At 62.3% G+C, this 217032-nt stretch carries 162 protein-coding genes and 8 pseudogenes; 101 read left to right on the top strand and 69 right to left on the bottom strand.

Annotation, left to right across the window (positions count from 1 at the left end; genetic code table 11):
- Nucleotides 1-116: 116 nt before the first annotated feature.
- The 4 genes from AC3WP7_RS21285 to xylA all read right to left on the bottom strand — a co-directional run bounded on the left by AC3WP7_RS21285 (nt 117) and on the right by xylA (nt 5379).
- On the bottom strand, nt 117-1253 hold the full coding sequence (locus AC3WP7_RS21285; RefSeq protein WP_102592663.1) for a sugar ABC transporter permease: 1137 nt from the start codon (nt 1251-1253) through the stop codon (nt 117-119).
- Nucleotides 1254-2801, bottom strand: coding sequence for a D-xylose ABC transporter ATP-binding protein (xylG, locus tag AC3WP7_RS21280; protein WP_092246072.1), 1548 nt, complete (start codon nt 2799-2801; stop codon nt 1254-1256).
- 5 nt (nt 2802-2806) lie between these two features.
- On the bottom strand, nt 2807-3799 hold the full coding sequence (xylF, locus tag AC3WP7_RS21275; RefSeq protein ID WP_102592662.1) for a D-xylose ABC transporter substrate-binding protein: 993 nt from the start codon (nt 3797-3799) through the stop codon (nt 2807-2809).
- 263 nt (nt 3800-4062) lie between these two features.
- Entirely contained in the window at nt 4063-5379 is a 1317-nt protein-coding gene (gene xylA / locus AC3WP7_RS21270; protein WP_071491485.1) for a xylose isomerase, read from the bottom strand.
- 139 nt (nt 5380-5518) lie between these two features.
- Between xylA and AC3WP7_RS21265 the strand changes: the two genes are divergently transcribed.
- Together AC3WP7_RS21265 and AC3WP7_RS21260 are read left to right on the top strand one after the other, a co-directional pair.
- Nucleotides 5519-6691, top strand: a complete 1173-nt coding sequence (locus tag AC3WP7_RS21265; protein ID WP_093127973.1) for a XylR family transcriptional regulator — start codon at nt 5519-5521, stop codon at nt 6689-6691.
- An 88-nt stretch (nt 6692-6779) separates the two neighbouring features.
- Nucleotides 6780-7757: a sugar-binding transcriptional regulator gene (locus AC3WP7_RS21260; RefSeq protein ID WP_093513751.1), complete on the top strand. Its 978-nt coding sequence runs from the start codon at nt 6780-6782 to the stop codon at nt 7755-7757.
- Between the two features lie 121 nt (nt 7758-7878).
- Here AC3WP7_RS21260 and dhaL read toward each other — a convergent pair whose 3' ends face one another.
- From dhaL to AC3WP7_RS21235, 5 genes are read right to left on the bottom strand one after another with little or no spacing between them, the layout of a single operon-like run.
- Nucleotides 7879-8526, bottom strand: coding sequence for a dihydroxyacetone kinase subunit DhaL (dhaL, locus tag AC3WP7_RS21255; protein WP_071491482.1), 648 nt, complete (start codon nt 8524-8526; stop codon nt 7879-7881).
- Nucleotides 8527-8529: 3 nt separating this feature from the next.
- On the bottom strand, nt 8530-9531 hold the full coding sequence (locus AC3WP7_RS21250) for a dihydroxyacetone kinase subunit DhaK (RefSeq protein ID WP_102592661.1): 1002 nt from the start codon (nt 9529-9531) through the stop codon (nt 8530-8532).
- 36 nt (nt 9532-9567) lie between these two features.
- Nucleotides 9568-10326, bottom strand: a complete 759-nt coding sequence (locus AC3WP7_RS21245; RefSeq protein WP_071494914.1) for an SDR family oxidoreductase — start codon at nt 10324-10326, stop codon at nt 9568-9570.
- A 14-nt stretch (nt 10327-10340) separates the two neighbouring features.
- Complete coding sequence (locus tag AC3WP7_RS21240) at nt 10341-11318, bottom strand: ABC transporter permease (RefSeq protein WP_076954377.1); 978 nt, start codon at nt 11316-11318, stop codon at nt 10341-10343.
- Entirely contained in the window at nt 11315-12802 is a 1488-nt protein-coding gene (locus AC3WP7_RS21235; protein WP_102592660.1) for a sugar ABC transporter ATP-binding protein, read from the bottom strand. Before AC3WP7_RS21235 ends, AC3WP7_RS21240 begins: the two co-directional genes overlap by 4 nt.
- Nucleotides 12803-13058: 256 nt before the next feature.
- Between AC3WP7_RS21235 and rpiB the strand changes: the two genes are divergently transcribed.
- Nucleotides 13059-13541, top strand: coding sequence for a ribose 5-phosphate isomerase B (rpiB, locus tag AC3WP7_RS21230; protein ID WP_172963367.1), 483 nt, complete (start codon nt 13059-13061; stop codon nt 13539-13541).
- Nucleotides 13542-13547: 6 nt separating this feature from the next.
- Here the strand turns inward: rpiB and AC3WP7_RS21225 are convergent, their stop codons facing one another.
- The 5 genes from AC3WP7_RS21225 to AC3WP7_RS21205 all read right to left on the bottom strand — a co-directional run bounded on the left by AC3WP7_RS21225 (nt 13548) and on the right by AC3WP7_RS21205 (nt 20665).
- Nucleotides 13548-14813, bottom strand: coding sequence for a carbohydrate porin (locus AC3WP7_RS21225; protein ID WP_092246063.1), 1266 nt, complete (start codon nt 14811-14813; stop codon nt 13548-13550).
- 57 nt (nt 14814-14870) lie between these two features.
- Complete coding sequence (locus AC3WP7_RS21220; RefSeq protein ID WP_093513749.1) at nt 14871-17279, bottom strand: glucose/quinate/shikimate family membrane-bound PQQ-dependent dehydrogenase; 2409 nt, start codon at nt 17277-17279, stop codon at nt 14871-14873.
- A gap of 166 nt (nt 17280-17445) precedes the next feature.
- Nucleotides 17446-18186 carry an IclR family transcriptional regulator gene (locus AC3WP7_RS21215; RefSeq protein ID WP_071491474.1) on the bottom strand — a complete coding sequence of 247 codons (741 nt, stop codon included), beginning with the start codon at nt 18184-18186 and terminating at the stop codon, nt 17446-17448.
- A 116-nt stretch (nt 18187-18302) separates the two neighbouring features.
- Complete coding sequence (locus tag AC3WP7_RS21210; protein ID WP_093513748.1) at nt 18303-19631, bottom strand: MFS transporter; 1329 nt, start codon at nt 19629-19631, stop codon at nt 18303-18305.
- A 65-nt stretch (nt 19632-19696) separates the two neighbouring features.
- Nucleotides 19697-20665 carry a hydroxyacid dehydrogenase gene (locus tag AC3WP7_RS21205; RefSeq protein ID WP_071491472.1) on the bottom strand — a complete coding sequence of 323 codons (969 nt, stop codon included), beginning with the start codon at nt 20663-20665 and terminating at the stop codon, nt 19697-19699.
- A gap of 275 nt (nt 20666-20940) precedes the next feature.
- On the opposite strand from AC3WP7_RS21205, the gene AC3WP7_RS21200 reads away from it, so the two are divergent.
- A complete protein-coding gene (locus tag AC3WP7_RS21200; RefSeq protein ID WP_071491471.1) occupies nt 20941-21615 on the top strand; it encodes an RraA family protein in 675 nt (224 codons plus the stop codon).
- Nucleotides 21612-22832, top strand: a complete 1221-nt coding sequence (locus tag AC3WP7_RS21195) for an MFS transporter (protein WP_083351571.1) — start codon at nt 21612-21614, stop codon at nt 22830-22832. Before AC3WP7_RS21200 ends, AC3WP7_RS21195 begins: the two co-directional genes overlap by 4 nt.
- Nucleotides 22833-22869: 37 nt before the next feature.
- On the opposite strand, the gene AC3WP7_RS21190 is transcribed toward AC3WP7_RS21195, so the two are convergent.
- Together AC3WP7_RS21190 and AC3WP7_RS21185 are read right to left on the bottom strand one after the other, a co-directional pair.
- Complete coding sequence (locus AC3WP7_RS21190; RefSeq protein WP_102592659.1) at nt 22870-23760, bottom strand: proline iminopeptidase-family hydrolase; 891 nt, start codon at nt 23758-23760, stop codon at nt 22870-22872.
- Nucleotides 23761-23840: 80 nt separating this feature from the next.
- The gene (locus tag AC3WP7_RS21185; protein WP_071491469.1) at nt 23841-24599 is read right to left on the bottom strand and encodes a helix-turn-helix transcriptional regulator; all 759 of its coding nucleotides are present in this window, start codon (nt 24597-24599) and stop codon (nt 23841-23843) included.
- 139 nt (nt 24600-24738) lie between these two features.
- On the opposite strand from AC3WP7_RS21185, the gene AC3WP7_RS21180 reads away from it, so the two are divergent.
- A complete protein-coding gene (locus tag AC3WP7_RS21180; RefSeq protein WP_071491468.1) occupies nt 24739-26109 on the top strand; it encodes an APC family permease in 1371 nt (456 codons plus the stop codon).
- 43 nt (nt 26110-26152) lie between these two features.
- Here AC3WP7_RS21180 and AC3WP7_RS21175 read toward each other — a convergent pair.
- The 3 genes and pseudogenes from AC3WP7_RS21175 to AC3WP7_RS21165 form a co-directional block, all read right to left on the bottom strand.
- A pseudogene (locus tag AC3WP7_RS21175) lies at nt 26153-26695 on the bottom strand (methyl-accepting chemotaxis protein); the annotation flags it as partial.
- Nucleotides 26696-27016: 321 nt separating this feature from the next.
- Nucleotides 27017-28096: pseudogene (locus tag AC3WP7_RS21170) on the bottom strand (HAMP domain-containing protein); the annotation flags it as partial.
- Between the two features lie 143 nt (nt 28097-28239).
- Nucleotides 28240-29130 (bottom strand): bestrophin family protein, encoded by an 891-nt coding sequence (locus AC3WP7_RS21165; protein ID WP_092246044.1) that lies wholly within the window; start codon nt 29128-29130, stop codon nt 28240-28242.
- Between the two features lie 447 nt (nt 29131-29577).
- Between AC3WP7_RS21165 and AC3WP7_RS21160 the strand changes: the two genes are divergently transcribed.
- Nucleotides 29578-30441: a hypothetical protein gene (locus AC3WP7_RS21160; protein WP_102592658.1), complete on the top strand. Its 864-nt coding sequence runs from the start codon at nt 29578-29580 to the stop codon at nt 30439-30441.
- Nucleotides 30442-30467: 26 nt separating this feature from the next.
- Entirely contained in the window at nt 30468-31493 is a 1026-nt protein-coding gene (locus AC3WP7_RS21155; RefSeq protein WP_102592657.1) for a GGDEF domain-containing protein, read from the top strand.
- 16 nt (nt 31494-31509) lie between these two features.
- On the opposite strand, the gene AC3WP7_RS21150 is transcribed toward AC3WP7_RS21155, so the two are convergent.
- Nucleotides 31510-31809 carry an ArsR/SmtB family transcription factor gene (locus tag AC3WP7_RS21150; RefSeq protein ID WP_170856087.1) on the bottom strand — a complete coding sequence of 100 codons (300 nt, stop codon included), beginning with the start codon at nt 31807-31809 and terminating at the stop codon, nt 31510-31512.
- 92 nt (nt 31810-31901) lie between these two features.
- On the opposite strand from AC3WP7_RS21150, the gene AC3WP7_RS21145 reads away from it, so the two are divergent.
- Nucleotides 31902-32993 carry an NADH:flavin oxidoreductase/NADH oxidase gene (locus AC3WP7_RS21145; protein ID WP_102592656.1) on the top strand — a complete coding sequence of 364 codons (1092 nt, stop codon included), beginning with the start codon at nt 31902-31904 and terminating at the stop codon, nt 32991-32993.
- A 191-nt stretch (nt 32994-33184) separates the two neighbouring features.
- Nucleotides 33185-35311, top strand: a complete 2127-nt coding sequence (locus tag AC3WP7_RS21140) for a TonB-dependent siderophore receptor (protein WP_102592655.1) — start codon at nt 33185-33187, stop codon at nt 35309-35311.
- A 70-nt stretch (nt 35312-35381) separates the two neighbouring features.
- On the opposite strand, the gene AC3WP7_RS21135 is transcribed toward AC3WP7_RS21140, so the two are convergent.
- Together AC3WP7_RS21135 and AC3WP7_RS21130 are read right to left on the bottom strand one after the other, a co-directional pair.
- Complete coding sequence (locus AC3WP7_RS21135; RefSeq protein ID WP_093513742.1) at nt 35382-36104, bottom strand: FadR/GntR family transcriptional regulator; 723 nt, start codon at nt 36102-36104, stop codon at nt 35382-35384.
- Nucleotides 36105-36152: 48 nt separating this feature from the next.
- Nucleotides 36153-37889: an IlvD/Edd family dehydratase gene (locus AC3WP7_RS21130; protein ID WP_093128018.1), complete on the bottom strand. Its 1737-nt coding sequence runs from the start codon at nt 37887-37889 to the stop codon at nt 36153-36155.
- A 193-nt stretch (nt 37890-38082) separates the two neighbouring features.
- On the opposite strand from AC3WP7_RS21130, the gene AC3WP7_RS21125 reads away from it, so the two are divergent.
- Genes AC3WP7_RS21125 through araH form a run of 7 tightly spaced genes read left to right on the top strand, consistent with a single transcriptional unit; the run spans nt 38083 to nt 46417 of the window.
- The gene (locus tag AC3WP7_RS21125) at nt 38083-39405 is read left to right on the top strand and encodes an MFS transporter (RefSeq protein WP_071491459.1); all 1323 of its coding nucleotides are present in this window, start codon (nt 38083-38085) and stop codon (nt 39403-39405) included.
- A 15-nt stretch (nt 39406-39420) separates the two neighbouring features.
- Complete coding sequence (gene araD1 / locus AC3WP7_RS21120; RefSeq protein WP_093528879.1) at nt 39421-40410, top strand: AraD1 family protein; 990 nt, start codon at nt 39421-39423, stop codon at nt 40408-40410.
- Nucleotides 40411-40421: 11 nt separating this feature from the next.
- Nucleotides 40422-42002 carry an aldehyde dehydrogenase (NADP(+)) gene (locus tag AC3WP7_RS21115; RefSeq protein ID WP_102592654.1) on the top strand — a complete coding sequence of 527 codons (1581 nt, stop codon included), beginning with the start codon at nt 40422-40424 and terminating at the stop codon, nt 42000-42002.
- A gap of 33 nt (nt 42003-42035) precedes the next feature.
- Nucleotides 42036-42899, top strand: coding sequence for an SMP-30/gluconolactonase/LRE family protein (locus AC3WP7_RS21110; protein ID WP_102592653.1), 864 nt, complete (start codon nt 42036-42038; stop codon nt 42897-42899).
- A 36-nt stretch (nt 42900-42935) separates the two neighbouring features.
- The gene (locus AC3WP7_RS21105; protein WP_092246016.1) at nt 42936-43940 is read left to right on the top strand and encodes a substrate-binding domain-containing protein; all 1005 of its coding nucleotides are present in this window, start codon (nt 42936-42938) and stop codon (nt 43938-43940) included.
- Nucleotides 43937-45439 carry an L-arabinose ABC transporter ATP-binding protein AraG gene (gene araG, locus AC3WP7_RS21100; RefSeq protein ID WP_102592652.1) on the top strand — a complete coding sequence of 501 codons (1503 nt, stop codon included), beginning with the start codon at nt 43937-43939 and terminating at the stop codon, nt 45437-45439. The genes AC3WP7_RS21105 and araG overlap by 4 nt, the downstream gene beginning before the upstream one ends.
- 9 nt (nt 45440-45448) lie before the next feature.
- On the top strand, nt 45449-46417 hold the full coding sequence (araH, locus tag AC3WP7_RS21095) for an L-arabinose ABC transporter permease AraH (protein ID WP_102592651.1): 969 nt from the start codon (nt 45449-45451) through the stop codon (nt 46415-46417).
- 116 nt (nt 46418-46533) lie between these two features.
- Here araH and AC3WP7_RS21090 read toward each other — a convergent pair whose 3' ends face one another.
- Nucleotides 46534-47682, bottom strand: coding sequence for an aldose epimerase family protein (locus AC3WP7_RS21090; protein ID WP_102592650.1), 1149 nt, complete (start codon nt 47680-47682; stop codon nt 46534-46536).
- Nucleotides 47683-47818: 136 nt separating this feature from the next.
- On the opposite strand from AC3WP7_RS21090, the gene AC3WP7_RS21085 reads away from it, so the two are divergent.
- The 5 genes from AC3WP7_RS21085 (at nt 47819) to AC3WP7_RS21065 (ending at nt 52549) form a co-directional block, all read left to right on the top strand.
- Entirely contained in the window at nt 47819-48586 is a 768-nt protein-coding gene (locus AC3WP7_RS21085) for an SDR family NAD(P)-dependent oxidoreductase (protein WP_093513735.1), read from the top strand.
- A gap of 263 nt (nt 48587-48849) precedes the next feature.
- A complete protein-coding gene (locus AC3WP7_RS21080) occupies nt 48850-49809 on the top strand; it encodes a cysteine synthase family protein (RefSeq protein WP_092246001.1) in 960 nt (319 codons plus the stop codon).
- Complete coding sequence (locus AC3WP7_RS21075) at nt 49796-50359, top strand: type I phosphoribosyltransferase (protein ID WP_170856086.1); 564 nt, start codon at nt 49796-49798, stop codon at nt 50357-50359. Before AC3WP7_RS21080 ends, AC3WP7_RS21075 begins: the two co-directional genes overlap by 14 nt.
- Nucleotides 50360-50393: 34 nt before the next feature.
- Complete coding sequence (locus AC3WP7_RS21070) at nt 50394-51305, top strand: EamA family transporter (protein ID WP_092245998.1); 912 nt, start codon at nt 50394-50396, stop codon at nt 51303-51305.
- Nucleotides 51302-52549 carry an ATP-grasp domain-containing protein gene (locus AC3WP7_RS21065; RefSeq protein ID WP_092245995.1) on the top strand — a complete coding sequence of 416 codons (1248 nt, stop codon included), beginning with the start codon at nt 51302-51304 and terminating at the stop codon, nt 52547-52549. The genes AC3WP7_RS21070 and AC3WP7_RS21065 overlap by 4 nt, the downstream gene beginning before the upstream one ends.
- A gap of 182 nt (nt 52550-52731) precedes the next feature.
- Here the strand turns inward: AC3WP7_RS21065 and AC3WP7_RS21060 are convergent, their stop codons facing one another.
- Together AC3WP7_RS21060 and AC3WP7_RS21055 are read right to left on the bottom strand one after the other, a co-directional pair.
- Entirely contained in the window at nt 52732-53328 is a 597-nt protein-coding gene (locus AC3WP7_RS21060; RefSeq protein WP_092245992.1) for a glutathione S-transferase family protein, read from the bottom strand.
- 102 nt (nt 53329-53430) lie between these two features.
- Nucleotides 53431-54429 carry an AraC family transcriptional regulator gene (locus AC3WP7_RS21055; RefSeq protein ID WP_093128072.1) on the bottom strand — a complete coding sequence of 333 codons (999 nt, stop codon included), beginning with the start codon at nt 54427-54429 and terminating at the stop codon, nt 53431-53433.
- 64 nt (nt 54430-54493) lie between these two features.
- Here AC3WP7_RS21055 and AC3WP7_RS21050 point away from each other — a divergent pair, with 64 nt between their 5' ends.
- Both AC3WP7_RS21050 and yghU read left to right on the top strand, forming a co-directional pair.
- Nucleotides 54494-55717 carry an MFS transporter gene (locus tag AC3WP7_RS21050; protein ID WP_093128030.1) on the top strand — a complete coding sequence of 408 codons (1224 nt, stop codon included), beginning with the start codon at nt 54494-54496 and terminating at the stop codon, nt 55715-55717.
- A gap of 102 nt (nt 55718-55819) precedes the next feature.
- The gene (gene yghU / locus AC3WP7_RS21045) at nt 55820-56653 is read left to right on the top strand and encodes a glutathione-dependent disulfide-bond oxidoreductase (RefSeq protein ID WP_092245986.1); all 834 of its coding nucleotides are present in this window, start codon (nt 55820-55822) and stop codon (nt 56651-56653) included.
- Nucleotides 56654-56705: 52 nt separating this feature from the next.
- Here yghU and AC3WP7_RS21040 read toward each other — a convergent pair whose 3' ends face one another.
- The 3 genes from AC3WP7_RS21040 to AC3WP7_RS21030 are packed head-to-tail and all read right to left on the bottom strand — an operon-like array spanning nt 56706 to nt 59432.
- On the bottom strand, nt 56706-57632 hold the full coding sequence (locus tag AC3WP7_RS21040; RefSeq protein ID WP_092245983.1) for a sugar ABC transporter substrate-binding protein: 927 nt from the start codon (nt 57630-57632) through the stop codon (nt 56706-56708).
- 19 nt (nt 57633-57651) lie between these two features.
- On the bottom strand, nt 57652-58431 hold the full coding sequence (locus tag AC3WP7_RS21035; protein ID WP_093128033.1) for a TIM barrel protein: 780 nt from the start codon (nt 58429-58431) through the stop codon (nt 57652-57654).
- Nucleotides 58428-59432: a Gfo/Idh/MocA family oxidoreductase gene (locus AC3WP7_RS21030; RefSeq protein WP_071489129.1), complete on the bottom strand. Its 1005-nt coding sequence runs from the start codon at nt 59430-59432 to the stop codon at nt 58428-58430. The genes AC3WP7_RS21035 and AC3WP7_RS21030 overlap by 4 nt, the downstream gene beginning before the upstream one ends.
- Before the next feature lie 185 nt (nt 59433-59617).
- On the opposite strand from AC3WP7_RS21030, the gene AC3WP7_RS21025 reads away from it, so the two are divergent.
- Nucleotides 59618-61579, top strand: coding sequence for a sigma-54 interaction domain-containing protein (locus AC3WP7_RS21025; protein ID WP_093128036.1), 1962 nt, complete (start codon nt 59618-59620; stop codon nt 61577-61579).
- 3 nt (nt 61580-61582) lie between these two features.
- Here AC3WP7_RS21025 and rtcR read toward each other — a convergent pair whose 3' ends face one another.
- On the bottom strand, nt 61583-63163 hold the full coding sequence (gene rtcR, locus AC3WP7_RS21020) for an RNA repair transcriptional activator RtcR (RefSeq protein WP_102592649.1): 1581 nt from the start codon (nt 63161-63163) through the stop codon (nt 61583-61585).
- Nucleotides 63164-63377: 214 nt separating this feature from the next.
- On the opposite strand from rtcR, the gene AC3WP7_RS21015 reads away from it, so the two are divergent.
- The 3 genes from AC3WP7_RS21015 to rtcA are packed head-to-tail and all read left to right on the top strand — an operon-like array spanning nt 63378 to nt 66440.
- The gene (locus tag AC3WP7_RS21015; protein ID WP_093528846.1) at nt 63378-64604 is read left to right on the top strand and encodes an RtcB family protein; all 1227 of its coding nucleotides are present in this window, start codon (nt 63378-63380) and stop codon (nt 64602-64604) included.
- A 13-nt stretch (nt 64605-64617) separates the two neighbouring features.
- A complete protein-coding gene (locus AC3WP7_RS21010) occupies nt 64618-65406 on the top strand; it encodes a nucleotidyltransferase domain-containing protein (protein ID WP_093128042.1) in 789 nt (262 codons plus the stop codon).
- 8 nt (nt 65407-65414) lie between these two features.
- A complete protein-coding gene (rtcA, locus tag AC3WP7_RS21005; RefSeq protein WP_093128045.1) occupies nt 65415-66440 on the top strand; it encodes an RNA 3'-terminal phosphate cyclase in 1026 nt (341 codons plus the stop codon).
- On the opposite strand, the gene AC3WP7_RS21000 is transcribed toward rtcA, so the two are convergent.
- The gene (locus tag AC3WP7_RS21000) at nt 66437-67480 is read right to left on the bottom strand and encodes a LacI family DNA-binding transcriptional regulator (RefSeq protein ID WP_102592648.1); all 1044 of its coding nucleotides are present in this window, start codon (nt 67478-67480) and stop codon (nt 66437-66439) included. The genes rtcA and AC3WP7_RS21000 overlap by 4 nt on opposite strands.
- 162 nt (nt 67481-67642) lie before the next feature.
- Between AC3WP7_RS21000 and AC3WP7_RS20995 the strand changes: the two genes are divergently transcribed.
- The 5 genes from AC3WP7_RS20995 to AC3WP7_RS20975 are packed head-to-tail and all read left to right on the top strand — an operon-like array spanning nt 67643 to nt 72124.
- The gene (locus tag AC3WP7_RS20995; protein WP_092245966.1) at nt 67643-68737 is read left to right on the top strand and encodes a fatty acid desaturase family protein; all 1095 of its coding nucleotides are present in this window, start codon (nt 67643-67645) and stop codon (nt 68735-68737) included.
- A 31-nt stretch (nt 68738-68768) separates the two neighbouring features.
- The gene (locus AC3WP7_RS20990; RefSeq protein WP_058426960.1) at nt 68769-69089 is read left to right on the top strand and encodes a MocE family 2Fe-2S type ferredoxin; all 321 of its coding nucleotides are present in this window, start codon (nt 68769-68771) and stop codon (nt 69087-69089) included.
- Between the two features lie 2 nt (nt 69090-69091).
- Entirely contained in the window at nt 69092-70291 is a 1200-nt protein-coding gene (locus tag AC3WP7_RS20985; protein ID WP_102592647.1) for an NAD(P)/FAD-dependent oxidoreductase, read from the top strand.
- A gap of 1 nt (nt 70292) precedes the next feature.
- Complete coding sequence (locus tag AC3WP7_RS20980; protein ID WP_071489134.1) at nt 70293-71111, top strand: sugar phosphate isomerase/epimerase family protein; 819 nt, start codon at nt 70293-70295, stop codon at nt 71109-71111.
- A gap of 50 nt (nt 71112-71161) precedes the next feature.
- Nucleotides 71162-72124: a Dyp-type peroxidase gene (locus AC3WP7_RS20975; protein WP_092245961.1), complete on the top strand. Its 963-nt coding sequence runs from the start codon at nt 71162-71164 to the stop codon at nt 72122-72124.
- Between the two features lie 77 nt (nt 72125-72201).
- Here the strand turns inward: AC3WP7_RS20975 and AC3WP7_RS20970 are convergent, their stop codons facing one another.
- Nucleotides 72202-73074 (bottom strand): undecaprenyl-diphosphate phosphatase, encoded by an 873-nt coding sequence (locus AC3WP7_RS20970; RefSeq protein WP_092245958.1) that lies wholly within the window; start codon nt 73072-73074, stop codon nt 72202-72204.
- 168 nt (nt 73075-73242) lie between these two features.
- Between AC3WP7_RS20970 and AC3WP7_RS20965 the strand changes: the two genes are divergently transcribed.
- The gene (locus tag AC3WP7_RS20965; protein ID WP_092246184.1) at nt 73243-73749 is read left to right on the top strand and encodes a GNAT family N-acetyltransferase; all 507 of its coding nucleotides are present in this window, start codon (nt 73243-73245) and stop codon (nt 73747-73749) included.
- Here AC3WP7_RS20965 and AC3WP7_RS20960 read toward each other — a convergent pair.
- Nucleotides 73727-74671 carry a GlxA family transcriptional regulator gene (locus tag AC3WP7_RS20960; RefSeq protein WP_092245955.1) on the bottom strand — a complete coding sequence of 315 codons (945 nt, stop codon included), beginning with the start codon at nt 74669-74671 and terminating at the stop codon, nt 73727-73729. The genes AC3WP7_RS20965 and AC3WP7_RS20960 overlap by 23 nt on opposite strands.
- A gap of 159 nt (nt 74672-74830) precedes the next feature.
- Between AC3WP7_RS20960 and AC3WP7_RS20955 the strand changes: the two genes are divergently transcribed.
- Both AC3WP7_RS20955 and AC3WP7_RS20950 read left to right on the top strand, forming a co-directional pair.
- The gene (locus tag AC3WP7_RS20955; RefSeq protein ID WP_092245952.1) at nt 74831-75508 is read left to right on the top strand and encodes a type 1 glutamine amidotransferase domain-containing protein; all 678 of its coding nucleotides are present in this window, start codon (nt 74831-74833) and stop codon (nt 75506-75508) included.
- Nucleotides 75509-75586: 78 nt separating this feature from the next.
- Nucleotides 75587-76705 carry an alkene reductase gene (locus AC3WP7_RS20950; protein WP_092245948.1) on the top strand — a complete coding sequence of 373 codons (1119 nt, stop codon included), beginning with the start codon at nt 75587-75589 and terminating at the stop codon, nt 76703-76705.
- On the opposite strand, the gene AC3WP7_RS20945 is transcribed toward AC3WP7_RS20950, so the two are convergent.
- Both AC3WP7_RS20945 and AC3WP7_RS20940 read right to left on the bottom strand, forming a co-directional pair.
- On the bottom strand, nt 76706-77692 hold the full coding sequence (locus tag AC3WP7_RS20945; RefSeq protein ID WP_092245945.1) for an NAD(P)H-quinone oxidoreductase: 987 nt from the start codon (nt 77690-77692) through the stop codon (nt 76706-76708).
- Nucleotides 77689-78921, bottom strand: a complete 1233-nt coding sequence (locus AC3WP7_RS20940) for a YbfB/YjiJ family MFS transporter (RefSeq protein WP_092245942.1) — start codon at nt 78919-78921, stop codon at nt 77689-77691. Before AC3WP7_RS20940 ends, AC3WP7_RS20945 begins: the two co-directional genes overlap by 4 nt.
- Before the next feature lie 112 nt (nt 78922-79033).
- Between AC3WP7_RS20940 and AC3WP7_RS20935 the strand changes: the two genes are divergently transcribed.
- Together AC3WP7_RS20935 and AC3WP7_RS20930 are read left to right on the top strand one after the other, a co-directional pair.
- Nucleotides 79034-79909 carry a LysR family transcriptional regulator gene (locus tag AC3WP7_RS20935; protein ID WP_071488262.1) on the top strand — a complete coding sequence of 292 codons (876 nt, stop codon included), beginning with the start codon at nt 79034-79036 and terminating at the stop codon, nt 79907-79909.
- 77 nt (nt 79910-79986) lie between these two features.
- Entirely contained in the window at nt 79987-80373 is a 387-nt protein-coding gene (locus tag AC3WP7_RS20930) for a DoxX family protein (protein WP_071488263.1), read from the top strand.
- 55 nt (nt 80374-80428) lie between these two features.
- On the opposite strand, the gene AC3WP7_RS20925 is transcribed toward AC3WP7_RS20930, so the two are convergent.
- The 3 genes from AC3WP7_RS20925 to AC3WP7_RS20915 form a co-directional block, all read right to left on the bottom strand.
- The gene (locus AC3WP7_RS20925; protein ID WP_092245939.1) at nt 80429-81247 is read right to left on the bottom strand and encodes an alpha/beta fold hydrolase; all 819 of its coding nucleotides are present in this window, start codon (nt 81245-81247) and stop codon (nt 80429-80431) included.
- Nucleotides 81248-81336: 89 nt separating this feature from the next.
- Nucleotides 81337-82728, bottom strand: coding sequence for an alginate export family protein (locus tag AC3WP7_RS20920; protein WP_093528831.1), 1392 nt, complete (start codon nt 82726-82728; stop codon nt 81337-81339).
- Entirely contained in the window at nt 82725-83621 is an 897-nt protein-coding gene (locus AC3WP7_RS20915; protein ID WP_092245935.1) for a VOC family protein, read from the bottom strand. The genes AC3WP7_RS20920 and AC3WP7_RS20915 overlap by 4 nt, the downstream gene beginning before the upstream one ends.
- Nucleotides 83622-83728: 107 nt before the next feature.
- Between AC3WP7_RS20915 and AC3WP7_RS20910 the strand changes: the two are divergent.
- Nucleotides 83729-83917: pseudogene (locus AC3WP7_RS20910) on the top strand (NAD(P)-dependent alcohol dehydrogenase); the annotation flags it as partial.
- A 141-nt stretch (nt 83918-84058) separates the two neighbouring features.
- Here the strand turns inward: AC3WP7_RS20910 and AC3WP7_RS20905 are convergent.
- A pseudogene (locus AC3WP7_RS20905) lies at nt 84059-84163 on the bottom strand (hypothetical protein); the annotation flags it as partial.
- 239 nt (nt 84164-84402) lie between these two features.
- Nucleotides 84403-84714, bottom strand: coding sequence for a hypothetical protein (locus tag AC3WP7_RS20900; RefSeq protein WP_093528828.1), 312 nt, complete (start codon nt 84712-84714; stop codon nt 84403-84405).
- A 201-nt stretch (nt 84715-84915) separates the two neighbouring features.
- On the opposite strand from AC3WP7_RS20900, the gene AC3WP7_RS20895 reads away from it, so the two are divergent.
- From AC3WP7_RS20895 to AC3WP7_RS20825, 15 genes and pseudogenes are all read left to right on the top strand, one after another.
- The gene (locus tag AC3WP7_RS20895) at nt 84916-85575 is read left to right on the top strand and encodes a TonB family protein (protein ID WP_172963355.1); all 660 of its coding nucleotides are present in this window, start codon (nt 84916-84918) and stop codon (nt 85573-85575) included.
- Entirely contained in the window at nt 85572-86117 is a 546-nt protein-coding gene (locus AC3WP7_RS20890; RefSeq protein WP_016980117.1) for an RNA polymerase sigma factor, read from the top strand. The genes AC3WP7_RS20895 and AC3WP7_RS20890 overlap by 4 nt, the downstream gene beginning before the upstream one ends.
- A 37-nt stretch (nt 86118-86154) precedes the next feature.
- Complete coding sequence (locus AC3WP7_RS20885; protein ID WP_092245926.1) at nt 86155-87081, top strand: FecR family protein; 927 nt, start codon at nt 86155-86157, stop codon at nt 87079-87081.
- Nucleotides 87082-87505: 424 nt separating this feature from the next.
- Nucleotides 87506-89200 (top strand): ShlB/FhaC/HecB family hemolysin secretion/activation protein, encoded by a 1695-nt coding sequence (locus AC3WP7_RS20880; protein ID WP_102592646.1) that lies wholly within the window; start codon nt 87506-87508, stop codon nt 89198-89200.
- Nucleotides 89201-89222: 22 nt separating this feature from the next.
- A complete protein-coding gene (locus tag AC3WP7_RS20875) occupies nt 89223-95225 on the top strand; it encodes a two-partner secretion domain-containing protein (protein ID WP_492599330.1) in 6003 nt (2000 codons plus the stop codon).
- Nucleotides 95225-95719 carry a hypothetical protein gene (locus tag AC3WP7_RS20870; protein WP_256575416.1) on the top strand — a complete coding sequence of 165 codons (495 nt, stop codon included), beginning with the start codon at nt 95225-95227 and terminating at the stop codon, nt 95717-95719. Before AC3WP7_RS20875 ends, AC3WP7_RS20870 begins: the two co-directional genes overlap by 1 nt.
- Before the next feature lie 178 nt (nt 95720-95897).
- Nucleotides 95898-96128: a DUF8617 domain-containing protein gene (locus AC3WP7_RS20865; protein WP_146012727.1), complete on the top strand. Its 231-nt coding sequence runs from the start codon at nt 95898-95900 to the stop codon at nt 96126-96128.
- Nucleotides 96129-96350: 222 nt separating this feature from the next.
- Nucleotides 96351-97481: pseudogene (locus AC3WP7_RS20860) on the top strand (DUF637 domain-containing protein); the annotation flags it as partial.
- A 93-nt stretch (nt 97482-97574) separates the two neighbouring features.
- Nucleotides 97575-98318 (top strand): hypothetical protein, encoded by a 744-nt coding sequence (locus AC3WP7_RS20855; RefSeq protein WP_256579984.1) that lies wholly within the window; start codon nt 97575-97577, stop codon nt 98316-98318.
- Nucleotides 98319-98480: 162 nt separating this feature from the next.
- Nucleotides 98481-98786 carry a MafI2 family immunity protein gene (locus AC3WP7_RS20850; RefSeq protein WP_102592644.1) on the top strand — a complete coding sequence of 102 codons (306 nt, stop codon included), beginning with the start codon at nt 98481-98483 and terminating at the stop codon, nt 98784-98786.
- 1166 nt (nt 98787-99952) lie between these two features.
- On the top strand, nt 99953-100465 hold the full coding sequence (locus AC3WP7_RS20845; protein ID WP_102592641.1) for a hypothetical protein: 513 nt from the start codon (nt 99953-99955) through the stop codon (nt 100463-100465).
- A gap of 1012 nt (nt 100466-101477) precedes the next feature.
- Nucleotides 101478-101786 (top strand): immunity protein CdiI family protein, encoded by a 309-nt coding sequence (locus tag AC3WP7_RS20840; protein WP_172963354.1) that lies wholly within the window; start codon nt 101478-101480, stop codon nt 101784-101786.
- Between the two features lie 14 nt (nt 101787-101800).
- Nucleotides 101801-101980 (top strand): annotated as a pseudogene (locus tag AC3WP7_RS20835) (transposase domain-containing protein); the annotation flags it as partial.
- 25 nt (nt 101981-102005) lie between these two features.
- Nucleotides 102006-102464, top strand: coding sequence for a GNAT family N-acetyltransferase (locus tag AC3WP7_RS20830; protein ID WP_102592639.1), 459 nt, complete (start codon nt 102006-102008; stop codon nt 102462-102464).
- A 343-nt stretch (nt 102465-102807) separates the two neighbouring features.
- Complete coding sequence (locus AC3WP7_RS20825) at nt 102808-103041, top strand: hypothetical protein (protein ID WP_146015506.1); 234 nt, start codon at nt 102808-102810, stop codon at nt 103039-103041.
- Nucleotides 103042-103091: 50 nt separating this feature from the next.
- Here the strand turns inward: AC3WP7_RS20825 and AC3WP7_RS20820 are convergent, their stop codons facing one another.
- Both AC3WP7_RS20820 and gspH read right to left on the bottom strand, forming a co-directional pair.
- Nucleotides 103092-103688 (bottom strand): type II secretion system protein GspJ, encoded by a 597-nt coding sequence (locus tag AC3WP7_RS20820; RefSeq protein ID WP_093528807.1) that lies wholly within the window; start codon nt 103686-103688, stop codon nt 103092-103094.
- Nucleotides 103685-104137 (bottom strand): type II secretion system minor pseudopilin GspH, encoded by a 453-nt coding sequence (gene gspH / locus AC3WP7_RS20815; protein ID WP_093528804.1) that lies wholly within the window; start codon nt 104135-104137, stop codon nt 103685-103687. The genes AC3WP7_RS20820 and gspH overlap by 4 nt, the downstream gene beginning before the upstream one ends.
- A gap of 93 nt (nt 104138-104230) precedes the next feature.
- On the opposite strand from gspH, the gene AC3WP7_RS20810 reads away from it, so the two are divergent.
- Nucleotides 104231-104662: a type II secretion system protein N gene (locus tag AC3WP7_RS20810; protein WP_102592852.1), complete on the top strand. Its 432-nt coding sequence runs from the start codon at nt 104231-104233 to the stop codon at nt 104660-104662.
- Here the strand turns inward: AC3WP7_RS20810 and gspI are convergent.
- Nucleotides 104649-105014, bottom strand: a complete 366-nt coding sequence (gene gspI / locus AC3WP7_RS20805) for a type II secretion system minor pseudopilin GspI (protein ID WP_093126606.1) — start codon at nt 105012-105014, stop codon at nt 104649-104651. The two genes, AC3WP7_RS20810 and gspI, sit on opposite strands and share 14 nt — an antisense overlap.
- A 148-nt stretch (nt 105015-105162) precedes the next feature.
- Here gspI and gspG point away from each other — a divergent pair, with 148 nt between their 5' ends.
- From gspG to AC3WP7_RS20760, 9 genes are all read left to right on the top strand, one after another.
- Entirely contained in the window at nt 105163-105612 is a 450-nt protein-coding gene (gene gspG, locus AC3WP7_RS20800) for a type II secretion system major pseudopilin GspG (protein ID WP_093126609.1), read from the top strand.
- 8 nt (nt 105613-105620) lie between these two features.
- Nucleotides 105621-106490, top strand: a complete 870-nt coding sequence (gene gspK, locus AC3WP7_RS20795) for a type II secretion system minor pseudopilin GspK (protein WP_156682185.1) — start codon at nt 105621-105623, stop codon at nt 106488-106490.
- Nucleotides 106487-107545 (top strand): type II secretion system protein GspL, encoded by a 1059-nt coding sequence (gene gspL / locus AC3WP7_RS20790; RefSeq protein ID WP_102592850.1) that lies wholly within the window; start codon nt 106487-106489, stop codon nt 107543-107545. The genes gspK and gspL overlap by 4 nt, the downstream gene beginning before the upstream one ends.
- Entirely contained in the window at nt 107538-108050 is a 513-nt protein-coding gene (locus AC3WP7_RS20785; protein WP_102592849.1) for a type II secretion system protein M, read from the top strand. Before gspL ends, AC3WP7_RS20785 begins: the two co-directional genes overlap by 8 nt.
- The gene (gene gspD / locus AC3WP7_RS20780) at nt 108047-110317 is read left to right on the top strand and encodes a type II secretion system secretin GspD (RefSeq protein ID WP_093513703.1); all 2271 of its coding nucleotides are present in this window, start codon (nt 108047-108049) and stop codon (nt 110315-110317) included. The genes AC3WP7_RS20785 and gspD overlap by 4 nt, the downstream gene beginning before the upstream one ends.
- 817 nt (nt 110318-111134) lie before the next feature.
- On the top strand, nt 111135-112553 hold the full coding sequence (gene gspE, locus AC3WP7_RS20775; RefSeq protein WP_102592848.1) for a type II secretion system ATPase GspE: 1419 nt from the start codon (nt 111135-111137) through the stop codon (nt 112551-112553).
- A complete protein-coding gene (gspF, locus tag AC3WP7_RS20770) occupies nt 112553-113764 on the top strand; it encodes a type II secretion system inner membrane protein GspF (protein WP_058427213.1) in 1212 nt (403 codons plus the stop codon). Before gspE ends, gspF begins: the two co-directional genes overlap by 1 nt.
- A 324-nt stretch (nt 113765-114088) precedes the next feature.
- The gene (locus tag AC3WP7_RS20765; RefSeq protein ID WP_102592847.1) at nt 114089-115276 is read left to right on the top strand and encodes a substrate-binding domain-containing protein; all 1188 of its coding nucleotides are present in this window, start codon (nt 114089-114091) and stop codon (nt 115274-115276) included.
- A gap of 205 nt (nt 115277-115481) precedes the next feature.
- Entirely contained in the window at nt 115482-127724 is a 12243-nt protein-coding gene (locus tag AC3WP7_RS20760; protein WP_102592846.1) for a filamentous hemagglutinin family protein, read from the top strand.
- Nucleotides 127725-127791: 67 nt separating this feature from the next.
- On the opposite strand, the gene AC3WP7_RS20755 is transcribed toward AC3WP7_RS20760, so the two are convergent.
- From AC3WP7_RS20755 to AC3WP7_RS20745, 3 genes are all read right to left on the bottom strand, one after another.
- Nucleotides 127792-129381, bottom strand: coding sequence for a hypothetical protein (locus AC3WP7_RS20755; RefSeq protein ID WP_092245879.1), 1590 nt, complete (start codon nt 129379-129381; stop codon nt 127792-127794).
- Between the two features lie 67 nt (nt 129382-129448).
- The gene (locus AC3WP7_RS20750; protein ID WP_092245876.1) at nt 129449-131182 is read right to left on the bottom strand and encodes a DUF8225 domain-containing protein; all 1734 of its coding nucleotides are present in this window, start codon (nt 131180-131182) and stop codon (nt 129449-129451) included.
- Entirely contained in the window at nt 131179-132966 is a 1788-nt protein-coding gene (locus tag AC3WP7_RS20745; RefSeq protein ID WP_102592845.1) for a tyrosinase family protein, read from the bottom strand. The genes AC3WP7_RS20750 and AC3WP7_RS20745 overlap by 4 nt, the downstream gene beginning before the upstream one ends.
- Nucleotides 132967-133125: 159 nt before the next feature.
- Between AC3WP7_RS20745 and AC3WP7_RS20740 the strand changes: the two genes are divergently transcribed.
- Nucleotides 133126-133602 carry an Lrp/AsnC family transcriptional regulator gene (locus AC3WP7_RS20740; RefSeq protein ID WP_071491274.1) on the top strand — a complete coding sequence of 159 codons (477 nt, stop codon included), beginning with the start codon at nt 133126-133128 and terminating at the stop codon, nt 133600-133602.
- A gap of 336 nt (nt 133603-133938) precedes the next feature.
- Here the strand turns inward: AC3WP7_RS20740 and AC3WP7_RS20735 are convergent, their stop codons facing one another.
- Nucleotides 133939-134139, bottom strand: coding sequence for a hypothetical protein (locus AC3WP7_RS20735; RefSeq protein WP_146013534.1), 201 nt, complete (start codon nt 134137-134139; stop codon nt 133939-133941).
- Nucleotides 134140-134236: 97 nt separating this feature from the next.
- Between AC3WP7_RS20735 and AC3WP7_RS20730 the strand changes: the two genes are divergently transcribed.
- The 13 genes from AC3WP7_RS20730 to AC3WP7_RS20670 all read left to right on the top strand — a co-directional run bounded on the left by AC3WP7_RS20730 (nt 134237) and on the right by AC3WP7_RS20670 (nt 146667).
- The gene (locus tag AC3WP7_RS20730; protein WP_071495338.1) at nt 134237-134830 is read left to right on the top strand and encodes a transposase; all 594 of its coding nucleotides are present in this window, start codon (nt 134237-134239) and stop codon (nt 134828-134830) included.
- A 59-nt stretch (nt 134831-134889) separates the two neighbouring features.
- Complete coding sequence (locus AC3WP7_RS20725) at nt 134890-136473, top strand: ShlB/FhaC/HecB family hemolysin secretion/activation protein (RefSeq protein ID WP_102592844.1); 1584 nt, start codon at nt 134890-134892, stop codon at nt 136471-136473.
- A gap of 24 nt (nt 136474-136497) precedes the next feature.
- Nucleotides 136498-138297 carry a DUF2341 domain-containing protein gene (locus tag AC3WP7_RS20720; protein ID WP_092245864.1) on the top strand — a complete coding sequence of 600 codons (1800 nt, stop codon included), beginning with the start codon at nt 136498-136500 and terminating at the stop codon, nt 138295-138297.
- Nucleotides 138298-138308: 11 nt separating this feature from the next.
- Entirely contained in the window at nt 138309-138734 is a 426-nt protein-coding gene (locus AC3WP7_RS20715; protein ID WP_010564254.1) for an ExbD/TolR family protein, read from the top strand.
- Between the two features lie 3 nt (nt 138735-138737).
- The gene (locus AC3WP7_RS20710; RefSeq protein WP_093513696.1) at nt 138738-139442 is read left to right on the top strand and encodes an energy transducer TonB family protein; all 705 of its coding nucleotides are present in this window, start codon (nt 138738-138740) and stop codon (nt 139440-139442) included.
- A 43-nt stretch (nt 139443-139485) separates the two neighbouring features.
- On the top strand, nt 139486-141186 hold the full coding sequence (locus AC3WP7_RS20705; protein ID WP_092245859.1) for a putative porin: 1701 nt from the start codon (nt 139486-139488) through the stop codon (nt 141184-141186).
- Nucleotides 141187-141204: 18 nt separating this feature from the next.
- Entirely contained in the window at nt 141205-141831 is a 627-nt protein-coding gene (locus AC3WP7_RS20700) for a DNA repair protein (protein WP_102592843.1), read from the top strand.
- A 20-nt stretch (nt 141832-141851) separates the two neighbouring features.
- The gene (locus AC3WP7_RS20695) at nt 141852-142304 is read left to right on the top strand and encodes a YbjN domain-containing protein (protein ID WP_170856083.1); all 453 of its coding nucleotides are present in this window, start codon (nt 141852-141854) and stop codon (nt 142302-142304) included.
- The gene (locus tag AC3WP7_RS20690; RefSeq protein WP_102592842.1) at nt 142301-143242 is read left to right on the top strand and encodes a peptidylprolyl isomerase; all 942 of its coding nucleotides are present in this window, start codon (nt 142301-142303) and stop codon (nt 143240-143242) included. Before AC3WP7_RS20695 ends, AC3WP7_RS20690 begins: the two co-directional genes overlap by 4 nt.
- 51 nt (nt 143243-143293) lie before the next feature.
- Complete coding sequence (locus AC3WP7_RS20685) at nt 143294-144271, top strand: LysR family transcriptional regulator (protein WP_102592841.1); 978 nt, start codon at nt 143294-143296, stop codon at nt 144269-144271.
- A gap of 309 nt (nt 144272-144580) precedes the next feature.
- Complete coding sequence (locus AC3WP7_RS20680; RefSeq protein WP_102592840.1) at nt 144581-145135, top strand: histidine phosphatase family protein; 555 nt, start codon at nt 144581-144583, stop codon at nt 145133-145135.
- A 45-nt stretch (nt 145136-145180) separates the two neighbouring features.
- A complete protein-coding gene (cobF, locus tag AC3WP7_RS20675; RefSeq protein WP_092245844.1) occupies nt 145181-145936 on the top strand; it encodes a precorrin-6A synthase (deacetylating) in 756 nt (251 codons plus the stop codon).
- 11 nt (nt 145937-145947) lie between these two features.
- Complete coding sequence (locus AC3WP7_RS20670; protein ID WP_092245842.1) at nt 145948-146667, top strand: alpha/beta hydrolase; 720 nt, start codon at nt 145948-145950, stop codon at nt 146665-146667.
- 69 nt (nt 146668-146736) lie between these two features.
- On the opposite strand, the gene AC3WP7_RS20665 is transcribed toward AC3WP7_RS20670, so the two are convergent.
- Together AC3WP7_RS20665 and AC3WP7_RS20660 are read right to left on the bottom strand one after the other, a co-directional pair.
- A complete protein-coding gene (locus tag AC3WP7_RS20665; protein WP_093513690.1) occupies nt 146737-147291 on the bottom strand; it encodes a DcrB/PsbP domain-containing protein in 555 nt (184 codons plus the stop codon).
- 73 nt (nt 147292-147364) lie between these two features.
- Nucleotides 147365-149173 carry a monovalent cation:proton antiporter-2 (CPA2) family protein gene (locus AC3WP7_RS20660; protein ID WP_071491240.1) on the bottom strand — a complete coding sequence of 603 codons (1809 nt, stop codon included), beginning with the start codon at nt 149171-149173 and terminating at the stop codon, nt 147365-147367.
- Between the two features lie 117 nt (nt 149174-149290).
- Here AC3WP7_RS20660 and AC3WP7_RS20655 point away from each other — a divergent pair.
- From AC3WP7_RS20655 to AC3WP7_RS20645, 3 genes and pseudogenes are all read left to right on the top strand, one after another.
- Nucleotides 149291-149489: pseudogene (locus AC3WP7_RS20655) on the top strand (type II toxin-antitoxin system RelE/ParE family toxin); the annotation flags it as partial.
- Nucleotides 149490-149633: 144 nt separating this feature from the next.
- Nucleotides 149634-151187: a DUF726 domain-containing protein gene (locus tag AC3WP7_RS20650; RefSeq protein WP_093126682.1), complete on the top strand. Its 1554-nt coding sequence runs from the start codon at nt 149634-149636 to the stop codon at nt 151185-151187.
- A gap of 41 nt (nt 151188-151228) precedes the next feature.
- The gene (locus AC3WP7_RS20645; RefSeq protein WP_092245833.1) at nt 151229-152551 is read left to right on the top strand and encodes an Nramp family divalent metal transporter; all 1323 of its coding nucleotides are present in this window, start codon (nt 151229-151231) and stop codon (nt 152549-152551) included.
- Nucleotides 152552-152574: 23 nt separating this feature from the next.
- Here AC3WP7_RS20645 and AC3WP7_RS20640 read toward each other — a convergent pair whose 3' ends face one another.
- The 3 genes from AC3WP7_RS20640 to AC3WP7_RS20630 all read right to left on the bottom strand — a co-directional run bounded on the left by AC3WP7_RS20640 (nt 152575) and on the right by AC3WP7_RS20630 (nt 154384).
- A complete protein-coding gene (locus AC3WP7_RS20640; protein WP_092245829.1) occupies nt 152575-152952 on the bottom strand; it encodes a type II toxin-antitoxin system VapC family toxin in 378 nt (125 codons plus the stop codon).
- Nucleotides 152949-153308 (bottom strand): type II toxin-antitoxin system Phd/YefM family antitoxin, encoded by a 360-nt coding sequence (locus AC3WP7_RS20635; protein ID WP_256575413.1) that lies wholly within the window; start codon nt 153306-153308, stop codon nt 152949-152951. Before AC3WP7_RS20635 ends, AC3WP7_RS20640 begins: the two co-directional genes overlap by 4 nt.
- Nucleotides 153309-153451: 143 nt before the next feature.
- A complete protein-coding gene (locus AC3WP7_RS20630) occupies nt 153452-154384 on the bottom strand; it encodes a LysR family transcriptional regulator (protein WP_092246176.1) in 933 nt (310 codons plus the stop codon).
- 116 nt (nt 154385-154500) lie between these two features.
- Here AC3WP7_RS20630 and AC3WP7_RS20625 point away from each other — a divergent pair, with 116 nt between their 5' ends.
- From AC3WP7_RS20625 to AC3WP7_RS20600, 6 genes and pseudogenes are all read left to right on the top strand, one after another.
- Nucleotides 154501-154989 (top strand): DMT family transporter, encoded by a 489-nt coding sequence (locus AC3WP7_RS20625; protein ID WP_102592839.1) that lies wholly within the window; start codon nt 154501-154503, stop codon nt 154987-154989.
- 4 nt (nt 154990-154993) lie between these two features.
- The gene (locus tag AC3WP7_RS20620; protein ID WP_092245820.1) at nt 154994-155446 is read left to right on the top strand and encodes a DMT family transporter; all 453 of its coding nucleotides are present in this window, start codon (nt 154994-154996) and stop codon (nt 155444-155446) included.
- 89 nt (nt 155447-155535) lie between these two features.
- Nucleotides 155536-155706 carry a metallothionein gene (locus AC3WP7_RS20615; protein ID WP_081049255.1) on the top strand — a complete coding sequence of 57 codons (171 nt, stop codon included), beginning with the start codon at nt 155536-155538 and terminating at the stop codon, nt 155704-155706.
- Nucleotides 155707-155826: 120 nt separating this feature from the next.
- A pseudogene (locus tag AC3WP7_RS20610) lies at nt 155827-156611 on the top strand (AraC family transcriptional regulator).
- Nucleotides 156612-156679: 68 nt separating this feature from the next.
- Complete coding sequence (locus tag AC3WP7_RS20605; protein WP_076955279.1) at nt 156680-156853, top strand: DUF1427 family protein; 174 nt, start codon at nt 156680-156682, stop codon at nt 156851-156853.
- Nucleotides 156854-156883: 30 nt separating this feature from the next.
- Nucleotides 156884-157843 (top strand): quinone oxidoreductase family protein, encoded by a 960-nt coding sequence (locus tag AC3WP7_RS20600; RefSeq protein WP_093513686.1) that lies wholly within the window; start codon nt 156884-156886, stop codon nt 157841-157843.
- A gap of 9 nt (nt 157844-157852) precedes the next feature.
- Here the strand turns inward: AC3WP7_RS20600 and AC3WP7_RS20595 are convergent, their stop codons facing one another.
- From AC3WP7_RS20595 to AC3WP7_RS20585, 3 genes are all read right to left on the bottom strand, one after another.
- Nucleotides 157853-158881 (bottom strand): purine-nucleoside phosphorylase, encoded by a 1029-nt coding sequence (locus tag AC3WP7_RS20595; RefSeq protein WP_102592837.1) that lies wholly within the window; start codon nt 158879-158881, stop codon nt 157853-157855.
- 14 nt (nt 158882-158895) lie between these two features.
- Nucleotides 158896-159843 (bottom strand): nucleoside-specific channel-forming protein Tsx, encoded by a 948-nt coding sequence (locus AC3WP7_RS20590; protein ID WP_071491250.1) that lies wholly within the window; start codon nt 159841-159843, stop codon nt 158896-158898.
- 172 nt (nt 159844-160015) lie between these two features.
- The gene (locus AC3WP7_RS20585; RefSeq protein WP_093126713.1) at nt 160016-160936 is read right to left on the bottom strand and encodes an AraC family transcriptional regulator; all 921 of its coding nucleotides are present in this window, start codon (nt 160934-160936) and stop codon (nt 160016-160018) included.
- Between the two features lie 262 nt (nt 160937-161198).
- Here AC3WP7_RS20585 and AC3WP7_RS20580 point away from each other — a divergent pair, with 262 nt between their 5' ends.
- The gene (locus AC3WP7_RS20580) at nt 161199-162458 is read left to right on the top strand and encodes an ABC transporter substrate-binding protein (RefSeq protein ID WP_371914390.1); all 1260 of its coding nucleotides are present in this window, start codon (nt 161199-161201) and stop codon (nt 162456-162458) included.
- A gap of 19 nt (nt 162459-162477) precedes the next feature.
- Nucleotides 162478-163251, top strand: a complete 774-nt coding sequence (locus tag AC3WP7_RS20575; RefSeq protein WP_092245798.1) for an L-iditol 2-dehydrogenase — start codon at nt 162478-162480, stop codon at nt 163249-163251.
- A 63-nt stretch (nt 163252-163314) separates the two neighbouring features.
- Here the strand turns inward: AC3WP7_RS20575 and AC3WP7_RS20570 are convergent, their stop codons facing one another.
- Nucleotides 163315-164007 carry an NUDIX hydrolase gene (locus AC3WP7_RS20570; RefSeq protein ID WP_102592836.1) on the bottom strand — a complete coding sequence of 231 codons (693 nt, stop codon included), beginning with the start codon at nt 164005-164007 and terminating at the stop codon, nt 163315-163317.
- 146 nt (nt 164008-164153) lie between these two features.
- Here AC3WP7_RS20570 and AC3WP7_RS20565 point away from each other — a divergent pair, with 146 nt between their 5' ends.
- Genes AC3WP7_RS20565 through nadE form a run of 3 tightly spaced genes read left to right on the top strand, consistent with a single transcriptional unit; the run spans nt 164154 to nt 166841 of the window.
- The gene (locus AC3WP7_RS20565; protein ID WP_071491255.1) at nt 164154-164801 is read left to right on the top strand and encodes a nicotinamidase; all 648 of its coding nucleotides are present in this window, start codon (nt 164154-164156) and stop codon (nt 164799-164801) included.
- An 11-nt stretch (nt 164802-164812) separates the two neighbouring features.
- Nucleotides 164813-166030 carry a nicotinate phosphoribosyltransferase gene (gene pncB / locus AC3WP7_RS20560; RefSeq protein WP_071491256.1) on the top strand — a complete coding sequence of 406 codons (1218 nt, stop codon included), beginning with the start codon at nt 164813-164815 and terminating at the stop codon, nt 166028-166030.
- A gap of 1 nt (nt 166031) precedes the next feature.
- Nucleotides 166032-166841, top strand: coding sequence for an NAD(+) synthase (gene nadE / locus AC3WP7_RS20555; protein ID WP_102592835.1), 810 nt, complete (start codon nt 166032-166034; stop codon nt 166839-166841).
- Here the strand turns inward: nadE and AC3WP7_RS20550 are convergent, their stop codons facing one another.
- Genes AC3WP7_RS20550 through AC3WP7_RS20520 form a run of 7 tightly spaced genes read right to left on the bottom strand, consistent with a single transcriptional unit; the run spans nt 166842 to nt 173281 of the window.
- On the bottom strand, nt 166842-167873 hold the full coding sequence (locus AC3WP7_RS20550) for an ABC transporter substrate-binding protein (RefSeq protein ID WP_093513679.1): 1032 nt from the start codon (nt 167871-167873) through the stop codon (nt 166842-166844).
- Between the two features lie 14 nt (nt 167874-167887).
- Nucleotides 167888-168985, bottom strand: a complete 1098-nt coding sequence (locus AC3WP7_RS20545; RefSeq protein WP_093528735.1) for an NAD(P)/FAD-dependent oxidoreductase — start codon at nt 168983-168985, stop codon at nt 167888-167890.
- Nucleotides 168982-170325 carry an FAD/NAD(P)-dependent oxidoreductase gene (locus tag AC3WP7_RS20540; protein ID WP_102592834.1) on the bottom strand — a complete coding sequence of 448 codons (1344 nt, stop codon included), beginning with the start codon at nt 170323-170325 and terminating at the stop codon, nt 168982-168984. Before AC3WP7_RS20540 ends, AC3WP7_RS20545 begins: the two co-directional genes overlap by 4 nt.
- Complete coding sequence (locus AC3WP7_RS20535) at nt 170322-170612, bottom strand: (2Fe-2S)-binding protein (protein ID WP_093126731.1); 291 nt, start codon at nt 170610-170612, stop codon at nt 170322-170324. The genes AC3WP7_RS20540 and AC3WP7_RS20535 overlap by 4 nt, the downstream gene beginning before the upstream one ends.
- Nucleotides 170612-171406: an ABC transporter permease gene (locus AC3WP7_RS20530; RefSeq protein ID WP_102592833.1), complete on the bottom strand. Its 795-nt coding sequence runs from the start codon at nt 171404-171406 to the stop codon at nt 170612-170614. Before AC3WP7_RS20530 ends, AC3WP7_RS20535 begins: the two co-directional genes overlap by 1 nt.
- Nucleotides 171407-171410: 4 nt before the next feature.
- Entirely contained in the window at nt 171411-172256 is an 846-nt protein-coding gene (locus tag AC3WP7_RS20525) for an ABC transporter permease (protein WP_093126735.1), read from the bottom strand.
- Entirely contained in the window at nt 172253-173281 is a 1029-nt protein-coding gene (locus tag AC3WP7_RS20520; protein ID WP_092245766.1) for an ABC transporter ATP-binding protein, read from the bottom strand. Before AC3WP7_RS20520 ends, AC3WP7_RS20525 begins: the two co-directional genes overlap by 4 nt.
- Nucleotides 173282-173523: 242 nt before the next feature.
- Here AC3WP7_RS20520 and AC3WP7_RS20515 point away from each other — a divergent pair, with 242 nt between their 5' ends.
- The 5 genes from AC3WP7_RS20515 to AC3WP7_RS20495 all read left to right on the top strand — a co-directional run bounded on the left by AC3WP7_RS20515 (nt 173524) and on the right by AC3WP7_RS20495 (nt 179301).
- Nucleotides 173524-174354 (top strand): IclR family transcriptional regulator, encoded by an 831-nt coding sequence (locus AC3WP7_RS20515; protein ID WP_092245763.1) that lies wholly within the window; start codon nt 173524-173526, stop codon nt 174352-174354.
- 492 nt (nt 174355-174846) lie between these two features.
- Entirely contained in the window at nt 174847-175776 is a 930-nt protein-coding gene (locus AC3WP7_RS20510) for a hypothetical protein (protein ID WP_156682183.1), read from the top strand.
- 358 nt (nt 175777-176134) lie between these two features.
- Complete coding sequence (locus AC3WP7_RS20505; RefSeq protein ID WP_092245751.1) at nt 176135-176707, top strand: DUF2239 family protein; 573 nt, start codon at nt 176135-176137, stop codon at nt 176705-176707.
- A 25-nt stretch (nt 176708-176732) separates the two neighbouring features.
- Entirely contained in the window at nt 176733-178088 is a 1356-nt protein-coding gene (locus tag AC3WP7_RS20500; protein WP_092245748.1) for an MATE family efflux transporter, read from the top strand.
- A 40-nt stretch (nt 178089-178128) separates the two neighbouring features.
- Nucleotides 178129-179301 carry an MFS transporter gene (locus AC3WP7_RS20495; protein ID WP_102650452.1) on the top strand — a complete coding sequence of 391 codons (1173 nt, stop codon included), beginning with the start codon at nt 178129-178131 and terminating at the stop codon, nt 179299-179301.
- On the opposite strand, the gene AC3WP7_RS20490 is transcribed toward AC3WP7_RS20495, so the two are convergent.
- Together AC3WP7_RS20490 and AC3WP7_RS20485 are read right to left on the bottom strand one after the other, a co-directional pair.
- Complete coding sequence (locus tag AC3WP7_RS20490) at nt 179302-179667, bottom strand: type II toxin-antitoxin system HicB family antitoxin (RefSeq protein WP_092245743.1); 366 nt, start codon at nt 179665-179667, stop codon at nt 179302-179304.
- Nucleotides 179664-179915 carry a type II toxin-antitoxin system HicA family toxin gene (locus tag AC3WP7_RS20485; RefSeq protein ID WP_102593098.1) on the bottom strand — a complete coding sequence of 84 codons (252 nt, stop codon included), beginning with the start codon at nt 179913-179915 and terminating at the stop codon, nt 179664-179666. The genes AC3WP7_RS20490 and AC3WP7_RS20485 overlap by 4 nt, the downstream gene beginning before the upstream one ends.
- Nucleotides 179916-180124: 209 nt before the next feature.
- Here AC3WP7_RS20485 and AC3WP7_RS20480 point away from each other — a divergent pair, with 209 nt between their 5' ends.
- Nucleotides 180125-194161 carry a non-ribosomal peptide synthase/polyketide synthase gene (locus tag AC3WP7_RS20480; RefSeq protein WP_102593099.1) on the top strand — a complete coding sequence of 4679 codons (14037 nt, stop codon included), beginning with the start codon at nt 180125-180127 and terminating at the stop codon, nt 194159-194161.
- A gap of 3 nt (nt 194162-194164) precedes the next feature.
- Entirely contained in the window at nt 194165-206014 is an 11850-nt protein-coding gene (locus AC3WP7_RS20475) for a non-ribosomal peptide synthetase (protein WP_102593100.1), read from the top strand.
- 158 nt (nt 206015-206172) lie between these two features.
- On the opposite strand, the gene AC3WP7_RS20470 is transcribed toward AC3WP7_RS20475, so the two are convergent.
- The gene (locus AC3WP7_RS20470; protein ID WP_092245735.1) at nt 206173-208608 is read right to left on the bottom strand and encodes a TonB-dependent siderophore receptor; all 2436 of its coding nucleotides are present in this window, start codon (nt 208606-208608) and stop codon (nt 206173-206175) included.
- Between the two features lie 110 nt (nt 208609-208718).
- Nucleotides 208719-210371: a cyclic peptide export ABC transporter gene (locus tag AC3WP7_RS20465; protein ID WP_102593101.1), complete on the bottom strand. Its 1653-nt coding sequence runs from the start codon at nt 210369-210371 to the stop codon at nt 208719-208721.
- Nucleotides 210372-210573: 202 nt separating this feature from the next.
- Here AC3WP7_RS20465 and AC3WP7_RS20460 point away from each other — a divergent pair, with 202 nt between their 5' ends.
- Entirely contained in the window at nt 210574-211404 is an 831-nt protein-coding gene (locus AC3WP7_RS20460; protein ID WP_058427531.1) for a formyl transferase, read from the top strand.
- A 107-nt stretch (nt 211405-211511) separates the two neighbouring features.
- Here the strand turns inward: AC3WP7_RS20460 and pvdO are convergent, their stop codons facing one another.
- The 3 genes from pvdO to pvdM are packed head-to-tail and all read right to left on the bottom strand — an operon-like array spanning nt 211512 to nt 215046.
- Entirely contained in the window at nt 211512-212372 is an 861-nt protein-coding gene (gene pvdO / locus AC3WP7_RS20455; protein ID WP_102593102.1) for a dihydropyoverdine dehydrogenase, read from the bottom strand.
- Nucleotides 212373-212406: 34 nt separating this feature from the next.
- Nucleotides 212407-213678 (bottom strand): pyoverdine-tailoring periplasmic protein PvdN, encoded by a 1272-nt coding sequence (pvdN, locus tag AC3WP7_RS20450; RefSeq protein WP_102593103.1) that lies wholly within the window; start codon nt 213676-213678, stop codon nt 212407-212409.
- An 18-nt stretch (nt 213679-213696) separates the two neighbouring features.
- Nucleotides 213697-215046, bottom strand: a complete 1350-nt coding sequence (gene pvdM, locus AC3WP7_RS20445; protein WP_071495277.1) for a pyoverdine-tailoring dipeptidase-like protein PvdM — start codon at nt 215044-215046, stop codon at nt 213697-213699.
- A 142-nt stretch (nt 215047-215188) separates the two neighbouring features.
- Here pvdM and pvdP point away from each other — a divergent pair, with 142 nt between their 5' ends.
- Nucleotides 215189-216808 carry a pyoverdine maturation tyrosinase PvdP gene (gene pvdP, locus AC3WP7_RS20440; RefSeq protein WP_093126791.1) on the top strand — a complete coding sequence of 540 codons (1620 nt, stop codon included), beginning with the start codon at nt 215189-215191 and terminating at the stop codon, nt 216806-216808.
- Nucleotides 216809-217032 lie beyond the last annotated feature (224 nt).

Here is a 217032-nt window from a genome sequence, read left to right as displayed (position 1 = left end):
GGCCAACCTGGTGAGAATTAGGGCCTGCCTGACGGCAGGCCGTTACCGGCCCGCACACAAAAAATCTGACAGTCCCCCATCGGGGGCGAGCCACCTCCCACATTAATCTTGCGTTCCTAGCGCCGACCTGTGCGGGTACTCACATCCACCCAAACCGCCAGCACCAGAATGCTGCCCTTCACGATCATCTGCCAGTAACTGTCCACATCCAGCATCGACATGCCGTTATCCAGGCTGGTAATCACCAACGCCCCGAGCAACGCGCCATACACCGTGCCCGAGCCGCCGCGCATCGATGTGCCGCCGATAAAACACGCGGCTATGGCATCCAGCTCACCCATGTTACCCGCCGACGGCGAGCCGGCAGCCAGGCGAGCGGTGTTGACCAATCCGGCGAGCGCGCACATCACGCCCATGATGCCGAAGATCCACAGTTTCACTGCCTGCACGTTGATGCCCGACAGGCGCGTGGCTTCCATATTGCTGCCCACCGCATACACCCGGCGGCCGAACACGGTCTGGCTGGTGACGTAGCTGAATACACCGAGCAGTACCAGCAACAGCAGCACCGGCACGGGGATGCCGTCGTAGCTGTTGAGGGTGGTGACGAACCCGGCCAGCACCGCGCCGATCACCACCACGCGCAGCACATCACGCACCAATGAATGCGCAGCCAGGCCATGCAGTGCGCGGTTGCGCCGTTGTTTCCAGGTGAGGAACAGGGTCAGGGCAAACAGTAAGACACCGAGGCCGATCCCGACCGAATGGGGCAAATACCCTTGGCCCACATACACCAAGGAAGGCGACACCGGCGCAATGGTGGTACCGCCCGTGATCCCCAGGAGAATCCCGCGAAACGCCAACATTCCCCCCAGGCCAACGATAAACGACGGGATACGCAGGTAGGCGGTCATGTAGCCGTTGGCCAACCCGATCATCAAGCCGCACAGGGCAACCAGGCTCAGGTTCGCCAACAGCGGCACGTGATACACCACGTCCAGGATCGCCGCCAACCCGCCGAGCAAGCCGAGCAACGAGCCCACCGACAAATCGATCTCGCCGCTGATGATCACCAGCACCATACCGCACGCCAGGATCCCGGTGATCGACATCTGCCGCAGCAGGTTGGACAGGTTGCGCGGTGTAAGGAAGCCCCCATCGGTCTGCCAACTGAAAAACAGCCAGATCACCGCCACGGCGATCACCAGGGCAAGCATTTTGTAGCGGGTAAACAGCTGTTTGAGCTGATTCATCTACGCGGTCTTCCGATCATTATTATTGTGTTGGCTGAGCGCCGCGGCGAGCACCTGTTCCTGGGTGAGCCCGTCATTGATGAAGTCGCCGCGCAACTGGCCGTCGCCGATCACCAGCACGCGGTTGGATACGCCGAGCACTTCGGCCAGCTCCGAGGAAACCATGATGATCGACACTCCCTCGGCCGCCAGCGCGCCCATCAATTTGTAGATCTCATACTTGGCGCCCACGTCCACCCCGCGTGTGGGCTCATCGAGGATCAGCACGCGAGGCCTGGCCATCAGCATTTTCGCCAGCACGGCCTTTTGCTGGTTGCCACCGGACAGGCTGGTGATCGGCAGGAACGGGCTGGCGGTCTTGAGGTGCAGGCGTGCAATCTGCTGGTCGATGCTGCCCAGTTCGGCTTCGGCGTCGATGCGCGTCAGGTGCGCGTAGGTGTCGAGTACCGCCAGGGTGATGTTCTGGCCCACGCCGAAGTCGGGAATGATGCCCTGGCGCTTGCGGTCCTCGGGCACCATGCACAGCCCGGCGCGGATCGATTTGAGCGGGGTGCGCGTGTCGATCACCTGGCCGTCCAGCCACACCTCGGCACTGTAGCGACCGGGGTAGGCGCCGAACAGTGCCGACACCAGCTCTGTGCGCCCGGCACCGACCAGCCCGGCAATGCCGAGGATTTCCCCGCGCTTGAGCACAAAGGACACATCGTCCACGCGCTTGCGCCTGGGGTTGTCGACGTCATGGCAGGTGACGTTGCGTGCCTCGAAAATCACCTCGCCCACCGCATGGGGTGCGGTGGGGTAGAGGTTGCTCATCTCGCGGCCGACCATCTGGGTGATGATTTGTGCGATGTCCATGTCGGCCATGGCGGTGGTCGCGATGTGCTTGCCGTCGCGGATCACCGCAACGGTGTCGCACACCGCCGCCACTTCATCGAGCTTGTGGGAGATGTACACGCAGGCCACGCCCTTGGCCTTGAGGCCGCGGATGATGTCCAGCAGCACCTCGATTTCCGAGCGGGTCAGGGCCGAGGAGGGCTCGTCGAGAATCAGCAGCCGCGCCTGTTTGTTCAGGGCCTTGGCGATTTCCACCAGTTGCTGGTGGCCGCCGCCGTACTGCGACACCGGCAGCGCCACGTTCATGTCCGGCACCTTGAGCTCGCGCATCAAGGCTTCGGCGCGGTGGAACATCGCCGGGTAGTTCATCCGCCCGCCCGGCAGGGTCAGTTCATGACCCATGAAGATGTTTTCGGCCACCGACAGGTCGGGCACCAGGGTCAGTTCCTGGTGGATGATCACGATACCGGCCGCTTCGGTTTCGCTGATCGACTGGGCCTTGAGCGGCTGCCCGTCCCAGAGAATTTCGCCGTCCCAGGTGCCGTGGGGATACACCGCCGACAGCACCTTCATCAAGGTGGATTTACCGGCACCGTTCTCGCCGCACAGGCCGACGCATTCTCCCGGCCGCACCTTGATATCTATGCCGTTCAGCGCGTTGACCCCGCCAAAGCGTTTGACGATGCCGTTCATTTGCAGCAGGTAGTCGGCCATGGCGCTTACTGCCCGGCCATCTGCTCTTTGGTGTAGAACCCGTCTTTCTCCAGCAGGTCGATGTTCGCCTTGGTCAGCGGGGTCGGGGTGAGCAGGATGGTGTCGACCTTTTTGCTGCCGTTGTCGTACTGCGAGCTGTAGGTGGGTTGCTCATTGCGCGCCAGTTGCACCGAGAGTTTGGCGGCTTCGCTGGCGATCAGCCTGAGCGGCTTGTACACGGTCATGGTCTGGGTGCCGTCGATCACGCGCTTGACCGCCGCCAGGTCGGCATCCTGGCCGGAGATCGGCACCTTGCCTGCCAGTTTCTGCGCGGCCAGGGCCTGGATCGCACCGCCGGCGGTGGCGTCGTTGGAGGCGACGATGGCGTCGATCTTGTTGTTGTTCCGGGTCAGGGCGTTTTCGACAATACTCAGGGCTTCGGTGGGGTTCCATTCCTTGACCCACTGCTGGCCGACCACCTTGATATCGCCCTTGTCGATGGCCGGTTGCAGCACTTTCATCTGGCCTTCGCGCAGCACCTTGGCGTTGTTGTCGGTGGGCGCGCCGCCGAGCAGGAAGTAGTTGCCCTTGGGCGCCGCTTGCAGCACGCCGCTGGCCTGCATTTCGCCGACCTTTTCGTTATCGAAGGAGATGTAGGCGTCGATGTCCGCATTCAGGATCAGGCGGTCATAGGACACCACCTTGATCCCGGCTTTCTTGGCTTCGGCGACGGCGTTGGTGAGCACGGTGGCGTTGAACGGTACGATGACGATCACATCGACGCCGCGGGAAATCAGGTTTTCGATCTGGGAGATCTGTTTTTGCTCGTTGGCATCGGCGGATTGCACGAAGACTTTGGCGTCGAGTTTCTCTGCGGCGGCGACGAAGTAGTCGCGGTCGCGGGACCAGCGTTCCAGGCGCAAGTCATCGATGGAGAAGCCGATCTTCGGGTGGGCCGAGTCGGCCAGCACCGGCAGGGCGAACAGGGCAAGGGCAGTGGCGATGAGGGTGCGTTTCATGGTTATGCGTCCTTTTATTGTTGTTGGAAAGACTCTAGGCAAACACCGTACTTGTGGCGATGAAGCGTGTTGTGGCAAGTGAGCTGTTGTGGCGAGCGGGCTTGCCCCGCGTTGGGGCGCAAAGCGGCCCCTTTCCTGGCGACATGTTTTCACCTGGCATACCGAGGCGCCTGGTTCTGGGGCTGCTTCGCAGCCCAACGCGGGGCAAGCCCGCTCGCCACAACAAGCCCGCTCGCCACAAGAAAAGCCCGCATGTCACACAGTCAGCGGTAGATAAAGCGATTCACAATACCTTCCAGCATCTCTTGCCGACCACTCACCGCCTGCGGGTTCAGCTCATGGGCAAAGGCATGCTCGGCCAGGGATTCCAGGCTGAATTCCCCCGCCAGCACCGCCTGGCCCAGCGGCTGCTGCCAGCCGGCGTAACGCTGGTCCTTGAACTGCTGCAACCGGTCGTTCTCGACCATGGCCGCCGCCCGCTCCAGCGCCAGCGCCAACACATCCATGGCCGCCACGTGCCCGTGGAACAGGTCCACCTCATCGAGGCTCTGGCGGCGTACCTTGGAATCGAAATTGTAGCCGCCATTCTTGAAACCCCCGGCCTTGAGGATTTCATAAGTGGCCAGGGTCATTTCCTCGACGCTGTTGGGGAACTGGTCGGTGTCCCAGCCGTTCTGCGGGTCGCCACGGTTGGCGTCGATGCTGCCGAAAATCCCGAGGGACACGGCGGTTGCGATCTCATGATGAAAGCTGTGCCCGGCCAGGGTCGCGTGGTTGGCCTCAATGTTGACCTTGATCTCATGCTCCAGGCCGAACTCATGCAGGAAGCCGAACACCGTGGCGCTGTCGTAATCGTATTGGTGCTTGGTCGGCTCCTGGGGCTTGGGCTCGATCAGCAGGTCGCCCTTGAAGCCGATCTTGTGCTTGTGCTCTACCACCATGCGCATAAAGCGTCCGAGCTGTTCGCGTTCGCGCTTGAGGTCGGTGTTGAGCAGGGTTTCATAGCCTTCACGGCCGCCCCACAGTACATAGTTGGCGCCTTTGAGCCGCAGCGTCGCGTTCATCGCGCTGAACACCTGGGCGGCGGCGTAGGCAAACACCTCCGGGTCTGGGTTGCTCGCGGCGCCGGCGGCAAAGCGTGGGTTGCTGAAGCAGTTGGCGGTGCCCCACAGCAGTTTGATGCCGGTCTGTTCCTGATGGCGTTCCAGGTGGTCGACCATCTGCGCAAAGTGATTGCGGTATTCCTTGAGCGAGCTGCCTTCGGGGGCGACGTCCGTGTCGTGAAAGCTGTAGTAGTCGATGCCCAGCTTGGTGAAAAACTCGAAGGCCGCATCGGCCTTGCCGATGGCCAGATCCATCGGCTCACCACTGCGTTGCCATGGCCGTTTGAAGGTGCCCACGCCAAACATATCCGCCCCTGGCCAGACGAAGGTGTGCCAATAACAGGCGGCCATGCGCAGGTGTTCGCGCATGGGTTTGCCGAGGATGATTTTATTGGCGTCGTAATGGCGAAAGGCGAGGGCAGAGTCGCTGCTGGGGCCTTCGAAGCGAACCTTCTCGACACCGGGGAAGTACGGCATGGCGTTTTCCTTATTGTTCTTGGCGGTGCCCCGATACTAGCAACGGCCAATGGGCTGCCGATTATGAAAATCACCAAGGGAGGGTGCGATTTTGAGTGGCAGGGTCTAGGCTGTTGCGACCGGCCCCAGGACAACAACAATGAAAACCCTACCGCCCGTGCACCGCATCGCCTTGCTGTTCAACGGCAGCAAAATCTACGACCGTGGCATCATCGCCGGCATCGGCAATTACCTGAGCAGTACCCGCGCGTCCTGGGACTTGTTCCTTGAAGAGGACTTCCTGTGCCGCCTCAAAGGCATTGAGCGCTGGCAGGGCGACGGCATCATCGCCGACTTCGACGACCCGCTGATCGGCGAGGCGCTGGCCGGCAGCAAGGTGCCGGTGGTGGCAGTGGGCGGTTCTTATGAGGATGTGCGCGCCTACCCCAAGGGCATTCCCTATGTGGCCACCGATAATGCGGCCTTGATGAAGCTGGCCTATGAACATTTGATCGAGGCCGGTGTGACGCGGTTCGCCTGTTTCAGCCTGCCCGAAGCCCAGGCCAATCGCTGGGCCCAGGAGCGCGAAAAGGCCTTCAAGCGCTTGCTGCAACGCGATGGCTTGCCAGTGCAGATCTATCGCGGCCTGGGCACCAGTGCGCCGCTGTGGGACAGCGCGGTGGAGCAGCAGATCGCCTGGCTGCAAAGCCTGCCCAAGCCCATCGGGATCATTGCGGTCACCGACGCCCGCGCCCGGCAACTGCTGCAAGCCTGTCTCACCGCCGGCATCGCGGTGCCGGAAGAGGTGGCGCTGATCGGTATCGACAACGACCCACTGACCCGCACCCTCACGCGCGTGCCGTTGAGTTCGGTGATCCAGGGCACCGAAACCATGGGCCGCACCGCCGCCGCGCTGTTGCACCAGATGCTGCATGGCAAGCCTTGCACCGGCACGCAGGTGCTGGTGCCGCCGGATGCGATCAACGTGCAGGCGTCGAGCCTGCACCAACCCTTGGGCAACCCCTATGTGATGCAGGCGTTGCTGTTTATCCGCCAATACGCCTGCCAGGGCATCAAGACGGCGCAGGTGGCGGCCTATGTCGGCGTGTCGCGTTCATCGCTGGAGTCGCACTTTCGCAAGGCGCGCGGGTGCAGCGTGCACGACGAGATCCTGCGCTTCAAACTCGCCAGCGCCGCCAAGGGCTTGCAGGGCAACCACCTGGCGATTGCCGACATCGCCCAGCAGTGCGGCTTCAAGTCGGCGCAGTACCTGCACACCGTGTTCCGCCGCGAGTTCGGCTGCACGCCACGGGAATACCAGCACAGCCATTAGAAACTTTGCAGGCATCGCCCATTCGCCGCTGGACTTGCACCGTACAGACTAGGGAGAATGGTTTTTTGTGGCGTAAATGGAAGCTCCCATGACCGACAGTGCCCAGCGTGCCGCCAGCGACATCGACCTGATGACCGAAGTGGCCATGCTTTATTACCTCGACAACATCACCCAGGAAGCCATTGCCAAGCGCTTCGACCTGTCGCGGGTCAAGGTCAGCCGCTTGCTCAAGCGCGCCCGTGATGAAGGGGTGGTGGAGGTGCGGGTGTTGCAGCATCCGGCCCTGAACACGGAGTTGGAGCAGGCGCTGGTCGAGCGTTTCCAGTTGGACCGCGCCTTGATCGCGGTCGACCACGGCGACCCCGACACCCAGCGCTCGGCCGTGGCCAGCCTGGTGGCCAACTACCTGAACAAGACCCTCAGCGACGGCATGATCGTCGCCGTCGGCATGGGCCGCAACGTGGGCGCCGTGGCCGAGAACGTGTTCCTGCCGGTGACGCGCAACTGCACCTTCGTTTGCGCCATCGGCGGCTCGCTCAAGGCCGGCGAATACATGAACCCCGACCATATCTGCCGGCGCCTGGCCCTGCGTTTCGGCGCCGAGAGCGAAACCCTGTACGCCCCGGCCCTGGTGGCCAACCCGGAACTGCGCAGCGTGCTGATCAACAACGACACCGTGCGCTCCACCCTCGACCGTGCGCGCCGCGCCGATATCGCTTTGATCGGCATCGGCGACATGAGCGAGAACAGCAACATGGTGCGCATGGGCTGGTTCTCGCCCCAGGAAATCGCCCAGGCCCGGGTGTCCGGTACGGTCGGTGACATGATGGGCTACGACTTCATCGACATCCACGGCCAGCCGGCGGTCAACGCCATGCAGGGCCGGGTGATCGGCCTGACGGTACAGGAGTTGGTGCGCATTCCCGACGTGGTAGCGATTGCCAGCGAAAACACCAAGGCGGCGGCCACCCTCGGTGCGTTGCGCTCCGGGGTGATCAACACCCTGGCGACGACCGTCTCGAATGCCTACACGATCCTTGCCCTGGATGATGCAACGCGCCGCTAGGTGACATCTTGTATGTGGTGAGCCCGCTTGTTGTGGTGAGCGGGCTTGTTGTGGCAAGCCCGCTCGCCACAGAAAGCCCCGTCCACCAAAGAGGCTGTGTAGGGCAAACCCGCTCCCACACCTAGGCCACCAACCGCGCCTCAACCGATTCGGCAAGGTTGGTCAGGATCAGGCAGCACGACACTGCGCCCGCATCCAGTACTCCCAGGGAGCGCTCCCCCAGGCGGCTGGCACGGCCGATCTTGGCCACCAGGTCGCGGGTGGAATCACGGCCCTGGGACGCGGCGCTTTTCATCCGGTGCAACGCTTCGCGGAACGTCGCGCCGCTGGCCTGGGCCTGTTCGAACGCCTCGACCGCTGGAATCAACGTATCCATCAGGCACTTGTCACCCACGCCGGCGTCGCTGATGTCTTGCAGTGAGGTCAGGCCGCCACGCAGCAGCCTGGCGAAGGTCGCCCCATCGATGCTATCGCGGCCGCGCACTTCGTCGGCCATGCCGATAAACAGGCTGCCATACAGCGGGCCCATGGAGCCGCCGATGCCTTCCATCAACGCCAGGGTCAGTTCGTCCAGCGCCTCGGCCAGGGACAGTTCGCGGCCCTCCAGGGTCTTGCCGCAGCGCGAGAATCCCTTGGCCATGTTGATGCCGTGGTCGCCGTCGCCGATGGCGCCGTCCACTTCACTGAGGTATTCGCGGTTGGCGACGATGATCGACACCAGGTTGGTGACGATGGCGCTGCCGGTGTTGCTCGGGAAATGTTCGCTCATGCTTCACTCCGACTGGGTCATGCCGATGGAGCGGCAAGGTTGGTCGATCAAACGGCTCAGCTCGGCGTCGAGGCCAAGCAGGGTCAGGGTCACGCCCATCATTTCCAGGGACGTGAAGTAGTTGCCCACGTAACAGCGGTGTATGCGCAGGCCCTTGGCGCGCAGTTGGCGCTCGACCTCGGCGTAGAAAATATACAGCTCCATCACCGGCGTGGCGCCCAGGCCCGAGACCAGCACCACCACGCTCTGGTCCTGGGTGAAGTCGCGGTCGGCCAGGATCGGCGCAAGCATGCGCTCGGCCATGGCGGCGGCGGACTCCACCGGCACCACTTCGATACCGGGTTCGCCATGGTGGCCGATGCCCAGTTCCATCAGACCGTCAGCAATCTGGAAGTTGGGTTTGCCTACCGCCGGAATGGTGCAGGGCGTGAGCCCCACGCCGATGGAGCGGCAATGGTCCACGGCCTTCTGCGCCACGCGGATCACGCCGTCAAGGTCGTAGCCCTGGGCGGCGGCGGCACCGCCGATCTTCCACATGAAGATCTCGCCGGCCACGCCACGCCGCTTGGCGATTTCGGCGGGCGGGGCGGAGGCCACGTCGTCGTTGGCCACCACGGTGCGGATGTCCATGGCTTTGCTGGCGGCCGTTTTCATCGCCAGCTTCACGTTCATGTTGTCGCCGGCATAGTTGCCATACAGGCACGCCACGCCTGCGCCCTGGTCGGCGGCACGGAACGCGTCGAAGAAGCTCTTGGCGGTGGGTGAAGAGAAAATCTCGCCCACCGCCACCGCATCCACCAGCCCCGGGCCGACATAGCCTAGAAACGCCGGCTCGTGCCCCGAACCGCCGCCGGTGACAATACCGACCTGGCCGGCCGGTGAGGACGTGCGTTTGCGGATGACCCGTGGGTTGCTCTCGTACTGCACCAGTTCCGGGTGCGCCAGGAGGATGCCCGCGAGCATGTCCTCGACCACCAGGTCCGCATCATTGATGACTCGATTCATTGGGTGTTTCCTTGTTCTTATTCGTCTGGAATCGGCTTACTGAATGCTGTAGCCGCCGTCGATCACTACGTTTTCCCCGGTGATCATCCTGGCCGCGTCGCTGACGAGGTAGAGCACCAGGCCGGCGATCTCTTCCGGCTGGGCGAAGCGCCCCACCGGAATCTGCAATTTGGCCCGTTCGCCCAGTTCGCCCGCCCAGGCTTTCTTGCCCAGGGCGGTCTCGACGATGGTCGGTGACACGGCGTTGACGTTGATGCCGTGGGGCGCCCATTCCATGGCCAGCACCTTGGTCATGCCGACCACGGCGGCCTTGCTCGCGCAGTAGGCCACATGACGGTCCAGGCCGATGACGGCGGCCTGGGAGGCAAGGTTGACGATACGCCCGCCGCCTTGTTCGATCATGTAGCGGGCACAGGCCTGCGCCACGAAGAAGCTGGCCTTGAGGTTGATGTCCAGGGTGGTGTCCCAGGCGTTTTCATCCACGTCCAGGGCCTTGTCGAGCAGCGCGACCCCCGCGCTGTTGACCAGGTAATCGATGCGCCCGAGCCCGGCAGCGGCCTGGTCGACGACGGCCTGCAGCGAATCGAGCTGGCGCAGGTCAGCCACCAGCCCCACATGACCCGCGCCGAGGCTGGCAGCCACTTCGACCACCGCCGGGTCACGGTCCAGCAACGCCACCCGGGCGCCGCGCTCCACCAGCAACTGGGCACAGGCCAGGCCGATACCGGCGGCGCCCCCGGTGATCACGGCGCAACGGCCGGTGAGGTCGAACGCCTGGTTCCAGAAATTGGACATTGCACACACTCCACTTAGCGTTTTTTCTTGCGCCAGACATCAATCAACACCGCAAGCACGATGATCAATCCCTTGGCCACTTGTTGGTAATACGACGACACCCCGAGCAGGTTCAAACCGTTGTTGATCACACCGATCAGCAGTGCGCCAAACAACGTGCCGACAATGCTGCCGGTGCCACCCGACAGGCTGGTGCCGCCGATCACCACCGCCGCAATCGCATCCAGCTCATAAGATACGCCCGCCTGGGGCAGGGCCGAGGTGGTGCGCGCCGCCAGCACCACACCGGCCAACCCCGCCAGCAGGCCGGAAATCACATACACCGAGAACGTGACCTTGCGCACGCCGATGCCGGAGGTGCGCGCGCTTTTTTCGTTGCCGCCCACGGCGTACACGTAGCGCCCGTAGGTGGTGTAGCGCAGCACCATCCAGAAGATCAGCGCGACCACCGCAAAGATAATGATCGGCACGCCAATGGGGCCCAGCTTGCCGATGCCCATGGCGAGGAAGCTGTCCGGCAGGTCGGTGACCGGGCTGCCGTCGTTGAGAATAAAGGTCATGCCCCGCGCCACGCTGAGCATGCCGAGGGTGGCGACAAAGGGTGGGATGCTCAGGTTGGCTACCATGAAACCGTTGACCACGCCGAGCATGGCCCCGGCAAACATCCCCGCACTCACCGCCGCCAACAGGCCATAACCCTGGGTGGCGACCAGCGCGCTGCACAAGCCGGCGAAGGCCAGGATCGAGCCCACCGACAGGTCGATGCCCTTGGTGAGGATCACGTAGGTCATGCCCACGGCCAGGATGCCGTTAATGGAGGTCTGGCGCAGGATGTCCATCCAGTTGCGCCAGGTCATGAAGTATTCGCTGGAAAACGCCATCACCAGGCACAGCAGGATAAACACCAGCGGCAGGCCGAAGCGGTCGAGGGACAAGCGCAGGCGGTTGCGCGGCGCGGCAGTGACGGGTGCGGCGAGGACTTTACTGTTCATGAGGCAAGACTCAACAAGGCTTCCTGGGAAAGGGCGGTGTCGCTGCTGACGGTCACCAGGCGGCCGCCCTTGAACACCGCGATGCGGTCACTCAGGTGCAGCAGTTCCGGCGCCTCGGACGAGACCACGATGGCAGCACCGCCGGCGCGCACGAATTCGTCGAGCAGGTGATAGATCTCCTGCTTGGCGCCTTCGTCGATGCCGCGCGTGGGTTCGTCGCACAGCAGGCAGATCGGCTGGGTCGACAGGCATTTGGCGAGCACCACTTTCTGCTGGTTGCCGCCGCTCATGGACTCCACCGGCAGGTCCAGGGACGAGATCTTGATCTGCAGGCGCTTGACCATGCTCTGCGCCAGGGCCTGTTCCTTGCGCGCATTGATCACCGACCAGTTCGACAATTGCTTGTAGGCCGACAGCGCGATGTTGGCGAGGATGCTGGCGCTGAGCACCAGGCCACTGTCCTTGCGGTCTTCGGTGACCAGGGACATGCCGGCGCGGATGGTCGCCGCCGGGGTGCCGGTGGGCAGGGGCTGGCCTTGCAGGGTGGCGCTGCCGGCGTCCGGCAGGGTCAGGCCATACAGGCAGTTGAGGAATTCGCTGCGGCCCGAACCCATCAGCCCATAGATGCCGAGGATTTCGCCCTGGCGCAGTTGCAGGCTGATGTCCTGGAACTCGCCGTCGCGGCTCAGGCCATTGACATCCAGGCACGTGGCGGCGGCGCATTCGCGGCCGACTTTATGGTCGATGCGCTGCAACTCCTGGCCGACGATGCCGCGCACCAGGTGGGCGCGGTCGATATCGACCATGCGCCCGCTTTCCACAAAGGCGCCGTCGCGGAAGATGCTGTAGTCATCGGCAATCTGCGCCAGTTCACTCAGGCGGTGCGACACATAGATGATCCCGGCGCCACGGGCGGTCAGGCGGCGGATCGCCTTGAACAGGGTTTGCGCTTCGTGTTCGCCGATGGCCGAGGTGGGTTCGTCCATGATCATCACCTGGCAGTCATGGCTGAACGCCTTGGCGATCTCCACTAGTTGGATCTGCGCCACGCTCAGGCGATGCATGGGGCTGGTGGCGTCCACGTCGAACTCCAGGCTTTGCAGCAGTTCGCGAGTGCGTCGGTTCAGTTCCTTGCTGTCGACGATACAGCCGGCGCGGCGTGGCTCGCGGCCCAGCCAGATATTTTCGGCGACGGTCATGTAGGGGATGGGTTCCAGCTCCTGGGTGATCATCGCCACCCCGGCGGCGAGGGCTGCGCTGGGGCGGTCGAACTGCACCGGCTGGCCGTTGAGCAGGATGCTGCCGGCGTCACGCTGGGTGATGCCCATCAAGATGCTGAGGAAGGTGGATTTGCCGGCGCCATTGCCGCCGCACAGTGCGTGCACGCTGCCGGCCCGCAGGGAGAGGCGCCCGTCGCGCAGGGCAGGGACCCCGGCGTAGGCCTTGGAAACTTGTTCAGCGTGGAGCAGTAATGGCGGGGCCATCGGTGTGTCCTCTTGCTGATTTTCTTATTAGGTAGGCTTAGCCAACAGCCTGATCATATGATCGGATAGTGATCATATGTTTAAACTGCTCGGGCCGGCTTTGTCAATGGTTTGGCACAGTGTTCGCCCGTGCTTTTATCGTTTTAGTGGGCTGTCGCCTTGAAATAAGCCTTGACAGCGGTGGGCTGATCGTCCGCTAATGATTGTGCATAATTTCAGTGAGTGATCATTTGATCGGTCTGATGGAGAAACAGTAATGGGTGCACAAACGATGTTTTCGGTGGCCATCGGATGCGACGAGGCAGGCTTTGAGCTCAAGGAAATGCTCAAGCGCTTTATCGAAAGCCTGGGGTATGGGGTCGAGGACTTTGGCTGCCATTCGTCCAGCCCAGTGCTGTACCCGGACATCGCAGCAGCCGTAGCCACGGCGGTGGGCGCGGGTGAGCAGCGCCTGGGTGTGTTGATCTGCGGCACCGGCATCGGCATGGCGATTTCCGCCAACAAGATCAAGGGTGTGCGGGCCGCCCAGGCCCACGATACCTATTCGGCCGAGCGCGCACGCAAGAGCAACGATGCGCAGATCCTGTCCATCGGTGCGCGGGTGATCGGGCCCGAGCTGGCCAAGAGCATCGTCAAAGTGTTCCTGGAATCGGAGTTCGAAGCGGAGCGCTCCGGGAGGAAAGTCGAGCGCATCACTGCACTCGAACGGGCGAACAGGGCGTTGCCATCAGACGACTGAGTCGCTTCAGAACACCGCCTTGACCTGCAGGCCCAGCACCAGGGCGTTGTCGATGTTGTCACCGGAAAACGCACCCGGCTCGATGATGTATTGCACATCCGGGCGCAGGGTCAGCCAGGGGGTGGCCTGGTAGCCGTAGCTGAGTTCGATCAGTTGTTCGGCATTGTTCAGGTCGGGATAGTCGGTCCCGGCCTTGAAGGCGGCCAGTTCCTGTACCTCGCGACTGCGCGGGTTCGGCACGGCGCGACCATAACCCAGGGCCAGGGTGTCACGCGGCCGGCCTTCGAACGGCTTATACAGCACCACGCCTGCGCCGTACCACTTGCTGAACGGCGAGGCCGCTTCGCTGGCGGCGGAATACTGGCCGAAGGCGTGCAGCACACGGCCGGCGGATGAGTCCGAGGCCCACACTGCCTGGTCGATCAGCAGGTAGTGACCACCGCGGCCGCTGACCTTCCTGGTGCTGCCGATGCGTTTCACGTCGGAGCTGTCGTAGTAATAGCCCAGCTTGTATTCACCCGGCAGGCTGCCGGCGTGTTTGTAGATCAATTCGATGGGCACTACGGTGCCAGTGGTGTGCTTGGGGTCCAGGCGCCAGGCGCGGCTGGAGTTGCCGTTGCTTTGCGGGTCGACGTTGAAGGCGGCAACGCGCAATTGCCAGGCCGGCGAGAAGTCATATTTCACCCGCGCACCCAGGCGTGCATTCGGGTAGTTGGTCCAGCCGCTGCCGCCGGACATGTTCAGCGGGTGCCCGCAGAACCCGGCGTTCATGAAGTTGCACAAGATCCCGCTGTCGAGGCCGCCGAGGTCATTGCCCATGGCCATGTAGCCGAGCTTGACGTTCAGCGCCGGGGTGAACAGCGTGCGTTCGTAGCTCAACTCGGTGAGGCGGGTGTAGAGACCGCCGTAGTTTTCCTGGATCGGCAGGCGGTTGCCCACGAGGTCCTCGGACGCACTGTTGCCGCGCCGGTCATTGATCGTGAGCTGGATGCGGTCGCCATTGTTCAAGCCGTAGAGCTTGCCCAGGTCGAACTGCACGCCGAGCTTTAGGTTCTGCGAGTAGCGCGCCGAGCGGTGCTGGCCGCCGTGGGCGTTGTAGGCGGTCTCGCCGCTGTAGTCGCCGGTGAAGCGGATGCCCTGTGCGTCGAGTTCACGGCGCAGGCCGCCCCAGTCGCCGGTCAGGGTGGTGTCATCGGCTTGTACGGGCAGGGCGGCACCCAGGGCGAGGCCCAGCAACAGGCGCCCAAGGGCAATATGAGAAGTGGGGGTCATGCGGGTTTTTCCAGGTACAAGGCGCGGCGCCGGGGAGGCGCCGCGCGAACAGGGGGGTTAAGGCAGGGCGTAGGCGATCACGTAGTCGCCACGGTCAGTGGACTGGCGTGCGCCACCGGCGGTGATGACGATGTACTGCTTGCCGGTTTTCGGCGATACGTAGGTCATCGGGCCGCCCTGGCTGCCGACGGGCAGGCGGGCCTTCCAGATTTCCTCGCCATTGCCGCTGTTGAAGGCGCGCAGGTAGAAGTCCTGGGTGCCGGCGATAAAGATCAGGCCGCCCTGGGTCGACAGGGTGCCGCCGAGGGTCGGCAGGCCGATCTTGATCGGCAGGTGCATGCGGATGCCCAGGGGGCCGGTGTCCTCGACGGTGCCGACCGGTACTTGCCAGGCGACTTTCTGGGTCTTCATGTCGATCGCAGTCAGGGTGCCGAACGGCGGCGCCTGGCACGGAATACCGGCCACCGACAGGAAGCGGTTTTTGTTCACCGCATACGGCGTGCCCTTGAGTGGCACGGCGCCCATGCCGGTATTCAGCGCTTCGCCACCCGACGCGGCCTGGGCCTTGTTCTGCGACGGTATCATCTGGATCCACAGGCCCAGGCGCATGTCGTTGACGAAGATAAAACCGTGCACCGGGTCGGTGGAAATGCTGCCCCAGTTCATGCCACCCAGCGAGCCCGGGAAACTCAGGGATTTATCGGTGCCCGGCGCGGTGTACAGGCCGTCGTAGCGCATGCCCTTGAAGTCGATGCGGCACAGCAACTGGTCAAACGGCGTGGCGCCCCACATGTCCGATTCGGTCAGGGTCTGCGCGCCGATCTGTGGCATGCCGACCGATTTTGGCTGGGTGGGCGAGTAGGGCTCGTCAGGGATGTTGGCGGCCTTGACCGGCACTTCCTTCACCTCGGTCAGCGGCTTGCCGGTGGCACGGTCGAGCACGTAGATCTGCCCGGCCTTGGTGCCGATCACCACTGCAGGCACAGCCTTGTCGCTGCCCGGCGGGGTGAAGTCGATCAGGCTCGGCTGCATCGGCAGGTCGAAGTCCCACAGGTCATTGTGGACGGTCTGGTACACCCATTTTTCCGTGCCGGTGGAGGCGTCCAGTGCCAGTACCGACGCGCCGTATTTGTGGTTGAGCTGGGTGCGCTCGACACCGTAGATGTCGGTGGACGAGCTGCCCATCGGCAAGAACACGGTGTTCATCAGCGGGTCATAGGACATTGGCGCCCAGCTGTTCGGCGTGCTGCGCACGTAGGTGCTACCGTCGGCCGGGGCTTTTTTGTCTTCCGGGTTGCCCGGGTCGAACGCCCAGCGCATCTGGCCGGTGATTACGTCGAAGCCACGGATCACGCCGCCGGGCATGTCGGTCTGCACGTTGTCGGCCACGCGGCCGCCGACCACCACGGTGGTGCCGGCGATCAGCGGTGCCGAGGACAGTTGGTAGTAGCTGTCCGGCACGTTGCCCAGGCCGGCTTTCAAATCCACCTGGCCGTGGGTGCCGAAGTCTTCGCAGAACTGGCCGGTGTCGGCGTCCACGGCGATCAGGCGTGCATCGATGGTGTTGGTCAGCAAGCGGCGCTGGCACTGCGCACCGGCGGGCACGCTGGCGGCGATGATCGGTGAGCTGTTCGGTTGGGTAGGCTGTGCAATCGGCGCAGTGGCGTCGAAGTAGGCCATGCCACGGCAACGCTGCCACACCGCCGATTTGGCGTTGATCTCGTTCTTCCACAGCTCTTTGCCGGTGTCGGCGTCGAGGGCGATCAGGTTGTTGTGCGGCGTGCAGATGAACACTTTGTTGCCGATCTGCAGCGGGGTGAGCTGGTCTTCGGCACCGTTGCCGTCGCTGAGGGCGACGTCACCGGTGTGGTAGGTCCAGGCCACTTTGAGCTTATTGATATTGTCGCGATTGATTTGGTCCAGCGCGGCGAAGCGGCTGCCGCCTTCGGTGTTGCCGTAGTGCGCCCAGTCTTTCTGTGCGTCGGCCGCGGCCACCGGCGTGATGCCTGGGCCAGTGCCGGTGGGTGCCACGCTCGGGTGGGCGACAAACATGTTGCCCGCCGCCACGGCCACGGCCACCGCCAATACCGCCGCCACGCCATAGGCGCCACGTGCAGGCCGGTTGACCAGCAGCGGGTACAGCAGCGCTACCACCAGGCCGATCACCGTAAACATGAACAGGCGGGAGAACAGCGGCCAGAACACCAGCCCCACATCCGCCACCGCCCAGAGAGCCGTGCCGACCAGGAAGGCCGCGAACAGCCACGCGCCCGCCGGCTTGCGTCGGGCAATCAGCAAGCCGGAAACGGCCATGGCCGCACCGCCGATCAAGAAGTACCAGGAGCCTCCCAGGCTCACCAGTTTGCCGCCGCCAATGGCCAGCGCGAGGCCGAGCAGGGCGATGATCACGCCCAGGCCCAGCAGTAGGATTCTAGAGACGCCAGTGGCGCGCGATGCTCGTTTCATGTCGATAGGACTCGAATGTGAGAGGGCAAAGACGCGATTTTAGCAAGATAAGTAACTGGTTAGTACATTGGAGTCCTGCAATAGACTATTACAGGTGCTGCGATGATGGCATGTGGTCGAATGTCGCTCGAGGTGCGATGCGTCTCGCACCTGGCAGGCCGGCGTTTTAGTCGGATTTCTTGCCGCGCAGCTTTTTTTGCGGGGCCTCGGTGCTGGCAAGTGCGTCGCCGCCCAGGCTGCGGGTCAGTTCGACGGCGGCTTGCTGGAACAAAGGGTGCAGCGTCTGCGCCTGTTCGGCGGTCAGGCGGCTGGCGGGGCCGGACAGTACCAGTGCGCCGATCAGGTTTTCCCCTGGACCGAAGATGGGCAGGGCCATGGACGAGGCATGGGGGTCGGTGGCGCCATGGGAGAAAATCGGTTTGATCATTTTCGCGGCCAGCGCATAGGGTGTGCGCAACGCCTCGGCTCCGGCGGCGCCGTCCATGGGGCGAGTGTCCCCGGGTTGCAGGTGCAGGCGCAGATGGTGAGGGGAGTTCACGCGGTACAGGCACATCCGATAAGCGCCGTGGCGTACGTAGAAGGAAGCGGTTTCGCCGGTTTCCTGAGTCAGGCGGTGCAGCAGCGGAGTGATGTGGCGTTCAAGATCGAGGCCGTCCTGATACACCGTGTTCAAGCGCATGATTTCGGTGGCCAGCTGATAGCGACCATCGGCCAGGCGGGTGATCAGGCCGTGATTCTCAAGCGAAACCATCAAACGCATGATGGTGCTTTTGATCAGTCCGGTGCGTGCGGCGAGTTCGGCCAGTTCCAGGGCGGTATCCCCCATGCGGAAGGCAGTCAGCACGGTGAGCACCCGATCAGCCGAGGCCACCCCGGTGACTGCGGGGCGTGGGCGGGTTTTTACCATGGGTTGCTCCTTGTGAGGGGGTGGGCGGGTAGGCTGCAAAATACTGCCATTGGTCGGCGCGGTCAAAGCGGTGGGGAGAAGGGCAGTCGAATCATCGTGCTGCCCCTCCCGCTTTTTCAGGTCGCGCTGGCAGGTTTGTTGAGTTGCGCCGTTTCGCTCATCTGCTTGCGCCCCATCAACAAGACCATGATCGCACCAGCGGCACACAGCGCCGCCAGCGGCAGCAATGCAAGGGCGTAGCTGCCTGTGGCGTGATGAATGGTTCCATACACGTTGACCATGATGCCGCCGCCTATCAGGTTGGCCATCGCGCCTACGGCGGCCAGGCCAGCGGCTGCGGTGGAGGATGAAAGCCAGGTCGAGACCAGCGCCCAGAACGGTCCTTTCATGGAGTACGCACCGATCAGCACCATTGACAACATGAACACCGTGGCGACCAGCGAAGAGGTCACCAGCGCCAGCAGCAACCCGCCGGTGATCAGTAGCAGGGTGAGTGCGGTATGCCAGCGGCGTTCACCGGTCTTGTCGGAGCTGCGGCCCCACACAATCATCAGGATGGACGCGAGCCCGTAGGGGATGGCGTTGACCATGCCGATTTCCAGGTTGTCCAGGCCAAATGTCTTGAGCAGTTGCGGCGCCCATACACTCATTGTGCTGCCGGCCGCAGATGCGCCGGAGTAGATCAGTGCCAGCACCCAGATGTGCTTGTGGCGCAGCAGTTTCCACAGGGAGATATGCCCGATGGCGGTCTTGCGATTGCGCTCTTCGTCGAGGCGGCCAGTGAGCCAGTGGCGCTGCTCGTGGTTCAGCCATTTGGCTTGTTCCGGGCGATCAGTCAGCACGAACAGGCAGGCGATGCCCAGCAGTACAGCGGGAATGCCTTCGATGATGAACAGCCAGTGCCAGCCACGCATGCCGAACCAGCCGTCCAGGCTCAACAACAAGCCGGACAGTGGTGAGCCGATGAAGTTGGCGCCGGGAATCGCCACCATGAAAATCGCGACCATGCGCCCACGGTATGCCGCTGGCAGCCAGTAAGTGAGGTACAGCAGCACGCCCGGGAAGAATCCTGCCTCGGCCGCGCCCAGCAGGAAGCGCATCACATACAGCGAGTTGGCGCCGGTGACAAACGCTGTGCCGGCGGAAATCAGGCCCCAGGTAATCATGATCCGCGCAATCCACACCCGTGCGCCGAAGCGCTGCAAGGCCAGGTTGCTCGGCACTTCCACCAGGAAGTACGAGACAAAGAACAGGCTGCTGGCAAAGCCGAAGATCGCCGGGGTCAGCCCCAGGTCCTGGTTCATTTGCAGCGAGGCCATGCCGATGTTGCCGCGGTCGATGATCGCCAGCAGGTAGCAAAGGATCAGGAACGGCAGCAGTCGCCACGCCACCTTGCGCATGGTTGAGCGCTCGATGGCGCTGATGTCGGTAGAACTGATAGGCATGACTCTCTCCCGTATTGTTTTTTTTGGAGATGCGTGATGAGCCCGCATGTAACCGGCGGGAGATGTCAGTGTGCGTAGAGGTGGCGGTTGACCACAGCACGCGGCGGCGGCGCGATGCCGTCCCAGAAATCGATGATTTGTTGCAGGGCCAGCAGGCCCACTCGGTCCCGTGCTTCGGCGGTATTGGCCCCCACATGCGGTGTGGCTACCAGGGTAGGCAGGCCCCATAGCGCCGAATCGGCGGGAGGGGGTTCGGGGTTGAACGTGTCGAGTCCGGCGCCGGCAATCTGCCCGGTGCTCAGGGCGTGGACCAAGGCTTCGGTGTCGATCAGTTCACCGCGCGCCGTATTGATCAGGAGGCTGCCGGGGCGCATGCGCTTGAACTGCGCCGCGCCAAACAGGTTGCGGTTATGTTCGGTCAGTGGGCAATGCAGGCTGATGATATCGCAGCTTGTCAGCAGGTCATCAATGTCGTCGACGCGCTCCACATTCGGCAGTTCCGGCAAGTACGGGTCGAACACCTTGATGGTCATGCGCAGCGGCGCCACCAGTTCCATCAGGATTCGTCCGATGCTTCCCAGGCCCACCAAGCCCAGGGTCTTGCCGGACAGCTCGATGCCCACTGAAGTGGCTTTGTCCCAATGCCCGTCACGCATCCGTGCGTCGAGCAGGGCGGTCTGGCGCGCCACGCTGAACATCAATGCCAAGGCGTGTTCGGCCACCGATTGCGCGTTGGCGCCCAGGGCGATAGTCACCGGGATCTGGCGTTCGGCGGCGGCGGCGATGTCGATGCTGTCGTAGCCGACGCCGTGCTTGGCGATGATCTTCAGTGCGGCCGATGCGTTGATCATCTCCCGGGTCAGTTGGCCCTGGCGCACGATGATTGCGTCCGGTTGTTCGCGGGCAATGATCGCGATGAGTTCATCGGCCGGTGCGTAGGGGGTGGTAGGGATGACGCGCACGCCGTGGGAGGCGGCGTGGGTCATGGCGTCGGCGGTCAATTCCGGGCCGGTCAGCAGGAGGGTTCGGGTCATTTCTGTGCACCTTGGTGTTTTTGTCGGTGTGCGGTAGTGACTGGAAATTATCATAATGAAACGGCGTTGCAATAAATAATTTTTTTATCGTCGCTTCAAAATCGGCCAAATACAGTACCCAACCTTGCCATGTAGGGTTTTCTGCTGGTTTTTCAGGAGTGGTACCGCTGGTCATTTGATGCCTGGGTTGGGCTTGAGTCTTGTTGATTTGAATTTGTGGTGTTAATTTCGAAATGGCGTTTCAAAACAAACAAAAATCATCAGAGGAATACCCCATGTCCATCGGATTCAGAGTGCTCAAGCAGCAACGCAAGGTCGCCGTTGAGTGGGTCGAGCGTTACCGGAGCGTGCCTGTCGCCAATATCAGCGACTCCATGCACCGCCTTACCGCCGGCGGCGCAAGCCTGCAACCGATGCATCGCACGGGCGTATTGGTCGGGCCGGCGCTCACCGTAAAGGCGCGGCCGGGGGATAACCTGATGCTGCATCACGCGCTGGACATCGCTGAGCCCGGCGACGTGATCGTGGTGGATGCCGGCGGTGACCTGAGCAACGCGCTGATTGGCGAGATGATGGTGGCTTATGCGATCAAGAAAGGTGTGGCGGGTATTGTGATCAACGGCGCGATTCGCGACGCAGCCAGCATCGGCACCGGGGATTTCCCGGTGTTCGCCGCCGGTATCACCCATCGCGGCCCTTACAAGGACGGACCTGGCGAGGTGAATGTGCCGATTGCCCTGGCCGGTATGGTGATCGAACCGGGCGATCTGGTGATCGGTGATGAAGATGGATTGCTCTGCGTGCCGTTCGAGCAGGTCGGTGAGGTGTATGATCGCGCCAGTGCCAAACATGCCGCCGAACAGAAGCAGTTGGAACAGATTGCACTGGGCGAAAACGACCGCTCCTGGGTCCTTGAATCCCTGAAACAAAAGGGCTGTGAGTTTATTTGAATCCTGCGTCTACCTCCCGATGGCCCACGCCCATCCGCGCGCTGCGCCATCGCAATTTCCAGATCTACTTTGTCGGTCAGGGTCTCTCGACCCTGGGCAAGTGGGTGCAACAGGTCGCGCTGTCATGGCTGGCCTACCACCTGACGGGCTCGGCCGTACTGCTGGGGGCCATTGCGTTTTTGACGCTGTTGCCGCAGCTGTTGGTCGGGCCGCTGGCGGGCGCCTGGTCCGACCGCCACGACAAGCGTCGCCTGTTGATGGCGGTGCAGGCCGCCCTGGCCCTGCAATCGCTGGCCCTGGCCGTGCTGACCTGGCAGCAGTGGATGGGCCGTGAAGTGATCATTGCCATGGCGCTTCTGCTGGGTTTGCTCAACGCCCTGGAAACGCCTCTGCGCCAGGCCTTGATCGCCAGCTTCGTCGATGACCCCAACGACCTGCCCAATGCCCTCGTGCTCAATGCAATGCTGATCAACGCCGCGCGCTTTATCGGCCCACCGCTGGCCGGTTTGCTGATCAACTGGAGCGGTGAGGCCGGTTGCTTCCTTCTCACCGCTATCGCCTTCGGTATGTTGCTGATCGGGCTGGGCAAGGTGCAGAGTCGTGCGCCCGTGCGGGCAAAGGGGTCGACCGGGGAGATTTTCCGCGAAGGCCTGCGCTACCTGTGGGGCACACTGTCCATTCGGCGCTTGCTGATCAGTGTGGTGATGGTGAATCTGCTCGCCTCCTGCTACACGGTGCTGCTGCCGATTCTGGCCAAGCACACGTTCAGCGGCGACGCGCAGACCCTGGGCTGGCTATGGGGCGCTGCGGGCGCGGGGGCTTTTGTGGCCACGATCTTTCTCGCTTTCGCTGGCAGCACCTCACGATTGGGCCGCATCATCGCCATGGGCGCGGTGGTCTGTGCGGTTTCGTTATGCGCGGTGGCGGCCGACCCACCGCTGTGGCTCACGCTGGTTGCGCTGGCTGGGTTGGGCTTTGGCATCACGGCGAGCAATGTCAGCAGCAACATGACTCTACAAAGCGCCGCGCCCGAAGCGTTGCGGGGCAGGGTGATCGCGTTCTATATCGCCATGCGCTTCGGCTTTGAAGCCATCGGCGGGTTACTTGCAGGCTTGTTGGCGGCGGCGCTGAGTGTGCAATGGACACTGCTGCTGGCGGGCGGTTTACTGGGGCTTTATCAGTTGGCGAGTTGGCGGATCAGCCGCGCGCGCGGGTGAGAACACCCCCGCACGGCCCACGGCTTGACCCGGCATGCTAGCTCGGTTGCTGTTCCAGAAATGCCGCCACACAGGCCATGCACGCTTCTCGTTCTTCCACGTGGGGCATATGACTGGACGCCTCGAATATCTGCCACTGCACGTTGGCGATTCCGTCGGCGAATGGCTGCACCGTTGCGGGGGTGGCTTCATCGTAGCGACCGGAAATCAACAGCGTCGGCACCTGGATGCGAGGCAAGCGATCAATGATCGTCCAATCGCGCATGCTGCCGATCACGTGGAATTCGGTGGGGCCGTTCATGGCGTGGTAGACCGTGGGGTCCGCATCGATGGCAGCGAAGGTGCGCGCCACTTCGGCGGGCATCGGCTGGATGCGGCATACATGGCGCGCATAGAACACGTCCGATGCTGCGCGGTACTCGGCGCTGGAGGTGGTGCCTGCTGCTTCGTGGCGTTGCAGCGTCGCCTGCACATCCGCAGGGAGTGCCTGGCGTAGCTCATTCGCGGCCTCGGACCACAGCGCCATGGACGCCGGTGAGTTGGCGATGATCAGTGCCTTGAGGCCGATCGGCTGGCGTACCGCATGCTCGGCCCCCAGAATGCCGCCCCAGGATTGGCCGAGCAGCGCGTAATCACGGATACCCAGATGAGCGATCAGGTTGTTCAGTTCGGCGAGAAACAGGTCCACCACCCAGTATTCGCGGGGCGCATCCGGCAGATGGGTCGAGCGGCCATTGCCGATCTGGTCGTAGTGCACCACCGCCCGACCGGTGGCGGCCAGGTCCTTGAAACTGTCGACGTAGTCGTGGGTGCAACCGGGGCCGCCGTGGGCAACGATCAGGGGCAGGCGCCCCGAGTCCGGATCGCCCGTGACCCGGAACCATGTCCGGTGCCCACGGAACTCGGCATAACCTTCGCGAACCTGCATGCTGTGTACCTCCTGGGGATCAATGAGGTACAGGCTAGTCAAAGCGTGCCGTCAGGGGCACTGGCAAAAGTTATAGGTTCTCAGATCTCCACCAGCCGGTAATGCAGGCCACGGACCACCGCTTCCACGCGGTTGCGCGCGCCCAGTTTGCGCGCGGCACCCACCAGGTGCAGGTTGACCGTGGCCTGGGACCGGTTGAGGGTGGCGGCAATGCCCTTGGCCGTAAGCCCCTTGGCCGAATGTTGCAGGCACTCGCGTTCGCGGCGGGTGAGGTGGATGTGGGTGCAGCAGCGTTCGGCCGGCGCCAGCAACTCGCTGGCCCTGGACTGGAAGGCATGGGCCAGTACCAGCATCTCGCCCAGGTTGTGCTGGGCTTGTCGTTCGGCGCCGTCGGGCGTGCCGTCGACAATGGCGGTCAGTGTGGCAAAGCCGCCATCGGGCAAGTGCAGCGGCACGGTCAGTCCGGTGCTCAAGCCATAGTCGCGAATATAGTGAGCCACCGGGCGATGGGCGTCGGTGAGGGCGCCGTTCCAGTGCGTGTCCGCGCTGAATGACCAGACAAATGGCGTAGTCCGGCGGGCTGCGCATTGCTGCACCGGGTCGATCTGGTAATAGCCGCGCTCACACCACAACGTGTGCATGTCGGTCGGGGCATTCAGGGTCTTGAACACCGACGGCGTGATCAGCGCCCCCTCGTGGCTCACCGGCACGGGGGCGTAATCGTAGATCAGCGTCTTGAAACCCAGTTGGTCGGTGGCGGCCTGAACCTCGGCCAGGCACGCGTCCAGCGTCGTGGTGTGGGCGAGTTGCTCGCTGAATCGCATCAGGTCGGTGTGCATGGCGCCTCCGGGCGTTGGGTTGCGCGGTTTTCCAAGCAAACAATCTGCCAAGGCCAAAACCTAGTATTTTTCAGGATACAGCTGCCGGCCTGTAACGCCCTAGAGTGAAGCTTCTGTCCAACCCTTGCGGAGCGTCATCATGATCGATCCTTCCACCCCCGGTGACAGCGCGGAGCTTGCGCGTTTCGGATATACCCAACAACTCAAGCGCCAGCTGAGCCTGGGCGACCTGCTGATCTACGGCATGGTGTTCATGGTGCCGCTGGCGCCATTCTCCATCTTTGGCGGGGTGTTCGACGCCAGCCACGGCATGGTGCCGCTGACGTACCTGATCGGCTTCGTCGCCATGCTGTTCACCGCGATCAGCTACCAGCAGATGTCCCATGCGTTTCCGGTCGCCGGTTCGGTGTATGCCTATGTGGGGCGTGGGCTGAACAGCCAGCTGGGGTTTCTTGCGGGCTGGGCGATCCTGCTCGATTACCTGCTGGTGCCGACGTTGCTGTATGTGATCGGTGCCAATGCCATGGCCAATGTGATCCCCTCGGTGCCTCAGCCATTGTGGATCGTGTTTTTCGTGGTACTGAACACTCTGGTGAACCTGCGCGGTATCCAGACCACTGCGCGCGCCAATCGCTTGTTCCTTTATGGGCAGCTGGTGGTGCTGGTGGTGTTTGTGGTGCTGGCCAGTATCGCGATCAGCAACGGCGTGAATGGTGCCAGTTGGACCCTGAAGCCACTGTACAACCCGGCTGAGTTTTCCCTGCCGCTGATCTTCAGCGCATTGTCGGTGGCGGTCCTGTCGTTCCTGGGCTTCGATGCGATCTCCACGCTGTCGGAGGAGACCCGTGGCGGTAGCCGGGCGGTGGGGCGTGCGACCTTGTGGGCACTGACCCTGGTAGCGGCATTGTTCATGGTGCAAACCTGGTTGGCCGCGCTGTTGCAGCCCAACCTGGTGCAGTACCCGGATGCCGATGCGTCGAACAACGCGTTCTACGAAATCGGCCGCCTGGTGGCAGGCCCGTGGTTGCAAGTGGTGATCGCCCTGGCCGTGGCCATCGGCGCCGCCATCGCCAATTCCTTGGTGGCCCAGGCCGCCACCTCGCGCCTGCTGTTTGCCATGGCCCGCGATCGCCAACTGCCGCAGTTTCTCAGCCAGGTGCACCCGGTCACCGGCGTGCCGCAGCGCGCCACCTTGTTGGTCGCGGGCTTGAGCCTGGTGCTGGGCTTGTTCTTCGTGGGACAGATCAATCTGCTGGCGTCGATGTGCAACTTTGGTGCGCTGAGTGCGTTCCTGCTGCTTCATGTCGCCGTGGCCTGGCACTACCGCGGCGCCGGTCGTCGGTTGGTGCATGGGCTGGTGCCATTGATCGGCTTTGTGATCATCAGCTATGTGCTGGTCAATTCTGATATCTATGCCAAGGTCGGCGGCACGTGCTGGCTTGCGCTGGGGATTGTCGTGTTGGTGTTCTTCAAGGCCACCGGGCGCTCCACGGAGCTTCAGGTGGGGTGACCGATCCTGTGGAGCCGGCAAGCCGGCCCCTGCGGAGGATGGATCAGAACTTGAAGCGTCCCACCAACCCTTTGAGCTGACCCGAAATATCCGTCAGCCGACCCGACCCGGTCTGCGCCGAATGGGCAAACCCCTCGACCAGTTGCGCATCGGCATGGATCTGCGCGATGTGCCGGTTGATCTCTTCGGCCACCTGGTGCTGTTCTTCGGCGGCGGTGGCGATCTGGGTGTTCTGGTCGCGGATCGAGTCCACCGAGCCACGGATCTTGTCGAAGCTGTCGCGGGCCTGCTGGATGCGCTCCACGCTGGTGTGGGACACCAGCAGGCTGCCTTGCATCTGCTGCGTCACTTCCTGGGTGCGACGGGCGAGGTTGCCGAGCAGGCTGTCGATCTCGCCGGTGGAGTCGGCGGTGCGACGGGCGAGGGCGCGGACTTCGTCGGCGACCACCGCAAAGCCACGGCCCTGGTCACCGGCACGGGCGGCCTCGATGGCCGCGTTGAGCGCCAGCAGGTTGGTCTGTTCGGCAATCGAGCGGATGGTGTCGAGGATGGTGTTGATGTTTTTGCTGTCCTGCTCCAACTGCTGCATGGTCTGGGTCGAGCGTTGCAGGTCTTCGCTGAGCTGAAGCACGCTGCCGGTGGCTTCGCCGATGTGCTGCTGGCCGTCGTGCACATCGCGGTAGCCTTCGTCGGCACTGGTGGCGGCGGCACTGCAGGAGCGCGCGACTTCGTTGGCGGTGGCCACCATTTCGTTGAACGCTGTGCTTACCAGTTCCACCGCTTCACGCTGGCGACCGGCGGCCTGGTTCATGTTGTGCGCGACTTCGCTGGTGTCGGCGGCGGCGGTTTGCAGGTCGGACGAGGCGTTGCCGATGCGCTGCACCAACTGGGCGATCATGCTCAGGAACTGGTTGAACCAGCCGGCCAGGCTGGCGGTTTCGTCCTTGCCTTGCACCTTGAGCTGGCGGGTCAGGTCGCCTTCACCTTCGGCGATCTCTTGCAGGCCGTCGGCCACGCCGCGAATCGGACGTACGATCACGCTGGCGAAACTGGCGCCGACAATCGCGAAGACCACGGCCAGCGCGGCGGCAATCGCCGCGATCAACCAGGTAAGGCGGGTCGCGCCGGCCATCACTTCGTCGCGCTTGATCAGGCCGATAAAGCGCCAGCCCAGGTCTTTGGAGCTGACCATGTTGGCCATGTACGCCACGCCATCAATATCGATCTGGCTCACGCCGTCGCCGCGCTTGGCCAGCTCGGCGTAGTTGGGGCCCAGATCGGCCAGGGGCTTGAAATTGTGCTTGGCGTCGCTGGGGTCGACCAGCACGTTGCCGTTGCCTTCCACCAGCATCAGGTAGCCGCTGTCGCCGAGCTTGATGTTGCGCACCAACTCGGTGAGCTGCTTGAGCGACACGTCCAGGCCGACCACGCCGAGGATCTTGCCGGCGGCGTCGGTGACGGTGTGCACGGTGCCGATCAGCGTCACGTCGTCCGGCGCCCAATAGTAGGCCCCGGTGCGCACGGTTTTACCCGGCGCGGCGATGGCGGCCTGGTACCAGGGGCGTACGCGCGGGTCATAGTTGTTCAGCTTGGTGTCGTCGGGCCAGCTGGCGTAGCCGCCGTCGGCGAGGCCCAGGGACAGGTAGGCGGTGCTCGGATGGCTCTTGGCGAACTGGTCGAAAATCTCCAGCAGCGCTGTGTTGGTGGGGGTGAGGGGGATTTGCGCGGCATCGGCGCCGGCGTAGCTCTTGAGGTCCTTGGCCGCGACAACGCGCGGGTCCTTGGCCACATACTCGACGTTCTGGCTGATGCCGTCGAAGAACTGCTTCATGCCATTGTCGATCTGGCGGATCTCGCGGCCGCTGCTGTCGAGGAAATTGGCCTGGGCCCCCTCGCGCAGATTCAGTACAACCAATACAGCGACCAAAATAACCGGGACGCACGCGATGGCGGCAAACGCCCAGGTCAGCTTTTGCTTGATATTCATGACTTCACCCGCGGGTATTTATAATTTTGGCAAGGAGAAAACAGTAGCGTCGAGCGTCGCATGTGTTGTTTTAAGGGGTGTGGCCCATGCGTACCCTCTGTATATCGACTGCGCGGGCACGCACTTGAGGGCTGAGGGAGGGTTTAACCGATGCGCTCGCCACCCAGCGCATCACGCTGCATCGACTGCAGGTTTTTTTCGATGGTTTCGCAGATGGTGTCCATCTGGATCTGGTGTTCGCTGGAGTTGAACGGGCTTTGCAGGTCGGTGCCGATGCGCTCGATGGCCAGCAGCATGAACCCCACCACCGTCGAGGCCAGCGGGGTGAACCAACCCAGGGACTCCACCAGGCCCACCGGCACGATCAGGCAGAACAGCGAGATAAACAGCCGCGGGAAGTACACGTAAGGGTAGGGCAGCGGGGTGTTGGCGATCCGCTCCATGCCGCCCTGGGCGTTGGACAGGTCCACCAGGGTCGACTCCAGCCGCGCCAGACGGATGCTGTCGAGGTGACCGACCTTGTACTCCCGGGCCAATAACGCCGCCGAGCCGGTAAGGATATCGTTGGCAAAGTTGTTGGTGGCGCCGTTGCGCGCAAACTCGTCACCAGGGATAAACGCGCGGACTTCTTCGGGGCACGGCTGGCCCTTGAGGTGCGCGGCCAGGCAATTCACATAGGCCACATGACGACGCAGCAGGGTGGCCTTGACCGGGTTCACTTCGTCGTCGGGGTCGTCCAGCAGGGTCAGCACCTGACGGGCAAAACTGCGCGAGTTGTTGACCATCGCGCCCCACAGTGTGCGGGCTTCCCACCAGCGGTTGTAGGCGCTGCTGTTACGGAAACTGATCAGCACCACCAGCGCCGAACCCAGCAGGGTCAGGGGCATCAGCGGCAGATTGATCTTGTAGGTGAGAAACAGCATGAAGTCCACGGTGACGGCGACGTCCCACAGCAGCAGCCAGAACAGCGCCCAGCCAACGTAGCCCATGGTTTTGATGATCAGGCGGTACTTTTTGAGGATGGCGGCTTTCAAACGGAGACCTCGCGGTGAGTGGCAGGCAACGGTGCCTTAGCTCGGACGCGGGTCGCGGTGAAAGGTTCGCCCCAGGGCCTGAATCGTTTAAGTAGCGCTCACCGGCTCCCGTGAGAGTCGTCGCAATTCTTCCAGTGCCGCCAGGATTCAATGGCATCGGCGAACAGGTCGATTGAACAGTTTCATCACAACGCTTGGATATATTTAAAGGCAGCGAAGCACCGCAGCTGTCATGGGCGTGTATGAGTGGGTTGTTTTAGGGACGCCAATACGTTTTGGAACAATTTTGGTAGCGATGATGTCTGTCGGGTTAATCGCGATACATTGCGCTCGAGGCAAAACGCCATCACTGGTGGTGTTTACGACGTGAGTTGTTGTGAGACCTGGTTGCAGAAGTGCTGCGCCATCGATCAGTGAATTCCAGTAGGTTGATCAGGGCTCTTTCTCATGTGCGTCAGTTCGTTGAAGTGGGCGTTGGATCATTCCGCGCGGGTGTTGGAACGTCACGGGGAATTTGAATGCAGTATTCGCGCGCACTACGCCATTCTGCTGGTTCCCTATTCAAAACGACCGTTTTTCTACAAGACAGCGCTGAAGTTCAACCGTTTGATGGTGTCCTTCACGCTGCTGAGTGAATATTTCTCCAAGCCCGCGCCGTTGTTGTCCGACGTGAAAGCGTTCTGCGTGGCTCGCGGCTTCTGTTCCAGGAACAGCCTGGAGTCGATCTTCCTGCTGTTCCGGGCACTGGGGTTCATGAAGGTCGCCGGCCACCCTGACGACAGCCGTTTCCGAGTGTTCAGCCCATCGGCGCAGGCCTGCCATGAAGTCAGGTCGATGCTCAATTCCGTGGTGCAGCCGCTGGGACCAATGTGCCCCAGTGAAGCGCAGGTCCAGCGGATGAGTGAGTTGGACGACCGAGCCTTCCTGGCACTTTATTTCAAAGGTTTTGCCACCCTTCTTTCAAATAAGCTGACCATCGATGTATTGCTGCCGGAATGTGACTGGCTGGTTAACCGCGATGCCGGACATATGCTGATGTTGGCGATTTATAACGATGCCTGTTCCTTGGACTGTCAGGGCGCAAGTTTCAGGACGTCTTCTTATCTTTCACTGGCGACGCGACTTTCAGTGTCCAAGACCCATGTGATTCGTCTGGTTCAGGAGGGTGTTGAAAAAGGTTGCTTTAAAGTGCATTCCAAGACGCAGTTGGAAGTATTGCCGCCCTTTGTAAAGTTGGTGCGCCGTTTCATGGCGTATTCATTTGCAATCACCCTGCAAAGTATCGAATTGGGCCAAGCCAGCAAAATATAGGCAACTTATGCGCAGGGAGTGTTGAGATGCCGGCTGACTTAAAGCTCAGGCCAAGGATGCAGAGGTTATTGTCGCCCGCTGTTGCCCAGGCGGAATGGATAGGCCTGATTGCCTGGTGGTGGGTGCTCTTGGTGGATCCGGTGCTGGAGTTCGGGTGGTACACCGTGCTCATTACCGTGTGTTTGACAGCGTTGTGTCGATTTCACCGGCGGTTGACCAATTTCCTGGCCTGGCGGGCGTTCGGTGTGGTCTATATGGCGGTGTTGGCCGGCGGCTTTGCGTTGGTGATGCAGACCGATCAGGCGTTGCAGGTATTTGCTCTACCGCTGGCGGTGATTCTGGTGCTGAGCAGTGCCTTGCTCTTTATCGCAGTCCAGGATTTCTTGATAGGCGCTGCATTGATCTGGTCGATGCTGTGGCCAGCTGTTCATATGTCGATCTACGTCGGGGTTGAGGTTTACCTGGTGATGTTCTGCCTGGCGTCGGTGTCGATCGGCTTTATCCTGAATTATTCCTACGTGAAGAACCTGCGCTCTGTGTTGCTGGTCGAGAGTGAGTTCCGGGAACTGGCAGAAACGGATTACTTGACCTCCATCCTGAACCGCAGGGCCTTTATCGAACGTTTCGCCAAGGTGATCGCCGAGGGGCAGTGCGGTTATTTCATGATGCTGGATATTGACAGCTTCAAGTTGAAAAACGACCAGTTTGGCCATGATGTCGGTGACAAGATTCTCTGTGCGATGGCGCACTGCCTGAAAGCCACGCCGGGCAGCGACAGCTTCGGCAGGATCGGGGGAGAGGAGTTCGGCGTGTTGCTGGTGGGGGATGACCCTGGGGCGGCCACTGATTTTGCTGCGCGGCTGCTGCAAGCGATTCGTGGCAGTGTCCCGCCGCCCCATCACTACACGTGCAGCGCGGGTATGACGCATTTCTCGGTGGGTGCCGATATGTCAGTGGTACTCAAGTGCGCCGACCGCAACCTGTATGCCGCCAAGCACAATGGCAAGGACTGTGTGTATCTGGATGGCGAGCCAGTGACCGCTTCCAGATGAAACGGACAGACGGGCCTCAGTGCTGGGCCAGAATGCTCGCGAGCAAGCCGGGGAAGCGGCTTTCCAGGTCGTCCGCGCGCAATGCATTCATGTGCGTGGTCCCCACGCTTCGGGTCTGCACCAGCCCGGCATCGCGCAACACCCGAAAGTGATGGGACATGCTCGACTTCGGTCGCCCACCGTCCAATTCGCCGCAGGTAGCCTCGGGCACGCCGGCCAGGCAGCGCACGATTTCCAGGCGCACCGGATCACTCAGGGCGTATAGCACGCGCTCAAGGGTCAGGTCTTGCAGGGGAGGGTGTTTGAAGGCTCGCATGAAACGAATCATAACAGGGGGCTATCGTTGAATACCATAGTTCGATTACCATCGAACTATCGAATCAACCACCTGCTCACTGGAGTCGCCCCATGGCCGCATTGTTCGAACCGTTCCAACTAAAAGATGTCACCCTGCGTAATCGCATCGCTATCCCGCCGATGTGCCAATACATGGCCGATGACGGCATCGTCAACGACTGGCACCTCGTGCACCTGGCCAGCATGGCCCGTGGCGGTGCTGGCCTGGTGGTGGTCGAAGCCACTGCCGTCGCGCCGGAAGGTCGGATCACCCCAGGCTGCGCGGGGCTTTGGAGTGATGCGCATGCCGAGGCGTTCGTGCCGATGGTCCAGGCGATCAAGGCCGCCGGTTCCGTGCCGGGCATCCAGATCGGCCACGCCGGCCGCAAGGCCAGCGCCAACCGCCCGTGGGAAGGGGACGACCATATCGCCGCCTCCGACGCCCGCCGTTGGGAAACCATCGCACCCTCGGCCATCGCCTTCGGTGCCAACCTGCCACAGGTGCCTCGCGCCATGACCCTGGACGACATCGCCCGGGTGCGCCAGGACTTCGTCGATGCCGCCCGCCGTGCCCGCGACGCCGGTTTTGAATGGATCGAGCTGCACTTCGCCCACGGCTACCTGGGCCAGAGCTTCTTCTCCGAGCACTCCAACCAGCGCACCGACGCCTACGGCGGCAGCTTCGACAACCGCAGTCGTTTCCTCCTGGAAACCCTGGCTGCCGTGCGCGAAGTCTGGCCGGAAAACCTGCCGCTCACCGCACGTTTCGGTGTGATCGAGTACGACGGTCGCGACGAGCAGACCCTCACCGAGTCCATCGAACTGGCCCGCCGTTTCAAGGCCGGTGGCCTGGACCTGCTGAGCGTCAGCGTCGGTTTCACCGTCCCCGACACTAACATCCCGTGGGGGCCTGCGTTCATGGGGCCGATTGCCGAGCGCGTGCGTCGCGAAGCCGGTATCCCGGTGACTTCGGCCTGGGGCTTCGGCACCCCGCAACTGGCCGAAGGCGCGTTGCAGGCCGGGCACCTGGACCTGGTGTCGGTAGGGCGTGCGCATCTGGCCGACCCGCATTGGGCGTACTTCGCGGCCAAGGAACTGGGTGTCGAGAAGTCCTCGTGGACCTTGCCAGCGCCCTACGCGCATTGGTTGGAACGTTATCGCTGAGGTCACGCGTCAACGATGAGCCACTCGATTGAGTGGCTTTTTTTTGCCTGCGTCAGCGCTGATACACAGTCGATGCGCGAAAAATAGCGAATGAGAATAGATGTCAACCGCGAATCACTTGATATACCATCCCTCGCGAATTCTTGGCAGGTCTGCCGTCCCATCTGGCTCATTCACTAGGTTCCACACCCATGCGTCGTACCCTGATTTCCCTCTGCGTGCTTCAGGCGTTTTCCTCGTTCACCTGGGCAGAGGTTGCTGCTACCGAGAAAGCCAGCCTTGAGTTGCAAGCGACCAATGTCACCGGCGAGGCGGATTACGAGACCGCCCAAGGGCCGGTGCAGGGCTACCACGCCACACGTTCAGCCAGTGCGACGCGCACCGACACCTCGATCCATGAAACCCCGCAGTCCATCAGCGTGGTGTCCAGGGCGGTGGTCGAAGACATCGGCGCCACTCGCCTGCAGGATGCGCTGGATTACGCTGGCGGTGTCGGACGCGCCAACAACTTCGGCGGGCAGGGCCTCACGACCTTCACCGTGCGCGGCTTTACCACCGGCGAGTTCTACCGCAACGGTTTCCCGATCAACCGTGGCTACCCGAACATGCCGGACGCCAACACCATCGAACGCCTGGAAGTGCTGCGCGGCCCGGCGACCATGCTCTATGGCCGTGGCGATCCCGGCGGCACCTTCAACGTGGTGACCAAGCAACCGTTGGCCGAACGCACGGTCACCCTCGGCAGCCAATTGAATGACCAGGGCATGAAGCGCGGCACCCTGGATGCCTCCGGCCCGTTGGACGAGGAGGGTCGCCTGGCCTATCGCCTGAACGTGGTGGGCGAGGGCGGCGACACCTTCCGCGACCATGTGGAGACCGAGCGCTACGGCGTCACCCCGGTGCTCACCTGGCAGGCCAGCGACGACACCAAGGTGATCTTCGAAGGCGACTTCATGCGCAACAACCACCCGCTGGATCGCGGGCTGACACGCTTTGCCACTCAGAAAGGCACGGCGTCCCGCGATACCTTCTGGGGCGACAAAGACGTCGGCAAGCTGCACAACGACAACAGCATGGCCCAGTTGCGTTTCGAGCATCTGCTCAATGACAACTGGACCCTGGGCGGTGGTTTTCAATGGCTCGATGGCACCCTGCAAGGCAACGCCATCGAAGCCAACGGTCTGGCCGCTGACGGTCGTACCCTGGGTCGCAACTTCAACTACCGCAAGCTGGAGTGGACCGACAAGGACACCCAACTCAACCTCACCGGGCATTTCTCCGCCGGCGGTTTTGACCACACCCTGCTCACCGGCGTCGAGTTCGAAGACTACGACTACAAGTCGATCATCCAGCGCTCCAGCGGCGCGGTGGGTGCCTACCCCATCGATATCTTCAACCCGGTCTACGGTCAGCCGCGTCCGGCGCTCACGCGCACGCCGACCCACGACAAGGAAAACCTCAAGACCTACGCCGCCTTCGTCCAGGACCAAGTGGCCCTGACCGAGCGCCTGAAGGTACTCGCCGGCGCGCGCTTCGAGCGCTTCGAGCACGACTACCACACCTATGTGCCAGACGGTAAAAGCTGGGAGGCCAGCGATAACGCGGTCACCCCGCGCGTAGGCGTGACCTACGACCTCACCGACACCGTCGCGGTGTACGCCGATGCCGCTCGCTCGTTCAAGCCGAATACAGGTGCCAGCCGCCAGGGGGGTGGGTTTGAGCCGGAGAAGGGCAAGTCCTACGAAATGGGCATCAAATGGGAAGCGCTGGATCGTCAACTGAGCGTCGATGCTGCGGTTTACCAGATCGAGAAGAAAAACGTGCTCACCACCGACCCCCTGGACTCGACCTTCAGTGTCGCCGCCGGCCAGGTGCGCAGCCGCGGCTTTGACCTCAACGTGGCCGGCAACCTCACCCCTGAATGGCGCGTGATCGGCGGCTACGCCTACGTCGACGCCGAAGTCACCAAAGACAACACCATCCGCGTCGGCTCACCCCTGGCCAACATCCCGCGCAACAGCTTCAGCCTGCTCAATGTCTACGAGTTCCAGGACGGCCGCCTCAAGGGGCTCGGGCTGGGCGCGGGCGCCAAATACGTCGATGAACGGGTCGGCCAGACCTCCAACACCGCCTTCTCGATGGACGCCTACACCGTGGTCGACCTGCTGGGCTACTACAAGGTCAACGACAAGGTGCGCCTGAACCTGGATGTGAAGAACCTGTTCAACCGTGATTTCGAGGAAGGCGCGTTCGGCAACTTCTACGCCTACCCAGGCGCGCCACGCACGGTGCAGGTGGGCATCGCCTACACCCTCTAATGCCTAGCACAGTTTCAATGTGGGAGAGGGCAAGCCCCCTCCCACATTTGGTTCTGTGTACCCCTTGAAGTCAGAGCGGCGTAAGCACGTTCATCACCGTATCCAACGCCACCCGCGTGTCATCCAGCTGCACCAGCGATGCATGCCGGGCGCCGAGGGCGTCGCGGTTCTGGATCGCGGTGAGGATCGCCTTGTGCCGGGGCAGGCTCAGGCCCTGGATGTCCGGGCGGCGGTTGGTGATGTTGATCGACTCGCGCAACGGCAGCGACAGCATGTTGCACATGTAGGCGAGCAGGTCGTTGCGGGTGGCATCGGCGATGGCGCGGTGGAAGTCCAGGTCGGCCTGCAGCAGTTGTTCGTGGGTCTGTGCGGTTTCCATGCCCAGGTAGGCTTTTTCGATGGTGGCAATGTCTTCGTCGGTGGCGGTGGTCGCGGCCATGGCGGCGATTTCCGGTTCGAGGATGCGCCGCACACCGGCCAGGGTGTTGAAGAACTCGCTGTGGGGCGTGGACTGCATCAACCAGGACAACACGTCCGGGTCGAGCAGGTGCCACTTCACGCGAGGCCGCACCACCGCGCCCACCCGTGGTTTGGAGTACACCAGGCCTTTGGCACTGAGCACCCGCGTGGCTTCACGCAACACCGAGCGGCTGACCTGGTACTCCTCGCAGAGCGTGGCCTCCATGGGCAGGCGTTCTTCCGGCTTGAAACGGCCGGAAACGATGTGCATGCCCAAGTCCTGAACGATCTGGGCATGCTGGCTCTTGCGCGGCTTTGGCGGCTGGTGATCCATAACGACGGGGAGGCTCTGACTTAAAGACGCGGCATCATAGCATCCCAATTAGTGGGAATGCCGTGGGACTTGCGCCCCACGGCAACCCACCAGAAAGTCAAAGTCGCAGCCCTGGTCGGCCTGCAGCACATGGTCGATGTACAGCTGGCGGTAGCCGCCGACGATGAGGTTCTGCGGAGGCGCCAAGTCTGCCATACGTGCCGCCAGCTCTGCGTCGGGGATGTCCAGGTGCAGGCGGCCGTTGGCGCAGTCCAGTTCGATCCAGTCGCCTTCCTTGACCGTGGCCAATGGTCCGCCGGCAGCGGCTTCCGGCGCCACGTGCAACACCACTGTGCCGTACGCCGTGCCGCTCATGCGTGCATCGGAGATTCGCACCATATCGGTCACGCCCTGGGCCAGCAGCTTGGCCGGCAGGCCCATGTTGCCGACCTCGGCCATGCCCGGGTAGCCCTTGGGGCCGCAGTTTTTCATGACCAGGATCGAGTTGGCGTCCACGTCCAGCTCCGGGTCATTGATGCGCGCCTTGTACATGTCGAAGTTTTCGAACACCACCGCACGGCCACGGTGCTGCATCAGTTCCGGGCTGGCGGCGGAGGGCTTGAGCACCGCGCCCAGCGGCGCCAGGTTGCCGCGCAGCACGCAGATGCCGCCGTCGGCGCGGATCGGGTTGTCGAGTGTGCGGATCACCTCGTCCTGGCCGTAGATCGGCGAGTCCTTGGTGTTTTCGCCCAGGGACTTGCCGTTGACGGTCAGTGCATTCGGGTGCGGGATCAGGTTGGCTTCACCCAGGCGGCGCAGCACGGCGGGCAGGCCGCCGGCGTAGTAGAACTCTTCCATCAGGAAGCGCCCCGAAGGTTGCAGGTCGACGATGGTCGGCATGCCACGGCCCATGCGGGTCCAGTCGTCCAGGTCGAGTTCGACGCCGATGCGCCCGGCGATGGCCTTGAGGTGGATCACCGCATTGGTCGAGCCGCCGATGGCCGCGTTCACACGGATCGCGTTTTCAAACGCCTCTTTGGTGAGGATCTTCGACAGCTTCAAGTCTTCGCGCACCATCTCCACGGCACGCATGCCCGACATATGCGCCAGCACATAACGCCGCGCATCCACCGCCGGAATCGCCGCGTTATGGGGCAGGGAAGTGCCGAGTGCCTCGGCCATGCAGGCCATGGTCGACGCGGTGCCCATGGTGTTGCAGGTGCCCGCCGAGCGCGACATGCCGCCTTCGGCTGCAAGGAAATCGTCCAGGGTAATGGTGCCGGCTTTCACTTGTTCGCTGAGCTGCCACACCACGGTGCCCGAGCCAATGTCCTGGCCTTTGTGCTTGCCGTTGAGCATCGGCCCGCCGGTGACCACGATGGCCGGCACGTCGCAACTGGCGGCGCCCATCAGCAGGGCCGGGGTGGTCTTGTCACAACCGGTGAGCAACACCACGCCGTCAATCGGGTTGCCGCGAATCGCCTCTTCCACGTCCATGCTCGCCAGGTTGCGGGTGAGCATGGCGGTGGGACGCAGGTTCGACTCGCCATTGGAGAACACCGGAAACTCCACCGGGAAGCCACCGGCCTCGATCACGCCGCGTTTGACGTGCTCGGCGATCTGGCGGAAATGCGCATTGCACGGGGTCAGCTCCGACCAGGTATTGCAGATGCCGATGATCGGCTTGCCATGGAACTGATGGTCGGCAATGCCCTGGTTCTTCATCCAGCTGCGGTACATGAAGCCGTTCTTGTCGGCGGTACCGAACCACTGGGCGGAGCGGAGGCCGGGCTTTTTATCAGGCATGATCGATTCTCTTATTGTATGACTATATGTTCTATGCGTGCTTAAACATAAGCGCAAAAACGCTGCTTTGGAAGAGTTGTTTTGTAAATAGTCCTACTATATAGTCGATCTCAACTGAGGTATGACCCTGGCGGATTTTCGCGAGAGGCGTCCCCCGAGCTTCTATAAAAACAACAATCGGAGATCGACCCCCATGAGCCAGGAACTGCGGCTTATTCGGCGCATCACGCTGAAACTGATTCCCTTCCTGATCCTGCTGTACCTGATCGCCTACGTGGACCGTTCCGCCGTGGGCTTCGCCAAGTTGCACATGGGCGCCGACGTCGGCATTGGCGATGCTGCCTATGGCCTGGGTGCGGGGTTGTTCTTCATTGGCTACTTCCTGTTCGAGATCCCCAGCAACCTGATGCTCGACCGCTTTGGCGCACGCCGTTGGTTTGCGCGGATCATGATCACCTGGGGCGCCATCACCATCGGCATGGCCTTTGTGCAGGGCCCGCACAGCTTCTATGTGATGCGCTTTCTGCTCGGCGCGGCGGAGGCGGGGTTCTTTCCCGGCGTTCTCTACTACATTACCCAGTGGTTCCCGGTGCGCCATCGCGGCAAGATCCTCGGGCTGTTCATCCTGTCGCAACCCATCGCGATGATGATCACCGGTCCGGTGTCCGGCGGTTTGCTGGGCATGGACGGCATCCTTGGCCTGCACGGCTGGCAATGGCTGTTCATCGTGATTGGCACCCCGGCGATCCTGCTGACCTGGCCGGTGCTGCGCTTCCTGCCAGATGGCCCTGAACAGGTCAGTTGGATGAGCGACGACGAAAAGGCCTGGCTCACCGGCGAACTCGCCAAAGACCTGCAAACCTACGGCCAAACCCGTCACGGCAACCCCCTGCATGCCTTGAAAGACCAACGCGTGTTGCTGCTGGCGCTGTTCTACCTGCCGGTGACCCTGAGCATCTACGGCCTGGGCCTGTGGCTGCCGACCCTGATCAAGCAGTTCGGCGGCACTGATCTGGTCACCGGCTTTATCTCTGCGGTGCCGTATCTCTTCGGCATCATCGGCCTGCTGATCATCCCGCGCAGTTCCGACCGTTTGAACGACCGCTACGGCCATCTTGCGGTGCTCTACGTGCTGGGCGCCATTGGGCTGTTCTTCAGTGCCGCGCTCAGTGTGCCGGTGCTGCAAATGGCAGCGCTGTGCCTGGCGGCATTCGCGATGTTCTCCTGCACGGCAGTGTTCTGGACCTTGCCCGGGCGCTTCTTCGCGGGCGCCAGTGCGGCGGCGGGCATTGCGTTGATCAACTCGGTGGGCAACCTCGGCGGCTATATCGGCCCGTTCGTGATCGGCGCGCTCAAGGAATACACCGGCAACCTCGCCTCAGGCCTGTACTTCTTGTCCGGGGTGATGCTGTTCGGGCTGGTCCTGACCGTTGTGGTCTACCGCCTGCTCGAGCGCAGGCACGTGCTGCCTGCCGACCAATTTGCCGCCAGTGCCCGTGGCGCCACCCGACCTTAATCCAGGAGAACAGTCATGCGTTTAGTTCAGTTCGAGTTGCGTAACGGAGACCGCCGTGTCGGCGTGGTCGACGCCACCAAGGTGCGCGAAGTACAGACAGCCCACAGCGTGCGCGAATTGGCCCTGGCTGCCATCGACGCCGGCGTAGGCCTGGCGCAACACGTGGACAGCCTGGGCCTGGGCGACAGCTATGACTACGCCGCGCTGCTGGCCGACTTGAAAATTATGCCGCCGCTGGACCACCCGGACCCGGCCCATATGCTGATCAGCGGCACCGGCCTGACTCACCTGGGCAGTGCCTCGGCGCGGGACAAGATGCACCAGGCCGGCGACGACAGCGCATTGACCGACACCATGCGCATCTTCAAATGGGGCGTGGAGGGCGGCCGTCCACCGGCTGGCCAGGCGGGTGTGCAACCCGAGTGGTTCTACAAGGGCGACGGCAGCATCGTGGTGCGCCCCGGCGCAGCCTTCCCGGTGCCACCGTTTGCCGAGGATGCCGGTGAAGAGCCGGAGATCGGCGGCCTGTATGTGATCGGCCCGGACAGCAAGCCCTATCGTGTCGGTTTTGCGGTGGGCAACGAATTCTCCGACCACATCATGGAGCGCAAGAACTACCTGTACCTGGCCCATTCCAAACTGCGCAGTTGCAGCTACGGCCCTGAGTTGCGCGTGGGCGAGTTGCCCCAGCACCTGGCGGGCACCAGCCGCATTCTGCGCAACGGCGAAGTGATCTGGCAGAACGAGTTCCTCAGCGGCGAGGCCAATATGTGCCACAGCCTGGAGAACCTCGAATACCACCACTTCAAATACCGTCAGTTCCTCAAGCCGGGCGATGTGCACATCCACTTTTTCGGCACCGCCACGCTGTCATTCGCCGACGGTATACGGACCCAGGTCGGCGATGTGTTCGAGATCAGCCAGGCCGAGTTCGGTGCGCCGCTGGTCAACCGTGTCGGCAGCAGCGCTGCGGCGTTCGAACCCGGCAATGTCATCACCCTTTAATGGAGAACCCCATGACTCAGTTTCTCGGCCACAACTACATCGGCGGCCAGCGCAGCGCCAACGGCAGCGTCACGCTGAAAAGCGTCGACGCCAGCACCGGCGAGGCCTTGCCCCAGGCCTTTTTCCAGGCCACGCCGCAGGAAGTCGACGCCGCCGCCAAGGCTGCCGCGCAGGCCTACCCTGCGTACCGCGCCTTGAGCGCATCGCGCCGTGCACAGTTCCTGGATGCAGTGGCCGATGAGCTGGACGCGTTGGGGGATGATTTTGTCGAACTGGTCTGCCGCGAAACCGCGCTGCCGGCCACACGCATCAAGGGCGAGCGCGGGCGTACCAGCGGCCAGATGCGCCTGTTCGCCACGGTGCTGCGTCGCGGTGATTTCTACGGTGCGCGCATCGACAAGGCACTGCCCGACCGCCAACCGCTGCCACGCCCGGACCTGCGTCAATACCGCATCGGCCTGGGGCCGGTCGCGGTGTTTGGCGCGAGCAACTTTCCCCTGGCGTTTTCTACGGCGGGCGGTGATACAGCGGCTGCTTTGGCGGCAGGCTGCCCAGTGGTGTTCAAGGCCCACAGCGGGCATATGGCGACCGCCGAACGCGTGGCCGATGCGATCATCCGCGCGGCCGAGGCCACCGAGATGCCGGCCGGTGTGTTCAACATGATCTTCGGCGGTGGCGTGGGTGAGGCGCTGGTCAAGCACCCGGCGATCCAGGCGGTGGGCTTTACCGGCTCGCTCAAGGGCGGGCGTGCCTTGTGCGACATGGCGGCGGCGCGCCCGCAGCCGATCCCGGTGTTTGCCGAGATGTCGAGCATCAACCCGGTGATCGTATTGCCCCAGGCCCTGACCGTGCGCGCCGACAGCGTCGCGCGTGACCTGACCGCCTCGGTGGTACAAGGCTGCGGCCAGTTCTGCACCAACCCTGGCCTGGTCATCGGTGTCGCGTCGCCTGCATTCACCGCGTTCACCCAGCAAGTCGCGCAACTGATCGGCGAGCAACCGGCCCAGACCATGCTCAACGCCGGCACCCTGGGCAGCTACGGCAAAGGCCTGGAAAAACTCCTGGCGCACCCGGGCATCCAGCATCTGGCGGGCAACCAGCAGGCCGGCAATCAGGCGCAACCACAGCTGTTCAAGGCCGATGCGAGCCTGTTGATCGACGGCGATGAAGTGCTGCAGGAAGAAGTCTTCGGCCCCACCACCGTGTTCGTCGAAGTCGCCGACCAGGCCCAACTCAACGCCGCCTTGCACGGTCTGCACGGTCAACTTACGGCGACGATCATTGGCGAGCCCGCCGACCTGCAACAGTTCGCCGAACTCACGCCGCTGCTGGAGCAGAAAGTCGGACGCATCCTGCTCAACGGCTACCCGACCGGCGTGGAAGTCTGCGATTCGATGGTGCATGGCGGGCCGTACCCGGCCACTTCGGATGCCCGTGGCACCTCGGTTGGCACCTTGGCCATCGAGCGTTTCCTGCGCCCCGTGTGCTTCCAGAATTACCCTGATAGCCTGCTGCCCGACGCGTTGAAAAACGCCAATCCGTTGCGCATCCAGCGGCTGGTGGATGGCACGCCATCTCGCGAACCGCTGTAACGCACACCTGAGAACAACAATCCAGGAGGCATCATGTCGTGTATCGCCGTTACCCCGCACCGTGCGCAATTGGGCGAGGGACCGTTCTGGGACGCGCCCACCCAGGCACTGTACTGGGTGAATATTGCCGGCAAACAGGCACTGCGCCTGATGGGCGGGCAGTTGCGGGTGTGGCAGTTGCCCGAGCATGTCTCGGCGTTCATCCCGTGTGAGGGCGGCGATGCCCTGGTGACCCTGAGCAGCGGCGTGTATCGCCTCGACCTGGCCACCGAGGCCCTGACCCTGCTGTGCGTGGCCGACCCGCAACCCGGCAACCGTGGCAATGAAGCACGCTGCGATGCCCAGGGCCGGCTGTGGCTGGGCACCATGCAGAACAATATTGGCGAGCAGGGTGAAGACCTGCCCATCACGCGACGCTCCGGCGGCCTGTTTCGTATCGATGCCGATGCGCAGGTCACACCGTTGCTCAGCGGCCTGGGCATTCCCAACACCTTGCTGTGGAGTGATGACGGTCGGCAGGTGCATTTCGGCGACAGCCTGGACGGCACGCTGTACCGCCACGCTATCCAGCCAGACGGCCAACTCGAATCCGCGCAGGCGTGGTTCGGTCCCCACGAGCGTGGCGGGCCGGACGGTTCGGCCATGGATGTGGAAGGCTACATCTGGAACGCCCGCTGGGATGGCAGTTGCCTGCTGCGCCTCACGCCCGACGGCACCGTCGACCGCATCATCGAGCTGCCCGTCAGCCGCCCCACCAGTTGCGTGTTCGGTGGCCCGAACCTCACCACCCTGTACATCACCAGCGCGGCCAGCCCGTTGGAACACCCCTTGGATGGCGCGGTATTGGCCATCGAGGTCGATGTGCCTGGAAAACCCTGTCATCGCTTTGCCGGATAAGTCCCCCTTTAAAAACAACAACAAGGAGTCACCCGTATGAATCGTCGTCGTGGTTTGCGTTCCCTGTGCTGCGCCGCTGTGGCGGTCTCTGCCATGAGCTTGAGCGGGCTGTTGCTGGCCGCTGAAGAAGTGAAGATCGGCTTCCTGGTCAAGCAGGCCGAGGAGCCGTGGTTCCAGACCGAATGGGCCTTCGCCGAGAAAGCCGGCAAGGAGCATGGCTTCACCGTGATCAAGATCGCCGTGCCCGATGGCGAGAAGACCCTGTCGGCCATCGACAGCCTGGCCGCCAACGGTGCCAAGGGCTTTGTGATCTGCCCGCCGGACGTGTCCCTCGGCCCGGCCATCGTGGCCAAGGCCAAGGCCAACGGTTTGAAAGTCATTGCCGTGGATGACCGCTTTGTCGACGCCAAGGGCAACTTCATGGAGGACGTGCCGTACCTGGGCATGGCGGCCTTTGAAGTGGGCCAGAAGCAGGGCGCCGCGATGGCGGCCGAAGCAAAAAAACGCGGCTGGGACTGGAAGGACACCTACGCGGTGATCAACACCTTCAACGAACTCGACACCGGCAAGAAACGCACCGACGGCTCGGTCAAATCCCTGGAAGAAGCCGGCATGCCCAAGGACCACATCCTGTTCACCGCCGCCAAGACTCTCGACGTACCCGGCAGCATGGACGCCACCAACTCGGCGCTGGTCAAGCTGCCCAGCGGCGCGAAAAACCTGATCATCGGCGGCATGAACGACAACACCGTGCTGGGCGGCGTACGCGCCACCGAAAGCGCCGGCTTCAAGGCCGCCAATGTGATCGGTATCGGCATCAATGGCACCGACGCCATTGGCGAACTGAAAAAGCCTGAAAGCGGCTTCTTTGGCTCCATGCTGCCCAGCCCGCATATCGAGGGCTACAACACTGCGAAGATGATGTTCGATTGGGTCACTAAAGGCACCGAGCCTGCGAAATACACGGCGATGGACGAAGTGACGCTGATCACCCGCGCCAACTTCAAGGAAGAACTGACCAAGATCGGGTTGTGGCAATGACCGCTGCGGCCCTGCGCTTTGACGGCATCGGCAAGACCTTTCCCGGGGTCAAGGCGCTGGATGGCATCAGCTTTACCGCCCACCCCGGGCAGGTGCACGCCCTGATGGGCGAGAACGGTGCGGGCAAGTCGACGCTGTTGAAGATCCTCGGCGGCGCCTACATTCCCAACAGCGGCTCGCTGCACATCGGCGCGCAGACCATGGCCTTCAAATGCGCCGCCGACAGCATTGCCAGCGGCGTGGCGGTGATCCACCAGGAACTGCATCTGGTGCCGGAAATGACGGTGGCCGAGAACCTGTTCCTCGGCCACTTGCCGTCGCGTTTCGGCGTGGTCAACCGGGGGCTCCTGCGCATGCAGGCCCTCGCGTGCCTCAAGGGGCTGGCGGATGAAATCGACCCGGCCGAGAAACTCGGGCGCTTGTCCCTTGGCCAGCGTCAACTGGTGGAAATCGCCAAGGCGCTGTCCCGTGGCGCCCATGTGATTGCCTTTGACGAACCGACCAGCAGCCTGTCGGCGCGGGAGATCGACCGCCTGATGGCGATCATCACCCGCCTGCGCGATGAGGGCAAAGTGGTGCTCTACGTGTCCCACCGCATGGAAGAAGTGTTCCGCATCTGCAACGCCGTCACGGTGTTCAAGGACGGCCGCTACGTGCGCACCTTCGAGGACATGAGCGCGCTGACCCATGACCAACTGGTGACGTGCATGGTGGGGCGCGATATCCAGGACATTTACGACTACCGCCCGCGTGAGCACGGCGAAGTCGCGCTCAAGGCCGATGGCCTGCTCGGTCCCGGCCTGCGTGAGCCGATCAGTTTCAGTGTGCGCAAGGGCGAGATCCTTGGCCTGTTCGGGCTGGTCGGGGCTGGGCGCACCGAGCTGTTCCGGCTGCTCAGCGGCCTGGAGCGCGCCAGTGCCGGCAGCCTGCATTTGTGCGGGCAGGCGCTGCAACTGCGCTCGCCCAGGGATGCCATCGCCGCCGGCGTGCTGCTGTGCCCGGAGGACCGCAAGAAGGAAGGCATCATCCCGCTGTCCAGCGTCGCCGAGAACATCAATATCAGCGCACGCGGTGCCCACTCCACGTTCGGCTGGCTGCTGCGCGAGGGCTGGGAAAAGGGCAACGCCGACCAGCAGATCCAGGCCATGAAGGTCAAGACGCCGAACGCCGCGCAGAAGATCATGTACCTGTCCGGCGGCAACCAGCAGAAGGCCATTCTCGGTCGCTGGCTGTCGATGCCGATGAAGGTGTTGCTGCTGGACGAACCGACCCGTGGCATCGATATCGGCGCCAAGGCCGAGATCTACCAGATCATCCATAACCTGGCGGCCCAGGGCATTGCGGTGATTGTGGTGTCCAGCGACCTGATGGAAGTGATGGGCATCTCCGACCGCATCCTGGTGCTGTGCGAAGGCGCGATGCGCGGCGAACAAACCCGCGAAGACGCTACCGAATCCAACCTGCTGCAATTGGCCCTGCCGCGCAGCGTGGCGAACTGAGAGACGACTATGACCACTCAACACAACGTGCTGCCCACGGCGCGCAAGGCTCTGGACCTGCGTGCACTGCTGGACAACTGGGCGATGCTGCTGGCGGCGGTGAGCATTTTCCTGCTGTGCGCCTTGCTCATCGACAACTTCCTGTCACCGCTGAACATGCGTGGCCTGGGCCTGGCGATTTCCACCGTGGGCATCGCCGCCTGCACCATGCTGTTCTGCCTGGCGTCGGGGCATTTCGATCTGTCGGTGGGCTCGGTGATCGCCTGCGCCGGGGTGGTGGCGGCGATTGTGATGCGCGACACCGACAGCGTCCTGTTGGGCATTGGCGCCGCCTTGCTGATGGGCCTGATGGTGGGGCTGATCAACGGCATCGTGATCGCCAAGCTGCGGGTCAACGCGCTGATCACTACCTTGGCGACCATGCAGATCGTGCGCGGCCTGGCGTACATCTTCGCCAACGGCAAGGCGGTGGGGGTGTCCCAGGAGCAGTTCTTCATCTTCGGCAACGGCCAGTTGCTGGGGGTGCCGGTGCCGATCCTGATCACGATCCTGTGCTTCCTGTTCTTCGGCTGGCTGCTCAACTACACCACTTACGGACGCAACACCATGGCCATCGGCGGCAACCCGGAAGCGGCGTTGCTGGCGGGCGTCAATGTGGACCGCACCAAGATCCTGATCTTTGCCGTGCACGGCCTGATCGGCGCGTTGGCCGGGGTGATCCTCGCCTCGCGCATGACCTCCGGCCAGCCGATGATCGGACAGGGCTTCGAGCTGACCGTGATCTCGGCGTGCGTGCTGGGCGGGGTGTCGCTGAGCGGCGGGGTGGGGATGATCCGTCATGTGATTGCCGGCGTGTTGATTTTGGCGATCATCGAGAATGCGATGAACCTGAAGAACATCGACACCTTCTACCAGTACGTGATCCGCGGCTCGATCCTGCTGCTGGCAGTGGTCATCGACCGCATGAAACAACGCTGATCCCAAGCCAAATGTAGTTCCAAATGTGCGAGGGGGCTTGCCCCCGATAGCGGTGTGTCAGTGTGCATCTCTGTCTTTGACACTCTGCTATCGGGGGCAAGCCCCCTCCCACAAGTTTAGTCCGCGGAGAATTTGAAGACAGTGTTCTGGGTGTAGGTCTGCCCTGGGTTCAGGCGGGTCGACGCAAACTTGGGCTGATTAGGCGCATCCGGAAAATGCTGGGTCTCCAACGTAAACCCACTCCAGTGCTGATAGGTCTTGCCAGCCTTGCCCTTCACCGACCCATCGAGGAAGTTGCTGGTATAGAACTGCACCCCAGGCTCGGTCGTAAACAGCTGCAAGCGCCGCCCGGACGCAGGATCATGCACCTCGGCCGCCACCTGCTTCACGTCACCCTGGGTATCCAATGCCCAGTTGAAGTCGAACCCACCCTGTTTCGGCTCGGCGAATTTGAGCTGCGGGTGATCGTCCTTGATGTGCTGGCCGATCGGCGTCGGCGTGAGGAAGTCCATCGGTGTGCCCTTGACCGGCGCCAGTTCGCCGGTGGGAATCAGCGTCGCATTCACCGGCGTGTAATGGCTGGCATGCAAGGTGGCGACCTGCTTGAGGATATCGCCATTGCCCGCGCCGGCCAGGTTGAAGTAGCTGTGGTTGGTGAGGTTGAGCACCGTCGGTTTGTCGGTGGTGGCGCTGTAGTCGATGTGCAGTTCGTTGTTGTCGTTGAGGCGGTAGGTGACTTCGGTCTTCAGGTTGCCGGGGAAGCCCATCTCGCCGTCCTTGGACAGGTAGGTGAGGGTCACGCCGACCGAGTCCTTGGCCTTGACCGGCGTGGCTTTCCACACCCGCTTGTCGAAGCCCTGGGCGCCGCCATGCAGCGAGTTGGGGCCGTCGTTGAGTGGCACCTGGTAGCGCTTGCCGTCGAGTTCGAAGGCGCCGCCGGCCAGGCGGTTGCCGAAACGGCCGATGGTCGCGCCGAAGAACGCCGTACCGCTCTGATAGCCTTGCACGTCGTCAAAGCCCAGCACCACGTCGTCGAGCTTGCCGTGTTTGTCCGGTACTTTCAGCGACTGCAACACGCCGCCGTAGGTGATCACCGTGGCTTGCATGCCATGGCTGTTACGCAGGATGTACTGCTCGACGGCGGTGCCGTCATTGGTTTTACCGAACGGTTTGTGTTCGCTGGTAAGGCCCGCCGCCTGGGCGCCGCCGCTGGCGACCAGCATGGACAGGGCGAGGCCCGAAAGCAGGTAACGAGGGTGCTTCATGGTCGAACTTCCTTTTGTTGTTTTGAGTGGAATAGTTCTACTAATGTGCGATATTTTGTCGATATGACAGCGAATTTATAGCCTTAAACCGCGTTTTGCAAAATAAAATAAGACTAATTAAGTGAGGCAACCTTTTATGACCACTCATCACGCCGTTTATCCCGACCTTGAAGGCAAGACTGTCCTGATCTCTGGAGGCGCCTCAGGCATTGGCGAATTCATGGTGCGCGCCTTCGCGGCCCAAGGCGCCAAGGTCGGCTTTGTCGACCGCGCGCAAAGCCAGGGCGAACGCCTGGCGGCTCTGTTGAGTTCGCGCGGGCACACCGTGGAATTCGTCAATTGCGACATCACCGACGAGATAGCCTATAAAGCCGCCATCACTCGTTTCGAACACTCGCTGGGGCCGATCACCGTGCTGGTGAACAATGCCGCTAATGACGTACGCCACAGCTTGGAAGAAGTCGATTCGGAAATGTTCGACCGGCTCATCTCCGTCAACCTCAAGCACGCCTTCTTCGCCGCCAAGGCCGTGGTGCCGATGATGAAAAACGCGGGCGGCGGGGCGATCATCAACCTCGGTTCGGTAGGCTGGATGATGGCTTCGGCCGGCTACCCGGTGTACGCCGCCAGCAAGGCCGCCGCCCACGGCATGACCCGCGCCCTGGCCCGGGAACTGGGGCCGAGCCGGATCCGCGTGAATACGCTGGTGCCGGGTTGGGTGATGACGGAAAAACAATTGGCGATGTGGGTCGACGATGCCGCCAAGGAACTGATCAGCCGCAGTCAGTGTTTGCCGGGGAGCGTTTTGCCGGAACACATCGCCAACATGGCGTTGTTTCTCGCCTCCGATGCCTCGGCGATGTGTTCGGCGCAGAACTTTATTGTGGATGGTGGTTGGGTGTAGAGAGTCACCCAACTCAAGCGCCGATGGCGGTGGCACAGGCGATAGATTCATTGCCCATACCACCGCTGTTATGACATTTTTTGCATTTTACGGTGGTTGGCATGTGTCGCCATCGCTGGTTTTTTCGAAGCGTTTTTCAAGTAATGAGGCGGGGGTATAGCGCTCTTCGAGGGCTTTAATACCTAGCCGTTCGGCTAGTTGTTTGCCATGAGAATGATCTGATAATGTCTTGAAGTGGCTATCAGGTATTGAGATTATTTTTCATGAAGCTGACTGATATTGGTAGGACACCGCTCATAGAGTTGGCAAGTCTGTCTATTAATGGCGGTAGGTGCTTTTCTAAGTGCGAGTTCTTGAACCCGTCGGGAAGCCATAAGGACAGAACATATTTAAGTATTATTAATGGGTTGGAAAAGATTGGTGCTATCCAACCCGGTATGACCCTAGTAGATAGCTCCACAGGGAATGGCGGTGCGGCACTTGCATGGATTGGACGTCTGAAGGGATACAAGATAAAAATTTTTATGCCTGAAGGCATGACGCAAGAGAGAAAAGTCCAGATACGCTCATTGGGTGCGGAGATAATCGAGACGCCTAAGGAAGGTTTCTTGTCGGGTGCGGTACTTGCAGCTAGGCGCTATCAAGCTGAACAGTTGAATGAACAGGTTTTTTTTCTTGATCAGTCCAATAACCTATTAAATAAGGCCGCTTGGGCTGACTGTGGAGAAGAAATAGTAGAAGCGTTACGTCATCAGCATGTGGTACCGGATTTTTTTGTGTGCTCAATTGGCACGGGAGGAACTTTTTCGGGTATAGCTGAGGTGTTGAAGTGTGAGTATAGAGAGATAAGGACAGTGGCGATTGAAGTCAATAAATCTGCTCCACTGTATTCAGAAAGAAATAATTTAACATTTGAGCACCGCCCTCATAATTTGATGGGGTTAGGGGGAGGGGTGCTGTCGACTAATACGGTCTCTGCGCTTGTCGACGAAGTGCGAGTGGTTGATGGCAATGAAGCATGGGTTCGAATGAAGCAGTTTATTGAACATGAAAGGGTGCCTGTCGGGCCTACGTGTGGCGCGAATTTATTAGTTTGCGAAGAGGTCGCTCTAACGCATCAGAAGAAAAATATTGTTACTGTGTTTTTTGACAGTTCTTGGAAGTATGCGAGTCGCTGGGACGGTTTTTATCCTGAGTATGGTGGGGTGGATGATGCTACTTGAACAAGTCTATAAGGATGCGAAAGTTGTTAACTCTGGGGGGGCGTACACTACGGTGAATGAGTTTACCGACCAGATTCCCGCGTTGCGCCCTGCGGTATTGGTGGAGGTGGCTCAACGAATAGTAAGGTTGATGGATCTGAATGTTTCAAAAATTGTGACTGAAGAAGATAAGGGAGCTGCGCTAGCTACCACGGTATCCTTGCTTACCGGCATTCCCATGGCTGTGGCCAGATGGTATCCCTACAGTCTTGGCACTATTAATGAACAAGTAGTTTCCATCGACTCTGAATATTTTCAAGGCGAAATGTATCTCAACGGGATTGAGGCAGGCGATCGTGTTGCAATTATTGACGATACATTGAGTACCGGGGGGGCAATTGTTGCTTTAACTGAAGCGATAAGGTCGGCGGGAGGGGAGTTGCTCGATGTGGTCTGTGCGGTTGAAAAAGTTGGAAATGGTGGTTTCGAAAAGGTTCGAAAGATGACAGGCCTTTCTGTTAAGTCCGTCTTGAAAATCAAGGTAAACGAAAGCGGAGTGAGCGTGGTTTGAATTGCTTTGCTGGCTCAACTTGACAGGTGTATCCATGGTGCGTTCTGGCGTAGTTGTAGGTTTGATTTTTTGCCTGATCAGCGCTGCGTTCGATGTGTACGTAGCATTCGTCACGCAAACGATCAATACGCTGCTTGTTGTTTTTTATTGTTTTACAACGTCTGCCATTTTTTTTGTCGTGTGTGCCCTGTTTGATAACGCTGGCTCGTTACTTTCAAAGATAAGGATGCACTGGGTAATAGTTGTTGTCGTGAATGTTTCAGTATTGCTTAATTGGGGTGGCCTGTTTTACGCCTTGAAATACCTGGAGCCTGCCGTGGTCGGAGTCGCTTCGGTCGCCTGTGGCCCGGCGCTCACGTTAGTTATCTTAATGGCCAACAAGCGTAATGCCAAAGTCGCTTTCGTAGATGCGGTGGTGTCGTGTCTGGTGCTTGTTTCCGTGGGAATCATGCTGTTTAACTCCTTCGCAGGAGACAGTGGTATAGCCACTACGACGCTGGAAGAGCGGCTGATGGGAATCGCCAGCGTGGTGGTGTGTGCACTGGGTACGGTTATGTACACGGTGTTTTCCAAGGAGCTTTACCGGCGGCAATGGTCCGTCTATGAAATTCTGGCGGTCAGGAGCGTGGTAATGGTCGGTGCATGCGTCCTTGCAATGACTGCTTTGGGGGAGAGTTTCAGGCTGAATGCCGAGTTGATTCTGCCAATGGTACTGCTGGTTGTGATAGGGCATCTGTTGCCCATCTACTTGATCCAGAAAACAATCTTCTATCTCACGCCCATCCATGTTTCTTTGGTGTTGTTGACGCTTCCGGTATTTGTCTTGTTGTTGCAGTACCTCGACGACAGAGTCGAATTCTCTATCGCGAGTGTTACTGCGGTCAGCCTCATTGTGTTTTTGCTGTTGGGAAGGGCGTTATATGCACTGCGGAGGGAAACAACATGAGCAGGGTGATTGTCGTCGATGGTTTCTCATCCGGAAAATTTATATCAAAGCGCCTTGCTGAAGCAGGGTGTGTACTGATGCATGTGGCCTCATCCAACACCTTGGACGGTTATTACTATCGAGGCTTCGATTATTCCATTTATGACAACGTCATCGTGAATACGGGGTTTGCCACCACGTTGGCGAGTGTCGAGCAGTTCAAGCCACAATTCATTATTGCCGGCGCCGAAACCGGTGTACGGCTGGCGGATGAATTGAATGAGCACCTTCAACTGCCTTATCGCAATGACATCGAGAAGAGCACCGCCCGCAGAAATAAATACGACATGATTCATCGCATTACCCAAGCGCAGCTATTGGCAGCGCAGCAGTTCACCGCGGACACGTGGGAGCGTGCTGAGACCTGGATTAATGATCATGGTCGTTTTCCCGTGGTGGTTAAACCCCTCGAAAGCGCTGGCGCTGATGGCGTATTCATTTGTGAGGACTTGCGTGCTTGTGAGGTTGCAGTCGGCAAGCTATTGGGCGCGACTAACAAATTGAGCATTCCCAATCACCAGGTGCTGATCCAGGAGTATTTGGCAGGGGTGGAATATGTGGTGAATATGGTTTCGCTCAACGGCCAGCAGCTTGTCACTGAAGTAGTTCGCTATCAGAAACAGCGCACTGAAAGCGGTGGGGTCCTCTATGACATTGATGAGTTGATTGACGCCGATTCACCGGAGTATTCGAGCTTGGTGGATTACACTCGGGAAGTGGTGCGCACGCTCGGCATCCGTAACGGCCCCAGCCACGCCGAAGTTATGTTCACTGACGATGGCCCGAAACTGGTGGAGATCGCTGCACGAACCGATGGCATTTTACGGCCCGACGTGTCTAGGCAAACGACAGGACTCGGCCAAATCGAAGCAACTGTTTTATCGATCACTGCACCTGAACTGTTTGCCCGATTAGTGGCAGCAAACACCGATTATAGGCTGATGCAACACACCTACAACGTTTGCTTGATCAACCGTGCGAAGGGACGTTTCAAACAGGGCTTTTTTCTGAGTGAATTGCTTAAGCTTGAGTCCTTCTTTGATGCGGTGTTTTACGTTGACGATGGGCACGTACTAAGTGTGACTCAGGATGTGTTCAGCCAGCCAGGCACGGTGTATCTGGTACATGCTGACCCTGAAGTGATTGCCGCCGATTACCTCAGGATCAGGGCACTTGAACTCCAGGGCGTGTATTCGATGGCATGACGATTGGACACCGGAGGCGGTTCTATTCATTCGCAATAGCGTCGCCCATTGGGAAACGCTTCGGCCTTAATCACTGACGCTACGAGATCGCGGCGTGTCAGTCTGCACACCTGTTGCTGAAACATAGTCATCGGCAGCAATTCGAATCGTCACGCCGCCCCCCCACATTAGAACTGCCTTGCCTACTCGATTGGATAACGCTTGAAAGCCGAGTGCTGTTCCAGCCGCTCGGCGTGGCGTTTGAGGTTGGGGAACGCATCGGCCTTGACCACCGACGCCACGGTGAACTGGCTGAACGACCAGGCGACTGCCGCTGTCAGGGAAGCCTGGGTCAACTCCTGACTGTCAGGCAGTTGTTTTTCCAGCAGCGAGTAGGCCGCCAGCAATTGCCCGCTGACGCGATCCAGCCAGGGCGCATGCAGCTTTTCGGCCGGGCGCAGGTTGTGTTCGTAAACGATCTGCACGCTTTTCTCGCAGGCCGCCAGGGCCAGGCCAAGGATATGCAGGTCATGGGCACGACCTGCGGGGGAGGGGGGCAGCAGCTTTTTATCGGCCGGGGCCAGGGTTTCCAGATAGTCGAGGATCAGGCTGGAATCCATCAGCACCGTGCCGTCATCCAGCACCAGGGTCGGCGCCTTGACCACCGGGTTGATCTGGGAAAACTCGGTGAACGTGCTGAACACCGACAGCGGTTCATGCACAAAATCGACGCCGTAAAGGTCCAGGGAAATGGCCACGCGGCGTACGTAGGGCGAGTCCAGCATGCCGATCAGTTTCATGAAGCCTCCGTTGCTCTCAAGGTGATGGCTCCAGAGAGTAAGGGCACAGGATCGGCATGCGCAATGACTGAATGTTGCCTGCAAAGGTCAGGCTGCGGTCATTCAGGCAGGACGCCTGATGTTCTGCCGGCTGGCCCCCGGTGGCTGGCCGGTAATGCGCTTGAATGCACGGCTGAACGCCGCCTGGGAGGTGTAGCCCAGGCGCAGCGCCACTTCTTCGATGGGTAAACGTTCCAGGGTCAGCCACTGGCTGGCCAGGCGCATGCGCAGTTCCGTCATGTAGCGCAGTGGCGGGAGACCCAGGGTTGCCTGGAAGCGCTCGGCGAATACCGAGCGGGAGGTGTGACACTGCGCGGCCAGTTCGGCCACGCTCCAATCGCGCCCGGGTTGCTGGTGCAGCACGAGCAGGGCGCCCGCCAGGCGTGGGTCGCGCAACGCTGCGACCAAACCCGACGCATTGCCGCAGGCGCATTCCACCCAACCCCGCACAATCATGGCAGCCACCACATCGGCCAGACGCGTGAGGATGCCGGGGTAGCCGACGCGAGCCGCGGCGACTTCGCGCTCCATCACCGCCAGGATCGGCATCAGGCCGGGGTAACGCTGGCCCTGGGCATCGATCAGCATCAAGGCTGGCATCAGGCTGCCGAGCCCCTGGAGACTGCCGAGTTCGAACTCCATGCAGGCGCTGAACAGCAACGTGCTCGGCGGTGAGTCCGGTGATGCGTCCACGGCGCAGACGGTCTCGCCCAGTGGTGTCGTGTCAAAGCCGCCGATGGCCTGCACCGGCCTGTCCGCACTGGACAGCAGCGCATGGGCACCGCCGTGGGAGATGAACACGGCATTGCCCGCCGACAGTTCGAACAGGCTGCCGTCATCGGTGCGCAGGGTGGCCGTTCCTGCGGCGAGGAGGTGGAAGTAGGCATGCCCCGGTCTGGCGTCAAAGCCCATGCCGAAGCTCGGTCCGGCCTGGATGCGTCGGTACTGCACGCCGCGCAGGCGCATGCCGCGCAGCAGTTCGTCGATAAGGTCGGAGGACAGGTTGAAGGGCGCCGCTGCAGCCATGTTCGGGGTTTCGGTCAAAAACTCAAGGGTTTGCATCATAGATCATCCGGGTTGGCAAACCTAGACTGGCCGTCGTGCTAATGACCGAGGATGTTGTGTGATGAATGATTGTGTAGCCCAAGCCGCTCACTCTGCCCAAGTTGAGCCCGATGCGCCCGCCTGGATGGCGGTGTTTTCCCTGGCCATGGGGGTATTCGGCTTGTTGACGGCGGAATACCTGCCGGCAAGCTTGTTGACGCCAATGGCGATGGACCTGGGAGTGTCCGAGGCGCTGGCCGGCCAAGCCGTGACGGTGACGGCAGTGGTGGCGTTGTTTGCCGGGCTGCTGGTGCCCGGCCTCACGCGTGGGATCGACCGACGCGTGGTGCTGCTGGGTTTTTCCCTGCTGATGATTGCGTCCAACCTGTTGGTGGCGTTTTCTTCCAGCCTGGCGGTGCTGCTGTTGATGCGCATCCTGCTGGGTGTTGCCCTGGGCGGCTTCTGGAGCATGGCGGCGGCGGTCGCGATGCGGCTGGTGCCGGCGGCGCTGCTGCCCCGTGCGCTGTCGATCATCTTCAGTGGCATTGCCGTGGGCACGGTGGTTGCCGTGCCGTTGGGCAGCTACCTGGGCGGCCTGTATGGCTGGCGCAGTGCATTTGTGGCGGCGGCAGCGGTCGGCGGGGTGACGCTGGCGTTCCAGCTGTTCACGTTGCCACCGTTGGCCCCCACGGGCAGCGCACGCTTGCGCACGGTACTGGATGTGCTGCTGCGTCCAGGCATCGCCATCGGCATGTTGGGCTGCGTGCTGGTGCACACCGGGCACTTTGCGCTGTTCACCTACATCCGGCCATTCCTCGAAAGCACCACGGGCGTGGGCACTGAAGGGCTGGCCTTGATGCTGCTGGGCTTCGGTGCGGCCAACTTCGTCGGCACGCTGTTGGCCGGTTGGATGCTGGTGCGTTATCCCCGCGGCACCTTGGTGCTGATGCCGGTGTTGGTGGGCGTCGCGGCGCTGGCGCTGGTGTTGCTGCCGGCCTCGCTGCCAGGCCAGGCGTTGCTGCTGGCGCTGTGGGGCATGGCGTTTGGCGGCGTGCCGGTGGCGTGGTCGAACTGGGTAGCCCGCAGCGTGCCGGATCAAGCTGAAAGTGCCGGCGGCATGGTGGTGGCGTCCGTGCAGTCGGCCATTGCGGCGGGCGCGGCCGGTGGGGGCGCGATGTTCAGTCTCAGTGGCATCAGCGGGGTGTTTCTCGGCGCCGGTGTGTTGATGCTGTTGGCCGCCTTGTTGATTGCCCTGCGGGTAACGGTGCCCGGCAATGACGCCGTGGGTGCACCGCTGCATCTTTGACGTCAGCCTGGAGATTGGCCGCATTCACGGTGTGACGAGCCATCGACCTTTGGTTTAGTCTGGAACGCTTCGTTGAACGCAAGCACATTTGGAGCAGTAAGCATGACCGATTACGTACCCCCGAAAGTGTGGACCTGGGACACCGAGAATGGCGGCACTTTCGCCAGCATCAACCGCCCTGTGGCCGGCGCGACCCATGAAAAGGAATTGCCGGTGGGCAAGCATCCACTGCAGTTGTACTCCCTGGCCACGCCCAACGGGCAGAAGGTCACGATCCTGCTGGAAGAGCTGTTGGCCCTCGGGCACAGCGGTGCGGAGTACGATGCCTGGCTGATCAAGATCGGTGACGGCGACCAGTTCGGCAGCGGCTTCGTGGGGGTGAACCCCAACTCCAAGATCCCGGCACTGCTGGACCGCAGCGGCGCCACGCCGATTCGGGTGTTCGAGTCGGGCGCGATCCTGCAATACCTGGCGGAGAAGTTCGGCGCGTTCTTGCCCACCGAACCCGCCGCCCGCGCCGAATGCCTGTCGTGGTTGTTCTGGCAGATGGGCAGCGCGCCCTACCTGGGCGGTGGTTTCGGCCACTTCTATGCGTATGCGCCGAGCAAGATGGAATATGCGATCAACCGCTTTGCCATGGAGACCAAGCGTCAGCTCGATGTGCTCGACCAGCGCCTGGCGGTGAGCGAATACATCGCGGGTGATGAGTACACCATCGCCGATATCGCCATCTGGCCCTGGTATGGCGGGTTGGTCAAAGGGCGTTTGTATGGCGCGGCGGAGTTCCTCTCGGTGCATGAGTACCAGCATGTGTTGCGCTGGGCGGACGCGATTGAAGCGCGGCCGGCGGTGCAGCGTGGGCGGCGGGTCAACCGGGTGTCCGGCGAGCCCCATGAGCAGTTGGCCGAACGCCATAGCGCTCGCGACTTGGACTAAAAATGTGGGAGGGAGCTTGCTCCCTCCCACATTTGGATCACCACACTCCAGTTTATTGGTAGCGCTGCTCGAACACCGCCACCTGCTCGGGCTTGATCAGTTCGAACGGCACCCACACCTGCGGCTCAATCGCCTCGCCCTTGATCATTCGCACAGCCGCCTGCAAGGCCTGGGTCGCCTGGGCCTTCGGGTCCTGGAACACCGACGCCGTCAGCAGGCCGCGTTTGATCGCCGCCAGCCCGTCGGGCAAGCCATCAATGCCCACAATCGCCACCTCACCCTTGGCTTTGCCCGCCTGCTGCAAGGCCATGGCCGCGCCAATCGCCATTTCATCGTTGTTGGCCACGATGGCATCGAACGGCGTGCCCGCCAGCAGCCAGTTGCTGGTCAGGTCCATGCCCTTGCTGCGTTGCCATTCAGCACTTTGCTGCTCGACCACCTTGATCCCGGGAAAGTCCTTGAGCACCTGTTTGGCGCCCTCGGTGCGGTCGTGGGTGGCGTTCTGTGCGAGGTCGCCCATGATGATCGCCACGTTGCCCTTGCCGCCGAGTTTTTCCGCCAGGTAGCGCATCTGCAACTGGCCGGCCTCGATGTCGTTGGAGGCCACGGTGACCACGCCCTTGGGCAGGGTGCGTTCGTCCGGGTGGCGGTTGACGTACACCAGCGGCGTCTTGGCGGAGACGGCGGCGCGGGTCATGTTGGCGGTGGCGGCGGTGTCCACCGGCAGCACGATCACCGCGTCGACCTTCTGGTTGAGAAAACCTTCGACCTGATTGAGCTGGCGCACCACATCGCCCTGGGCGTCTTCGAACTGGATCTGCACATCCTGCTGCTTGGCTGCCGCTTCCAGGCCGGTGCGCACGTACGTCATGAAGTTGTCGTCGACCCGGGCAATGCTCACGCCGATGCGATAAGCCGCGAAGGTCCATTGGCTGAACAGCAGCAACAAGGTGGCAGCAAACAACGAATAGCGATTCATAAGGGTGATCCTTTTATTGTTATAGGGTGAACGCCTGGCGGAAACGCTCCAGGGCCAGCTCGCTGTCGCCGCTGGCCCAGCCTTCCAGGCCGACCACCCCGCTGTAGCCTATGGCGTGCAAGGCTTTGGCAATGGCCGGGTAGTGGATTTCACCGGTGCCAGGCTCCTTGCGACCTGGTACATCGGCCACTTGGATTTCACCGATGGCGCTGCCGGCGCGCTGGATCAGTTCGATCAAATTTCCTTCGCCGATCTGCGCGTGGTACAGGTCCAGATTCATCTTCAGGTACGGGCTGCCCACGGCCTCGATCAGCGCCAGGGTATCGTCGGCGCGGGCGAATGGCGTACCGGGGTGGTCGACTTCGGTGTTGAGGTTTTCCAGCAGGAACACACGGCCGGCGTCTTCCCCCAGGCGGGCGATTTTTTCCAGGGTCTTGCAGGCGCTCAGCCACATGCGCCCGGTGGCCAGGCTCACCGGTTGAACGGGCAGGCCGCCTTCACCCAGGCCGGTGCCGTGCAGGTTGAGTCTGGGGCAATTCAGGTGTGCGGCTACCCCTAAGGATTCGCGGGCGCTGTCGAGTAACTGGCGGATGCCATCGGAGTCGGTGAGGGTGCCGCTGATGTAGCCGGTCATGGAGGTGAAATCGGCGCCGGTGGCGGCCAGGGCGGTGATGTCCTTGTCTGTCCAGTTCCAGATTTCGGCGCTGAACCCCAGTGCGTGAATGCGCTTTACACGCTCGACAAACGGCAGGTCGAGAAACACCATCTCGGCGCTGACCGCCAGCTTGAACGGGCTCATACCGCCACCGCCTTGCCGGTTTCGAACGACTCGATGCACGCACGGGCAATCGCCAGGGCCGCGCGCGCATCCTCGCCGCTGGCCATCGGCTTGGCACCGCTGCGCAGGCAGTCGACAAAGTGGTTGAGCTCGGCAATGTAGGCGTCGCGCAACAGGTCGGTGTCCAGGCGCTGGGTGTCGGCCTGGATGCCCTGGGCCAGGTAGCGCACCAGGTCGCTGTCGTTGAGACTGCCCATGCTCAGCATACCGGCGCTGCCGAACACTTCGCCGCGCACATCGTAGCCGTACACGGCCTGGAAGTTGGCTTCGGCGGTGGCGATGGCGCCGTTGTCGAAGCGGATCGCGACCACGGCGGTGTCGAGGAAGCCTTTGCTTTTGAATTGCGGAGCGATCAGTGCGTCGGCCATCACATACACCTGCTCGGCCTCGGCACCGGGGTTGAGGTAGCGCAGGGTGTCGAAGTCGTGGATCAGGGTTTCGAGGAAGATTACCCATTGCGGCGAGTTGGCCGGGTTGTTCAGCGCCGGGTCGCGGGTCAGCGAGCGCAGCAACTGCGGCGTGCCGATGCGGCCGGCGGCGACGTCGAGGTGCGCGGTGCGAAAGCTCTTGGCGAAACGCCGGTTGAAGCCCACCTGCAACGGCACCCGCGCATCGGCGGCAGCGGCGATGGCGCGGTCGGCCTCATCGAGGGTGATGGCCATGGGTTTTTCGCAGAAGATGCCCTTGCCGGCGCGGGCGGCGCTGATCACCAGCTCGGCATGGCTGCGGGCCGGGGCGGCGATGATCACGCCGTCGATAGCCGGGTCGTCGAGCAGCTGCTGAGGGTCGGTGTAGACCTTGCTCACCCCCAGTTCGGCGGCGAGGCGGGCGGCCTGGCCTGGCGTCGGGTCGGCAATCGCTGCCAGGCTGGCACCGGGGATGTGCCGTGCGGCGGTCAGGCCGTGGAAGCTGCCCATACGACCGGCACCGATCAAACCCAGGCGGATGTTTTGTGTACTCATGCAATGACCCCTTGTTGTTATTGGCCTCAGGACAGTCCTGATGGGCAAGGGGGTGGGAGCAAGGCGTGTGCCAGTTTTTAACCTATTGATTAATAAGGGTTAATTAATATCTACAAACAATAAGTGTTCATTCTGATGACATGCCTATACTGACATGTCAAAAATATGAACATGGATATCACCCAATGAGCATGGCCTTCAGTGTGCAAGACCTCGACTACCTGACGACCCTGGGGCCTGCGGCGCTGAATGACGGCCCGGTGGCCGCGCTGGAGCAGGCCTGGCGCGATTGCCTGGCCGGCCAGGTCGACCGGCCGGCGTCCGTGCGCCAAGTGATCTGGGATTCGTGGCGGCGCAGCGTCGAGGCGGGCATCGATCCAGCCGACAACGCGTACCGCTTTGTCGCAGCCGACACGCTGACCGCCACCCTGACCACCCACCGCGTGCTGATCGCCGCTGCCGCGCAAGTCATGCACGGCTTGCTGGCCTACAACCCGCGCGGCCATATCAACCTCACCGATGCCGATGGCGCCACCCTGTATTTCTGTGGCCTGGACATCACTCCGGTCGGCAGCCGCCTGCTGGAGTCGGTGCAAGGCACCAACTGCACCGGCCTGGCCCTGGCCGAAGACCGCCTGGTGTACGTGCTGGCCGAGGAAAACTTCGGCATCGGCCTGCGCCAGCGCCGCATGCACTGCGCCGCCGCGCCGATCAGGAATGCCCAGGGCCACACTGTGGCGATGCTGACCCTCACCGCCGAGCCTGGCTGGTTTCACTTCCATACCCTCGGTACGGTGCAGGCGGCCGCCGAGGCGGTGTCGCGGCAGATGGCGTTGCAGGTGTTGCTGGAGGAGCAGCAAGCGGTGCTCGAAGTCCTCAACGAAGGCCTGGTGGTACTGGACGAGCGCGGCTGCATCAAGGCGCTCAACCGTTATGCCCGGCAGTTGTTCGGCGTAGGGCTGGAGCTGATCGGGCGGCCGTTCCAGCAACTGGGCCGTAGCGAGTTGAGCGACGTCCTTGGCGAGCCCGTGCGCGACCTCGATTGCACCTTCCACTTGGCTGACCGGGGCCAACTCGCCTGCCTGGTGTCGGTGTGCCCGATGGAGCAGGGCGGGGTGATCGTGTCGCTGCGTGAAAACCGCCGCATCCGCGAAATCACCCGGCGCCTGATCGGCACCCAGGCCAGCTACACATTTGAAACCATCCAGGGCAGCTCCCGAGCCATCCAGGACGCCGTGCACCTGGGGCGTATCGCCAGTCGCAGCGACTCCACCACGCTGATCCTCGGCGAAAGTGGCACCGGCAAAGAGCTGTTCGCCCAGGCCATCCACAACGGCAGCGACCGCCACAAAGGCCCCTTCGTGGCGGTCAACTGCGGGGCGATCCCCCGTGACCTGGTGCAAAGCGAACTGTTCGGCCATGTCGAGGGCGCGTTCACCGGCGCCACCCGTGGCGGTTCGGCGGGCAAGTTCGAACTGGCGGATGGCGGCACCATCTTTCTGGATGAGATCGGCGACATGTCCTTCGATGCCCAGGTCAGCCTGTTGCGGGTGTTGCAGGAGGGTGAAATCACCCGGGTGGGCGCGAAGAACTCGCGACAAGTGGACGTGCGCATCATTGCCGCCACCCACCGCAACCTCAGCCAGGCCGTGGCGCAAGGCGCGTTTCGCGAAGACCTCTACTACCGCCTCAACGTCCTGAACCTCACCGTGCCGCCCCTGCGCATGCGCCGCGAAGACATTCCGCTGCTGGCGCGGCACTTCCTGGCCCGCTGTGCACGCTCGTTGCGCAAGTCGGTGCAGGGCTTTTCGCCGGAGGCGATGGCATTGCTGTCGGCCTATGGCTGGCCGGGCAATGTGCGGGAGTTGGAAAACAGTATTGAGCGGGCGACCAACCTGGCGATGGGCGAGCTGATTCAGCCTGCCGATCTGCCGATGGAAACCAGGCAGCACACCCCGCTGCGCGCCTATGAGCCGCAACCCGCCCAGGACCTGAGCAGCCACGAAATGCACGCCATCGTCGCCGCACTCCAGAACACCGGCGGCAACATCCGCCTGGCAGCCCGGCAACTGAACGTGTCGCGGGGCGGGCTGTACAACAAAATGAGCCGGTTCGGGCTGAGTGCCAGCGATTTTCGCCGCGGATAAGGCCTAAGGTTTCAACTGCTTCCAATCAATGGCAAAGCGCGCCAGGTACTTTCGCAGGCGGTCAGCATCATTGGGTTGCGCCTTGGCCTGGCGCGAAACCCCGAACAGTCGTCGGCCGGCGTCGGAAAGGCTGTCGGATTGCAGGCACACGTCGATCACCGCCTTGAGTTGCAGCTGGTCGAACAGGTCCAGATCAGGCGGCAGCAGTGCATGGGTTTCGGTCAGCCCCCAGGCGCAGCGCAGGCGCTGGATCTCCTCTCCGGCCAGGACTTCATCAATACGCCCGCTGTCGGCCAGGGTGGCCATGCGCGTGATGGAGGCTGATAGCTCGCGAAAATTACCTGGCCACGCCGCTTCGCTGGAGCAGGCGAACGCCAGGTAGTGGCGGCGCGCTTCCAGGTTGAAACGCACGCGGCGGCCTTGCTCGCGGGCATGGCGCTCCAGTTCGAAGTCGATATTGGGCTCGATATCTTCGCGCCTTCCCGCCAGGCCTGGCAGGTCAAAGGTCCACAGGTTGATGCGCGCATACAGGTCTTCGCGAAACAGCCCTTCAGCCACGCGCCCGCGCAGGTCGCGGTGGGTGCCGGCGATGATCAGAAAGTCGCTGGCCACCTCACGGTCGGCGCCCATGGGATAGAAGCGTTTTTCTTCGATAGCCTTGAGTAGCATCGCCTGCTCATCCAGGCCCAGCTCGCCGATTTCATCTAGGAACAACATGCCGCCGTGCGCTGCGCGCAGCAGGCCGTCGCGGGAGTTCTGCGCGCCGGTGAAGGCGCCCTTGGTATGTCCGAACAGTGCCGACATCGCGCTATCGCCGCGCAGGGTGGCGCAGTTGACTTCCACGAAGCGGCCCTGGACCTGGTGGCGGCTGCGCTTGAGTTCGTAAATACGCCGGGCGAGAAAGGATTTGCCTGCGCCAGTGGGGCCGATCAGCAGCATGGGCGCGGTGGAGCGCACGGCCACGCGCTCGATCTGTTCGATGGAAGCATTGAACGCACTGCTGCGCGTGGCGATCCCGGACTTGAGGAAGTCTAGGCCTTCCAGGCGTTGGTGGGCGAAGCGCGAGGCGATGCGGTCGTAGCGCGACAGGTCGAGATCGATCAGGGTGTGGGTACCGGTGGCGGGAGCGGTGTCGTCCCGGCGGCGACTGGGGGCTGTCTGGATCAGGCGCGCCGGCAGGTTGCGTGCCTCGGTGAGCAGGAACCAGCAAATCTGTGCCACGTGGGTACCGGTGGTGATGTGGACCAGGTAGTCCTCGTGGTCGGTGTCGAAGGTGTAGGCGGCGGTAAAATCGTGCAGCGCGCCGTAGACCTCTTCGAAATCCCAGGGGTTGTGCAGTGGCATGGGGTGCAGGCGCACCTCGGTATCCGGCGAGATCTGCTGGATGTCGGCACGTACCCGCTCGGCGAGGCTGACGTCACGGGCGTCGACATCGTGGATCAGCTCCAGGCGATCGACCTGCAAGTTTTCCTGCTGGCACAGGCTGACGCTGGGGCGCCAGTGATTCCAGCGGTTGGCGCCCTTGCCGACGCGATCCAGCTTGGATCCGATAAATCCGATGGCGACCGTGCGCTTGTGTTTCATGACTAGACCAAAAGATAAATAACGATATGGAAGGATATGAATTTGGCTGCGGAGTTGTCATCGTTTTTCAAAAGTGAAAGCTGCAGTTATTTAAATTATATATATAAAACAATTGCTTATAAATTATTTTAGAGTTGGGAAAAAACGTGGCACGCCCGCTGCAGTCCCTCAGCCAACGCCGCAGTGTCGGCCTGCACATTAAAGAATCGAGATCATGCAAGAGACCACCTACCAACTGCTGGAAGTCGCCAACGGCAAGCCGATCAAACTCTGGACCCAGGGTGTGCCTGTGGAGCCTGAAGCGCGCGCGCAACTGATGAACACCGCCCAGATGCCGTTCATTTTCAAGCACCTCGCGGTGATGCCCGATGTGCACCTGGGCAAGGGCTCGACCATCGGTAGCGTGATCCCCACCGTGGGCGCGATCATCCCGGCGGCGGTGGGCGTGGACATCGGCTGCGGCATGATCGCTGCGCGTACCACGTTGATGGCCGGCGACTTGCCCGACAACCTCCACGGCCTGCGTTGCGCCATCGAGGCCGCAGTGCCGCATGGTCGGACCCATAGCCGTAAAGGTCGCGACAAAGGTGCGTGGGAAAATGTACCGACCCAGGCCGATCAGGTGTGGTCGGCGCTGCACCCGCGCTTCAAGGCGATCACCGACAAGTACCCGCAACTGGAGCGCAGCAACAACCGCCACCACTTGGGCACCCTGGGCACCGGTAACCATTTCGTCGAGGTGTGCCTGGATGAAGCCAACCGTGTGTGGTTCATGTTGCACAGCGGCTCCCGTGGAGTGGGTAACGCCATCGGCAACTTGTTTATCCAACTGGCCCAGGCGGATATGCGTCAACACCTGGCCAACTTGCCGGACCGCGATCTGGCGTACTTCGAAGAGGGCAGCCAGCACTTCGATGACTACGTGGAAGCCGTAGGCTGGGCCCAGGATTTTGCCCGGCAGAACCGTGAGTTGATGATGCGTGCGGTGGTCCAGTCCACGCGCCAGGTGATCAGCAAACCGTTTGAAGTGGCGCTGGAGGCCGTGAACTGTCATCACAACTACGTGCAGAAAGAGCGGCACTTCGGCGAAGAAATCCTGGTCACGCGCAAAGGTGCGGTGTCGGCGAAGAAAGGTGAACTGGGGATTATCCCGGGCTCCATGGGCGCCAAAAGCTTCATTGTGCGTGGGCTGGGTAACGAAGAGTCGTTCTGCTCCTGCAGCCACGGCGCCGGGCGCACCATGAGTCGCACCAAGGCGAAGAACACCTTCACCGTGGCCGACCAGATCCGCGCCACCGCCCATGTCGAGTGCCGCAAGGATGCCGATGTGATCGACGAAATTCCGATGGCCTACAAGGACATCGACCAGGTTATGCACGCTCAGCGCGAGCTGGTGGAAGTGCTGCACACCTTGCGCCAGGTAGTGTGCGTCAAAGGCTGAGAGGGGAAGCAAGATGCAAAAGGATGAACGCCACCCATTGAGCGACGCCATGCGCGCGCGGGTGCTACAGGAGCTTGACCGCATAGAGCGCGAACGCAATGTCACGGTGTTGTATGCCTGTGAGTCCGGCAGCCGGGCCTGGGGGTTTGCGTCCACCGACAGCGACTATGACGTGCGCTTTGTCTACGTGGAAAAACCCGACTGGTTCATGCAGGTAGATGCGCCGCGCGATGTGATCGAGCGTCCGTTGGATGACGAATTGGATGTCAGTGGCTGGGAGTTGCGCAAGACCCTGGGCCTGCTGCGCAAATCCAATCCCACGTTGCTGGAATGGTTGGACTCGCCGCTGGTGTATCGCCAGCACGTCGAGGCCACACAACCGTTGCGCGCCTTGGCAGAGACGTTCTACAGCCCGTCGGCGGCGCGCAGTCATTATCTGTCAATGGCCAAGAAAAACTTCCGTGGTTACCTGCAAGGCGACACGGTGCGGTTCAAGAAGTACTTCTACGTGCTGCGGCCATTACTCGCGGTGCGTTGGATCGACCTCGGGCTGGGCCGGCCGCCGATGACGTTCGCCGATTTGTTGAGCACCGTGGATGACGCGCAACTGCTCGATGAAGTGGCAACCCTGCTGGCGTTGAAACGCAATGCCGGGGAAGCGGCCTACGGGCCTCGGCGTCCGGCGCTGCACGCGTACATACAAGCTGAATTAGAACGCAGCGTGCCTGGATTGCCACGAACTCATGCGGATTCACAACAACTGGACCAGTACCTGCGGGACACGGTCAAACGCTTTGCTTAAGGATGACGATGAAACAGGACGTGATTGAACTCGACGGCGCCATCGGCGGTGGCCAGGTACTGCGCAGTGGCCTGAGCTTGTCGATGGTGACCGGACTGACCCTGCGGATTAAAAATATTCGCGCCAAGCGCAGCCGGCCAGGGTTGATGCGTCAACACCTGACCGCTGTGCTGGCGGCGGCGCGAGTCTGTGGGGCCCAGGTACACGGTGCGCAATTGGGCTCGCAATCCCTGGTGTTCGAGCCGGGGCCGATTCAAGGCGGCGAATACCGCTTCAGCATCGGCACCGCCGGCAGTTGCACCCTGGTGTTGCAGACCCTGTTGCCGGCCTTGCTGCGCGCGCCCACGGCCAGTCGCGTGACGATCTGCGGCGGCACCCACAATCCGCTGGCGCCGCCGGTGGACTTTTTGCAGCGGGCCTGGCTTCCGCTGTTACGGCGCATGGGCGCGGTTATCGAATTGAGCTTGAACCGGTATGGGTTTGTGCCTGCCGGTGGTGGTGAGTTGGAGGCGTTTATTCAGCCGGCGCAACTGGCACCGTTGCAGTTGATGCAGCGCGGAAAACTGCTCGAAGCCCGGGCGATAACGCTTAACGCCGGGTTGCCTGCGCAGGTCAGCGAACGCGAGTTCAAGCGCGTGCGCCAGCGCTTGTCGTTCGATGACTCCCAGTTGTGCCCGATTGAGATCGACCCGGAACGAGGTCCGGGCAACATGCTGATGTTGGAGTATGTCCATGAGCACGTCACCGAAGTGTTCAGCGCTTTTGGCCAGGTCAACGTGCGCGCCGAGACGGTGGCTGACCAGGCGATCGAGCAGGTCATGGAATGGAAGGGCACCGACACGGCTGTGGGCGAACATCTGGCCGATCAATTGTTGTTGCCGATGGCATTGGCCGGCGGTGGTCGTTTCACCACACCGCATATGAGCGACCATCTGCACAGCAACATGCAGGTGATCCAACACTTCCTGCCCGTGCTGATTGAGAGTCACGTGCGGGAGGAGGGCGGTTTGATCATCCAGTGCCGTGCCCGCTAGAGGTTCTCCGACGTCACAATCTGCGGCGGTATATACACCCGCTGCCGCACCGGATCGAACCCTTCTGCAGTCTGCAACTCCACCATCAACTGCACCAACGCCGTCGCCGTCTGCCCCGGCTGCGAGTCCATCACCACATCGATCAAACCCTGGCGCAGCGCCTGGCGCGACAGCTCGGTGGACTCCTGCAGGATGCAGCACAACGCCGGCCGCCTGGGCAACTGCGCCAGGGCGCTGATGATGCCGTCGCCACCGCCACCCACCACGCATAGACCGCGCAGATCGCTGTGGCGGCTGATCAGGTCGAGGGTGGCTTCTTCGGTAATGTCGCAGTTGTCGAGGTTGATCAACGGCTCCAGCGGCTTGAGCCCCGGCGCGTGCTCGGCCAGGTAGCTGTGCAGGCCTTCGACCCGTGCCTGGTGGCCGAGGAAACGATGGCCGCCGAGCAGGATGCCCACGCTGCCTTTGCGCGCGCCGCAGGTGCGGGCGAGCAGCCAGCCCATGGTGCGGCCGACCACATGATTGTCCTGGCCTACGTAGGGTTCCTCCGCCTGTTCGTGGATATCCGAGAGCAGGGCGACCACGGGCACGCCGGCTGCGCGGATTTGCGCCAGGCAGGCGTTGATCGACGGATGGGCAAAGCTGACCACCGCCAGGCCATCGCACTGCACGGCCAACTGTTCGATCTGCGCGACGATGGCGTTGGGCGAGCGGTCCACGATGTACTCGAACTGGCACGTCAGGTTGGCGTTGGCATGCTGCTCCGCGGCGGTGCTGACGGCCTGCGCCAGGCTGGCATAGAACGCCTGGGCGGTGGCCAGCAACAGGATGCCGAAGCGATAGGTCGGCCGACGCTCGCGAATGCGCTGGCCGATCAGCCGCGCCGCAAAATACCCCACGGCTTCGGCCGCCTGGAATACCTGCTCGGCAGTCTCGGGATTGACCGGTGCCCGCGCATTCAATACGCGGTCGACCGTGGCCACACTCAGCCCGGCATGGGCGGCCACGCTGGCGATGGTTGGGCGTTTGTTGTTGTTCATGACTAGCCCCTTGTGCGTCTTGATAGAAAACTATCAAGCCCCGCTGGGCCTGGATGATAGCTTGATAGGGAATGGATTCAAGGCCTTGAGGGTGAATAACCCGTTCTCTAAGGTGGGTTTCACACAGCACCAGAAACCACCCGCTTGTGGAGAACAATAACAATGCCTGAACACACCGCTCCTATCGGCCGCCGCGACTACAGCCTAACCGGCCCCGAAGCCGCCCGCGCCGCTGAAAAAGGCCTGGTCTCGGCCAGTTGGTACCAATCGCCGATCTCGCGTAAACGCATGAAAGAACTGATGCAACGCCGTGACGGCCCGGCACTGCTCGACACCGCGATCTGGGTGATCGCACTGTTTGCCAGCGGTTTTGGCGGCTACTGGTTCTGGGGCACCTGGGCCTGCGTGCCGTTCTTCCTGGTCTATGGCGTGCTGTATGGCACTGCTTCCAACCCGCGCTGGCACGAAACCGGCCACGGCACCGCCTTCAAGACCCGCTGGATGAACGATGTGCTGTATCAGGTCGCCAGCTTCATGTGCATCTTCGAACCCCACGTGTGGCGCTGGAGCCATGCCCGGCACCATACCGACACCATCGTGGTCGGCCGTGACCCGGAGATCGTCGAACCGCGTCCGCCGAGCTTCTGGATGATGTGCCTGAGCCTGTTCAACCTGCCCCTGGCCTGGAAAACCTTCAGCGGCGTGGCGCGCCATGCCATGGGCAAGATGAGTGCCCAGGAAGCGGACTTCATCCCCGAATCCGAATGGCCCAAGGTGTTCCGTGCCGCGCGTATCTGGGTCGGCATTTATGCCGTGGTGATCGGCACCGCGTTGTACCTGCATAGCTGGTTGCCGCTGATGCTGGTGGGCCTGCCGAGTATTTATGGCGCGTGGCTCGGCTATCTGTTTGGCCTCACGCAGCATGTCGGCCTGGCCGAAGATGTACTCGACCACCGCAGCAACTGCCGCACCATTTACATGAACCGCGTGCTGCGCTTTATTTACATGGACATGAACTACCACCTCGAACACCACATGTACCCGATGGTGCCGTACCACGCCCTCGCGCAACTGCACGACGAAATCCGCAGCGACTGCCCGCCGCCGTACGCCAACCTGTTCGAGGCATTCAAGGAGATTCTGCCGACCATCTGGAAGCAGCGCAGCGATCCCACCTATTTCGTCCAGCGCCCGATTCACCCGAATACGCCTCCGGCTGCCCATGCGCCGGTGCATGCAGAAACCGCTGCCGGTTGAACCCCCCCCCCAAGAACAAGAGAAAAACGCCATGAACGATCAATGGATCGACGTCTGCGCCGTGGGCGAAATAGACGAAGAAGACGTGCTGCGCTTCGACCATGGGCCGCACACCTATGCGGTGTATCGCTCGGCCGAGAATGAATTCTTCGCCACCGCCGGGCTGTGCACCCACGAGAAAATCCACCTGGCCGATGGCCTGGTGATGGACCACGTGATCGAGTGCCCCAAGCACAATGGGCGCTTCGATTACCGCACCGGCAAGGCCCTCGGCGCGCCGGTGTGCGTCAACCTCAAGACCTACCCGGTGCGGGTCGAAGCGGGGCGGGTGTTGCTCGCTGTCACGGCCTGATCATGCACGATCCCTTGATCATCGTCGGCGCCGGTCATGCCGGCGGCCGTGCGGCGCTGACCTTGCGTGAAGAAGGCTACACCGGGCGGCTGATCCTGATTGGCGATGAGCCGCACTTGCCCTACGAGCGGCCGCCGCTGTCCAAAGGCGTGTTGCAGGGCACGGCGGACCTGGCCGGCTGCAGCCTGTGCGACAGCGCGCGACTGGCCGAGCTGGGTATCGAGCACATCGCCGCTAACCCGGTGACGCAGTTGCAGCCGCAACAGCATCGCCTGCAACTGGCCGATGGCCAATGGCTGCGGTACGCCGGCCTGCTGCTGGCCATCGGTGGGCGGGCGCGCCGGTTGCCTCAGGAGCAGGCCAACGTGCTCTACCTGCGTACCCACGATGAAGCGCTGGCCCTGCGCGATGCGCTGAAGCCCGGCACGCGGTTGGTGGTGGTCGGTGGCGGCTTTATTGGCCTGGAAGTGGCGGCCACGGCACGTGGCCTTGGCTGTGAGGTCATCCTGCTCGAAGCCGGGCCGCGATTGGCGGGCCGGGTGTTGCCGGCCGTTATCTCTGAGGCGCTGCTGGCCCTGCATCGCCAGCACGGGGTCGATGTTCGCCTGAATGTGGCCTTGGAATCGATCCACGCCGACGCCGTGCTGCTGGTGGACGGGCAACGCTTGCCCTGCGACCTGGTGGTGGTCGGCATCGGCATGCAACCCAATATCGAATTGGCCGCCGCAGCGGGGTTGGACGTGGGCCAGGGCATACGCGTGGATACGCACCTGCGTACCAGTGCGCCGGATATTTTTGCCGCCGGTGACGTGTGTGAGTTTCGCCTGGATGGCCTCTATCAGCGCCAGGAAACCTGGCGCAACGCCGAGGTCCAGGGCCGGCATGCGGCATTGAACCTGCTGGGCCGCGATGTGCCGTTCGAGGCGCTCCCCGGGTTCTGGTCCGACCAGTACGACTGGGGCTTGCAGACCGTCGGCGTGCTCACGCCCTCGACGGTCAGCCGCCCATTGCCGGGCGGCGGCATGTTGCTGTTCCATCTCGATGCCGATCACCAGTTGCAAGGCGCGTGCGGATGGGCGCCAGGCAACAGCGTGGCCAAGGACATCAAGCTCTGCGAACGCCTGATCAGCGCGCGACGCTCACTCGATCCCGCCAGCCTGGCCAACCCCGAGCTGTCCCTCAAACACCTGCTGCGAGGCTGATATGCGCCAATTCCTGGTGTTCCAATCCCTGTGGGCCATGCAGACCGAACCCGGCCCACTCGAGGCTCAACTCGAGCGCATCAAGGCCGCCGGGTTCGACGGCATTACCGATCATTACTTCAAGCCCGCCGATGTCGCCCGCCTGCACGCCGCCGCCACGGCGCAGGGCTTGCAGATCGAAGGCCAGTTGTTCCCGCAGTCGGTGGATGACCTGGCCGCCGCGCTGGAGGTGATCAGTGGCTATGGCTGCCACCACCTCACCCTGCAAGCCGACGTGCGCCCACGCACGCAAAGCGAAGCGGCGCGATTGGTCGAAGGCTGGCAGCGCTTGGCCGAACAGGTGGAGTTTCCGGTGCTGCTGGAAACCCACCGTTATCGCCTCACCAATGATCTGCTGTTCACCCTTGACCTGCTGGCACAGATGCCCGACTTGAAGCTGCTGGCCGACCTGTCCCACTACGTGGTCGGGCGCGAACTGCCGGAGCCGGGCGCCGCCGAGGACGATGCGCAGATACGCAGCATCCTGCGCCACAGCTGGGGTTTCCACGGTCGGGTAGCCAGCAGCGAGCAGGTGCAAGTCTCGTTGGCGTTTCCCCAGCACCAAGCCTGGGTCCGGCGCTTTACCGAGTGGTGGCGCTACGGGATCGAAGACTGGCTGGCGCGCCCGCAGACGCCGCAGAGCCTGTCCTTTACCTGCGAACTCGGCCCGCCGCCTTATGCGATCACCGGCGCGGACGGGTGCGAAATCAGCGATCGCTGGTCCGAAGCGCTGAAGATGCAGGCGCTGATTCGTGAGGTGTGGCGCAGTTGTCAGAAATGATCTGCTAATCTGCGCGGGTTCAATCTCGCCCTTTAGCCTGGACTTTCACCATGACCCCATCCTCCGTTCAGCCGCCCCTGGAACCCCAGTCCGTGTGCCACCCGATCACCAGCAGCGCGATTTTCATGGTCGCCACCGTCGCCCCCGGCAGCGAGGACACGGTACGCGCCTGGTGCGCCGATATCGCCGGGCTGGTGCGCTCGGTGGGCAAGCGCGTGCCGGCCGGCAACCTGACCTGCGTCTGCGGGTTTGGCTCGGACGCCTGGGACCGCCTGTTCGGCGCGCCACGCCCGGCGGCGCTGCACCCGTTCCGCGAGTTCGGCGTGGAGGGGCGCATGGCAGTGTCGACACCGGGGGATATCCTGCTGCATATCCGCGCCGAACAGATGGACCTGTGCTTCGAACTGGCCACCCATCTCATGGCGGCCCTGGGCGACAGCGTGAAGGTGGTGGATGAGGTCCAGGGTTTCCGCTATTTCGACATGCGCAGCATCATCGGCTTTGTCGACGGTACCGAGAACCCGGTAGGGCGCAAGGCCGAGGGCTTCACCATCGTCGGCGACGAAGACAGCGAATTCCGTGGCGGCAGCTACGTGCTGGTGCAGAAGTACCTGCACAACATGACGGCGTGGAATGGCTTGACGGTGGAGGCCCAGGAGAAAGTGATCGGGCGCACCAAGTTGTCGGATATCGAGTTGGACGAAGAAGCCAAGCCGAGCAACTCCCACAGCGCCTTGACCGTCATCACCGACGAGCACGGTGAAGAAGTGAAGATCCTGCGCGATAACATGCCCTTTGGCCGGCCAGGTGCCGGGGAGTTCGGCACCTACTTCATCGGCTATGCCCGCTCGCCGCAGCCCCTGGAATTGATGCTGGAAAACATGTTCGTCGGCCGTCCGGTGGGCAATTATGACCGCCTGCTGGATTTCAGCACGGCAGTCACCGGCGGCCTGTTTTTCGTGCCGTCGGCCGACCTGCTGGAAGAACTGGCCGACCGAACCGACAGTCTGTAAGGCAACACGGTACAAAGGTGGGAGAGGGCTTGCCCCCTCCCACATTGGATTAATGCTGGTTTGAGATTAATGTCAGATCAGCTCAGCCACCCAGTGCTGACCGCCACAATCAGGAACACCCCCAACAGCGCGCGGTAGATCACGAACGGCCAGGTGGAGAACCGCTCCAGGAACTTCATCAGGCCCCAGATCGCAAAGAACGCCGAGACGCTCGCCACCACCAGACCGAACAGCAGATGCGGCCAGGCATGGGCCGGCATGTCGGCGTGCAGCAACACCCACAACTCCTTCAGCCCGGCGAGGGCGATGGCCGGCAGGCCCAGCAGGAAGGAGAAGCGTGCAGCTTCCTCACGCTTGAAATTGAGAAACAACGCAGCGGTCAGCGTAGAGCCGGAGCGCGATACCCCCGGAATCAACGCGCCAATTTGCGCGATCCCGACGATCAACGCATCGCGCAGGCGCATTTCGCTCACCTCACGGGTGTGGCGTGCGCGTACTTCCGCCACAGCCAGCAGCACTGCCATCACCACGCAGGAAATACCGATCACCATCAGCCCACGCAGCGGCGAGTTGCAGGCATTCAAGGTCGACGACAACGCCAGGCCGGCAATCCCGATGGGAAGGGTCGCCAGCACAATCGCCACCGCCAACTTGAACCAACGGTCGTTGTAGTCACCCCGACGCACCGCGCCGATGCTGCCGGTGGTGACCTGGCGCACATCGCGCCAGAAGTAACTGACCACCGCTGCCAGCGCCGCCAGTTGCATGGCCGCAGAAAACGCCGAGCCGGGGTCTTGCCAGCCGAGCAGGGCGGGCACCACGCGCATGTGGGCGGTGGACGACACCGGCAGCAGTTCGGTAATGCCCTGGATCACGCCAAGGATGAAGATCTGTAGGTAATCGAGGGAGGCAAAACCCACATCCAGGCCGGCGGTACACATGTTGGTCAAAATAGGTGTCCTTGAAGAGCAGGGGCAAATTTCACGAAGTTTATTCGAAATGTTTCAAGGTTTTGGGCGAGGCAACACCTATTTGCAATCGGTTCAGCAAGTAGAAAGGTTGGCCTCTCCTCGCGTTTTGTGAACAATGGCGCCCTGCGTTTTTTCACCGAGAGCCCCATGCCCGAAGTCACCGTCGAATTGATCCAGACCGGCCCCGAAGCCGCCGAGCTGATCCGTAATCTCTACCAGTACTACGCCTATGAGTCGTCCGACTGGGAACAGGAAGATGTGGAGGCGGACGGCCGTTTCTACATCCATGACGAACACCTGGCCCGCTACTGGCAAGACCCGCAATGGAGCGCCAACCTGCTGCTGGTGGATGGCTACATTGCCGGCTTCCTGCTGATCGAAGGCAGCGAATTGCCAGGCATCGATGCCCTGGAGCTGGCCGATCTGTTCATCCTCAAGCGCTACCGCCGCAAAGGCATCGGCCGTGCCATCGCCAGCCAGGTGCTGTGCAGCGGCCAGGCCAATTGGCTGGTGCGGTTCTATGACCAGGACGAAGTGTCCCAGGCGTTCTGGCGCACGGTGCTGGATAACCTGCCGCGCCCGGTACAGACGATAGAGCTGGAGGATGACCCGCAGTTGGTCAGTTACCTGGTTACGCGGGCGGCCCTGCATTAAAGGCCTGTTGCATCACCGCCGGCGGCTGCCCGAACGCCCTCAGGAACGCCTGGCGCATGCGCTCGCGATCGCCAAAGCCGGTTTCGCGGGCCACCACCTCCACCGGGTGACGGCTGGTTTCCATCAGTGCCCGGGCGGCTTCCACGCGCAGGGCTTCGATGGCTTTGGCCGGTGTCTGCCCGGTTTCCTCACGGAACACCCGGCTGAACTGGCGCGGGCTCAGCCGGGCGACATCGGCCAAGGTCTCCACCGTGAGGTCGTGGGTCAGGTTCTCACGGGCGTAGGCCATGGCCAGTTGCACGCGGTCTGACTTGGGGTCCAGCTCCAACAGCGCCGACAGCTGCGATTGTTCACTGCCGCGACGCTGGGCAATCACCAGTTTGCGCGCAATGCGCCGGGCGAGGTCGCTGCCCAGGTCGTTCTCCACCATGGCCAATGCCAGGTCCACCCCGGCGCTCATGCCGGCACCGGTCCACACTTGGCCGTCCACCACGAACAACTTGTCTTCTTCCAGCTGGATGTGCGGGTAGCGCTTGCGAAAGGCCGGCGCGTGAATCCAGTGGGTGGTGGTGCGCTTGCCTTCCAGCAGGCCGGCTTCGGCCAGCACGAAGATGCCCATGCACAATGAGGCGACGCGCCGCGACTGGGCAGAGGCGGCCTTGACCTGTTCCAGCAGGTTGGCTTCCGGCAGGCGAAACTCCATGTAGCCGCCGACGATCAAGGTGTCATAGCCCTCGGCCCGAATGGGCGTGGTGTTCACCGAAAAGCCCTGGGATGTCATCACCGCGCCGCCGGTCTCCGAGACCAGGTGAAACGCATAGGCCGGCTCGCCGCGCAACAGGTTCGCGCACTCGAACACCGAGCCCACGCTGAGGCTCAGGCATTCGAAATTCGGGTAGACCAGCAGCGCAACGCTGTGCATCGTGTTTCTCCAGGGGGTAGGGGAGACGCGATTGTCGGTGGCTGGGCGAGAAACGGCAACTGCCGTCGAGCGATGTCCGAAAACCTTGCGGATATGACGTTGTGAGACGACGCCCGGGCTCCTAAGCTTCAACCCACAGTCATCCCGAGGCACTCGACAATGAAAGTATTGATGGTATTGACCTCTCACGATCAGTTGGGCAACACCGGCCGCAAGACCGGCTTCTGGCTCGAAGAATTTGCCGCACCTTATTACGCGTTCAAGGACGCCGGCGCCGAGGTGGTGCTGGCATCCCCGGCCGGCGGCCAGCCGCCGTTGGATCCGGTGAGCGATCAGCCGGACTTCCAGACCGAACAGACCCGCCGCTTCGCCGCCGACCCGGCCGCGCAACAGGCCCTGGCGACCACGCTGAAGCTGGATTCGGTCAACGCCGATGCCTTCGACACCGTGTTCTACCCAGGCGGCCACGGCCCGCTGTGGGACCTGGCGGAATCGCCGGTTTCCATCGCGTTGATCGAGTCCTTCGAGCGTGCCGGCAAGCCGATCGGCTTTGTCTGCCATGCACCGGGTGCCTTGCGTCATGTCAAGGCGGTCAACGGCGAGCCGTTGGTCAAGGGCCGGCGTGTCACCGGTTTCTCCAACTCGGAAGAAGCCGCCGTTGAATTGACCGATGTAGTGCCGTTCCTGGTGGAAGACGAGTTCAAGAAGCTGGGTGGCCTGTATGAGAAAGGCGCTGACTGGCAGTCCTTTGTCATTACCGATGGCTTGCTCGTCACCGGGCAAAATCCCGGCAGTTCCAGCGATGTCGCCAAGGCCCTGCTGAAACTCACCGCCTGACTCAATAAACCGCTTGATGCATTGGCGACTTGAATAAGTCGCCAATGCTTTCGCGCGCTCGTAATCTGGAAGAATGAGATGACCGTTTTAAGTACCCCGGTGAAACTGGGTCACCACACACTGAACAACCGTATTGTGCTGCCACCGTTGACGCGCCAGCGCAGCGCCCAGCCGGGCGATATCGCCACTGACTTGATGGCCGAGTATTACCGCCAGCGCGCCAGTGCCGGCTTCATGGTCAGTGAGGGCACGCAGATTGAACCGCGTGGCCAGGGTTACGCGTGGACGCCGGGCATTTATACGCCGGCGCAGATCGACGGCTGGCGCAAGGTCACCGAGGCGGTGCATGCCGAAGGCGGGGTGATCTTCGCCCAGTTGTGGCATGTCGGTCGGGTGTCCCACAGCGCGTTGCAGCCTGAGGGTGCCGCACCGGTCGCACCTTCTGCTATCCAGGCAATTCAGGCCAAGGCCTTTATCGAAACGGCGCCGGGCGAGGGGCAATTGATGCAACCGCCTGTACCGCGTGCGTTGACCACGCAGGAGGTCAAGGACCTGGTCGGGCACTACGCCCAGGCAGCGCGCAATGCACTGGATGCGGGGTTTGATGGGGTGGAAATCCATTCAGCCAATGGCTACCTGGTCAACCAGTTCATCTCGGCCCACGCCAACCAGCGTGACGACGAGTACGGTGGCTCGCTGCACAACCGCCTGCGCTTCCTGCGCGAGATCGTCGAAGCAGTGATCGCCGTGGTCGGGCCCGAGCGCCTGGGCGTGCGCTTCTCACCATTGTTCAGCGGCACCGACCAGGACCGGGTGTACATCGGCCTGGTGGAAGACGACCCGCACCACACCTACATTGAAGCGATCAAGGTATTGGAAGCGTCGGGCATCGCCTATGTGTCCATTGCCGAAGCCGACTGGGATAACGCCCCGGTATTGCCCGAATCATTTCGCCGAGCGGTACGCGACACCTTCAGCGGGCGGATCATCTATGCCGGTCGCTACACCGCTGAACGCGGTGCAGCACTGGTTGAAGCGGGGCTGGCGGATCTGATCGCATTCGGGCGGCCGTTTATCGCCAATCCGGACTTGCCGCAGCGGATTTTCAACGACTGGCCGTTGAACCCGCTGCGGGCGGAAGGGATGTATGGGGGAGGCGAAGCGGGTTATGTCGACTACCCGGTGTTCGCCGGGTAATCAAACCACCCGCAACACAATCTTGCCAATGTGATCGCCACCTTCCATCCGCGCATGCGCCTGATCGGCCTGGGTGTAATCGAACACCTGGTCGATCATCGGCAGGCAGCGCCCGGCTGCCAGCACCGGCCATACGTGCTCGCGCAGTTGGTCGGCGATGGCGGCTTTCTCGTCCTTGGTACGGGCGCGCAGCAAGGAGCCGGTGACGACGGCGCGTTTGCCGAGGATGGTCAGCAGGTCCACGTCATTGGCCTTGGCGCCGCCGAGGAAGCCCAGCATCACCAGGCGCCCGTCCATGGCCAGGGCCTTGAGGTTGTTGTTGAGGTAGGAGCCGCCCATGATGTCGAGGATCACATCGACACCTTGAGCCCCGATCACCTCGGCAAAATCCTGCTCGCGATAATTGATGGCTTCAGCGCCCAAGGCACGGATGGCCGCACATTTCTCTTCGCTGCCAGCGGTGGCGAACGCCTGGATACCGAATTCGCGGCACAGCATCAGGGCGGTGGTGCCGATCCCGCTGGTACCGCCGTGGATCAGCACGCGCTGGCCCTTGTGCGCGCCGCCGATGCCGAACAGGTTGGCCCACACGGTGAAAAAGGTTTCCGGGATGGCGGCGGCTTGAATCCACTCCATGCCTTCGGGAACCGGCAACGCCTGGCTGGCGGGCACCGTGCAGTATTGGGCGTAGCCGCCGCCATTGGTCAGGGCACAGACCCTGTCGCCAATCGCGTATTCGCTGACCCCTTCGCCCAGCGCGACCACTTCGCCGGCCACTTCCAGGCCGGGGATCGGGCTGAAGCCGGGTTTCATCGGGTACTTGCCGGCACGTTGCAAGGCGTCGGGGCGGTTGACCCCGGCGGCGTGCACGCGGATCAGGATTTCGCCGGAGGCCGGGGAGGGCACCGGTTCCTGGCGCGGCTTGAGCACCTCGGGGCCGCCGGGCGTGGTGATTTCAATCAGGGTCATGTCGGTAGGCAGGGTCATTTGGCAAATCCTGTAAGGGGGAGCGTATGGGTTGGGACCGTGTCGAGCGGTCGACGGTTCAGCACAATCATGCCCAGTTCCAGGGCCAGGGCGACCACGATGGCGCCAGCGGCAATCACGAACAACAGCGCATGCTGGCCACCGCTGCTGTTGAACAGTGCCGAGTAGGCAAACCCGGACAGTGCCTGGAAGGTAGCAAAGGAGACGGTGGCGCGGCTCCACGCTACCTGCTGCTGATGATGGTTGGGCAGCAATTCATGCACCCGCGCCAAGGCCAATGGCACGATGCCTGGCGGGAACGAACCGAGGATCACCGCCAGTACGGCAAGGGCAGTGAACGAACTGGCCAGCGGCAACAGGCCGACGGCAACCGCCTGCACCACCAGCACCACACGGATACTCAGGCGTGCACCGAGTTTATCGGCGAGGAACCCGTAGCTTACCGGCCCCACAATCGCGCCCAGGCCGTACGTCACCCAGACCATCGCGCCGATGTGCGCACCATCACCCAGGCCACGGGCCACGTAATCCACCAGGAACACCATCGCCGGCACCAGGCCTGCGGCCATGAAGGCGTACTGGGCGAACAGCAGGTACACGCCGGACGGCATCCGCGCTGAAGTGGCCATTGGTGCTGCTGCTTCATGCAGCGTAACGCCGGGCCAGGCGAACCAGCTGGCCGCCGTCAACAGCAACGCCAGCAGGCCCAGGCCCAGCCACGTCTGCTGCAAGCCCAGGCTCAACAGCGGCGGCACCAGTGTGCCGGAGCCGGCAATGCCCAGGCCGATGCCGAGGAAGATCGCGCCACTGGCCAGGCCCCGGCGTGCGGCCGGTACGTGGGGCAATACGGTCGCGGCCACCAGCACCATGATTGCGCCGCCGGCAATCCCCGAGAGCAGGCGCCAGGCGAAGAACCACACCACCGACAACGGGAAGGCACAGGCGAAGAAGGCCAGGGTCACCGCTACCATCATGATGCGCAGGGCGGTCGTATTGGAGGTGCGCTGGGCGATGGGCCGGCCGATCAGCGCACCGATCAGGTAACCCACCAGGTTGGCGGCGCCGAGGTAGACCACGTCATTGGCGGAAAACCACTGGGCCTGGATCAGGCTGGGGATCAGCGGTGTGTAGGCAAAGCGTGCCAGGCCGATACTGACCAGGCTGGCACACAGGCCGGCAAAGATCGGCAGCCAGACCGCGCTGCGGGATGGTGCGTGGGAGTCGAGCATGATGGCTGTCCTGAAGTTTTTTCTGCGGCGGTCAGCATATCGGGCTTTTTAGATGCAATAATGCAGCGAATTAGCGTCATGATGATGCATATCTGCATCAATGGGAGGCCGCATGAATTGGGACGATGCACGGGTATTCCTGGCGGTGTGCCGCGAATCCACGTTGCGCGGCGCCGCACGGGTACTGGGCGTGGACCAGGCCACCGTAGGGCGCCGCGTCAACGCCTTGGAAAAGTCCTTGAACGCAACCTTGTTCCTGCGCACCTCCGAAGGCTACGCGCTCACGGCGGTCGGCGAAGCGGCGTTGCTTTCGGTGGAGAAAATGGAGCGCTCGGCCCTCGACCTGGAGCGCCAGATCCAGGGCCTGGATGACCGCCTGACCGGCACTGTGCGGGTCAGTACCACCGACTCCCTGGCCATCGACTTCCTGATCCCGGCCATCGCCTGCCTGCACGACAAACACCCCGACGTGCGCGTGCAACTGGACGCCTCCACGCAGATCCTCAGCCTGGCCAAGCGCGAAGCCGATATCGCCGTGCGCAACCAGCGCCCGGATAACCCCGACCTGATCGCCCGGCGTATTGCGCGCTGGCCGCTGGGGTTGTTTGCGTCCCAGGGTTACCTCGAGCGTCACGGCGTACCTGAGCCGGGCAGCCTGTTCGAAGGCCATGACCTGGTGGTCTACCAACCTCACCTGCAAAGCCAGAAGGACATGACCCTGGTCTCCGAGCCCCTCGGTCGCGGGCGCATCGTTGCTGCCTTGAGTTCCAGCCTGCTGGTGCGCCGCTCCATCGCTGCCGGCATCGGCATCGGCGAAATCCCGGTGTGCACCGGTGAGCGCGACGGGCTGGTGCGCCTGTGGCCGGAGCGCACCCGACCCCTGCCATATGACGTGTGGCTGGTGACCCACGCCGATCTGCGCCACACCGCACGGGTGCGGGCGGTGATCGATGAGATCGTGGCGGCGTTTGCCGGCACCGGGGAGTGAGGTCAGCACAGGCTTGCAAGCGCGGCGGTGGCTCGGTCGACACAATCGTTGTTTGTGGCAATCAACCGAGAGCACGTATGAACGAATCGACGCGTCAGGACCTGGGACTATTGTTTCTGCGGATCAGCGGGGCGCTGTTCCTGCTGTGGGTGCATGGCTTGCCCAAGTTGCTCAACTACAGCGAGCAATTGCAACTGATCGAAGACCCGTTTCACCTGGGGGCGAACATCACGTTGTTGCTGGCGATTTTCGCTGAAGTGCTGTGCCCGCTGCTGATCATTGCCGGGGTGCTGGTGCGCCTGGCGTGCCTGCCGATCCTGGCGGTGCTGTTGATCGCTTTGTTGGTGGTGCACCCGGAGTGGACGTTGTTCGAAGGGCAGTTCGGCTGGCTGCTGTTGATCATCTTCACCACCTTGCTGATCAGCGGGCCCGGTCGCCTGGTCCTGGGCCAGCGTTTCTCCTGAGCAAAAAAAGGCCGGGCAAGCCCGGCCAAAATAAGGAGAGGGTGGTGCAGGTGTTTCAGCGTTGCAGGAACGCCAGCAGGTCTTCGTTCAACTGCTGCGCGTGGGTCACGGCGAAGCCGTGTGGCGCGTCCTTGTAGACTTTCAGTTCGGCGCCCTTGATCGAGGCGGCCGCCACTTTGCCGGTGGTTTCGAACGGTACGATCTGGTCGCCATCGCCGTGGATCACCAGGGTCGGCACGTCGATTTTGGTCATGTCCGGGCGGAAGTCGGTTTCGGAGAACGCGGTCACGCAATCCACCGTCGACTTGAGGGATGCCAGCATCGCCACCTGCAGGGTCTGGGTCAGCACGCCTTCAGAGACCTTCTGGCCCTGGTTGATGCCGAAGAACGGCGTGTTGAAGTCGCTGATAAATTGCGCACGGTCTTTCAACAGGCCGGCCTTGATGCCATCGAACACTTCAGTCGGCACGCCCTGCGGGTAGTCCGCTTTCTGGCCGAACAGTGGTGTGACCGCGCCCAGCAGTACCAGGCCGGCCACGCGTGCGCTGCCGTGGCGTGCGATGTAGCGGGCGACGTCGCCACCGCCCATGGAGAAGCCCACCAGGGTCACGTCCTTGAGGTCCAGGTGTTCGATCAACTGGGCGATATCGTCGGCGAAGGTGTTGTAGTCGTTGCCGGTCCAGGGCTGATCCGAGCGGCCGAACCCACGGCGGTCAAACGCGATGGTGCGAAAGCCGCGGCTGCTCAGGTATTCCATCTGGTATTCCCACATGTCGGCGTCCAGCGGCCAGCCGTGGCTGAACAGCACGGGTTTACCGCTGCCCCAGTCTTTGAAATAGATCTGGGTACCGTCTTTGGCGACGAATGTGCTCATGAACATCTCCTTATCGAGGGGGGATAAAACGCAGGATCACTATTGCCGTTAACCGGCTCGAGGGCTTGTACGGGTGTGCTTGCTTGGGGTTACCAGCTGAACTTGAGCTCGACCCCCAGGTAATTGCTGTCGTCACCGCCAGCATCGCGCAGGGTCTGGCCCACGTCGTAGTGCACGGCCTCGACGGCGCCGGTGAGGTTGGGGCTGAACACATAATCGGTGCGCACTTGCGCATAGGCGCCAGTCCAGCGATCGCCCTGGCCTGCGGTGCCGGCCACCGGCAGGTTGGGCTGGGTGTAGACCGCGTCGCTGGTGGTTTGGCGCCACAGCAGGCCGATGGCGGTTTGCACGCTGAGCCTGTCGATCGGCTTGACCGTGATCGACGGCTTGACGTGAATCAGGTTGCTGTAGCCGGTGTAGCCCGCCAGGGAAAAATAGTAGCCGTTGGGGAACAGCGGGTTGAAGGTGCCGACGGTGCCATCCCCGGTTTTGCGGTCGCCCGAGGCGATGTCCAGTTGCAGGCCGATGCGCGGTTTCCAGGCCAGGCTGTCGAAGGTGTAGCCGGTACGGCTGCCACCGGCCCAGGCGCGAATGTCCTTGTTGCCGACCGAGCCGCTTTGCAGCATCGCTTCGATGTCCCAGTCAAAGCCCATGGCCGCGCCGCCCAGGCGTGCGTCGAACAGGTGGCGGGTCTCGTCGCCGTCGGCGTCCAGGTAGTGGGCGCCGGTGCGCTCATACACGCCGTAGTAGGCGGACAACTCGTTCTTGCCGCCCACCAGTCGCTCCACACGCACCATGTGGAAGCGCGCATCGCTGTTGGATTTGTCGTCGAAGTGACGCCCGTCCTGATACTGCACCGGCTGGCTGGCGATCCCGATAAAACGCCAGTTGGAGGTCTCCCAGTCGGCCCACAGCGCATCGAAGGACTGCCGCACATTCGGGCCGTCCCGCGATGAGATGAAGCGTTGCAGGTCGAAGGCGAAATCCTGGCGCCCGACACGGGCCTTGAGAGTCCCACTGCTGAAGGTATTCACGTACTCGGCGAAGGCCAGGCGCAGATCGACGCGATTCTGGTCGGCGCCGCCGATCGTGGTCTTGTCGTACGCCCGCACATCTTCCAATTGGGTGAACACCCGCCAGTGCTCGTTCAGATGCAGGTCGGCGTGGACCTGGAAGCGTTGGATCAGGTAGCGATCACGCTTCACATCCCGCACGCCGAAGCCACTGGCATCGTTCATCTCGAAACGCTCGCGCAACGTCGCGCCCAGGGACAGGTAGGTGTAGGGGTTCGCGCTGGACAGCGGGATGTACTTCAAGCTGTCCAGCGGCTGCGTGCGCAGCGCCGGGTCCTGCAAAACCGACCAGTCTTCCTGCCAGCGGTTGGCCTTGATGGCCGGGCGTGTCGCTTGCTCGTCCGCGTGGACGCTGCCGACGAGCACCGGCCACAGCACGGCCAGGCCCCAGCCTGTGCGGCGCATCATTTTGCGGCGTTGAGTTGATGGATCTCCGCGACGTAGCCGCCCGGAAATTCCACCAACGCACTGCGACGGCCTCTGCTGTCGAACGCAGGCACTAACACTTTCGCGCCGGAGCCGGTGGCCTTGCCCAGGGTGGCCGTCAGGTCAGCCACTTGATACCCGGTGGTCTCGTGGCCGAACGGGTAGGGCAGTTGGCCGTTGGTGACCAGTACCGCCATGCGCCCGAATGGCGATTCGATGTCGACGCGACGGTAGTTGCCGTTGGCTTGGCCGATATCCACGCCAGGGGCATGTTTGTCATCGGCCAGGACTTTGCCGTGGGAGAAGCCGATAAACGATTTGATAAAGGTGTCGGCACGCTCGGCACTGAGGTACACGCGGTTTTCCGGCACGGTCTGGAACGCGGCGTAATCCGGGGTCTTGGTGTGCCAGTAAAGCTGCATGTTCACACCGCCCGGCCACTGCACCACCGCGTCACGCCCGATCGGGTCGGGAAAGTCGCTGACGATCACCGCCGCGCCGTTCTCCCGGGCGGCCTTGAGGGCGACGTCCATGTCCTTGACCAGGTAACCGTTGCGCTCCTGGCCGAACGGGTGCGGGATCGGCGTGGTGAAACCGAACAGCGACACTGTGCCTGCCGGGGTCTGCAGCAGTTGCGACGTGGTGCTGCTGGGCACCGGCAACACGTTCACCACCACTTGGGGCGTGCTTGTGCCGCCGAATGTGGCCAGGAAGCTCTGGGTAAAACGCTCCACATCGGCCGGTGCCACATAGACGTGGCTGGTGTCGTATTGCGGGGCCACGGCGACCGCCGGTGTAGCGGCGAAGGCGCTGTTCATCATGGCCCCGGCCAGCAAGGTGACTGCCAGCGATACCGTCCTGACTTTTCTACACATACCCACTCTCCCGCGTTTTGAGAAAGTCTCGATCTTAGGGACGGGGCCGACCGGCGGATTGTACGGACGTGCTCGGTTGAACGATTCAGCGTCCATGCTGGTCATGGTTGAACGGTGGCATCCAGCAGCCCCAGGACATGCTCGACTTCTGCGCCAGGCACGGGATTGTCTCGGACATCGAGATGATCGATATCCAGGGTATCAACGAGGCGTATGAGCGGATGCTCAAGGGCGATGTGAAGTATCGGTTCGTGATCGATATGGACAGCTTGAAAAAGGAAAGCCAAGCGGCGTGAAACGCATTCCCTGAACCGCTGTAGAACCCTTGTGGGAGGGGGCTTACACCCCGATAGCAGTCGGCCAGTCACCGCATAATTGACTGACCCGCCGTTATCGGGGCAAGCCCCCTCCCACATTATTTTGTGGTGTGCCTGGACCGAGAGGTGCTCGTACAGAATCGTCGCCCCTACCAACATCAACACCACACCACCGACCATCTGCGCACACTTGCCCACCAGATCATGTGCAGCCCCAGCCCGACCAGCAGGGTAAACGCGATCCAGTGCTCCCAGTCTCTGGCTGAAACCCTCCCGTTAAGAGCGAACACTGCAACTGTGGCGAGCGGGCTTGCCCCGCGTTGGGTTGCGAAGCGACCCTGGAAGGAGGAATGCGGTGAATCAGGCATGCTCCGGGCGCTGGTTTTGGGGCTGCTGCGCAGCCCAACGCGGGGCAAGCCCGCTCGCCACAGGGGACTTATCGCCCGTTTTGAAAGGGTTGGCCCTCAGGGCCGCTGCGGTTTCACCGACGTCCCGAAGGTATTGCCCATGCGCACGCTGGTGGCCGCCGGGGTGGATAGGCCCACCGCGTTCGGCGGGCGTTTTTCGATGGGGAGGTTCTGCGCCTCGCGGTTCTTTTTGGCCGCCTTGGTTGCGTTCGTGTGGTTGCCCATCTGCTGGCTCAGGCAGCCATAGTCGGGCGCCTTGTAGCCATCCACGCTGACTTCGGCACACGTGCCGGCAGCGTTTTCGGCATGGGCGAACAGGGGCAGGGCAGCGCACAGCAACAGGCTGGCGAGGGTCGGTAACTGCTTCATCGGGCCTCCTGGCAGGCCCGAAGGAGTGGGCCGGTAAGGCTTGGAAGTCTAGTGCAGCGGGCCTCTCATCACCGTGATGTTTTTTTTGCTATCACCGTAACATCAGGTTCATAAACTGGCCTCAGGATGACGGTTTTCTAGGGCGCGTCGGCCGTGCAGCGATGCAGAACAGGGGGTGAACAGGGAGCCTGGAGGCGCGTCATGCGCGCCCTGGTCTTGCTGTTGCTGCTGGCCGCTGGTCGCGCGGCGCAGGCAGAGTCACCGCTGCTGCCGTTGAACCTGCCGGCGCAGGACCTGGAACATGCACTGCAAGCCTACAGCCGTGCCACCGGGATGGCGGTGCTGGTGGACCGTGAGTTGACGCGCGGGCGGCGCTCCATCGCAGTGCGCGGGCGCTTCACGGCGCAAGAGGCACTGGCGATGTTGCTGACAGGGAGTGGCCTGATGGCCCGTTATGCACGCAGCGATGCGTTTACCTTGCAGACCCCGCAAGTCAGCCCGCCGCCTACTACGCGGGGTGCGGCGGAACGCAACGCTGCGCGGATCAACAACAGCTACGCGACGGCGTTGCAGCAAGCCATCGAGACCAGCCTGTGCCGCTCGCCGTTGACCCGGCCCGGCAGTTTTCGCGCGCTGGTGCAGGTGTGGGTCAACCCGGAGGGGCGGGTCGAGCACAGCCGTTTGGTGAGTTCCACCGGCGACGAACAACGCGATGAAGCACTGGTGCGCAGCCTGGCAGCGGCGCGGGTCGAACGCCCGGCGCCAAGCTCGCTGCGCCAACCGGTGACTTTACTTTTGATGCCTGACACAACAGGAACGCGCATGGAATGCACAGCCGCAAAAGGAGCCTCGGAGGGATGAAAAATACCGGGCACAGTACGATGGTCAGCCTGTTCCTGGCCTCTTACGAAGACTTCAAGGTGCGGTTGCGCAAGCGCCTGGGCTCGGAGGACCTGGCCAACGACGTGCTGCACGAGACCTACCTGCGCGTCGACCGCATGGACGTGCCGCCGAACCTGCAACAGCCCAATGCCTACCTGTACCGCATGGCCCTGAACATCGCCGCCGACCGCCGCCAGGCCGATGCGCGCCTGCTCACCGGCAGCGAGGTGGAAGAGCTGCTGCAAAGCGCCGACGAAGCCCAGGACCCGTCGCGAGTGGTGGGCGGCCAGAAAGAAATCCAATCCCTGGTCAAGGCCCTCTACGAACTGCCGGCGCGTCGGCGCAAGATCCTTATCGCCGCGCGCCTGGAAGAGGCGCCGCACCTGGAAATCTCCCAGCGTTTTGGCATTTCCACGCGCATGGTCGAAAAGGAAATCAAGGCCGCCCTGGGCCACTGTGCCAAACGCCTGGAAAGAAAAGTGATTCAGCGGTTCGGTCCCGGGGCCGGAAAACCGTCTTAGTGTCGAGTCCCTGATAAATCCGTGAGTACGTGCGCGCTTGAATATTTTTAGCCTCTCCACCGCCCGGCAGTCCGCCGCCAGCCCCCTGCACGATGAAGCCCGCGACTGGCTGCTCCTGCTGACCTCGGGCCGCGCCACCGTGGCCGATGCCAAGGCCCTCAAAGCCTGGTGCGCGCAGAGCCCGGAACACGCCCAGGCTTTCGAACAGGCCAAGGCGCTGTGGCAGCAACTGTCCCCGGCCCTTGATCAAATGTCGCAACCGCGCAGCTTTGGCCGCCGTGCCTTCCTCGGCGGGGCCATCGCCGCCTCGGCAGCCGTGGTGATGGTGCGCGTCGGTGTGCCGGGCGGCTTCGCCGGGCTCACAGCGGACTATCGCACCGAAGTCGGCGAGCAGCGCCAAGTGCTGTTGAGCCAAGGCATCAGCCTGGAACTCAACACCCAGACCCGCATCAGCCGGGTGGGCGAGGGCATCGAACTGCTCGAAGGCGAAGTCGAGGTGGTCACCCACGTTTCGCAACCGCTGCTGGTCCAGGCTGGCGAGGGCTCGGTCAGCGCGGCGCAGGCACGCTTCAATGTGCGCAATACCGACCACCGGGTATGCGTCACCTGCATCGACGGTTCACTCGCGGTGGCCATCGCCGGGCGCAGCGTGCGCCTGGACAGCGGCCGGCAACTCACCTACGGCGCGTCCGGCGTCAGCGAGGTGACAATGGTGGACACCCAGGCAGTGGTGGCCTGGCGTGAACAGGTGCTGGTGTTCAACAACGCCACGCTGGCGACGGTGGTGGACGAGATCAACCGTTATCGCCCGGGCATGCTGCTGCTGTTGAACAAGGAACTGGGCCAGCGTCGGGTTCAGGCGCGCTTCAGTTTGCAGCAGTTGGCGGGCGTGGCGTTGTTGATCCGCGATGCGTATGGGGCCAAGTGCACGGAGTTGCCGGGTGGGGTGGTGTTGTTGAGTTGAGGGGCTGCCGCTCGTCGGGTAACTCCAATTTTTACGATGTAAATGGACCGGGCCAGAACGCTAATCTACGCCTGTCGCTTTCAGGTATGCCTGTGTGCTCATGGGTTGAGCGACCGGTCTTTTTCCTCTGACAGATCTCCTTTCTTATCCTCTCTGAATTGTCTTTCTCGTTTGTAGGGGAAAGGACTTTCAGCGTAAGAAAAAACCAGGAAATGTACGTTTCAAGTCTCACTTCCTATCCGGTTTCTTCCTTCGACTGACATTGTTCGGAAGCATCTGACAGCCCTCCAACGCCTGTGTGACAGACAAGGCGACGCCCTCAGGAACGCCGAATTTTTTGTAACCTTTCCTGTTTTCCTTAAGCGTTTCAGCCTCGGCAGCATGGGTGCTCTTTCCATTTGAGTACCTGTGTGAGGGTGAAAGGATGCCGGCTGTTTTTCGACCTGCGCTGCTGGGGATAGCGCTGTTTTCAGGTCCGCTTCTTGCCGCGTCCCCCGTGTCGCCCGGCGACCGCGAATTGGCCCGTGAGCGTCAGCAGCAAGTGTTGGAAGAGCAGCGTCGTCGCCTTGAAGACCTGCAGAACCTGCCCGGCCAAATCGCTGTGCCAACGGCTCCCGCGCTGCTGGAAGACGGCCAGTGCATCACCGTCACGCGTATCAACATTGAAGGCGCGACATTGCTGCCCGAAGGCCAGCGAGAGGCGCTGCTGCAACCCTGGCAGGGGCGTTGCCTGGGGGTGCCTCAACTCAACGCCGTGCTCAAAAGCCTCACCGATCACTACCTGCATCGCGGCTACGTCACCACCCGCGCCTACCTGCCACAGCAGGACCTGAAACATGGCGAACTGAACATCATCGTGGTCGAAGGGCGCCTTGAAGGGCTCGACAGCTCATCGCTGGCCAGCCCGCTGGAGTCCGCCATGACCTTTCCCGGCACCGTAGGGGAGGTGCTCGACCTGCGCGAGCTGGAGCAGTGGGTGGATCAACTGTCGCGCTTGCCCTCGCGCCAGCCGCAGCTTGAGGTGTTGCCGGGGCAGGCAGTGGGGGGCAGCCGCGTGACGCTCAAAGGTGAGCGCCGCGAACCCTGGCGTGTCTCGGCCAACCGCAACAACCATGGCGATGCCAGCACCGGTCGCCAGCAGGCCGGTATCGGCCTGGATTGGGACAGCCCCCTGGGCCTGGCGGATCAATTGAACCTGCGGGCCAGCCGCGACACCGTCAGCGACCACTGGCGCCATTCCCACAGCCAGAACCTGTTCTACAGCCTGCCGTATGGTTGGTGGACGTTCAATGTCAGCCACAGCCAAAGCTTCTACCGCACGCGCAACGACCTTTCCGGGTTTGCCTTCGCACTGTCAGGCGAGACCTCCAGCCAGCAGTTGCGCGCCGAGCGCGTGCTGCACCGCGATAACCTGGGCAAGACGGCGTTCAGCTTTGGCCTGAGCCACCTGCGGACCCGCAATTACCTGGAAGACGCGTTGCTGCGCACCTCCAGCCATCGCATCACGGAGCGTCAACTGGGCTTCAACCATGGCCGCCGCATCGGCAACGCCTTTCTCAACCTCGATGCCGGCTGGCAACAGGGCATCGGCGCCCTGGACGCCCAGCGCGATCTCTCTACACAGCGCGGCGCGCCGACCTCGCGCTATCAGAAATACACCCTGACCCTCAGCTATTTGCAGGCCTTTCGCTGGCTGGGCCAGCACTGGAGTGTCGACAGCCTTGCCACCGGCCAACACGCCGAAGACGAACTCTATGGGCCACAACGCCTGAGCGTCGGCGGCCTCGGTGCGGTGCGCGGGTTCCAGCAACAGAACCTTTCGGGCAATAGCGGCGGCTACTGGCGCAGCCAGGTGCGCTGGCGCCAACCGGTGGCCTGGGAGGCGCTGCGCCCCTGGGTGCACGAAGTGGGCGTGGGCTTTGGCTACGACGTCGGAGTGATCCGCCGTGGCCCGCACAACCCTGACGTTGCCGGGCGCCTTACCGGCCATGCCTGGGAGCTCAGCGCACGCGGTACTCACCTTGCCGCTTCGCTGGTGCTCGCCCGCTCCCTGGAGCGCCCGGCCATCGTTGAACGTCGCGAACACCCGATCTACGCCCGAATCGACCTGTTTTTCTGAATAACAACAAGGAACCTAGCCTATGGACGTGCGCCGCCCGTTTTACCAGTGCCTGGCCCTGAGCCTCGCAGGCATCATCTTCCTCAACCCGATTGTCGCGGCCGCCGCCGAGCTGAGCGTGGACCCGGCCAGCCCCGACACCAGCCTCGGCCATGCGCCCAACGGCGTGCCGGTGGTGAATATCGCCGGGCCCAATGGCAGCGGGCTGTCCCATAACCTGTTCACCGACTACAACGTCGGCAGCAACGGGCTGATCCTCAATAACGCCACCCAGGCCACGCAAAACACCCAACTGGGCGGTGTGATCCTCGGCAACCCAGGCCTGCAAGGGCGGCCTGCCAGCGTGATCCTCAACGAAGTCACCGGTGGCAACCGCAGCCACTTGGGGGGCTACACCGAAGTGGCGGGGCATGCCGCGCGGGTGATCGTCGCCAATCCTCACGGCATCACCTGCAATGGCTGCGGGTTTATCAATACGCCGCGCGCGACGCTGACCACCGGCAAGCCCGTGATCGAAGGTGGGCGGCTGGATCACTTTCGCGTAGACGGCGGCGATATTGCGCTGGAGGGCGCCGGGCTCAATGCCCGCAATGTCAGCCAGTTCGATCTGATCACCCGCACGGCCAAGCTCAACGCGCAACTGCATGCCGACCAGCTCAACATTATCACCGGCCGTAACGATGTCAGTGCCGACACCTTGCAGGCCCGTGCCCATGCCGAAGATGGCCGGGACAAACCGCAACTGGCCATTGATGCCAGCGCCCTCGGCGGCATGTACGCCGGGACGATTCGCCTGGTGGGCACTGAGCAGGGCGTCGGCGTAAGGCTGGCGGGCGATATGGCCAGCACCGCCGGCGACATCGTGATCAACGCCAATGGCGGCTTGAGCCTGTCCCACACCACCAGCGTCGGCGCCCTCACGGCCAAGGCCGCGTCGATTGACTTGCAAGGCCCGACCTTTGCGATGGCTGATATCGACCTGCAGGCCCAGGGCGATCTGGTGGTGCGGCAGACCCTGGCCAGCGCCGGGAATGTCAGCCTCGAAGGCAGTACGGTGAGCAACCAGGGCAAGGTCGTCAGCGGCATCCTGGAAGACCGGCGTATCGCGGGCAAACAGCTGAGCATCAAGGCCCAGCGCCTGGATAACCCGGGTGAACTCAATGCCAGTGGCCACCTGGAAATCACCAGCGGCAGCCTCGATAACAGCGGCCAGATCGCCGCCGACAGCGCCAGGATCGAAGCCCGCCAGGACCTGAGAAACACTGGCCAGGTGGTCACCGCCGGCCAACTTGAAATTGCCGCCGGACAGGCCATCAACCATGCCGGGACGCTGCATGCCGAAGGCGATTTGAGCCTGGTCGCCGACAGCGTCGACAACAGCGGCAAGATCGTGGGGGCAGGCACTGCACTGAGTATTGCGGCCGGCACGTTCACCAACGCGGGCGAACTGCTCGGCGACAACTACCTGCACCTGCAGGTCGATGGCGACCTGAACAACAGCGGCCTGATCGCCGCCAAAGGCGATGCCCATATCAGCGCATCAAACCTTACCCAAGACCACGGCCAGATTCTCAGCGGCCAAGACATCCAACTGCGCGTGCGCGATGTACTGCATAACCTCGGCGTGCTCAGCGCAGCGCGGCATATGCAGATCAATGCGGCTCAACTGAATAACCCCGGCACGCTCGGCAGCCAAGGCAACCTCCTGCTCACTGCCAACGTCACCAACAGCGGCCTGCTGTTCAGCGGTGGCGACCTGCATGTGCGTGGCGAGCATTTCAGCAATCTTGAAGGTGACCTCTACAGCGTCGGTGATTTCAGTTTCGCCGGCACGCGCTTCAGCAACCTCTCCGGCAACGTGGAAACCGAAGGCACCCTGCACATCAACGCCCGCGAGTTTGAAAACGCCCGCACCCACCTTGTCCTCGAACGCGAGCTGGTCGGCGGCAGTATCCAATGGGTCTGCGGCCAGCACTGCCACGGCAACGACAGCTACAAGCGCGGCACTATCTACATCAGCGAAATCTGGCGCGAAACCGCCGCGCCCAACTCCACCAGGGCGGCGCGACTGGTGGCCGGCAAAGACCTGCGTATCGACGCGCAGACCCTGGAGAACCGCTACAGCCTGCTCGCCGCCAATGGCGACGTGCACCTTTCCGCCAACCGCCTTATCAACCAGGGCGCGGCCTCCCAGACCGGCATCTCCAGCACCATCATCGGCACCCCCGGTCGCATCGACAAAGCCCTGTGGGACCAGATGGAATTCCACGACCTGCCGGCCTTCAATAACGCACCCTTCGACCCCGTGCGTTTTGCCGAACTCAAGGCCCGCTCGACCGGAGAGGGGTTCAGCAACCCCGGCACCCTCACCACCTGGCGCGAGGATGGCCGCGAAGTCTATGCCGCCACGCTGCAAGCCGGCGGCCGCCTCAACCTGCAGGCCACCGAGTACCTGCAAAACGGCACCCTGCGGGAAAACACCCTGGCGCAACTGACCGGCGACATTGGCCACAACCCCAACGACCTCGAACTGAGCCCGGATCGCCTCAGCGATGACCTGACCCAGCCGCCGGAATTCCAACTCCCCAGCGGTAAATACGGGCTGTTTATCCCCAGCAAGAATCCGGGCAGCCCCTACCTGATTGAAACCAATCCCCTGTTCACCCACCTGGCCAACTTCCTCAGTTCCCAGTACTTGCTCGACAAGATCGGCTACAGCACCGACGTGGCCTGGCGACGCCTGGGCGACGGCTACTACGAAAGCCGCCTGATCCGTGACGCCGTGCTGGCGAAGACCGGGCAACGCTTCCTCGCCGGGCTGGAGAGCGACGAGGAACAGTTCCGCTACCTGATGGACAACGGCCTCAGCGCCCGCGACAGCCTGCAATTGAGCGTCGGCGTTGGCCTCACCGCGCAGCAGGTGGCGGCCCTGACCCACGACATCGTATGGATGGAAAAACGCCAGGTGCAGGGTGAAGACGTGCTGGTGCCGGTGCTGTACCTGGCGACGGTCGACGCCAATAACCTGCGCGGGGGCAGCCTGGTGCAAGGCCGGGACATCAACCTGGTCAGCGGTGGCGACATCGTCAATGTCGGCACCTTGAAAGCGGCACAGGAGCTGACCGCCATCGCCGACGGCCGCCTGCTCAATGGCGGTACGCTCAGCGCCGGTGAACGCATCAGCCTGCTGGCCACCGACAGTATCCGCAACGCGATGGCCGGCGAGATCCGTGGCAGCCATATCGAACTTACCAGCGTCACCGGCGACATCGTCAACGACCGCACCGCCCATGCCAAGCACCAGGGGGACGGCACCCTTGTCACCCATCTCGACCAGGCGGGCCAGATCAGCGCCGCACAGCGCCTCACGCTCAACGCCGGACGCGACATCACCAACCGAGGCGACATCAACAGCGCTGGCGATGCCAGCCTGAGCGCCGGGCGCGACATCAACCTCATCGCCGTCACCGACACCCAACAGGTACGCACCACGGAAAACGGCGGCCACCGGGTCACCCAACACAGCCGCACCGAACAGCTTGGCGCCAATCTCAACGCCGCCGGCAGCCTGAGCCTGCATGCCGGGCGCGACATCACCCTAATGGCCAGCCACGCCAACGCTGGCAAAGACCTGACCGTCGCCGCCGGTGGCAACCTTCACCTGTTGGCCGCCGCCAATGAAACCGATCACGCGGTCAACAGCAAACGCGGCGGCGCCAAGGTGCATGAGCAAAGCACCCAGGTGCGTCACGTGGGCAGCCAGCTCACCGCCGGCGGCAAACTGAACGCCAGCGCGGGGCAAGACATCGTGCTGCACGCCAGCCAGGTCAGCAGCGGCAAGGATGCGTACCTGGTGGCGGGTGGGCAGTTGCAACTGTTGAGTGCCAATGACAGCGACTACAGCCTGTATGACTACAAGAAAAAAGGCAGCTTCGGCGCCCTCAAGACCCAACGCGACGAAGTCACCGACGTGCGTGCGGTGGGCAGCCAGATCACCACAGGCGGCAACCTCGACCTGATCAGCGGCGGCGGTCAGTTGTATCAAGGGGCAAGGCTGGAAAGCGCGGCGGATATCGCCATCACCAGTGGCGGGGCGGTGACCTTCGAAGCAGTGAAAGACCTGCATCAGGAGAGCCACGAGAAGACCAACAACAACGCATTCTGGGTGGCATCCAAGGGCAAGGGCAGCACTGACGAAACGCTGCGCCAGAGCCAGTTGGTTGCCGGGGGCACCATCGCGATCCAGGCCGTCGACGGTTTGCAGATCGACATCAAGCAGGTCAATCAGCAGAGCGTCAGCCAGTCCATTGATGCGATGGTCAAGGCCGACCCGCAATTGGCTTGGCTCAAGGATGCAGAACAGCGCGGGGATGTGGACTGGCGCCAGGTCAGGGAGGTCCACGACAGCTTCAAGTACAGCCACTCCGGGCTGGGGCCGGCCTCGCAACTGATCATTGCCATCGTGATGTCGGCGGTCATCGGGCCCATGGCGACGGCCGCAGCAGGCGGCGGTGTCGGCGGCGCCATGGTCGGTGCGGTTGCGACCGGCGCCTCGACCAATGCCAGTGTCAGCGTGGTCAACAACCGGGGCAATCTCGGTGCCGTGTTCAAGGACGTGACGTCGTCCGATGCCCTGAAGGGCTACGGGGTTTCGGCGATCACTGCCGGCCTGACGGTGGGTTACTTCGACCCATGGACCGGAGCGCAGACCAATACCACCATCAGCAAAGTGGCCACCTCCGGCTCGCTGGGCACCTGGAGCGGCGTCGGCCAATTCGCGGCCAACCAGGCGCTGCAGAACGGCACCTCTGCGTTGCTGAACAAAGCCCTGGGGCAGGGCGGCAGTGTCAGTGACGCGCTGAAAAATGCCTTGTTCAACACCTTGGCGGCGGCCAGTTTCAACCTGGTAGGGGACTACACGAAAAACGTCCTGGCGGACGGCTCGTTACCCAAGGTGGCGATCCACGCCATGGTCGGTGGCTTGCTGGCCGAAGCCACCGGCGGCGACTTCAAGACCGGCGCATTGGCGGCGGCGGCAAGCGAAGCACTGGTTGGCCACCTGGATACGTTGGTCAAAGGCAACGACACCCTGCTCACCATGAGTTCGCAGATCGTCGGCGTACTGGCGGCTGCGGCACAAAGCGACACCGACGCCGCCAAGCTGGAGACCGGCAGCTGGGTGGCGAAGAACGCTACGCAATACAACTACCTGTCACACAACCAACTGGAACGGGCCGCCAAACAGATAGCCCGATGCACCGACGCCTCCTGTATCCAGGACGCCACACGCAAATTCCAGGAACTGAGCCTCCAGCAGGACATTGACGCCATCGTCAGCTGCCAGGCCGACCCCAGTTCCTGCGCGGCAAGCTCCAAAGAAGTCGCCAACACCCTGGCGGACCTGAATGCCATCCGCGACATCGCCGACTACGCCTCGCCCGATGCACGGGAGGCGGTACAGAGCCTGATCAACGGCAATTACGAATTTCAGGAAATGCTGGCGACCGCCACGACCGAGCACTCGGTGGGCGCGATGGTCGAGTCGCTCAAGTCGAAGTGGGCACTGAGCGATGCCCAGGCGCAGGACATTGCGGACAACCTGAAGATCGCGCTGGCGGTTGGGGTGGGGACTGCGGCGGGGGTGGTGGCTTATAGGCGGGCTGTGGCGGGTGGGGTAAAAGGCGCGACTAGCAACAACTCTATTCCTCGCAACGCAAATAATCTTGTCGGAGGTCCGCTTGAAAATGCTACTCAGATTAGCGGCCGCTTTAAGCTAGACGGCGGCCCCGCGAATGGAGCTTTGTATCGGGCCGATAATCAAGGAAATATTACGAGCTACGCCGTCTATGATTCAGCTGGGATGATTATTAAGCGGGTCGATGTTAGAGGTGCTGCTCATGCTAATGTATCGACACCACATGTAATAGAATATGGTAGAAATACGCTTCCGGACGGAACAGTAAGAGTTCAGTCGCCTTCTACTAAACTGGCTCCGCGGCCTACTAATTCAGATGAGATTCCATAATGAAAGTAAATACGCTTGGGCAATTTAGCGGTTTGAGTCGATACGAGCTATGGGCGTCAAGCTGGGCTGAGAGCGATAATATTGATATATTTTCTTATATGAGCGCTATTTGTAAGCCTGAAGACTGTCTGCTATTTTGCAGGCTGTTGTTTCCTGATTTTTTTATCAGCCAAGGTGCGATTTTTTTAAATGCTAAATATGATCATGAGGTTTTTTTGGTTTGGTTAAAAAAGCTTGATGGGGATATTTCTGCAGTTGAAAAAATAATGAATCATACTCACATGTACGATGTTTTTTCAGGCTGTACGGATGAAGTTGATGATGTCGTTTTTGAGCAGCTAGCTGACACTATTGCTTTTTCATGGCGGCTAGTTTTAAAGGACAAATTTCCAGGATGTAATTTTTCTGTAGAGGTTTCGAATTCAGATCAGGATTACGGGCCTACTGTTACTTTTTATCAATCTATCGGCTATGGCGAGAAAAGGGATAGGTAAACGTAGGTAAACGGGGTCAGACCCTGAGGGACTGCGAAGAAAAATACACAGACTGAGGGAGTTGTTCTAGATTTATCGAAAAGCTCCGTTACCAGAGAGCAATTAGGAGATGTACTGTGTAGAGTTAACGGTTTAGGTGCAAAAAATAATAATGATGTCGTTATTATAGGAAAATAAAATGCCCTCAGTTCTCTGCAAGTGTGGTAATAAGTTAAGTTTTGGTGGAATACCTAATTCAATTGAATGGTTGATGATTTCAGATGATGGATTTGAAAAATTCCAAGGCTCTGTTGATGCGGAGTCTATTTATCGAGAAATGAATAGTGCACTTAAGTGTTCTTGTTGTGGGCGATTATTAGTGTTTTGGAACGGCTTTGATGTTTCCCCGATTTCATATATGCCGGAATAGTCATTTATTGTAAGTTAAGTTGGTGCAAAAGTAGCGCCTGTCTGGGGTAGCGCTATATCTAAAGCTGACGGAGACTTCGGGTATCTCCCGCTTGTCCAGCAAAACTATGTTAAAGATATTAGAGGGTATTAGAGGTTATTTGCCGTGAGTAGAAAATCTAGAATTACGCCGGTATCAACGGACTATGAAACGAGCGGGTAAACGGGGTCAGACCCTGAGGGACTGAACAAAGCCCTGGGGCAGGGCGGCAGTGTCAGTGACGCGCTGAAAAATGCCTTGTTCAACACCTTGGCGGCGGCCAGTTTCAACCTGGTAGGGGACTACACGAAAAACGTCCTGGCGGACGGCTCGTTACCCAAGGTGGCGATCCACGCCATGGTCGGTGGCTTGCTGGCCGAAGCCACCGGCGGCGACTTCAAGACCGGCGCATTGGCGGCGGCGGCAAGCGAAGCACTGGTTGGCCACCTGGATACGTTGGTCAAAGGCAACGACACCCTGCTCACCATGAGTTCGCAGATCGTCGGCGTACTGGCGGCTGCGGCACAAAGCGACACCGACGCCGCCAAGCTGGAGACCGGCAGCTGGGTGGCGAAGAACGCTACGCAATACAACTACCTGTCACACAACCAACTGGAACGGGCCGCCAAACAGATAGCCCGATGCACCGACGCCTCCTGTATCCAGGACGCCACACGCAAATTCCAGGAACTGAGCCTCCAGCAGGACATTGACGCCATCGTCAGCTGCCAGGCCGACCCCAGTTCCTGCGCGGCAAGCTCCAAAGAAGTCGCCAACACCCTGGCGGACCTGAATGCCATCCGCGACATCGCCGACTACGCCTCGCCCGATGCACGGGAGGCGGTACAGAGCCTGATCAACGGCAATTACGAATTTCAGGAAATGCTGGCGACCGCCACGACCGAGCACTCGGTGGGCGCGATGGTCGAGTCGCTCAAGTCGAAGTGGGCACTGAGCGATGCCCAGGCGCAGGACATTGCGGACAACCTGAAGATCGCGCTGGCGGTTGGGGTGGGGACTGCGGCGGGGGGGCCAAAAGATCTCAAAACGAATCTTTCAGAGATTTGGACTCTTAAACCGACTCAACGAGGGGTAGACATTGAGTCATACCTTGCTAAAACTGAGTATTCACCGCAGAGCGGCTGGTATAACGTAGGAGCCGAAAGAAATGGATATTTCCCGCTTGTTGATTTTCAGAATGGTAATACGCTCGTTAGTCTGAAATCTGTAGATACGGCAGGAAGTACGTGGTTAGGCCGAATGCAAGATCATATTATCGACTTAGGAAAAAAATGGCGCGAAAGTCGATGGTGTACCAGCAAATATGGTGCTTGATCTGCGAGTTCAGCCTGGCGGTTCGGCTGCTGCTAAATCGCTTATCGAATTCGGACGTGAATATAATGTCAAAGTGGTTGTTAAAGAGTTCAAGTGAGACCTGAAAAAATGAAGCGATTTAAGTTTGTTTTTGATATCGAGTCGATCAGTGGTTTGCAGATGCTGGCCTTGGTTGAGAAGCTTCTAAATAAGTTTTCCTCCCCTACGGTGTTTTTTCTGCATGGGGTTAAGATTGATATTAAAACGCTTGAAAAGAAAATATTGAAAAAAAAATCTTGGCCGAGTGGTTTGATGTCTAGCGGGTTTGAGCTCCGATTCGGGTTGCTTCCAGCACTGGGTTATTGCTTTTTGGTACTAGAAGAATCAGAGGGGCATAGTAATACTAAGTTGAAAGAGGAAATAGGGCCTTTTCTCAGCGTTGAAGGTTTTATTCAGGCATGGGTTTCTGATGTCGAATATGATTTTTGGCAGAACGCTACAGACCCTCTAGAGTATGAATGTGTGGGGCGCCCTCTTTCAGGTCTTCCAATGAAGTCAAATGGTTTACCTCCCCCCTTGGATCAAATGGAAATTGATACCTCAGGGAATCCTGGCCGTAACGTGCCCAGGCAAGGATATATTGAAGCGATTGGAAGCACTATGTGGCTAGGAAACCTCTTCTGGGAGAGAGCTGGTGTGGATAGATTTGCCAGCATTTCGTTGTTGGAAAGCCAGGGATTTAAAGTTTATGAGTGTGGTAGGTTTTTAAAAGTTGTAACGTCTGATAAGGTTTTTTCTGATGGTTCAACCCTAGAAAAACAACGTGCTCTCAGGCGGATTTTATTTGGATTAAATTGACATTTTAGTTGGTGCTAAAGGAGTACTTGTTTAAACTAGAGAGGCAGTTCCAGGTCCAACGAAATTTATGAGTGACGCCGATCAGTTTTTTAAAAAAGGTAAACGGGGTCAGACCCTGAGGGACTCAAGTATTGTCCCTGCTAACCCTAACTGGACTCAAAAATGAATGCAGAAGTCGAATTGAAAGCTTGGAATTTCCAAGTCTTAATGCTTGTTCAAGCGATGCTGGGGGCAGTTACTCCAAACTTCAGGATGGTGGTTTTGTATTGTGAAGATGATGTTTGGGTAATAAGATTTTATCTTGAAGAAAATATAGAGGATGATATTGGTGAGGTAGAAGATATCATATGTCAATATACTGCTTACCAGGGATCGGATTTAAAATGCAGGTCGGAAATTTTTGTAGGGAACGAAGATCTACCTAGTTTGTCGGAGGCTGAGAGGGTCGTTTATCGTCGAAAAGAGTGATTTTTGACTTGGTGCAAAAGCAACAGGCCACGTTTTACCTGACGTAATTAGTCCTATTTATCGAACACAAGGTAAACGGGGTGGTAAACGGGGTCAGACCCTGAGGGACTGAACAAAGCCCTGGGGCAGGGCGGCAGTGTCAGTGACGCGGCGAAAAATGCTTTGTTCAACACCTTGGCGGCGGCCAGTTTCAACCTGGTAGGGGATTACACGAAAAACGTCCTGGCGGACGGCTCGTTACCCAAGGTGGCGATCCACGCCATAAGAGAAGGGGACAGATTTATTTGGTGCTTGCCGAGCAGCGCCAAGCCTAAATAAATTCGTTCCCTTTTTTCGGAACTCAATACATCTTGCCTGATGGTGCGCGAGTTCGGGTGATGCAGGCGGATGGTCGAAGTCCTCAGCGCGCCTCATTCGAGAACGCTAATGGTGGACCTGTTGATCCTACTACTGGAAAGCCGCCGCAGCCCCCGCAGGGTTTATCGAAGGCTGAACGGAAGCAGTGGATTAGAGAGCGTACGCATATTGAGCAGGTGGACTAAATGATGAATACACTCTTGCAAGCTGTGGCCCTTTTGTTGCCTATGAAAATTGAAAGAGTATTTTGGGATGGCGATATTTTGATGCTTTTTTCTGCGGGTTGGAGCTTTCAGACCGAGAGTGCGTGGCGTGTGTCTAAGGGGGGGAGTTGCTGTTCGCTTGTTGGGATGACGATGTCCTTGACCATGTTTCTGAGCTGTTAGGCTTATCCATTGTTGAGGTAGGTTGGCTTATCGATGCTCAGCCAATCGATCCATTTTTTAAATTATCTGACGGCCGCGTCTTGAATGCATTTTGTTCGTCATCAACTGAGCCTTGGCTTATGGAGTTCTCGGATGGGGTCGTTTATCTAGGGAATACTTAATTTTATAAAGGGTAAGCGGGGTCTGACCCTGAGGGATCCCCATTGCTCCGGATGAGCTGAAAGGCATCCTACAGAGCAGTTCTGTCGTGAAGTCTCCGGTTGTTGCGCTGCCAGATGGCCAATTCGTAAGAACGGTTGATGTGGGGCGGGTTATTGGCACCACTACATTGAAGGATGGCGGTGTTCCTACGTCTGTGATAAAGGTATTCACCGATAAGGCAGGCAATTTAATTACAACCTTCCCGGTTAAGGTAGGCAACTGATGCGTATTCTACCCATAAAGATATGGCGTGAATTCCAGTCGGTAGTGGAAACTCTGAGTGACGAAACACCTTTAAGGAAAGTTCTTGAAGTAATACTGTTTTGGATGAGAGGTAACCACAAGTATCTTTCCGGTGAGCCGTTTTCGGCCTATGGTTTTGATGGCTTTACGAAATTAGATGAGAGGGAGATTCCAGTTGAATGCTCTTCCTTTAAGGTGAGTGATTTAATTAATTTCAAGCGTGTTGTTTTGAAACTTCAGGCTAGAGATGTAGAGTCAATTGCGAGGTTTTTACGTGATACAATTGAGGAGTTGGCGACTGTCGAAGTTGATAAGCAATGCCCCAGATGTGAATCTGAGGGAATGCGCGCCTTTATAGGTAAGCATAATGGATTGTTGGCTTATCAGTGCAATGTCTGTGGGTACTCCCATTATTCAGATGGGTCTAGGGTTGAGAACGGCGGATTAGAGTTTGCGAGCGAGAAACAGTTGCGAGAGCTTGGCCTGATTTAATGGTGCAAAAGCGACAGGTGGTGCAGTAGAGCTAACGTTTGACAAGGCTACCCGGACTTGGACAACTCCAGCTGGTCTAGACTATGGACAAGGATCGGTTCAAGTAAACAGAGTTTTGCATGTTATAGAGCATGCGGAACCGAATCCAGCCAAGACAGCACATAGCGTCTTTAGTATGGACACAAAAGAGATTTTAAGCGCTGTCGATGAAGCATGGCTCAAGAAAGGTAGTCCTGTAGTAGGGGATCCGGGGGCATATGTTGTCCCGATGGGCCGAGCGATTGGTACTTCAGGAGAAATGAGTATTAAAGTTATTGTTCGGCCTGGGACCAGTCAGGTCATTACCGCCTGTCCTGTTAAATAGAGAGGTTTTATATGTTGTGTCCAAGGTGTGAGCAGGGAGATGTTATCAAGGCTAAAGTTATAGCTGGCGACACTTGCTTGTTCGTATGTCAAGAGTGCGAGGCCTCATGGTTTTTATACGAAGACATTGGGGTTAGGGCCTTTTTCGACTATGGGGCTTATATGGAGAGTGTAGGGCTGAAACCACTGTGGAGTGAGTTGGAAATTATTCCTGAGTAGGTGCAAAAACCACAGCGGGTTTTGTAGGCAAACAAGCGATACCTGGTTTTTCCAAACAATTCCCAGATCACCCAATCGGTGTTCCAACGCTAATCTCAAATACAAAATTGACCCAAGGCGCAGGAAGATATCACTATGCCGTTCTTCAGGATGGTTAGGTGGATTTTAAATGGGGTCACATTCCAGGGGTGTTTAATGCTTGTTGATCAGCGCAAAGACTAAATAAATCCGTCTCCTTTTTCATGTCGCTAGGAAGGAAAACGGGGTCAGACCCTGAGGGATCCTGAGGGATCCAGCTCGTTGGTTATCAAGGCTCTGGAGCTGGGCGCCCAATTTATGAGTTAACTGTTAATGGGCAGCCGCATCGAATTGCTGTGACTGTTGGCGACAACGGCTTTGTCGTCGGTGCAAATCCAAGGGGCAGCGTTAAATGAAAAATATAAAGTTGATGGCGGATTATCAGTGTCATCCGCTTTGGAATATGTCCCCCGATGAGTATGGGGACATAGCTCCCTGCGGGCTTCCTATTTCTGAAGAGCTTCAGCTGCGTCTATCAAAGTGGGCCGCTATATACGATGAAACCCTGAATGCTGATTACCCGCCAAACTCTGGGTTCAAGAGTGAGGAGTTAGAGCGCGAATTCAAGCGAGAAGGAGAGCGATTAGCTGAATGCTTGAGAAATGAGCTCGGTCCGGATTTTTCTATTCTCTTTAAACTTTATTTGGGGCAAAAGGTATAAGAAGGTAAAAGAGGTTGTTTGCCGGATCGCTACACAGCGGAAAGCGGGTGGCAGCGATTATGACTTTGATCCAGTCTGCGCGCATGAACGGACATGATCCGTATGCTTGCATGAAGGACGTTTTGACTCGTCTGCCCACGCAGCGGGCAGGGGACGCTACCAACCTGTTAACACATCGTTGGTCGCACGCTTAATCACAAACTACTCAAGGAGAAAGCTGTGGACTTACGGATTGAGATAAATGAGACGCCTCAAGAGGTCGATTACCAAGCGATTTTGGCGCCATTGCGCGAATACAACCAAGCACAAACGGGGCTCATTGGAACTGAAAAACTTGCGATCTTGATCAAGGATGACGCAGGGGCTACGCAAGGTGGGCTATACGCAAAAATTTCTGGGCAGTGGTTATTTGTTGAGCTGCTGGTAGTCCCTGAAGTTGCCCGCGGGCAAGGGTTGGGCGCAAAGTTGATGGACAAGGTGGAAGCGCTGGCGCGTGAGAAAGGCTGCCAAGGTATCTGGCTGGACACATTCTCTTTTCAGGCTCCGGACTTTTACCGCCGGCTCGGCTTCAGCATATTTGGAGAACTCAAAGATTACCCGGTCGCTGGATACAATCGGTTTTTTATGCAGAAAAGATTTGATCTCGACGAGCATAACGCTAGTCATACTCAGCCTTGAGGCAATGACAGCAAAAACCTAAGCAAGGTGTGTTACCCGCGATCGATCGTCGCCATTCCTTTCCAGAAAAACACGCAGGACGTGGTGCATGCCTTGACCCGCAGTACCCTGGAAGAAGCGGTGCAACGCCGATTGTTGTAATGCGCGGTCAAGTCAGTTCAACCCGAACGTCGATCAGCCGTGACCGGCGTTCAGCTTCCTATCGAGCCGTAGGAATTGCTCCCTGCAATATGTAGGTCATTTCGTTTTATGCTTTTCCAGCCCTCCCAGACACCTGCTGTTTCATGCCTGCGCTGTTTTATAGTTCACGGAGAAATCCACCACGGCAGGGAGCCGCCCCCTCATGCATACCCGGAAAAAATCCCCCCGGCGCCACACCCCACCACAACCCCCGACCCTTCATTCCGGCCAGCGCCTGCGTCTGGTGCTCAACACCTACGGCATCCCGCCCACGGCCTTTGCCGAATGGATGCACGTCAGCCCGCAGTGCCTCAACAATTGGTTTTCACGGGGGGCTGCCAGTGGATCGCGTGGAAAAGCTGGCGACAACCTTGAGCGTCAGCAAAGTGTGGCTTGAGACCGGCGAGCGCGGATGATGACAGTGGTGGGGCGGTCAAAGGGCCGCCTCTATTTCAAGGGTCCCACCACCTGCCGGTATTTTTCCACCCCCTGCGGTGTCTGCCGCACCAGGCTGATCTCCAGTCCCAACGGGTCTTCGCGGCGATTGCCGCTCAGTTGCCGCCAGCCTTTTTCCGCTTCCCATACGCGTACCTGCAGGTCACTGACGCCGGTCAGTACCACCACGCCGTCCTTTGCCGCCGGCAGGGGGTAGCGGTCCCGTGCGGGGGCGGCGGCGCGGTAGAGTGCGTCGCCCTTGAGCCACCAACGTACCCGTTGCAGGCCGTCGCCTGCCATTGGGGCGCTGCGGATCACGTCGAGGCGAAAGCCCTTGCTGTCGGAGCTGCGCACGGTCACGGCGGCCAATCCCTCCGTTTGTGTGGCTTCAGGGGGCGTCAGTTCGACGCTGGCACGCAGGCTGATATCCCGTTGCATCTGGTTCAGCGCGCGCAGCAACACTTCGGTCTGTTCGGTGCTTGCCTGCAAATGCTGATCGGCGCGGGTGACGCTGTCCAGCCCGCGCCAGGCGATCAGGCTGACCACCGCCATGAGCATGATCGCCACCATCACTTCGATCAGCGTGAAGCCTTGCTGTGACGGCTTCATGGTTGACTCACTACGCGCATCAACCCGGCGGCGTCGCGTTGCAGGCTGACGCTGTGTTGGCCGTCGGACAGCACCATGCGCAGCGGTGGGTTGATCCATTCAGCGTTGAGCACCAGGGTTTGCCGGGGCTCGAGACTGATCTGCATCGGCGTGCTTTCCCACAGGCGTGGGCGCAACGGGTCGTCGTTTTCAAAGGTATCGAGGCCCTGGCCGTCGTCCCGCTGGCGGTTGAAGCGAAACCCCTTGGCATCCGCGCGCCAGGTGATGGGGCGGCCGTCGGCGTGGGCTTCGGCCTGGGCGACTTGCAGCAGTTGGCTCAGGCGTTCGGCGTCTTTGCGCAACAGGTGCAGCGGATCGGGCTTGATGGTGAGGCTGATGGCGGCGCTGGCGATGCCGATGATCACCAGCACCACCATCAGCTCGATCAGGGTGAAGCCTTGCTGTTTCATCGCGGGCTACCTGGAGAACTGGGGAGTGTGTGAAATAAAAGCGTGCGAATTGACCTGTAGGCTGGTGCGACGGACAAACAGGAGGTCCTCCCCATGACATTTGCCCCTCGTTTCACCCTGGCCCACGGCGTGCAGGCGCTGGGTGTGCTGGGTGCCCTGGCGGGCGTGGCGGTATGGACGCCGCTGCTGCTCACCAGCGCCGAATCCCACACGCCGCAAGCCACGCCCCAGGCACTGGCGGCGCGCAGCGATAACCCGGCGCTGCAATGGTTTTCCAATGCGCCGACGGCGTTGCAAGTCAAAGTCACTGGCGTGTTGGCAGGTGCCCGTGGTGCGGTGGCGATCCTGAGTCTCAACGATGGCCCGCCGCGCAGCTTTCTAGTGGGTGAACGCCTCAGCCCCGGTGTGCGGCTGACGGCCATTGAAGGCGACGGGGTGGAGATCGAGCGCGGCGGCGAGAAGCAGCGCGTCAACCTCGACAAGTTGCCGGCGGGGCCTGCGTTGCCGCTGCTCACTCGGCCATGACCTGGGTGTCCAGCCGCGCCAGGGGCGGCGCTTCGCGGCTGGCGTCGAGCACTTGCAGGTTGACCTGGAACAGGCGGCCGTCGGCGTTGATGGTTTGTTCGCAGCGCAGTTTCAGGCGGCCTTGATCGCAGGTGAAGGTCTGCTTGCCGCTGCGCAGGTGGCCTTCCAGGCGCAGTTCGGCGAGGCGACTCTGCGCCGCCAGCAACGCGATGGATTTGTCCCGCAGCAGGCCGTTGCTCTGGGTCATCAACCCGGCCACGCGCACGGCGGCGGCCATGGCCACGGCGATGATCGCCAGCGCCACCAGCACTTCGATCAGGGTGAAACCTTGCTCCTTGCGACGGCCGTACATGGCGCTCTCAAAGCCGGGAAACAGGCCCGCAGACTAGCGCCGGCAGTTGACCGATTGGCGACTGAAACTCCCGAGGAATTTCAATACGACTGACATGTGTTCTTGCAACACTGCGCCACGAATTGCACTCAAGCCAAGGAATGTCGAGATGGATATCGCGCGCCTAACGTCCCCATTGCCAGGCCCTCACAGGCAGCGTGGCTTCACCTTGATCGAAATCATGGTGGTGGTGGTCATCCTCGGGATCCTCGCCGCAATGGTGGTGCCCAAGGTGCTTGACCGGCCGGACCAGGCGCGGGCCACGGCGGCCAGGCAGGACATCGGCGGGTTGATGCAGGCGCTGAAACTCTATCGCCTCGACCACGGCACTTACCCGAGCATGAACCAGGGCCTCAAGGTGTTGGTGGAGCGCCCGGCCGACGCCAAGAACAGCAACTGGCGCGCCTACCTGGATCGCCTGCCCAACGACCCCTGGGGCCACCCGTATCACTACCTCAACCCGGGCGCCAATGGTGAGGTGGATGTGTTTTCCCTCGGCGCCGACGGCCAACCGGATGGCGATGGCGTGAATGCCGATATCGGCTCCTGGCAGCTCTAAGGCCCGCCATGAAACGGTATTCGCCCCCAGTGGCGAAGCAGCGCGGCATGGCGATTATCAGCGCCTTGCTGATCGCAGCGGTGGTGGCGGTATTGGCCGGCGCCATGCTCACGCGCCAGACCGTATTTACCCGCAGCCTCGAAGCCGAGCAGTTGCGCATCCAGGGCCAATGGTTGTTGCAGGGCGGCCTGGAGCGCAGCCGGCAGATGCTCTGGGACGCCCGCCAGAAGGACGTGCTGACCCGTCTCGACCAACCCTGGGCGCGTGCCCAAGGGGGGGCCTTCGAGGGGCGGATCGAGGACGAACAGGGCAAGTTCAACCTGCGCAACCTGGTCAACCGCCAGCAGGTGGACACCGAGCAATTGCAGAGTTTTGAACGGCTGTGCCGCCTGATCGGCGTCGACCCGACGGTGAGTCAACGCATCAGTCGGCGGGTGATCGCCTCTTATGAGCCGCCCGCCAGATCCCCGATGCTGCGCAGCCTGGATGAGCTGAGCGGGATCGAAGGCCTTGATCCCCTGGTGTTGCAGCGTATGCAGGCCTATATCAGCGTGCTGCCCGGCCCGACCTGGGTCAACGGCAACACCGCCAGCGCCGAAGTACTCAGTGCGGTGGTGCCTCAGCTCAGCCTGTCCCAGGCCCATGGATTGGTGGCCGAGCGTGACAGCGGGCAGTGGTTTATCAACCGGGGTGATTTCGTCAACCGCCTGCACTTGCCGCAAGTGGCGGTGGATTCGGTGCAGGTGGGCATCACCAGCGAGTGGTTCCGCGTGCGGGGCCAGGCGCGGCGCGAGCAGCGGCGGGTCAGCCTCGACGCCTTGTTGCACCGCCCCGAAGACCGGCAGCCCCGGGTGACCTGGGCGCGGGTGGGCGTATGAAACGCTTGCGCATTGGCTTGCCGCCGCTGGATCAATTGAGTGCGCAGAGCCAGGTCCGGTTTGCCTGGGTGGAGCGTGGCGTGGTCATTGAAGAGGGCGACGCCAGCCTGGCGCAGTTGGGCCAGTCACGCCAGGCAGCGGACTGTTTCCTGCATCCGCGGGACAGCCTGCTGACCAGCCTGGAACTGCCGCCATTGCCGGCGGCGAAGACCGCCGCCGCCGTGGCCTGTGCCGCACAAGCGTTGATCCTCGGCCCGGTTGAACAGATGCAGGTCGCCCACGGCCCGCGTGAAAGCGATGGCCGCGTGCAGGTGGCCTGGGTGCCCAAGGCCGGGCTGGAGCGGTTGGCGCAGTTGCCGCTCAAGCTGCGCGGCCTGTACCCGGCACCCTATGCGTTGCCGGTGGGCGCCGCTGCGTTGGATGACGGCTACCTGCTGACCCGTGACAGCCTGCAACAAGGCACGGTGCACCCGCTGGGTTTGCAGGCGCTGGACCTGCCATTGGTGGCAGCGGCGCAGCGTTGGAGCGGGCCGGTGCCCACATGGGGGTTGCAGGGTCGCCTCACACAGCCCTCGACCGGCGGATGGGGCAGGGCACTGGCCTGCGTGGCGCTGGCCATCGCCATCTGGACCCTGGGCCTCAACCTGTATGCCGCCCGCCAGGTGGAGCAAGGCCAGCGACTCAAGGCGCTGATGAGCCAGCAGGTGCGCCAGGCGTTTCCGGCGTTGCCGGTGGTGCTCAACCCCTTGCAACAGGCCCGCCAGCAATTGGCCGCACGCCAGACCGGCGCGGCCGCCGACCCGGGCCAACGCTTCCCCGGCCTGCTGCAACTGGTGGGCAGCAACCTGCCGTTCATGGTCGGCAGTGTCGACAACCTGACGTTTGAACAGGGACGCTTGCGTGTCGAGCTGCTCGCCGACAGCCGTCACCCGACCGCCGAAGGTGAATGGCAGGCGGCGTTGGCCCAGGCCGGTTTCACCGCCAGGCGTGAGGGCCGGGCCTGGACCATTGCTCCCGTGCAGCCCGCAGAAAAAGCCGGAGCCGGCGATGAATAAAGTGCAGCGACTGCGCAGCCAGGCCCGGGTGTTCTGGAGCGGCCTGGCCCTGCGCGAAAAGCGCATGCTCGGTGGCGCCGGCCTGGTCCTGGCCAGCTTGTTGACCTGGCTGGTGCTGGTGCAACCCGCGTTGAAGAAGATCGATTACTGGCAGGCCGAAACCCCCAAGCTGCGAGCCCAGGCCGCCGCCTTGCAAGTGTTGTTGCAGGACGTCGCCGCGCCCAGTCCGGGCGACGAAGCCGCGCTGCGCCAGGCCCTGGACAGTGCCGGTCTGCAGGGGCATTACCAGTTGCAGGCGCTCGAACCCACTGGGTGGCGCCTGACCTTGGACAACGCCCCGGCCGATGCGGTGGTGGGCTGGCTGCTGGGCAATGCCCGTTCGTTTTCCCTGGAGGTGTCCGAGGCGCATTTGCAGCGCGTGCTCGATACCGTCGACAACTCGGCCGGCACTGTGTCCGGGACCGTTCGCATGGATCAGGCGCTTGGCGCTAAGGAAGCTTCATGAAGTGGTCAGTCCCCCCTTTCCGTATGGTCGCGCCGTTGCTGGTGTTGGCCCTGAGTGCGTGCAGCAACCAGGACGCGTCCAAGCCGCTGCTGGTGGACAGCGAACTCGGCCAGCCCCTGGCGGACACCCGTCGCAGTGGCGAGACCGTTCTCGACCGCCAGAGCCAACCCGCCCCCAAAGCGCCGGTACAGCACCGCGTCACCAACAGTGCTCGCGGCCATGCCCCGGCAACCGTCAAGGCCCGCAACCCGCTGGGTGACCAACCGGTGCAGCTCAACTTTGTCGACGCCGACATCCAGGCCGTGGTGCGCGCACTCTCCCGCGCCACCGGCCAACAATTCCTGGTCGACCCGCGTGTGAAGGGCAACCTCACCCTGGTCAGCGAAGGCCAGGTGCCGGCGCATCAGGCCTACGACATGCTGCTGGCGGCGTTGCGCATGCAGGGCTTCAGCGTGGTCGACGTCGGCGGCGTGGCCCAGGTGGTGCCCGAAGCCGATGCCAAATTGCTCGGCGGGCCGATGTACAGCGCCGGCGCCAGCGGCATGCAGACCCGAACCTTCCGCCTGCAGTATGAGAACGCGGTGAACCTGATCCCGGTGCTGCGGCCCATTGTGTCGCCGAACAACCCGATCAATGCCTACCCCGGCAACAACAGCATCGTCATCACCGACTACGCGGAAAACCTGGCGCGGGTGGCGCAGATCATCAACGGTATCGACACCCCCAGTGCCATCGACACCGACGTGGTGATGGTGCAGAACGGCATCGCCGTGGACATCGCCGCCATGGTCTCCGAGCTGCTGGACACCCAGGGCGCCGACCAGACCCAGAAAATCAACGTGGTCGGCGACCCGCGCTCCAACTCGATCATCATCCGCTCCGGCAGCCCGGAGCGGACGGAACTGGCGCGCAACCTCATCTATAAACTCGACAACGCCCAGAGCAACCCCAGCAATATGCACGTGGTGTACCTGCGCAACGCCCAGGCGGGCAAGTTGGCCCAGTCACTGCGCGGCTTGCTCACCGGCGAGAGCGATTCCGGCGTGAGCGACGATGCCCGGGGCAAGCTCAGCGCCATGGGCGGCAATGGCAAGAACACCGCCCAAGGCGCGAGCAATGCGCAAAACAGCAGCGGCACGCCCACCGGCAGCGGCGTGCAGTCGGGTTATGGCCAGGCCACCGGCTCGACCACCGGCACCAACGGCACCCCCAAGGACCAGGACACCGCGTTCAGTGCCGGCGGCGTGACGATCCAGGCCGACGCCACCACCAACACCCTGCTGATCTCCGCGCCGGACCCGTTGTACCGCAACCTGCGCGAAGTCATCGACATGCTCGACCAGCGCCGTGCCCAGGTGGTGATCGAAAGCCTGATCGTGGAAGTCGGCGAGGACGATGCCACCGAGTTTGGCGTGCAGTGGCAGGCCGGCAACCTGGGGGGCAAGGGTGGGTTTGGTGGCGTGAACCTCGGCGGTAGCGGCGTGAATGGTAAGCCCAATAGCCCCACCAGTATTGATGTGCTGCCCAAGGGGCTGAATGTGGGGGTGGTCAACGGCACGGTTGATATTCCCGGCATCGGCAAGGTGCTCGACCTCAAGGTGTTGGCCCGTGCGTTGAAGAGCAAGGGCGGCACCAACATATTGTCCACGCCCAACCTGCTGACCCTGGACAACGAAGCGGCGAGCATTTTCGTGGGCCAGACCATTCCGTTTGTCACCGGCAGTTATGTGACCGGCGGCGGGGGCACCAGCAACAACCCGTTCCAGACCGTGCAGCGTGAAGAGGTGGGGCTCAAGTTGAACGTGCGGCCGCAGATTTCCGAAGGCGGCACCGTGAAGCTGGATATCTACCAGGAGGTCAGCACCGTGGATGCGCGGGCGTCGGTGGAGGCGGGTACGGTGACCAACAAGCGCGCGATCGATACCAGTATTTTGCTGGATGACGGGCAAATCATGGTGCTCGGTGGGTTGCTGCAGGATGGGTATAGCCAGAGCAATGATGCGGTGCCGTGGTTATCGGATATTCCGGGGTTGGGGGCGTTGTTTCGCAATGAGAAGCGCAGTGTGAACAAGACTAACCTGATGGTGTTTTTGCGGCCCTACATTATTCGGGACAGTGGGGCGGGGCGCAGTATTACGTTGAATCGGTATGAGTTTATGCGCAGGGCGCAAGGGGGGTTGCAGCCGGAGCACAGTTGGGCGATGCCGGATGTGCAGGCGCCGCAGTTGCCTTCTGTGGACAAGGCGATTCCTGGGGGCCGGCCTTGAACGTTTTGACCGTGTACATATCCATTCCTTCGGTAACGGCGGCTTATGGTTCCGCTCTTACAGCGGGTCACTTTTGGAAGGACCCAAAAGTAACCAAAAGGTCCTCGCCCCACCACTCGGCACCTCGCCTAGGCTCGGTGTGCCGTAACGAAGGCTTGAATCCGTGGGCCGCCGCAATGGGCCATCCATGGCCCAGTGCGGCTAACCCGGCGTCCTGCCGGGTTACCCACGGATTCAAGCCTGCGTTCGGCCAGCGTGGTTTTACGGGGCGCCGAAGAGCAAGATCAAGAGCGACTCGCTGCGCATCGTGGATACGTTTTTTGTTCTGTGTCGCCGCCTTACTGTGGCGAGCGGGCTTGCCCCGCGTTGGGCTGCGAAGCAGCCCTAATACCAGTGAGCGCGCCGCGTGCATTCTGGTTTCCCACGTCATCGTTAACAACCATCGCGGGCAAGCCCGGCTCAGGGGGAACGCGCACGCCTCAACGATCCGGTCGGCTACCAGGCCGCCGCGCTTTGCTTTTGATTTTGATCTGAGGCGCCCCGTCAAACACGCTGGCCGGAATTCGGCAGGGATTTGGGGGGTAAACCGGCAGGGATGCCGGTTTAGCCGCCCCGCGCCATGGATGGCGCGTGGCGGCGGCCCCCCAAATCACTGTCGGATTACGGGCACACCGAGCCTGAGCGAGGTGCCGAGTGTTGGGGCAAGAGCGTTTTGCTTACTTTTGCGCTCTTCAAAAGTGAGCCGCCGTAAGGGCGGAACCCTAAGTAGCCGTTACCGCAGCAACGGATATGTACACCTACAAACAGGGCCAAAACCATGAGCCTATTGCCCTACGCCTGGGCCAAATCCCAACGCATCCTCCTGCGCCCCAGCGACCAGGGCATGCTGCTGACGGTCTGCCCCTCAACCCCCGGCTGGTCCATCAGCGAAGTCCACCGCCAATTCGGCCAAACCCACCTCGAACAGGTCCGCGACGACGAACTCGACGGCCTGCTCACTGCTGCCTACGCTGACACCGGCAGCGCCGCCGCCGTGGTGGGCGCCGCCGAAAACGAAGTCGACCTCGACCGCCTGATGCAAGACATGCCCGAAATCACCGACCTGCTGGACACCCAGGACGGCGCCCCGGTGATCCGCATGATCAACGCCTTGCTCACCCAGGCCGCCCGCGACGAAGCCAGCGACATCCATATCGAACCCTACGAAACCCATTCCGTGGTGCGCTACCGTGTCGACGGCACCCTGCGTGACGTGGTCTCGCCACGCAAGGCATTGCATGGCGCGCTGGTCTCGCGGATCAAGATCATGGCCCAACTCGATATCGCCGAAAAACGCCTGCCCCAGGACGGCCGTATCGCCCTGCGCGTGGCCGGGCGGCCCATCGATATTCGCGTGTCCACGGTGCCCACCGGCCATGGCGAAAGGGTGGTCATGCGCCTGCTGGACAAACAGGCCGGGCGCCTGCAGTTGGAAACCCTGGGCATGGAGCCGCAACTGCTGGCACGCCTGGATACGCTGATCCGCCAGCCCCACGGCATCGTGCTGGTCACCGGGCCCACCGGCAGTGGCAAGACCACCAGCCTGTACGCCGCCCTGGCGCGGCTGGATGCGAGCACCAGCAATATCCTCACCGTGGAAGACCCGGTGGAATACGACCTGCCGGGTATCAGCCAGATCCAGGTCAACGTCAAGATCGACATGACCTTCGGCCTGGCCCTGCGTGCGATCCTGCGCCAGGACCCGGACATCATCATGATCGGCGAAATCCGTGACCTGGAGACCGCACAAATCGCCGTGCAGGCTTCGCTCACCGGTCACCTGGTGCTGGCGACCCTGCACACCAACGATGCGGTGTCGGCGGTCAACCGCCTGATCGATATGGGGGTGGAGCCGTTCCTGCTGGCGTCGTCCCTGTTGGGGGTGTTGGCCCAGCGCCTGGTACGGCGCCTGTGCCCGCACTGCAAGCAGGAAGACCCCGCCGCGCCCGGCACCTGGCGCCCGGTCGGCTGCGCGCAATGCAACCAGGTCGGCTACAGCGGACGTACCGGGATCCATGAGTTGTTCTGTGTCGACGATGCGGTACGCAGCCTGATTCATGAGGGCGCCAACGAGCACGACCTGCGCCTGGCCGCGCGCCGCGCCGGGATGTTGAGCATGCGTGAAGACGGTGAACGCTGGGTGCGCAGCGGTGCCACCGCCCCCGAAGAAATCCTGCGTGTGACACGGGACGCCTGATGAATCGCTATCGCTATGAAGCCGCCGATAGCAGCGGCAAAGTCGAGGCCGGGCATGTGGAGGCCGACAGCCAGAGCGCAGCCTTTGCCAACCTGCGCAGTCGCGGTTTGACCGCGTTGCTGGTGCAGATCGAAGGCAATCAGCAGGCCGCGACGGGCAGCAGCCTGTTCAGCGCCAAACTGTCGGACAACGACCTGGCCTGGGCCACGCGGCAACTGGCGAGCCTGCTGGGTGCGAGCCTGCCGTTGGAAGCCGCGCTGAGTGCCACGGTGGAGCAGGCCGAGAAAAAGCATATCGCCCAGACCCTGGCCGCCGTGCGCGCCGATGTGCGGGGCGGCATGCGCCTGGCGGATGCGTTGGCGGCGCGACCTCGGGATTTTCCGTCGATCTACCGCGCGCTGATTGCGGCGGGGGAGGAGTCCGGTGACCTGGCCCAGGTGATGGAGCGTTTGGCCGACTACATCGAGGAGCGCAACAACCTGCGTGGCAAGATCCTCACCGCGTTTATCTACCCCGGTGTGGTGGGGCTGGTGTCCATCGGCATTGTGATTTTCTTGCTGAGCTACGTGGTGCCCCAGGTGGTCAGCGCGTTCTCCCAGGCCCGCCAGGACCTGCCGGGGCTTACCCTGGCGATGCTCAACGCAAGTGACTTCATCCGCGCCTGGGGCTGGCTGTGTCTTGCCGGGATCGTCGGCGGTTTCTGGAGCTGGCGCCTGTACCTGCGCAATCCGGTAGCGCGGCTGAATTGGCACAGCCGCGTGCTGCGCCTGCCATTGATCGGGCGTTTTGTACTGGGGTTGAACACGGCACGATTCGCCTCGACCCTGGCGATTCTCGGCGGTGCCGGGGTGCCGTTGCTGCGTGCCCTGGAGGCCGCGCGGCAAACCTTGTCCAACGACCGGCTCGACCAGTGCGTCAGCGATGCCACCGCCAAGGTGCGCGAGGGCGTCAACCTGGCCCCGGCGCTGGCGGTGGAAAAGGTCTTCCCGCCGGTGCTGATCCACCTGATCGCCAGCGGCGAGAAAACCGGCTCGCTGCCACCGATGCTGGAGCGCGCGGCGCAGACACTGTCGCGGGATATCGAACGGCGTGCCATGGGCATGACCGCCTTGCTGGAGCCGCTGATGATCGTGGTGATGGGGGCCGTGGTGCTGGTGATCGTCATGGCGGTGTTGCTGCCGATCATCGAGATCAACCAACTGGTCACCTGACCGCACCTGCTCCCGTCCTACCTCGGGTTCCTCGTTCCGTCACATTCCGACAGCTCATGTCGCCTCCAGCCATACGCGCTGAAACCTGACTGTCACCTGCGCCCAAAGCGCTCGGAATCATGACCGGAACACCCGAGAATCTTTTTAAAAATCAAGGTGTTCCTCCCGAGGTTTTTTCCTACAAACGTCATCGGAAACTGCGAATTTCTGTCCCATGGTTTTAACCCCTGGCCACCCCCCTGAACACGGCTCGGGACCGAAGCCATGGCGTCATGCAAGAGCCCTCTACCCCAAACGTACAAACACGACGAAAGGAGATTCTTCATGTTTAAGCGCAACGTTCTCGCGGTATCCATGACCCTCGCTGCACTGTGCTCGGCCCAGGCTGCAATGGCTGACATCAACGGCGGCGGCGCAACCCTGCCACAAGCGCTGTACCAGACGTCTGGCGTGTTGACCGCAGGTTTTGCCCCGTACATCGGTGTGGGCAGCGGCAATGGCAAGGCAGCTTTCCTGACCAACGACTACACCAAGTTGAAGGCTGGCGTTTCCAACCTGAACGTGCACTGGGCGGGCAGCGATTCCAAGCTGAGCGCTACTGAACTGTCGACGTATGCGTCGGCCAAGCAACCTGCCTGGGGCAAGCTGATCCAAGTGCCATCGGTGGGTACTTCGGTTGCCATCCCGTTCAACAAAAGCGGGACTGCGGCCGTTGACTTGAGCATCAACGAGCTGTGCGGTGTGTTCTCCGGCCGTATCGCCGACTGGAGCGGTATCACAGGTTCGGGTCGCAGTGGCGCCATCAAAGTGGTTTACCGCAGCGAAAGCAGTGGCACCACCGAACTGTTCACGCGCTTCCTGAATGCCAAGTGCGCTGAAACCGGCACCTTCAATGTCACCACCATCTTCGGCACCAGCTACACCGGTGGTTTGCCTGCCGGCGCGGTTTCCGCAACTGGCAGCCAAGGCGTGATGACCACCCTGGCCGGTACCGACGGCGGTATCACCTATATGAGCCCTGACTTCGCCGCCCCGACCCTGGCCGGTCTGGATGACGCAACTAAAGTCGCTCGCGTGGGCAAGGACGTGGTCAACGGTGTGGCGGTCCAGGGTGTATCGCCGAAAGCGAGCAACGTATCCGCTGCCATCAATGCCGTGCCGTTGCCTGCTGTCGCTGACCGTGGCAACCCTGACGCTTGGGTTCCCGTGTTCGGCAAAGCCAACACCGCGGGTGTGGTGCCTTACCCAACGTCGGGCTACCCGATCCTGGGCTTCACCAACGTGATCTTCAGCCAGTGCTACGCCGACGCCACCCAGACCACCCAAGTGCGTGACTTCTTCACCAAGCACTACGGTTCGTTTGCCAACAACGACGCAGCGATCGAAGCCAACGCGTTCGTGCCACTGCCAAACAACTGGAAAATCGCTATTCGCGGTAGCTTCCTGACCGCCACCAATGCCCTGAGCATCGGCAACACCAACGTCTGCAACGGCATCGGTCGTCCGCTGTAACCCACGCTTTCAAAGACCCGCAACACCTGATCAGCAACGGCCTGCGCCGTTGCTGATTTTGGCGTTTGTGCTGTTCACCGCCGCGCCGACAGCGTCATGTGAACTTTGCATGACAGAAGTTCAGTCGTGTCCCTCGCCAACCGCCTAATCCTCATACGTGAGCCTGTCCTGCTCCCTGCGTAATAACAAAGAAGGAAGATTCCCGATGGTCCGCTGCAAATCGCCGGTCAACCTGAAAGCCCCCGAGACCGTTCTGTGTCTCAAGCCTTTGGCCCATGCCATTGCCTTATTGATGGTGGCGGGTAACGCCCAGGCAGCCACGGCGTTCAGTTCCGGCTGGTTTGCCGACAAGGGCGCGTCCCAGGCGGCCACGGCAGCGCGTACCGGTGCCGGCCAGGTGCCGGGGATTCCTTCATTGAACCAGCAGGCGCGGGTCAAGCAGCAGTTGGCGCGCTCCATCAGTACCTTGAACACCAGTGTCGCGGCCATTGCGGCCCAGCAGGCCGCGCAAGCGGCAGGGCGCCAGGCGGCGTTCGGTCAGGTCTCGGCGATTCCCGATGGCCTGGGCAAGGGCGGCCTGCAGGTCGACAACAGCCTGACCCAGGGTTGGACCCACGCCAAGAACCCGACCCAGAGCCAGTCCGGCGGCAAGACCACGGTGACCATCGAGCAGACCGCCGACAAGGCGATCCTCAACTGGGAGACGTTCAACGTCGGGCGCAACACCACCGTGGACTTCCAGCAGCAGGCCAGTTGGGCGGTGCTCAACCGCGTCAACGATCCCAATGCGCGCCCCAGTGAGATCCAGGGCCAGATCAATGGCGCCGGTACGGTGATGATCATGAACCGCAACGGCGTGGTGTTCGGCGGCACCAGCCAGGTCAACGTGCGCAACCTGGTGGCGGCCGCCGCGAACATCACCGACGAGCAGTTCACCCAACGCGGCCTCTACGTCGATGCCAACGGCACCCAGCCGACCTTCACCGATGCGGCAGGCAAGGTTCAGGTGCAGCGCGGTGCGTTGATCCAGACCCACAATCCGGCCACCTCCACCGACGCCGGCGGCTATGCCTTGCTGCTCGGTACCGAAGTGGAAAACGCCGGCACCGTCATCACCGCCAAGGGCCAGACCACCCTGGCCGCCGGCGACAGTTTCTACATCCGCAAGGGTGTCGGCACCACGGGCAACGACCGCTCCACCACGCGTGGCAATGAGGTGGCGACCAGCCTCAACCCTGGCAGCAGCGCAGGTAAAGTCACCAACAGCGGCCTGATCATGGCCTCCACCGGCGATATCACCCTCACCGGCCACCAGGTGCAGCAAAACGGCGTGGCGCTGGCCAGCACCTCGGTGGACACTCGCGGCACGATTCATCTGCTCAACGCTGCCAGCGACAGCACCGGTAGCGTGACCCTGGGCGAGGGCAGCACCACCGCGATCTTGCTGGACGCCAGTGGCAGCACCGCCCTCAACAGCCAGAAAGACAACGGGCTGGTCAAACTCGACGGAACACCCGCCAACCTGATCACCGGCCGGTTCAACCACCTCAGCGCCGTGGCTGACCGTACCGACCAATCACGCGTCGAGATCGTCAGCGGTGGCTCCGTGGACTTCCAGAAGGGTTCGATCACCCTGGCCACCGGCGGCCAGGTGGCGGTCAGCGCTACCGGGCGCAGCCTGGTGCGCGATGGCGCGATGATCGACGTCTCAGGCGCGGTCGGCGTCAAGGTGTCGATGGCATCCAACACGATCAAGATCAACGTGCAGGGTAACGAGCAGCGCGATGCTCCGGTGAACCGTGACGGCGGGCAACTGATCAACAACGATGTGTGGGTCGACCTGCGCGAGCTGGTGTTTGTACCGGCAGGCACCAACGGTTACGCGACGGATCGCTGGTACACCGCCGGCGGCTTGCTGGAAGTGGGCGGTTACCTCGGTACTCAAGGACATTCGGTCGGCGAATGGATGGCCCAGGGCGGCACGGTGACCTTTACCGGCAAGGATGTGGTCACTCAGACGGGCGCGCAGATCAACCTGTCCGGCGGCACCGTGGACGTGCAGGCCGGTTACATCCAGCAGACCTGGCTCAAGGGGCCCAATGGCCGCTTGTATGAATTGTCCAAGGCGCCCGGCGACATTCTCTATTCGGGGTTCTACAAGGGCTATGAAGACACCAGCGCGCGCTGGGGCCAGACCGAGTATTACTACAACCCGCTGATCGCGCCGCAACGCCGCTACGAGGCCGGCTACACCGTAGGCCGCGACGCCGGCAAACTGGTGGTCGGCACCACCAGTGCGGTGTTGGAAGGTCAGTTGATCAGTGATGTGTTCCAGGGCGATCGGCAGACCCAGGCGCCCAACATCAACCTCGATGGCTACCAGCAATCCAAGAAGGCCATGGCCCAGCGGGCGCAGTTGATCATCGGCCAGTACATTCCGATCTACAACAAGACCACCGGCACGCTGCGCTATGCCCTGAGCGGCACCGCCGACCAGGTGCTGATCGATAGCAATACCCGGAAAATCGCCGATGGCCTGGACCTCACCACGGCGCTGCCAGCCGATCGCCAGGGCCAGATGGTGCTCGACAGCGACCCGCTCAACGGTTACCAACTGGGCGCGATCAAGGTGGGCGCCAAGCAGCAGATCACGGTGAATGGTGCGCTCAAGGTGGCAGACGGCGGCGACATCACCTTGTTCGGGCCGGGGGTCGATATCAACGCCAATCTCACCGCCCGGGGGGGCAGTATCAACGCGGGCAACATCCTCACTCAGGTCAACCTCAACGCGGGCAACACCGTCGGCGATGTGATCCTCGCGGGCAGCGGACGGGTCGATGTGGCGACCGGCGTCAAGCTGGACGCCGCCGGGCGCTGGAACAACCTGGCGCTGGACCCGAGCCTTGGTGAAGGCGTGGCCTATGTGAACGGCGGCAAGGTGTCGCTGCGCAGCACCGGCAACCTGAACCTGGCGTCAGGCAGCGTGGTGGAGGCGTCTTCCGGCGCCACGCTCGGCGTGGATGGCAAGCTCATCGGCGGCAAGGGCGGTGACGTGACCTTGGGGGCACAGGGCAGCCTGGGGCTGGAGGGCGAGATTCGCGGTTATGGTGTCAATGGCGGCGGCACCCTGGCGTTGCAGGCCCGCAAGGTACAGATCGGCAACAGCACCGGGGCGCCTGACGCCGGCACCGTGCAACTGGCGCAAGACTTCTTCAACAAGGGCTTCTCGGCCTATGACATCACCGGCAACGAGGGCCTGCTGGTCACTGACGGCACCCAGGTGGATGTCACCACGCCGGTGTATCGCCTTGGCGAGCAGACGTCCGCTGCGCCAACGGGAGGCGACCCTGCCACGGTATTGGAGCGCTGGACCCCTGCGCTGTATCAGCAAGACGCTGCTAAAGGCGTGCTGACCCAGCGCCGTGGCGCCAGCCTGACCCTGACTGCCGGTCGGCAGGAATCCACGGCGGCCGAACTGGCTACCACGGCCCTGACAGTGGGCCGGGGCGCGGTGATCAACGTCGACCCGGGCCAGAGCATCAACCTGCGCAGCGTCGGCCAGTTGACGGTCAACGGCACGCTCAATGCCTGGGGCGGCAGCGTCAATCTGGGAGGCCTGACCGCTGTCGGTTCCGAGGTGGCCAATGCCGCCGGGCATAACCGCTCGATCTGGGTCGGCGACCACGCGGTGATCGATGTGGCAGCCCGTGCGATCAGTGCCGCGGACAATCGCGGGCGCCTCTACGGCCAGGTCGGCCAGGGTGGCAGGATCAGCCTCGGCGGCGAAATTGACCTGGCCACCGGCATTGCCAAGGCCAGCGACCTGTTTGTGGTGGTGCGCGACGGCGCGCGCCTGGACGCTTCCGGTGCCCAGGCGATGCTCGACATTCCGGGCCAGGGCCGGGTGCAGGTGGCCAGCAATGGCGGCAGCATCAGCGTTGCGTCCAACAATGGCCTGTATCTGGATGGCAGCTTGGTCGCCCGGGCCGGCGGTGCCGCGGCGGCGGGCGGCAGTTTATCGCTGGCACTGGAAACGCCTTACTACCTCAAGGCGGCGGTCACCGACCCGATGCTCAAGGTGCGTGAACTGGTGCTCAGCCAGTCCCATCAAGCCAGCCCCCTCCCGGACATCCTCGAGTACGGCCATGGCCGCCTCGGTGTGGACCAGGTCACCACCGGCGGCTTTGATAACCTGGCCTTGCTCAGCAACGGCGTGTTGAGCTTCGACGGAGATGTGTCGCTGAACATGGGGCAAAGCCTGCGCCTGTACAGCGGCGCCATGGGCCTTGCCGAAAACGCCGCCGCCAACGCTCGCATCAACCTGTCTGCGCCTTATCTGCTGCTGGCCGGCATCCTTGCGCCGCTGGACCCCAGCAAGGACCAGTACCTGCATCCGGTGCTGGCGTCCAACCTGTCGCAACGTGCCAGCCAGGCGCTGTTCCAGGCCAGTGGCAATCTGATCGACGTGCGCGGCAATGTGCTGTTCGGCAACCAGAGTGACCTGACGCTGAGCGATGCCAGCAAGCAGAGCATCGATCGCCGTGGCTTCGATGATGTGCAGTTGAGCAGCCAGGGTGACCTGCGCTTCCTGGCCGGTGCCGGGGCGGACGTGATCGCGCAGGGCATCAGTACTCAGTTGATGACCAAAGGCGATATGACGCTGCGCGCCGCGCAGTTGTACCCGGCGACGGACGTTGGCGCACGGGTGCTGGCCGGTTTTATCGATGCCTTCTCTGGCTTCAAGTACGACCCGACCCGTACCTTGACGATTGCGCGCACGGGGACTGCTGATGCCGCCATGCCGTACTCGGCGTTTGGCCGCTTGCAACTGGGCGGCCCGACGATCAAGCAGGGCGGGGTGGTGCGTGCGCCCCTGGGCCTGATCGAAATCGGCAACCTCGGGGCCAGCCGCGTCGAGTTGCTGCCCGGCAGCCTGACCTCGGTGAGTGGCAAGGGATTGGTGTTGCCCTACGGCGGCACGGTAGACGGCCAGGTCTACAAATACAACGGCAAGACTGTGACGTTCCTTGGGCAGGGGGCGTTGCCTAACGCGAACGGCAGCCTGAATGTCGGGATGGTCCTGGGTGGCGAATCGGTGGTGGTGCAGCCTGACGCTACCGTGGACCTTTCCGGTGGCGGCGAGCTGCTTGGGGCCGGGTTTATTTCCGGGCGCGGCGGATCTACCGATGCGCGCTACAACCCCCTGGTGCAATTCGGGGCAACCGGCGGTTTTGTGTTGCCGGGGCTGGGCACCAACCCGGTCTACGCGATTGTGCCGGGCGCGCAACCGGGCTATGCCCCGGTGGGGCCGGAGGGCGGGGCGACCGACCCGTTGATTGGCCAGCAGATCACGATCGGTGCCGGTGTGCCGGGGCTGACAGCGGGCACCTACACCTTGATGCCGTCCACTTATGCCCTGATGCCGGGGGCCTTCCGCCTGGAAATCAACGGCTTGGCGGGGCTCGGCAGCGAAGGCACGACCCAGTTGCTGCGCAACGGCTCATGGTCCACTGCGGGGCGCTTGTCCATCGCCAATACCGGCATCGGCAACAGTACGGCGAGCCAGGTGATCCTCACCGCCGCCGACACCCTGCGCCGATATTCCCAATACAACGAGACCCGTTATGCGCAATTCGCCGTGGCCGACGCGGCCCGCCTCGGGGTGCCGCGTGCGCTGTTGCCGGTGGATGCCAAGACCCTGCAACTGAACCTCAGCCCGGGGGCGGGTGCCAATGCCTTTTCGTTCAAGGGTATCGGTCGCTTCGAGGCTGCCGACGGCGGTTACGGTGGCACCGTGGCGTTGACCAATGGCAACAGGAGCACGGGCAAGGACATTGAGATCGTCGCGGCAGGCAAGGGCGCAACCCCGGGTTTCAGCGGCATCAGCGTCGAGGCCGAGAGCCTCAACGCGCTCGGCGCGGCGCGTCTGTTGATCGGTGGCCTGACCGTGGTGACCTACGGTCAGGGCGGCAACTACATCAACCTGGCCAACGGAGCCTTGAGCAACATCAACCTGCGCGAAGGCGCGAACCTGGCGGCGCCGGAAGTGTTGCTGGTGTCCTCTACCGGCAAGGTAACCGTCGAACAGGGGGCCTCGATCAACACCATCGGTCGCGGCAAGGCCAGTTATGACGCACGTGACGGCTTTGTGTACAACATGCCCAATATGCTGGCGGTGTCCAACGGCCTGCTCAACGTGGTCGCAGCAACGCCGATGGCAGGTGTGACCAGCGGCGGGATCGAGCTGGGGGCTTGCACTGGCACGCTGTGCAGCGGCCAGACCGCTTTGTATTCCGAAGGCACACTCGTTGCCTTGACCGACAGCACCCTGCAGATGGGGGCGGACGTGCGTTATGGCACCCGTCACCTGAACCTGGGCGTATCCAGCATCAACGTCGGCAGCCCCGAAGCCTTGGCCGCCGCCGCTGCCGGCAATCGCCTGCCGGCGGGCATGACCCTCACCCAGCAAGTCCTGGAGCGCCTGCTGCGGGGGGACACCCAATTTGGCGCGCCGGCCCTGGAAACCCTGCAACTGTCGGCACGCGACAGCTTCAACTTCTATGGCACCACGACCCTGGACACTTATGACTCGGCGACCGGCAAGTCGATGCTGAGCAACCTGATGCTGTCCACGCCGGCTATTTATGGTGCGGGCGGCGCCAACGATGTAGCCACCATCCATACCGCCAACCTGATCTGGCAGGGGGCCGCGACACCGCCCGTGGCGGCAGTGACTGACGGTGCCGGCAGCGGCAGCGGGCGCCTGGATATCCATGCCGAGCGCATCGAGTTCGGCTATGGGGATTTTGCCCAGCCAAGCACCACCCAGTCCTTTGACCGCCTGGCCCTGGGCTTTGCCAACGTCAACCTGAACGCCAGCCAGCGCATCACCGCCAACCATAAGGGCAGCCTCTCGGTGTATCAGCGTCAGGGCGCCTATGACGCGATCAAGGGCTTTGCCTACAACGGCGGCAACCTGAATATCCTCACACCGTTGATGAGCGGTGAAGCCGGCTCAGTCAACCGGATCACAGCCGGTGGCGCGATTGATGTGCGCGCCTCGGCGGGGTCGGTGGGCGAAGCGAAGGGCATTGGCGGCGAGTTGTCCTTGCAGGGTGACAGCATCCGCCTGGCCAGCGCGGTGGTATTGCCCAGCGGCAAGCTCACCCTGGGCGCCCGTGGCGATGTGGTGTTGACTGATGCGGCCTTGATCGATGTGGCCGGCCGGGCCATTGCTTTCAACGACCTGACTAAATACAGCGCTGGCGGCGAGGTCCTGCTGGAAAGCCGTGCGGGCAACGTGCTGCAGGCGGTCGGTTCGACCATCGACCTGTCGGCGCAGCACAACCAGGCGGGCCGGCTGCGGGTGGTGGCCGTAGAGGGCGCGGCGGGCACCGTCGACCTGGCGGGCAGGATCGTCGCTGGCAGCAGCGGCGACTACGATGCCGGCGGTACGCGGGTGCCTTACCTGGCGGGCGCGGTGGAGATCCAGGCCCAGCGGCTGGGCACAAGCGGCACATTGAATGAACAGTTCGCCGCCCTCAATCAACGCCTCAATCAAGGCCAGGTGTATGGCTCGCGCAGCTTTCAGCTCAAGCAAGGCGATCTGATCATCGGCAGCGATGTGAAGGCCAACAGCGTCAACGTTTCGCTAGACAATGGCAGCCTGCGCGTTACCGGCCTGGTAGACGCCAGCGGCGAGCGCGTCGGCAGCATCAACCTGGCCGCCAGGAACGGCCTGGTCCTGGACGGTACGGCGGTGCTCGATGCCCATGGCACGCAAGTGCGCGTGGACAGTTATGGCAAGGTCATCGACGCGCCGAACCGCGCCACCGTTGTGCTCGGCTCCGGCCAGGGCCAGTTGACCCTGGCCGATGGCGTGCGCATCGACCTGCGCCATGGCACGGGGGCAGGGGCCGGTAATGACGGACGCAGTCTCGGCACCCTGGAGCTCAACGCGCCCCGTCTGGGCGGCAATGACATTGCCATCGATGCCAGTGGGCGCCTGACCATCACCGGCGCACGTTCCATCGCGCTCAATGGCATGGTCACCTACGACGATGCCCCGACCAGGACCGATGCCACCCCGAACGGACGTCCGTACCAGGCGATCGACCAAGCCTACCTCGACGGCAAGCACGCACTGAGCACGGCGTTCATCAATGCTGCGCTCGGCAATACCAACCTGCTGCAGAACAAACTGGCAGGCCTGAATAACGCCACCTACGGCGATGTTTTCCACCTGCGGCCTGGTGTGGAGATTATCAGCAAGACGCCCGACGGCGACCTGGTGGTACAGGGCGACCTGGATTTGTCCGGCTATCGCTACGCCAGCCTCAAGTCGACCCAACCTACCGAGGCCGGCAGCCTGACCCTGCGCGCCGGTGGCGACTTGAATATCTACGGCAGCATCAACGACGGCTTTGCGCCGCCGCCGCAAACCGATGATGACAATGGCTGGGTCCTGCGGGCAGGTATCGACTACACCGGCGGCACGGTGGTGGTGCCGGGCAGTGGTGTGACCCTGGCGGATGGCACCCTGTTTCCAGGCGGCGTGACGCTCAATTTCGATGTGCCGACGCAGCCGCTGTTCCTGCCTGCTGGCACGCGGTTGCCCGTCGCGGCAACGCTCAGCCAGTCCTTGGTGCTGCCTGCCGGGACGGTGTTGGCCGCCGACGTGCGGGACGCATCGGGCAATGTGCTGTTCGCTGCGGGCACGCTGCTGGTTCAGAGCCAGACCCTCGCCGCCGGCAGCACGCTGGACGCCGGCACCTTGTTGGGCAGTGCGGCCAACGTCAACGGGCTGATCTGGCCCAAGGGAGTGCCTTTGGCTACCAGCCTCAAGCTGGCAGGCAGTAAAGTCTTGCCCCGTGGCGCGCTGTTGCCGTCGGGTACCGATGTCAAGTTGCCGGACGGTGCGGCGTCGGTACAGCTGCGTGTCGCCGATGCCGGTCGCCAGGGCAAGAACTGGGCGATTGCGCCGATGCTGGAGGAAGGCTCGCAAGCGTGGTCGATTCGGCTGTTGGCCGGCGCGGACACCGGCGCGGCGGACAGTCGCCTGCTGCAACCGCACCCGGTCACCGGCAACCTTCGGTTGGCCGACAGTCACTATGGGATGTACGGGCAGGGTGCGCTGGTCTGGACCGAGCAGGGCTCTTTGGATGTCTATGGCGACAACAGCATGGTGGGCAAGCCCATCGATGTGAATGATGGCTACGCCTACCCCGGCATTTGTGACGATATGCCGGAATACTGCTCGTCCGAGGGCGATGCCTACACCTTGCTGGCGGGCGGCAGTACGCGTTTCAGTGTGATCCGCACCGGCGCTGCGGACTTGGATTTGCTGGCAGCCGGCAACCTGAGCATGGAGTCGTTGTACGGTGTCTACACCGCCGGCAGCTCCTCCACGGGCACCTCGGCTGGCGACCCGTATAACCTCAAGCGTGCCCTTGGCGGTAATGGCAAGGTCCTGGGTAACGTCGGCGGTAACGAAAAGTGGGTCAACGGTGGCCCCGACAGCCTGTACCGCGCCTGGTACCCGGACACGGGCGGCAATGTGCTGGTCAAAGTGGGGGGCGACCTGACAGGCAATATCACCAGCCCTGCGCAGAATGGCGTTGCGCGTCCTGTGCCTGTCGACCTGGGGCTGGATTCAGCCAATGTCGGCAATTGGCTGTGGCGACAGGGTAATAACCTGGAGGGTAGCCAGGCACAAGCGACCGCCTGGTGGATTAATTTCGGTTCTTACGTTGCTAACGTGCGTTCGGACCAGATGGTCGGTTTTACCGGGTTCGGCACCCTGGGTGGCGGCAACCTCACGGTTGATGTGGGGGGCAATGCGGGAATCATCAGTGCGCTGCCGTCAACCGCCCAGAACGTCAGCCCACGCAGCCAAGGCCTCGTTCTGGCGGTCGGCGGTACAGGGCGGGTCGCGGCCGATGGCAGTGTGCAACTGAGCGGTGGTGGCGACTTGAACCTGCGGGTGGGCGATGCGCTGAACCCCGCCAGTCATGTCACCGTCGATCACCTCAATGGCTCGTTGGTGAACCTGCGCGGCCACGTACAGGTGACGGGCGGCAGCCTGGGCAGCCTGACCTTGCGTTACGGCAACCAGTCCAGGGACCAGAGCCCCAGCGAAGTGCGCGCCTACGACCCGCTGCGCTCCACCTCGGCCATGGCGGCCGGCGGCTTGAGCCTGCTGCCAGGGGATTCGACCTTCAGCCTGGCTACCCGGGGCGACCTGGTCCTCCAGGATGTCGCCGATCCAGGCCGCGTACCGCAGATGAATGCCTTGGCCTACGCAAAGGAAGGCGTCAACGGGGTAGGACAGAGCTGGTTCAGCCTGTGGACCGACCGTACGGCAGTCGATCTGTTCTCCTCCGGCGGTAACCTCACACCACTGACCCAGACGCTGGAAACCGATATGGCGGCGGTCTACCCCGCCACATTGCGTGCGGTCGCCGCCAGCGGCAGCCTGTACTACGGCCGTGCGTCGACGAGTAACCCGAATGTGCCGCAGCCATTGCAGGCGCTGGTGCTGGCACCGTCGGCCAACGGTCAACTGGAATTGCTGGCGGGCGATTCGATCTACGGCGGCGACTTGACCATCAGCCGTTCCAGCGCAAGTCCGCAAAGCCTGGCGACGATCCAGCGTCCGGCGTTCCTGGGCTTCATCAACAGCTTGCCGGTCGCAGGCAGCGGCAATCTTTCCAGTGATGGCAACATCGCACGCCTGGGGCTTCACCCGCTGTTCGCGTTTGGCCCTGACACCGCGAGCATGGCATGGGGCGGCGCCTTGGAACCGGCGCGTTTCTATGCGCTCAGCGGTGACCTGCTGGGGGTCAACAGTGGACGGGCGCTCAGTCTCTATGGGGCAAACGATCCACGCTTCGGTCAGACCTACTACGAAGGTGCAGGCCCGGTCTGGATGCTCGCCGGGCGCGATATCGTCAGCAGCGGCACCCGCTTGAATGGTGCCCTTGGCGGGGACGTGAGCACCGGTGAATACACGTTCACCGGTAACCTGTTCGTGCACACGGGGGCGACTGATATCTCCATTGCCAGCGCCGGGCGCGACATCCTCTACAGCAGTTTCAATGTCGCGGGCCCCGGGACCCTTGAGCTGACGGCCGGGCGCACTATCCAGATGGACGATCAGGTGGGCGTGAACAGTCTGGGCGCCGTGGCGGCCGGCGACAACCGAGCGGGTGCCAGCATCGCCCTGCAAGCCGGTGTCGGGCCCAAGGGGCCGGACTACCGTCGGTTTGTCGAGGCTTACTTGAACCCCGCCAACCTGGCGCTGCCGGGTGAGTCGATCCAGGGCAGCAAGGTCGCCAAGACCTACGAGAGTGAATTGCTCGCCTGGCTGGTCGAGCGCTTCGGGTTTACCGGAGACGCCGAACAGGCCCGCACTTACTACGCGGCGCTCCCCGCCGAGCAACAACGGGTGTTCGCCCGCGACGTGTACTTCGCCGAGCTCAAGGCCGCCGGCCGTGAGTACAACACCGCTGGCAGCGTGCGCCAGGGCAGCTACCTGCGTGGCCGCGCGGCGATTGCGGCGCTGTTCCCGGACAAGGACGTGGCCGGCAACCCGATCACCTACAAAGGCGACATCACGATGTTCGGTGGCGCGGGTGTGCACACCAACTTCGGGGGTTCCATCCAGATGCTCACGCCGGGCGGCAGCCAGACCTTCGGTATCGAAGGCGCGGCGCCACCGTCGACGGCGGGGGTGATCACCCAGGGCGCGGGGGATATCCAGCTGTATTCCCTGGGCAGCATCCTGCTGGGCCAGAGCCGCATCATGACCACCTTCGGCGGCTCGATCATGGGCTGGACCAGCGAAGGCGACATCAACGCCGGGCGCGGTTCCAAGACCACCGTGGTGTACACGCCGCCCAAGCGTGTGTATGACAACTGGGGCAACGTCGGCCTGTCGCCGTCGGTGCCGAGTACCGGTGCGGGGATCGCCACGCTCAACCCGATCCCGGAAGTGCCGGCGGGGGACATCGACCTGATCGCACCGCTGGGCACCATCGATGCCGGCGAGGCGGGCATTCGTGTGTCCGGCAACGTCAACATTGCCGCCTTGCGCGTGGTGAACGCGGCGAATATCCAGAGCCAGGGCAAGTCGTCCGGGGTGCCGGTGTCTGCTGCGGTCAACACCAACGCCATGACGTCGGCCAGCGCGGCCGGTGCGGCGGCGTCCCAGGCCGCGCAAGACGCGGCGCGCAGCCAGCAGGCGGCCGCCAAACAGGGCAGGCCGTCGATCATGACCGTGGAAGTGTTGAGCCTGGGCACCGAACCGTTGCCGCAGGAGCCTGCGCCGGCGCAGAAAACCTCCGGCTACAACCCCAACAGCCCGGTGCAGGTGCTGGGCGCCGGGCCGCTGAGCGAACAGGCGCGAGCGCGGCTGACGGATGAGGAGCGCAAGCAGATCAGTTTGTAAGGCTTTGGAAGGGACCTCTCGATGTACCGTTCGGGGCGATCAATGATCGCCCCTTTTTTTGCGCCGGTTACGGGTTGTCCTTGAGGGTCTTGAACGACTCGATGCGTTTGATCAGCCGCGTATTTTTCGCCGAGTCGGCATTGCCGAACAGGAACGAGAAGTCCGACGCCAGCCCGGATTTGCCGGCAATCGCCGCGTACTGGTGGCAGTCATTGCAGTTGTCTGTCTGCACGTAGGTTTCCATCGTAGTGTTGGCGACCACGACACTCTGGTCGCTGACAAACGGCCCATAGGACAGCGGCACCTTCACGTTCGGCCCAGGGCCTGGATCGTTGGGGGCGTTGGGCGTCTTGGACCACAGCACGTTCACCAGTTTGTAGTACTGGAACACCGACTGGCCCTGGGTCTGCTGGGCGAAGGTCTGCTGCACCGCCGTGTTCAGCGCCTGCATGTCCTGGGGCGTGGCGTTGAGCCGGGTGGCCTGCACCGGCTGGTCCAGGGGCGTGCAGTCGGGCGGCGTGTGGGTGGCGTCGCACTGCACGCGGGCGACGTTTGGCGCGCAGGCATTGCCGGTGCACTCGGGGTTGTTGAAGCTGTAGCCCTGGGGTGGGGCGGCGCCGCCATCGGGCACGTTGTCGATCTGCTCGAAGGTGGTCCAGATGAAGTTCGGCTGGGTCTGGGTCTTGTTGATGATATGCAGCCCTACCAGGCCTATCACTTCCTGGGTGCATTGCAGCGTGTCCGGGCGTTGCAGCCAGGCCACGGTGGTCAGGTAGCGCCCGTACAGGTCGGGCTTGTTGGTGAGCACGCGCCAGGCCGCCTTGAGTTCCAGGGCACCCAGTTCCTCCTGGGGCAGCGCCTTGGCCGGCAGCTCGCGCACCGGCTTGCCGGCCGGCAGTGACAGGCCGGCGGGGTGTCGGTTGTCGCTGTTTTGCGCCACGATCAGCTGGTTGGCGGCGTCGTACAAACCGTTGTCGACGATGTAGTCGAACTCGGCCTTGCCCACCTTGCGCTCGAAAAACACCAGGTTGCCCGACTGGTCCGTGAGCCAGCCGCCGGACGCTTCCATGATCGAATCCGGCAGGGTCACCTGGGTGCCGCTGGACAGGTGGAAGCGGTGCTTGCGGTTGATCGCGCTTTCCGAGGTGGCGGTGATGAATTTACGCGCCCCCGTGGCAAACGCCTTGAGGTTGCCGGTGGCGGTGCAATGGGACGGCACCAGGGTTTCCACGCCCCAGCCGGACGGCTTGGCCGCGCCGGGCAGGAAGATTTCGCTGGCATCCTTGTAGCTGGCCCACACCGGGGCATTGCTCATCGGTTGGCCGGGGGTTGGCGGCACGCCGAACTGGGCCGCGCTGCTTTGGGTGTCCGGCTCACCGGCCAGGCTTGGGTTGGCCGGCCAGCCGGGATTGACCGGCCAGTTCATGGCGATGAACAACTGCCAGCCGAAACAATTGAGAAAAGCCTGCTCGGTGCCGAAATTGTTCACCGGCAGGAAGCCGCCGCTGGTGGGATCGAACACCAGCTGGCTGACGCAGCTCTGGGCGTCCGAGGCGGCATTGGCCGGTGTGGGGGCCAGCAGTGGGAGAAGGGTGCAGGTGATTGCGCAGGCAATACGCAAGCGTGCCCGGCGCAGCGGGCGAAGCCATCCGTTCATGATCGCATTCCTTGCTCAAGACTCAAGGGGCGGCCGCCCAGGCCAGGCATGGGCGGCCGGGAGGCACTCAGGCGCTGGGCACCAGGGCCAGGCCGCTTTCCCAGGGGTGCTCGGAGGCACTCGGGTTGGCCGCTTCGCTGGGGTTCAGCGCACGCACACTGACCAGCCCCGGCGCCGCGTTGCTGCTGACGGTGATGGTCATGATGTAGCCCTGGGTGCCGCCGCCGTCGGTCTGGCCGGGAATCGCCGAGGCATCCGGCAGGAACTGCGTGACCTGGGCCGTGATGCCCGGGTTGGAGAACTGCACCCGTGCATCCGCCGCCGTGGTGTTCGGGTCGGCGCCTTGTACCACCAATACGAACTGGCCTGAGCTGCCGGGGGCAAAGCTGGCCGGCAAGTCGCTGGGGGATTGGCCGTAGAACAGGTCAATCGGCAGCAACTGCACGGGCCAGGGTTGCGCATCGGTGGTGTTGGCCGCCACGCAGGCACACTCCTTGGGCTGGGCCGTGAGCGGCGCAGGGGTCACGCTGAGGGCCACGTTCAGTTCGTTGGCGATCACCCACACGTAGTCGATCGGCGTGCCGTTGATGGTGATCTCATTGATCGAGAACCCCGCGCTGGCCGGCACCTCGAAGACCGCCTGGAGAATCTGGTCGGAGTTGTTCGGGCCGGTGCCGGCGGTGCCACGGGTAACGCGCCAGTAGCTGCTGACATCCTGGCCTTGCGGGCCTTTCCAGGTGCTGAAGGACTTGGGTTGCTGCAGGTACAGGCCGATAGGGTTGGTCAACGAGATCAGGTTGTTGACCGCCGCCTGGTTCGCGGAGAACCCGATATGCGGGTCGGAGTTGCGGTAGTTCTGCCCGTATTGCGCGCAGCAGATCAGGCTCTGCTGGTTCTGGCTGCTGGTGAGTGGCCGCAGGATGGTGGCCGCCGCCGCCAGGTAGATCTCGGCACTCAGGGTATTGGGGCCGGAAGTCAGGTGCATCGCGCCGCCCGACACGCCCGGTATGCGCACGGTGCCGCTATTCCATTTGTTCACGGTGTCGTAGGCGGGCTGGCCGGTGGTGGGGTCGAGTACCGGTTCGCCGGCCTTGCCGGTCGGGCCGTCGGCGGTGTAGCGCAGGTACAGGTCTTCGAGTTTCACCTGCGGGTCGACATACGCCTGGTACAGGCCCAGCACGGCACCCGGGTCGATGTTCCACATGGTCAGGAAATACGCCGGGTTCTCGCTGGTGAACATGATGCTGCGCATGTTGCCGTCGGGGTCGCGGGTGATCGACCATTCGCAGTATTCGTCCAGCCAGCCCCGTGGGCCCGAGGGCGAAAAGTCGGCGTAGGGGCCGTTCCAGTTGATGGATTTGCACAGCACGCTGGGGATCTGCAGTTGGGTGGCCTTGGGGTCCGGGTACAGCGAATAGAGGGTGTCGTTGAGGGTGATCTGGCCGTGGTCGGTCAGTTGCATCACCTGGTCCAGGGTCATGGCCTTGCCGCCCAGTTGCGGGACCACGGCAGCGCCCTCGTTATAGAAAAACGTCCACAGCCGATTGGGGAAGGGCTGCCAGGTGATGGTCTTTGGCGTCAGCGTGCCGTAGCCGCTCTCCAGCGGGTTGTAATAGCCCGAGCGCGGTGCATCGTTGAGGTTGGACCAGGGGTTGCCGATGATCGACATCTGGGTCCAGCCGGTGACGTTGTTGTTCCAGTCGGTTTCGAACGTCGGCAGCTGGTCCTCCAGGCCCAGCTTGTTGTAGTCCTTGGGCGCTTGTTCGGCGGGGGAGGTGAATTGGGTGAAGGGTGTGCTCATGTCGGTTCTCCAGCATCAGTGTTGGTGGAGCAGCAACCGGCGCCCGGAGCGGGGCCGGCAGAGGTTTGGCGCGGGTCGTCCCACACCAGTTCGGCGATAAAGCCAGGCAGCGGCGCGTATGCATCGGCCGTCAATACCTGGCCACTATCGGAGTGGGTCACGACCAGCGATAACTGCGCTGTGTCGGTCGGTTTGAGCTTGAGTACCCGGGCATTGCGCGCAGCGTTCAGCGCCCGCGACACGCCCTGGGTGACGCAGCGGCCCTTGTCGTCGACCAGGCCCATGCCGATGCGGCTGAAGCGTCCGACGTAATGCGGGTTATCGGCGCGGGCGTGTTGCGCGGTGGCGTCGGGCTGGTTGAGGAAGACGTCGATCAGGTAGGTGTCATGGGTGCAGCGCACATGGTCGAACACCACCCACGGACCGCTGCCTGCCGCCTGCGGCTGACGGCAGCACACAGCCTTGGCCGCGCCGAATTGCGGGGCGACTGGCGTGCCATAGTCGTAGCCGATGTGCCGGCTGTCCTGGGCCATGTCGCCGAGGGTGGTGTAGCGCCAGGCATCGGCGCTGGTGAAGGTCACGTCATCGGCCTGATGCCCGGCGAAGGGTTGCAACAGGCATTGGGTGGTGTACTGCGCCGCCGGGTTGGCGCGGATCCAGACCTCCAGCATGCGGTCGATGTTGGCGTGATAGGAGCAGAACACCGGGTCGAAGGCGGTGTAGGCGTTGTCGGCCATGTCGCCGCCGATCCAGCCGTGATAGTTGTCGTGGGGCTGCTCGTAGAGTCCGTCGAAATTCAGCGCACGGTTGGGGTAGAGGTTGTCCGGTTGCGGCGGGTCGAAGGCCGTGATGTTGGCCCATGGATAGCCTGGCACACCCTGGGGCTGGCTGAAGGTGGTGAACGCCAGCGCATCGACCACCTGCTGCTGGAAGATCCGGCTCATGCCATACAGTTGGGTGCGCTCGAACCGAAAGTCTTCGCCCTGGGTGTAGAACAGCGGATTGCGCTGCACGTACAGGCAGTCGACACCTTCGACCGGCGCGGTGGCGCAGACCTTGGAGCAGCCATCCTTGGCCGCCGCATAACGCAACGGGTTACGCCGCACCTCACCGGTATGCGGGTGCACGTAGGTTTCATCGAGGAACGCCTGGGGCAAGCCGGCCTGGGGGCTGCCGTCGACACTGGCGTCTGTGGCCATCCAGTCCCAGTAGGGGATCGCGCAGTCGATCAGTGCTTCCAGGTACAGCAGGTAAGCGCGGTGCCACAGGGCGAAGGCTTCCTGGTAATGCAGGCACCAGTTGGTGTGGATGTAGGCATAGCGCTGCCAGGGCGAGCCACTGTCGGGGTCGCTGATGTGCATTACGTCATCCAGCTTGGCGCGGTACAGGTTCAGTGCTTCGGCGCTCAGGGAGCGGATGTCCTGGCGTACACGCTTGACCGGGTGTGGCAATGCCGGTGGCGGAATGCGCTCGGCCAGGTCAAACGGCGAGATGCTGTCCAGGCGCCAACCCTGGTTGACCCAAAGGCGGAAGGTTTCCAGGGCATCCATCGGCCAGAACTGTTGCTGATCGGTGGTCAGCGGCATGTTGCGCGAGGCCAGGTGCTGGTAGATGGTTTGCGACCAGGTCTTGACCGAGGCCGGGTCTTCCAGGAACACCTCGTAGGCGTTCATGCAACCGACCCAGGTGGCGGCGACGGCGGCGCGCTGGGCGGCGGGTATCCAGTAGGGGGCGCTGAACAGCGCCTTGATATCACCGGTCCATGTCGGTTTCGCGACTATCATAAGATCCCTCTCATGCCGCCTTCAGGCCAGGTGTTGGCCGGGCTGCTAAGCTGGAACGATGTTAACTAGCCACTGCGCAGGATTTGTGCAAATTGGCCCGTCTTTGCGACGTATTCATTGCATTTTTTCAAGGACGATTCGGAACCGATGACAGACGCCATGGATTTGAAGATCCTGGGCAAGTTGCAGAAGGATTGCGACCAGAGCCTGGAGTTGTTGAGCGACAGCGTGGGGCTGTCTTCCACCAGTTGTTATCGGCGGATTCGCCGCATGGAGAGCGTGGGGATCATCAAGGCCAAGGTAGCGGTGCTGGATGAACGCAAATTGGGTATTCAGGTGACGGCGTTTTTCCTGATCAAGCTGGACAGGGATAGCCAGGATATTGACCGCAAGATGCAGCACATCCTTTCGACTCATCCGGAGATTCAGGATTGTTACCTGATGACGGGGGAGTTTGATTTTGTGATGGTGGCGAAGTTTCGGGATGCTGCGGAGTACACCGAGTATATCTATCGGTTTCTGGAGACTTATCGGGATATTCCGATTCGGACTTATTCTTCTACGTTGGTGGTTAGGACGGTTAAGAAGTCTTATGAGTTGCCGTTGCAGGGGGTTGGGTTTTGTTCTCGGAGTTGAGTACATATCCGTTTCTTCGGTAACGGCTACTTATGGTTCCGCTCTTACAGCGGCTCACTTTTGGAAAGGCCGGAAGCCGGCCCAGCCAAAAGTAAGCAAAAGGCCTTCGCCCCAACACTCGGCGCCTCGCCTGCGTTCGGCCAGCGTGTTTGACGGGGCGATCCCACATCAAAAGCAAGAGCGCGGCGGCCTTGGAGCCGACCGGATTGTATGGCCGGTACTCGGTCAAAGTGTGGGAGGGGGCTTGCCCCCGATGGCAGTGGGTCAGTCACTGATGAGTTGGCTGACACACCGCCATCGGGGGCAAGCCCCCTCCCACAGTTTGATCTTCATGTATCAGTTGAAGGGTGGTTTGCTCTGGCTCTGGCCCGGTTGGGGCAAGAGCGTTTTGCTTACTTTTGCGCTGTTCAAAAGTGAGCCGCCGTAAGGGCGGAACCAATTGCCGCCGTTACCCATATAACGGATATACACACCACCAAGAATTGCCCCCCACCCAATCCCAAATGAAGCTTTCATGACAAAAGTTCGGTAGCCCATGGCCACTCCCGTCTCCTCTGTGTAACGCGCTTGAGCCCACCAGAAAGGTGAGCTTTTCAGCCGCAAGCAGGATGCCAGGAGTGGGGCGATGGGAACTATGGAACGTTACTCGAAAGTGGGCATGCAGGAGCTCGACCAGCGCCTGTCGAAGATCGTCGAGGCGGCGCGCAAGAAGCCGGTGTCGGTCTATCGCTACGGCGCACCCTGGGTCTGGATCGTCTCCCAGGATGACTGGCAGGGCGCCCGCAAGGAAGTCTCAAGCTACATCCCGGCAGGCCATTCCCTGGTGTTGCTGCGCCCGCAGATCGACGAAGTGCTCGACCAGCACCGTGACTGGCTCACCGCCGAACCTGCGATGTCGATCCCGGCGCAGACCGTGCTGCAGATCCTGCTGCTGCAGCTGCTGTATTCGGTGCCCAGCGAGCAGCAACTGCATGAACAACTGAACTACAACCTGCTGTTCCGCTGGTTCGTCGGCCTGGACCTCAACCAGAAGGTCTGGAGCGTTCACGTCCTGACTCGCGACATCGCCACGCTGCTGAACAACCCGCGTGCGGTGCAACTCATCCAGAAAATCATTGGTGACGTGTTTTGTGGCGCCTTGCTGCATATGCCGGAGTTCTCGTTGAACTTCGCCCTGTTGCACACCTGGCTGGCACGCCACGGCAACACCGCGATCACCAGCAATTGAGCAGGCCGTACGCCGGGCATTCGGCGACGGTGCAAACAATCAGACAGTCAGGGGGCGGTGTGGAGCATCTGTTCAAATTAACGCTGGCGCTGTGTTGCGTGACGCTGGGGGGCCTGGCGCAACCGGTGTTGGCCGAGGAAGAGGCGGCGGCGCGCAGGGTCGACGTCAATGAGTACTTCGTGCGCGGCAATACCGTGCTCGATGCGGCGACGATCGAGGAGGCGGTGTACCCGTTCCTGGGGCCGCAAAAGACCCTGGACGATATCGAAGGTGCCCGCGATGCATTGCAGAAGATCTACCAGGCGCGTGGCTACCAGTCGGTGTTTGTCGAGCTGCCGGAGCAGAAGGTCGATGACGGCATCGTCTACCTGCAAGTAAGCGAAACCAAGGTTGGCCGCGTACGGGTGGTCGGCGCCAAGCACTATTCACCGGTGGAAATCCGCGAGCAGGTGCCGGCCCTGGAGGAGGGCGCGGTGCCGGACTTTGCCACGGTGCAAACCCAGTTGGCCGGCCTCAATCGCAGTGCCGGGCGCCAGGTCACGCCGCTGGTGCGCGAAGGCCAGCGCCCGGGCACGATGGATGTGGACCTGCAGGTGGAAGACCAGAACCCCTGGCACGCCACCCTCGGCCTGAACAACGACTACAGCGCCGACACCGAGAAGCTGCGTTCGGTCGCCACGCTGGGTTACGACAACCTCTGGCAGCTGGGCCACAGCATTTCCCTGACCTACTTCACCGCGCCCCAGGACACCGACAACGCCAAGGTCTGGTCCGGCTCCTACAGCGCGCCGTTGAGTGAGCGCTGGACCTTGCAGTTCTCGGGTTACCAGTCCGACAGCAACATCGCCACCATCGGCGGCAGTAACGTGTTGGGCAAGGGCCATTCCTACGGCGTGTCGGCCATCTACAACCTGCCGGCGGCGGGTAATTGGGCCAATTCGTTCTCGTTCGGCGTGGACTTCAAGGACTTCGACGAGCAGATGAAATTCGGCTCCAGCAGCGACCAGGTGCCGCTCAAGTACGCACCGTTCACCTTGGGTTACAACGGCTTTCGCTACACCGAACAATCCCAGTTGGGCCTGGGCCTGAACCTGGTGGTGGGCACCCGCGCGTTCTTTGGCTACGGCAGCGATGCCGAAGAGTTCGACTACAAGCGCTACAAGGCCAGCGCCAGTTTCGCCGTGCTCAAGGGCGACCTGAATTACACCTACACCTTTGCCAACGATTGGCAGTCGGCGACCAAGGGTGGCTTCCAGCTCGCGTCGGGGCCGCTGGTTTCCAACGAGCAGTATTCCGCCGGCGGCGCCACCTCGGTGCGCGGTTACCTGGCCGCGGAGCGCACCGGGGATGAGGGCTACTTGCTCTCCCAGGAGCTGCGCACGCCGTCCCTGGCCAGGTTCCTCGGCAGTTATGTGCAGGAGTGGCGCTTTTATGCGTTCGCCGAAGGCGCGCGCATGCGCCTGCACGACCCGCTGCCCGAGCAAGAAGACGAATACAGCCTGGCCAGTGTCGGCCTGGGCACCCGCGCCAGTTTGAGCAAATGGTTGTCCGGCAGCCTGGATTGGGGCTACCCGCTGCTTGATGGACCGAACACCCAGAAACAGGACTCGCGACTGCACTTCAGTGTGCAGGCGACTTTCTGACTTTTTCTTCCGGAGACTTCACCCATGCAACGCCTATTCCTGAGCCTGTTGATCTGCCTGGGCTTCGCGCTCCCGGCCACCGCCCATGCCTGGTGGCAGGACGACTGGCACTACCGCAAACAGATTTCGGTAGACACCACCGCCCAAGGCGCCGCGATCAGCCAGGCCCTGGGTCGCACTGCACTGCTGGTGCGCCTGCACACCGGCAACTTCACGTTTGACGGAGTCAAGGACGACGGTTCTGACCTGCGTTTTGTGAGTGCCGACGACAAGACCGTGTTCAACCACCAGATCGAAAGCTTCGACCCACTGATGGGCATGGCGCTGATCTGGGTCGATGTGCCCAAGGTCGAAGGCGGCCAGCGCCAGGACCTGTGGATGTACTACGGCAACCAGAAGGCCCCGGCCACGGCCAATGGGCAACTGACCTTCGACCCGAACTACACCGCGCTCTACCACTTTGACGGGGCCAATGGCACCCCGGCCCGGGACACTACGGCCTACGCCAACACCGCGTTGAACGCCACCGGCGCGAGCATCGACGGCGTGATCGGCCGCGCCTTGCAGTTGAGCGGCCAAGCGTTGATGTTGCCGGCCAGCCCCTCGTTACAGCAGGCGGCGGGCGGCGCGTTCACGTTCAGCGCCTGGTTGCGCCTGGACCAGGCCAGCGGCGAGCAAGCGGTGCTGGCCCGTCGCGACGGCGGCCATAGTCTGTTGCTGGGCCTGAACCAGGGCATGCCGTTCGTGGACGTCGACGGCCAGCGCGCCGTCTCCACTCAACCGCTGAACCCTGGTCAATGGCAGCACCTGGCGTTCACCGCCGAGGGCGATAAGGTCACGCTGTATGTGAATGGCCGCGAAACCGCGACCCTGGCGCAGGCCTTGCCGGCGTTCAATTCTCAGATAGCCATCGGCGCCGACCTTCCGGAAGCCGGCAGCACCCACCTGCCATTCGCCGGTGCCATCGATGAGCTGCGCCTGTCCAAGGTGGCACGCCCGGCTGCGCTGTTGCTGGCCGATGCCAGCGCCCAGGGCGCCGAGTCGAAGCTGGTGGCCTACGGGGTGGATGAAGAACAATCCGGCTTCGGTTTCGGCAGCCTGGGCTTTTTGCTCAACGCCGTACCGGTGGATGCCTGGGTGATCATCCTGGTGCTGGTGGCGATGATGTTCCAGTCGTGGGTCATCATGCTGCGCAAGAACCGCCAGGTCAGCCGTGTAAGCAGTGCCAACGAGGTCTTCCGCGAGCACTTCGCGCAGATCGGCACCCGCCTGGAGATGTATGCCGACGACGCCCTGTTGGGTGAGCGCCTGACTCATTCTTCGCTGTGGCGCCTGTACCTGGTGGCGGTCAAGGAGATCCGCACCCGCCGTGCCCAGGGCGCCGATACCTCGTCGGTGTCGGCGGCCACCATCGAAGCCATTCGTTGCTCCATGGATGGTGTACGTACCCGCGAGAACCAAGCGCTCAGTTCCAGACTCTCGACCCTGTCCAACGCCATCGCCGGCGGCCCGTACATCGGCCTGCTCGGCACGGTGCTGGGGATCATGGTGGTGTTCCTCGGCACGGCGATGGCCGGTGACGTGAACATCAACGCCATCGCCCCCGGCATGGCGGCGGCGTTGCTGGCGACGGCCATGGGCCTGTTCGTGGCGATCCCCGCGCTGTTTGGCTACAACCGCCTGATCACGCGCAACAAGGAAGTCAGTGCGGACATGCGCGTGTTCGTCGACGAGTTCATCACTCGCCTGGCGGAGATGCACGGCGAGAGCCAGCACAGTGAAGCCGCGCACCGCCGCGAACATCACGCATCGGTTCCGGCCTGAGGAGAATCGCCATGGCTTCCGTAAATGCCTCCCACGACGATGACGATGACGCGGCCGTCGACAGCATCAACATCACGCCCCTGGTGGACGTGCTCATGGTGGTGCTGGTGATGTTTATCCTCACCGCTACCGCCCAGGTGTCCGGTATTCAGATTCACCTGCCCAAGGCCAGCGCCTCGGTGTCGTTGTCGCAGGCCAAGACCAAGGCCATCTCCGTGAATGACGGCGGCCAGGTGTTCCTCGACGCCTATCCGGTGACTCTCGGCGAGCTGGAAGAGCGCCTGCGCATCGAGAAAGCACTGAACCCGGACTTCCCGGTGATCGTGCGCGGCGATGCGATGGTGCAGTACCAGAAAGTGATCGAAGTGCTCGACCTGCTGCGCCGGCTGGAGCTGTCCCAGGTCGGGCTGGTCACCGGCAAACCGAGCCAGGGCTGAGTCATGACTGCACAGATCCCGATCGCGCCACCGCCTGTGAAAAACACGCCGCCGTTGCGCCCGTTGAAGTGGGGCGCCGGCCTGTTGCTGGGCGCCGTCGCCGCCTGGTTCTTGTGGCAGTGGGCCAACGACATGAGCGGCGTGCGCCGTGAAGCGCCGAAGGTGCCGACGATTATCCCGTTGCCGCCGCCACCACCGCCACCGCCGGAAAAACCCAAGGAGCCCGAGCCCCAGGTCGAAGAAAAAGTCCCGGAACCGGTGCCGAGCCCCGAGCCCGAAGAGGTCAAGCCGGTCGAGGAAGCGCCGCCTTCGCCTAACGAGGATTTGGCCAACCCGATGCAGATCGATGGCGACGCCCAGTCCGGCAATGACGGTTTCAACATCGGTGCCGGCAAGGGCGGCGGTATGGCCGGCAGCGGTGGCGGCGGGCTGGGGACCGGCACCTACAAGCAGTACCTGGCCGGCACTTATCAACGGCTGATGCGCGAGGATCCTGAGCTGCGCAAGAAGGCCTTCTCGATACAGATAGACCTGTGGCTGGGCGCCGATGGCCAGGTCACCAAGGCGCTGGTGGCCAAGTCCAGCGGGGATGCCGAGACCGATGCGCAGATGCTCGCCTTGATCCAGGCGCCGCGTGCCACACAAAAACCACCGGCGTCGCTGACGCTGCCCATGCGCCTGTCCCTCAAGGGCCGGCGCCCGGATTGATTGAATCCTTTTTTCCAACGGTTTTTACAGGAGTTGCGTACACATGATTTCCCCCGTGAATCGACTGACCCTGGCGGTCGGCATGGTCATCGCGACCCTGGTCGGCCAGGCGGCTGCGGCCCCGGTTGCGCCCTCGGAAAACGTCACCATCAACCTGATCCGCCTGCTGGTGCAGCAGGGCGTGCTGAGCCAGGACACCGCCAACGGGCTGATCGCCCAGGCCGAAAAAGAAGCCCGGCAGGCGCGCCAGGCCAATGCCGCGCCGGTGGTGGCCGCAGGCCCGGCCGCAGCCCCCGGCGATGTGCGGGTGCAATACGTGCCGCAGGCGGTGAAGGATCAGATTCGTGACCAGGTCAAGGCCGAGGTCATGGCCACCGCCAAGCAGGAAAACTGGGCGCAGCCCAATACTTTCCCGGACTGGATCTCGCGCATCAGCTTTGACGGGGATATCCGCCTGCGGGATGAGTCGCGCTACTTCTCGGGCAACAATAGCAACGAGATCGTCGACTACGCCAAGCTCAATGAAAGTGGCCCGTACGACACCAACAAAGACACCAACACCAAGCTGCCACCGCTGCTCAACACCACCAAGGACCGCGAAAACCTGTTCCGCCTGCGCGCTCGCCTGGGCATGAAAGCGGTATTGTCGCCGGACTGGACCGCTGGCATTCGGGTGGGCACCGGCTCCGACAACAACCCGGTGTCCACCACCCAAACCCTGGGCGGTGGCTTTGGCAAGAAGGACATCTGGCTCGACCAGGGTTACCTGAGCTGGAAGGCCAGCCCGGACGTGACCCTTACCGCCGGGCGTTTCGCCAACCCGTTCTATTCCACCGACATGATGTATTCGGGCGACCTGAACTTCGACGGTATCGCCGCCAACTTCAACCACGCGCTGAACAGTGAGTGGGGCCTGTTCGGCACCCTGGGCGCGTTCCCGGTGGAGTACACCTCCGACTCGGCCAGCAGCAACGGTTTCGACAAGGAAGACAGCGATACCAAATGGCTGTTTGGCGGGCAGATCGGCGCCAACTGGAAGATCAACCGCGAAAACAGCCTCAAGGGCGCGTTGGCGTACTACCACTTCGACGATATCGAAGGGAAGCGCTCCGGCGCTTGCCAGCCCTGGTCCGGCCAGCCGGCCTGTGACAGCGACGGTTCACGCCTGGCCTTCATGCAAAAGGGCAACAGCGTGTTCCTGCTACGCGACATCACCCCCAACCCCGCGACGCCCGGCCTGACCCCGCAGCCGCAGTTCGTGGGCCTGGCGTCCAAGTTCGACGTGCTCGACCTCAACCTGGCCTGGGATGCCGAGCTGCCGAGCGACTTCAAACTGCGCACCCAGGGCAATTACATCCACAACCTGGCCTACGACAAGGGCGAAATGCTCAAGCGCAGCGAAGGCCAGATCGTCAACAACATCAACAGCAACGGTCAGTTTGAAAGTGGCGGCAATGCGTTGATGGTTTCGTTCACCCTCGGCAGCGCGCTGGAAATGCGCAAGCGTGGCGACTGGAACGTACTGGCCGGCTACAAGTACATCCAGCCTGACGCCTTGCCCGACGGCTTCAACGATTCGTCGTTCCACCTGGGCGGCACCAACGCCAAGGGCTACTTCATTGGCGCCAACTACGGCATCGAAAAGAACATCTACGCCAGTGCGCGTTGGTTGAGTGCGTCCGAAGTGTATGGCGCGCCGTTCGAGGTGGATGTGATGCAACTGGAACTCAACACGCGCTTTTGATGCGCAGGGAGATGCCACATGAACACGCGAATCTGCGGGCTGTTACTGCTGCTGGTCGCCAGCGGCGCGTCGGCTGAAGGCATGGAGGAGCGCCTGCGCACGCAACTGCGCAGCACCACCCAGCAATTGCAGGCCTTGCAAAGCGAACAGGCCCAGGCCAGCGCCGCGCGCCTTGCCGCTGAAAACCAGGCCAGGCAAGCCCAGGCGCAAATCAAGCAACTGACGGCCGAGTTGGACAAGGCTCGCGGCGTGGCCGAGCAATTGGCCGGCCAGCAACAGAGCCTGCACAGCCAGGCGCAGGCCCAGATGGCGGCCAGCAATGAGCAGATCGGCAAGTTCAAGAAAGCCTATGACGAACTGCTGGTGCTGGCCAAGGGCAAAGAGGCTGAGCGTGCACGCTTGCAGGCACAACTGAGCGAACGTGACACACAAGTGCAGCAATGTTCAGTCAAGAATCAGCAGATGTACGGCGTGGCCCAGCAGTTACTCGCGGCCTACGAAAAAATCGACGTGGCCGAGGTGATGAGTATCCGCCAGCCGTTCGCCAGCAGCGCCCGGGTCAAGTTCGAGGAACTGGCCCAGGGCTTTGGCGACGATTTGTACAAGAGCCGTTTCGACGCACCCCAGGCAACCGCCAATCATTGATAGACAGGGAAGAGATCTCCATGAGCGAATTGATCACCAGCGTCACCCCCCAGAGCCTCACCGAGTTGCTGCAGGAAGCCGGCTACCGGGTCAACCAGACTGAGCAAAATGGCATCGTGCAATTGCTCAGCGCCAGCCAGGGCATCGGCTTTGCGGTGCGCTTCGGTAACCCGGCGGCGGAGCAGGGCGGCTATGTGGATTTCACTTACAGCTGCGCGCTGCGGATCCAGGGCGAGCTGCCCGAAGGCCTGGCCCAGGTGTGGAACGCTTCGCGGCGCTTTGCGCGTTTGTCCGTGCAGGGCGAATTCCTGTTGATGGAAATGGACGTGGTGGTAGCGGGCGTGGGCGCTACGCACCTGCGTAGCCAGCTGGAGTTGTGGGACCGCCTGTTGCAGGAATTTATCGTCTACCTGCGTGAGTACAGCCAGCAGGCCGCGCAGTTGCAGGCTGAAACCGAGGCACCGGTATTGTGAAGAAACCAACCCTGATGGTCGGCGCGGGTGCGCTGGCTTTACTGGTGGTGGCGGTGGGCTTGAGCCTGCGACCGGGCAGCGACCCGGTGGCGGCGCAGCAACCGGCACCGGTGATCAGCCCTGTATCGGCTGGGCCGGCGGTGGCCCGCCTGGGCAATCAGCAGATCGACCTGACGGAGCTGAAAACCGTGCTGGCCAGCCTGCCTGCCGAGTCCCGTGAGCAATTGCGCGGCAACCGTGGCGCGCTGGAAACCTGGATTCGCTCACGCCTGGCGCAAAAGGCTGTGCTTGAACAAGCCGATGCCCAGGGCTGGCGCCAGCGCCCGGACGTGGAGCAGCAAACCCGCGCCGCCGCCGAGCAGATTGTGTTTCGCGACTACATGTTGTCGGTCAGCCAGGTGCCGGCCGATTACCCCAGCGCCGCCGAATTGCAGCAGGCCTACGACAGCGGTAAGTCGCAGTGGGTGACGCCGGCGTTGTACCGCGTGAGCCAGATTTTCCTCGCGGTGAATGACCCGCAAGCCGTCGACAGTGTGCGCCGCCAGGCCCAGGAACTGAGCCGTCGCGCCCAGGCGGCGCCGAATGAGTTCGCCGCCCTGGCCACGCAGTTTTCCCAGGACACCGACTCTGCTGCACGCGGTGGCGAATCGGGCATGCAGCCGTTGCAGCAACTGGTGCCGGAAGTGCGCAGTGCGGTGTCGCGCCTCAAGGTCGGTGCCGTGTCGGACGTGGTGCAGAGCGCGGCGGGGTTCCATGTGCTCAAGCTCACCGGCCAGCAACCGGCGCGCACCGCGACCCTCGACGAACTGCGTGAACGCCTGACCCAGGCCCTGCGTGCACAACGCCAGGAACAGATCGCCAAGGCTTACCTCGAAGGCATGCTCAATACCGCCACCCTGAGTATCGACGGCGCCGAGTTGAACAAAGTGCTGGAGTAGTACGCGTCAACCCGCATTGGATGCACAGACTGACAAGACAGGGAGTCTCCCATGGCATTTCTAGAACCGTCTGCCCCTCAGGGGCCGTCCGCTTATCGTGCGCCAGCCGAAGGCCGCAGCAGTTGGCTGGCCCTGGCCCATGAGATCGACCCGGAAGTGGCGCGCTATTTCCTGGTAAGTGCACGCTGCGGCTGTTTCATGCAGGCGGCGCGCAGTTTGAATATCAAGGCCACGCTGTTGCGCAAGCGTCTGGCGCAGTTGGAGGAACACCTGCGGCATTCGCTGTTCAGCTACCAGGGCAATGGTTTGGTGCTCAGTCGCGATGGCCAGCAGCTGCAGGCGCAGCTGATTGCCCTGGCCCATGAACGACGCCTGCCTGTGACGGAGCAGCCGCTGATTCGGCTGGCCGTGGCCGAGCCGATCCTGCATGACATCCTTGGGCGCGATCTGATCGCGTTGCTGCGCCGCAATGCCAGCGTGCGCCTGGAGATCATCTCCATCGACAGTCAGTTGTCGTTGCAGGCGGTGGATGTGGACGTGGTGCTGTGGCTGTCAGACGCCGACGGGCCGGTGCCGGGTCCGAGCTTTGCCACTGAGCCACCCCGAGCCTTGGCGCGCTTGCAGTATCTGCCGCATATCGCCAAGCGTTATTCGCGGTTGACCACGCGGCCGGACAGTGTGGAGGACCTCGACGATTACATGCTGGTGCAATGGCAGCCGGATGCGCAGGTGGGGGCTTTGCAGGCGTGGAACCAGGTTGTACAGGAGCGCCTGGCGGCAGTGGTGCAGGTGCATGCGTATTCGCTGATGCTGGAGATGATCCGTTGTGGCGCGTGCATTGGGTTGCTGCCGCAGTACATGAGCAGCTTTGACCGGGGGCTGGTGGCGTTGCCGGGGTTATTGGCCGAGAGCATGCAGCGCCAGGTGTGGTTGGCGGTGAATGCGCAGGTGCGGGATGAGGAGGCGGTGCGGATGATTGTGGAACTGATCGTTGGCACCTTTGAAGGTCGGCGGGAGTGGTTTGACTGACAGATTTCTCTTAGGCCACCCAATCCCACTGTGGCGAGCGGGCTTGCCCCGCGTTGGGCTGCGTAGCAGCCCCAGTGAAGGCACTGAGGTATTCCTGAAAGAACTCAGCGTCGGGTTTTGGGGCTGCTGCGCAGCCCAACGCGGGGCAAGCCCGCTCGCCACAAAATCCAGTTGTCACCGATGCACCGAGGCGTGCGTATCGCAGGCAAGCTCCCACAGGAAAAGCAGACTGACGGTCGCCGCCATTGCGCGACTGGGATAACTGCGCCAGTCTTGGTGGCCTCATTCCCTGGGTCCAAGCACGCTGCGATGCAAGCCACACGTCTGACACTCATTTGCCATGCCCTCACGCCTCTGCAAAAACAGGGGCGTTTCTGCGATGACGAGCCGGTGGCGATGGATTGGCAGGGGGCGGCCGGCTCTCTCGCTGGGCGTTATAGGAAAAAGCCGCGTTTACTCTGCGCTCCCGAGCTGCGTACTCGACAGACGGCTGGCTTGTTCGGCAATGACGCTGTGATCGAAGACGCCCTGCGCGATGCTGATTTCGGCCAGTGGAAAGGCCAGGCCATCAACCAGCTCAGTAGTGATGAGTTGAATACCTGGCTCACCGACAGCACCTTCGCGCCCCAGGGTGGAGAGTCAGTCGATGAAGTCTGTACACGTGTAGCGCAGTGGCTGAAAACCCTCGAAACCCAACCCGGCCATATCGTCGCCATCACCCACCCCTTTGTGATCCGCGCCGCGTTGTTGCAGGTGATGCAGTTCCCGCTGTCGATGTTCTACCGTATCGACGTCGAACCGTTGTCCGCCACCGAGCTACGCTTCAACAACGTCTGGCGCCTGCGCCTGGAAACTCACGCCTGAGCGCCTGAACATGGCAAAATCCACGCCCCGCACTGAGAGCAACCCATGAAACGCATCCTGATCATCGGCATTGGCGCCGGCAACCCTGACTACATCACGATGCAGGCCGTGAAGGCGCTCAACCGCACCGACGTGTTTTTCCTGATGGACAAGGGCCAGAGCAAAGACAAGTTGATCGACCTGCGTCGCGAGATCTGCGAGACCTACATCACCGAGCCGGGTTATCGCTTCGTTGAGGCCGAGTGCCCGGAGCGCGTGCGCGGCGATATCGACTACACCACCGCCGTGCAGGACCTGAACCGCGACAAGCAGCAGACCTTCGAACGCATGATCAACGAAGAAATGGCTGACGGTGAAGTAGGTGCTTTCCTGGCCTGGGGCGACCCGGCGTTATACGACAGTACCATCCGCATTTTGCAGGCGATTCTGGCCAGTGGCCGTTGCGCCTTTGAGTTCGAGGTGATCCCCGGTATCACCAGCGTGCAGGCGCTGGCCGCACAGCATAAAGTGGCGCTGAACCGTATTGGCAAGTCGGTCGAGATCACCACCGGGCGCCGTCTGGCGGCGGGGCAGGCGAGTGATGCCGACACCCTGGTGGTGATGCTCGACGCGGAAGACTCCTACCGCACCGTGGCCGATCAAGGCCTGGACATCTACTGGGGCGCCTACCTGGGCACGCCGGATGAAATCCTTATCAGCGGCAGGGTCAGTGAAGTGGCAGAAGAAATCGAACGGGTGCGCAAGGCGGCGCGCCTGGAAAATGGCTGGATCATGGACACTTATCTGCTGCGCAAACCCTGAGGTTACGTCCCATGCTCAAACTGTTTGCCCTGGCACTGACCCTGGTGGTCGGCGTCGCTCATGCCGACGATACGCTGCATACCGACTTGCCGTTGTCGTACCTGGAACAGACCCAGGGCGATGCGCGCAACCAGCCGCTGGTGATTTTCCTGCACGGTTTCGGCAGTGACGAAGAGGATTTGTTCGGCATCAAGGACGCGTTGCCGTCCACCTGGACTTACCTGTCGGCCCGCGCGCCGATGCCGGTGGACCCCCACGGCTATCGCTGGTTTACCAAGACGCCCGGTGACGGCGAATACGATGGCGAGACCGCCGACCTGCAACGCAGCGCCAGGCTGATCGAAGAGTTTGTCGGTAAAGCCACCGTCAAATACCACACCCAGCCGGATCGGGTCTTCCTGGTGGGCTTCAGTCAGGGCGCGATCATGTCTTACGAGGTGGGGTTGCGTCGGCCGGAACTGCTGCGTGGGATCGCGGCGTTGAGTGGCAGCGTGTTGCCGGTGCTCAAGGCTGAGCTGAAGCCGGATGCGTCACTGGGCAAGCTGGCGATTTTCATTGGCCACGGCACTTTGGACCAGGCGCTGCCTTATGCGTCGGCCACTCGGGCGAATGAGGTGTTGACGGGGTTGGGATTGAAGCCGGAGTTCCACGGGTATCCGGGCATGCCGCATACCATCAGTGAAACGGAAGTGCAGGACCTGAAAGCCTGGCTGGAAAAGAGCCTGAATTAAAAGCGGTCAAAGATTGTGGGAGGGGGCTTGCTCCCCCCCCACATGTGGATCGGGTTGTCTGGAAGACTGTTATTTCCCGCCGGTAATCTGCCTCACCAGCGCGGCATGCCCCTTTGCGTCATCGGCCCGCGAGATTGCCTGGATCACCAGCAGGTGGTTGCCCGAACCGCCCAGGAACGTGGAGTTCAGCGTCTTGCCGCCACCCTGGGTGGCGGTGCTGTCTACCTGGCGTAGGCCCAGGCCCTTGAAGTTCAGCTTCTTTTCGCTCTGTTTCTTGAAGTCCGGCAGGGCGGCGCTCTGGTCCTTGACGAAGCCGGCTACGGCGCCGTCCAGGAATTTCGCGTCGTTATCCCCAATGCTCAGCCCATCGTTGCGCACGGTTTCGGCGACGATCACCACGCTTTTCGTGGTCTGGTTGGCGTACATCGTGCCTTGGGTATCGGCAGTGCCATCCTCGGCCTTGCCTGCCGGCAGGGTGTCGGCGGCGTAGGCCTTGGGCAAGTTGAAGGTGAACTTGCCGCCCAGGGTGGAGATGGTTTGCGTGGTCGGCTTGGACGCGGCAAACACGCTGCCGGCGGTCAGCGCGAGGGCCAGCAGGACGGCGGTCTTGGTGAAAGTGGCCATGAAGCGCTCCAGGGGATGAACGAAATTGCGGCGTATTCTGTCAGAAAAATCGCAATCTCGTTCATTGGCAGCCTCACAGCTTGTCGGACTCTTCCTCAAGTCGATCCATCTCAAACAGCCGCGCCAGTTCTGCCCGTGCCTCCTGGGCGGTCTGCATCACCTTGGCCGCGTCGTCGTACACCGCGTGTTGCGCGGCCAGCACTTGCAGGTCGTGGTTCTTGAAGCGGGTGATGCGCGCATCGGCCTGGGCCTGGCTCAAGCCGAGGCCCACCAGGGTGCGGCGGCTCATTTCCAGGCTGGAATAGAAGGTCTCGCGAACCGGCGAGGCGTCCAGGTCGACCAGGCGGTGCACGTGCTGGCGGTTACGTGCACGGGCGATGATCTGCATGTGCGGGTAGAGGTTGCGCACCAACTCGGCGGTCTTGATGTTGATCTCCGGGTCGTCCATGGCGATCACGAAGAACTCCGCCTGGTCGACCTTGGCCGCGTGCAGGATCTCGGGGCGTTGCGGGTCGCCGTAGAATACCGGCATGCCGCCGAAGCTGCGGGTCAGCTCAATGGTTTCCACCGAGGTGTCCAGGGCGATGAACGAGATGTTCTGTGCCCGCAGGATCCGCGCCACGATCTGGCCCATACGGCCCATGCCGGCGATCACCACGCGTGGCGCATCGCTTTCGATGGTGCGATATTCCTCGGGCACTTCCACCGGCTTGGCCTTGGGCTTGAACAGCTTCGGACACACCAGCAGCAACAGCGGCGTCACCGCCATGGACAGGGTGATGGTCAATACCAGTACGTCGTAGAGGTGCGGTTCGAACAGGCCCTGGTCGCGGCCGATCTTGAACACCACGAAGGCAAATTCACCCCCGGCCGCCAGCACCACGCCCAGACGCAGGGCGCTTTCGCGATTGAGGTCACCCACCATGCGGCCCACGGCATACAGCAGCGGCAATTTCAGGCCTATCAACAGCAGCGTCAGGCCAATCACCACCAGCGGCGAGCTGAGCAACAGGCTGAGGTTGGCGCCCATGCCCACGCTGATGAAGAACAGCCCCAGCAGCAGGCCCTTGAATGGCTCGATCTGCGATTCCAGTTCGTGGCGGTACTCCGAGTCCGCCAGCAGCAGGCCGGCGAGGAAGGCGCCGAGGGCCATGGACACGCCCACCAATTCCATCAACCACGCCGTACCAATCACCACCAGCAGCGCGGTGGCGGTGGATACTTCACGCAGGCCGGTCTTGGCCACGATGCGAAACACCGGTCGCAACAGGTAGCGTCCGCCGATGATCACCACGGCGATGCTGCCGAGGATCTGCAGTACGTGTTGCAGGCCCTGGGCCTCGGTGGTCGGGTGATCGCTGCCGGCCAGCAGCGGCACCATGGCGATCAGCGGGATCGCGGCGATGTCCTGGAACAGCAGGATGGCAAAGGCCAGGCGACCGTGGGGCTGGTTCAGCTCCTTGCGCTCGGCCAGGCTTTGCAGGCCGAAGGCAGTAGACGACAGCGCCAGGCCCAGGCCCAGCACGATAGCGCTGTTCCACGACTGGCCAAACAGCCACAACGCCACCACGCCCATTACCAGGCCGGTGAGCAGCACCTGCGCCAGGCCGACGCCGAACACCGCCTTGCGCATCACCCACAGACGCTTGGGTGACAGTTCCAGGCCGATGATGAACAGCAGCAACACCACACCCAGCTCGGAGAACTGCGCGACGCTTTGCGGGTTGCCGATCAGGCCGAGCACCGAGGGGCCGATGATCACACCGGCGAACAGATAGCCCAGCACCGCGCCCAGTTGCAGGCGTTTGGCCAGGGGCACGGTCAGCACGGCGGCGAGCAGGAACACCACGGCTGCTTGTAACAGGTTGCCTTCATGGGGCATTGGGAACTCCAGGATCTTCAAAACCAATCAACAGGCGGGTATTAGAGCGCTTTTTACATATGGATAATTGTGTTTTTGCGGCGCAGGAGGGGGAACACGCAGTATTTTTCAAGGTTCCGAGCGCTTCGCGTGTTGTATGCCTTTGATCCGCCGATGTGCGTTGTTGCTGATCGGTGGAGACAAGACAGGGCGACACCGATGGTATGAGGAACACGTCCCGATGGCAGAAAAGCTATATGACGTGCATTTGGAAACATTGCAAAAGCCCGGCACGTGCAGGGGTTTGTGTTATCTGGTTATTAATCGCCTTGCATGACCGCAACTTGCCCGACCGGTGCGAGGTTCACTGGCCGGCGATACAACCCTACTGCCAACCGGGCGCCTTTTCCCTCAGCGGTACGGCGATGAGCCTCGTCCTTTGTTACTATCGCCGTCCCTTGTCGCCAGGAGTCACTGCCCCATGCAGCACCAGTGGGATGAAATGCACCGCACCCGCAAGCCCACCTTCGTACTGTGCGGCGAGCCTCAGGGCGATGTGCTCAATCTCTATGTTCACGGTTATTCGGCGTTCTTCAATCGGCAACAACTGGGTGGCTTCAAGGAGCAGTTGGCGAGTATCGAAGGTTCGACCAACCTGATGCTGTTCTGGCCGGCCGGGCATTTCCTGGAAAATCTGTTTGCACCCTTCAAGGAGGTGATTGGCGCAGTGCTGGGCGGCGGCAGCCTGGGCGCGGCGACCGTCGGGGTGGGCAAGGCGATTGCCTATTTTCTCGATCACTACAAAAGCGTCGAGGCGCGGGTGGACGAAGTCGCCAAAAGCCTGTTGCCGGAACTGGCCAACTACCTGCACGGTGAATCCCTTGATGTACGGCGTATCAACCTGATCGGCCATTCCCTGGGTGCGCGGATCCTGGTCAAGAGCTTGCTCGCCAGCCCCGAAACCGCCCGTGAGCTGCCGTTGGACAACCTGTTGTTGATGGGCGGGGCGATCTGCACGTCGAGCCCGTGGGACGTGGTGTCGGCGCCGCTCAAGGGGCGAGTGATCAACTGCCACTCCAGCAAGGACTGGGCCTTGGCCATAAAGCCGGACACCGAACGCTGTATCGGCCGTTATGCAATCCCGGTGACACCGGCGCTCAAGGCCAAGGTCACCAACGTGCACCTGGCGACTTTCGATCACGCCGCCTATTGGCCGCAGTTGCAGACGGTGGTGCAGTACACCGACCTGCTGCATGAACGGCGCGGCATGATCCGCTCTGACCAGCGCAGTGCTGAAGTACGTTTTGCCGAGGAGGACATCGATTTGTTCCCGGCGCTGGTGCAGGCCCGGCCGGAAGAGTTGAAGTTCCTCGCCGAATTGATGGCGCAAAAGCGCAGTGCATCGATAGACGCCACGGTGCGCGAGCCGCTCAAGTTGGCTGTTGAGCTGCAACGCATGGGCGGCGACAGCTTCATGAACCTGGCCCGTGGGCATGGTGTGGGTTACCGCCAGATCGCCGAAGATGTGGCGCAGCGGCTGGGGATCAAGTTCGACGAGCCGCTCGATACTGTCGCGCTGGCCGACCTCGAAGCCCGGGTTGCCGAGAAGCTTATCGAACGGTACAAGGACAAACTCAGCAACGCGGACCGACAGGTATTCGACGCAGAACTCAAGGCTGCCGCGCAAAAGGAGCAGGGCTTGTTCAGCCGTTTTGACGTAGGCCGTTCGGCTGCCACCGCGTTGAGCGGCACGGCGTTGGCCGGGCTCACCGGTTTTATCCTGCGCCGTGGCGCGGCCACGGCAATCCCGGTGGTGGGCCAGGCGTTGGCGGCGGCGATGCTGGTGGTGAGCGGCATGCGAGCATTTTCCGGCCCGGCGTATTCGATCACAACGTTGGCCGTGCTGGTGATCGGCGTGATTCGCCAGCGCATGGAGCGTGAAGCGCTGAACCAGGAGATGGACCTGGTGGTGCAGGTGGTGGAGGCATTCGACCTGCCACGGGACACGGTGATGCGCACGGTCGTGTCCGACTGATAAGCTGCATCCTTGTCTTGTATGTTTGCCTGGGATACCGCGTGAAATTCAGCCTGCCGAAAATTGCTACCGCCCCGTTCTGCCCGCCGGAAGTGGCCGGCTCCGTTGCCGTTGACCCTAAGGCCTCGTTCTTCAAGCGCATGTTGATGTTCGCCGGCCCTGGCTTGCTGGTCTCCATCGGCTATATGGACCCGGGCAATTGGGCCACGGCCATCGAGGCCGGTTCGCGCTACGGCTACAGCCTGTTGTTCGTGGTGTTGCTGGCCAGCCTGGCCGGGATGGCGGTGCAGTGCCTGTGCTCGCGGCTGGGCATCGCCACCGGCAAAGACCTGGCGCAGCTGTGCCGTGAGCGCTACAGCAAGGGTTCCGCTCGTACCCAATGGGTGCTGGCGGAAATCTCCATCATTGCCACCGACCTTGCCGAAGTGTTGGGCTGTGCCCTGGCATTCCACTTGCTGCTGGGGGTATCGCTGACCACCGGCATTGTGATCACCGCCTTTGACACGCTGTTGGTCCTGGCCCTGCAAAACCGGGGTTTCAGGCGCCTGGAAGCGATCATGCTGGCGCTGGTGGCGACCATCGGCGTGTGTTTCTTTATCGAACTGGTGCTGATCAAGCCGTACTGGCCGGACGTGTTCGGTGGTTTCGCCCCGTCACTCTCGGCCATCAGCGACGCGGCGCCGCTGTATCTGGCCATCGGTATCCTCGGGGCCACCGTAATGCCCCATAACCTCTACCTGCACAGCTCCATCGTGCAAACCCGCCTGATCGGCAAGGACCTCGCCAGCAAAGTGGATGCGGTCAAGCTGGCGCGTATCGACACCATCGGTTCATTGGCCCTGGCGCTGCTGGTCAACGCCGCGATCCTGATTCTAGCCGCCGCCGCTTTCCACAAGACCGGCCACACTGAAGTGGTCGAAATCCAGGACGCCTACCACCTGCTCGACCCGCTGGTGGGCGGTGCCTTTGCCAGCATCTTGTTCGGTATTGCGCTGTTGGCGTCCGGGCAAAGCTCTACCTTTACCGGCACCATCGCTGGGCAGGTGATCATGGAGGGCTACCTCAACCTGCGCATCCCCTGCTGGCAACGTCGTCTTATCACCCGTGGGTTGGCGCTGATTCCGGCGTTTGTGGGGGTATGGCTGATGGGCGACGATGCCATCGGCAAATTGCTGATCCTCAGCCAGGTGGTCCTCAGTCTGCAGTTGCCGTTCGCGCTGTATCCGTTGATCCGCATGACCGGCGATAAACAGCTGATGGGGCCATTCGTGAATCGGCTACCAACGCGGTTGCTGGCGTGGTTTCTGTTTGCGCTGATCAGTGGGGCGAATGCCTGGTTGATTGGGCAGTGGGTGTTTGGTTGAGGTGGTGCTGTCGTCGAGATGAGTTAGACCAGGATCGCCAAGGACGTGTATTGGGCGATGCCTGGATCGGCCGTCAATAGCCTCATGGGTTCGCTCATGGCTGTCGCTACGATGAGCCGATCAAAAGGGTCCTTGTGATGGTGTTCGAGATCCTTGACCGCGATGGCATGTTCCGAGGTGACGGGCAGCTCGACAAATCCGCTTTCCAGGCAGTACTCACGGATTTCATCCAGATCGACAGCGAGTTTCCCCAGGCCGACCTTGATTGCCATCTCCCAGAATGTCGCAGCGCTGATGTAGACCTCTGCGGCATTCTCAATCAGCTTCCTGGCTTTGCCGGATAGCCTGGGGTCTTCCGTCAGGGTCCAAAGCAGAATGTGGGTGTCCAACAGCACTCTCATGCAGGCTTGCCTTCGAAGGCATCCAGCAGATCGTCAGGCAAAGGTGCGTCGAAGTCTTCGGGAATGATGAACCTGCCTTTCATGGCACCGATTCTGCGACCCTTGGATTTCCCCATGGGCACAAGCTGTGCCATCGCACGTCCATGTTTGGCTATGGTGATGACCTTGCCCGCAGCGGCCTCATCCACCAGTTTTGACAGATTGTTTTTCGCTTCGCCCAAAGGAACTGTGATCATCTGGTTATCCCCATATTTTGGCCAAATATAGCCAAAACTGGGTGCGCTATCAAAGACGGCCAGACCACTGGCGGACGCGGCACGCTCAGATCGCGATGGTTTGTGATACGTGACTTTCATGGCAGTTCTCTAAAGGAAGATATCGCAAAAGTCTGCCGTATAAGGCTTGGCCAGAAGAATACTGGCCCGGAAAAACAGAATGGAACTACTTCCTCCTGTAAGAAAATTCCTGATGTGGCGATGTTTCTCCCGAGCCTCTTTGCTCACCGATCCCAATACGGCACCCCCCCAAAACACTCCACAAAATAATCAATCACCGTCCGCACCTTCAGCGACAAGCGCCGGCTGCCCGGCCACAGTGCCGCAATCTGCTGCGGTTCCAGGGTTGTCGCCACTTCATAGTCGGTCAGCACCGCCTGCAACGTGCCTGCGCGCAAGCCTTCGCCGATCAACCAGGAGGGAAACACCACCAGCCCCAGCCCTTGCTCGGCGGCATGGGTCAAGGTGTCGGCATGGTTGCCGGTGATCGGGCCCTTGACGCTGTAGGGCGTCCAGTCGCCCTGGCCCTTGCGAAAGAACCAGCGCTGCTGGCCGGTGATGCCTTTGTAGGCCAGGCATTGATGGTTGCTCAGCTCGTCGGGGTGCTGCGGGGTGCCATGCCGGGCCAGGTAGGCGGGGCTGGCGGCGATGCGAAAGCGTTGGGGCGCGAAGATGCGGGCCTGCATGCTGGAATCGTTGAGCACGCCGATGCGGAACAGCAGGTCGGTACCGTCCTGCAGTGGGTCGACGTAGGTGTCGGTCTGCTGGATGTCCAGTTGCAGCTTCGGATAGCGTCGGCACAATTCGCCCAGCCACGGTGACAGGTGACGCTGGCCGAATACCATGGGTGCATTGATGCGCACCAGGCCGCTGGGCTCGCTTTCCTGTTCCTGCAACGCCTGGCCGGCGGCTTCCAGTTGTTCCAGCATCAACCGCGCATGCCGCCCCAGCAGCCGACCGGCTTCGGTGGGGCTGACCGCGCGGGTGTGACGGTACAGCAACTGTTGGCCAAGGGCCTGTTCCATCAGCTGTATCTGCCGGGAGATAGAGGAGGGTGCCAGGCCTTCGCGGCGAGCCACTTCGGAGAAGCTGCCCAGGTCCAGAACGGCCACGAACAGGCGCAGCGCCTTGAAACTCAATTCATTCAAGCCTTGCATCATGTCTCCAGGCTGTGCGTTTTGCGCAAAGGTGTTGTCGACATGCTCCCATTTATCGCACAGCACGGCCACCGGATAATGCGCGCCATGTTTCCTTTCTTGAGCGCGGGTGATGTATGCAAGCAAGTTCCATCGAGGGTGTGGCGCAAGCCAGGCCGAAAAAAAACGTCCTGAGGTTGCTGTTGCTGCCGCTGGTGATACTGGCCGGCATGGGCCTGTCGGTAGAAGCCGGGTTGCTCGGCCCGCTGGGTGTGCAGGTCGGCCACTTGTGGGCGACCCTGAGCATTTTCGGGGTGGGCTCGGCGATCCTGTATCTGCTGCTGTTGTTCAGTGGCCCGCAAAAGGGCCCGGCGCTCTCCGAACTGCCGCGCTGGCAGCTGATCGGCGGTTTCCTGGGACCGATCTACGTGGTCGTGCTGACCCTGGCCACGCCGCACATCGGTATTGCGATGACCATGATCGCGATTTTGTCCGGGCAGGTCGGCAAGAGCGTGCTGATCGACCATTTCGGCTGGTTCGGCTCGGCGCGCAAGCGGGTCAATGGCGAACGCTGGATTGCCCTGGCGCTGATTGTGGTGGCACTTGTTCTGATTGCACGAGGTTAAGGCGATGAATCTGATTCTGTTACTGGTAGTGGTGGTCGCCGCAGGTGCGGTGTTGAGCGTGCAAGCGGCGATCAACGGTCGCCTGGGCCAGGCGGTGGGGGTGTTGCGTGGCAGCCTGGTGACGTTCTCGGTGGGGGCGATTGTCACCGCGTTAATGATTTTCTTCTTTGAACCCGTCCAGGCGGTGAGCCTGCTGGACGTGCCGAAATGGCAACTGACCGGTGCGTTGTTCGGTGTGGTGTACATGATGGTGATGGTCGGCGCGGTGCCGGTGGTCGGCACGGCCGTTGCCACCGTCGCGGTGATCGTCGGCCAATTGGGCATGGGCATGCTGATCGACAACTTCGGCTGGCTGGGCAACCCGGCCATCGAGCTGTCGAGCGGCCGCATCGTGGCGATGGCCTGCCTGGCGTTGGCGCTGGTGTTCATGTATCGCAGCAATACCCGCACCGACTGATGGCTTGAACCAACGAAGGCGGGCCGCAGTCACTGCTTAAGGTGTCGGCGTCCGCCGCACCGGGACGACCATGAAGAAGGAGTCTGACCATGCCAGATAAAACCTGTGCCTGCCCACACTGCAAATGCGTGCTGGGACCTGATGCGGTCATGAAGGACGGCAAGGGCTATTGCTGCCAGGGCTGTGCCGAGCACCATGCCCATGGTGAGCCGTGTGCGGCTGCGACGGGGTGTGAATGTGCCAAGTCTGCCAAAGGCTAGCGGTGTTTGAACCGGTGGGAGCATGCGTGCTCCCACACGGTTTGCGGGCCGCAAAAATCACTCGGATTGTCGTGCGGCGGTGATTACCATAGCGACTCTCCTTCGAATGATGTGCATCCCATGGCCCTGGCCGCGCCGCCTGACCTCAGTGATCCTGCCGTTCCCGTGCAACCTTTGGCGCGCACCTATCCGCGTGGGCTCTACATTGAGCCCCACAGCCACGACTGGGGCCAGTTGCTCTATGCCATGAGCGGCGTGATGTGGGTCGACACCCCGCAGGAAGCGCTGGTGGTGCCGCCACAGCGTGCCGTATGGCTGCCGCCCGGCGTGGAGCATGGTATCCGCGTGGTCTCGGACTTGCAGATGCGCAATATCTACCTGCGCCCGGCCCTGGCGGCAACGCTGGACAGCCAGGTGCAGGTGATCGAAGTCGGTGGGTTGTTGCGCGAGCTGATCGTCACGTTGGTGGACGAGGGCGACAACGGTGAGGTGGCTTACTACGACGCGCTGGTCAGCCTGGCCTTGCTGGAGCTGCAACGGGCGCGTCGCTCGCCGATTCGCATCGCCATGCCGGTGGAGGCCGACCGCCGGCTGATCAATGCCTGTCAGGCGGTCATGGCTGCGCCGTCCCTGGAGATCCCTTTCGAGCAGCATGCCGAAGCCGCTGGCGCCAGTGTGCGCACCCTGGCGCGGCTGTTCCAGACCCACCTGGGCATGGGCTTTGCCGAATGGCGCCGCCAGGTGCAACTGGCCACGGCGGTGGCAGAGTTGATCCAGGGCCAGTCGGTCAGCGCCATCGCGCGCTCCCTGGGGTATTCGCCCAGCAGTTTCAGCGACATGTTCCGGCGTGAACTCGGTGTGGCGCCCTCGCAATACGTGGGCTGAGGGGTTGGCCGAAATCCTGAAGCACTTGGCCGATGCTTCAGGCTGGTGCTCTCTACACTGAGCGCATCCACCCACAAGGCGCTGCCCCATGAACTACCTCATTTCCCTGGCCATCGGCCTGTTTGTCGGCGTGATCTACGGCGCCCTCGACTTCCGCTCGCCCGCACCGCCGGCCATCGCCCTGATCGGCCTGATGGGCATGTTGCTGGGTGAAAAGCTCTGGCCCATGGGGCGGCAGCTGGTGGGCACCTGGTTCTCCTGATCTCTTTTTTCTCTTCGATGGATATTGGCCATGAAAGCACTGCAATTTACTGCCACCGGCGACCTCAACAACCTGCGCTTTGTCGACGTCGCCACCCCGGTGCCGGCCGTGGGTGAAGTGCTGGTCCAGATCAGGGCTGCTGGCCTCAACCCCAGCGACGTCAAAAACGTGCTCGGTCGTTTTCCCTATACCACCTTGCCGCGCATCCCCGGCCGTGATTTCGCCGGGGTTGTGGTTGAAGGTCCGCAGGCGCTGGTCGGCCAGGAGGTGTGGGGCACCGGCCGTGACCTGGGCTTTTTTGCCGACGGCTCCCATGCCCAGTACCTCACCGTGTCGGCCAAGGGCGTGGCACATAAGCCTACCCACCTGAGTTTCGCCCAGGCCGCGAGCCTTGGTGTGCCGTACACCACCGCCTGGGATGCACTGGAGCGCAGTGGCGTGACCCAGGGCACACGCCTGCTGGTGATCGGCGCCAATGGCGCGGTGGGCAGTGCGACCCTGGCCCTGGCGAAGATCCGTGGCGCCCAGGTGCTGGCCGCCGTACGTCGCCCGGAACAGGTTGAAGTCTTGCAGAGCCAGGGCTTCGCCGCGATTGTCCTGGGCAAGCCGGAAGACCTGGGCGCGCACGTCAACGCCGTGTTCAAGGGCGGTGCGGATGTGATCTTCGACACCACCGGTTTCTGGCTGCCCGCCGCCGTGGCAGGCCTGGCACCGTTCGGCCGCATCGCCATTATCGCCGCACCGGTGGACGGCCATGTACAACTGCCGGCCCTGGCGTTGTACCGCAAGGGCGGTTCGGTGGTGGGGATCAATTCGTTGCTCTACAACTGCGAGCAGTGCGCGGTGATGCTGGAGCAGTTCGGGCGGTTCTTCGATGAAGGCTTGTTACCGCTGCCCACCGGCCTGCGTGAAGTCGCGCTGGCCGATGGGGTGCAGTGCTTCGAAGAGGTGAACCAGGGCAGCGCAGACAAGCTCATCTTCCTGCCCTGATCCTGACGGTCATGCCTCGGGAACACCTTTTTCCCAGGCCGACCAGTTGTTGAGGATCGCCTGTACCAGCGGGTTGCCCGTGCGGTACAGGTTCTCCAGCGCCGGGACAAAACCGCCCTGGTCCGCGTACTTCAACAGGTTATCCACTTCGCTGTAGCCCGGGTACGGCCGGTCGAAATCCGAACCGGCCCGCACCACCGCCAGGCGCTGGATGTCCACCAAACCTTCGCGGCTGGCGCGCAGCAGCGCTTCATAGGTGGAGTTGTCTTCCTGCTGCGTGGTGCAGTATTCGCCTTTGTTGTCGGTCAGCAGCTTGGTCCACACCTCGGCGCGCTCGCTCAAACGCGTGCCGGAGAACCAGGTGTTGCCCGCCAGGGTGTCGCAGCGCGTAACTTGTGGCGGCTGGTTGGCCGGCGCGGCCGGGTAGTGTTTGCGCCAGGCGCTGGATTCCTTGCTTTCCGTCAGCTCGACCTTCTGTGACAGGGCAAACGCCTTGGCCTGCAATTTGGGGTTCAGCTCAAACACTTCGGTCTTGTAGTCCAGCGGTGGTTTTTCGTTGGGGCCCTTTGTGTTGATGCCGAGATAGCCGGTCGGCCAATCCTTCGGCGCATCCCGTGAATCCAGCTCCCATTGGGTGCCGAATTCCACCAGGTAATGCGCCCACGCGGCGGTGCCGATCGTGCCGTGCTTGGGGCTGATACCGGCGATCCCGGCGATCAGGAAATAGCTTTGGCGCAGGTCGAATTTGGGCGACAGGGCCAATGCCAGGGTGGAAGCCGCGGCGTTGGTCTGGCCCATGCCGGTGACCAGCAGGCACACATCCCGGGTATTGCAGCGGATCACCGGATACTCGGCGGACAGGCCCGGTACGCGCACTTCCTGCTTGAGTTCCAGGCGGTCGATCCAGGTTTGCGCCTCAGGGGCGAACATGGTGATCAGCATCACCTTGGGCTTGATCGGCGCGGGTGCATCGGCCAGCACTACCTGGGATAGAACGGTCAGGCCAATGGCCATTGAGAGACGGGTCAATGCGTTCATCTAAAGCTCCTTGATCAGAATTGATAGCCCACGCCGGCGTAGTAACCCCAACCGTCCGAGCGGGCGCGGAAATTGCCTTCGCCGAAATTCAACTCGCTGCCGTCTTCCCAGTTGCCGCCGTTATGAAAGTAACGGCCGACCAGGGTGAAGCGCAGATGGGTAAACGAATACAGCAGCACGTTGGTGGCCACCAGCGAGTTGGCGGTGCGTGCAGGGTTGTCCTTGTGCAGGTCCGAGCCAAAATCGTAGTTGGTAAAGCCGATGTAGGTCAGTGAAGCACCGTTATCGAATTTGCCGATCGGCACGATGTACTTCATTTGCGCACGGTAGCCGTCCCAGGAATATTCGTTGCTGGCGCCATAGTTTTCCCACTGGTAACGCCCGTAGAAGTTGGCCGACAGGTTGACCCGCGAGTGGGTGTCGATATCGGTGCCCAGGCCGCTGTACAGCGTATTGGCGCGGTTGGCCTTGTTGCTGCCGTGGTCGTAGATCCAGTCGAAGGCCACGTACCATTCCTTGAACGGCCCGATGGCCAGGCTGCGGCCCGCCAGGTAGTCGATGGAAATCCGCGGCTCATGCTCCATGAACACCGGCGAGCCATGGTCCCACACACCCTTGTCATTACTGTTACCGATGGTGAGGATCTTCGGCACGTCGATATAGCCGTACAACTCGAAAGGCCCCTTGCGGCCGAAGTACTCGTACTCCAGGTACACGTCATCCTGCGGCTTGGGGCCGAAGCTGATGTCTTTGCTGCCGATCAGCGTCAGGTCCTGGTTGAACCAATCCGACAGGTACACGCCTTTTTTCGCCGGGTTGGCTTCCGGGCTGAGGGTTTCGCCCTGTGCTGAGTCATCGACGGGTTTTTCCTGCGCCAAAACGGGCGCGCTGAGTAGTCCCGTAACGGCGGTCAGTAGCAAGGAAACACCAAAGCAGGTAGGACGCCTTGAGGTGGAATGCATTGAAAATCCCTATTCGTACGCGGTTTGAACCCGATTCTTCGGGTAGAGGTGAACTTGGTCGCCAAGTTCGTACCGCAAACGTTTGCACAGGCTGTACCAACTTTGCTCAATCGATTGATCAGCTTGGAAAAAAACAGGATTAGTCGACCTTTTGGTCAGAATTGACCGGGTGTCATTTTTCGATGCGGTGGAACAGGTGCGTCGCGGTTTGCCGTCGATAGTCACTCGGCGTCTGGTTCATCTCGATGCGAAAGTGCCGGTTGAAATTCGACAGGTTGGCGTAGCCCACTTCAAAGCAGATGTCCGCCACCGACATATCGCTTTGCAGCAACAGCCGACAGGCGCGCTGCACCCGGAACTTGCGCATCAGGTCGATAAAGCCGTGGCCGGTGTTGCGCTTGAAGAAGCGCGAAAAGCCCGGTTCGCTCATCTCCAACTGTTGTGCGATCACCGACAGGCGCACGTCGCCGGTCAGCTCGCGCATCAAATAGTCGAATGCCTTGTTGATGCGTTCGGCGCTGCGTGCATCCAGGGTCGGCGCGTAGCAGGGGCTGGCCAGGGCCTTGGCCTGCTGGGGCGGGGCGTTTTTCAGGGTGTCGAGCAATTGCAGGAACAGGATCAAGCGTTGCAGGCCCTGGGCGTTGCCGATGGCTTCCATCAGGTGGGCGGCGTGCAGCGCCGTGTCCCCGGTGAACTCCAGGCCACGGCGAGCCTGTTCGAACAACGGCTGCAGGTCGCCCAGCTCCGGCAGGGTGTTGCGCAGGGCGAGGAGGGCGGCGCCGTCGAATTGCAGCACCACGTCGCGGCCGCTCAGGTATTCGCCGGGGGCCAGTTCGCCGATCCAGTCGTGGGGCAGGTCGGGGCCGATCAGTGCGACATGCCCGGCGCTGAATGCACCGATGTAGTCGCCCGCTACGAGTTTGCCGCTGCCTTGGCGGATCAGGTGGATTTCGAATTCGGGGTGGTGGTTCCAACGCGCCAGGTCGTAGGGGTAGTCGTGTTCGAACCAGCGGAAACAGTGGTCCGGCTCGGGCAGGATCACTTCCAGTTCGGCGGGGCGGTGCTCGAACAGTGTGGCACGGCTGATGGGCATGAGCGGACTTCTTGGGGTTCTTGTAATCGCTTCAAAATACGCGCTTCGGGCGTTCGGGCGCTACCCGCGCTTGCGTCCGGCACTGATACTTTTTTAACTCGCACGCCCGGGTTAAAAAAGTACCAGTCGAGCATCCGCCACGGGTTTGTGAGGGCCTGGCCAAGCTGCTGTAATCGGCGCTCAACAACAAAAACAACAGGTGGAAACCGCCATGTTCAAGCTCCCGCAAGTGTTGTTCCTGCTGTCCGGCCTGGCGCTGGCCATGCCCAGCCACGCCGCCGACACCGTCACCATCGCCACGGTCAACAACAGCGACATGATCCGCATGCAGCGCCTGTCCAAAGTGTTCGAAGCCCAGCACCCGGACATCACGCTCAACTGGGTGGTGCTGGAAGAAAACGTGCTGCGCCAGCGCCTCACCACCGACATCGCTACCCAGGGTGGGCAATTCGATGTGCTGACCATCGGCACCTACGAAACCCCGCTCTGGGGCGCCAAGCACTGGCTGGAACCCTTGGCCCAGCTGCCGGCCGATTACGATGTCGACGATATCTTCCCCTCGGTACGCCAGGGCCTGTCGGTCGACAACACCCTCTATGCCTTGCCGTTCTACGGCGAAAGCACTGTCACCTACTACCGCACCGACCTGTTCCAGCAGGCGGGCCTGAGCATGCCGGCGCACCCCACCTGGACCCAGCTCGGTGAGTTCGCTTCCAAGCTCACCGCCAAGGACAAGGGCCAATACGGCATGTGCCTGCGCGGCAAGGCCGGCTGGGGCGAGAACATCGCCTTGCTCAGCACCATGGCCAACGCCTTCGGCGCGCGCTGGTTCGACGAGCAGTGGAAGCCCGAGCTGACCAGCCCCGAGTGGACCGCGGCCGCCAACTTCTATGTCAACACCCTCAAACAGTACGGCCCGCCGGGCGTGTCCAGCAATGGCTTCAACGAAACCCTGGCGCTGTTCAATAGCGGCAAATGTGCAATCTGGGTCGATGCCAGCGTCGCCGGCTCCTTCACCACCGATAAAAGCCAGAGCAAAGTGGCCGACAGCGTAGGCTTTGCTGCCGCGCCCACCGAGGTCACCGATAAAGGTTCGTCCTGGCTCTACGCCTGGTCCCTGGCGATCCCGGCCACTTCCAAACACAAGGACGCCGCCAAGGCCTTTATCAGTTGGGCGACGTCCAAGGACTACATCCAACTGGTGGCCGACAAAGAAGGCATCACCAACGTGCCGCCAGGCACCCGCCAGTCCACCTACAACGAGGCGTATCTGCAGGCGGCCCCGTTTGCCCGGGTGACCCTGGAGATGATGAAACACGCCGACCCCGCGCATCCGTCCGTCAAGCCGGTGCCGTACGTGGGTATCCAGTACGTGACCATCCCCGAGTTCCAGGCCATCGGCACCTCGGTCGGCAAGCTGTTCTCGGCGGCTCTGACCGGTGGCATGTCGGTTGACCAGGCTTTGCTGCAAGCGCAGTCCACCACCGAGCGCGAGATGAAACGCGCCGGCTATCCGAAGTAACTTTTGACGGGACCTACTGATGAAACGACTGGAAGGTAAAAGCGCGCTGATCACCGGATCGGCGCGCGGTATCGGCCGCGCCTTCGCCCAGGCCTACATCGAAGAGGGCGCTACAGTCGCCATCGCCGATATCAACCTGCAACGGGCCCAGGCCACGGCTGCCGAGCTGGGCCCGCAGGCCTACGCCGTGGCCATGGACGTCACCGACCAGGCCTCTATCGACGGCGCGATTGCCGCCGTGGTGGCCCAGGCCGGCAAGCTGGATATCCTGGTTAACAACGCTGCGCTGTTCGACTTGGCACCCATCGTCGACATCACCCGCGACAGCTACGAGCGGCTGTTCTCGATCAACGTCGCCGGTACGCTGTTCACCCTGCAAGCCGCGGCGCGGCAGATGATCCGCCAGGGCCATGGCGGCAAGATCATCAACATGGCCAGCCAGGCCGGACGGCGCGGCGAGCCACTGGTGGCGATCTACTGCGCGACCAAGGCGGCGGTGATCAGTCTGACGCAATCGGCTGGGTTGAACCTGATCAGGCAGGGCATCAACGTCAATGCCATTGCGCCGGGTGTGGTGGACGGCGAGCACTGGGACGGGGTGGATGCGCTGTTTGCCAGGCATGAAGGGCTGGCTCCGGGAGAGAAGAAGAAGCGGGTAGGGGCCGAGGTACCCTTTGGACGGATGGGCACGGCGCAGGACCTGACCGGAATGGCGATCTTCCTGGCGTCAAAAGAGGCCGACTACGTGGTGGCGCAGACCTACAATGTCGATGGCGGCAACTGGATGAACTAGGGCCCAATGTGGGAGGGGCAAGCCCCCTCCCACAGTTGAGCCTCTTTGTTCGTTGATTCGGGGCTAGTCCGCAAAACTGCGGTCGAAGAAGTAAATCTCTCCAGGCTTCAGGTTCTCCACCGTCGCCTGGGGCCTGCCGCCTTCACCCTGCTTCTTGCGCCCGGTCTCGCGCAGATACCCTGCCTCCGTCAGCTTCAACAACCGCTGGCGAATACTGGTCTTCAACACCGGCCGCGCCAGCACCAGGGAGAAAATCGTGGTCGCGTCCGGTGCGCTGAATTCATTGCCCAGAAACATCAGCGGCAAGTTGCTGTACAACGACTTGGAAAACAAACGGTCCTGCACCGCTGCCACAATGCTGTTGTGATCGAACGGCAACTTGATGCCGCCACTCGCCACCGCTGTCAGCGAATACCAGCCCTGGTGCTCACCCAGCGTCACGTCCTCGTTCACGATCGCCAGGTAATAGGTGGACGACGACCAGCAGCGCGGATCGCGAAACGCATCCCCCACCGTCCCCACCTGTTCGCTCCAGGCCAGGTCCAGCCCGACCTTGTCACTCGCCCGCAAGCGCTCCACCGCAGCCTGGAGGCTCAGGTCCTGCACGCCGCCATTTACCACCACGCCCGGCAGCGCCCAGTGCCCGGCGAAGGGCTCGGCGTCGCGCTGGTTCAGCAGCAGTTTCAGCTCGCCAGAGATGCGGCAGTAAGACAGCACGCACAGGTCGACGGTATGGAGGTAGGCGCTACGAGGCATGTGATGTCCTTCTAAACAGCAGTGCGGCACAGTCTAACGGATCGAACAGATATGTCATGTACTGAGTCCAGGATAGATACACAAATGTTTGTTGCAATGAAAGTACATGACGTGTACTTTTGTTTCCAGGCCACAGGAGAACCACCATGACCCTCGCGACAACCGCCATTGCCTCATTCGACGTCGACGCCCAGAAGAGCTTCACGCCGCTGTGCCCCAACGAGTTGCCGGTGGCCGGCGGTGACCGGATCGGCGCCGAGCTCAACTACATGGCCAGCCTTGCCGGCCATCGTGTCGGCAGTAAGGACGCCCACACCCCGCACGCGCCCTGGGTGGTGGCGCAGCACAGCGACATGCTGCAACCCACCGGCCTGGCCCATGCCGATGTCACTTGGGTCAGCCACTGTGTACCCGGCACCGAGGGCTTCACCCTGCTGGATGAGTTGCCCACGCCTTATGACTACGACTACTTCATCTGGAAAGGCGTCGAACCCGACCTGCATCCCTACGGCGCCTGCTACCACGACCTGCACGACAAGCTGTCCACCGGCGTCATCGAGTATTTGAAAGCCCAAGGCGTGGTTCGCGTGATCGTCGGCGGCCTGGCCCTGGATTACTGCGTCAAGACCACCGCGTTGCAGTTGCTCAAGGCCGGCCTGGAAGTGGTGCTGCACTTGCCGGCGTGCCGAGGCATCAGCGAGGAGGGCGGTGTACAGGCGGTCAATGAGTTGCTCAAGGCCGGTGCCGCTATCAGCCGCACCCGCGAAGAACTGGCCGCAATGGCCACGCGTTAAGGAGAGACACCATGGAAAGTGCGTACGACTACGAATCCCCGGTGATCCAGGGGTTGCTCGACACCGATTACTACACCTTCACCATGATGCAGGCGGTGTTGCACCAGTACCCCAACGTTGATGTCGAGTACAACTTCATCGTCCGCTCCAGGGAAAAGCTCGGCCACCTGATTCCTGAAATCCGTGCCGAACTGGAGAAACTCGCCAGCCTGCGGATGCGCGAAGGCGAGTTGCGCTTCCTGTTCAACCCACGTTTTCGCGAATACCTCACCCCGGATTACGAGCGCTTCCTTGGCCTGTTCCGTTTCAACCTGCGCTACATCCACGTCAGTGAAGTCGACGGCCAACTCAATATCCGCGTGGTCGGGCCGATGCTGCACTGCATCATGTTCGAGCAACCGGTACTGGCGTTGGTCAGCGAGCTGCGCAACCGCGACAAATACCCCGATGTAACCCTGGAAGACGTCACCCGCAAGCTCTACCAGAAGTTCGACTGGCTGGAGAAAAACCTCAGCCGCGATGAACTGGCCGACCTGCGTGTATCGGACTTCTCCACTCGTCGGCGCCTGTCGTTCAAGGCCCAGCGCGAAGTGGTCGACATCATGCGCCGCGATTTCCCCGGCCAGTTCGTCGGCACCAGCAACGCGCACCTGGCCTACGAATTCGACCTGCCGCTGATCGGCACCATGGCCCACCAATGGCTGATGGTGCACCAGCAACTGGGCCGGCTGCGCGAGAGCCAGAACGCCGCCCTGGAAAACTGGGTGCGCGAGTACCGTGGTCGCCTGGGGATCGCCCTGACTGACTGCATCAGCACCGACTTTTTCCTCAAGGACTTCGACCTGTACTTCGCCAAGCTCTACGACGGCCTGCGCCAGGACTCCGGCGACCCCATCGCCTGGGCCGACAAGGTGTTGGCCCGCTACAAGCAACTGGGCATCGACCCGATGACCAAGGACCTGATGTTCTCCGATGGCCTGAACTTCGAAAAATGCCTGCCGATCCTGCGTCACGTGCGCGGCAAGGCCAGGTTCGGCTTCGGCATGGGCACCAGCCTGGCCTGCGATGTGGACGGCGTTGAGCCGCTGAGCATCGTGATGAAACTGGTGCGGGTGCACGGCGAGCCAGTGGTGAAGTTCTCCGATGACCCGATCAAGAACGTCTGCGAAGACGCCTCGTTTTTGCAGTACGCAGCACAAGTGTTCAACGTTGGCAGTGTGGAGGTGTGACATGCAAGAACGTATCGCACGGGAACTGAACATCAATCGCGCGTTGACCCAAGGCGGCGAGCCCGAAGAAATCCAACGGCGCATCGACTTCATCAAGACCACCTTGCGCCACTCGGGCTGCAAGGCCCTGGTATTGGGCATCAGTGGCGGCGTCGACTCCCTCACCGCCGGCCGCCTGTGCCAAATGGCGGCAGAGCAATTGCGCAGCGAGGGTTACGCCGCACGCTTCATCGCCATGCGCCTGCCCTACAAAACCCAGGCCGATGAACGCGACGCCCAGTCCTCCCTGGACTTCATCACTGCGGACCACATCGACACCCTCAACATCGCCGCCAGCGTCGACGGCCTGATGGCCAGCCTGACCGCCGCCGAAGCCAGCGCCGAGCATGTCGATTTCATCAAGGGCAACGTCAAGGCCCGCACGCGCATGATCGCGCAATACGCCGTGGCCAACCTGCACAATGGCCTGGTGGTCGGCACCGACCACGGCGCCGAAGCGCTGATGGGTTTTTTCACCAAGTTCGGCGACGGCGCCTGCGACCTGGCCCCGCTGTCCGGCCTGACCAAAACCCAAGTGCGCCTGCTCGCCACAGCCCTCGGCGCACCGGACAACCTGGTGCACAAACACCCGACGGCCGACCTGGAAGAGCTGGTACCGGGCAAGCTGGACGAGCACGCCTACGGTTGCACGTATGCAGAAATCGACGCCTACCTGATGGGCGAACCGGTGAGCGAGCGGGTGAGGATGATTGTCGAGGGCGCGTACAGCAAGACAGCGCACAAACGCGCGCTGCCGATTGCGCCCCTTTGATTAACGCTCGATCGACCGACTCCACCGCGCATTCCACTCCGGCCGCGCCTGGTTCACCTGGTCCCAGTCGATCGAAATTGCCGTCTGCAAGTAACCCTGCATCGCTTCCACCCGCGCACGGGTCTTGTCGGTGGTCGGCGTGGTCGGGTTCGACGGAATCTGGTCGCCTTCTTCCAGCGCCGGTGCCTGGGCTTCGGCGGTCAGCAGGAAGGCCGCGAGTTTCTGCGCGAGTTCTGGCTGGTCATTGCGGGCGATCACGCATTCGGCCACGTTCAGCACCACGGCGCCTTCCTTGGGCTGCGCGTATTCCATGGGCACGCCGAGCAGCTTCTGGGTGGCGACCTGGGTTGGGGTCAAAGGAAAGATCGCGGCTTCGTCGGTCTGCACCATCTCGGAGATTTTTGCCGAGCTGGCGATGTATTCCAGCACATTGGGGCCGACGGTTTTTGGCCAGGCCTTGAAGCCGGGCTCCACGTTGGTTTCGTCGCCGCCCTGGATGCGGTTGAACATCAGGAAGCCGTGCAGGCCGAAGGTGGACGACGCCAGGGACTGGAACACCACTTTCTCCTTGAAGCGCGGGTCGCCCAGGTCCATCCACGAGGTGGGCGCGGCCCAGCCTTTTTCCTTGAACATCCTGGCGTTGTAGCCCAGGCCGGTCACGCCGAGGGTCACGGCCACGGCTTCGTCCTTGATCTTCGCCTTGGCCGGGATCTGTTCCAGGGTCGGGCTCGGCGCCAGTTTGTCGCACAGGCCCATGGAGATCGCGCGGTACATGATGCCGTCGTCGAGGAACATCACGTGCATCTGCGGGTTGTCTTTGTTGGCCTGGACCTTGGCGAGGATGTCCGACGAGGTGCCGGGCACGATCACCACCTTGACGTTATTGGCCTTTTCGAACGCAGGTAGCACCTTGTCGGCATACACCCGTTCCATGGTGCCGCCGTTCATGCCCAGGTACAGCGTGGGTGCGGCGTGCGCCGTTGAGGCGAGCAGGGCGAGGGACAAGCAGGACAGCGCAATACGTGGGTTCATGGATGTTTTTCCTCTCAGGCTTGGAAACGACGGATGGAAAACGCTTCGATGGGGTGGCGGCTGGCCCCGGCGCAGACGATCTCTGCCAGGGCTTCACCGACCGCGGGACCGAGCTGGAACCCGGCGCCGGCAAAGCCGAAACCGTGGAGCAAGCCCGGTTGGGTACTGCTGGGGCCGATCACCGGTTCGTGATCGGGGAGGTAACCTTCGGTGCCGCTCCAGGTGCGGATGGCCTGGGCACCTTTGAGAAAGGGGTAGAGTTCGCCGGCGTTGCGCAGGATCTCCAGCACCGCCGCCTGCCCTGGGCGCGCGGTCAACGGGCCCAGGGCAAAGCCGCGACCGCCGCCCAGGATGCAGTTGCCCCGGGCGACCTGGCGCGCATAAATCCCACCGCCTTCAACGCCGGTACTCACGTTCATCACCACCGGCAACGGCTCGGTGACCAGCATCGCCGGGTGCGCGGAGGTGATCGGCACCGCTTCGCCAAACTGCGCGGCGACGCTTCCGGCCCAGGCGCCGGCGCAGTTGAGCAGCCACGCTGCCTGCAGGTGCAGGCCGTTGGCGCAATGCACCTGGAACCGGCGGCTGTCATGCTCGATGCGGATCACCTCGGCCTGCTCGTACACGGCGGCGCCACAACGCTGCGCGGCACGGGCGAAGGCAGGAGATACCAGACGCGGATTGGCATGCCCGTCTTCCGGGCACAGCGAGGCGCCCACGGCAATATCGCCGACCCAGGGGAAGCGTGCGCGCAACTCGGCGTAGTCCAGCAACTGCAGGCCCAGGCCAAAGCCGCGCGTCTGCTCGGCATACGCCTGCAACGCGGCGAAGTCGGCATGACTGCGCGCCAGCTTCAAATGCCCGGAGCGCACGTATTCGCCGTCGATGCCGATCAACCCCGGCAAGTCGGCCCACAGTTGATGGGCGCGCTGTGACAACGGCAGTTGGTGCAGGGGCCGACCCTGGCGTCGCACGCCGCCATAGTTGACGCCACTGGAATGGGAACCGCAGAAATCCCGCTCCACCAGGGCAACGCGCTGGCCTTTCTGCGCGAGCATCAAGGCTGCCGAGGCGCCGACGATGCCGCCGCCGAGGACGATCACATCGATCATGGCTGCACCTCCACGCCAAACGGCAGCGGCTTGATCGGTGCCTGGCCGCGCAGGCGGCCCACCTGTTCAATCCCGCGACCGCTGCGCTCGGCGACGATTTCCGCCGCCGCCAGCCCACACATCCGGCCCTGGCAACGACCCATGCCAACGCGACAGTGGGCCTTGACCCGGTTGAGCTCCCAGTGGCCTTCATCCACCACCGCGCGTATCTCGCCGGCGCTGACTTCTTCGCAGCGGCACACCATCAATGCGTCCGGCGCTTGGGCCGCCCACTGCTCGGGGAAGGGGAACGCGGTTTCCAGCCCATGACGAAAACGCTGGATGCCCGCCAGTTGCTGCTCCAATACGGCGGGGCGGCGCTGATCAATCGCCGCGCCCGAATCTTCCAGCACCGCCAGTGCCGCACGCTCACCGGCCATCTTCGCGGCGTCCGCGCCCATGATCCCTGCGCCGTCGCCGGCCAGGTACACACCGTTGACGCTGCTGCGCCCGGCGTTGTCCCGTTGCGGCAACCAGGCACGGTTCAAGGTGTTCCAGGCGAACTCACAGCCGAGCAAGTCCGCCAGTTGGGTTTCACTGCGCAGGGCATGAGCGAAAGCGACGGCATCGCACGCCAAAACATGGTCATCCCAGCGAATACCGCTGACTCGCTGTTCTCCGTCGATTTTCTGCAGCGTGGCACCCTGATGCACGGGAATCCCATGGGCCGTCAGCCAGGCGCGGTAATACATGCCCTTGGCCAGGGTCAGTGGCTGCCCAAGCAGCGCCGGCAACGCACGGCACTGCGCACTGAACGGCGCGCTGTCGAGTACCGCCACCACCTTGGCTCCGGCCTTGGCGTATTGGTAGGCGACCAGATACAGCAACGGCCCGCTGCCGCAGAACGCCACGCGCTCACCGATGGCGCAGCCCTGGTATTTCAAGGCGATCTGCGCCGCGCCCAGGCTGTACACGCCGGGCAGGGTCCAGCCCGGTACTGGCAGGATACGGTCGGTGGCGCCGGTCGCGACAATGATCCTGGCGTAGTCGACGCTCTCGGCACGGCCGTTGTCGAGCAGGTCCAGGCGACCGTCCTCGGCATTCCACACCAGGGTTTGCGGTCGATAGTCGATCAGCGGCGCCAGCTCATCCATCGTGCGGTGCGCGGCTTGCGCCTTGCTCGCTTCAAAGCCATAGATCTGCCTGGCACTGCGCTGAAAGCCCAAGGGTTGCCGCCGATAGATCTGCCCGCCGCCGCGCAGGTTTTCATCGATCAGGCACGGTGTGACGCCATGGTCGAGCAGGGTGCGCGCCGCGCTGATCCCGGCCGGGCCTGCGCCCACAATCACCACCGGCTTCATGGCTGGCGCCCCGGGTCGCGGCTGATCGCCTGGCCTTCTTCCAGCAGCGTCGAGCAGGCGCGCACGCGGCGACCGTCCTCAAGCCGCACCCAGCAATCCTGGCAGGCGCCCATCAGGCAGAAACCGGCGCGGCGCTCGGCGCTGAAGTCACTGCCGCGCAGGTGCTCGGCGCAGGTCAGCATGGCGGTGAGCAGGGTATCGCCGAGCAAGCCGCTGGCGGGTTGGCCGTCCAGGGTGAAGGACAGGGCAGGGCGCGCGGTCTCGGCCAAGCGTTTGAACAGGGCCATCAATGTTTCCCCACCAGCACGCGGTCCAGGCCGTAGACCCGGTCCAGCAGAATCATGGTGGCCGCCGTCAGCGCAATCACCAGCGCCGACACCGCCGCCATCATCGGGTCGATGGACTCGGTGGCGTACACGTACATGCGCACCGGCAGGGTTTGCGTGGCTGGCGAGCTGACGAAGATCGACAGTGTCACCTCATCGAAACTGTTGATGAACGCCAGCAACCAGCCGCCAGCGACACCGGGCAGAATCATCGGCAGGGTGATCTGGCGAAACAGCGTAAAGCGGCTGGCCCCGAGGGATTCGGCGGCCTGCTCGGCACTGCGATCAATACCGATGGCGGCCGCCAGCACCAGGCGCAGCACATACGGCGTGATGATCACCACGTGGGCCAGCATCAGCCAGGTAAAGCTGCCGTTGACCCCCATCAGCGCGAACAACCGCAGCATCGCCACCCCCAGCACCAGGTGCGGGATGATGATCGGCGACAAAAACAACGCACTGAAAAAATTACGCCCGGGAAACGAATACCGGCTGATCGCCAACGCTGCCGGCACCGCAATCAATGTGGCCAGGCTTGCCGCAGTGAAGGCCAGCACCAGGCTGTTATAGAACGCCTGGATAAAATCCGCACGCTCGAATACCGCACGAAACCAGCGCAGGGAGAAGCCCGAGATGGGCAGGCTCAAGGTGTTTTCCAGGGTGAACGCCACCAGGCACACCACCACCAGCGGCGCCATCATGAACAGCACCACCAAGCCGTGGAAACCGAGGGCCAAAGGACCGTTTCTGGACATGCGCTTAAACCCCCAGGGACTTTTTATAGCGGCCTTCGACCATGCGGTTCCAGCTCAGCATGATCAGCAGATTGACCAACAGCAGCACCACCGCGATGGTCGCGCCCATGGGCCAGTTGAGTTCCGAGAGATATTGGTCGTACACCACGGTGGCGACCATTTTCAGGCGGCGCCCGCCAAGCAGGCCGGGGATCGCAAAGGAACTGGCGGCCAGGCCGAACACGATCAGCGTGCCGGACAGCACGCCAGGCATGACCTGCGGCAGCACGATCCTGCGCATCACTGTGGCCTGGCTGGCCCCCAGCGATAACGCGGCCTGTTCAGCCGACGCGTCGAGTTTTTGCAGGGAGGTCCACACCGGGATGATCATGAACGGCAACATCACGTGCACCAGCGCGATGATCACCGCGAAGGGCGTGTACAGCAGCTTCACCGGGCGCCCGCCGAGCAGTTGGATCAGTTGATTCACCAAACCATCGGCGCCCAAGAGCAGGCTCCAGCCGAAGGCGCGCACCACCACCGAAATCAGCAATGGCGTGAGGATCAGGATCAGGAAGATCGAGCGCCACGGCGTACCCATGCGGCTGAGGATGTAGGCCTCGGGCACACCGATCACCACGCAAAGCAGGGTCACCAGCGCGCTGATCCAGAAGGTGCGCCAGAAGATCTCGTAGAAGTAGGAGTCGCTGAACAATGACAGGTAATGGGCCAAGGTCCATTCATCGGCCTTCACGCCCACCTGGTAGTCGAACACGTTGAACGACAGGACCAGGGTCAGACCCAGCGGCAGGATCAGTAGCCCGGCAAACAGCACCAGCGCCGGCAAGGAGAGCAGGTAACCGCGACTCATGCGTGCACCTCGTCGGCTGCCAGTACGCGTAGCAAGTCCGCATGCCAGTCCAGGCCCACCGCCGCGCCGCAGCCCAGCGGCGCGCTACCGTCGTTGCTGCGCACCACGGTGATTTCGCCGAGGTCGGTGTGGACGCGGTACAGCCATTGGCTGCCAAAGAAGTAACGATCGAGCACCTTGCCTTGCAGGCGACCGGCCCCCGCGTCCACCAGGGTGATTTTTTCCGGGCGCAGGCTCAGGACCAGCTCGCCGTCGCCGCCTTGATGCCGCACTTGCGGCGTTCCCAGTGGGTCGTAATCGCCGGCCAGCAGGTTGGCCTTGCCGACGAAGTCCGAGATGAAGCGCGTGCGCGGGTGTTCGTAGAGCTTGTACGGCGCGTCGATCTGGGTCACGCGCCCGGCCTGCATCACCACCACGCGGTCGCTGATGGACAGCGCTTCGGCCTGGTCATGGGTGACCATCAAGGTGGTGATGCCGACGGCGCACTGGATGCGGCGGATCTCGAACTGCATCTCTTCGCGCAGGTTGGCGTCGAGGTTGGACAGCGGCTCGTCGAGCAGCAACACCGGCGGCTCGATCACCAACGCACGCGCCAGGGCCACGCGTTGGCGCTGGCCGCCGGACAACTCCCGTGGGTAGCGCTCGGCGTGGGGGGCCAGGCGCACCAGTTCCAGCACGGTTTTCACCTTGCTGACGATCTCTGCGGCCGGCACTTTGCGCATCTTCAGGCCGAAGGCGACGTTGTCGCGCACGCTCATGTGGGGGAACAGCGCATAGCTCTGGAACACCACGCCCAGGCCACGGCTGGCCGGCTTGGCGTGGGTGATGTCGCGGCCGTCGAGCAGGATCTGCCCGCCGCTCACGTCGACGAAGCCGGCGATCATTTGCAGGGTGGTGGTCTTGCCGCAGCCCGAAGGGCCGAGCAGGGAAACGAACTCGCCTTTTTCCACCGCAAGGTCGGTGGCGACCACCGCGTCGACGGCGCCGTAGCGTTTGCTCAAGGCGTTGAGTTGGAGAAATGCCATGTCTGCGTTCCACCTTTTTTGAGTCGCGTCGAAACGCGCTTTTTTGTTTTGGGCAGATGCGAATGAGGTGTTGCCGGTGCGTTGGCGCTCGATCTTGAGTCGGCTGCCGGTTGTTGTTCATTTCGCCCCTGTGGACGCAGATTAGGACGAAGACTAGGATGGGCGGAAGAAGGAATTTCACTGAACGGACTATTATTTTCAGATTTATTCACTCACCGGAATTTACAAAGAGATTGAGTGTTATGGATTCCACTAATCGAAACGAAAGTAGCAAAGAAGTCGGGGCGGGCGGGGTGTCTCGTCTGTTCGCGCTATTGCGCACCTTGGGTAAAGTGCCGGAGGGCGGCGAACGCGTCACCCAACTTGCGCAACAGGTCGGCCTCTCGCAGCCCACTACTCACCGCCTGCTGCGTAGCCTGATGGACGAAGGCATGGTCGAACAGGACGCACGCAGCAAGCGCTATCGCCTGAGCCTGGAGTTCTTTGCCCTGGCGGCGAACGCGGGCAAGACCGGCAACCTGCGCGACCTGGTGCGCCCGAGCATGCTGCGCCTGAGTGCGTCATTGGGCGACTCGCTGTTCCTGCTGGCGCGCAGCGGCTTCGATGCGATCTGTCTGGACCGCAGCGAAGGCCCGTACCCGATCCGCACCTTCACTGGCGATATCGGCGGGCGCGTGGCATTGGGGGTGGGGCAGGGCAGCCTGGCGATCCTGGCCTTTCTGCCGGAGGAAGAGCGCGAAACCGTGATCCGCTACAACCTGCCACGGCTCAAGGACTTCCACCTGTATGACGAAGTGCTGTTGCGCTCGGAAGTGGAGAACGTGCGCAACCTGGGGTATGCGGCGCGCAATACCGGGGTGCTGGAAGGCATGGCCGGGTTGGCCGTGCCCATCCTCGATCGGGACGGGCACGCGGTGGCGGCGCTCAGTGTGGCGACCATCAGCGATCGCCTGGGGCCGGGCCGGTTGCCGATGGTGGTGGAGTTGCTCAAGCGCGAAGCGGCGGCGATCGGGCCCAGGATCAATCCGTTTGATCCGACGTTACGCAGGCCCTCACAAACCTTTGGTAGGTAGTTCAGATGGCGGTCAACACTACCGACCTGGCCGTCGTACTGCGCATATACAGGGGTGCGAATTAGTTATCCAGCAGGTAAGTTTTTTTGTTCATGTTTAATGGAACTGTCCTTTTACATGTTGCCACAGATGGATGTTGACTTAATGCTAACTGGCGCGTTGGTCGGCTTATTCGCATCAACTATCTGAGGTATTGCAATGACTACTCTTTTCGGCCCGTTCATACAAAGTCCCTGCCCTTACTCTAATCTGTTGGACAGGGGCGCCAGGTTTGGTAATGAGCCCGCAATGAGGACCTTACTGGGGACCTCTCAGCTGCCTCCCCCTTCCACAGTTGCACGGGCCTTTGTCGACGCCTTCCCTTATTTCCAGGGAGAATCTGGTTTTGTCACGAGGGCAACGCTTGAGCATGCTGCCAATCGTCTACCGACCGGGGATCCGTATCACGATCGAATGACACAGCTGGCAAGGGACGTTCTTAGCCGTCCAGGAATGTTTGAGTCACTCGATGGTATCAACCATGGCGGCCATGAAGATGGTCTGATCAGCCTGGGTGATGCGCAGGCGGTGGTCTTTGAGTACGAAGACCAGGAGGGAGCGTACATGCTGGGTGGACCGGATGCGTATAACGGTGGCATGCGAGTTGGGCCAGGAGGGAATTATGGTGGTATGCAAGGAGCGCCGGTGAATTATTACGGCGATATGCAGAGCCAGCAAGAGGGGTATTACGGTGGCATGCAGCGCAGTCGTTTTGAAAATGGATATGGCGCCAATGGGGCACGCAATTATTATCCGGCAGCGAGCGGCATGAGCCCGCAGAATGCTGAGGTCGCAAATAATTTCAAACAGGCCAAAGACTCAGATTTAACGACGGAGTTGGGTAATAACTTTGATTACTTCAAGCCAAACGAGCATGGCAAGATCACTCAGAAATCGCTTCGTGAAGTTGCAAATCGTCCTTTGACTGATAACCCTGTGGATGACCGAATGACCCTGTTGGCCAAGGAAATCATCAGTCGGCCGGGGCTCAATAGCAAACTGGATTCCGACCATAATGCTGACATTCCTGACGGGAAAATCGGGCGCGACACTATTGGAAGGGTATCCGAGCGGGATGCAGCGCCAAGCTATAAAAAAATGAGTGATGTTGACCTGCTTCAGGCCCTTGAGGAAAAGTTCAAACAGTACTGGGGTGCGGATAACTACATCAGCTTCGATAGTTTAAAGCGTGAGGCTGAAAAGAGCCCACCGACAGATATGTCTGAACTCGCGGCTGAACTTCTCAAGCGCCCGGGCCTGATGAAGGAGCTCGATATTGGCACTGATGGCAAAGGCAATAGAGGCGCAGAAGATGGAAGGTTTAATTGGGTCAATCTCGAATACGTAATAAAAGAAAAACAAGCGCATTCGTCGCGTGGTTGATTGTGGGCCGCCACATTCCGTGACCAGTCGGGGCTGATCATTCTTTCCGGCTGTACCTGTCGCTCATACTCTTCGGCGGTGATCAGTCCCAACTGCACCGCCGTCTTTCGGGTAATTTGCGCCACACAGTCATAACCCAGCAGCGGATTCAGCACTGTCGCTATCAAATCATCCGCCAGTATCGTGATGAGGATGGCGGGCTGATTGCGGTGTCGGAAACGGTCTATCCAGCATGCCGTTTCACCTGACCCTGCAAATGAAGCGCGACAACCTCTGACCCATACGACAATAACCTTGCATCTGGTAAAACTTTGGCTAATATGATCCGGGTAAAACACATATCACCCGGGTAATAACCATGCCTACGCACCCCCTTCCTGCTTGCACAGCCTTTGTTCGCCACCAACGTGTGGCGGCAGGTTCCTATGCCGACGTCGCCACGACGCTCGCCGAGCTTGACCAGCCCGCGGGCAGCTTCCTGGTCTTCGACGATGCCACCGGCAACCAGGTCGACTTTCCCTGGCCTGAGGGCTATGCGCCCGAACCACCTGCCCAGGTCGACATGACTGACGAGCCTCCCGCTCCCCCCTCGGTCGGGCGCCCGAAGCTGGGGGTGGTCGCGCGGGAAGTCACGCTGTTGCCGCGTCATTGGGAATGGCTGGGCCAGCAACGCGGCGGTGCTTCGGCGGCGTTGCGCCGGCTGGTGGATGAAGCGCGCACTGCCCATGCTTCCCGTGACCGGATACGCCAGGCCAAGGAAGCCGGCTATCGGTTCATGAGTGCCGTCGGCGGTGACCTGCCCGGTTTCGAAGACGCCTCGCGCGCGTTATTTGCCTTTGATGCGGCGGACTTTTCCCGCAAGATCGCGCACTGGCCGGTAGACGTGCAGGCCTACCTGGCCTGGCTGTCGCGCGACGCGTTCCCTGTCTGATAACAACTCCTGGATCCGAACCCTCATGGAAGTCACCCAGCAACGGCCGTTGTGGCAGATCTACCTGATCTTTCTGGCACCGATGGTGCTGTCCAACTTCCTGCAAAGCTTTTCCGGCACCCTCAACGGTATCTACGTCGGGCAGATGCTCGGCACCCAGGCGCTGGCGGCGGTATCTGGGATGTTTCCCATCGTGTTCTTTTTTATCGCCCTGGTGATCGGCCTGGGGGCGGGCGCCTCGGTACTGATCGGCCAGGCCTGGGGCGCACAGGAAACCGCGTTGGTCAAGGTGATCACCGGCGCCACACTGACTCTGGGGGCGTTGGTGGGGGTGATCGCTGCGGTGCTCGGCAGCCTGTTTGCGCGCCCGGCCTTGCACGCGCTCGGCACGCCGGTGGATGTACTCGACGATGCGGTGGGCTATGCGCAGATGATGATGTTGATCATGCCGCTGCTGCTGGTCTTTATCCTCTACACCCAATTGCTGCGTGGTGTCAGCGACACGATCTCGCCGTTGCTCGCGCTGATGGTTTCGACCCTGGTGGGCCTGCTGCTGACACCGGCGCTGATCCGCGGCTGGATCGGCCTGCCGCCCTTGGGTATCCAGAGTGCGGTCTACGCCGGGTTGGTGGGCAACGCTGCGGCGATGCTGTTTTTGATCCTGCGCCTGCGGCATAAGCATCATGTGATGGCGCCGGATCGCGAACTGCTGGCGGCCCTGCGCCTGGATCGGGTCATTCTCGGCAAAGTCCTGCGCATCGGCTTGCCTACGGGCTTGCAGATGGTGGTGTTGTCGCTGTCGGAATTGGTCATCCTCGCCCTGGTCAACGGCCATGGCTCCCAGGCCACCGCGGCCTATGGCGCGGTAACGCAGATCGTCAACTATGTGCAATTCCCGGCGCTGTCGATTGCCATCACCGCATCGATCCTTGGCGCCCAGGCGATTGGTGCCGGGCGCCTGGAGCGCATCGGGCCGATCCTGCGCACCGGTTTGCTGATCAACACCTGCCTCACCGGAGGGCTGATCGTGCTCGGCTACCTGTTGTCCCATTGGTTGCTCGGCTTGTTCATCACCGACGACGCGGCGCGGGTCAAGGCCGAGCACCTGCTGCACATCATGTTGTGGAGCATCCTGGTGTTTGGCTTCCAGGCGGTGGTGGGCGGAATCATGCGCGCAAGCGGCGTGGTGTTGATGCCGGTGGCGATCTCGATCTTCTGCGTGCTCTGCGTGGAACTGCCGATGGCGTACCTGCTCAACGCCCACTTCGGCCTGGAAGGGGTGTGGATGGCATTTCCGGTGACCTACCTGGTCATGCTGGCGTTGCAGACTGCGTATTATCGGCTGGTGTGGCGACACAAGCAGATCAAGCGGTTGGTGTGATAAAAGGTTGCGCACCTTAAGGACAGAAGGTTTCTGAGCCATGGCAAACCCTTACGCCGAATTGTTCCAGGTCCCTGGCGCCCGGGCTTTTGTACTGGCGGGGATGCTGGCGCGCATGCCGGTCTCGATGACGGGGATCGGCTTGATCACCATGCTCTCGCAGGTGCACGGCGGTTACGGACTGGCGGGCTCGGTGGCGGCGGTATTTGCCCTGGCCACTGCGTTTTGCGCGCCGCAGGTATCCAGGCTGGTGGACCGCTACAGCCAAGGGCGGGTGTTGCCGGTTGCCGCTTTGATCGGCGGCGGGGCGTTGCTGATGTTGCTGCTGTGCATCCGCTTGCAGGCACCGAACTGGACGTTGTTCCTGTTCGCCGCCCTGGCCGGTTGCATGCCCAACATGTCGGCCATGGTGCGGGCGCGCTGGACCGAGTTGTACCGAGGCCAGCCCAAGTTGCAGACCGCATTTGCCCTGGAGTCGGTGCTGGATGAGGTGTGTTTTATCATCGGCCCGCCGATCTCGGTGGGTTTGTGCGTGGTGCTGTTCCCGGAAGCCGGGCCGCTGGTGGCTGCGCTGTTGCTGGCGGTGGGCGTCACCACCTTTGTGTTGCAGCGTGAGACCGAGCCGCCGGTGCACGCGCATCACGGGCATCACGGTCGCTGGCTGATCGCCTCGCCCTCGGTGCTGATCCTGATGATGCTCCTGCTGGCCATGGGTGTGATCGTAGGCGTGGTAGATGTGGTCAGTGTCGCCTTTGCCCAGCATCAAGGCCAGCCGGCGGCTGCCAGTATCGTGCTGTCGGTGTACGCCATCGGTTCGTGCCTGGCGGGGCTGGCGTTCGGCACCCTCAAGCTCAAGGCGCCGTTGCCCCGGCAGTTCCTGTTGTGCGGCATCGCCACGGCGTTGACCACTTTGCCGTTGCTGCTGGTGACCAACATCGCAGGGCTGGCGGTGGCGGTCTTTGTCTCCGGGCTGTTCTTTGCCCCCACCCTGATTGTGTCCATGGCCCTGGTGGAACAGGTCGTGCCCGCCAGCCGACTGACCGAGGGCATGACCTGGCTGATCACCGGCCTCAGCATCGGCGTGGCCATAGGCGCGGCCAGCTCCGGGTGGATGATCGATCACTTTGGCGCCACCAGCGGGTTCTGGGTGGCGCTGGCGGCGGGGGCGGTCGTGTTGGGGGCTGCGGTGTCGGGGTATCGGCGGCTGGGATGATCAGTTGATCGCAGGGCAAGCGTCTGCGCTGTGATGCTGCAGAAACTCGTTCAACGCCTGGCGCGTCAGGTCGTTGAGCGTCACTTTCTTGCGCGTCGCCTCAAGGGCGGCAGCAAGATGCAGATCATGGCCGACCCGGACGTTGAAGGAACCTTTGCAAGGTTTCTCTGGTGCATGCCCCAGGGTCTGGCAGGTGGCGAGGTAATCATCCACCGCCTCCCGAAAGGCCTTATCCAGTTCGGCGACGGTTTTCCCTTCGTAGCTCACCAGCGCCTTGATGAACAAGACCTTGCCGAACAGGCAGTTGTCTTCGAGGCTGGCTTCGATGGAGCCGATGTAGCCGTTGTGTTTCAGTTGGTTGTTCACTGAATCAGCTCTCCTGATTTCAATTGTTCGATGATCTGGCGCCGAATGTAGTGTTTCAACTCGTTGCCAGGGTGAGGCTTGTGCAAGGTGATCATTGCACTGGGGTCGCCGATGTCGAATTTGACGCGGCTTCCAGCCCCTTCAATCTGCGTGTAGCCCAGTCGTCGCAGCAGCGTGAAGAGCTCGGGCCAGGTAAATGTCATTTGCTCGTTGAGCAGTTTGGTCAGCAGCTTTTCATTTTTGGACACGGCGTTCCCTGCGTGTAACTAAATGTAGTTGCAAAAAGTAGTGTTCGTCAATGCTAGCTGCTGTTCGGGTGGTCTTCCCGAGATTGATGTAACCCTTGATGACACTGTGCGCCGCGCCTCCCATCCCCCGCTAATTTTTCCCTCTCCGGTTCGTTTTATAGGGACGACGTGCCTTTGTGCTTCCTGCCTACTGCTCCGGACTCCAAGAAATGAATGCTGAAGACTCCTTGAAACTTGCTCGCCGGTTTATCGGGTTGCCCCTGGAAAAACGCCAATTGTTCCTGCAGGCCCTGCAGAAAGAAGGCGTGGATTTTTCCCGGTTCCCCATTCCGGCGGGGGTGGAAGTGGAGGATCGCCAAGCGTTGTCCTACGCGCAGCAACGCATGTGGTTTCTTTGGCAATTGGACCCGGCCAGCGGCGCCTATAATCTGCCGGGAGCGGTACGGCTCAAGGGGGCGTTGAGCCTCGGCGCGTTGGAGCAGGCCTTTGCCAGCCTGGTCGCGCGCCACGAAACCCTGCGCACAGTATTCCAGCGCCAGGCGGACGAGCGCCTGATGCAGGTGCCGGCAGACACGTCGTTGACCGTCGAGCACCTGGACCTTAGCCACCTGGTCGCCGCCGAGCGCGAACAGGCCGTCAACGAGGCCGCGACCCGTCAATCGCTGCTGTCGTTCGACCTGGAAAACGGTCCGTTGCTGCGCGTGCAATTGCTCAAGCTCGACGCGCAGGAACACGTGCTGCTGTTGACCCTGCACCACATCGTCTCCGATGGCTGGTCGATGAATGTGCTGATCGACGAGTTCATCCGCTGCTACGACGCCCACGAGCGCAACGAAACCCCGCAACTGCCGGCCTTGCCGATCCAGTACAGCGACTACGCCCTGTGGCAGCGCCGCTGGCTGGAAGCGGGGGAGCAGACGCGCCAACTGGATTACTGGCAAGCACGCCTGGGTGATGAGCACCCGGTGCTGGAGCTGCCCACCGACCGCCCGCGTCCGGCGATGCCGAGCTACCAGGGCACGCGCCACACCTTCATGATTGAACCTGAGCTGGCCATACAGTTGCGTAGTTGCGCGCAAAAACACAACGTCACCCTGTTCATGCTGTTGCTCGGTGCTTTCAACGTGTTGCTGCATCGCTACACCGGGCAGCACGATATCCGCGTCGGCGTGCCGATCGCCAACCGCAACCGCACTGAAGTCGAAGGGTTGATAGGCTTCTTCGTCAATACCCAGGTCTTGCGCACCGAGCTGACCGGGCAAACCCGCATCACTGAGCTGCTACACAGCATCAAGGAGCACGCCCTCGGTGCCCAGGCCCATCAGGAATTGCCCTTCGAACGCCTGGTGGAAGCCCTCAAGGTAGAACGCAGCCTGAGCCATACGCCGCTGTTCCAGGTGATGTACAACCACCAGCCGGTAGTGGCCGACATTGCCAGCGTTAGCACCGCCTCCGGCCTGGAACTGGCCCTGGTGGAGTGGCAAGGCCGCACCACCCAGTTCGACCTGACCCTCGACACCTATGAAAAATCCGGCACCCTGCATGCCGCGTTGACCTACGCCAACGACCTGTTCGACGCGCCAACCATCGAGCGCATGGCCGGGCATTGGCTCAGCCTGTTGCAGGCCATGGTGGCCGACGATGAACAGCGCATCGGTGAATTGCCGATGTTGGCGGCGGATGAGCAACAGGTGCTGGTCCACGGGTGGAACCAGACCGCCGAGGCGTACCCGACCGAGCGCGGTATTCATCACCTGATCGAAGACCAGGCGCAGGCCACGCCGGATGCGCCGGCGCTGGTGTTCGGTGCGACCATGCTGACCTACGCCCAGCTCGATGCGCGTGCTAACCAACTGGCCCATGCCTTGCGCGAGCAGGGCGTCGGCCCTGACGCGCTGGTGGGGATCTGCGTCGAGCGCTCCATCGAAATGGTGGTCGGCCTGCTCGCGATTCTCAAGGCTGGCGGCGCCTATGTCCCGTTGGACCCTGAATACCCACGGGAACGCCTGGCCTACATGATCGAAGACAGCGGCATCCAGTTGCTGCTCAGCCAGCGCGACCTGTTGCCATTGCTGCCCACCGAGGGCATCCAGGTGATTGCCCTGGACCAGCCTGCGAGCTGGCTCGACGGTTACAGCCGTCAGTCGCCACGCGTCGACCTGCAGGCGCTGAACCTGGCCTACGTGATCTACACCTCCGGCTCAACGGGCAAGCCCAAGGGTGCCGGCAACAGCCACCGTGCGTTGGTCAACCGTTTGTGCTGGATGCAGCAGGCCTACGGCCTGGACGCCAGCGATGCGGTGCTGCAGAAAACCCCGTTCAGTTTCGACGTCTCGGTGTGGGAGTTCTTCTGGCCGCTGATGACCGGCGCCCGCCTGGTCGTCGCTGCGCCCGGTGAACACCGCGAACCGGCGCGGTTGATCGAGACCATCGGGCAGCACTGCATCACCACCTTGCACTTCGTGCCATCGATGCTCCAGGCGTTTATTCATGAACCGGGGGTGCAAGCCTGCAACAGCCTGCGACGCATTGTCTGCAGCGGTGAAGCCTTGCCGCTGGATGCGCAGTTGCAAGTATTCGCCAAATTGCCACAGGCCAGCCTGTTCAACCTCTACGGCCCGACCGAAGCTGCCATCGACGTGACCCACTGGACCTGCGTCGACGAAGGCGCCGACAGCGTGCCCATCGGTCGACCCATCGCCAACCTCGCTACGTACGTGCTCGATGCCCAGCTCAACCCGGTGCCTGCGGGCGTCAGCGGTGAGCTGTACCTGGGCGGCGCCGGCCTGGCACGCAGTTACCACCGGCGCCCGGCACTGACCGCCGAACGTTTCGTGCCAAGCCCGTTCGGTGACGGTGTGCGTCTGTATCGCACTGGTGACCGCGTGCGCCAGCGTGCCGATGGGGTGATCGAATACCTGGGTCGCCTCGATCATCAGGTCAAGCTGCGTGGCCTGCGTATCGAGCTGGGCGAAATCGAAACGCGCCTGATGCAACACCCTTCGGTGCGCGAAGCCGTGGTGCTGGTGCAAGGCGGCAAGCAACTGGTGGCCTACCTGGTACTGGCCGACGAAACGCCGGCCGACCTCAAGGCCTGGCTGCTCGAAAGCCTCCCGGAATACATGGTGCCGACCCATCTGGTGCACCTGGCCAGGCTGCCGGTGACCGCCAACGGCAAGCTCGACCGCAAGGCCTTGCCATTGCCGGATGCTGCGCCCCAGCAGGCTTATGTCGCCCCGGAAAGCGACGTGCAAAAAGCCCTGGCAGCAATCTGGAGCGATGTGCTCGGTGTGGAACACGTCGGCCTGGAAGACAATTTCTTCGAACTGGGTGGCGATTCGATCATCTCCATCCAGGTAGTCAGCCGTGCGCGCCAGGCGGGCATTCGCCTGAGCCCGCGGGACCTGTTCCAGTACCAGAGCGTGCGCAGCCTGGCGCTGGTGGCGACCTTCGAGCAGGCGACCCTCATCGACCAGGGGCCGGTCACCGGCGAGGTGTTCCTCACGCCAGTGCAACACAGCTTTTTCGAGCAGGCGATCCCGGCGCGCCAGCACTGGAACCAGTCGTTGCTGCTGACTCCGCGTGAGGCGCTGGAGCCCGTGCGCCTAGAGGCCGCCTTGACCCGCTTGATCAACCACCACGATGCCCTGCGCCTGCGTTTTGTGCTGCAGGCGGACGGTTGGCGCCAGGCCCACGCCGAGCCGGTTGCATCGGCTTCGTTATGGCAGTCCCAGGTCGCCGGCGAGGCTGAGTTGGCCGCACTGTGCGACGAGGCTCAACGCAGCCTTGATCTTGAACAGGGTCCGCTGCTGCGTGCGGTCCTGGCAATGATGGCCGACCGCACCCAGCGCCTGTTGCTGGTGGTGCATCACCTGGCAGTGGACGGCGTATCGTGGCGTATCCTGCTCGAAGACCTGCAACAGGCCTACGTCAACGCCGCATTGCCGGCCAAGACCAGCGCCTACCAGCAGTGGGCGCAGCAGTTGCAGGCCCACGCGCAGACGCTGGACGCGCAACTGCCGTATTGGCAGGCACAGACCGCAAGCGCTGACCTGCCGTGCGACAACCCCCAGGGCGGCCTGCAAAATCGCCTGGGCAGTACACTCGAAATCCGCCTCAGCGCCGACCACACCCGCCAACTGCTGCAAGACGCTCCGGCGGCCTACCGCACCCAGGTCAACGACCTGCTGCTGACTGCGTTGGCGCGGGTCATCAGCCGCTGGAGCGAGCAACCTGCCGCACTTATCCAGCTGGAAGGCCATGGTCGCGAAGACCTGTTCGACACGCTCGACCTGAGCCGCACCGTGGGTTGGTTTACCAGCCTGTTCCCGGTGCGCCTGCAAGCCGAGGGTGAGCTGTCGGCTGCGATCAAGTCGGTGAAGGAGCAACTGCGTGCGGTGCCGCACAAAGGTATCGGCTATGGCCTGCTGCGCTACCTCGGCGCACCCGAGGCGCGTGAGGCCTTGTCCAAACAGGCCGTGCCGCGCATCACCTTCAACTACTTGGGGCAGTTCGACCGCCAATTCAACGAGGCGGCGCTGTTCGTTCCGGCTGACCAGGGCAGCGGACAGGCCCAGGACCCCGAGGCACCGCTGGCCAACTGGCTGACGGTGGAAGGGCAGGTGTACGGCGGTGAGCTTGCCCTGCGGTGGGGGTTCAGTCGTGAGATGTTCGAGGTGGCGACCGTCCAACGCCTGGCGGATGACTATGCCGCTGAACTCCAGGCCTTGATTGAACACTGCTGCGCCACGCCGGCGGGGCAGGTCACGCCTTCGGACTTCCCCCTGGCGCGCCTGACCCAGCAGCAACTGGACGCCTTGCCCATCGCGGGGCCGGCGATTGCCGATCTCTATCCGTTGTCGCCGATGCAGCAGGGTATGTTGTTCCATACCCTGTATGCGCCCGAGGCCGAGGCTTACATCAACCAGTTGCGCCTGGACATTGAAGGCCTGGACTTGCTCGCATTCGGCCGTGCCTGGCAAGCCGCGCTGGATCGCCATGACATCCTGCGCAGCAGCTTCCACTGGCTCGGCCTGGACAGTGCCCATCAAGTGATTCAGCGTCATGTCGATGTGCAGTTGCAAGTGATCGAAGATGTCGATGCTGATTTTGATGCATTCGCCGCTGCCGAACGCGAGAAGGGATTTGCGCTGAATGCTGCGCCGCTGTTTCGCCTGATGCTGGTGCGCGGTGCCGGCGGTGCCTGGCACCTGATCTTCACCAGCCACCACATCCTCATGGACGGCTGGAGTAACGCCCAGTTGCTCGGCGAAGTGATCGCCCATTACGCCGGGCAAAACGTGCCGGTGCCGCAGGGGCAGTTCCGCGATTACCTGGGCTGGCTGCAACAGCAAGCGTCGGGCGAGGCGTTCTGGAAGTCTGCGCTGGCGCCGCTGCAAGCGCCAACCCTGCTTGCGCAGGCGCTGCGTGTGCCGTTCGAAGGCAAGGGCATGGCTGACCATCAGGTCGTGCTGAGCGACGACTTCACGCGTGCCCTGGGTGAGTTTGCCCGCCACCACAAAGTCACCCTCAACACCTTGCTCCAAGGCGCATGGAGCGTGCTGCTGCAACGCTATACCGGGCAGGACTGCGTGGCCTTTGGTGCCACCGTCGCGGGACGCTCGGCACCATTGCCGGGGATCGAACAGCAGTTGGGCCTGTTCATCAACACGCTGCCGATCATCAATGCAGCGTCGCCGGCCCAGCCGGTGGCCGACTGGCTGAGTGAGCTGCAAGCCCTCAACCTGAGCCTGCGCGACCATGAACATGTGCCGCTCTATGACATCCAGGGATGGGCAGGACAGCAGGGCAGCGCGCTGTTCGATACCTTGCTGGTGTTCGAAAACTTCCCGGTGGCCGAGGCCTTGAAGCAGGGAGCGCCTGCCGGCCTGACGTTCGGCCGCCTGCATAACCACGAGCTGACCCATTATCCACTGACCCTGGGCATTGAGCTGGGCAGTTGCCTGCGCCTGGAGTTTGGTTATGACCAGGCGTGCTTCAGTGCTCGGCAGGTCGCTCAATTAAGCCGCAACCTGCACCACCTGCTGGTGCAGATGCTCGCGGATGCCCAGGCGCCCATTGGCAACCTGCTTCTGCTCGACCAAGCCGCACGGCGCGACATGCTTGCCCTCAGCCAGTCGCCCAGCCAGGCCCAGCGTCACCTGCGCGTGCACGAGCGTATAGCCGCCCAGGCCAGCGCCACACCCGACGCGATGGCCGTGCAGGCGGGTGAGGCACGCCTGAGCTACGCCCAGCTCAATGCTCGCGCCAACCGGCTTGCCCATCGCCTGCTGGAACTGGGCGTTGGCCCAGGCCAGCGCGTCGGCCTGGCGGCACGACGTGGTCCGCAGTTGATCGTCAGCCTGCTGGCGGTGCTCAAAAGTGGCGCCGCCTATGTGCCGCTGGACCCGAACTACCCCGCCGAACGCCTGGCCTACATGCTGACAGACAGCCGGCTCGACCTGCTGCTCAGCGAAACCGGGCTGCTGGCCGACCTGCCGTTGCCCCAAGGGCTGGCGCGCGAGAGTTTCACCGCGTCCGGCGAAGAACTGGCAGGCTACCCGTCGACCAATCCAATCAACCATGCCGCCGCTGCCGACCTGGCCTATGTGATCTACACCTCGGGCTCCACCGGGCTGCCCAAGGGTGTGGCCATCGACCATGCCGCCCTCGGCCAGTTCTGCGACAGCGCCGAGGCCTATAGCCGGTTGAACGCGGCGGATCGCGTGCTGCAATTTGCCACGTTCAGCTTCGACGGCTTTGTCGAGCAATGCTACCCGCCGCTGTGTGTGGGCGCAGCGTTGGTCATGCGCGGCGATGAGCTATGGGATGCCGGGCAATTGGCGCGGGAAATCGTCGAGCAGGGCGTGACCCTCGCCGACCTGCCCGCCGCCTACTGGTATTTGCTCGCCAAGGAGTGCGCCCTCGACCAGCGCACCCTGGGCAACCTGCGTCAGGTGCATGTCGGCGGCGAGGCGATGTCGGTGGAAGGGCTGCGCGCTTGGTACGCCGCCGGGTTGGGTGACGTGCGCTTGGTCAACACCTACGGGCCCACCGAGGCCACCGTGGTGTCCAGCGTGCATGACTGCCAATTGGTGGATGCCAGCGATGCGTTTGGTGTGCCGATTGGCCGGGCCATCGACGGTCGCTCGTTGTATGTGCTGGACAGTAGTTTCGAATTGCTCGCCACCGAGGGTGTGGGCGAGTTGTGCATCGGCGCCGAGCACGGCCTGGCACAACGCTATTTTGACCGCCCGGCGTTGACCGCCGAGCGCTTCCTGCCGGACCCGTTCTCCGCCGTGCCGGGTGCACGGCTCTACCGCAGTGGCGACCTGGCCCGTTACAACGAGGCGGGTGCGCTGGAGTACGTCGGTCGTATCGACCATCAAGTGAAAATTCGCGGTTTCCGCGTGGAAATGGGCGAGATCGAAGCCAGCTTGCAAGCCTTGCCATCGTTGCGTGAAGCGGCTGTCATCGCACAATCGAGCGCGACGGGCACGCAATTGGTGGCATATGTGGTCGCCGCCAACGGGCAAAGCGTGGACTCCCCGGCATTGGCGGCCACCTTGCGCCAGTCCTTGCCGGATTACATGGTGCCGGGGCACTGGGTTGTCCTCGACGCCTTGCCGTTGAACAACAATGGCAAGCTTGACCGTCGCGCACTGCCGGCACCGGACCTGAACCAGGCGCGCCAGGCTTACCGGGCGCCGCAAACCCCGCTGCAAACGCGCTTGGCCGCCATCTGGCAAGCGGTGTTGCAAGTGGATCAGGTGGGGCTCAATGACCACTTCTTCGAACGTGGCGGTCATTCGTTGCTGGCGACCCAAGTCATTTCGCGGGTGCGCCACGCACTGCAACTGGAAGTGCCGTTGCGGGCGCTGTTCGAACAACCGACGCTGGAGGCGTTCGCCGATGCTTGTGCTGGGTTGCAGGCCAGCACTGCACGGCCTCTGGTGGCGCTGACGCGTGATCGGCCGTTGGCGCTGTCGTTCGCCCAGGAGCGCCAATGGTTCCTCTGGCAACTGGACCCGTCCAGCGCCGCCTACCACGTGCCGAGCGCGCTGCACCTGCGTGGCCGTCTGGACGTCGCGGCGCTGGAACAGGCGTTCCAGGCCCTGGTGCAACGCCATGAACCGTTGCGCACCACCTTTGTGGAAGAGGGCGAGCACACCTGGCAACGGATTCACCCGAGCCTTGCGCTGCCGATCGAACACCAACAGGTCGAGGTCTCGGCGATCGAGCCTGCCGTGGCGCAGGAGATCCAGCGCCCGTTCGACTTGATCAATGGCCCGCTGATGCGCGTTAAATTGCTTCAGATCGAGGCCGAGCACCACGTACTGGTGATCACCCAGCACCACATCATCTCCGACGGTTGGTCGATGCAGGTAATGGTCGATGAGTTGGTGGCGCTGTATCAGGGCCAGGCTCAACTGCCGGCGCAGCTCATCCAGTACGCCGATTATGCCCAGTGGCAACGGGACTGGATGGCGGCCGGTGAGCAACAACGTCAACTCGACTACTGGCGCCTGCGCCTGGGCACCGAGCATGCCGTGCTGGAACTGCCCCTGGACCACCCTCGGCCGGCAGTGCAAAGCCATCGCGGCGCACGCCGCCAGGTGCACCTGGACAGCGCGTTGGTCGCCGGGCTCAAGGCCCTGGCCCAGCGTCAGGACGTAACCTTGTTTGTGCTGCTGCTGGCGTCGTTCCAGGCCTTGCTGCATCGCTACAGCGGGCAATCCCGAATCCGGGTCGGTGTGCCGATCGCCAACCGCAATCGCCTCGAAACCGAGCGCCTGGTCGGCTTCTTCGTCAACACCCAGGTGCTGCAGGCCGACGTGCACGGGCAGATGGCGTTCGACCAATTGCTCGTCCAGGTCAAGCAGCGTGCCCTCGAAGCCCAGGCCCATCAGGACCTGCCGTTCGAGCAACTGGTGGAGGCCCTGCAACCGGAGCGTAGCCTCAGCCATAACCCGCTGTTCCAGGTGATGTTCAATCATCAGGACCGCCTGCGCGCCACCCCGCTGCAGTTACCCGGCCTGGACCTGCAAGCGCTGGATTGGGCAGGGCACAGCACCCAGTTCGACTTGAATCTCGAGACGGAGGAGTCTGCCGCAGGCCTGTGGGCCTCTCTGACCTACGCCACCGATCTGTTCGACGCCGCTACCCTGGATCGCCTGGCCGAGCATTGGCAAAACCTGTTGCACGCGGTGGTGCAGGACGCGTCCCAGGCTGTGGATGAACTGACGATGCTCAGCGCGCCGCAATGGCAGCAGATGGTCGAAACGTGGAACGACAGCGCTGTCGACTACCCCCGCGAACGCTGCGTGCACCAATTGTTCGAAGCCCAGGCCGTGGCACAGCCGCAAGCCCTCGCGGTGCAATTCAATGGCCAAACCCTGAGCTACGGCGAACTCAACCGCCGCGCCAACCGTCTGGCCCATCGCCTGATTGCGGCAGGTGTGGGGCCGGACGTATTGGTGGCGGTGCATGTCGAGCGCTCCCTGGATATGGTGGTCGGCCTGCTGGCGACTCTCAAGGCCGGTGGCGCCTATGTGCCCCTCGACCCGCAATTCCCGGCGGATCGCCTGGCGTTCATGCTCGACGACAGCCGTGCACGGGTCCTGCTGACCCAGCCACACCTGATAGGGCGCCTGGCGCACCCGCACGGTGTGCAGGTATTGATGGTCGACGCCGCCGACGCTGCGGAGCACAACCCGCAGGTCGAGGTCACGCCGGAACACCTGGCCTATGTGATCTATACCTCCGGTTCCACCGGCAAGCCCAAGGGTGTGATGGTGCGCCACCAGGCGCTGTGCAGCTTCACCTGCGGCATGGCCGGCACCCTGGACATCGGTGCTGACGCCCGCGTGTTGTCGCTGACCACCTTCTCGTTCGATATCTTCGCCTTGGAGCTGTACGTGCCCCTGATGGTGGGTGCCACGGTACTGCTGAGCGGCCAGGAGCTGGCCCTCGACCCGGAAGCGATCATCGATCTGGTCCACAGCCAATCGGCCAACGTGCTGCAAGCCACACCGTCGACCTGGCGCATGCTGCTGGAAAGCCCGCGCGCCCAACGGCTGCGCGGTATCAAAAGCCTGTGTGGCGGCGAAGCACTGCCGTCGGACCTGGCCCAGCGCCTTCTCGACCTGCAAGGCCCGCTGTGGAACCTCTATGGCCCGACTGAAACCACTATCTGGTCCGCTGCCCATCGTCTGCACGAGGCCCAGCCTTTTGTCGGGCGGCCTATCGCCAATACCGCGTTGTTCATCCTCAATGCGGGCTTGACCCCGAGCCCGGTAGGCGCGGCCAGTGAGTTGCTGATCGGCGGCGTCGGCCTGGCGCGCGGTTACCACGAGCGCCCGGCGCTGACCGCCGAGCGTTTTGTGCCTAACCCTTATGGTGCGCCGGGCGAACGCCTGTACCGCACGGGCGACCTGGCCCGCTACCGCGCCGACGGTGTGGTGGAGTACATAGGCCGGGTCGACCATCAGGTCAAGGTACGTGGGTTCCGCATCGAACTGGGTGAAATCGAAGCCTGCCTGCGCGAGCAGGCCGGTATACGCGAAGCCGTGGTCCTGGCCGACAACGACCGCTTGATCGCCTACCTGGTCAGTTCCGCACCCGACACGCCAGAAGTCTACAGGGCGGCCCTGCGCGAGCGCCTGCCGGACTACATGGTGCCGGCGCACCTGGTGTTCCTCGATAGCCTGCCCCTGACCCCCAACGGCAAGCTCGACCGCAAGGCGTTGCCTGCGGTGGACGTGGCACGATTGAGCAAAGGCCATGTAGCGCCAGTGACACTGCGTGAACAGCAGGTCGCGGCGATCTGGGCCGAGGTGCTGGAGCTGCCGCAGGTCGGCCTTGACGATCACTTCTTCGAACTCGGCGGGCATTCGCTGCTGGCCACCCGTGTTGTCTCGCGGGTTCGGCAGGTGCTGGCGCTGGAAGTGGCGCTCAAGACTCTGTTCGAACACCCGCGGTTGGAGGATTTCGTTCAGGCGCTGGGCGAGGAGGGCGTGGTTGCGCCCGCGTTGCTCAAGGCTGACCGCAATCAACCGCTGCCGTTGTCCTATGCCCAGGAGCGGCAATGGTTCCTTTGGCAACTGGACCCGCAAAGCACGGCGTATCACATCCCCAGCGCATTACGTTTGAAAGGGCCGCTTGACCTGGCCGCGCTGCAATGCAGTTTCGACACCTTGCTGGCACGCCATGAAAGCCTGCGCACCTATGTGCGCCAGGACGCTGGCGGCGCAGTTCAGGTGATTGAAGACTCGGGCCTGATCGAGATCAGCCTGCTCGACACCGAAGAAGACAGCCTCAAGGCGCGGGTCGCAGAAGTGGTTGCGCAGCCATTCGACCTGCTGCGCGGGCCGCTGTTGCGGGCCAGGTTGCTGCGCCTGGCTGTTGATGAGCACGTACTGGTGCTGGTGCAGCACCACATCGTCTCCGATGGCTGGTCGATGCAACTGATGGTCGAGGAACTGGTGCAGCTGTACGCCGCCTTCAGCCAAGGCCACGTGCCAGACTTGCCAGCCTTGCCGATCCAGTACGCCGACTACTCCCTGTGGCAGCGCAACTGGATGGAGGCCGGCGAGAAGGCCCGCCAACTGGCGTACTGGCAGGCCCAGTTGGGTGGCATGCAGCCGGTGCTGGAGTTGCCTTTCGACTACCTGCGCCCCGCGGTACAAAGCCACCGTGGCGCCCGCCTGGGCATTGAGTTGCAACCGCAGCTTCTGGCCGGTTTGCGCCGCTTGGCGCAAGCCGCCGGTGTGACGTTGCCGATGGTACTGCTGGCGTCCTACCAGGCGTTGCTGCACCGCTACAGTGGCCAGGAAGACGTGCGTGTCGGCGTGCCGATTGCCAACCGCAATCGCCTGGAAACCGAAGGGCTGATCGGCTTCTTCGTCAACACCCAGGTACTCAAGGCCGATATCCACGGGCAGATGAGCGTCGTGCAACTGCTGCAACAGGCACGCCAGCGTTCCCTGGAGGCCCAGGCCCACCAGGACCTGCCGTTCGAGCAACTGGTAGAAGCCCTGCAACCCGAGCGCAGCATGAGCCTGAGCCCGCTGTTCCAGGTGCTGTTCAACCATCGCGTGACCTCGGCCGCCAATCACTTGCAACGCCTCGCCGAACTGGATGTCGAGGTGCTGGGTTGGGATGAAGGTGTGGCGCAGTTCGACCTGGCGCTGGATGTGGAGGAAAGCCAGGCGACGCTGCGTGCGTCCCTGAGTTATGCCACTGATCTGTTTGCCCCAGCCACGATCGAGCGCATGGCCGGCCACTGGCAGAACCTGTTGCAGGCGATGGTTGCCGATCAACAGCAACCCATCAGCCAACTCAACCTGCTGGGCGAGGATGAGCAACAGCACATCCTGCAATTGTGGAACCAGACCGATGCCGGCTTCTCGGCCGAACGCCTGGTTCACCAGTTGGTGGCCGACCGCGCCCGGGAAAACCCGGATGCAGTCGCCGTGAAATTCGACGCACAGACCCTGAGCTATGGCGAACTGGACCGCCAGGCCAACCGCCTGGCCCATGCGCTGATCGCCCGTGGCGTCGGCCCGGAAGTGCGCGTGGCGATTGCCATTCCGCGCAGTGCCGAAATCATGGTGGCGTTCCTGGCGGTGATGAAGGCCGGTGGCGTCTATGTGCCGCTGGATATCGAATACCCGCGTGACCGCCTGCTGTACATGATGCAGGACAGCCGTGCCCAGTTGCTGCTGACTCATAGCAGTGCCTTGCAGCAACTGCCGATTCCCGAGGGTCTGGACAGCCTGGCGATTGATCGCACCGAGGAATGGTCCGGTTACAGCGACACGGCGCCTGATGTGAAACTGGACGGCGACAACCTCGCCTATGTGATCTATACATCCGGTTCCACGGGTCTGCCCAAGGGCGTGGCGGTATCTCACGGTCCACTGGTAGCCCATATCATCGCCACCGGCGAGCGTTATGAAACCTCGCCCGCCGACTGCGAACTGCACTTCATGTCGTTCGCCTTCGACGGCTCCCATGAAGGCTGGATGCACCCGCTGATCAACGGCGCCAGTGTGTTGATCCGCGACGATAGCCTGTGGCTGCCGGAATACACCTACCAGCAAATGCACCGCCACAACGTGACCATGGCGGTGTTCCCACCGGTGTACCTGCAACAGTTGGCCGAGCATGCCGAGCGTGACGGCAACCCACCGAAGGTGCGCGTGTACTGCTTCGGTGGCGATGCCGTGGCGCAAGCCAGCTACGACCTGGCCTGGCGCGCACTCAAGCCGACCTATCTGTTCAACGGCTACGGCCCGACGGAAACCGTGGTCACGCCATTGCTGTGGAAAGCGCGCAAGGGCGACCCGTGCGGCGCCGTCTATGCCCCCATCGGCACACTGTTGGGTAATCGCAGCGGCTACGTGCTGGATGCGCAACTCAACCTGCAACCCATCGGTGTGGCCGGTGAGCTGTATCTGGGCGGCGAGGGCGTGGCCCGGGGTTACCTGGAGCGTCCGGCCCTGACCGCCGAGCGCTTCGTACCGGACCCGTTCGGCAAGCCCGGCAGCCGTATGTATCGCAGCGGCGACCTGACCCGTGGCCGCCCGGATGGCGTGGTGGACTACCTCGGCCGTGTCGACCATCAGGTGAAAATCCGTGGCTTTCGTATCGAGCTTGGCGAGATCGAAGCGCGCCTGCGCGAGCAGGACAATGTCGGTGAAACCGTGGTGGTGGCCCATGAAGGCCCGACCGGCAAACAACTGGTCGCCTACGTGGTACCGACAGACACCCACCTGGCCGATGAAGCCGAGTTCCGCGACACCCTGCGCCGCGCCCTGAAAACCCGCCTGCCGGACTACATGGTGCCGACACACTTCATGTTCCTGGCGCAAATGCCGCTGACCCCCAACGGCAAGCTCGACCGCAAGGGCCTGCCCGAGCCGGATGCGAGCCTGCTGCAACAGGCGTATGTGGCTCCCGAAACCGAGCTGGAACAACAGATCGCCGCGATCTGGGCCGATGTCCTGCGTCTGCCGCAAGTGGGTCTGAACGACAACTTCTTTGAAGTGGGCGGCCATTCCCTGCTGGCGATCCAGATCACCTCGCGGGTCCAGGCCGAACTGGGCCTGGAAGTGCCGCTGGTGGAAGTGTTCCAGACCGAAACGCTGCGTGCCTATGTGCAGGCCGCCGCCACCTTCCGCGCCGGCAGCGCGGAAGACTTTGATGATCTTCGTGACTTTTTGAGCGAACTAGAGGCGATTTGACCCATGCTTTCCAACCCTAATATCGATCTGGTTTCGCGCTTTCTTCGCCTGCCTCTGGAACAGCGCCAGCAGTTTTACCAGCGCCTGCAAAGCCGGGGCATGAGCTTCGCCCAGCTGCCGATTGCCTCGATCCGTGAGGACGGCCAGAGTCTGCCGTTGTCCTACGCCCAGGAGCGCCAGTGGTTTCTCTGGCAACTGGACCCGGACAGCGCTACTTATCATATTCCCGGCGCACTGCGTCTGCAGGGCCGACTGGACCTGGCGGCCCTGCAACGCGCGTTCGACAGCCTGCTGGCCCGCCATGAAAGCCTGCGCACACGCCTGGTACAGGACGGCGAGCGCCTGCTGCAAAACGTAGCGCCCGAGGCGCGCATCGAGATACACCAGGACGTTGCCGACGAACACCAACTGATCGCGCGCATCGAAGCCGAGATAGCCCGGCCTTTCGATTTGCAGGCGGGGCCGTTGTTGCGCGTGACCTTGCTGCAACTGGCCGAAGACGAGCATGTGCTGGTGATGGTGCAGCACCACATCATTTCCGATGGCTGGTCGATGCAGGTCATGGTCGAGGAACTGGTGCAGTTCTACGCCGCGCACAGCCAAGGCCAGGAGGTGCAATTGCCGGGCTTGCCGATCCACTATGCCGACTACGCGCTGTGGCAGCGCAGCTGGATGGAAGCCGGGGAGAAGGCTCGTCAATTGGCCTACTGGCAGGACCTGTTGGGCGGTGAGCAACCGGTGCTGGAGTTGCCCCTCGACTATTCGCGCCCGGCGCAGCAAAGCCATCGCGGCGCCAGCTTGCAGGTGCATCTGCCGGCGGACCTGGTGGCTGGTATCAAGCGCCTGGCCCAGCAAGAGGGCGTGACCCCGTTCATGCTGTTGCTGGCCTCGTTCCAGACCCTGCTGTTTCGCTACAGCGGCCAGTTGGACATCCGCATCGGCGTGCCGAATGCCAACCGCAACCGCGTGGAAACCGAGCGGCTGATCGGCTTTTTCGTCAACACCCAAGTACTCAAGGCCGACCTCGACGGGCAGATGAGCTTCGCCGAACTGCTGCAACAGGCCAAGCGCCGCGCCCTGGAAGCCCAGGCGCACCAGGACTTGCCGTTTGAACAATTGGTGGTGGCGCTGCAACCTGAACGCAGTCTGACCCATAACCCGCTGTTCCAAGTGATGTTCAACCACCAGACCGACGCCCAGGGCGGGCGCGATGACCAGCCATTGCCTGGCCTGCGGGTGGCGGAGCTGAATTGGGAGAGCCGGACCACGCATTTCGACCTGAGCCTGGACACCCATGAGTCCGGCGAGGGCCTCTGGGCGGCGCTGACCTACGCCACCGACCTGTTCAAAAGCGCAACCATCGAACGCTTGGCGCAGCATTGGCAGAACCTGCTCCAGGCGGCAGTGAGTGCACCACGCAGCCGTCTTTGCATGCTGTCGATGCTCGATGCACCCGAACAACAGCGGATGCTCAAGGACTGGAATGCCCCCGTCACCGTCGCGGCGTCGCACGCCGTGCACCAGTTGTTCGAGGCCCAGGCCCACGAACATCCGGCGCGCCAGGCGCTGGCCTTGGATGAGCAAACGCTCAGCTACGGTGAACTGAACCGCCAGGCCAATCGCCTGGCGCACTACCTGATCGCCCAAGGCGTAGGCCCGGAAGTGCTGGTGGGGATCGCGGTCGAGCGCTCCTTTGCCATGGTGGTCAGCCTGTTGGCGGTGCTCAAGGCGGGTGGCGCCTACGTGCCGCTTGACCCTGAATACCCGCGTGAACGCCTGGTGCATATGCTCGACGACAGTGGTGTGCGACTGGTGTTGACCCAATCCCACCTGCGCGACCGCTTGCCATTGCCGGCCGATCTGACGGCGCTGGACATCGACCTGGCCGACGCGCAGTTGGCGCAGTGTGCCGAGCACAACCCGCCTACCGCGTTCGAGCCCCGCAGCCTGGCGTATGTCATCTACACCTCCGGCTCCACCGGCAAGCCAAAAGGCGTTGCCATCAGCCATGCGGCATTGAGCGAATTCGCCGGTATCGCGGCCGAGTATTCGCGCCTGGTCGCGGACGACCGCGTACTGCAGTTCGCGACCCTGAACTTCGATGGTTTTGTCGAGCAGCTGTACCCGGCCCTGACCCTGGGCGCGACGGTCGTGTTGCGCGGGCCGCAGTTGTGGGACGGCGCTGACCTGTACAGGCAGATTATCGACCAAGGCATCACCCTGGCCGACTTGCCCACCGCCTATTGGAAACTGTTCCTGCAGGATTGTCTGGCAGCGGGGCCACGGCCCTATGGCGCATTGCGGCAGGTGCATATCGGCGGCGAAGCGATGCCGCTGGATGGCCCGGTGTTGTGGCAGCGCGCGGGGCTGGGGCATGTACGGCTGCTCAATACGTATGGGCCGACCGAGGCCACGGTGGTATCCAGCGTGCTCGATTGCAGCGACGACAACGCCGTGATTGGCGCCACTGCCAGCCCGATTGGCCGCGCGTTGCCGGGGCGCGGCCTGTATGTGTTGGACCGTGACCTTAACCTGTTGCCGGTTGGCGCCGTGGGTGAGCTGTACATTGCCAGTGCCAGTGGCTTGGCCCGTGATTACCTGCAACGCCCGAGCCTGACCGCCGAACGTTTTATCGCCGACCCGTTCAGCACCCTGGGTGAGCGTCTTTACCGCACCGGTGACCTGGCGCGTTATCGCGCCGACGGGGTGATCGAATACGTCGGTCGCGTCGATCATCAGGTCAAAATCCGCGGTTTCCGAATCGAGTTGGGTGAGATCGAAGCGCTGCTGTTGGCCCAGGAGGCGGTGCGCGAAGCCTTTCTGCTGGCGGCCGACAACCAGTTGGTGGCTTACCTTGTGCCAGCCCAGCCGTTGTCCGCCGCCGAGCATGCGGCAGCGGGCGAAACGCTCAAAGCCACCTTGAGTGAGCAACTGCCCGATTACATGGTGCCTGCGCACCTGATCTTTCTCGACCGCATGCCGTTGAACCCCAACGGCAAGCTTGACCGCCAGGCGCTGCCCAAACCCGATGGCAGCGCGGTGCAACAGACCTGGCAGGCACCGGTTACGCCACTGCAACAGCAGGTTGCGGCGATCTGGGCCGATATTCTTGGCGTCGAGCGTGTGGGCCTGACCCACCACTTCTTCGAACTGGGCGGGCATTCGCTGATGGCCATGCAAGTGGTCTCGCGCATTCGTCAGGCATTGAAGCTCGAAGTGCCGCTCAAATTACTGTTCGAAAAGCCGCGCCTGGAGGGGTTTGTCGCCGCACTGACCACCCAGGCCCCAGGCGCGCCGAACGCGCCCGCGCTGTTGCCGGTAGGGCGGGACCAGCCGTTGCCGCTGTCCTACGCCCAGGAGCGCCAATGGTTTTTATGGCAACTGGAGCCGCAAAGCGCCGCGTACCACATCCCCAGCGCCTTGCGTTTGAAAGGGCAGCTTGATCTGGTTGCACTGCAACGCAGTTTCGATACCTTGCTGGCCCGGCATGAAAGCCTGCGCACCCATTTGCGCCAGGAGCGCGACCGCACGGTTCAAATCATTTCACCGCAGATGTCGTTGCCGATAGCGCACGCCGAGGTGCAGGAAGCGCAGCTCAAGGCGCGGGTCGAGGCCGAAATAGCCCAACCCTTCAATCTGGAACACGGGCCTTTGCTGCGGGTTTCGTTGCTGCGCATCGCCGCTGATGAACATGTATTGGTATTGGTGCAGCATCACATCGTGTCCGATGGCTGGTCGATGCAGCTGATGGTTGAAGAGCTGGTGCAACTGTATGCGGCCTACAGCCAGGGACAGGTGTTGCAATGGCCGGCGCTGCCGATTCAGTACGCCGACTACGCCGTATGGCAGCGCAACTGGATGGAGGCGGGCGAGAAGGCCCGTCAACTGGCGTATTGGCGCGACATGCTCGGCGGTGAGCAGAGCGTGTTGGCGTTGCCGTTCGACCACCCGCGTCCTGCTGTGCAAAGCCATCGTGGCGCGCGCCTGGCATTCGAACTGCCCGGCGCGTTGACTAAAAGCCTCAAGGCCTTGGCCAAGCAGCAGGACGTGACCTTGTTCATGCTGCTATTGGCCTCGTTCCAGACGTTGCTGCATCGCTACAGCGGCCAGGAAGAGATCCGTGTCGGTGTGCCGATCGCCAACCGCAATCGCAGCGAGACCGAGCGTCTGATCGGCTTCTTCGTCAACACCCAGGTGCTCAAGGCCGATCTCCACGGGCAGATGAGCGTCGTGCAACTGTTGCAACAGACCCGGCAACGGGCGCTGGACGCCCAGGCTCACCAGGACCTGCCCTTCGAACAACTGGTGGAAGCGCTGCAACCCGAGCGCAGCCTGAGCCACAACCCGTTGTTCCAAGTGATGTTCAACCACCAGACCGACGTGGGCCAGGCTCAGGTTCAGCAGCAACTGACGAATCTTTCGGTAGAAGGGCTGGAATGGGAAAGCAAGACGGCGCATTTCGACCTGGACCTGGATATCCAGGAATCCACCGAAGGTATCTGGGCCACGCTCGGCTATGCCCAGGACTTGTTTGAGGCGAGTACCGTGCAACGCATGGCGCGACACTGGCAGAACCTGTTGCAAGGTATGGTTGCCGACCCACGGCAGAATATCAGCCAATTAAACCTGCTGGACAACGCCGAACGGCAACAGATTCTTCAACTGTGGAACCAGAGCGACGCCGGCTTCTCGGCCAAGCGCCTGGTGCACGAGTTGGTGGCCGACCGCGCCGGGGAAACCCCCGAGGCGGTGGCGGTGAAATTTGGCGAGCAACAGCTGACTTACGGCGAGCTGGACCGCCAGGCCAACCGCCTGGCCCATGCGTTGATCGCCCGTGGTGTCGGCCCCGAAGTGCGCGTCGCGATTGCCATGCCGCGCAGCGCCGAGATCATGGTGGCGTTCCTCGCGGTGATGAAAGCCGGTGGCGTCTACGTGCCGCTGGACATCGAATACCCGCGTGACCGCCTGCTGTACATGATGCAGGACAGCCGTGCCCGGTTGCTGCTGACCCACAGCAGTGCCTTGCAGCAACTGCCGATTCCCGAGGGTCTGGACAGCCTGGCGATTGATCGCACCGAGGACTGGTCCGGTTATAGCGACACGGCGCCTGATGTGAAACTGGACGGCGACAACCTCGCCTACGTGATCTACACCTCCGGCTCCACCGGCATGCCCAAGGGGGTTGCTGTCTCTCACGGTCCACTGGTGGCGCATATCATCGCCACCGGCGAGCGTTATGAAACCTCGCCCGCCGATTGCGAACTGCACTTCATGTCGTTCGCCTTCGACGGGTCCCACGAAGGCTGGATGCACCCGCTGATCAACGGCGCGAGCGTGTTGATCCGCGATGACAGCCTGTGGCTGCCGGAGTACACCTACCAACAAATGCACCGTCACAACGTGACCATGGCGGTGTTCCCGCCGGTGTACCTGCAACAGTTGGCCGAGCATGCCGAGCGTGACGGCAACCCGCCGAAGGTGCGGGTGTACTGCTTCGGTGGAGATGCCGTGGCCCAGGCCAGCTATGACCTGGCGTGGCGCGCGCTCAAGCCGACTTATCTGTTCAACGGCTACGGCCCGACCGAAACCGTGGTCACGCCGTTGCTGTGGAAAGCGCGCAAGGACGATCCCTGTGGTGCCGTCTACGCGCCGATCGGCACACTGTTGGGCAACCGCAGCGGCTACGTGCTGGATGCGCAACTCAACCTGCAACCCATCGGCGTAGCCGGTGAGTTGTACCTGGGCGGCGAGGGCGTGGCCCGGGGTTACCTGGAGCGTCCGGCCCTGACCGCCGAACGCTTCGTACCGGACCCGTTCGGCAAGCCCGGCAGCCGTATGTATCGCAGCGGCGACCTGACCCGTGGCCGCCCGGATGGCGTGGTGGACTACCTCGGCCGTGTCGACCATCAGGTGAAAATCCGTGGCTTCCGTATCGAGCTGGGCGAGATCGAAGCGCGCCTGCGCGAGCAGGACAGTGTCGGCGAAACCGTGGTGGTGGCCCAGGAAGGGCCGAGTGGCAAGCAACTGGTCGCCTATGTGGTGCCGCTGGACCCCTTGCTCGTCGACGACGCAGTGGCGCAGTCGACCTGCCGCGAAGCCTTGCGCCGCGCCCTGAAAACCCGTTTGCCGGACTATATGGTACCCACGCACCTGATGTTCCTTGAGCGCATGCCGCTGACGCCGAACGGCAAGCTCGACCGCAAGGGCCTGCCGCGCCCGGATGTCAGCCAGATGCAGCAGGTGTACGTGGCGCCACAGAGTGAGCTGGAGCAGAAGATCGCGGCGATCTGGTCCGACGTGCTGCGTCTGCCACGTGTCGGTTTGCACGATAACTTCTTCGAGTTGGGCGGTGACTCGATCATCTCGATCCAGGTGGTCAGCCGTGCCCGCCAGGCCGGTGTGCGCTTCACGCCCAAGGATCTGTTCCAGCACCAGACGGTCCAGAGCCTGGCGGCCGTGGCCCGGGAAGGCGAGGGCGCGGTGGTGATGGATCAGTCTGCATTGACCGGCGAGTTGTTGTTGCTGCCCGTCCAGCAGGCGTTTTTTGCCGATGACATTCCCCAGCGTCACCACTGGAACCAGTCGGTGGTGCTACAGCCACACCAGGCGTTGCAGGCGCCGCTGCTGGTGGCGGCGCTGCAGGCGTTGATCGTGCATCACGACGCCCTGCGCATCGGTTTCGTCCAGGGCGCGGCAGGCTGGAGCGCGGCGTATCGCGGGCCGCAGCAGCATCAGGCCGAGCAGGTCCTGTGGCAGACCACCTTGAATGCAGTCGAAGAGTTAGAGGCCCTGGGTGAGGAAGCCCAGCGCAGCCTCGACCTGAGCGAAGGGCCGCTGCTGCGAGCAGTGCTCGTCGACCTCGCCGACGGCTCCCAGCGCCTGCTGCTGGTGATTCATCACTTGGTGGTGGACGGTGTGTCCTGGCGCATCCTGCTGGAAGACCTGCAAACGGCTTACCGCCTGCTTGCCCAAGGTGCCACGGTCGTGTTGCCCGCCAAGACCAGCGCGACCCGTGCCTGGGCCGAGCGTCTGCAAACCTATGCACGCAGCGCCGCACTGGCGCAGGAACTGGCCTGGTGGCAGACGCAGTTGCAAGGCAGCCCTACCGGACTGCCGGGGGCCGATTCAAAGGCCAGCTTGAGCAACCGGCATGCGCTGAGCGTGACCACCCATCTGGATCAGGCCTTCACGCGGCGTCTGTTGCAGGACGCCCCCAGTGCTTACCGCACCCAGATCAATGACCTGTTGCTGACTGCACTGGCTCGCGTCGTTGTGCGCTGGACCGGTGACGCGTCGATGTTGATCCGCCTGGAAGGCCATGGCCGTGAAGACCTGTTCGACGAGATCGACCTGACCCGTACCGTCGGCTGGTTCACCAGCCTCTACCCGGTGAAGCTGGTGCCGACCGATTCGTTGGGCGGCTCCCTCAAGCAGATCAAGGAGCAGCTGCGCGCGATTCCCGACAAGGGCCTGGGCTTTGGTGCCCTGCGTTACCTGGGGAATGCCGAGGCTCAACAGGCCCTGAGTGAACTGCCGCGCCCACGCATCACCTTCAACTACCTGGGGCAATTCGATGGCAGTTTTGACGGCGGCGAACAAGAAGGCTTGTTCGTCCCCTCCGGTGATGGCAGTGGTTCCGAACAGAGTGCCGAGGCACCGCTGGGTAACTGGTTGGAAATCAACGGCCAGGTCTACGCCGGTGAATTGAAGTTGAACTGGAGCTTCAGCCAGCAGATGTTCGATGAAGCGACCGTACAACGCCTGGCGGATGACTACGCGACGGAACTCAAGGCGTTGATCGAGCACTGTGGTGTCAACCGGGGTGTCACGCCCTCGGACTTCCCGTTGGCGCGCTTGTCCCAGGCGCAACTGGACAGCTTGCCGGTGACGGTGGCTGATATCGAAGACGTTTACCCGCTGTCGCCGATGCAGCAAGGCATGTTGTTCCAATCGTTGTACGGCGAAGGCTCGGGTGACTACATCAACCAGATGCGCATTGATGTCGAGGGCCTGGATGTACCGCGCTTCCGCCAGGCCTGGCAGGCGGCGCTCGACAGCCATGAGATCCTGCGCAGCGGTTTTCTCTGGCAGACCGAGCTTGAGCAGCCGTTGCAGGTGGTCTACAAGCAGATGCAAATGCCGTTCGCCGAGCTGGACTGGCAAGATCGGCCCGGCAGCAGTGCGGCACTCGATAGCCTGGCCGAGTCGGCGCGGGCCCAGGGGTTCGTGCTGGAACAAGCGCCATTGCTGAGCCTGACGGTGGTCCGTACGGGGGCGTCCCGTTATCACTTGATCTACACCAACCACCACATCTTGATGGACGGCTGGAGTGGTTCGCAGTTGTTTGGCGAGGTGTTGCAGCATTACGCCGGTGAACCGCTACGTGCGCCCATCGGGCGTTACCGCGATTACATTGCCTGGCTGCAGGCGCAGGACAAGTCGGTCAGCGAGGCATTCTGGAAAGAGCAACTGCTCAACCTGCAAGAACCAACCCGCCTGGCCCGTGGCCTACAGGCTGCGCACAGCGAGGCGCTGGCCGTCAACGGCGAGCATCGTCTGAACCTCGACGCCAGCCAGACCGCTCAGCTCAAGGCCTTCGCCCAGCGCAATAAAGTCACCCTCAATACGCTGGTGCAAAGCGCCTGGCTGCTGCTGTTGCAGCATCACACCGGGCAGTCCACCGTGGCGTTCGGCGCCACCGTGGCAGGCCGTCCGGCGCAATTGCGCGGTATCGAACAACAGGTCGGTCTGTTCATCAACACCTTGCCCGTCGTGGCCACGCCGGATGCACAGATGACGGTCAGCCAGTGGCTGCAGCAGATCCAGGCGCAAAACGTGCGCTTGCGTGAGCAGGAGCATACGCCGCTGTTCGAGATCCAGCGTTGGGCCGGGCTGGGTGGCGAGGCGCTGTTCGACAGCATTCTGGTGTTTGAGAACTACCCGGTGTCCGAAGCGCTGGAGCAGGGCGCACCTTCGGGGCTCACGTTTGGCGCCGTCCACAGCCTGGAGCAAACCCACTATCCGTTGACGGTCTTGCTGGGCATCGGTGACACCTTGGGCCTGGAGTTCAATTACGACCGCCAGGCATTCAGCGCGGCGCATATCGAACGGTTGGCCGAGCACTTCCAGCAGGTGTTGCAGGCATTGGCAGTGGACGGCGCCCAGCGTCTGGCAACGTTGCCTTCGCTGGCCCGTTCCGAGCGCGAAACGGTCCTGCATGCCTGGAATGACACGGCCACGGACTACCCGTTGCACCTTCCGGTGCATCAGTTGATCGAAGCCCAGGTGGTGCGCACGCCGGACGCACCGGCGCTGGTATTTGCCGGGCAGGTATTGAGTTACGCCGCGCTTAACCGCCGGGCAAACCGCCTGGCGCATCGCCTGATGGCGGCCGGCGTGGGGCCGGATGTCCTCGTGGGGCTGGCGGTTGAGCGTTCGATTGAAATGGTCGTTGGCCTGCTGGCGGTACTCAAGGCAGGTGGCGCTTATGTGCCGCTGGACCCGGAATACCCCCGCGATCGATTGGCCTACATGCTGCAAGACAGCGACGTGAAGCTGTTGTTGACCCAGGCGCATTTGCTGGAGCAACTGCCGATTCCAGCGGGCTTGCACAGCCTGGTGCTGGAGCAGGGCGATGAGGGGTTGCAGGCCTACGCCGAGCGGAATCCGCAGGTCGCCGTCGATGGCGAAAACCTTGCCTATGTGATCTACACCTCGGGCTCCACCGGCCAACCCAAAGGTGCGGGTAACCGCCATTCGGCGCTGACCAACCGGCTGTGCTGGATGCAGCAGGCGTATGGCCTGGACGGCAGTGATACGGTCTTGCAGAAGACGCCGTTCAGTTTCGACGTGTCGGTGTGGGAGTTCTTCTGGCCGCTGATGACCGGTGCGCGCCTGGTGGTGGCCGCGCCGGGCGACCATCGTGACCCGGCCAGGCTGGTGAGCCTGATCAACGCCGAGCAAGTCACTACGTTGCACTTTGTGCCATCCATGCTCCAGGCCTTCTTGCAGGATGCCGGCGTCGGCGCCTGTCACAGCCTGCAGCGCATTGTGTGCAGCGGTGAAGCGCTGCCGGTGGATGCTCAGCAACAGGTGTTCGCCAAACTGCCGCGTGCCGGGTTGTACAACCTGTATGGGCCGACCGAAGCGGCAATCGACGTGACGCACTGGACCTGCGTCGACGAAGGGGGTGACGCCGTGCCGATTGGTCGGCCGATCGCCAACCTGGGCTGCTACGTGTTGGACGGCAACTTGGAACCGGTACCCGTTGGCGTGTTGGGTGAACTCTATCTCGGCGGTGTCGGCCTGGCGCGCGGTTATCACCGTCGGCCGGCGCTGACCGCCGAACGCTTTGTGACCGATCCGTTCGGCAGTGGCACCCGTTTGTATCGCACCGGGGACCTGGCGCGTTATCGCGACGATGGGGTGATCGAGTACGCCGGGCGCATCGATCACCAGGTCAAGCTGCGTGGCTTGCGCATCGAATTGGGTGAAATCGAGGCCCGCCTGCTGGAGCACGCGTGTGTGCGTGAAGCGGCGGTGCTCGCCGTGGACGGCACGCATCTGGTGGGCTACCTGGTGCTGCAGGCGCCGAGCGAGGATTGGAAAGCACAGGTGGCGATGCACCTGGCGGCGCAGTTGCCGGACTACATGGTACCGGCGCAGTGGGTGGTGTTGACACAGATGCCGCTGAGCCCCAATGGCAAGCTGGATCGCAAGGCGTTGCCTAAACCGGAGGCGCAAGGCGCGGACGCTTATCAGGCCCCGCAAAGCGCCGTCGAGCAGCAAGTCGCGGCGATCTGGCGTGATGTCCTCGGTGTCGAGCGCGTAGGGCTGAACGACAACTTCTTCGAGTTGGGCGGTCACTCCTTGCTGGTGCTGATGCTCAAGGAGCGTATCCGTAAAGTCATCGGTGTCGGCTTGTCCGTCAGCCAGTTGATGCTTAACCCGACGGTACGCAGCCAGGTCAACTGCCTGAAGGGCGACGCGCGCAGCTCGTTGATCGTCAAGCTCAACAGCCAGACCGAAGGCACACCGTTGTTCATGTTCCACCCAAGCTTCGGTTCGGTGCATTGCTACACCGCGATTGCCCTCGCGCTCCGGGAGCTGCGTCCGGTGTTCGGGGTGATTTGCCGTGCATTGGCCGAGGACGGTGCAGCGGTGCCCGAATGGCAAGCCATGGTCGAGGATTACGCCGAGCAACTCCTGTTGGCCCAGCCCCAGGGCCCCTTCCGCCTGGCAGGCTGGTCGTTGGGTGGCAACCTGGCGATGGAAGTCGCCTACGTGCTGGAGCAAGCGGGACGCGACGTCGAGTTTGTCGGCTGGATCGACTCCGCGCCGCCGCAGTGGCTCACGCCCTATTGGCAGGCGGTCGTCACCGAGGATGACCGTGAAGTCTCGGCGAACGAGCGGCGTGCGGCGTTGTTGGGCGTGATGTTCCCGGCGTTTGCCGAGCGGATTCAGGCGGCCTGGCAGCAATGTCAGCGCGATGCCCAAGACGAAGCTGGGCAATGGCAAGGGTTTATCGCCTGGGCCGAGCAGACCCTGGGCGACACCTTTACCGGTATCAAGAACGAGTTGCTGCGTGGCAATGAGGCGCAGATTTCCTGGGAGGTCGACCGCGCGCTCAGTGAGCGTCTGTCGGCGGCGGACTTCAAGCCGATCAAGGCCCCGGTCAGTTGCTGGTGGGCGTCCATGAGCCGCGCCGGGCAGTTCAAGGAGCTGATCGAGCAGCACATGGCAAGCACCCTTGTTCAGGGGCGGATCGAGCGTTCAGTGGTGATCGAGACTGATCACGACGGGATCATCGACAGTGCCGAGTTCATTCGTAGCCTGGTGGCCGCCATGGAATAACACCTCAAGTGATGAACACTGAACCTGTGTCGAGGGGGCAAGCTCTCTCGCCACAGGGGACTCGCCACAGGGGAGGGCGGGGCACAAAAAAGCCCGATGAAAGCAGCGCTTCCATCGGGCTTTTGGTTGATCGCCGCCAGGGCGATCAAGGCATCACATCAGAAGTCCCAGCGGGTGCTGAACATCACGTTGCGCGGCTCGCCATAAGCGGCCGAGTTATAGAAGCCCACGTTGGTGTAGTAGGACTTGTCGAAGATGTTGTTGAAATTGACAGTCGCCGAGAGGTTCTTGGTGACCTGGTAGCGGGTCATCAAGTCCACCAGCCAATAGGACTCCTGGGTGATGTCCTGGTTGGTGTTGAGCTGCGAGTTGTAGATTTCATTCCAACCCTTGCTCTGCCAGCGCAGGCCGCCACCGATGGTGAACTTGTCGAGGTCGCCCTTGAGTTTGTAAGTGGTGTTCAGGTTGACCTGGTGCTCAGGTTCGAAGGTGGAGATCTTCTTGTCGTCTGCGTCCCGCACGATCTTGTGGGTGTAACCGCCTTGTACTTGCCAGCCGGGCGCCAGCTCACCTGAGATTTCTGCTTCGTAACCCTTGGTGACGGCCTTGGAGCTCTTGAACGCATAGTTTTGCGGGGAAGGAGTCTGGTTGTTATAGGCATCGTCCGGGATGGCACGGTTGTCTTCATGCACTTCGAAGTAGGCAATGCTGGTGTTCAAGCGACCGTCGAGAAACTCGCCCTTCAGGCCCAGCTCGTAGTTTTGGCCTTCGTCTGGTTCCAGCAACGTCTGGTTGCGGTCTTTGTACGTGCTTTCCTGGGGTTGGAAGATATCGGTGTAGCTGGTGTACACCGAGAGATTGTCGTTCAGGTCGTAGATCACGCCGGCATACGGCACGAACCGGCCGGTTTCCTTGTAGGAAGGGTTGATACCGGTGACGTGGTAGTTGGCGACGCGCCCACCGAGGATCACGTGCAGGTCATCCATCACGTTCAAGCGTGTGGTCACGTAGTAGCCGGTCTGGCGGATGGTATCGTCGTTGTATTGCTGGACAGGGCCGTAGATCGGCTTGGCAATGTGGCCATTCCAGTTATAGAAATCGACTTTGTTGCCGCCTGGCCATTCCGGCGCCCAGTACCCCTTGCCTTGCCAGCGCGACGTGCCGATCGAGCCGCCCACCACCAGTTCATGTTCGCGGCCAAACAGGCTGAAAGGCCCGGTGGCGTAGAGGTCGGCGGAGGTGCTTTTGGTTTCGCCGGTGTATTTCTGACCGTTGACCTCGGCGGTGCCATCGGCTGCCGGCTGGACAAACTGGATCGAACCGAGGTCGGCATGGTAGCTGTTGATCTTGTGGTCGAGCTGGAATTTGGTGACCCAGCCGTCACCCATATCATGCTCAAGCATGGCAAAGGCGGTGCGGGTGTTCTGTTCCCAGGAGCTCCAGGTGGCGCCGTTGTTGTAGGAGCGTGGCATCTTGTTGATGCTGCCGTTGGAGTTGACCAACGGGAACGAACCGGACCAGCTGGAGCCTTTCGGAATATTGTCCTGATAGTCGAAGCCGACGGTCAACATGGTGTCGGGGGACAGGTCGAACTCGGTAATGCCGTAGTAGGTTTCGGTCTTGCGCGAGTAGTGGTCCATGAAGGATTTTTTGTCCTGGTACGCCGCCACTGCACGGCCCCGGACATTACCGCTGTCGGTCAACGGGCCGCTCACATCCACTTCGCTGCGATAGTTGTCCCAGGAGCCGGCGCCCAGTTGCACATGGCCCTTGAACTCCGACGTCGGCTTCTTGCGGATCAAGTTGATGGTCGCGCCCAGGGAGCCGGCGCCGTTGAGCAGGCCGGTGGCACCCTTGAGCACTTCGACGCGGTCATAGATCGCCATGTCGCTGAGGGTATTCCCGGCCGAGTAGCCGACGTTGCGCACGGTGGACGGAATACCGTCGTACTGGAAACTGTTGACCGAGAACCCACGCGAGTAATAGTTGGTACGGTCGGTGTCATAGGCCGATACGGTGATGCCAGGCGTGTGGCGCATCACGTCATCGACGTTGTTGAGGCCGAAGTCCTCGATATGTTGGCGGGTAATCACCGTGATCGACTGCGGGGTTTCCCGCGGGGTCAGGGTCAGCCGCGTGGCCGTGGCAATGGTGCCCGGCGTGTAGGAGCCGGAGCCCTCGGTGATGTTGCCCAGCACGTTGCCGGTCACTTGGGTCGGACTCAACTCCAGCCCGGCGGACGCGCCGGCGGCGGTAACGGTCAGCGCGTTGCCACTGAGGCTGTGAGTGGTCGAAGTGCCCGCCAGCAAGGTGTTGATCGCCTGCTGCGGATCCAGTTTACCTTTGATCGCCGTGCTGTTTTTTCCCGCCACGTCGGTCGGGCTGTACAGCACCTGCAGGTTGGCCTGGCGGCCGAATTCCTGCAGTGCACTCCCCAGTGCCTGTGCTGGAATATCCAACTCGATCTCCTGTGCCTGCACATAGCCGGCAACCGGCAGCGATACCGCCAGGGTAAGCGCGCTCGGCAGGAGGTTGATGTTCAGGGCCCTGGTTAGCGCTTTGCTCAGTGGGCTGAGACCGAGTCGTGCTGACATGGATGGTTTCTCTTCTATGTTTTAAGTGGGCAAATTCTGATATTTGTTGAGGTTAGTTCTCATTACCACTAGTGAGACGTTCCTACCTCGGAAAACCGGAAAAGAAAATTTCATGCAGGCTCCATTTCATGCACTACCTGGCCGGCGCGCAGCCGTACCAACTGATCGGCGATGTGGAAATAGCGGTCGTCATGGCTGATCACGATGATGGTTTTGCCCAGGCGCTTGAGGTCCGGCAGCAGCTCGGTATAGAAAATCCGGCGGAAGGCCGGGTCCTGGTCGGCGGCCCATTCGTCGAACACCAGCACCGGGCGTTCTTCCAGCCAGGCGTTGACCAGTGCCAGGCGCTTGCGCTGGCCGGTGGACAGGTCGGTGGTGCTGAACACACCGTCCTTGACGCTGACCTTGTGCGCGATCTCCAGGCGTTCCAGGTATTTAGTGGCGCTGTCCAGTGACTGGGTGGCGCTGCCCTGGACCAGGTCGTCGAACAGGTAGTAGTCGGCGAATACCGTGGTGAACAATTGGCGATAGTCATCGCGCTCGGGGTCGGTCACGGCCTCGCCGTTGAGCAGGATTTCGCCGGACTGCGGCGGGTAGAGCCCCAGCAGCAATTTGATCAGCGTGGTCTTGCCACTGCCGTTTTCGCCGACGATAAATACGATGTCGCCTTGGGCAATGCTCAGGTTGATCAGCCCCAGGTGAAACGGCTCGCTGCCTTCCACGGCCGGAGGGCTGTAGCTTACGTTTCGCAGCTCAAGGCTGTTGACGATCGGTGTCGGCGCCTCGCTGTCATCCATCAGCAGGTGCGGTTCAGGAGAGGAGAAGCGCTCCGACAACTCGCTGATACGCCCGAAGGCAATCTTCGCCTTGCCCACCACGGGCAGGTAACCCAGCAGGTGTTCCAGCGGGCCTTTCATGTACAACAGCACCAGCACGAAACCGGTAATCACGGTCGGGTCCGGGTTCGGGTTATAGGCCTGCATCGCCAGGGCCAAGCCGATGACCACGAAGAACAGCATTGAGCCGAAGGTCTTGGCGATGATGTAGATGTTGACCGAACGCACCTGAATATCGCTGATGCGGTCCGCCGTTTCCTGGATACGGTGGGTGTTCATGCGAAAGCGCCGTGGCCGATGCATGCGCAGTTCCTTGGCGCCGGACGCGATGGCGTTGTAATAACGCTGCAATTCGTCTTCATGGCTGCGTGCGAGGTCGAAGCCTTGGATACCTTTGCCGCCGGCGATGAACTGCACGGCGCTGCCAATCACGATGGCGACGACCATCATCAGGAACATCGGCACCGACAGGTACGCCAGGTAGCCCAGGCAGCCCAGCGTCACCGTGGCGGCAATGGCCAAGGGCGTGAACGCGAAGGAGAAGTCGCTGATGGTGTCGACATCGTGGGTAAGCACCGGGATCAGTCGGTGGGAGCGGTAGCGCTCGATTTGCCCGATGGGCGCCGACAGCACCTTTTCACCCAGCTCTTTGCGCAGGGCTGCAATGATCCGTTGGCCGACGTAGTTGGTGCCGATGTCGGAAATGATCGAGCTGACCAGCGCCAGCACGCACAAGGCTGCAAAAGTCAGGATCACGCCCTGGGTCATGCCTTGTGGCGAGTGCAGGGCATTATTGATCGTCGCCAGCAACAACGTGATGGCCAGGCCGCCGGCCATGCCCAGGGCGACGGAGACGGTCACGATGGTGCGAAAAGGCCTGAGCAATGCGAGCAAACCTTTGAAGGCGCCGCGCTTGGGGTCGGTCATAAATACTTCCCGGAAAGTGAACAAGAGGGGGCTGGGCACACAGACCCTTACCCATGACAAACGAAAGATTGGCGCGACTATTTAGCGCGGCGCGCCCGGCGGTGGCGCGCGGATGGATAAATTAGGCGGGGCCTGGTTCGTTCTTGTGGAGTAGCCGCACGCGTTTTGGCGCGTGCCTGATCTATCCAGCGAGAGCGAAACAATGACGAAAAGGAATCTGGTGTACGTGTGGTCACTGCGCAATGCCGCCGCCGACAAGGCCGGGCAGCCAGTGGCCTACAAGGACCACGAACGCTACATGATGTCGGTGCTGGAATCCCTGGCAGGGGCGCTGAACGACACGCCGCTGGGCGAGGCCTACAACCTGGTGGGCGTGGTGTACGACGATGACGAGCAGAATCCGCGTGACCAGCAACTCGTCCGCGACTACGGCTTTGCCTACCAGCCGGGCCGCCAATGGCTGTACCCGGCCGACCTGCGCGTGCAGGGGCGGCTGGTCAATGACCTGCTGCTGAGTGTGCCGTCCACCTACCGGCGCTTGCCACGGGGCAGCGCAGAACACATTGCCGGCAAGCAGGACTTCGAGCGCCGCCTGCACGACACGCTGGTGGAATTGAAGGCGGACATCGTGGTGCTCGACGGCCTGCTGGTGATCCTGGATGAACTGGTGCGCCCTGGCGCGCCGTTTGCCGGCCGCATCATGAACATCCATCCCGGCATTACCCGCATCGAATCGCCGTACGAGCGCCGTGGCGCCTATGCCACCTGGAACGCGCTGTACGGCGCACGGGGGCTGACGGTCACGGATTGGGCGACCAAGGCCACCACGCCATCCGAGCCGCTGTACCTCACCGGTGCCTCGTTCCACTACGTGGACAACGGCATAGATTCGGGTGAAGTGTTCCACGACGTGCTCAAGACCGAGATCGCGCCGGACGACACCATCCTTGAGTTGCGCTGGAACAACTTCAACAACAGCCTGTTCCCGGCGTTGCATGAAGGGTTGGCGTTGTTGGCGCAGAAGGCAACCTAAAGCAGGCACGGATAAACATGTGGGAGGGGGCTTGCCCCGATGGCGGTAGTGACTGATACACCGCCATCGGGGGCAAGCCCCCTCCCACAAATGGATTTCCAGTGCGGTTAGAGGTCGCGCACCACGCGAAACCCGATCCAATCCCCCCGCGTCTTCGGGTAGATGTTGTTGCGGTTGCCCGAGCGCGAAAACACCGGCGCCTCGCCCCAGTCATTGCCGCGAATCATGTAGCCCTCGCAGTTCGGCTCCATCCACGCACTGCCGTCGGTGGGCGCGCCGATGTAGTTGGGGTGTTCGCAGTCGGCCACGCGCTCGTAGACGTTGCCATGCATGTCGTACATGCCGAAGGCATTCGGCGGGTAGCTGCCCACCGGCGATGAATAGCTGTAGCCATCGGCCGGACCATAGGTGTTGGCGTGCTTGGCGATGCTGTAGCCCTTGCCCTCATCGAACGGGAAGGGGAACGGTCCGGTGGAGCCGGCGCGCGCGGCGTATTCACGTTGGGCTTCGCTGACCATGTGGTACTGCTGGCCGGTTTTCTTCGACAGCCAGGCCACGTACTGCTTGATATCGTCCATGTCCATGCACACTGCCGGCTGGCGCGGGCCCTGGGGGTAGCGCGGCTTGCTGGCGATGCATTCGCGGCCGGGGCGGGTATCGCCGTCGGCGATCTTCACGCCGGTCTGGCGGATATAGCTGTCCCACTCGCCGGCGGTGATGTGGAAGCGGCTCATGGCGAACGGCTTGGCGAAGGTCACCTCGTGCATCGGGCCTTCATCCGGCTCGCGGCCGACTTCATCCTCGGGGGTGCCCATGGTAAAGGTGCCAGCCGGCAGCACCACCATCTCCGGGCAGTCCTTGCAGTCCTTGAACACTTTGCCAGGTTGCGGCGTGGCGGCCTGGGCCAGGTTGGGCAGCAAGGCGCCGCACAGGGCGGTGAGTGCCAGTGCCGTGAGGGGTTTGTTCATGGGGTCCTCTCATTCAAAGTGGAAAAACTGTGCGTTACACCCGTTGGCCCAGCAGCGTCATGAAACGCTGGATCTCATCGGAGGAATTGAGCAGGCCGGGAGAGGTGCGGATCACCGGGCCGACATCACGGTCCACCGCGTCGATCACCACGCGGTTTTTCATCATGTAGTCGGCCACGGCATCGCTGTCCTGGCCCTTGACCCGGAAGAAGGTGAAGCCGGCCGACAGTTCGGGGCTGCGCGGGGTGACCAACTCGATACGCGGATGCGCCAGCAGGTGGTCTTTCAGTTCGGTATTCAGGGCGTGGATGCGTGCCTGCACCTGCGCCTTGCCCAGTTGCAGATGCAGCTTGAAGGCCTCATCCGCCGCCCAGCGATGCTCGAAGGCGTGAAAGCCGCCCGGGGTCATGGTGGTGGCGAAGTCCTGGTCTTCGGAGAAGGTCGGCACCATCGGGGTCACGTACTGGTTTTGCGGGTCGCGGGCGCACACCAGTCCGGTGCCTCGCGGGCCGAACATCCACTTGTGGGTGCCGGCGATGAAAAAGTCGCAGTGCATGTCCGGGAAGTCGAGGTTTTCCACGCCGAAACCGTGCACACCGTCCACCACATAGAGCATGCGGTCCCTGTCGTCTCGGTTGCGGTTGTGTTCTTCCACCAGCTTGCCGATCTCGCTGATGGGCAGTTTCACGCCGCTGCCGGACTGCACCCAGGTCATGCCGAGCACGCGGGTGTTGGGGCGGATATTGCGCTGGATATTGCCCAGCACCTCGTCGACGGACACGCGATTGGCGTGTTCAAACAAGCGAATCTTGCGGACCCGGGTCTGCTCCTTGCGCACCCGGAAGTCCAGGCTGAACTCGGTGGCGTAGTGTTCGTGGACGGTAGTGAGGATCTCCTGGTCGGGTCGTACCTTGATTCCGCCATAAATCATCGCCAGCCCCTCGGAGGTGCTGCCGGTGAGGGCGATCTGCGCCGGCGTGGCCTTCAGGTAGCGGCCGGCCCACTCGCGTACCTGGCCTTCACGCTTCCAGGTTTCCTGTAGGCCCCAGTCCATGGCCAGGCCTGGGTTGCGGTCGATCTGTGCGCGATAGCGCTGGATGGCTTCGCGTACCGGCTTGGGGTGCGTGGCCACCAGGAAGTTGGAAAAGTGCAGGTAGTCCGGGTCCTGGTTGAACAGTTGCTTGAAACTCGTCCATTGGTCATTCGATGCAGGGGCGGCGATGGCCTGGGGCAGCAGGGCGGCGCCCAGTGGCAGGCTGGCGGCAAACACCCCGGCCTGCTTGAGGAACGTACGGCGGTCGGTCATGGACTGGCTTCTGGATGATTAACGGTTGGCCAACGGCTTGGCGGCTTTTTGTACCTGGTCCCACACCCGCAGGAAGTTGCCTCCCCACAGCTTGGCGATATCGGCTTCGGAGTAACCGCGCTGGATCAGTTCGGCGGTGACGTTGCGGATTTCACCGACGTTGTTCCAGCCCTGCACGCCGCCGCCGTCGTTGAAGTCGGAGGCGAGGCCGACATGGTCGATGCCGATCTTGCGCACGGTGTAGTCGATGGCGTCGCCCAGGTCCTTGAGGGTGGCCTTGGGTTCTTCATCGAGGATGCCGTACAGCGCGCTGGCGTATTCGCCGAACTTGTGTTCCGGCCATGCAGCAATGATTGCGTCGCCCGGCATCAACGCCACGGCCAGGTTGGGCAGGGGCGGCAGGTCGAAGCGCGCACGCAGGGCGTTGAGCTTGTCCTGGGTCGGCTGGCTCAACGGGCGCAGGTAGGCGGAGAAGCCCACGATCTGCACCACGCCGCCACTTTGCTTGATCAGTTGCAGCTCTTTGTCACTTAGGTTGCGCGGGATGTCCACCGACGCGCGCGGCGCCGAGTGGGACGCCACCATCGGCGTGCGGCTCAATTGCGCGACCTGCTCCAGGGCCTTGGTCGACATCTGCGACACGTCGATGATCACTCCCAGGTCATTGAGGCGGTGCACCGCTTGCTTGCCGATGTCCGACAAACCGTCGAGGGCGTCGGTGGAGTCATTGAAAAACGGCAGCGGGCGCGACGAGTCCGACCAGGCGTTGTTGCCCACATAGCTGAAGCCGAACATGCGCATGCCGCGCGCCGCCCACAGGTCCAGCAGGTTCAGGTCGTTGCCCAGCGGGTAGGCGTTGAGCATGCTGATGAAGATCGCGAACTTGCCTTCGCCATGCAGGCGCCGGAAATCATCCGGGGTGTAGGCGATGGCGACCTGGTTGGGGTAGTCGCGCACCATGCCGCTGATGATCTTGTAGCGCACTTCCTGCTCGTTGCGCGCGGCTTCGACAAAACCATCGGTGGGCTTGTGCGGGGCATTGGGGCCGTTCCAGATTTCCGGCCAGCCGAAAATCGTCAGTGCCGCACCGGACAGGCGCCCGCGTGCCGCCTTGGCCAGGTCGAACTGGCCGCTGCCGTCCTTGTCCGCCTCGTTGCCGGCGGTGCCGAAATCGATGGGCACGGTGATATGGCTGTCGAACGACAACAGCCGGTCCTGCATTTCATTGGCCTGCTTGATCACCTCCAGCGGGTAACCGGCATTGCCCTTGAACCAGTGATCCCAGACCAGGAAACCGGCCCCGGCACCGATGGCCAGTGCCAACGGCAAGCCGATATACAGCGCCTTTTTCGAACGTGGTTTTGTCATTGCCATCTCAGTCAGTTGAGGCCTTCGCTATCAGGGAGGAACGAGTGATGGGCGGGGAAATTTAGGCGGGCAGGGCGCGCCGGTAAATTTCCCCGGCGTGCAAACGTTCTAGCTCTGATAAAGCCGTTTCCTAAGGTAGACAATGACCATCTCTCGACGTGGGTTCATCGCAGGCCTGGCGCTGACCGGCGCCGCTGTGCCGGCCGCCTTCTATGCCCATCGCGAGTTGACGCGCGAAGAAGAATTGCCCATCACTCCCGGCGAAGCCACGGTGGACCTGGCCGACACCGCCGGCCAGCACCTGGCGAACACGCTGCGTGGGGTGTGGAGCCTGCGCCTGGAAGGCCGCGACGCCGGCCTCAAGGGCCTGCCGTTGGAAGGTCTGGAGCTGCTGCTCGACATCGCCCCGCGTGGACGTGGCTTGCGAGGGTACCTGGACACCGCTGGCAACCTGCGCGCCGAGGGCGAGCCGCGTTACCGCGTGCTGGGTGATCTGCTGACAGGCGAGAGCGCCGTGCTCTACTGGCGCCTGATCGACCGCGACTCGATTGACGGCGCCCCGGCCTATGAATTCAAGATGACCCTTGACGAGGTCTGGGCGGATTTTGCCAATGCCGGCAGCAGCACGCTCAGCGGGCAGATCCTTGACCTTGCTCGGCCATTGGCGCTGGTCGAGCGCGATAACCGCTTCATCGCCCGCAAACAGTGGTTCCCCGAGGCGCGGCAACGCATCGGCCTCAACCCGACCCTGCTGGCCTGGCTGATTTCCCCCGAACACCGTCTGTTCCACCAACTGTGGCACGCTACCCGTGACCAGTGGCACAAACTCTCCGAAGAAAAGCGCGACGCCCTGCGCGGCATCGGCTGGCAACCCGGGCCACGGGGCCAGGAACGCGACGCCCGGGGCAAGCGCAAGGACCGCAACGGCTCGGGCATCGATTTCTTCTTCATGCACCGCCACATGCTCGGCACCGCGCGCTCCATGCAGGACCTGCCCTCATGGCCGCAATTCCCCGAGCCGCAACCGGCCCTGGAGCGTGATCGCCTGGGCTTTCTGCGCTATTTCGACAACCACGACGGCTTTGCGCTGCCGCCGACCTGGTCGGCGCCGGACGACAGCGACTACACCCAGTGGGTCAGCGACATCAAGAGCGCTGAGACCTACCACAGCAACTTCCAGGTGTGGGAGTCGCAGTACCGCGACCCACGCTACCTGGCCAGATTCACCCTGGGGCAGCTCGGTTCCGAAATGGAGCTGGGCCTGCACGACTGGCTGCACATGCGCTGGGCCTCGGTGCCCCGCGACCCGTCCAACGGTGCGCCGGTGCCCATGGCCCGTGACCCCTCCGACTTTGCTGCGCGCTGGTACGCGGCGGAAAACGATTTCCTCGGCGATCCGTTTTCCTCCCACGTCAACCCGGTGTTCTGGCACTTCCACGGCTGGATCGACGACCGCATCGAAGACTGGTTTCGCGCCCATGAGCGTTTCAATCCAGGGGAAGTCCGCCGCATGGAAGTCAACGGCGTAGCCTGGTTCGCGCCGGGCCGCTGGGTGGAAGTCGGCGATCCCTGGCTGGGCCCGGATACCCATGGCTGCAGCACCACGCCGGGGTTGCAGATGGGCCGGTCGATGGAGATGGACCCGGAGACCATGAAGCTGGCGTTGCGCATCACTTTCGGTGAAGACGAGAACATGCTGCAGGGGCTGTTCAAGCGGGTGCCGAGACGACCGTGGTATGCCCGTCACCTGAAACTTGCCTGAAGCTGGAGTGAGCAGGCTTGCTGTGGTGAATGGGGCTGTTGTGGTGAGCAGGCTTGCTGTGGCGAGCAGGCTTGCCCTGCGTTGGGGCGCGAAGCGGCCCCATCAAGACCGCTGTGTTCTTTCAGGTAAAACGAGGTAGCCGGATTAGGGGACTGTCAGATTTTTTGTGTGCGGGCCGGTAACGGCCTGCCGTCAGGCAGGCCCTAATTCTCACCAGGTTGGCC

The sequence above is a fragment of the Pseudomonas sp. FW305-3-2-15-C-LB1 genome, from assembly GCF_058787615.1.
This window is presented reverse-complemented; position numbering and strand designations above follow the sequence as displayed.

Coding starts and splice junctions, on each gene's coding strand:
- AC3WP7_RS21225 (WP_092246063.1), bottom strand. CDS start 14,813: ATGACCCCCACTTCTCATATTGCCCTTGGGCGCCTGTTGCTGGGCCTC.
- AC3WP7_RS21260 (WP_093513751.1), top strand. CDS start 6,780: ATGACCGACAGTGCCCAGCGTGCCGCCAGCGACATCGACCTGATGACC.
- AC3WP7_RS20740 (WP_071491274.1), top strand. CDS start 133,126: ATGGATTTGAAGATCCTGGGCAAGTTGCAGAAGGATTGCGACCAGAGC.
- AC3WP7_RS21015 (WP_093528846.1), top strand. CDS start 63,378: ATGCAAGAGACCACCTACCAACTGCTGGAAGTCGCCAACGGCAAGCCG.
- AC3WP7_RS20460 (WP_058427531.1), top strand. CDS start 210,574: ATGACGAAAAGGAATCTGGTGTACGTGTGGTCACTGCGCAATGCCGCC.
- AC3WP7_RS20730 (WP_071495338.1), top strand. CDS start 134,237: ATGGAACGTTACTCGAAAGTGGGCATGCAGGAGCTCGACCAGCGCCTG.
- AC3WP7_RS20505 (WP_092245751.1), top strand. CDS start 176,135: ATGCCTACGCACCCCCTTCCTGCTTGCACAGCCTTTGTTCGCCACCAA.
- AC3WP7_RS20650 (WP_093126682.1), top strand. CDS start 149,634: ATGCAGCACCAGTGGGATGAAATGCACCGCACCCGCAAGCCCACCTTC.
- AC3WP7_RS21155 (WP_102592657.1), top strand. CDS start 30,468: ATGCCGGCTGACTTAAAGCTCAGGCCAAGGATGCAGAGGTTATTGTCG.
- AC3WP7_RS20535 (WP_093126731.1), bottom strand. CDS start 170,612: ATGGCCCTGTTCAAACGCTTGGCCGAGACCGCGCGCCCTGCCCTGTCC.
- AC3WP7_RS20695 (WP_170856083.1), top strand. CDS start 141,852: ATGAGCGAATTGATCACCAGCGTCACCCCCCAGAGCCTCACCGAGTTG.
- gspK (WP_156682185.1), top strand. CDS start 105,621: ATGAAACGGTATTCGCCCCCAGTGGCGAAGCAGCGCGGCATGGCGATT.
- AC3WP7_RS20500 (WP_092245748.1), top strand. CDS start 176,733: ATGGAAGTCACCCAGCAACGGCCGTTGTGGCAGATCTACCTGATCTTT.
- AC3WP7_RS20975 (WP_092245961.1), top strand. CDS start 71,162: ATGACCCCATCCTCCGTTCAGCCGCCCCTGGAACCCCAGTCCGTGTGC.
- araG (WP_102592652.1), top strand. CDS start 43,937: ATGACCGCTGCGGCCCTGCGCTTTGACGGCATCGGCAAGACCTTTCCC.
- pvdP (WP_093126791.1), top strand. CDS start 215,189: ATGACCATCTCTCGACGTGGGTTCATCGCAGGCCTGGCGCTGACCGGC.
- pvdN (WP_102593103.1), bottom strand. CDS start 213,678: ATGACCGACCGCCGTACGTTCCTCAAGCAGGCCGGGGTGTTTGCCGCC.
- AC3WP7_RS21250 (WP_102592661.1), bottom strand. CDS start 9,531: ATGAATCGAGTCATCAATGATGCGGACCTGGTGGTCGAGGACATGCTC.
- AC3WP7_RS20520 (WP_092245766.1), bottom strand. CDS start 173,281: ATGGCATTTCTCCAACTCAACGCCTTGAGCAAACGCTACGGCGCCGTC.
- AC3WP7_RS21215 (WP_071491474.1), bottom strand. CDS start 18,186: ATGGTAAAAACCCGCCCACGCCCCGCAGTCACCGGGGTGGCCTCGGCT.
- AC3WP7_RS20845 (WP_102592641.1), top strand. CDS start 99,953: ATGCGTATTCTACCCATAAAGATATGGCGTGAATTCCAGTCGGTAGTG.
- AC3WP7_RS20920 (WP_093528831.1), bottom strand. CDS start 82,728: ATGATGCGCCGCACAGGCTGGGGCCTGGCCGTGCTGTGGCCGGTGCTC.
- AC3WP7_RS20935 (WP_071488262.1), top strand. CDS start 79,034: ATGAATTGGGACGATGCACGGGTATTCCTGGCGGTGTGCCGCGAATCC.
- AC3WP7_RS20900 (WP_093528828.1), bottom strand. CDS start 84,714: ATGAAGCAGTTACCGACCCTCGCCAGCCTGTTGCTGTGCGCTGCCCTG.
- AC3WP7_RS20635 (WP_256575413.1), bottom strand. CDS start 153,308: ATGAAAGTCACGTATCACAAACCATCGCGATCTGAGCGTGCCGCGTCC.
- AC3WP7_RS21030 (WP_071489129.1), bottom strand. CDS start 59,432: ATGAGTACACAAAACATCCGCCTGGGTTTGATCGGTGCCGGTCGTATG.
- rtcR (WP_102592649.1), bottom strand. CDS start 63,163: ATGAAACACAAGCGCACGGTCGCCATCGGATTTATCGGATCCAAGCTG.
- AC3WP7_RS20700 (WP_102592843.1), top strand. CDS start 141,205: ATGAACACGCGAATCTGCGGGCTGTTACTGCTGCTGGTCGCCAGCGGC.
- AC3WP7_RS20840 (WP_172963354.1), top strand. CDS start 101,478: ATGAAAAATATAAAGTTGATGGCGGATTATCAGTGTCATCCGCTTTGG.
- AC3WP7_RS20480 (WP_102593099.1), top strand. CDS start 180,125: ATGAATGCTGAAGACTCCTTGAAACTTGCTCGCCGGTTTATCGGGTTG.
- AC3WP7_RS20685 (WP_102592841.1), top strand. CDS start 143,294: ATGGCATTTCTAGAACCGTCTGCCCCTCAGGGGCCGTCCGCTTATCGT.
- AC3WP7_RS20965 (WP_092246184.1), top strand. CDS start 73,243: ATGCCCGAAGTCACCGTCGAATTGATCCAGACCGGCCCCGAAGCCGCC.
- AC3WP7_RS21010 (WP_093128042.1), top strand. CDS start 64,618: ATGCAAAAGGATGAACGCCACCCATTGAGCGACGCCATGCGCGCGCGG.
- AC3WP7_RS20980 (WP_071489134.1), top strand. CDS start 70,293: ATGCGCCAATTCCTGGTGTTCCAATCCCTGTGGGCCATGCAGACCGAA.
- AC3WP7_RS21130 (WP_093128018.1), bottom strand. CDS start 37,889: ATGCCTGATAAAAAGCCCGGCCTCCGCTCCGCCCAGTGGTTCGGTACC.
- cobF (WP_092245844.1), top strand. CDS start 145,181: ATGAAACGCATCCTGATCATCGGCATTGGCGCCGGCAACCCTGACTAC.
- AC3WP7_RS20470 (WP_092245735.1), bottom strand. CDS start 208,608: ATGTCAGCACGACTCGGTCTCAGCCCACTGAGCAAAGCGCTAACCAGG.
- AC3WP7_RS20825 (WP_146015506.1), top strand. CDS start 102,808: ATGCATACCCGGAAAAAATCCCCCCGGCGCCACACCCCACCACAACCC.
- AC3WP7_RS21245 (WP_071494914.1), bottom strand. CDS start 10,326: ATGTCCAATTTCTGGAACCAGGCGTTCGACCTCACCGGCCGTTGCGCC.
- AC3WP7_RS20925 (WP_092245939.1), bottom strand. CDS start 81,247: ATGAGCACATTCGTCGCCAAAGACGGTACCCAGATCTATTTCAAAGAC.
- AC3WP7_RS20600 (WP_093513686.1), top strand. CDS start 156,884: ATGAAAGCACTGCAATTTACTGCCACCGGCGACCTCAACAACCTGCGC.
- AC3WP7_RS20545 (WP_093528735.1), bottom strand. CDS start 168,985: ATGATCGATGTGATCGTCCTCGGCGGCGGCATCGTCGGCGCCTCGGCA.
- gspI (WP_093126606.1), bottom strand. CDS start 105,014: ATGTACGGCCGTCGCAAGGAGCAAGGTTTCACCCTGATCGAAGTGCTG.
- nadE (WP_102592835.1), top strand. CDS start 166,032: ATGCAAGAACGTATCGCACGGGAACTGAACATCAATCGCGCGTTGACC.
- AC3WP7_RS20810 (WP_102592852.1), top strand. CDS start 104,231: ATGACATTTGCCCCTCGTTTCACCCTGGCCCACGGCGTGCAGGCGCTG.
- AC3WP7_RS20890 (WP_016980117.1), top strand. CDS start 85,572: ATGAAAAATACCGGGCACAGTACGATGGTCAGCCTGTTCCTGGCCTCT.
- AC3WP7_RS21135 (WP_093513742.1), bottom strand. CDS start 36,104: ATGGATCACCAGCCGCCAAAGCCGCGCAAGAGCCAGCATGCCCAGATC.
- AC3WP7_RS20605 (WP_076955279.1), top strand. CDS start 156,680: ATGAACTACCTCATTTCCCTGGCCATCGGCCTGTTTGTCGGCGTGATC.
- AC3WP7_RS21035 (WP_093128033.1), bottom strand. CDS start 58,431: ATGAGCCCGTTCAAGCTGGCGGTCAGCGCCGAGATGGTGTTTCTCGAC.
- AC3WP7_RS20705 (WP_092245859.1), top strand. CDS start 139,486: ATGATTTCCCCCGTGAATCGACTGACCCTGGCGGTCGGCATGGTCATC.
- AC3WP7_RS20915 (WP_092245935.1), bottom strand. CDS start 83,621: ATGTGTAGAAAAGTCAGGACGGTATCGCTGGCAGTCACCTTGCTGGCC.
- yghU (WP_092245986.1), top strand. CDS start 55,820: ATGACCGATTACGTACCCCCGAAAGTGTGGACCTGGGACACCGAGAAT.
- gspG (WP_093126609.1), top strand. CDS start 105,163: ATGGATATCGCGCGCCTAACGTCCCCATTGCCAGGCCCTCACAGGCAG.
- AC3WP7_RS20820 (WP_093528807.1), bottom strand. CDS start 103,688: ATGAAGCCGTCACAGCAAGGCTTCACGCTGATCGAAGTGATGGTGGCG.
- AC3WP7_RS21140 (WP_102592655.1), top strand. CDS start 33,185: ATGCGTCGTACCCTGATTTCCCTCTGCGTGCTTCAGGCGTTTTCCTCG.
- xylA (WP_071491485.1), bottom strand. CDS start 5,379: ATGCCGTACTTCCCCGGTGTCGAGAAGGTTCGCTTCGAAGGCCCCAGC.
- AC3WP7_RS20720 (WP_092245864.1), top strand. CDS start 136,498: ATGCAACGCCTATTCCTGAGCCTGTTGATCTGCCTGGGCTTCGCGCTC.
- AC3WP7_RS20540 (WP_102592834.1), bottom strand. CDS start 170,325: ATGAAGCCGGTGGTGATTGTGGGCGCAGGCCCGGCCGGGATCAGCGCG.
- AC3WP7_RS20870 (WP_256575416.1), top strand. CDS start 95,225: ATGAAAGTAAATACGCTTGGGCAATTTAGCGGTTTGAGTCGATACGAG.
- AC3WP7_RS20465 (WP_102593101.1), bottom strand. CDS start 210,371: ATGACCGACCCCAAGCGCGGCGCCTTCAAAGGTTTGCTCGCATTGCTC.
- gspH (WP_093528804.1), bottom strand. CDS start 104,137: ATGAAACAGCAAGGCTTCACCCTGATCGAGCTGATGGTGGTGCTGGTG.
- AC3WP7_RS20985 (WP_102592647.1), top strand. CDS start 69,092: ATGCACGATCCCTTGATCATCGTCGGCGCCGGTCATGCCGGCGGCCGT.
- AC3WP7_RS20630 (WP_092246176.1), bottom strand. CDS start 154,384: ATGCAAGGCTTGAATGAATTGAGTTTCAAGGCGCTGCGCCTGTTCGTG.
- AC3WP7_RS21145 (WP_102592656.1), top strand. CDS start 31,902: ATGGCCGCATTGTTCGAACCGTTCCAACTAAAAGATGTCACCCTGCGT.
- AC3WP7_RS21075 (WP_170856086.1), top strand. CDS start 49,796: ATGATGCTACTTGAACAAGTCTATAAGGATGCGAAAGTTGTTAACTCT.
- AC3WP7_RS20590 (WP_071491250.1), bottom strand. CDS start 159,843: ATGCATTCCACCTCAAGGCGTCCTACCTGCTTTGGTGTTTCCTTGCTA.
- AC3WP7_RS20715 (WP_010564254.1), top strand. CDS start 138,309: ATGGCTTCCGTAAATGCCTCCCACGACGATGACGATGACGCGGCCGTC.
- AC3WP7_RS21060 (WP_092245992.1), bottom strand. CDS start 53,328: ATGAAACTGATCGGCATGCTGGACTCGCCCTACGTACGCCGCGTGGCC.
- AC3WP7_RS21000 (WP_102592648.1), bottom strand. CDS start 67,480: ATGAACAACAACAAACGCCCAACCATCGCCAGCGTGGCCGCCCATGCC.
- AC3WP7_RS20850 (WP_102592644.1), top strand. CDS start 98,481: ATGAATGCAGAAGTCGAATTGAAAGCTTGGAATTTCCAAGTCTTAATG.
- AC3WP7_RS20950 (WP_092245948.1), top strand. CDS start 75,587: ATGACCGTTTTAAGTACCCCGGTGAAACTGGGTCACCACACACTGAAC.
- AC3WP7_RS21080 (WP_092246001.1), top strand. CDS start 48,850: ATGAAGCTGACTGATATTGGTAGGACACCGCTCATAGAGTTGGCAAGT.
- gspE (WP_102592848.1), top strand. CDS start 111,135: ATGAGCCTATTGCCCTACGCCTGGGCCAAATCCCAACGCATCCTCCTG.
- AC3WP7_RS20625 (WP_102592839.1), top strand. CDS start 154,501: ATGCAAGCAAGTTCCATCGAGGGTGTGGCGCAAGCCAGGCCGAAAAAA.
- AC3WP7_RS20930 (WP_071488263.1), top strand. CDS start 79,987: ATGAACGAATCGACGCGTCAGGACCTGGGACTATTGTTTCTGCGGATC.
- AC3WP7_RS21190 (WP_102592659.1), bottom strand. CDS start 23,760: ATGCAGGTTCGCGAAGGTTATGCCGAGTTCCGTGGGCACCGGACATGG.
- AC3WP7_RS21065 (WP_092245995.1), top strand. CDS start 51,302: ATGAGCAGGGTGATTGTCGTCGATGGTTTCTCATCCGGAAAATTTATA.
- AC3WP7_RS20640 (WP_092245829.1), bottom strand. CDS start 152,952: ATGAGAGTGCTGTTGGACACCCACATTCTGCTTTGGACCCTGACGGAA.
- AC3WP7_RS21235 (WP_102592660.1), bottom strand. CDS start 12,802: ATGGCCCCGCCATTACTGCTCCACGCTGAACAAGTTTCCAAGGCCTAC.
- AC3WP7_RS20495 (WP_102650452.1), top strand. CDS start 178,129: ATGGCAAACCCTTACGCCGAATTGTTCCAGGTCCCTGGCGCCCGGGCT.
- AC3WP7_RS21200 (WP_071491471.1), top strand. CDS start 20,941: ATGTCCATCGGATTCAGAGTGCTCAAGCAGCAACGCAAGGTCGCCGTT.
- AC3WP7_RS21040 (WP_092245983.1), bottom strand. CDS start 57,632: ATGAATCGCTATTCGTTGTTTGCTGCCACCTTGTTGCTGCTGTTCAGC.
- AC3WP7_RS20595 (WP_102592837.1), bottom strand. CDS start 158,881: ATGAACGCATTGACCCGTCTCTCAATGGCCATTGGCCTGACCGTTCTA.
- AC3WP7_RS20960 (WP_092245955.1), bottom strand. CDS start 74,671: ATGCACAGCGTTGCGCTGCTGGTCTACCCGAATTTCGAATGCCTGAGC.
- AC3WP7_RS20615 (WP_081049255.1), top strand. CDS start 155,536: ATGCCAGATAAAACCTGTGCCTGCCCACACTGCAAATGCGTGCTGGGA.
- AC3WP7_RS21180 (WP_071491468.1), top strand. CDS start 24,739: ATGATCGATCCTTCCACCCCCGGTGACAGCGCGGAGCTTGCGCGTTTC.
- AC3WP7_RS21070 (WP_092245998.1), top strand. CDS start 50,394: ATGGTGCGTTCTGGCGTAGTTGTAGGTTTGATTTTTTGCCTGATCAGC.
- AC3WP7_RS21090 (WP_102592650.1), bottom strand. CDS start 47,682: ATGAAGCACCCTCGTTACCTGCTTTCGGGCCTCGCCCTGTCCATGCTG.
- AC3WP7_RS20875 (WP_492599330.1), top strand. CDS start 89,223: ATGGACGTGCGCCGCCCGTTTTACCAGTGCCTGGCCCTGAGCCTCGCA.
- pncB (WP_071491256.1), top strand. CDS start 164,813: ATGGAAAGTGCGTACGACTACGAATCCCCGGTGATCCAGGGGTTGCTC.
- AC3WP7_RS20990 (WP_058426960.1), top strand. CDS start 68,769: ATGAACGATCAATGGATCGACGTCTGCGCCGTGGGCGAAATAGACGAA.
- AC3WP7_RS20620 (WP_092245820.1), top strand. CDS start 154,994: ATGAATCTGATTCTGTTACTGGTAGTGGTGGTCGCCGCAGGTGCGGTG.
- AC3WP7_RS20940 (WP_092245942.1), bottom strand. CDS start 78,921: ATGCTCGACTCCCACGCACCATCCCGCAGCGCGGTCTGGCTGCCGATC.
- AC3WP7_RS21050 (WP_093128030.1), top strand. CDS start 54,494: ATGAATGATTGTGTAGCCCAAGCCGCTCACTCTGCCCAAGTTGAGCCC.
- AC3WP7_RS20660 (WP_071491240.1), bottom strand. CDS start 149,173: ATGCCCCATGAAGGCAACCTGTTACAAGCAGCCGTGGTGTTCCTGCTC.
- AC3WP7_RS21210 (WP_093513748.1), bottom strand. CDS start 19,631: ATGCCTATCAGTTCTACCGACATCAGCGCCATCGAGCGCTCAACCATG.
- AC3WP7_RS20565 (WP_071491255.1), top strand. CDS start 164,154: ATGACCCTCGCGACAACCGCCATTGCCTCATTCGACGTCGACGCCCAG.
- AC3WP7_RS20710 (WP_093513696.1), top strand. CDS start 138,738: ATGACTGCACAGATCCCGATCGCGCCACCGCCTGTGAAAAACACGCCG.
- AC3WP7_RS20665 (WP_093513690.1), bottom strand. CDS start 147,291: ATGGCCACTTTCACCAAGACCGCCGTCCTGCTGGCCCTCGCGCTGACC.
- AC3WP7_RS20510 (WP_156682183.1), top strand. CDS start 174,847: ATGTTTGAGTCACTCGATGGTATCAACCATGGCGGCCATGAAGATGGT.
- AC3WP7_RS20865 (WP_146012727.1), top strand. CDS start 95,898: ATGCCCTCAGTTCTCTGCAAGTGTGGTAATAAGTTAAGTTTTGGTGGA.
- gspF (WP_058427213.1), top strand. CDS start 112,553: ATGAATCGCTATCGCTATGAAGCCGCCGATAGCAGCGGCAAAGTCGAG.
- AC3WP7_RS20880 (WP_102592646.1), top strand. CDS start 87,506: ATGCCGGCTGTTTTTCGACCTGCGCTGCTGGGGATAGCGCTGTTTTCA.
- AC3WP7_RS20785 (WP_102592849.1), top strand. CDS start 107,538: ATGAATAAAGTGCAGCGACTGCGCAGCCAGGCCCGGGTGTTCTGGAGC.
- AC3WP7_RS20735 (WP_146013534.1), bottom strand. CDS start 134,139: ATGGGCTACCGAACTTTTGTCATGAAAGCTTCATTTGGGATTGGGTGG.
- araH (WP_102592651.1), top strand. CDS start 45,449: ATGACCACTCAACACAACGTGCTGCCCACGGCGCGCAAGGCTCTGGAC.
- AC3WP7_RS20995 (WP_092245966.1), top strand. CDS start 67,643: ATGCCTGAACACACCGCTCCTATCGGCCGCCGCGACTACAGCCTAACC.
- AC3WP7_RS20745 (WP_102592845.1), bottom strand. CDS start 132,966: ATGATAGTCGCGAAACCGACATGGACCGGTGATATCAAGGCGCTGTTC.
- AC3WP7_RS20550 (WP_093513679.1), bottom strand. CDS start 167,873: ATGAACCCACGTATTGCGCTGTCCTGCTTGTCCCTCGCCCTGCTCGCC.
- AC3WP7_RS20575 (WP_092245798.1), top strand. CDS start 162,478: ATGAAACGACTGGAAGGTAAAAGCGCGCTGATCACCGGATCGGCGCGC.
- gspD (WP_093513703.1), top strand. CDS start 108,047: ATGAAGTGGTCAGTCCCCCCTTTCCGTATGGTCGCGCCGTTGCTGGTG.
- AC3WP7_RS21055 (WP_093128072.1), bottom strand. CDS start 54,429: ATGCAAACCCTTGAGTTTTTGACCGAAACCCCGAACATGGCTGCAGCG.
- AC3WP7_RS21285 (WP_102592663.1), bottom strand. CDS start 1,253: ATGAATCAGCTCAAACAGCTGTTTACCCGCTACAAAATGCTTGCCCTG.
- AC3WP7_RS21125 (WP_071491459.1), top strand. CDS start 38,083: ATGAGCCAGGAACTGCGGCTTATTCGGCGCATCACGCTGAAACTGATT.
- dhaL (WP_071491482.1), bottom strand. CDS start 8,526: ATGAGCGAACATTTCCCGAGCAACACCGGCAGCGCCATCGTCACCAAC.
- AC3WP7_RS20680 (WP_102592840.1), top strand. CDS start 144,581: ATGCAAGCCACACGTCTGACACTCATTTGCCATGCCCTCACGCCTCTG.
- AC3WP7_RS21240 (WP_076954377.1), bottom strand. CDS start 11,318: ATGAACAGTAAAGTCCTCGCCGCACCCGTCACTGCCGCGCCGCGCAAC.
- AC3WP7_RS20525 (WP_093126735.1), bottom strand. CDS start 172,256: ATGAGTCGCGGTTACCTGCTCTCCTTGCCGGCGCTGGTGCTGTTTGCC.
- AC3WP7_RS21150 (WP_170856087.1), bottom strand. CDS start 31,809: ATGCGAGCCTTCAAACACCCTCCCCTGCAAGACCTGACCCTTGAGCGC.
- AC3WP7_RS21185 (WP_071491469.1), bottom strand. CDS start 24,599: ATGCACACCGACCTGATGCGATTCAGCGAGCAACTCGCCCACACCACG.
- AC3WP7_RS21115 (WP_102592654.1), top strand. CDS start 40,422: ATGACTCAGTTTCTCGGCCACAACTACATCGGCGGCCAGCGCAGCGCC.
- gspL (WP_102592850.1), top strand. CDS start 106,487: ATGAAACGCTTGCGCATTGGCTTGCCGCCGCTGGATCAATTGAGTGCG.
- AC3WP7_RS21220 (WP_093513749.1), bottom strand. CDS start 17,279: ATGAAACGAGCATCGCGCGCCACTGGCGTCTCTAGAATCCTACTGCTG.
- AC3WP7_RS21025 (WP_093128036.1), top strand. CDS start 59,618: ATGAGCATGGCCTTCAGTGTGCAAGACCTCGACTACCTGACGACCCTG.
- AC3WP7_RS20585 (WP_093126713.1), bottom strand. CDS start 160,936: ATGCCCATCAGCCGTGCCACACTGTTCGAGCACCGCCCCGCCGAACTG.
- AC3WP7_RS20580 (WP_371914390.1), top strand. CDS start 161,199: ATGCCCAGCCACGCCGCCGACACCGTCACCATCGCCACGGTCAACAAC.
- AC3WP7_RS21110 (WP_102592653.1), top strand. CDS start 42,036: ATGTCGTGTATCGCCGTTACCCCGCACCGTGCGCAATTGGGCGAGGGA.
- AC3WP7_RS20515 (WP_092245763.1), top strand. CDS start 173,524: ATGGATTCCACTAATCGAAACGAAAGTAGCAAAGAAGTCGGGGCGGGC.
- rpiB (WP_172963367.1), top strand. CDS start 13,059: ATGGGTGCACAAACGATGTTTTCGGTGGCCATCGGATGCGACGAGGCA.
- araD1 (WP_093528879.1), top strand. CDS start 39,421: ATGCGTTTAGTTCAGTTCGAGTTGCGTAACGGAGACCGCCGTGTCGGC.
- AC3WP7_RS21265 (WP_093127973.1), top strand. CDS start 5,519: ATGAAAACCCTACCGCCCGTGCACCGCATCGCCTTGCTGTTCAACGGC.
- AC3WP7_RS20570 (WP_102592836.1), bottom strand. CDS start 164,007: ATGCCTCGTAGCGCCTACCTCCATACCGTCGACCTGTGCGTGCTGTCT.
- xylG (WP_092246072.1), bottom strand. CDS start 2,801: ATGGCCGACTACCTGCTGCAAATGAACGGCATCGTCAAACGCTTTGGC.
- AC3WP7_RS21205 (WP_071491472.1), bottom strand. CDS start 20,665: ATGACCCGAACCCTCCTGCTGACCGGCCCGGAATTGACCGCCGACGCC.
- pvdO (WP_102593102.1), bottom strand. CDS start 212,372: ATGAACAAACCCCTCACGGCACTGGCACTCACCGCCCTGTGCGGCGCC.
- AC3WP7_RS21105 (WP_092246016.1), top strand. CDS start 42,936: ATGAATCGTCGTCGTGGTTTGCGTTCCCTGTGCTGCGCCGCTGTGGCG.
- AC3WP7_RS20670 (WP_092245842.1), top strand. CDS start 145,948: ATGCTCAAACTGTTTGCCCTGGCACTGACCCTGGTGGTCGGCGTCGCT.
- AC3WP7_RS20895 (WP_172963355.1), top strand. CDS start 84,916: ATGCGCGCCCTGGTCTTGCTGTTGCTGCTGGCCGCTGGTCGCGCGGCG.
- AC3WP7_RS20755 (WP_092245879.1), bottom strand. CDS start 129,381: ATGAACGGATGGCTTCGCCCGCTGCGCCGGGCACGCTTGCGTATTGCC.
- AC3WP7_RS20765 (WP_102592847.1), top strand. CDS start 114,089: ATGTTTAAGCGCAACGTTCTCGCGGTATCCATGACCCTCGCTGCACTG.
- pvdM (WP_071495277.1), bottom strand. CDS start 215,046: ATGACAAAACCACGTTCGAAAAAGGCGCTGTATATCGGCTTGCCGTTG.
- AC3WP7_RS20760 (WP_102592846.1), top strand. CDS start 115,482: ATGGTCCGCTGCAAATCGCCGGTCAACCTGAAAGCCCCCGAGACCGTT.
- xylF (WP_102592662.1), bottom strand. CDS start 3,799: ATGAAACGCACCCTCATCGCCACTGCCCTTGCCCTGTTCGCCCTGCCG.
- AC3WP7_RS20530 (WP_102592833.1), bottom strand. CDS start 171,406: ATGTCCAGAAACGGTCCTTTGGCCCTCGGTTTCCACGGCTTGGTGGTG.
- AC3WP7_RS20945 (WP_092245945.1), bottom strand. CDS start 77,692: ATGACCCTGCCTACCGACATGACCCTGATTGAAATCACCACGCCCGGC.
- rtcA (WP_093128045.1), top strand. CDS start 65,415: ATGAAACAGGACGTGATTGAACTCGACGGCGCCATCGGCGGTGGCCAG.
- AC3WP7_RS20475 (WP_102593100.1), top strand. CDS start 194,165: ATGCTTTCCAACCCTAATATCGATCTGGTTTCGCGCTTTCTTCGCCTG.
- AC3WP7_RS20750 (WP_092245876.1), bottom strand. CDS start 131,182: ATGAGCACACCCTTCACCCAATTCACCTCCCCCGCCGAACAAGCGCCC.
- AC3WP7_RS21160 (WP_102592658.1), top strand. CDS start 29,578: ATGTGCGTCAGTTCGTTGAAGTGGGCGTTGGATCATTCCGCGCGGGTG.
- AC3WP7_RS21085 (WP_093513735.1), top strand. CDS start 47,819: ATGACCACTCATCACGCCGTTTATCCCGACCTTGAAGGCAAGACTGTC.
- AC3WP7_RS20955 (WP_092245952.1), top strand. CDS start 74,831: ATGAAAGTATTGATGGTATTGACCTCTCACGATCAGTTGGGCAACACC.